General features: G+C 68.2%; 217 protein-coding genes, 3 tRNA genes and 1 other RNA gene (2 of these 221 cut by a window edge). 72 read left to right on the top strand and 149 right to left on the bottom strand.

All coding sequences use genetic code 11. The features are described from left to right. Window positions 1–192: the end of a polyphosphate--glucose phosphotransferase gene (gene ppgK, locus CTB96_RS12600; RefSeq protein WP_110127230.1), read on the top strand. Its footprint begins 576 nt before the window's first position; only the last 192 of its 768 coding nucleotides appear in the window; its start codon lies off the left edge, out of view; its stop codon occupies window positions 190–192. A gap of 28 nt (window positions 193–220) precedes the next feature. Here the strand turns inward: ppgK and CTB96_RS12595 are convergent, their stop codons facing one another. From CTB96_RS12595 to CTB96_RS12565, 7 genes are all read right to left on the bottom strand, one after another. Then, a complete protein-coding gene (locus CTB96_RS12595; protein ID WP_110127229.1) occupies window positions 221–604 on the bottom strand; it encodes a TIGR02611 family protein in 384 nt (127 codons plus the stop codon). Window positions 605–678: 74 nt separating this feature from the next. Beyond that, window positions 679–1,052, bottom strand: an RNA gene (rnpB, locus tag CTB96_RS12590) — RNase P RNA component class A. Between the two features lie 56 nt (window positions 1,053–1,108). Further along, on the bottom strand, window positions 1,109–1,846 hold the full coding sequence (locus CTB96_RS12585; protein WP_110127228.1) for a zinc ribbon domain-containing protein: 738 nt from the start codon (window positions 1,844–1,846) through the stop codon (window positions 1,109–1,111). Window positions 1,847–1,898: 52 nt separating this feature from the next. Continuing rightward, window positions 1,899–2,720 carry a Nif3-like dinuclear metal center hexameric protein gene (locus CTB96_RS12580; RefSeq protein ID WP_110127227.1) on the bottom strand — a complete coding sequence of 274 codons (822 nt, stop codon included), beginning with the start codon at window positions 2,718–2,720 and terminating at the stop codon, window positions 1,899–1,901. 48 nt (window positions 2,721–2,768) lie between these two features. Next, window positions 2,769–3,269, bottom strand: coding sequence for a DUF427 domain-containing protein (locus CTB96_RS12575; RefSeq protein WP_110127226.1), 501 nt, complete (start codon window positions 3,267–3,269; stop codon window positions 2,769–2,771). Between the two features lie 15 nt (window positions 3,270–3,284). Then, window positions 3,285–3,914 (bottom strand): response regulator, encoded by a 630-nt coding sequence (locus tag CTB96_RS12570; RefSeq protein ID WP_110127225.1) that lies wholly within the window; start codon window positions 3,912–3,914, stop codon window positions 3,285–3,287. After that, window positions 3,914–5,632: a sensor histidine kinase gene (locus CTB96_RS12565; RefSeq protein ID WP_110127224.1), complete on the bottom strand. Its 1,719-nt coding sequence runs from the start codon at window positions 5,630–5,632 to the stop codon at window positions 3,914–3,916. The genes CTB96_RS12570 and CTB96_RS12565 overlap by 1 nt, the downstream gene beginning before the upstream one ends. A 139-nt stretch (window positions 5,633–5,771) precedes the next feature. On the opposite strand from CTB96_RS12565, the gene CTB96_RS12560 reads away from it, so the two are divergent. Together CTB96_RS12560 and CTB96_RS12555 are read left to right on the top strand one after the other, a co-directional pair. Further along, complete coding sequence (locus tag CTB96_RS12560) at window positions 5,772–6,653, top strand: universal stress protein (RefSeq protein ID WP_110127223.1); 882 nt, start codon at window positions 5,772–5,774, stop codon at window positions 6,651–6,653. Beyond that, window positions 6,650–7,570 (top strand): universal stress protein, encoded by a 921-nt coding sequence (locus CTB96_RS12555; RefSeq protein ID WP_110127222.1) that lies wholly within the window; start codon window positions 6,650–6,652, stop codon window positions 7,568–7,570. The genes CTB96_RS12560 and CTB96_RS12555 overlap by 4 nt, the downstream gene beginning before the upstream one ends. A gap of 42 nt (window positions 7,571–7,612) precedes the next feature. On the opposite strand, the gene CTB96_RS12550 is transcribed toward CTB96_RS12555, so the two are convergent. The 5 genes from CTB96_RS12550 to CTB96_RS12530 form a co-directional block, all read right to left on the bottom strand. Beyond that, window positions 7,613–7,951, bottom strand: coding sequence for a hypothetical protein (locus tag CTB96_RS12550; RefSeq protein ID WP_110127221.1), 339 nt, complete (start codon window positions 7,949–7,951; stop codon window positions 7,613–7,615). Window positions 7,952–8,031: 80 nt separating this feature from the next. Continuing rightward, on the bottom strand, window positions 8,032–8,742 hold the full coding sequence (locus CTB96_RS12545; protein WP_110127220.1) for a GAF and ANTAR domain-containing protein: 711 nt from the start codon (window positions 8,740–8,742) through the stop codon (window positions 8,032–8,034). Between the two features lie 7 nt (window positions 8,743–8,749). Next, window positions 8,750–9,469 carry a GAF and ANTAR domain-containing protein gene (locus tag CTB96_RS12540; protein WP_110127219.1) on the bottom strand — a complete coding sequence of 240 codons (720 nt, stop codon included), beginning with the start codon at window positions 9,467–9,469 and terminating at the stop codon, window positions 8,750–8,752. A gap of 210 nt (window positions 9,470–9,679) precedes the next feature. Beyond that, window positions 9,680–9,752 (bottom strand) — tRNA-Val (locus tag CTB96_RS12535). Window positions 9,753–9,809: 57 nt separating this feature from the next. Then, entirely contained in the window at window positions 9,810–10,289 is a 480-nt protein-coding gene (locus CTB96_RS12530; RefSeq protein ID WP_110127218.1) for a peroxiredoxin, read from the bottom strand. Window positions 10,290–10,565: 276 nt separating this feature from the next. Here CTB96_RS12530 and aceE point away from each other — a divergent pair, with 276 nt between their 5' ends. From aceE to CTB96_RS12500, 6 genes are all read left to right on the top strand, one after another. Then, window positions 10,566–13,292, top strand: a complete 2,727-nt coding sequence (aceE, locus tag CTB96_RS12525; protein WP_110127217.1) for a pyruvate dehydrogenase (acetyl-transferring), homodimeric type — start codon at window positions 10,566–10,568, stop codon at window positions 13,290–13,292. Window positions 13,293–13,417: 125 nt separating this feature from the next. Then, window positions 13,418–14,506 carry a PucR family transcriptional regulator gene (locus CTB96_RS12520; RefSeq protein ID WP_248283364.1) on the top strand — a complete coding sequence of 363 codons (1,089 nt, stop codon included), beginning with the start codon at window positions 13,418–13,420 and terminating at the stop codon, window positions 14,504–14,506. Between the two features lie 94 nt (window positions 14,507–14,600). Further along, window positions 14,601–15,521 carry an ACP S-malonyltransferase gene (locus CTB96_RS12515; RefSeq protein ID WP_110127215.1) on the top strand — a complete coding sequence of 307 codons (921 nt, stop codon included), beginning with the start codon at window positions 14,601–14,603 and terminating at the stop codon, window positions 15,519–15,521. 29 nt (window positions 15,522–15,550) lie between these two features. Further along, complete coding sequence (locus tag CTB96_RS12510) at window positions 15,551–16,552, top strand: beta-ketoacyl-ACP synthase III (RefSeq protein ID WP_110127214.1); 1,002 nt, start codon at window positions 15,551–15,553, stop codon at window positions 16,550–16,552. Window positions 16,553–16,614: 62 nt separating this feature from the next. Continuing rightward, window positions 16,615–16,863, top strand: coding sequence for an acyl carrier protein (locus CTB96_RS12505; protein ID WP_110127213.1), 249 nt, complete (start codon window positions 16,615–16,617; stop codon window positions 16,861–16,863). 112 nt (window positions 16,864–16,975) lie between these two features. Continuing rightward, window positions 16,976–18,211, top strand: a complete 1,236-nt coding sequence (locus CTB96_RS12500) for a beta-ketoacyl-[acyl-carrier-protein] synthase family protein (RefSeq protein WP_110127212.1) — start codon at window positions 16,976–16,978, stop codon at window positions 18,209–18,211. 64 nt (window positions 18,212–18,275) lie between these two features. Here the strand turns inward: CTB96_RS12500 and CTB96_RS12495 are convergent, their stop codons facing one another. Then, window positions 18,276–18,797: a DUF3145 domain-containing protein gene (locus tag CTB96_RS12495; protein WP_110127211.1), complete on the bottom strand. Its 522-nt coding sequence runs from the start codon at window positions 18,795–18,797 to the stop codon at window positions 18,276–18,278. A gap of 281 nt (window positions 18,798–19,078) precedes the next feature. On the opposite strand from CTB96_RS12495, the gene CTB96_RS12490 reads away from it, so the two are divergent. Further along, window positions 19,079–19,663 (top strand): PadR family transcriptional regulator, encoded by a 585-nt coding sequence (locus CTB96_RS12490; protein ID WP_110127210.1) that lies wholly within the window; start codon window positions 19,079–19,081, stop codon window positions 19,661–19,663. A gap of 29 nt (window positions 19,664–19,692) precedes the next feature. Here CTB96_RS12490 and CTB96_RS12485 read toward each other — a convergent pair whose 3' ends face one another. From CTB96_RS12485 to CTB96_RS12465, 5 genes are all read right to left on the bottom strand, one after another. Next, entirely contained in the window at window positions 19,693–21,411 is a 1,719-nt protein-coding gene (locus CTB96_RS12485) for a bifunctional 3'-5' exonuclease/DNA polymerase (protein ID WP_110127209.1), read from the bottom strand. Between the two features lie 51 nt (window positions 21,412–21,462). Beyond that, a complete protein-coding gene (locus tag CTB96_RS12480) occupies window positions 21,463–22,164 on the bottom strand; it encodes a hypothetical protein (protein ID WP_110127208.1) in 702 nt (233 codons plus the stop codon). 209 nt (window positions 22,165–22,373) lie between these two features. Continuing rightward, window positions 22,374–22,447, bottom strand: a tRNA-Ile gene (locus tag CTB96_RS12475). A 45-nt stretch (window positions 22,448–22,492) separates the two neighbouring features. Beyond that, window positions 22,493–23,701, bottom strand: coding sequence for a glycosyltransferase (locus CTB96_RS12470; protein ID WP_248283362.1), 1,209 nt, complete (start codon window positions 23,699–23,701; stop codon window positions 22,493–22,495). 206 nt (window positions 23,702–23,907) lie between these two features. After that, window positions 23,908–24,822, bottom strand: coding sequence for a DMT family transporter (locus tag CTB96_RS12465; protein WP_110127207.1), 915 nt, complete (start codon window positions 24,820–24,822; stop codon window positions 23,908–23,910). 40 nt (window positions 24,823–24,862) lie between these two features. Between CTB96_RS12465 and def (CTB96_RS12460) the strand changes: the two genes are divergently transcribed. After that, on the top strand, window positions 24,863–25,429 hold the full coding sequence (gene def / locus CTB96_RS12460; protein ID WP_110127206.1) for a peptide deformylase: 567 nt from the start codon (window positions 24,863–24,865) through the stop codon (window positions 25,427–25,429). Between the two features lie 23 nt (window positions 25,430–25,452). On the opposite strand, the gene CTB96_RS12455 is transcribed toward def (CTB96_RS12460), so the two are convergent. From CTB96_RS12455 to CTB96_RS12405, 12 genes are all read right to left on the bottom strand, one after another. After that, window positions 25,453–26,328 carry a sensor histidine kinase gene (locus CTB96_RS12455; RefSeq protein WP_146215817.1) on the bottom strand — a complete coding sequence of 292 codons (876 nt, stop codon included), beginning with the start codon at window positions 26,326–26,328 and terminating at the stop codon, window positions 25,453–25,455. 99 nt (window positions 26,329–26,427) lie between these two features. After that, window positions 26,428–26,500 (bottom strand) — tRNA-Asn (locus CTB96_RS12450). Window positions 26,501–26,585: 85 nt separating this feature from the next. Further along, window positions 26,586–27,593, bottom strand: coding sequence for a D-isomer specific 2-hydroxyacid dehydrogenase family protein (locus CTB96_RS12445; protein WP_110128471.1), 1,008 nt, complete (start codon window positions 27,591–27,593; stop codon window positions 26,586–26,588). A 10-nt stretch (window positions 27,594–27,603) separates the two neighbouring features. Next, complete coding sequence (locus CTB96_RS12440) at window positions 27,604–28,518, bottom strand: ATP-binding cassette domain-containing protein (protein WP_110127204.1); 915 nt, start codon at window positions 28,516–28,518, stop codon at window positions 27,604–27,606. Between the two features lie 4 nt (window positions 28,519–28,522). Beyond that, window positions 28,523–30,241 carry an ABC transporter ATP-binding protein gene (locus CTB96_RS12435; protein ID WP_110127203.1) on the bottom strand — a complete coding sequence of 573 codons (1,719 nt, stop codon included), beginning with the start codon at window positions 30,239–30,241 and terminating at the stop codon, window positions 28,523–28,525. After that, window positions 30,238–31,335: an ABC transporter permease gene (locus tag CTB96_RS12430; protein ID WP_110127202.1), complete on the bottom strand. Its 1,098-nt coding sequence runs from the start codon at window positions 31,333–31,335 to the stop codon at window positions 30,238–30,240. The genes CTB96_RS12435 and CTB96_RS12430 overlap by 4 nt, the downstream gene beginning before the upstream one ends. A 2-nt stretch (window positions 31,336–31,337) precedes the next feature. After that, on the bottom strand, window positions 31,338–32,429 hold the full coding sequence (locus CTB96_RS12425; RefSeq protein WP_110127201.1) for an ABC transporter permease: 1,092 nt from the start codon (window positions 32,427–32,429) through the stop codon (window positions 31,338–31,340). Window positions 32,430–32,525: 96 nt separating this feature from the next. Next, the gene (locus tag CTB96_RS12420; RefSeq protein WP_110127200.1) at window positions 32,526–34,154 is read right to left on the bottom strand and encodes an ABC transporter substrate-binding protein; all 1,629 of its coding nucleotides are present in this window, start codon (window positions 34,152–34,154) and stop codon (window positions 32,526–32,528) included. Window positions 34,155–34,346: 192 nt separating this feature from the next. Continuing rightward, entirely contained in the window at window positions 34,347–36,206 is a 1,860-nt protein-coding gene (gene dnaG / locus CTB96_RS12415; protein ID WP_110127199.1) for a DNA primase, read from the bottom strand. An 88-nt stretch (window positions 36,207–36,294) separates the two neighbouring features. After that, complete coding sequence (locus CTB96_RS12410; RefSeq protein ID WP_248283361.1) at window positions 36,295–37,599, bottom strand: deoxyguanosinetriphosphate triphosphohydrolase; 1,305 nt, start codon at window positions 37,597–37,599, stop codon at window positions 36,295–36,297. Then, window positions 37,592–38,761: a tRNA dihydrouridine synthase DusB gene (gene dusB, locus CTB96_RS20815; RefSeq protein ID WP_146215816.1), complete on the bottom strand. Its 1,170-nt coding sequence runs from the start codon at window positions 38,759–38,761 to the stop codon at window positions 37,592–37,594. The genes CTB96_RS12410 and dusB overlap by 8 nt, the downstream gene beginning before the upstream one ends. A gap of 230 nt (window positions 38,762–38,991) precedes the next feature. Continuing rightward, a complete protein-coding gene (locus tag CTB96_RS12405) occupies window positions 38,992–39,672 on the bottom strand; it encodes a DsbA family oxidoreductase (protein ID WP_219993262.1) in 681 nt (226 codons plus the stop codon). 90 nt (window positions 39,673–39,762) lie between these two features. Between CTB96_RS12405 and CTB96_RS12400 the strand changes: the two genes are divergently transcribed. Beyond that, window positions 39,763–40,023 (top strand): hypothetical protein, encoded by a 261-nt coding sequence (locus tag CTB96_RS12400; RefSeq protein ID WP_181397363.1) that lies wholly within the window; start codon window positions 39,763–39,765, stop codon window positions 40,021–40,023. Window positions 40,024–40,037: 14 nt separating this feature from the next. Here CTB96_RS12400 and CTB96_RS12395 read toward each other — a convergent pair whose 3' ends face one another. Together CTB96_RS12395 and recO are read right to left on the bottom strand one after the other, a co-directional pair. Further along, window positions 40,038–40,865, bottom strand: a complete 828-nt coding sequence (locus tag CTB96_RS12395; protein ID WP_110127195.1) for an isoprenyl transferase — start codon at window positions 40,863–40,865, stop codon at window positions 40,038–40,040. After that, complete coding sequence (recO, locus tag CTB96_RS12390; protein ID WP_110128470.1) at window positions 40,862–41,584, bottom strand: DNA repair protein RecO; 723 nt, start codon at window positions 41,582–41,584, stop codon at window positions 40,862–40,864. The genes CTB96_RS12395 and recO overlap by 4 nt, the downstream gene beginning before the upstream one ends. A 76-nt stretch (window positions 41,585–41,660) precedes the next feature. Between recO and CTB96_RS12385 the strand changes: the two genes are divergently transcribed. Both CTB96_RS12385 and CTB96_RS20540 read left to right on the top strand, forming a co-directional pair. Further along, window positions 41,661–42,401 carry a trimeric intracellular cation channel family protein gene (locus tag CTB96_RS12385; protein ID WP_427846487.1) on the top strand — a complete coding sequence of 247 codons (741 nt, stop codon included), beginning with the start codon at window positions 41,661–41,663 and terminating at the stop codon, window positions 42,399–42,401. Window positions 42,402–42,513: 112 nt separating this feature from the next. Further along, window positions 42,514–43,221: a hypothetical protein gene (locus CTB96_RS20540; protein ID WP_181397251.1), complete on the top strand. Its 708-nt coding sequence runs from the start codon at window positions 42,514–42,516 to the stop codon at window positions 43,219–43,221. A gap of 165 nt (window positions 43,222–43,386) precedes the next feature. Here CTB96_RS20540 and leuA read toward each other — a convergent pair whose 3' ends face one another. From leuA to CTB96_RS12350, 6 genes are all read right to left on the bottom strand, one after another. Further along, on the bottom strand, window positions 43,387–45,153 hold the full coding sequence (gene leuA / locus CTB96_RS12375) for a 2-isopropylmalate synthase (RefSeq protein ID WP_110127192.1): 1,767 nt from the start codon (window positions 45,151–45,153) through the stop codon (window positions 43,387–43,389). A gap of 217 nt (window positions 45,154–45,370) precedes the next feature. After that, complete coding sequence (locus CTB96_RS12370) at window positions 45,371–46,786, bottom strand: ABC transporter permease (RefSeq protein WP_248283360.1); 1,416 nt, start codon at window positions 46,784–46,786, stop codon at window positions 45,371–45,373. Continuing rightward, window positions 46,783–47,544: an ABC transporter ATP-binding protein gene (locus tag CTB96_RS12365; protein ID WP_110127191.1), complete on the bottom strand. Its 762-nt coding sequence runs from the start codon at window positions 47,542–47,544 to the stop codon at window positions 46,783–46,785. Before CTB96_RS12365 ends, CTB96_RS12370 begins: the two co-directional genes overlap by 4 nt. A 102-nt stretch (window positions 47,545–47,646) precedes the next feature. Further along, the gene (locus tag CTB96_RS12360) at window positions 47,647–48,336 is read right to left on the bottom strand and encodes a response regulator (protein ID WP_110127190.1); all 690 of its coding nucleotides are present in this window, start codon (window positions 48,334–48,336) and stop codon (window positions 47,647–47,649) included. Beyond that, the gene (locus CTB96_RS12355; protein ID WP_248283359.1) at window positions 48,333–50,261 is read right to left on the bottom strand and encodes a sensor histidine kinase; all 1,929 of its coding nucleotides are present in this window, start codon (window positions 50,259–50,261) and stop codon (window positions 48,333–48,335) included. The genes CTB96_RS12360 and CTB96_RS12355 overlap by 4 nt, the downstream gene beginning before the upstream one ends. A 124-nt stretch (window positions 50,262–50,385) precedes the next feature. Further along, window positions 50,386–51,255, bottom strand: a complete 870-nt coding sequence (locus CTB96_RS12350) for a ketopantoate reductase family protein (protein WP_110127189.1) — start codon at window positions 51,253–51,255, stop codon at window positions 50,386–50,388. Between the two features lie 88 nt (window positions 51,256–51,343). Here CTB96_RS12350 and CTB96_RS12345 point away from each other — a divergent pair, with 88 nt between their 5' ends. Further along, window positions 51,344–51,778: a PPOX class F420-dependent oxidoreductase gene (locus CTB96_RS12345; RefSeq protein WP_110127188.1), complete on the top strand. Its 435-nt coding sequence runs from the start codon at window positions 51,344–51,346 to the stop codon at window positions 51,776–51,778. Here CTB96_RS12345 and era read toward each other — a convergent pair. The 8 genes from era to hrcA all read right to left on the bottom strand — a co-directional run bounded on the left by era (window position 51,775) and on the right by hrcA (window position 58,849). Next, the gene (gene era / locus CTB96_RS12340) at window positions 51,775–52,677 is read right to left on the bottom strand and encodes a GTPase Era (protein ID WP_110127187.1); all 903 of its coding nucleotides are present in this window, start codon (window positions 52,675–52,677) and stop codon (window positions 51,775–51,777) included. The genes CTB96_RS12345 and era overlap by 4 nt on opposite strands. Then, window positions 52,661–53,989 carry a hemolysin family protein gene (locus CTB96_RS12335; RefSeq protein WP_110127186.1) on the bottom strand — a complete coding sequence of 443 codons (1,329 nt, stop codon included), beginning with the start codon at window positions 53,987–53,989 and terminating at the stop codon, window positions 52,661–52,663. The genes era and CTB96_RS12335 overlap by 17 nt, the downstream gene beginning before the upstream one ends. Beyond that, complete coding sequence (ybeY, locus tag CTB96_RS12330) at window positions 53,986–54,453, bottom strand: rRNA maturation RNase YbeY (RefSeq protein ID WP_110127185.1); 468 nt, start codon at window positions 54,451–54,453, stop codon at window positions 53,986–53,988. The genes CTB96_RS12335 and ybeY overlap by 4 nt, the downstream gene beginning before the upstream one ends. Next, on the bottom strand, window positions 54,450–55,463 hold the full coding sequence (locus CTB96_RS12325; protein WP_248283480.1) for a PhoH family protein: 1,014 nt from the start codon (window positions 55,461–55,463) through the stop codon (window positions 54,450–54,452). The genes ybeY and CTB96_RS12325 overlap by 4 nt, the downstream gene beginning before the upstream one ends. Before the next feature lie 64 nt (window positions 55,464–55,527). Beyond that, on the bottom strand, window positions 55,528–55,890 hold the full coding sequence (locus CTB96_RS12320) for an HIT domain-containing protein (protein ID WP_110127183.1): 363 nt from the start codon (window positions 55,888–55,890) through the stop codon (window positions 55,528–55,530). An 18-nt stretch (window positions 55,891–55,908) separates the two neighbouring features. After that, complete coding sequence (locus CTB96_RS12315) at window positions 55,909–56,655, bottom strand: 16S rRNA (uracil(1498)-N(3))-methyltransferase (RefSeq protein WP_110127182.1); 747 nt, start codon at window positions 56,653–56,655, stop codon at window positions 55,909–55,911. Between the two features lie 8 nt (window positions 56,656–56,663). Then, window positions 56,664–57,770 carry a molecular chaperone DnaJ gene (dnaJ, locus tag CTB96_RS12310; RefSeq protein WP_110127181.1) on the bottom strand — a complete coding sequence of 369 codons (1,107 nt, stop codon included), beginning with the start codon at window positions 57,768–57,770 and terminating at the stop codon, window positions 56,664–56,666. Between the two features lie 59 nt (window positions 57,771–57,829). Beyond that, window positions 57,830–58,849 carry a heat-inducible transcriptional repressor HrcA gene (gene hrcA / locus CTB96_RS12305; protein WP_110127180.1) on the bottom strand — a complete coding sequence of 340 codons (1,020 nt, stop codon included), beginning with the start codon at window positions 58,847–58,849 and terminating at the stop codon, window positions 57,830–57,832. A 166-nt stretch (window positions 58,850–59,015) separates the two neighbouring features. On the opposite strand from hrcA, the gene CTB96_RS12300 reads away from it, so the two are divergent. The 3 genes from CTB96_RS12300 to CTB96_RS12290 all read left to right on the top strand — a co-directional run bounded on the left by CTB96_RS12300 (window position 59,016) and on the right by CTB96_RS12290 (window position 62,229). After that, window positions 59,016–59,417, top strand: coding sequence for a DUF4870 domain-containing protein (locus CTB96_RS12300; RefSeq protein WP_110127179.1), 402 nt, complete (start codon window positions 59,016–59,018; stop codon window positions 59,415–59,417). Window positions 59,418–59,511: 94 nt separating this feature from the next. Next, complete coding sequence (locus tag CTB96_RS12295; protein WP_110127178.1) at window positions 59,512–59,886, top strand: DUF4870 domain-containing protein; 375 nt, start codon at window positions 59,512–59,514, stop codon at window positions 59,884–59,886. A gap of 453 nt (window positions 59,887–60,339) precedes the next feature. Next, entirely contained in the window at window positions 60,340–62,229 is a 1,890-nt protein-coding gene (locus CTB96_RS12290; RefSeq protein ID WP_110127177.1) for an HNH endonuclease signature motif containing protein, read from the top strand. Between the two features lie 257 nt (window positions 62,230–62,486). On the opposite strand, the gene hemW is transcribed toward CTB96_RS12290, so the two are convergent. From hemW to lepA, 3 genes are read right to left on the bottom strand one after another with little or no spacing between them, the layout of a single operon-like run. Continuing rightward, the gene (hemW, locus tag CTB96_RS12285; RefSeq protein WP_110127176.1) at window positions 62,487–63,713 is read right to left on the bottom strand and encodes a radical SAM family heme chaperone HemW; all 1,227 of its coding nucleotides are present in this window, start codon (window positions 63,711–63,713) and stop codon (window positions 62,487–62,489) included. Further along, entirely contained in the window at window positions 63,713–64,360 is a 648-nt protein-coding gene (locus tag CTB96_RS12280) for a DUF1990 domain-containing protein (protein WP_110127175.1), read from the bottom strand. The genes hemW and CTB96_RS12280 overlap by 1 nt, the downstream gene beginning before the upstream one ends. Before the next feature lie 4 nt (window positions 64,361–64,364). Then, complete coding sequence (gene lepA, locus CTB96_RS12275; RefSeq protein ID WP_110127174.1) at window positions 64,365–66,218, bottom strand: translation elongation factor 4; 1,854 nt, start codon at window positions 66,216–66,218, stop codon at window positions 64,365–64,367. 114 nt (window positions 66,219–66,332) lie between these two features. Between lepA and CTB96_RS12270 the strand changes: the two genes are divergently transcribed. The 5 genes from CTB96_RS12270 to CTB96_RS12250 all read left to right on the top strand — a co-directional run bounded on the left by CTB96_RS12270 (window position 66,333) and on the right by CTB96_RS12250 (window position 70,225). Next, window positions 66,333–67,613, top strand: coding sequence for a sensor histidine kinase (locus tag CTB96_RS12270; protein WP_248283358.1), 1,281 nt, complete (start codon window positions 66,333–66,335; stop codon window positions 67,611–67,613). After that, window positions 67,610–68,236: a response regulator gene (locus tag CTB96_RS12265; RefSeq protein WP_110127173.1), complete on the top strand. Its 627-nt coding sequence runs from the start codon at window positions 67,610–67,612 to the stop codon at window positions 68,234–68,236. Before CTB96_RS12270 ends, CTB96_RS12265 begins: the two co-directional genes overlap by 4 nt. After that, on the top strand, window positions 68,233–68,988 hold the full coding sequence (locus CTB96_RS12260; protein ID WP_248283357.1) for an alpha/beta fold hydrolase: 756 nt from the start codon (window positions 68,233–68,235) through the stop codon (window positions 68,986–68,988). The genes CTB96_RS12265 and CTB96_RS12260 overlap by 4 nt, the downstream gene beginning before the upstream one ends. Window positions 68,989–69,106: 118 nt before the next feature. Next, window positions 69,107–69,367 (top strand): 30S ribosomal protein S20, encoded by a 261-nt coding sequence (gene rpsT, locus CTB96_RS12255; protein WP_088456096.1) that lies wholly within the window; start codon window positions 69,107–69,109, stop codon window positions 69,365–69,367. A gap of 138 nt (window positions 69,368–69,505) precedes the next feature. Continuing rightward, window positions 69,506–70,225, top strand: a complete 720-nt coding sequence (locus CTB96_RS12250; RefSeq protein WP_110127172.1) for a hypothetical protein — start codon at window positions 69,506–69,508, stop codon at window positions 70,223–70,225. Window positions 70,226–70,241: 16 nt separating this feature from the next. Here the strand turns inward: CTB96_RS12250 and holA are convergent, their stop codons facing one another. Continuing rightward, complete coding sequence (gene holA / locus CTB96_RS12245; RefSeq protein ID WP_110127171.1) at window positions 70,242–71,300, bottom strand: DNA polymerase III subunit delta; 1,059 nt, start codon at window positions 71,298–71,300, stop codon at window positions 70,242–70,244. Window positions 71,301–71,326: 26 nt separating this feature from the next. Beyond that, window positions 71,327–72,985, bottom strand: a complete 1,659-nt coding sequence (locus tag CTB96_RS12240; protein ID WP_146215814.1) for a ComEC/Rec2 family competence protein — start codon at window positions 72,983–72,985, stop codon at window positions 71,327–71,329. 17 nt (window positions 72,986–73,002) lie between these two features. Here CTB96_RS12240 and CTB96_RS12235 point away from each other — a divergent pair, with 17 nt between their 5' ends. After that, a complete protein-coding gene (locus CTB96_RS12235) occupies window positions 73,003–74,556 on the top strand; it encodes a recombinase family protein (protein WP_181397250.1) in 1,554 nt (517 codons plus the stop codon). Between the two features lie 26 nt (window positions 74,557–74,582). On the opposite strand, the gene CTB96_RS20355 is transcribed toward CTB96_RS12235, so the two are convergent. Continuing rightward, window positions 74,583–75,329, bottom strand: a complete 747-nt coding sequence (locus tag CTB96_RS20355; protein WP_146215813.1) for a hypothetical protein — start codon at window positions 75,327–75,329, stop codon at window positions 74,583–74,585. Window positions 75,330–75,638: 309 nt separating this feature from the next. Here CTB96_RS20355 and CTB96_RS12230 point away from each other — a divergent pair, with 309 nt between their 5' ends. Then, complete coding sequence (locus tag CTB96_RS12230) at window positions 75,639–77,054, top strand: Fic family protein (RefSeq protein ID WP_110127168.1); 1,416 nt, start codon at window positions 75,639–75,641, stop codon at window positions 77,052–77,054. 44 nt (window positions 77,055–77,098) lie between these two features. Here CTB96_RS12230 and CTB96_RS12225 read toward each other — a convergent pair whose 3' ends face one another. Then, window positions 77,099–77,719 carry a recombinase family protein gene (locus tag CTB96_RS12225; RefSeq protein ID WP_110127167.1) on the bottom strand — a complete coding sequence of 207 codons (621 nt, stop codon included), beginning with the start codon at window positions 77,717–77,719 and terminating at the stop codon, window positions 77,099–77,101. Between the two features lie 212 nt (window positions 77,720–77,931). Between CTB96_RS12225 and CTB96_RS12220 the strand changes: the two genes are divergently transcribed. Continuing rightward, window positions 77,932–78,519: a hypothetical protein gene (locus CTB96_RS12220; RefSeq protein WP_110127166.1), complete on the top strand. Its 588-nt coding sequence runs from the start codon at window positions 77,932–77,934 to the stop codon at window positions 78,517–78,519. A gap of 113 nt (window positions 78,520–78,632) precedes the next feature. On the opposite strand, the gene CTB96_RS20350 is transcribed toward CTB96_RS12220, so the two are convergent. The 5 genes from CTB96_RS20350 to CTB96_RS20345 form a co-directional block, all read right to left on the bottom strand. Further along, window positions 78,633–79,067 carry a hypothetical protein gene (locus CTB96_RS20350; RefSeq protein ID WP_146215812.1) on the bottom strand — a complete coding sequence of 145 codons (435 nt, stop codon included), beginning with the start codon at window positions 79,065–79,067 and terminating at the stop codon, window positions 78,633–78,635. Continuing rightward, complete coding sequence (locus CTB96_RS12210; protein ID WP_110127164.1) at window positions 79,064–79,441, bottom strand: hypothetical protein; 378 nt, start codon at window positions 79,439–79,441, stop codon at window positions 79,064–79,066. The genes CTB96_RS20350 and CTB96_RS12210 overlap by 4 nt, the downstream gene beginning before the upstream one ends. Next, window positions 79,438–79,857, bottom strand: a complete 420-nt coding sequence (locus CTB96_RS12205) for a hypothetical protein (RefSeq protein ID WP_110127163.1) — start codon at window positions 79,855–79,857, stop codon at window positions 79,438–79,440. Before CTB96_RS12205 ends, CTB96_RS12210 begins: the two co-directional genes overlap by 4 nt. Further along, window positions 79,854–80,420: a hypothetical protein gene (locus CTB96_RS12200; RefSeq protein WP_110127162.1), complete on the bottom strand. Its 567-nt coding sequence runs from the start codon at window positions 80,418–80,420 to the stop codon at window positions 79,854–79,856. Before CTB96_RS12200 ends, CTB96_RS12205 begins: the two co-directional genes overlap by 4 nt. Before the next feature lie 212 nt (window positions 80,421–80,632). Further along, entirely contained in the window at window positions 80,633–81,496 is an 864-nt protein-coding gene (locus tag CTB96_RS20345) for a hypothetical protein (RefSeq protein ID WP_146215811.1), read from the bottom strand. A gap of 183 nt (window positions 81,497–81,679) precedes the next feature. Between CTB96_RS20345 and CTB96_RS12190 the strand changes: the two genes are divergently transcribed. Then, a complete protein-coding gene (locus tag CTB96_RS12190; RefSeq protein WP_110127160.1) occupies window positions 81,680–82,318 on the top strand; it encodes a hypothetical protein in 639 nt (212 codons plus the stop codon). Window positions 82,319–82,347: 29 nt separating this feature from the next. On the opposite strand, the gene CTB96_RS12185 is transcribed toward CTB96_RS12190, so the two are convergent. The 4 genes from CTB96_RS12185 to CTB96_RS12170 all read right to left on the bottom strand — a co-directional run bounded on the left by CTB96_RS12185 (window position 82,348) and on the right by CTB96_RS12170 (window position 88,381). Continuing rightward, complete coding sequence (locus CTB96_RS12185) at window positions 82,348–83,301, bottom strand: hypothetical protein (RefSeq protein ID WP_110127159.1); 954 nt, start codon at window positions 83,299–83,301, stop codon at window positions 82,348–82,350. Next, the gene (locus CTB96_RS12180; RefSeq protein ID WP_181397249.1) at window positions 83,298–84,029 is read right to left on the bottom strand and encodes a ComEA family DNA-binding protein; all 732 of its coding nucleotides are present in this window, start codon (window positions 84,027–84,029) and stop codon (window positions 83,298–83,300) included. Before CTB96_RS12180 ends, CTB96_RS12185 begins: the two co-directional genes overlap by 4 nt. Window positions 84,030–84,139: 110 nt before the next feature. After that, the gene (gene leuS / locus CTB96_RS12175) at window positions 84,140–86,746 is read right to left on the bottom strand and encodes a leucine--tRNA ligase (protein WP_110128464.1); all 2,607 of its coding nucleotides are present in this window, start codon (window positions 86,744–86,746) and stop codon (window positions 84,140–84,142) included. 114 nt (window positions 86,747–86,860) lie between these two features. Further along, window positions 86,861–88,381 carry an anthranilate synthase component I family protein gene (locus tag CTB96_RS12170; protein ID WP_110127158.1) on the bottom strand — a complete coding sequence of 507 codons (1,521 nt, stop codon included), beginning with the start codon at window positions 88,379–88,381 and terminating at the stop codon, window positions 86,861–86,863. Window positions 88,382–88,449: 68 nt separating this feature from the next. Here CTB96_RS12170 and CTB96_RS12165 point away from each other — a divergent pair, with 68 nt between their 5' ends. Continuing rightward, on the top strand, window positions 88,450–89,103 hold the full coding sequence (locus CTB96_RS12165; RefSeq protein ID WP_110127157.1) for a DedA family protein: 654 nt from the start codon (window positions 88,450–88,452) through the stop codon (window positions 89,101–89,103). Window positions 89,104–89,131: 28 nt separating this feature from the next. Here the strand turns inward: CTB96_RS12165 and cydC are convergent, their stop codons facing one another. From cydC to CTB96_RS12145, 4 genes are read right to left on the bottom strand one after another with little or no spacing between them, the layout of a single operon-like run. Beyond that, window positions 89,132–90,880: a thiol reductant ABC exporter subunit CydC gene (cydC, locus tag CTB96_RS12160; RefSeq protein WP_110127156.1), complete on the bottom strand. Its 1,749-nt coding sequence runs from the start codon at window positions 90,878–90,880 to the stop codon at window positions 89,132–89,134. Then, the gene (gene cydD, locus CTB96_RS12155; protein WP_110127155.1) at window positions 90,873–92,513 is read right to left on the bottom strand and encodes a thiol reductant ABC exporter subunit CydD; all 1,641 of its coding nucleotides are present in this window, start codon (window positions 92,511–92,513) and stop codon (window positions 90,873–90,875) included. Before cydD ends, cydC begins: the two co-directional genes overlap by 8 nt. Before the next feature lie 5 nt (window positions 92,514–92,518). After that, on the bottom strand, window positions 92,519–93,523 hold the full coding sequence (cydB, locus tag CTB96_RS12150) for a cytochrome d ubiquinol oxidase subunit II (RefSeq protein ID WP_110127154.1): 1,005 nt from the start codon (window positions 93,521–93,523) through the stop codon (window positions 92,519–92,521). Between the two features lie 9 nt (window positions 93,524–93,532). Next, entirely contained in the window at window positions 93,533–94,942 is a 1,410-nt protein-coding gene (locus CTB96_RS12145) for a cytochrome ubiquinol oxidase subunit I (protein WP_110127153.1), read from the bottom strand. A 93-nt stretch (window positions 94,943–95,035) separates the two neighbouring features. Here CTB96_RS12145 and CTB96_RS12140 point away from each other — a divergent pair, with 93 nt between their 5' ends. Both CTB96_RS12140 and CTB96_RS12135 read left to right on the top strand, forming a co-directional pair. Then, window positions 95,036–95,416 (top strand): BlaI/MecI/CopY family transcriptional regulator, encoded by a 381-nt coding sequence (locus tag CTB96_RS12140; RefSeq protein ID WP_110127152.1) that lies wholly within the window; start codon window positions 95,036–95,038, stop codon window positions 95,414–95,416. A gap of 64 nt (window positions 95,417–95,480) precedes the next feature. Next, a complete protein-coding gene (locus CTB96_RS12135; RefSeq protein ID WP_248283356.1) occupies window positions 95,481–96,434 on the top strand; it encodes a M56 family metallopeptidase in 954 nt (317 codons plus the stop codon). An 81-nt stretch (window positions 96,435–96,515) separates the two neighbouring features. Here the strand turns inward: CTB96_RS12135 and CTB96_RS12130 are convergent, their stop codons facing one another. The 5 genes from CTB96_RS12130 to CTB96_RS12110 form a co-directional block, all read right to left on the bottom strand. Continuing rightward, window positions 96,516–97,442 (bottom strand): ABC transporter substrate-binding protein, encoded by a 927-nt coding sequence (locus CTB96_RS12130; RefSeq protein WP_110127150.1) that lies wholly within the window; start codon window positions 97,440–97,442, stop codon window positions 96,516–96,518. A 41-nt stretch (window positions 97,443–97,483) separates the two neighbouring features. Further along, window positions 97,484–98,242 carry an ABC transporter permease gene (locus CTB96_RS12125; protein WP_110127149.1) on the bottom strand — a complete coding sequence of 253 codons (759 nt, stop codon included), beginning with the start codon at window positions 98,240–98,242 and terminating at the stop codon, window positions 97,484–97,486. After that, window positions 98,239–98,916: an ABC transporter permease gene (locus CTB96_RS12120; RefSeq protein ID WP_110127148.1), complete on the bottom strand. Its 678-nt coding sequence runs from the start codon at window positions 98,914–98,916 to the stop codon at window positions 98,239–98,241. Before CTB96_RS12120 ends, CTB96_RS12125 begins: the two co-directional genes overlap by 4 nt. Beyond that, the gene (locus CTB96_RS12115; RefSeq protein WP_110127147.1) at window positions 98,913–99,767 is read right to left on the bottom strand and encodes an ABC transporter ATP-binding protein; all 855 of its coding nucleotides are present in this window, start codon (window positions 99,765–99,767) and stop codon (window positions 98,913–98,915) included. Before CTB96_RS12115 ends, CTB96_RS12120 begins: the two co-directional genes overlap by 4 nt. A gap of 194 nt (window positions 99,768–99,961) precedes the next feature. Beyond that, on the bottom strand, window positions 99,962–100,618 hold the full coding sequence (locus tag CTB96_RS12110; protein WP_248283355.1) for a TetR/AcrR family transcriptional regulator: 657 nt from the start codon (window positions 100,616–100,618) through the stop codon (window positions 99,962–99,964). A gap of 234 nt (window positions 100,619–100,852) precedes the next feature. Between CTB96_RS12110 and CTB96_RS12105 the strand changes: the two genes are divergently transcribed. Continuing rightward, window positions 100,853–101,905, top strand: a complete 1,053-nt coding sequence (locus CTB96_RS12105) for an App1 family protein phosphatidate phosphatase (RefSeq protein ID WP_248283478.1) — start codon at window positions 100,853–100,855, stop codon at window positions 101,903–101,905. 4 nt (window positions 101,906–101,909) lie between these two features. Here CTB96_RS12105 and CTB96_RS12100 read toward each other — a convergent pair whose 3' ends face one another. The 3 genes from CTB96_RS12100 to hisD are packed head-to-tail and all read right to left on the bottom strand — an operon-like array spanning window position 101,910 to window position 104,794. Then, window positions 101,910–102,974 carry a quinone-dependent dihydroorotate dehydrogenase gene (locus CTB96_RS12100; RefSeq protein WP_110128462.1) on the bottom strand — a complete coding sequence of 355 codons (1,065 nt, stop codon included), beginning with the start codon at window positions 102,972–102,974 and terminating at the stop codon, window positions 101,910–101,912. A 2-nt stretch (window positions 102,975–102,976) separates the two neighbouring features. Next, window positions 102,977–103,462, bottom strand: coding sequence for a transcriptional regulator NrdR (gene nrdR, locus CTB96_RS12095; protein WP_110127145.1), 486 nt, complete (start codon window positions 103,460–103,462; stop codon window positions 102,977–102,979). A gap of 12 nt (window positions 103,463–103,474) precedes the next feature. After that, window positions 103,475–104,794, bottom strand: a complete 1,320-nt coding sequence (gene hisD / locus CTB96_RS12090; RefSeq protein ID WP_110127144.1) for a histidinol dehydrogenase — start codon at window positions 104,792–104,794, stop codon at window positions 103,475–103,477. Between the two features lie 70 nt (window positions 104,795–104,864). Between hisD and CTB96_RS12085 the strand changes: the two genes are divergently transcribed. Together CTB96_RS12085 and CTB96_RS12080 are read left to right on the top strand one after the other, a co-directional pair. Beyond that, window positions 104,865–105,416 carry a flavin reductase family protein gene (locus tag CTB96_RS12085; protein WP_110127143.1) on the top strand — a complete coding sequence of 184 codons (552 nt, stop codon included), beginning with the start codon at window positions 104,865–104,867 and terminating at the stop codon, window positions 105,414–105,416. A gap of 47 nt (window positions 105,417–105,463) precedes the next feature. After that, window positions 105,464–106,444: a DUF2975 domain-containing protein gene (locus CTB96_RS12080; protein WP_110127142.1), complete on the top strand. Its 981-nt coding sequence runs from the start codon at window positions 105,464–105,466 to the stop codon at window positions 106,442–106,444. A 28-nt stretch (window positions 106,445–106,472) separates the two neighbouring features. Here CTB96_RS12080 and CTB96_RS12075 read toward each other — a convergent pair whose 3' ends face one another. Further along, the gene (locus CTB96_RS12075) at window positions 106,473–107,249 is read right to left on the bottom strand and encodes a lysophospholipid acyltransferase family protein (protein ID WP_110127141.1); all 777 of its coding nucleotides are present in this window, start codon (window positions 107,247–107,249) and stop codon (window positions 106,473–106,475) included. 109 nt (window positions 107,250–107,358) lie between these two features. On the opposite strand from CTB96_RS12075, the gene CTB96_RS12070 reads away from it, so the two are divergent. Continuing rightward, window positions 107,359–107,853 (top strand): hypothetical protein, encoded by a 495-nt coding sequence (locus CTB96_RS12070; RefSeq protein WP_110127140.1) that lies wholly within the window; start codon window positions 107,359–107,361, stop codon window positions 107,851–107,853. 70 nt (window positions 107,854–107,923) lie between these two features. Here the strand turns inward: CTB96_RS12070 and dnaE are convergent, their stop codons facing one another. From dnaE to CTB96_RS11965, 21 genes are all read right to left on the bottom strand, one after another. Continuing rightward, window positions 107,924–111,391 (bottom strand): DNA polymerase III subunit alpha, encoded by a 3,468-nt coding sequence (gene dnaE / locus CTB96_RS12065; RefSeq protein ID WP_110128461.1) that lies wholly within the window; start codon window positions 111,389–111,391, stop codon window positions 107,924–107,926. 171 nt (window positions 111,392–111,562) lie between these two features. Then, on the bottom strand, window positions 111,563–112,483 hold the full coding sequence (locus CTB96_RS12060) for an RluA family pseudouridine synthase (RefSeq protein ID WP_110127139.1): 921 nt from the start codon (window positions 112,481–112,483) through the stop codon (window positions 111,563–111,565). A gap of 37 nt (window positions 112,484–112,520) precedes the next feature. Further along, window positions 112,521–113,102 carry a signal peptidase II gene (gene lspA, locus CTB96_RS12055; RefSeq protein ID WP_181397248.1) on the bottom strand — a complete coding sequence of 194 codons (582 nt, stop codon included), beginning with the start codon at window positions 113,100–113,102 and terminating at the stop codon, window positions 112,521–112,523. Next, complete coding sequence (locus CTB96_RS12050; RefSeq protein WP_110127138.1) at window positions 113,092–113,745, bottom strand: DivIVA domain-containing protein; 654 nt, start codon at window positions 113,743–113,745, stop codon at window positions 113,092–113,094. Before CTB96_RS12050 ends, lspA begins: the two co-directional genes overlap by 11 nt. A gap of 135 nt (window positions 113,746–113,880) precedes the next feature. Then, window positions 113,881–114,177 carry a YggT family protein gene (locus CTB96_RS12045; protein WP_110127137.1) on the bottom strand — a complete coding sequence of 99 codons (297 nt, stop codon included), beginning with the start codon at window positions 114,175–114,177 and terminating at the stop codon, window positions 113,881–113,883. A 6-nt stretch (window positions 114,178–114,183) separates the two neighbouring features. Beyond that, window positions 114,184–114,690 (bottom strand): cell division protein SepF, encoded by a 507-nt coding sequence (locus CTB96_RS12040; protein ID WP_110127136.1) that lies wholly within the window; start codon window positions 114,688–114,690, stop codon window positions 114,184–114,186. 19 nt (window positions 114,691–114,709) lie between these two features. Further along, a complete protein-coding gene (locus tag CTB96_RS12035) occupies window positions 114,710–115,435 on the bottom strand; it encodes a YggS family pyridoxal phosphate-dependent enzyme (RefSeq protein WP_110127135.1) in 726 nt (241 codons plus the stop codon). Continuing rightward, complete coding sequence (gene ftsZ / locus CTB96_RS12030; RefSeq protein WP_110127134.1) at window positions 115,435–116,598, bottom strand: cell division protein FtsZ; 1,164 nt, start codon at window positions 116,596–116,598, stop codon at window positions 115,435–115,437. Before ftsZ ends, CTB96_RS12035 begins: the two co-directional genes overlap by 1 nt. 140 nt (window positions 116,599–116,738) lie before the next feature. Next, on the bottom strand, window positions 116,739–117,842 hold the full coding sequence (locus tag CTB96_RS12025; protein ID WP_110127133.1) for a cell division protein FtsQ/DivIB: 1,104 nt from the start codon (window positions 117,840–117,842) through the stop codon (window positions 116,739–116,741). Between the two features lie 22 nt (window positions 117,843–117,864). After that, the gene (gene murC, locus CTB96_RS12020) at window positions 117,865–119,277 is read right to left on the bottom strand and encodes a UDP-N-acetylmuramate--L-alanine ligase (protein ID WP_110127132.1); all 1,413 of its coding nucleotides are present in this window, start codon (window positions 119,275–119,277) and stop codon (window positions 117,865–117,867) included. Window positions 119,278–119,341: 64 nt separating this feature from the next. Beyond that, window positions 119,342–120,448 (bottom strand): UDP-N-acetylglucosamine--N-acetylmuramyl-(pentapeptide) pyrophosphoryl-undecaprenol N-acetylglucosamine transferase, encoded by a 1,107-nt coding sequence (locus tag CTB96_RS12015; protein WP_110127131.1) that lies wholly within the window; start codon window positions 120,446–120,448, stop codon window positions 119,342–119,344. Further along, complete coding sequence (gene ftsW, locus CTB96_RS12010; protein WP_110127130.1) at window positions 120,445–121,752, bottom strand: putative lipid II flippase FtsW; 1,308 nt, start codon at window positions 121,750–121,752, stop codon at window positions 120,445–120,447. Before ftsW ends, CTB96_RS12015 begins: the two co-directional genes overlap by 4 nt. Further along, a complete protein-coding gene (gene murD, locus CTB96_RS12005) occupies window positions 121,715–123,286 on the bottom strand; it encodes a UDP-N-acetylmuramoyl-L-alanine--D-glutamate ligase (RefSeq protein ID WP_110127129.1) in 1,572 nt (523 codons plus the stop codon). The genes ftsW and murD overlap by 38 nt, the downstream gene beginning before the upstream one ends. Continuing rightward, window positions 123,286–124,380 (bottom strand): phospho-N-acetylmuramoyl-pentapeptide-transferase, encoded by a 1,095-nt coding sequence (gene mraY / locus CTB96_RS12000; RefSeq protein ID WP_110127128.1) that lies wholly within the window; start codon window positions 124,378–124,380, stop codon window positions 123,286–123,288. Before mraY ends, murD begins: the two co-directional genes overlap by 1 nt. Further along, on the bottom strand, window positions 124,374–125,795 hold the full coding sequence (locus CTB96_RS11995; RefSeq protein ID WP_110128459.1) for a UDP-N-acetylmuramoyl-tripeptide--D-alanyl-D-alanine ligase: 1,422 nt from the start codon (window positions 125,793–125,795) through the stop codon (window positions 124,374–124,376). The genes mraY and CTB96_RS11995 overlap by 7 nt, the downstream gene beginning before the upstream one ends. Then, a complete protein-coding gene (locus tag CTB96_RS11990) occupies window positions 125,795–127,363 on the bottom strand; it encodes a Mur ligase family protein (RefSeq protein ID WP_110127127.1) in 1,569 nt (522 codons plus the stop codon). Before CTB96_RS11990 ends, CTB96_RS11995 begins: the two co-directional genes overlap by 1 nt. 13 nt (window positions 127,364–127,376) lie before the next feature. Beyond that, a complete protein-coding gene (locus CTB96_RS11985) occupies window positions 127,377–129,155 on the bottom strand; it encodes a peptidoglycan D,D-transpeptidase FtsI family protein (RefSeq protein WP_248283354.1) in 1,779 nt (592 codons plus the stop codon). 33 nt (window positions 129,156–129,188) lie between these two features. Then, window positions 129,189–129,785 (bottom strand): cell division protein FtsL, encoded by a 597-nt coding sequence (ftsL, locus tag CTB96_RS11980; protein WP_110127125.1) that lies wholly within the window; start codon window positions 129,783–129,785, stop codon window positions 129,189–129,191. Beyond that, on the bottom strand, window positions 129,782–130,771 hold the full coding sequence (rsmH, locus tag CTB96_RS11975; protein ID WP_110128458.1) for a 16S rRNA (cytosine(1402)-N(4))-methyltransferase RsmH: 990 nt from the start codon (window positions 130,769–130,771) through the stop codon (window positions 129,782–129,784). The genes ftsL and rsmH overlap by 4 nt, the downstream gene beginning before the upstream one ends. Window positions 130,772–130,906: 135 nt before the next feature. Next, entirely contained in the window at window positions 130,907–131,338 is a 432-nt protein-coding gene (mraZ, locus tag CTB96_RS11970; protein WP_110127124.1) for a division/cell wall cluster transcriptional repressor MraZ, read from the bottom strand. A 355-nt stretch (window positions 131,339–131,693) separates the two neighbouring features. Next, window positions 131,694–132,074, bottom strand: a complete 381-nt coding sequence (locus CTB96_RS11965; RefSeq protein ID WP_110127123.1) for a DUF3040 domain-containing protein — start codon at window positions 132,072–132,074, stop codon at window positions 131,694–131,696. 73 nt (window positions 132,075–132,147) lie between these two features. Here CTB96_RS11965 and CTB96_RS11960 point away from each other — a divergent pair, with 73 nt between their 5' ends. Further along, window positions 132,148–133,281 carry a polyprenyl synthetase family protein gene (locus CTB96_RS11960; RefSeq protein ID WP_110127122.1) on the top strand — a complete coding sequence of 378 codons (1,134 nt, stop codon included), beginning with the start codon at window positions 132,148–132,150 and terminating at the stop codon, window positions 133,279–133,281. Between the two features lie 80 nt (window positions 133,282–133,361). On the opposite strand, the gene CTB96_RS11955 is transcribed toward CTB96_RS11960, so the two are convergent. Further along, window positions 133,362–133,745 carry an Rv2175c family DNA-binding protein gene (locus CTB96_RS11955; RefSeq protein WP_181397247.1) on the bottom strand — a complete coding sequence of 128 codons (384 nt, stop codon included), beginning with the start codon at window positions 133,743–133,745 and terminating at the stop codon, window positions 133,362–133,364. Between the two features lie 180 nt (window positions 133,746–133,925). On the opposite strand from CTB96_RS11955, the gene CTB96_RS11950 reads away from it, so the two are divergent. Continuing rightward, entirely contained in the window at window positions 133,926–135,260 is a 1,335-nt protein-coding gene (locus CTB96_RS11950) for a LysM peptidoglycan-binding domain-containing protein (protein WP_110127121.1), read from the top strand. A 161-nt stretch (window positions 135,261–135,421) separates the two neighbouring features. Further along, window positions 135,422–137,353, top strand: a complete 1,932-nt coding sequence (gene pknB, locus CTB96_RS11945; RefSeq protein WP_110127120.1) for a Stk1 family PASTA domain-containing Ser/Thr kinase — start codon at window positions 135,422–135,424, stop codon at window positions 137,351–137,353. A gap of 185 nt (window positions 137,354–137,538) precedes the next feature. Here the strand turns inward: pknB and CTB96_RS11940 are convergent, their stop codons facing one another. The 3 genes from CTB96_RS11940 to CTB96_RS11930 all read right to left on the bottom strand — a co-directional run bounded on the left by CTB96_RS11940 (window position 137,539) and on the right by CTB96_RS11930 (window position 140,710). Then, complete coding sequence (locus tag CTB96_RS11940; RefSeq protein ID WP_110127119.1) at window positions 137,539–138,882, bottom strand: class II 3-deoxy-7-phosphoheptulonate synthase; 1,344 nt, start codon at window positions 138,880–138,882, stop codon at window positions 137,539–137,541. A 138-nt stretch (window positions 138,883–139,020) separates the two neighbouring features. Beyond that, complete coding sequence (locus tag CTB96_RS11935; RefSeq protein WP_110127118.1) at window positions 139,021–139,710, bottom strand: lysophospholipid acyltransferase family protein; 690 nt, start codon at window positions 139,708–139,710, stop codon at window positions 139,021–139,023. Window positions 139,711–139,762: 52 nt separating this feature from the next. Continuing rightward, the gene (locus tag CTB96_RS11930; protein WP_110127117.1) at window positions 139,763–140,710 is read right to left on the bottom strand and encodes an ROK family glucokinase; all 948 of its coding nucleotides are present in this window, start codon (window positions 140,708–140,710) and stop codon (window positions 139,763–139,765) included. Window positions 140,711–140,910: 200 nt separating this feature from the next. On the opposite strand from CTB96_RS11930, the gene CTB96_RS11925 reads away from it, so the two are divergent. Continuing rightward, on the top strand, window positions 140,911–142,758 hold the full coding sequence (locus CTB96_RS11925) for an AMP-dependent synthetase/ligase (RefSeq protein ID WP_110127116.1): 1,848 nt from the start codon (window positions 140,911–140,913) through the stop codon (window positions 142,756–142,758). Between the two features lie 23 nt (window positions 142,759–142,781). Here CTB96_RS11925 and def (CTB96_RS11920) read toward each other — a convergent pair whose 3' ends face one another. The 3 genes from def (CTB96_RS11920) to CTB96_RS11910 are packed head-to-tail and all read right to left on the bottom strand — an operon-like array spanning window position 142,782 to window position 148,203. Continuing rightward, complete coding sequence (gene def / locus CTB96_RS11920; RefSeq protein WP_110127115.1) at window positions 142,782–143,273, bottom strand: peptide deformylase; 492 nt, start codon at window positions 143,271–143,273, stop codon at window positions 142,782–142,784. A gap of 60 nt (window positions 143,274–143,333) precedes the next feature. After that, on the bottom strand, window positions 143,334–144,743 hold the full coding sequence (locus CTB96_RS11915) for a MinD/ParA family ATP-binding protein (protein WP_248283353.1): 1,410 nt from the start codon (window positions 144,741–144,743) through the stop codon (window positions 143,334–143,336). Between the two features lie 55 nt (window positions 144,744–144,798). After that, on the bottom strand, window positions 144,799–148,203 hold the full coding sequence (locus CTB96_RS11910; RefSeq protein WP_110127114.1) for a pyruvate carboxylase: 3,405 nt from the start codon (window positions 148,201–148,203) through the stop codon (window positions 144,799–144,801). 77 nt (window positions 148,204–148,280) lie between these two features. Between CTB96_RS11910 and CTB96_RS11905 the strand changes: the two genes are divergently transcribed. Next, window positions 148,281–149,093 (top strand): ParA family protein, encoded by an 813-nt coding sequence (locus CTB96_RS11905; RefSeq protein WP_110127113.1) that lies wholly within the window; start codon window positions 148,281–148,283, stop codon window positions 149,091–149,093. A gap of 93 nt (window positions 149,094–149,186) precedes the next feature. Here CTB96_RS11905 and CTB96_RS11900 read toward each other — a convergent pair whose 3' ends face one another. The 5 genes from CTB96_RS11900 to ku form a co-directional block, all read right to left on the bottom strand. Continuing rightward, on the bottom strand, window positions 149,187–149,738 hold the full coding sequence (locus tag CTB96_RS11900) for a MerR family transcriptional regulator (RefSeq protein WP_110127112.1): 552 nt from the start codon (window positions 149,736–149,738) through the stop codon (window positions 149,187–149,189). A gap of 178 nt (window positions 149,739–149,916) precedes the next feature. Then, window positions 149,917–150,615 (bottom strand): transcriptional regulator FtsR, encoded by a 699-nt coding sequence (ftsR, locus tag CTB96_RS11895; RefSeq protein ID WP_110127111.1) that lies wholly within the window; start codon window positions 150,613–150,615, stop codon window positions 149,917–149,919. After that, on the bottom strand, window positions 150,615–151,028 hold the full coding sequence (locus CTB96_RS11890) for an FHA domain-containing protein (RefSeq protein ID WP_110128455.1): 414 nt from the start codon (window positions 151,026–151,028) through the stop codon (window positions 150,615–150,617). Before CTB96_RS11890 ends, ftsR begins: the two co-directional genes overlap by 1 nt. A gap of 121 nt (window positions 151,029–151,149) precedes the next feature. After that, the gene (locus tag CTB96_RS11885; RefSeq protein ID WP_248283352.1) at window positions 151,150–151,734 is read right to left on the bottom strand and encodes a CDP-alcohol phosphatidyltransferase family protein; all 585 of its coding nucleotides are present in this window, start codon (window positions 151,732–151,734) and stop codon (window positions 151,150–151,152) included. 31 nt (window positions 151,735–151,765) lie between these two features. After that, window positions 151,766–152,770 (bottom strand): non-homologous end joining protein Ku, encoded by a 1,005-nt coding sequence (gene ku / locus CTB96_RS11880; protein WP_110127109.1) that lies wholly within the window; start codon window positions 152,768–152,770, stop codon window positions 151,766–151,768. A gap of 128 nt (window positions 152,771–152,898) precedes the next feature. Between ku and CTB96_RS11875 the strand changes: the two genes are divergently transcribed. Next, window positions 152,899–155,478 (top strand): ATP-dependent DNA ligase, encoded by a 2,580-nt coding sequence (locus tag CTB96_RS11875; RefSeq protein WP_110128454.1) that lies wholly within the window; start codon window positions 152,899–152,901, stop codon window positions 155,476–155,478. A 22-nt stretch (window positions 155,479–155,500) separates the two neighbouring features. Beyond that, entirely contained in the window at window positions 155,501–156,364 is an 864-nt protein-coding gene (locus CTB96_RS11870) for a DUF1295 domain-containing protein (protein WP_110127108.1), read from the top strand. Here CTB96_RS11870 and CTB96_RS11865 read toward each other — a convergent pair. Beyond that, window positions 156,361–157,317 (bottom strand): alcohol dehydrogenase catalytic domain-containing protein, encoded by a 957-nt coding sequence (locus CTB96_RS11865; RefSeq protein ID WP_110127107.1) that lies wholly within the window; start codon window positions 157,315–157,317, stop codon window positions 156,361–156,363. The two genes, CTB96_RS11870 and CTB96_RS11865, sit on opposite strands and share 4 nt — an antisense overlap. Before the next feature lie 95 nt (window positions 157,318–157,412). On the opposite strand from CTB96_RS11865, the gene CTB96_RS11860 reads away from it, so the two are divergent. After that, a complete protein-coding gene (locus tag CTB96_RS11860) occupies window positions 157,413–157,979 on the top strand; it encodes a TetR/AcrR family transcriptional regulator (protein WP_110127106.1) in 567 nt (188 codons plus the stop codon). A gap of 24 nt (window positions 157,980–158,003) precedes the next feature. Here the strand turns inward: CTB96_RS11860 and CTB96_RS11855 are convergent, their stop codons facing one another. Then, window positions 158,004–158,453, bottom strand: coding sequence for an NUDIX domain-containing protein (locus CTB96_RS11855; RefSeq protein WP_110127105.1), 450 nt, complete (start codon window positions 158,451–158,453; stop codon window positions 158,004–158,006). 110 nt (window positions 158,454–158,563) lie between these two features. Here CTB96_RS11855 and deoC point away from each other — a divergent pair, with 110 nt between their 5' ends. After that, complete coding sequence (deoC, locus tag CTB96_RS11850; protein ID WP_110127104.1) at window positions 158,564–159,286, top strand: deoxyribose-phosphate aldolase; 723 nt, start codon at window positions 158,564–158,566, stop codon at window positions 159,284–159,286. A gap of 186 nt (window positions 159,287–159,472) precedes the next feature. Here deoC and CTB96_RS11845 read toward each other — a convergent pair whose 3' ends face one another. Together CTB96_RS11845 and CTB96_RS11840 are read right to left on the bottom strand one after the other, a co-directional pair. Then, window positions 159,473–160,000, bottom strand: a complete 528-nt coding sequence (locus CTB96_RS11845; protein WP_110127103.1) for an adenine phosphoribosyltransferase — start codon at window positions 159,998–160,000, stop codon at window positions 159,473–159,475. A 53-nt stretch (window positions 160,001–160,053) separates the two neighbouring features. After that, complete coding sequence (locus tag CTB96_RS11840; protein ID WP_181397246.1) at window positions 160,054–160,650, bottom strand: MarR family winged helix-turn-helix transcriptional regulator; 597 nt, start codon at window positions 160,648–160,650, stop codon at window positions 160,054–160,056. A gap of 142 nt (window positions 160,651–160,792) precedes the next feature. Here CTB96_RS11840 and idi point away from each other — a divergent pair, with 142 nt between their 5' ends. From idi to CTB96_RS11805, 8 genes are read left to right on the top strand one after another with little or no spacing between them, the layout of a single operon-like run. Continuing rightward, a complete protein-coding gene (gene idi, locus CTB96_RS11835) occupies window positions 160,793–161,314 on the top strand; it encodes an isopentenyl-diphosphate Delta-isomerase (protein ID WP_110127101.1) in 522 nt (173 codons plus the stop codon). Next, window positions 161,307–162,353, top strand: coding sequence for a polyprenyl synthetase family protein (locus CTB96_RS11830; RefSeq protein WP_110127100.1), 1,047 nt, complete (start codon window positions 161,307–161,309; stop codon window positions 162,351–162,353). Before idi ends, CTB96_RS11830 begins: the two co-directional genes overlap by 8 nt. Then, window positions 162,350–163,276 (top strand): phytoene/squalene synthase family protein, encoded by a 927-nt coding sequence (locus CTB96_RS20535; protein WP_181397245.1) that lies wholly within the window; start codon window positions 162,350–162,352, stop codon window positions 163,274–163,276. Before CTB96_RS11830 ends, CTB96_RS20535 begins: the two co-directional genes overlap by 4 nt. Continuing rightward, window positions 163,273–164,889: a phytoene desaturase family protein gene (crtI, locus tag CTB96_RS20530; protein WP_181397244.1), complete on the top strand. Its 1,617-nt coding sequence runs from the start codon at window positions 163,273–163,275 to the stop codon at window positions 164,887–164,889. The genes CTB96_RS20535 and crtI overlap by 4 nt, the downstream gene beginning before the upstream one ends. Before the next feature lie 11 nt (window positions 164,890–164,900). Then, window positions 164,901–165,224 carry a lycopene cyclase domain-containing protein gene (locus CTB96_RS11820; protein ID WP_110128453.1) on the top strand — a complete coding sequence of 108 codons (324 nt, stop codon included), beginning with the start codon at window positions 164,901–164,903 and terminating at the stop codon, window positions 165,222–165,224. Next, on the top strand, window positions 165,221–165,598 hold the full coding sequence (locus CTB96_RS11815) for a lycopene cyclase domain-containing protein (protein WP_110127099.1): 378 nt from the start codon (window positions 165,221–165,223) through the stop codon (window positions 165,596–165,598). Before CTB96_RS11820 ends, CTB96_RS11815 begins: the two co-directional genes overlap by 4 nt. After that, the gene (locus CTB96_RS11810) at window positions 165,595–166,512 is read left to right on the top strand and encodes a prenyltransferase (protein WP_110127098.1); all 918 of its coding nucleotides are present in this window, start codon (window positions 165,595–165,597) and stop codon (window positions 166,510–166,512) included. The genes CTB96_RS11815 and CTB96_RS11810 overlap by 4 nt, the downstream gene beginning before the upstream one ends. Before the next feature lie 32 nt (window positions 166,513–166,544). After that, a complete protein-coding gene (locus CTB96_RS11805) occupies window positions 166,545–166,913 on the top strand; it encodes an RNA-binding S4 domain-containing protein (RefSeq protein WP_110127097.1) in 369 nt (122 codons plus the stop codon). Window positions 166,914–166,944: 31 nt separating this feature from the next. Here the strand turns inward: CTB96_RS11805 and CTB96_RS11800 are convergent, their stop codons facing one another. Next, complete coding sequence (locus tag CTB96_RS11800; protein ID WP_110127096.1) at window positions 166,945–168,402, bottom strand: lipase maturation factor family protein; 1,458 nt, start codon at window positions 168,400–168,402, stop codon at window positions 166,945–166,947. Window positions 168,403–168,581: 179 nt separating this feature from the next. Between CTB96_RS11800 and CTB96_RS11795 the strand changes: the two genes are divergently transcribed. The 5 genes from CTB96_RS11795 (at window position 168,582) to CTB96_RS11775 (ending at window position 173,991) form a co-directional block, all read left to right on the top strand. Continuing rightward, the gene (locus tag CTB96_RS11795; RefSeq protein ID WP_110127095.1) at window positions 168,582–169,619 is read left to right on the top strand and encodes a LacI family DNA-binding transcriptional regulator; all 1,038 of its coding nucleotides are present in this window, start codon (window positions 168,582–168,584) and stop codon (window positions 169,617–169,619) included. Between the two features lie 46 nt (window positions 169,620–169,665). Next, entirely contained in the window at window positions 169,666–171,000 is a 1,335-nt protein-coding gene (locus tag CTB96_RS11790) for an extracellular solute-binding protein (RefSeq protein ID WP_110127094.1), read from the top strand. A gap of 5 nt (window positions 171,001–171,005) precedes the next feature. Next, the gene (locus CTB96_RS11785; protein ID WP_110127093.1) at window positions 171,006–171,974 is read left to right on the top strand and encodes a carbohydrate ABC transporter permease; all 969 of its coding nucleotides are present in this window, start codon (window positions 171,006–171,008) and stop codon (window positions 171,972–171,974) included. A 104-nt stretch (window positions 171,975–172,078) separates the two neighbouring features. Next, window positions 172,079–172,912, top strand: a complete 834-nt coding sequence (locus CTB96_RS11780; RefSeq protein WP_110128452.1) for a carbohydrate ABC transporter permease — start codon at window positions 172,079–172,081, stop codon at window positions 172,910–172,912. A gap of 2 nt (window positions 172,913–172,914) precedes the next feature. Beyond that, a complete protein-coding gene (locus tag CTB96_RS11775; protein WP_110127092.1) occupies window positions 172,915–173,991 on the top strand; it encodes a glycoside hydrolase family 130 protein in 1,077 nt (358 codons plus the stop codon). A 43-nt stretch (window positions 173,992–174,034) separates the two neighbouring features. On the opposite strand, the gene csrA is transcribed toward CTB96_RS11775, so the two are convergent. The 14 genes from csrA to CTB96_RS11705 all read right to left on the bottom strand — a co-directional run bounded on the left by csrA (window position 174,035) and on the right by CTB96_RS11705 (window position 185,583). Then, window positions 174,035–174,337 (bottom strand): carbon storage regulator CsrA, encoded by a 303-nt coding sequence (gene csrA, locus CTB96_RS11770; protein ID WP_110127091.1) that lies wholly within the window; start codon window positions 174,335–174,337, stop codon window positions 174,035–174,037. 4 nt (window positions 174,338–174,341) lie between these two features. Further along, the gene (locus tag CTB96_RS11765; RefSeq protein WP_146215809.1) at window positions 174,342–175,466 is read right to left on the bottom strand and encodes a hypothetical protein; all 1,125 of its coding nucleotides are present in this window, start codon (window positions 175,464–175,466) and stop codon (window positions 174,342–174,344) included. Beyond that, window positions 175,441–177,492, bottom strand: a complete 2,052-nt coding sequence (locus tag CTB96_RS11760; RefSeq protein WP_110127089.1) for a flagellar biosynthesis protein FlhA — start codon at window positions 177,490–177,492, stop codon at window positions 175,441–175,443. The genes CTB96_RS11765 and CTB96_RS11760 overlap by 26 nt, the downstream gene beginning before the upstream one ends. Then, a complete protein-coding gene (locus tag CTB96_RS11755) occupies window positions 177,493–178,656 on the bottom strand; it encodes an EscU/YscU/HrcU family type III secretion system export apparatus switch protein (protein ID WP_110127088.1) in 1,164 nt (387 codons plus the stop codon). It lies immediately after the preceding gene. After that, window positions 178,657–179,415: a flagellar biosynthetic protein FliR gene (locus CTB96_RS11750; protein WP_110127087.1), complete on the bottom strand. Its 759-nt coding sequence runs from the start codon at window positions 179,413–179,415 to the stop codon at window positions 178,657–178,659. It lies immediately after the preceding gene. After that, window positions 179,416–179,691: a flagellar biosynthesis protein FliQ gene (gene fliQ / locus CTB96_RS11745; RefSeq protein ID WP_110127086.1), complete on the bottom strand. Its 276-nt coding sequence runs from the start codon at window positions 179,689–179,691 to the stop codon at window positions 179,416–179,418. Beyond that, window positions 179,691–180,488: a flagellar type III secretion system pore protein FliP gene (fliP, locus tag CTB96_RS11740; protein WP_110128451.1), complete on the bottom strand. Its 798-nt coding sequence runs from the start codon at window positions 180,486–180,488 to the stop codon at window positions 179,691–179,693. Before fliP ends, fliQ begins: the two co-directional genes overlap by 1 nt. A 113-nt stretch (window positions 180,489–180,601) precedes the next feature. After that, a complete protein-coding gene (gene fliO / locus CTB96_RS11735) occupies window positions 180,602–181,138 on the bottom strand; it encodes a flagellar biosynthetic protein FliO (protein ID WP_110127085.1) in 537 nt (178 codons plus the stop codon). Further along, window positions 181,139–181,885, bottom strand: a complete 747-nt coding sequence (gene fliN / locus CTB96_RS11730; RefSeq protein ID WP_110127084.1) for a flagellar motor switch protein FliN — start codon at window positions 181,883–181,885, stop codon at window positions 181,139–181,141. Continuing rightward, the gene (locus tag CTB96_RS11725; protein ID WP_248283351.1) at window positions 181,882–182,790 is read right to left on the bottom strand and encodes a flagellar motor switch protein FliM; all 909 of its coding nucleotides are present in this window, start codon (window positions 182,788–182,790) and stop codon (window positions 181,882–181,884) included. Before CTB96_RS11725 ends, fliN begins: the two co-directional genes overlap by 4 nt. An 88-nt stretch (window positions 182,791–182,878) precedes the next feature. Then, complete coding sequence (locus tag CTB96_RS11720) at window positions 182,879–183,757, bottom strand: OmpA/MotB family protein (protein ID WP_110127082.1); 879 nt, start codon at window positions 183,755–183,757, stop codon at window positions 182,879–182,881. Beyond that, window positions 183,754–184,569: a motility protein A gene (locus tag CTB96_RS11715; protein WP_110127081.1), complete on the bottom strand. Its 816-nt coding sequence runs from the start codon at window positions 184,567–184,569 to the stop codon at window positions 183,754–183,756. Before CTB96_RS11715 ends, CTB96_RS11720 begins: the two co-directional genes overlap by 4 nt. After that, window positions 184,570–184,833: a flagellar FlbD family protein gene (locus tag CTB96_RS11710; protein WP_110127080.1), complete on the bottom strand. Its 264-nt coding sequence runs from the start codon at window positions 184,831–184,833 to the stop codon at window positions 184,570–184,572. 75 nt (window positions 184,834–184,908) lie between these two features. Further along, complete coding sequence (locus CTB96_RS11705; protein ID WP_146215808.1) at window positions 184,909–185,583, bottom strand: hypothetical protein; 675 nt, start codon at window positions 185,581–185,583, stop codon at window positions 184,909–184,911. Between the two features lie 201 nt (window positions 185,584–185,784). Here CTB96_RS11705 and CTB96_RS11700 point away from each other — a divergent pair, with 201 nt between their 5' ends. Beyond that, window positions 185,785–187,494, top strand: coding sequence for an HNH endonuclease signature motif containing protein (locus CTB96_RS11700; RefSeq protein WP_110127078.1), 1,710 nt, complete (start codon window positions 185,785–185,787; stop codon window positions 187,492–187,494). A 93-nt stretch (window positions 187,495–187,587) separates the two neighbouring features. Here CTB96_RS11700 and CTB96_RS11695 read toward each other — a convergent pair whose 3' ends face one another. From CTB96_RS11695 to CTB96_RS11615, 17 genes are all read right to left on the bottom strand, one after another. Beyond that, window positions 187,588–188,766: a flagellar hook protein FlgE gene (locus tag CTB96_RS11695; RefSeq protein WP_110127077.1), complete on the bottom strand. Its 1,179-nt coding sequence runs from the start codon at window positions 188,764–188,766 to the stop codon at window positions 187,588–187,590. Window positions 188,767–188,884: 118 nt separating this feature from the next. Beyond that, on the bottom strand, window positions 188,885–189,334 hold the full coding sequence (locus CTB96_RS11690) for a flagellar hook assembly protein FlgD (RefSeq protein WP_110127076.1): 450 nt from the start codon (window positions 189,332–189,334) through the stop codon (window positions 188,885–188,887). Window positions 189,335–189,409: 75 nt separating this feature from the next. After that, complete coding sequence (locus tag CTB96_RS20340) at window positions 189,410–190,429, bottom strand: flagellar hook-length control protein FliK (RefSeq protein ID WP_146215807.1); 1,020 nt, start codon at window positions 190,427–190,429, stop codon at window positions 189,410–189,412. A 1,178-nt stretch (window positions 190,430–191,607) separates the two neighbouring features. Beyond that, a complete protein-coding gene (locus tag CTB96_RS11680) occupies window positions 191,608–192,432 on the bottom strand; it encodes a C40 family peptidase (protein ID WP_248283476.1) in 825 nt (274 codons plus the stop codon). A gap of 2 nt (window positions 192,433–192,434) precedes the next feature. Further along, complete coding sequence (locus CTB96_RS11675) at window positions 192,435–192,902, bottom strand: flagellar export protein FliJ (RefSeq protein WP_110127074.1); 468 nt, start codon at window positions 192,900–192,902, stop codon at window positions 192,435–192,437. After that, window positions 192,899–194,236: a FliI/YscN family ATPase gene (locus CTB96_RS11670; protein WP_110127073.1), complete on the bottom strand. Its 1,338-nt coding sequence runs from the start codon at window positions 194,234–194,236 to the stop codon at window positions 192,899–192,901. Before CTB96_RS11670 ends, CTB96_RS11675 begins: the two co-directional genes overlap by 4 nt. Then, entirely contained in the window at window positions 194,233–194,973 is a 741-nt protein-coding gene (locus CTB96_RS11665) for a FliH/SctL family protein (protein ID WP_146215806.1), read from the bottom strand. Before CTB96_RS11665 ends, CTB96_RS11670 begins: the two co-directional genes overlap by 4 nt. After that, a complete protein-coding gene (gene fliG / locus CTB96_RS11660; RefSeq protein WP_110127071.1) occupies window positions 194,966–195,985 on the bottom strand; it encodes a flagellar motor switch protein FliG in 1,020 nt (339 codons plus the stop codon). The genes CTB96_RS11665 and fliG overlap by 8 nt, the downstream gene beginning before the upstream one ends. Then, the gene (fliF, locus tag CTB96_RS11655; RefSeq protein WP_110127070.1) at window positions 195,982–197,577 is read right to left on the bottom strand and encodes a flagellar basal-body MS-ring/collar protein FliF; all 1,596 of its coding nucleotides are present in this window, start codon (window positions 197,575–197,577) and stop codon (window positions 195,982–195,984) included. The genes fliG and fliF overlap by 4 nt, the downstream gene beginning before the upstream one ends. Next, on the bottom strand, window positions 197,577–197,888 hold the full coding sequence (gene fliE, locus CTB96_RS11650; RefSeq protein ID WP_110127069.1) for a flagellar hook-basal body complex protein FliE: 312 nt from the start codon (window positions 197,886–197,888) through the stop codon (window positions 197,577–197,579). The genes fliF and fliE overlap by 1 nt, the downstream gene beginning before the upstream one ends. Beyond that, window positions 197,888–198,280, bottom strand: a complete 393-nt coding sequence (locus CTB96_RS11645) for a flagellar basal body rod protein FlgC (protein ID WP_110127068.1) — start codon at window positions 198,278–198,280, stop codon at window positions 197,888–197,890. The genes fliE and CTB96_RS11645 overlap by 1 nt, the downstream gene beginning before the upstream one ends. Beyond that, on the bottom strand, window positions 198,280–198,621 hold the full coding sequence (gene flgB, locus CTB96_RS11640; RefSeq protein WP_110127067.1) for a flagellar basal body rod protein FlgB: 342 nt from the start codon (window positions 198,619–198,621) through the stop codon (window positions 198,280–198,282). Before flgB ends, CTB96_RS11645 begins: the two co-directional genes overlap by 1 nt. Before the next feature lie 184 nt (window positions 198,622–198,805). Further along, on the bottom strand, window positions 198,806–199,093 hold the full coding sequence (locus CTB96_RS20525; RefSeq protein WP_181397243.1) for a hypothetical protein: 288 nt from the start codon (window positions 199,091–199,093) through the stop codon (window positions 198,806–198,808). Window positions 199,094–199,184: 91 nt separating this feature from the next. After that, a complete protein-coding gene (locus tag CTB96_RS11630; RefSeq protein ID WP_248283475.1) occupies window positions 199,185–199,667 on the bottom strand; it encodes a flagellar export chaperone FliS in 483 nt (160 codons plus the stop codon). Next, entirely contained in the window at window positions 199,667–200,998 is a 1,332-nt protein-coding gene (fliD, locus tag CTB96_RS11625; protein ID WP_110127065.1) for a flagellar filament capping protein FliD, read from the bottom strand. The genes CTB96_RS11630 and fliD overlap by 1 nt, the downstream gene beginning before the upstream one ends. A gap of 148 nt (window positions 200,999–201,146) precedes the next feature. After that, the gene (locus tag CTB96_RS11620) at window positions 201,147–202,019 is read right to left on the bottom strand and encodes a flagellin N-terminal helical domain-containing protein (RefSeq protein ID WP_181397242.1); all 873 of its coding nucleotides are present in this window, start codon (window positions 202,017–202,019) and stop codon (window positions 201,147–201,149) included. A gap of 84 nt (window positions 202,020–202,103) precedes the next feature. Continuing rightward, the gene (locus tag CTB96_RS11615) at window positions 202,104–203,012 is read right to left on the bottom strand and encodes a sigma-70 family RNA polymerase sigma factor (RefSeq protein ID WP_110127063.1); all 909 of its coding nucleotides are present in this window, start codon (window positions 203,010–203,012) and stop codon (window positions 202,104–202,106) included. Window positions 203,013–203,456: 444 nt separating this feature from the next. Between CTB96_RS11615 and CTB96_RS11610 the strand changes: the two genes are divergently transcribed. From CTB96_RS11610 to CTB96_RS11585, 6 genes are all read left to right on the top strand, one after another. Further along, the gene (locus CTB96_RS11610; protein WP_110127062.1) at window positions 203,457–203,942 is read left to right on the top strand and encodes a flagellar protein FlgN; all 486 of its coding nucleotides are present in this window, start codon (window positions 203,457–203,459) and stop codon (window positions 203,940–203,942) included. A 10-nt stretch (window positions 203,943–203,952) separates the two neighbouring features. Beyond that, window positions 203,953–205,422: a flagellar hook-associated protein FlgK gene (flgK, locus tag CTB96_RS11605; RefSeq protein WP_110127061.1), complete on the top strand. Its 1,470-nt coding sequence runs from the start codon at window positions 203,953–203,955 to the stop codon at window positions 205,420–205,422. A 3-nt stretch (window positions 205,423–205,425) separates the two neighbouring features. Continuing rightward, a complete protein-coding gene (locus tag CTB96_RS11600) occupies window positions 205,426–206,331 on the top strand; it encodes a flagellin N-terminal helical domain-containing protein (RefSeq protein ID WP_110127060.1) in 906 nt (301 codons plus the stop codon). Continuing rightward, a complete protein-coding gene (locus tag CTB96_RS11595) occupies window positions 206,328–206,729 on the top strand; it encodes a flagellar assembly protein FliW (protein WP_110127059.1) in 402 nt (133 codons plus the stop codon). Before CTB96_RS11600 ends, CTB96_RS11595 begins: the two co-directional genes overlap by 4 nt. A 268-nt stretch (window positions 206,730–206,997) precedes the next feature. Continuing rightward, window positions 206,998–209,166 (top strand): acyltransferase family protein, encoded by a 2,169-nt coding sequence (locus CTB96_RS11590; protein ID WP_248283350.1) that lies wholly within the window; start codon window positions 206,998–207,000, stop codon window positions 209,164–209,166. 193 nt (window positions 209,167–209,359) lie between these two features. Next, the gene (locus tag CTB96_RS11585; RefSeq protein ID WP_110127057.1) at window positions 209,360–210,343 is read left to right on the top strand and encodes an acetylxylan esterase; all 984 of its coding nucleotides are present in this window, start codon (window positions 209,360–209,362) and stop codon (window positions 210,341–210,343) included. 78 nt (window positions 210,344–210,421) lie between these two features. On the opposite strand, the gene CTB96_RS11580 is transcribed toward CTB96_RS11585, so the two are convergent. Beyond that, complete coding sequence (locus CTB96_RS11580; RefSeq protein ID WP_110127056.1) at window positions 210,422–211,429, bottom strand: LacI family DNA-binding transcriptional regulator; 1,008 nt, start codon at window positions 211,427–211,429, stop codon at window positions 210,422–210,424. A gap of 328 nt (window positions 211,430–211,757) precedes the next feature. On the opposite strand from CTB96_RS11580, the gene CTB96_RS11575 reads away from it, so the two are divergent. Together CTB96_RS11575 and CTB96_RS11570 are read left to right on the top strand one after the other, a co-directional pair. Next, complete coding sequence (locus CTB96_RS11575; protein WP_248283349.1) at window positions 211,758–214,265, top strand: glycoside hydrolase family 2 protein; 2,508 nt, start codon at window positions 211,758–211,760, stop codon at window positions 214,263–214,265. A gap of 108 nt (window positions 214,266–214,373) precedes the next feature. After that, on the top strand, window positions 214,374–215,303 hold the full coding sequence (locus tag CTB96_RS11570; RefSeq protein WP_110127054.1) for a BadF/BadG/BcrA/BcrD ATPase family protein: 930 nt from the start codon (window positions 214,374–214,376) through the stop codon (window positions 215,301–215,303). Window positions 215,304–215,324: 21 nt separating this feature from the next. Here the strand turns inward: CTB96_RS11570 and sufU are convergent, their stop codons facing one another. Further along, window positions 215,325–215,813 (bottom strand): Fe-S cluster assembly sulfur transfer protein SufU, encoded by a 489-nt coding sequence (gene sufU, locus CTB96_RS11565; protein ID WP_110127053.1) that lies wholly within the window; start codon window positions 215,811–215,813, stop codon window positions 215,325–215,327. Further along, window positions 215,810–217,159 (bottom strand): aminotransferase class V-fold PLP-dependent enzyme, encoded by a 1,350-nt coding sequence (locus CTB96_RS11560; protein ID WP_110127052.1) that lies wholly within the window; start codon window positions 217,157–217,159, stop codon window positions 215,810–215,812. Before CTB96_RS11560 ends, sufU begins: the two co-directional genes overlap by 4 nt. A 107-nt stretch (window positions 217,160–217,266) precedes the next feature. Here CTB96_RS11560 and CTB96_RS11555 point away from each other — a divergent pair, with 107 nt between their 5' ends. Both CTB96_RS11555 and CTB96_RS11550 read left to right on the top strand, forming a co-directional pair. After that, window positions 217,267–218,577 (top strand): ThiF family adenylyltransferase, encoded by a 1,311-nt coding sequence (locus tag CTB96_RS11555; RefSeq protein WP_110127051.1) that lies wholly within the window; start codon window positions 217,267–217,269, stop codon window positions 218,575–218,577. A 92-nt stretch (window positions 218,578–218,669) separates the two neighbouring features. Beyond that, window positions 218,670–220,457, top strand: coding sequence for an alkyl/aryl-sulfatase (locus CTB96_RS11550; protein ID WP_110128449.1), 1,788 nt, complete (start codon window positions 218,670–218,672; stop codon window positions 220,455–220,457). Between the two features lie 50 nt (window positions 220,458–220,507). Here the strand turns inward: CTB96_RS11550 and CTB96_RS11545 are convergent, their stop codons facing one another. Together CTB96_RS11545 and CTB96_RS11540 are read right to left on the bottom strand one after the other, a co-directional pair. Beyond that, window positions 220,508–220,747: a MoaD/ThiS family protein gene (locus CTB96_RS11545; protein WP_110127050.1), complete on the bottom strand. Its 240-nt coding sequence runs from the start codon at window positions 220,745–220,747 to the stop codon at window positions 220,508–220,510. A gap of 65 nt (window positions 220,748–220,812) precedes the next feature. Beyond that, a complete protein-coding gene (locus CTB96_RS11540) occupies window positions 220,813–221,397 on the bottom strand; it encodes a dihydrofolate reductase family protein (protein WP_110127049.1) in 585 nt (194 codons plus the stop codon). A gap of 121 nt (window positions 221,398–221,518) precedes the next feature. Here CTB96_RS11540 and CTB96_RS11535 point away from each other — a divergent pair, with 121 nt between their 5' ends. The 5 genes from CTB96_RS11535 to CTB96_RS11515 form a co-directional block, all read left to right on the top strand. Then, window positions 221,519–222,847 carry a molybdopterin molybdotransferase MoeA gene (locus tag CTB96_RS11535; protein WP_110128448.1) on the top strand — a complete coding sequence of 443 codons (1,329 nt, stop codon included), beginning with the start codon at window positions 221,519–221,521 and terminating at the stop codon, window positions 222,845–222,847. After that, window positions 222,840–223,343 carry a cyclic pyranopterin monophosphate synthase MoaC gene (moaC, locus tag CTB96_RS11530; RefSeq protein ID WP_110127048.1) on the top strand — a complete coding sequence of 168 codons (504 nt, stop codon included), beginning with the start codon at window positions 222,840–222,842 and terminating at the stop codon, window positions 223,341–223,343. The genes CTB96_RS11535 and moaC overlap by 8 nt, the downstream gene beginning before the upstream one ends. Further along, window positions 223,340–223,942: a MogA/MoaB family molybdenum cofactor biosynthesis protein gene (locus tag CTB96_RS11525; RefSeq protein ID WP_110127047.1), complete on the top strand. Its 603-nt coding sequence runs from the start codon at window positions 223,340–223,342 to the stop codon at window positions 223,940–223,942. The genes moaC and CTB96_RS11525 overlap by 4 nt, the downstream gene beginning before the upstream one ends. Continuing rightward, window positions 223,932–224,411 (top strand): molybdenum cofactor biosynthesis protein MoaE, encoded by a 480-nt coding sequence (locus tag CTB96_RS11520; protein WP_181397241.1) that lies wholly within the window; start codon window positions 223,932–223,934, stop codon window positions 224,409–224,411. The genes CTB96_RS11525 and CTB96_RS11520 overlap by 11 nt, the downstream gene beginning before the upstream one ends. A gap of 323 nt (window positions 224,412–224,734) precedes the next feature. Further along, window positions 224,735–225,484, top strand: partial view of an FAD binding domain-containing protein gene (locus CTB96_RS11515; protein WP_110127046.1) — the 5' portion only. The gene runs 99 nt beyond the window's last position; the window shows 750 of its 849 coding nt (coding positions 1–750); it begins with the start codon at window positions 224,735–224,737; its stop codon lies beyond the right edge, outside the window.

Here is a 225,484-nt window from a genome sequence, read left to right as displayed (position 1 = left end):
TACTACAGCCGGCTGGAGATGCTCTTCACTCCCGACCTGTTCATCGTCGGCGGCGGCGTCTCGAAGCACCACGAGGATTTCCTGCCGTTGCTGAACCTGAACACCCGGATCATCCCGGCCGTGCACCGCAACAACGCCGGCATCCTCGGAGCCGCCGCGCTGGCCGTCACGCACGCCCCGGTCGCCATCTAGACCAGCCGTACGGCTGCCCTGGCGGAGGTCAGGCGGCCGTGCGCGTTGGGTTCGTCTGAGCGGCCCGGCGCTCACGTCGGGCACGCCACCACAGCCGCACGCGGTGCGCCAGACGACGCACGGCCTGGGTGAGCCGGTGCGCGGCGGGGAACTCTGTACCCAGAACCGCGACGCCGACGAACACGATGAGCCAGCCCGGTCCGGGCAGCGGCACGAGGACCAGTCCGATCGCGATGATCGTGAGGCCGACAACGGCAACGAGCACCCGGTAGGGCGCCCGCAACCGCGGATGCCGGTGAATCCACGCCCGGGACCGGCCGAGGAATCCCTGCAGCCGCAACCACGGCCCACCGGCGGTTCGCCGGGCGGACTGACGGACGACGACGTCGTTCTGGGACACGGATGTGCTCATGGCCCCAGCGTAGATTCCCCGGCTGGGAATGCGCCAGAGCCGCCGCCAGCCCGGACTGAATTCACAGTTTGAGTGGAATGGGCCGGCTGGTACGCCGGGTTCTGTCCTGGCTTGCGCCATGGACGGCCATCTATCTCGGGACTACGTTGCCGCAGCCCTCTAGCGGTCTACCCGGAAACTCGGCGAGCCGCCTTAGCGTTTCCTGTTCGACCTTGCTCCGGACGAGGTTTACCTAGCCGGCCAGGTCACCCTGGCCGCTGGTGGTCTCTTACACCACCGTTTCACCCTTACCGCCGGCGTGAAGCCGGAGGCGGTTTACTTTCTGTGGCACTGTCTCGCGGGTTACCCCGGGTGGGTGTTACCCACCGCCCTGCCCTGTGGAGCCCGGACGTTCCTCGGCATCCCAGGCCCGAAGGACCAGGGATGACGCGACCGTCTTGCCGACCCATTCCATCGTCGAGCCTACCGGCCCGCGCCGCACCGAAGGTACCAGAGCGGCGTCGGCTAGATCCCGGATTCCTCCGTGCGCACCAGGATGGCGCCGCAATCGGGGCAGAACACGATCTCGTCGGCCGGCTTGGCCCGAACCTCTTCGAGGTCGTTGCCGGTGAGGGTCATCGTGCATCCGCTGCAGGTGCGGGCGCGCAGCAGCGCAGCCGCGTTGCCACGGCCGGCGACGCGTCGCTTCTCGTACAGCGCGGCCAGGTCGTCGCCGATCGCCGAGACGATGGCCGTACGGTCCCGGGCGAGCTCGCCGAGCTGACGGTTGAGGTCGACCAGCAGCGCATCGCGGTCGGCTTCGATCTCAGCGACCCGGCCGACGACGACGGCCCGCTCCGCCTCGGTCTCGGCGACGGCGCTCTCCTTCTCCTCGAGGCGCTCCATCACGGCGAGCTCGATTTCCTCGAGCGCCGACAGGCGGGACGCGAGGGCGGTGAGTTCGGTTTCGAGGGCGTGCACGTCTTTGATCGACGAGGTGTGCTGGGCACGGTCGGTATCGCGGCTGATGCGCTTCTCGACCACGTCCACGTCGGATTCGATCCGGCGCAACTCGATCTTCGCGTCCTCCACCTCGCCGGTACGGCCGGTCAGCACGGTCTTGGACAGATCCAGGGTCTTGGCCAACTCGGCCAGTTCAGCGTGCTGGGGCAGCGCCTTGGCCTGGTGCTCGAGCTGCTGCAGCCGGATGTCGAGGGCCTGGAGCCGCAGGAGCTCTTTCTGCTCTGTGGGAGATGCCTTCACAATGTCCTGACCTTCATGATTATGGAGTTTGAAATAAGTACGGGGCGAGCGCTCACTGCGTGACGACGAAGTCCCACGGATCGGTGCGGAGGTCGCTGACCTCGATGCGAATGCCGGGAAGCGCGCGTCGCAACTGTGCGGCGGCGACATCCAGCCAGAGCCATTCGCTGGCCCAGTGTGACACGTCGATGAGTGCCGGGCCAACCCCGGCCGCGAGGGTCTGTTCACGCGACTCCGAGACCGGGTGATGCCGGAGGTCTGAGGTGATGTAGACATCCGCCGCCTGCACAGCCGGCTCCCGCAACAGCGAGTCGCCGGCTCCGCCGCACAGGGCGACGGTCTCGACCACGTCGGAGTACCCGCCGGATGCCCGGATGCCCGTGGCCGTCGGCGGGACGAACTCGGCCAGGCGACGGGCGAGCGCGCCCAGCGTGGTGGGTTCGCTCAGACGTCCGACCCGGCCGAGGCCGATTCCCGGCGCGGTCCCGGCGGTGATCGGCCGCACGTCGACCAAGCCGAGACGCTGGGCGAACACGTCAGACACCCCGTCGACCACGACGTCGGCGTTGGTGTGCGCGGCGAGCAGGCCGCAGTTCGCCCGGATCAACCGGGCCAGGAGCGCACCTTTGTAGCGATCTTCGGCCACGCTGGTCACCCCGCGCAGGAGCAGCGGATGGTGCGCCAGGATCAGATCGGCGCCGGTGTCGACAGCCTCGGCCACGGTCTCGGCGACGACATCGACCACCAGGAGGATCGAGTCCACCCGGCTGGACGGGTCACCGCTGACCAGGCCGGGCGCGTCCCAGTCCTCGGCCCCGGAAAGCGGCCACAGGTCATGGGAAACCCGGGCTACATCAGCTAGCGAGAATGACACGCCATCAGCCTACTAGCCGTGGCCCGGCCGGTTCGTCGGTGCAGGACGTCACCAGCCGAGGGTTCCCGGCGAGCCCTTGAACGGTCCGACGATGCGGTCGGTGATCCAGCCGCCGTAGAAATCCCCCGGCTGGGCACGCACGACCTCACCGTCCACGGTGCACTCATCCAACCGTCCGGGGTAGACGGCGACCCGCCCGGCCAGGAGTTCGAACCCCGGCTGGGGGTTGGGGTAGTACCAGGCCACGGCCTCAGCGGCACGAGCACCCGACCAGACGCTGAGGTAGGACGCGAGCCCCTTGTACTCGCAGACACTGTGCCCATTCACCGGCTGCAGCACTCCGGGCGCGAATGCGTCCCGCGGCAGGTAATAGGTGGGCGGATGGCTCGTCTCCAGCACTCGGACCGCGTCCCTGGTGTCGGCTATCACCACGCCGTTGAAGCGCAGCACGAGGTGCTCCCCCGTCGTCTCCACCCGCGGTGGCCGCGGGTAGTCCCAGACCGATTCCTGCCCCGGTCCGGGTTCGATCCGCCTACGCAGGTCAGTCATGCTCGCGCGCCCGGATTACCGCGGTCGCAGTCCGGCGCCGTACACGGCCGCCTGAGTTCGCCTGGCCATGCCGAGTTTGGCGAGCAGGCCCGAGACGTAGTTCTTCACGGTCTTCTCCGCCAGGTCGAGCTGGTCACCGATCTGGCGGTTGGTCAGGCCCTCTGCAATGAGTTCGAGCACCTGGCGTTCCCGGGTGGTGAGGTTGGAGGCAGGTGAGTCTGAGGCGGTTCCGGTCAGTTCGGTGACCACCTTGCGGGTGACGGCCTTCTGTACCAGTGACTCTCCCCTGGCGACCCGGCGGATCGACTCGACCAGGTGCTGGCCGCGGATGTCCTTGAGGACGTAGCCGGCTGCGCCGGCGAGCACGGCGGAGTAGCTGGCCTCGTCGTCGTCGTACGCGGTCAGCATCAGGCACTGCACCACGGGGTTGGCCGAGCGGATGGTGCGGCACACGTCGATGCCGCTGCCGTCGGGCAAGCGCACGTCGAGCACGGCGACATCGGGCACTGTCGCGGCGACGCGGGCGACGGCCTGTCGCGCTGTGGACGCTTCGCCGACGACCTCCAGGTCGGGCTCGGCGTTGATCATGTCCGCGATCCCGCGGCGCACGACCTCATGGTCATCCACCAGGAAGACTCGGATCATTACAGTTCCTTTCGTACGGGTTCAGGATCGATCTGGGCGGTCCAGCGTAATCGGCTGCCGCCCCGTGCGCGGTTTTCCAGCACGACGTCGCCGCCCCACTGTTCGGCTCGCGCCTCGAGGTTGGCCAGGCCACTACGACGGTCGGACTCGACCACGCCAGTGCCATTGTCGACGACCTCGATCACAACAAGGTCGTCACCCACGCTCAGGTTGACGACGGTTTCGGTGGCTTCGGCATGCCGCACCACGTTCATCAGGCCTTCCCTGATCACCGCGGCGATGTCGTCGGACATCTCCGGCGGGGTGAGCAGGTCGATCGGGCCGGTGAAGACGAGGCGCGGCGTCTGCGGGAACAGGGCCGCCAACTCGCTGAGCAGGTCGATCACACGGTGGCGGATGGAGCCTCGGTCGCGGCTGGTTTGTGCGGTCAGGGCGAAGATCGCGGTGCGGATCTCCACGATGGCCACGTCGAGGGCGACGACTTCCTCGATGATGCGCTCCCGCACCTCGGGGTCGTCGACCTGTCCGCTGATGGCCTGCAGCCCGATGCCGGCGGCGAACACTCGCTGGATGACGTTGTCGTGCAGGTCCCTGGCAATCCGGCTGCGGTCTTCCAACAGCGCCAGCTTCTGACCGGCGCTGCGGCCCCGGGCCAGCTCAAGGGCAACGCTGGCCTGTCCGGCGAAGTCGGCGGCCATTTCCAGGTCGCTCGTCGTGAACCGCGGCCGGCCGGTGGATCTGGACACCGTCATCACACCGTGGGTGCGGCCGGAGGCCAGCAACGGGATCACCATGGTCGGTCCGAGCACCAACTGCGCGTCGGGCTGGTCCAGGCTGGCTCCTCCGTCGGCGGTGAGAATGGGCTGACCGCTGTCGAAGGCCCGACCCACCGTCGTTCCGGCGGCCGGAATGACCAGGCCCTTGACCTGGTTGGCCTGCTTGCCCTTCGCGGTGTCCACGATCAGGGTGCCGACCCCGGCGGCCAGGACCACGCAAACCAGGTCGGCGTCGGCGAGCGACGCGAACCTGTCGGCGAGGAGTTCCAGGGAGGCATCCGCCCGGTCGGACAGGAGGGCGGCGCTGATCTCGGCAGAGGCGGCCGACCAGCGCTGACGCCGGCGGGTCTCGTCGAACAGTCTGGCGTTGTCGATCGCGATCCCCGCCGTGGCGGCCAGGGCGGTCAGGAGCTCCTCGTCCTCTTCACTGAAGGCGCCGGAGATCTGGTTGGACAGGTACAGGTTGCCGTACACTTCGCCGCGCACGCGCACCGGGACCCCGAGGAAGCTGTCCATCGGCGGGTGGTGAGCGGGAAAACCGGAGGACCGGGGATCCTGGCCGAGGTGGGTGAGGCGGATGGCGTGCGGATCGTCGATCAGCGCGCCGAGCAGACCGTGGCCGGCCGGCAGATGGCCAATGGCGGTTGCCAGCTCGTCGGGGATGCCGACGTGGATGAACTGCTCGAGATTCCCGTTGGGCGCGATGACCCCGAGTGCTCCATATCGGGCTCCGACGAGGTCGACGGCGACGTCGACGATGCGACGCAGCACGGCGGCGAGGTCGAGTTCTTCCACCACGGCCTGGCTGGCCTGGAGCAGGCTGCGGAGGCGTCCCTGGGTCGCGAGCACCTTCTGCGCGTTGAGGACGAGTTCGGACAGGGCCTGGTCGAGCGCTGAGCGCGGCCCGTCGGGAAAGGAGAGCCTGGTCTCAGGAACGGTCACAGATTCGTCCCCTTTCGGTTGGAGCTAGCCCAAAGTGTACCTGACTGGGACCTTCGGCCCTTTCGCAGTTTAGGCGTCCTCGCCATTCTGGAGACGTGGCATCTCCCGAGGAACACCGGGAAGAACTGGAGATCAACTCATGGTTGAAAGAGTGATCGTAGCCGTCGACGGGGGGCCCGCCAGTCAGGCGGCATTGAACTGGGCGTTGACCAGGGCCAAGACTGTGCCTCTCCGCCTGGAATTGACCACGATCGTCGAACTCGGTTGGTCGCCGGTGTCAGGTCAGGACGACGACTTCCAGCCGGTCTACGAGCGCACCCTGGCCGCGGCCAGCCGCTATGTGGAACAGGAGTTCCCCGAACTCAAGACCATCAGCGTCGTCCGGCGCGGCGTGCCGGTGGACGAGCTGGTGCGGGCATCGGCCGATGCCGACCTCGTCGTGATCGGCACGAACAAGACCGGTGTCCTCGTCGGCGCCGTCCACGGCACCCTGCCGCTCCGTCTGGCTGCTCATGCCCGCTCGGCCGTCGCCGTGATTCCGGCCGGCTGGGTCGACGGCGGTGACCGCGTCATCGTGGGCGTCGAAGACGACGGCACCATGGATGCACCCCTGCGGTTCGCCGCTGCCGAAGCCGAAGTGCGCGGCGTGCCCCTCCAGCTCGTGCACGCCTGGTCGATCCCGGCGACCCTCGGCGTGGACTTCGGCGCGTCACTGCCGTTCGATGCCCTCGTCGAGGCGCACACCGACATCGTCACCCGTGCGCTGGACCAGGTTCGTTCCAGCCACCCGCTGCTCGAGGTATCCAGTGTGCTGATGCAGGGCGCTGCCGCGCCGGCGTTGGTGGAGGCCGCCAGAACGGCCGGACTCGTCGTTGTCGGCACTCACGGTCGCGGCGCCGTCGCCGGTCTCATCCTCGGCTCGGTCAGCCACGACCTGTTACTGAACATGCCCTGCCCGGTCATTGTCGTACCGCGCGGCCCCCGGACCGCCGAATCGACCGAAGGACGTGCATCTCAGTGAGCGCCACCTATTACATCGGCGTCGACGGCTCAGGACCCAGCCGCGCCGCCCTCCGCTGGGGCGTGCGTCGCGCGGCCGAGCGCAACGCCGCCGTCGTGCTCGTGAACACCGTCGACGACGAATGGGGCCTGGTCGGACGGGATGCCGCCGCCGACGCGGAGCGCCAGGCACGGGAACTCCTCGCCGAGGAATCCGAACGTGTCGCGGCCCTGCACACCGGAATCAGCCTCACCACCCGTATCGTGCACGGCGGAACGGCCTGGGCCCTGGCGAAGCTGCCCAGCCCGGAGGACCTGCTCATCGTCGGCACGCACAAGACCGGCTTTCTGCGCGGGCGGGTGTTGGGCTCCCGCAGCGTGCAGATCGCTTCAGCCGCCCGATGCTCAGTGGCCATCGTTCCAGACACCACCCTGGAATCCCGCCACGACGTGGTCGTCGGCATCGATGGTACCGACGGTTCCCTACCCGCCGTGCGGATGGGCGCTCAGGAGGCCGATCGCCTCGACCAGGACCTGCTTCTCGTCTACGCTCCCCCGTCGCCGCTCCGCGCTGACGCTTCCCGGTCCGAACTGTCCCGGGCCGAGCCGACCGATGAGCGCGGCCCGCAAACCGCCCGGCTCATGCTCGACGCCGCAGCGGTTGCCGCATCGACATCGTCGCGCATCACGGTGCGCCGCCGGGTCGCCCACCGCGACCCCGCCGAAGCACTGCTCGACGCCAGCTTCGACGCCGCCCTGCTGATTCTCGGAGTCTCGGCGCGGCACGGCGAGAGCACACTGATCGGCTCGGTCACCCACGACGTGCTGATGAACATCAATGTGCCGGTGCTCATCGCCCGCGGCACGAGCGCGACCGCCCAGCCGGCGACACGCGCGGTCCGCGCGTCCACGTCGCTGGCGTCGGCCGGCACCGCCTGAGGCTGCGTCCGGAAACGAACGCATCCGCCAGCCGGTTGCCGGTCAGTAGTCGAACTCGTCGAACTGCGGCGCCCCGTGCGGGGCTCCCGCCCACGCCAACGATGCCGGAGCCGAACCGGTTCTGGCCTTGTCGTGGATGGCGTCGGTTGTCGCGGCCTCGACCAGTTCGGCCAGGCCGGCTGCGCTCGTCACGCTGACCAACTGGCTGGACGCGCCGATCAGGAACTGAGCCCGGCCGGGACTGCCGTCGTCGGTGATGACGGGAATGTCGACGACGTCTGTCGACCGACGATTACTGAGGGCCTCGGCGTAGAGCATGATCGCGTCGGCTAAGTCGCTGCCGGTGACGATCGATCCCCCCGGATGGTAAATGCGTTTCATGATGCACCCCTGATGCTCACGGAAAGTAGGCACGTGCAGCCAGGGTCTAGGGCTCTACCGTCATCATAGATCGGCGGGCGTCAAACCGCGAGGTCCCCCGCGACGATCCGGGCCGCGACATCGGCCAGCGGCAGTCCGTTCGACCTTGCGTACTGCCGGATCAGGGTGAAGGCTTCGTCCATGCTCGCCTTACGGGTGTAGGCGACCACGCCCTTGGCCTGTTCGATCACCACCCGGCTGCTCAGCGCGAACTGCAGTTGCTGGCGGGCGACGTCGCTCTCCCTGAGCGCGCGCTCCTGCAGGATGCCGATCGTGGCGACGTCGGCGAGAGCCTGCACCGTTGGCGCGTCGGCCTCCGGCAGTCCGCCGGTGCGATCCCAGAACAGGTTGAGGGACCCGATGGTGGTCGCGCGCAGGCGCATCGGCACCGAGAACATCGATGCGAAACCCTGCTCGAGCGCACCGGCCCGAAACCGGGGCCACTTGGGTCCAGACGCGTCGATATCGGGCACGGCCACGGCGTGCCCGGTGACGACGCTTTCCACGCAGGGGCCGCTGCCACTGCGCAGCTGCAGGATCTCGACCAGCCGGCTGCGTTCGTTCGTCGAAGCGACAACCTCGAACTCTTCGTCGTCGGTGAGGATGATTCCGGCCGCCGAGGCGTCGAAAAGTGGCACACACTGCGACACCAGGGTGTGCAGAAGATCAACGAGGTCGTAGCCGACCACGAGAGTGTCGGCGAGCGTCACGAAGGCCTCAACGAGTTGGCCCTCACGTGTCTTTGTCGCCATTACTCCATCATAATGACTCGGGCGGGTCAGACCATTCGTCGGCGAAGTCTATTCTGCGAGCGACGATATCCGCCGCGACCTCACGCACGCTGCGCCCTCTGGCGAATGCGTAGCCGTTGATGACAAGCAACGCGTCCGCGGCGCTGACACCCAGTTGGGCGAGCACCATTCCGGTGGCCTGGTGCACCTCGCGGCGGGAAAAGCCGTCGTTGTTCGCGTCGTCTGTGTCGACGGGCGGCGGCTGGTCGGCGAGTGTTCTGCGAAGCACCTGGCGGGCACAGATGCTCGACAGCGCCGTCGCGTCCCCGATCTGGGCCGCCGTGAGAGCGCCGGCCTCCCGGCTGTAGAGATCGACCGCTCCGATGTTGAGCGATCCGAGCGCCAGCGGGAAGGCGAAGAGCGACCCGACGTCGGTGTCACCCAGAGCTTCGGTGAAGAGCGGCCAGCGCGGATGTTCTGCGCGGAGGTCGGCGGCGAGCACCGGCTGCCGGCTCGTGAGCGCATCCCAGCACGGGCCCTCACCCAGGTCGAACTGGAGCTCGTCGAGACGCGCCGCGGTGGCGTCGCTGGCGCTCACGGTCTCAGACCCGAAGGGCGGCCCGAGGGTGGAGATCGCGGCCCCGGTGACCGGGAGCACGGCGAGGAAGGGACGGCACAGGCTCGTCCGGCGTTCCAACGCCAGAGAGAGCTCCTCGACTGCGGCCCCGAAGGCCAGGCGCTCAGACATGCTCAGGCGCGTCGTGCGCGCTCATGTCCTGCTGTGCTGCCATGGTGACCTCGCAACTACCCGGCCCGTCGGGCCTTCGTCTGGGATTTCAGCCGTGAACCGACTGCTCACAGCTTACCTTCGCGGGTGCAGCGTCAGGCCGGCCAACGAGAGGCTATCGAGCCTGAACGACGATGGGCGGTGCAGTCCCCGAGGAGAATGTTCAGAGTGTGGGCCCTACCGGGCTCGAACCGATGACATCCACGGTGTAAACGTGGCGCTCTACCAACTGAGCTAAAGGCCCCGACCGGGTGACCGGAACAGGATGGCTAAAAGCTTACCGATAATTCCGACGTCGCGGTCACACCGGCGACGAGGCCGGCTGCAATTCGTCGAGCGCAGCCCGGTAGGCCTCCAGCGAGCGGGCCTCACCCGGTGCGGTGATGAAGCTGGCCCTGATGATGCCGTTCGGGTCGATCAGGAAGGTGGCCCGATTCGCGAAGCCCTTTTCTTCGAGGAAGACGCCGTACTCCTTGGCGACGGCGCCGTGCGGCCAGAAATCGCTCAGCAGGGTAAAGCCGTAGCCTTCCTGGTCTCCCCAGGCGCGCAGCGTGTGACGGGAGTCCACCGAGATCCCGATCAGTTCGACACTGCTGTCAGCGAACATAGACAGGTTGTCCCGCAGCGCACAGAGCTCGCCGCTGCAGATGCCGGAGAAGGCCAACGGGAAGAACACCAACGCGACCGACTTCTCACCCCGGTAGCGGCTGAGCTGGATGCGCTCACCGAATTGGCTGACGAGCTCGAAATCTGGTGCCTGGGTGTCGTTCTCCAGTGCCATGGTGCGTGTCCTCTCGGGCCATCGGGGAACGATGGCGCAATACGGGGGGACAGCCTAGCCGCCCGGCGTCGCTCCACCAACCTGGCTGCCGCGACGGCCGACCGGCATCGATCCGGGCCGGCGCAGGGACACACCCGTGCCCGTGCGCGCTTCCCAGCAAGAATCACTAGGCTGACGGGGTGCCTTTCGGTCGCGACCCGACCAGAGCTGAATCCGGCACGCCTAACCAGGCATGATCTTCCCCCGCACGATCTGCCCTACAGAAAGAGGTCGAGTGTGACTGTCAACGACCAGGACCCCTACTCCACGGATAACTCGGACGCCGATCCGGACGAAACCAACGAATGGTCGCAATCCCTCGATGCCCTCGTGGCGGCCAACGGCCCCGGCCGGGCCCGCGAGATCATGCTGAGCCTGCTCAAGCGCTCCAAGGAACTGCACCTCAACGTTCCGATGGTGCCGACCACGGACTACATCAACACCATCGCCTCGGCCAACGAGCCTGACTTCCCCGGCGATGAAGACATCGAACGCCGCTACCGCGCCTGGATCCGCTGGAATGCCGCCGTGCTCGTGCACCGCGCCCAGCGTCCCGGAATCGCCGTCGGCGGCCACATCTCCACCTACGCATCCTCCGCCGCGCTCTACGAGACCGGCTTCAACCACTTCTTCCGCGGCCAGGACCACCCGGGTGGCGGCGACCAGATCTTCATCCAGGGCCATGCCTCCCCCGGTACCTACGCCCGCGCCTTCCTCGAGGGCCGCCTGAGCGCCAACCAGCTCGACGGTTTCCGCCAGGAGAAGTCGCACGCCCCCGACGGCATCTCGTCCTACCCGCACCCGCGCCTGATGCCGGAATTCTGGCAGTTCCCGACGGTCTCGATGGGCTTGGGCCCGATCAACGCGATCTACCAGGCCCAGCTCAACCGCTACCTGACCAACCGCGGGATCAAGGACGCCAGCGACCAGCAGGTCTGGGCGTTCCTCGGCGACGGCGAGATGGACGAGGTCGAAAGCCGCGGCCAGCTGCAGGTCGCCGCGAACGAGGGACTCGACAACCTCAACTTCATCGTCAACTGCAACCTCCAGCGCCTCGACGGCCCGGTGCGCGGTAACGGCAAGATCATCCAGGAACTGGAGAGCTTCTTCCGCGGAGCCGGCTGGAACGTCATCAAGGTGGTCTGGGGCCGCGAGTGGGATGACCTGCTCTCCCGCGACACCGACGGCGCGCTGCTCAACCTGATGAACGTCACCACCGACGGCGACTACCAGACCTACAAGGCCGAGAGCGGCGCCTACGTGCGCGAGAACTTCTTCGGTCGCGACCCCCGCGCGCTCAAGCTCGTCGAGGGCTACACCGACGACCAGGTCTGGAACCTCAAGCGGGGCGGCCACGACTACCGCAAGGTCTACGCGGCCTTCAAGGCGGCATCCGAGCACAAGGGCCAGCCGACGGTCATCCTGGCGAAGACCGTCAAGGGCTACGGCCTCGGCCCGAGCTTCGAGGGCCGCAACGCGACCCACCAGATGAAGAAGATGACGCTGGACAACCTCAAGACGTTCCGCGACAGCATGCACGTGCCGATCACGGATGCGCAGCTCGAGGCCAACCCGTACCAGCCGCCGTACTACACCCCCGGCGACAACGACGAGGCGATCCAGTACATGCACGAGCGCCGCCGCGCGCTCGGCGGGTACCTGCCGGAACGCCGGAGCAAGTACACCCAGATCAACCTGCCCGACGACGCCACCTATGCCGTCACCAAGAAGGGTTCAGGCACCCAGGAGATCGCCACCACCATGGCGTTCGTCCGGTTGCTCAAGGAACTGCTGCGCTCGAAGGACTTCGGCCACCGCATCGTGCCGATCATCCCCGACGAAGCCCGCACCTTCGGCATCGACGCGTTCTTCCCGAACGCGAAGATCTACAACCCCAACGGCCAGCACTACACCTCGGTGGACCACGCCCAGCTGCTCGCCTACAAGGAGAGCCCGCAGGGCCAGATCATCCACGTCGGCATCAACGAGGCCGGCGCCCTCGCCGCATTCACGAACGTCGGAACGTCGTACGCCACCCAGGGCGAACCCCTGATCCCGGTGTACGTGTTCTACTCGATGTTCGGCTTCCAGCGCACCGGCGACGCCATGTGGGCAGCCGGCGACCAGATGACCCGCGGCTTCATGATCGGCGCCACCGCCGGCCGCACCACCCTCACGGGTGAGGGCCTGCAGCACGCTGACGGCCACTCGCCGCTGCTGGCATCCACCAACCCGGCCGTCGTGTCCTACGACCCGGCCTTCGGCTACGAGATCGGCCACATCGTGCGCTCCGGCCTCGAGCGGATGTACGGCGGAGAGCACACCGACCCGAACGTCATGTACTACATCACCGTGTACAACGAGCCGCAGGTCCAGCCCGTCGAACCGGCCGATGTCGACGTCGACGGCATCATCCGCGGCATCCACCGGGTGTCAGAGTCCACCGTGGCCGGCCCGAAGGCGCAGTTGCTGGCCTCCGGTGTCGCCGTGCCGTGGGCACTCGAGGCGCAGGCATTGCTCGCCGACGACTGGGGGGTGTCCGCCGATGTCTGGTCGGTGACCTCATGGTCTGAGCTGCGCCGGGACGGTCTCGCGGCAGAGGAACACAACTTCCTCTACCCGAACGAGGAGCCGCGCACGGCCTACGTGACCGACAAGCTCGCGGGCACCGCCGGTCCGTTCGTGGCGGTCTCCGACTTCATGCACGCCGTGCCCGACCAGATCCGCCAGTTCATCCCCGGCGACTTCGCGACGCTGGGAGCGGACGACTTCGGTTTCTCCGACACCCGCCCCGCTGCCCGCCGGTTCTTCAAGATCGACGGCCCGTCGATGGTGGTGCGCACGCTGCAGCAGCTCGCCAACAGCGGAGAGCTGGACCACAGCGTCATCCAGCAGGCCATCGACAAGTACAGCCTGCACGACGTGTCTGCCGGCACCACCGGCTCGGCCGGTGGCGAGAGCTAACCGACAACGTGGCACCGGCGCCGAAGACAAAGGAACAAACCCTCACCTGGTTACGCACGATTTCCGGTGAGTTGTCCACGGCGACGCTGAAACGACTCGAGGACACGCTGCCCTGGTATGGCGATATGCCACCAGGGCGGCGGTCCGCCGTCGGCCTGGTCGCCCAGGCCGGCATCACCTCGTTCATCTCCTGGTACGACGATCCCCGGTCGACCCCGTGGATCGCCGCTGACGTCTTCGGTGCAGCGCCCAGGGAGCTGCTGCGCTCGGTGAGCCTGCAGCAGACGCTGCAACTCATCCGGGTGACCGTCGAAGTGGTCGAGGAACGGGTCAAGGACGGTTCGGAGACCCTCCGCGAGGCCATCCTGCTGTACTCCCGCGAGATCGCCTTCGGCGCGGCGGATGTCTACGCCAGGGCCGCGGAAGCCCGGGGCCTCTGGGATGCGCGGCTCGAAGCCCTCGTCGTCGACTCCATTCTCAGCGGGGAATACGACGACGAACTGCCCAGCCGCATCGCGGCGCTCGGCTGGCACGGGCACGGCGAGGTCTGCGTGCTCGTCGGAACGACGCCGAAAATGCTCGACGTCGACCAACTGCGCCGGTCCGCGCGGCACATGACGGCCGACGTGCTCATCGGCGTGCAGGGCAACCGGCTGGTGCTGGTCATCGGCCGCGCCCACCCCACCAACCCAGACTCTGACGAGGCCGCCGGCACCACCCCGGCGCTCACCTTCATGGAGATCGCACTGCAGCTGGAGCCGAGCTTCGGCCCCGGGCACCTGGTGCTCGGCCACGAGGTGCCCAACCTCGTCGAAGCGTCCAAGAGCGCCAAGGCGGCACTGGCCGGATTCGCGGTCGCCCGCTCCTGGCGGAACGCCCCGCGGCCGGTGCAGGCCGATGATCTCCTCCCCGAGCGTGCGCTGGCCGGCGATCCGCTCGCCCGCGCGACCCTGATCCATCGCATCTACCGCCCCCTGCAGGCACATTCCACCGAGCTCCTCAGCACGCTGTGGTGCTACCTGGACAACGGCAGGTCACTCGAAGCCACCGCCCGTGAGCTCTTCGTGCACCCCAACACCGTGCGGTACCGCCTCAAGCGCGTCTCGGAGGTCATCGGGTACGACGCGACCGGCGCCCGGGAGGCCCTGATCCTGCAGGCCGCACTGATCATCGGCTCGATCAGCGACCACGACGGATCGACCCGACGGCGCTGACCGAACCGGCCTTTGCGTATTCTGCCAAACGTTTCGCGGATACTCGGTAGATTAGCCACACCCCCCGCCCGTACCGACTTGGGAGACTAAGGAAATGATTGTTGTCGTCTGCCCCGGTCAGGGCTCACAAACGCCCGGATTCCTCGAACCGTGGTTGCAGAACCCGGCGTACGCCGAACAGCTCGAGCAGATGAGCGAGCAGTCCGCCACCGACCTGATCTCGGCCGGGACGGTCGCCGACGCCGACACCATCCGCGACACCGCGATCGCCCAGCCGCTCATCGTGGCCGCCGGCCTGATCGCCCTCTCCGCCCTGTTCGCCGACGGCCGACGCGACCGGATCGCAGGCATCGCCGGACACTCGGTCGGTGAGATCACCGCCGCAGCCGGAGCCGGCGTGCTCACACGCAACGATGCCCTCACCCTGGTCGGTGAACGCGGCCGCGCGATGAAGGCGGCTGCCGAGCTCTCCCCCACCGGCATGAGCGCCGTGCTCGGCGGCGATGAAGCCGAACTGCTCGCGCGCCTGGAGGAACTCGGCCTCGAACCGGCCAACTTCAACGGCGGCGGTCAGATCGTCGTCGCCGGCGCACTGGACGCCCTCGCGAGCCTGGCCGCGAACCCGCCCGCCAAGGCACGGGTCATCCCGCTGCAGGTCGCCGGCGCCTTCCACACCCGCCACATGCTTCCCGCCGTGCAGCACCTCACCGAGGTCGCCGGCCGCCTCACCCCCACGGATGCCAGCCTCCCGCTCTGGACCAACCGAGACGGCAGCCGGGTCCAGGCCGGGGCGAGATTCGTCGACCTGCTCGTCGGCCAGGTCTCGTCGCCGGTACGGTGGGACCTGTGCATGCAGGCGTTCACGGAAGCCGGAGTCACCGGAATCATCGAAGTCGCCCCGGCCGGCGCCCTCGTCGGACTGGCCAAGCGCGCACTCCGGGGCATTCCGACGGTGGCCATCAAGACCCCGGACGACCTGCCCGCTGCATATGAACTGATCGACCAACAGGCCTGAATCAGCCCGAGTCAAGCCGGAAGAGACGAATGACCCAGCCACAACTCCTGCAGTCGCAGGGCGCCCAGTACACCCGCATCCTCGCGGTCGGCGCCGCACGCGGCGACCTCGTCGTGCCCAACGATGACCTTGTCGGGCCGATCGACTCATCAGACGAGTGGATCCAGCAGCGCACCGGGATCATCACCCGCACCCGCGCCAGCCAGGATGTGCTCGCCGTCGACCTGGCCACCACCGCTGCGCTCGAAGCCATCGGCAAGAGCGGCATCAACGCCGACCAGATCGATGCCATCATCATTGCCACCATCAGCAACGGTCGCCAGACGCCGTCCATGGCCGCCGTCGTCGCCGACCGGATCGGCGCAGTTCCCGCCGCCGCGTTCGACCTCAACGCCGCCTGCGCCGGGTACGCCTACGGCGTCGCCCAGGCAGATGCCCTCATCCGCTCCGGCGCAGCGCACTATGCGCTCGTGATCGGCGCCGAGAAGCTCTCCGACATGGTCGACGGCACCGACAGGAGCATCTCGTTCCTGCTCGGCGACGGCGCCGGCGCCGTCGTCATCGGCCCGAGCGACTACCCGGGCATCTCCGCCTCGGTCTGGGGTTCTGACGGGCGCGCGGATGCCGTCGGCATGAACGGCACCCTGCAGGAGTACCGCCGCGGCGAGAAGGAATGGCCGACCCTGCGCCAGGAAGGCCAGACGGTCTTCCGTTGGGCCGTCTGGGACATGGCCAAGATCGCCAAGCAGACCCTGGCCGCCGCGGGAATCACCGCGGACCAGCTGGCCGCGTTCATCCCGCACCAGGCCAACATGCGCATCATCGATGAATTCGCCAAGCAGCTCAAGCTGCCCGAGTCCGTCGTCATCGCGCGCGACATCGCCACGACCGGGAACACCTCGGCCGCGTCGATCCCCCTAGCCACCCACCGCTTGCTCGAAGAACACCCTGAGCTCAGCGGCGGTCTTGCCCTCCAGATCGGCTTTGGCGCCGGTCTGGTTTACGGCGCGCAGGTAGTTGTGCTGCCGTAGCCTCGCTCCACCCCTCTAAACTGAATCTCGGTCAAACGAGACACCCCCAAGGAGAAAACAACATGGCATTGTCCACCGAAGAAGTTCTTGCCGGCCTGGCCGAGCTCATCAACGACGAGACGGGCATCGCAACCGACCAGGTTGAGCTGGACAAGTCGTTCACCGACGACCTGGACATCGATTCCATCTCGATGATGACCATCGTGGTCAACGCCGAGGAAAAGTTCGACGTCAAGATCCCCGACGAAGAGGTCAAGAACCTCAAGACCGTCGGCGACGCCGTCGAGTTCATCGTCAAGGCCCAGGACTAGGTCCACGCCCGAACGGGTCGACTGGCTTTCGCCGGCCGACCCGTTCTTCCGGGACGCTCGATCCGCAGTTTCCTCCCTCGCTTCGCGCACGTTCTCACGGAGAGTCGTTGTTATGACCAAAAAAATCGTTGTCACCGGGCTTGGTGCCACCTCCCCGCTCGGCGGCACGGCCGCCGAGAGCTGGAGCGCCCTCCTCGCCGGCGAGTCCGGAGCCACCACACTCGACTACGAATGGGTCGAGCGCACCCAGCTCCCCATCACCTTCGCAGCGCAGGCCAGGGTCCGTCCTATCGAGGTCCTCGCCCGCCACGAAACCAAGCGCCTCGACCCCTCCAGCCAGTTCGCCCTCATCGCCGGGCGCGAAGCCTGGGCTGATGCCGGCGAGCCCCAGGTCGAACCCGAACGCCTCGCGGTGGACTGGGCAACCGGCATCGGCGGCGTCTGGACGCTCCTCGACGCGTGGGACACCCTGCGCGAGCGTGGCCCGCGCCGCGTCCTGCCCATGACGGTTCCCATGCTCATGCCCAACGGCCCCGGAGCGGCCATCGGCATGGACCTGCACGCCCGGGCCGGTATCACCACCGTCGTCTCCGCCTGCGCGTCCAGCACGGAGTCCCTCGTCAACGCCTACAACCGGCTCCAGGCCGGGCTCGCTGACGTCGTCATCGCCGGTGGCTCTGAGGCCGCGATCCACCCGCTGCCGATCGCATCCTTCGCAGCCATGCAGGCACTGTCCAAGCGCAACGACGACCCGGCCACCGCGTCGCGTCCCTACGACATCTCCCGCGACGGTTTCGTGCTCGGTGAGGGCGCTGCCGCACTGGTCCTCGAAACCGAGGAGCACGCCCTGGCCCGTGGCGCACACATCTACGCCGAACTGCTCGGCGGTTCGGTGACCAGCGACGCGTACCACATCACGGCTCCAGACCCCGAAGGTTCTGCCGCCGCCCGCGCGATGATCGAGACCATCCGCAACGCCGGCGCCGACCTGGCCGACGTCATGCACATCAACGCGCATGCCACCAGCACCCCGGTGGGCGACATCGCTGAGTACAACGCCCTCCGGCGCGTCTTCGGCGACTTGCTCGAGGGCATTCCGGTGTCGGCCACGAAGGCATCCACCGGGCACCTGCTCGGCGGTGCCGGTGCGATTGAAGCGCTGTTCACGGTGAAGGCACTCTCCGAGCGGATCCTGCCGCCGACGATCAACCTCACCGAGCAGGACCCGGCGATTCCGCTTGACGTCGTCGCCGCGCCGCGCCCCCTCGGTGCCGGCAACGTCCTGGCGATCAGCAACTCGTTCGGCTTCGGCGGCCACAACGCCGTCGTCGCGTTCCGTTCCGTCTGATCCCACCCCGCCCGGGCCGAGCACTGCTCGGTGCCGGGCGGTGCTGTGTCCGCGGGGAGGATTCTCAGCCGACGCGGTGCAGCCAGACCACGCTGTTGAGATCGCTGGCGTGGCGAAAAACCTCGAGTTCGTCGTCCCAGGGCTGGCCGAGGGCGCGGTGCAGCTCACGGTGCAGGTGTGCGGTGTCGGCTCCCGCTGCGACCATCGCGGCGCGCAGGCGGTCCTCCGGCAGCACCACGTTGCCGGCACTGTCCGTCTGGGCGAAGTGGATGCCGAGAGCCGGCGTGTGCAGCCAACGGCCGCCGTCCCGGCCGGGACCCGGATCCTCGGTGACCTCGAAGCGCAGGTGGTCCCACCCCAACAGAGCGGACGCCATGGTCGCCCCGGTTCCGGCCGGACCCTCCCAGAAGAACTCCGCCCGCTGCGAGCCGGACAGCACCGGCTGCTCGGCCCAGTCGAAGCTCACGGCCTCGCCGAGGGCGCGACCGGCGGCCCACTCGACGTGCGGGCAAAGTGCACGCGGCGACGAGTGCACATACAAAACGCCCCGTGCGGCCGCTGGCAGACGAGTGTGGGGTGCAGTCATCGTGTTCTCCGTTCCTGGTTGATATTCGAGGTGCGTCTTCCCCAACGGTCTCGAACTGGACCAACCCTGAACCTGCGAACACGAGCCGCAGACGGTATTAGGTCAAATTATGCACCACCCACCCGGGAATCTCCAACGATTCCACGGCTTGCCCGGCGCGCCCCGAGCGCCCTGACCGGATTTCGGCCCCGACTTATGTATATTCGGTATATCTTTACTGGTCGACCGGAACCGCCGGACTGCGCTCCCCAGCGGCTGCCGGCTTGTCACTCGGAGGTTCCATGTCGGTGCGCAGCGCCCTCCTCGCGATCCTGACGATCGGACCGGCATACGGTTTCCAACTGCACGGCGAACTGCAAGCCCGCACGGCCGGAAGACGGTCGGTCAACGTCGGCCAGATCTACAGCACCCTCGACCGTCTGGTCGACCAGGGTGCCGTGGCCTCCGCCGGCAGCACCTCGGACGGACTGCCGCTGTACGGACTCACTCCGGCAGGACGAGCAGAAGCCGAGGACTGGTTGCGCTCCACCGACAGCGGCGCCGGAGCCGAGTGGAACGACATGCTGGACCGGGTGCTGATCGCCTCGTCGCTCGCGCATGTCGACCTCGCCGCTGTCCTCGACGGGTACCGCACGAGCTGGCAGCTGCGCGCAGCGCGTCCGCACGACACCGCTCCCGCAGGCCAACCGGCCTTGAGCGCCGCAGCCGACCAGGCGCTGGCGCAGGCGGCGCTGGGTTGGCTGGACACGGCGGCAACCCTGCTTCGAGGCGACGCCGGCAGGGCCTTCCACCGCGAGCTGAGTCTGGTGCGGCCCCGACGTGGGCGCAGACCCGTTTCCGACCAGGGACTCGCCGCCGCCCGCTGACGGCAATCCGCGACTACGGCGCGCCGCGACTACTTCGCGTCGGCGTAGCTGTCGACGACGACACAGGTCAGCGGAAAGTCCACCGGGAAGTTCCCGAACAACAACCGGCCGGCTGTGGTCGCCGCGTCGGTCACGATCCGCGCCACGTCCTCGGCCACAGCCGCCGGCGTGTGCACGATGACCTCGTCGTGCAGAAAGAAGACCAGGTGCGGGACCACCCGGAACGGCCCGTCGGCCGCGCGTCCGGCCTGTCCATCGGCTGTGACGGCGAGGTCCCAGAGTCCCTTACGGATCTCGGCCATCCAGCAGAGCGCCCATTCCGCGGCGCTGCCCTGCACGATGAAGTTACGGGTGAACCGGCCCCAGTCCCTGGACTGGCTGCGCGCGCGGCGTTCGTCGCCCGCGGTCGCCCCGGCCTCCGAGGCACGCGCCTGGTCATCCTGCCAGCCGGCGCCCGGCCGCGGGGACGATCGCCCGAGCCTGGTACTGACAACGTCGCCGCGCTCACCGGTGCGCGCCGCGGTTTCGGTGAGGGCGAGCGCGCGCGGGTACGCCCGGGCCAGGCGGGGCAGCAGCCTGCCACTCTCCCCCGAGGTCGCGCCGTACATTGCGCCCAGCATGGCCACCTTGGCGTGGGCCCTGGTCTCCACAACCCCACTGGCCACGATTCCGGCATAGAGGTCGGTGCCGCGCCCCGCTGCGGCCATTGCCGTGTCCTGGGACAGGGCCGCCAGGATGCGGGGTTCCAATTGGGCGGCGTCGGCCACCACGAATTTCCAGCCCGGATCCGCCACGACGGCACCGCGGATCTGGCGTGGCAGTTGCAGCGCTCCGCCGCCCCGTGTCGCCCAGCGACCCGTCACCACGCCGCCGGGCAGGTACTCCGGATGGAACCTGTCGTCGATGATCCAGCTTTCCATCCAGAACCAGCCGTTGGCGCTGAGCAGCCTGGCCAGCTTCTTGTACCGCAGCAGAGGCTCGATCACGGGGTGGTTGAGCTTCTCCAGTTCCCAGGCCCTGGTCGACAGCACGCGCAGATCAGCCTTGTGCAGCGCACGGAGGAGCTCTGGGGGCGAATCCGGGTTGAGCGAAGGGTCGTCCAGTTCGACACGGATGCGAACCGCCAGTTCCTCGAGGCGCAGCGGCCTGAGGCCGGCGGGGGCCCGCGGACCGAGTTCTGCCGTCAGCAGGCTGTCGTGGATGGCGCTCCGCCACGGCAAGCCGGCGAATTGCATCTCGGCGGCGATCAGCCCGCCGACCGACTCTGCGGCCAGGAGCAGCCGCATCCGACCGGGCTCCCGGCAGGCCTGCAGGGCATCGAGCTGCGCCCGGAACTCGTCGAGTTCATCGTCGTGTCCCGGGTCCTCATCGCCCGCCGCACCGAGGTCCAGATCGAAGAGCGTCGCTCCGGCCATCGGTGCGGCGGCGACGGCCACGGGGCGGTCCCAGCGACCGGCCGGTCCGTTGGCCAGAATGCTCGCCGCCGTGGCTTCCGACGACCGCAGGATTGCGTGGCAGAGCCGCAGATCGTGGGCACGCCGCACCCTGATCCCAGCCTGCAGGAGCAGCGGGTAGACCCTGGAGGTCTCGGCCCAGACCCAGCGGACGGCCTCCCGCTCGCGTTCCAGAGCGAAGCGGGGGAAGTCCTCCGCCGACAGCACCCGATCGACTCCGGCCGGGGCGCCGAGGGCGTCGAGTTCCCTGACCCTGACGCTCTCAGAGCGCGTCGGGGTCACCAGAATGTACACAGTCCATTGTGCCTCGCGTGGCGCCGGTGCCGGGACCGGTTACCGGGCGGATCAGGTGCGCGGGAAGATCGCCACGGGAACCGGAACGTGCACGACCTGGGTGCCGTAGGTGCCCGTGCCGGCGGTCGTTTCGCTGGAGATCGTCATTGCGAAGTCCAGTGTCACCCCGTAGGTGTCATCGCTGACCTCGCCGATCTCGTTCGACTCGAGCTGAAAACCACCCTTCGGGGAGGTGATCAGCAGGCCTTTGTCTGAACGCAGGGCCTCAGGGTCGAGCGTGACGAGCAGCGGGTCGGCGTTGAGGACGAACGGGGACACCGTCGAGCCGCTCGTCGTCGACGTTGTCGCCATCACGCTGATGTTGGACATGTACACGTGGCGCTTGGATTCAAACGGGGCGTCAGCGTCGACGGACCGGTCGTACACGCTGATGACGAACGAAAACAGCTTGTCGCTGTCGGTGTACCACTCGTGGGTCTTCTGCTCCGTCCACATGTCCAGCTCGAGTTCCAGCTCTGGGCCGATCATGAGGGTCGGGTGAACGGAACCCATGTCGGTGAACACCGAGTCGAAGACCAGCTCGGGAGTCGGGGTGGGAGTGGGTGTGATCACGGCCACGTTCTGCTGGATGGGCTGGGTGCCCATCAGCGGCGCCAGCGCGCTGCAGCCGGTCAGGCCGAGGGCGAGAAGGCTCAGGCCGCCGGCGAGGACGGAGCGGGACAGACGGGGACTGGGGGTAAACCATCCGGGCATGGCGGTACTTTCGACAAGAGGGGGTGGGAAGGCGCTCGCGTCATCGGGTTGACGAGAATCTTCATATATTGGCACAAATTCCCGCCGCTTCCGGCCATCCGGGGGGATCCTGGCCGGTGCGGCGCAAAATCAGGCCCGAGTGGGCCGGGCCGAGGGGTGCGAGTGGCCGGCCGGGCCGGCTCAGGCGCCTGGCCGGCGGCTGTAATGAGTAGGGTGGACGGGACTTGAACCCGTGACCGTGCGGTTATGAGCCGCGTGCTCTAACCAGCTGAGCTACCACCCCGTGCGTGAACCATAGTATCGGCCCAGGCAGGTTCGTCGGTCTCGGTCAGTCGCGCGACTGGGCCGCAGTATCCGTCACCAGCGGGTCGGTGACCGGCTCACCGCGGTAGAGCATCTCGAAGGTGTTGAGAGTGCGCTTGATGTCGTGCGCCTCGATGAGCTTGAGCGACTCACGCTTGAGGGCATCCAGCTCCTCAGGGGAACTCGTCAAGACCACGGTCAGCTTGTCGGCGAGGTCCTGGGCGTTCCCGGGCTCGAACAGGTAGCCGTTCTGACCGTCGTGCACGAGGTGCGGCAGCGCCATCGCGTTTGCGGCCACCACCGGCAGACCCGATGCCATCGCCTCCATCGTGACGATGCTCTGCAGTTCAGCAATCGACGGCATCGCCAACACCGTCGCGCGGGAGTACGCGCTGCGCAATTCCTCGTCGGTGACATAACCGGTGAACGTGAACCGGTCGGCCAGGCCGAGCGACTCGACCAGCAGCTCCAGGTTGCGGCGCTGGTCGCCGCCTCCGACGATCTCCACTTGCACGTTCAGACTGGGGTCGAGCAGGGCGATCGCCTGCACGAGCACGTCGATCTGCTTTTCGCCGGTCACCCGGCCGACGAACAAAACCCGGTTCTCGGTGCGGGGCTCGAAGTTGGGTGAATAGTTGTCGGCGTCGATGCCGCAGGAGATGGATCGCACGCCGCTGAGGCCCGTGTACTTCTCCAGGAATTCCGCCGCCCGCCGGGTCGGCGTGGTCACGGCCTCCGCGCGTTTGAGGGTGTGCTCTGCGGCCTTCCACAGGGCCTTGACCACGTGGTCCTGGAAGCCCTTGGGAACCAGGGAGAACTGCAGCAGGTTCTCCGGCATGAAGTGGTTGGTGCCGATGATGCGGATGCCCCGCTTTTGGGCTTCGATCGCCACACCGCGGCCGATCACGATATGAGACTGGAAGTGCACGACATCAGGCTGGAAACTGTCCAGGATCATCCGGCTCTGCCGGCGCACGATCCAGGGCAGGGCGAAGCGCAGCCAGTCGTGCGGGCGCCAGCGCCAGCTGTGCAGCCGGTGCACCGTCATGGACTGGCCCTCGTGCACCTCGGTCCAGGTTCCGTGCTTGCGCGTTGCGGCCGGCGCCATGATCTGAACCACGTGGCCACGGGCGACCAGGCCGGCGGCCAGGCGTTCCGCGAACCGGGCCGCACCGTTCACATCGGGCGCGAAGGTGTCTGCGGCGATGAGAACGCGGATGGGCCTCGTTGCCACCGGGGTGACCCGGTGGTCCGTTTGGCCCGGTAAATCAGATGAAGCGCACAAGTGGCGTAGTCCCTACGTAGGTGGGCCGGGGATGGTCATCCGGCACGAAGTCTGGGTCTCGACGAAACACGCCGTCGAGGTGTGTTAGCACCCTATTCTAAACCGACTGTCCTACGGCAGCCCCCCAGACGCGGCGCGTCGAAGAAAATCACCGGTCAGCTCTGTGATTGCGGGTGATACTTGGCGAGCCGGAAGACTCCCCAGATGGCGACGGCACCGGCGACGGCGAACAGGACGGCTGCCCAGACCGGGGCCTGGGACGCCTCCCCGAGCACGACGATGCCGATGCCGACGGCGATCATCGGATCGATCACCGTCAGGCCGGCGATAACGAGGTCGGGCGGCCCGGATGAATAGGCGTTCTGCACGAAGTAGGCCCCGCCGGCCGCGGCCAGGAGCAGGCCGGCAACGCAGACCAGGGTGAGCCACTCGAAGTTGCCGTTCTGGATCCGATTGATGATCACCTTGGCGAGCGTGGCGACGAAGCCGTAGAGCACGCCGGCGCCGATGATGTAGAAGATCGCCTTGAACTTGGTGCGCAGCATCACGAAGGCCACAGCGAAGGCGCAGAGCACCACCCCGAGCACGATCAGGATGGTGATGAGGTTCTGGTCGGTGACGGGCTTGTCGACCGCTGTGAAGGCAGCGACGGTCACGAACAGGCCGACGCCGCCGACGCACATCGCGATCGCGATGATGGATGCCCGGTTGAGCTTGACCCGGCTGACCCTGGCGTTGAGCACTGCGGTGATCACCAGCGCGACGGCGCCCAGCGGTTGCACCACGATCAGGGGTGCGAAGGCGAGGCTGGTGAGCTGGAAGGCGATGGCCAGGCCCAGCATCAGGGTGCCGAAGACCCAGGACGGCCGGGACAACAGCAGCACGAGCTGGCGGGTGTTCATTCCGCCGGTGATCTCGACCGTGTGCGCTTCGACCTTGGTGACGCCGCGATGCTGGAACTGCGCGCCGAGGGAGAGGAAGACCGCACCGATCAACGCGAGCGGAATACCAATCGCCTGGCGTGGATCGATCGCGATCTCCCCTGCCAGGTCTGTCAAGTCGGGGTTCACTCAACGAGACTATCGAGATCCATGCCGATATCCTTGCTGAATGGCCGTGCGACCGATAGTAATTTCAGGCGATCCCGTCCTGCACACCCCCGCTCAACCCGTCGTCGAGTTCGACGACGATTTGCGCGCGCTGGTGCAGGACATGTACGAGACGATGGATGCCGCGCCCGGCGTCGGTCTCGCCGGCCCCCAGGTGGGTGTGGGCTTGCGATTGTTCACCTTCAGCTACCTGGACGACGACGAGGTCCTGACCAGAGGTGTCGCCATCAACCCCGAGCTCTGGATCACCCCGGTTCCGGCCGGAGAGGCCGACGAGGACGAGGACGTCGAGGGGTGCCTGTCCTTTCCCGGCGAACGCTTCCCGTTGCTGCGATCCGGGTCGGCGATCCTGCGTGCATTCGACCTCGACCAGAAGCCGTTCGAGATCCGGGCGGATGGCTGGTTGGCGCGAATCTTCCAGCACGAGTTCGACCACCTCGACGGTACCCTCTACGTGGACCGGCTCGAGCACTTCTACGCCAAGATCGCCACGAAGGTCGCCCGCAAGCGCGGCTGGGGCGGCCCCGGCCTGAGCTGGCTGCCCGGCGTCGACGACCTGGAAGGCTGACCCCGCGGCCCGACCCGGTCGGGTCAGCGGGACAGATCGACGCCGTGCACGCCGTTGTGGAAGCGCAACGAGGGGAACACCGCTGAGACCGAGAACCCCACCCCAGGCACTGTTCCTGCGTTGAAGATCCCGCCGAAGAGTTGAGCCCGTTCCCGCATCTGGGTGATGCCGGCGCCGGAGATGCTCTCGCTGAGCGCCCGGAGGTCGTCGTCGATCGTGTACGCGGTCCTGGCGGCGAAGTCGGATGCCGTCGCACTTTCGCGCCGGGCCGCAGCCCGGATACCGTCGTCGTCGATGAGCAGCTGCAGGCCGTCTTGCGTCCAGGTGAACGACACCCGGGCCTCCGTGCCGACACCGCCGTGCTTGAGGGCGTTGGCAAGTGCACTCTGCAGGATGCGATAGATGGCGAGTTCGGCGCCGGGCTTGAGCGGGAACCTGTCGCCGGATTCGGTGAAGCCGACGGCCAGGCCCGCGTCGCGCATGACCCCGAACAGGTTGCGTGCCGACTGCAGGCCGGGTTGCATGGCCTGGATCGACTCGCCCTCCCTGGCGATCGTCAGCACTCGGCGCAGGTCGGCCAGCGTGACCCTGCCGTCCTCGACGAGGGCCGTGGCTGCGCGCACGGCGGTGCTGGGGTCGCTCTCGGCGGCGTATCGGGCACCCTCTGCGCGGGTGATCAACCGGGCCAGGGAGAGTACGGCGACGTCCTGAAGCTCACGGATGATCGCCAGCCGGCCCTGCTGTTCCGCGAGGGAGAGCTCCAGGTCGATGCGAACGCGTTCGGCGGCGGAGCGGTCGAACCGGCTACGCCGATTGCGACGCAGGCCCATCAGCCACAGCACGGCGAGGATCACGCACACGGCCGCCAGCACGACGCACAGAATCTGCCAGGGGAACACCCACGCCACCTTTCGCTACATTCGGGTTCAGACTAGCCGCAGGGGCCGTCCAGGGCACAAAAAAGGCCACCGGGGGTGGAGCCCCTAGTGGCCTTTTCGCTCCCCGACTTGGACTCGAACCAAGAACCTGCGCATTAACAGTGCGCTGCTCTGCCAATTGAGCTATCGAGGAATGCGTGCTCGGCGAGAGTTTCCTTCGCTTGAACAGCGTAGCTACTTTACCAAAACTTCGCCGTGCACCAAATCGACGGTGGGTCCTAGTAGCCGACAGCGGGGTCGACGACCCCGACGAAGCGCCCATTTCCAAGGAACGCGGCCACATTCAGGCGAATTCTCTCGGCCAGCAGTGGTGCCGTCATCTCGGGCGTGTCGGCCATATGCGGGGTGATCAGGCAGCGCGGTTCGCTCCACAACGGATGCCCGTCCGGCAGTGGCTCAGGCTCGGTGACGTCGAGGGCGGCGCCGGCGATGCCGCCGGACGCCAGCGTCGCCACGAGGGCATCGGTGTCGATGAGGGGTCCCCTGGCGATGTTGATCAGGTGCGCGTCCGGTTTCATGGCGTCGAGTTCGCGGGCCCCCACCAGGTGGTGGGAATCACTCGTCAGGGCGGCCGCCAGCACGACGACGTCGGCCTGGGGCAGTTCCGACATCAGGACGTCGATGCTCACGGTACGCTCGGCGCCCGGCACAGCGGTGGAACTGCGGCGCACGATCACGATGCGGGTGCCGAACGGTTCGAGCAATCTGATCAGCTCCCGGGCGATACCACCGGCACCGACGATCAGTACCGTTCGGCCATAGAGGGACGTCCCGGCAGGCTCCGCATTCCACGACCGCGCCCGCGCCCGCTGCGGCAGCAGCCTCAGTGACGCCAGGATCAGCGCCAGGGCGTGTTCAGCCACCGGCTGGGCATACGCTCCTTTGGCACTGGTGACGAGCAGGTCGTCGCGCTGGTGACGGGCGAGCACAGCGCTGAAGGCATCCACTCCGGCCCAGGGCAACTGCACCCAGCCGATCTGCGGGTTCTGCGCCAGCACCTCGCCGAGTTCGGCCGCACGGGCGTACGAGAGCCAGATCAGGCCGCGCGTCCCGGCCGAGAGCACGTCGACGGTTCCGCCGGCCTGTTCGACGGCGGCCGCGAACTGCGGCAGAGGCTCCGGCAGGATGGCGATGGGCCCCGGCGTCGGGTGCGTAGCGGAGATGCCGAGTTGCGCATCATCGGAGAGAACAGCCCGGTGCTGCCCCTGTGGCTGGTGCTGGTTCATGACATCGGCCTCACTGTTCGTGCCGGACGGTGCTCGCGGCAGCCGGAGCAGCCGAGGCATCCGGGACAGCGTCGACGGCCCCGGCGGCGGGCTCCGGCTCACCGGTTCCGAGCGCCAGCGCGGCGGCGAGTTCGATGACGTACGGGTGCCACGGATTGTCGAAGACCTCGTCGATGGGCCCGAGGCCCACCAGCACACCCTGGTGCATGACGCCGATCCGGTTCGCCACCCGCCGCAGCACTCCGAGGTCGTTGCTGATCAGAACCGCCGAGAACGCTCGTTCGTGCTGCAGCTCGCCGATCAGGTCGATGACGTCATCGCGAACGAGCGCGTCGACCCCGGCCGTCGGCTCGTCGGCGATCAGCAGCGCCGGTTCGAAGACCAGTGCCCTGGCCAACGCGACCCGCTGGCGCTGTCCGCTGCTGAGCTCATAGGGATACTTGCCGAGCACTGACAGCGGCAGCCGCACAGCGTCGACCATGGTCGCCACCATCGTCGCCAGCGCCGCACGGTTGTAGCGGTGATCACGCTCCAGCACGGGCTCTGCCACGATGTCGGCCACGGTCAGGCTGGCCGGCAGGGTTGTGGCCGCGTCCTGCGCGAGCATTCCCACTCCGAAGGTGACCCTGGCGAGTTGTCTGCGGCCGATGCGCCGCAGCGGGTAGCCGAGAACGGTCGCCTCTCCCCCGGTGATCTGCGGCTGCACGTCGCCCCGGCCCGCACCGTGCGTGGCGCCGGACAGGACTCGGGCCAGAGTGCTCTTGCCTGAACCGCTTTCGCCCAGGAGGCCGAGCACTTCTCCGCGCCCCAGGGTCAGCGAGAATCCCCGCACAGCCACGAATGCGCTGCTGGCCCCGTGGGGCGGATATTCGACGGTGAGGTCGCTGGCAACGATCGGATACGGATCTGCTTCGACGCGTCTCATACCTCTATCCTGCCGCACGCAGCTTCGCGAGGTCCTCCCGACGCAATGCCTGGGCCGCGGGATCCGGCACGGGAAGGGACGCGAGCAGGCGCTGGGTGTACGGGTCCTGCGGCGCGCCGAGCACCTGGGCTCCGGTGCCCTCCTCGACCAGGCTGCCGTGGTAGAGCACGGCGATCCGGTCGGCGAGGATGTCGACGACGGCGAGGTCGTGGCTGATGAACAACGCCGCGAAACCGAGCTCACGCTGCAGGTCGGCGAACAGCTCGAGGACCCTGGCCTGCACCGAGACGTCCAGGGCGCTGGTCGGCTCGTCGGCGATCAGCAGCTTGGGCTCGAGCGCGAGCGCCCTGGCCAGGCTGGCACGTTGGCGCTGCCCACCGCTGAGCTCATGCGGGAAACGGTCGCCGAACGCCCGCGGCAGCTGCACGGCCTCGAGCAGTTCGTCGACCCGCGCCCTCGCCGCCCGCGGGCTGGATGCCCGACCGTGCACGATGAGGGGTTCGGCGACACAGTCGGCGATGGTCAGCAGCGGATTGAAGCTGGAGGCCGGGTCCTGGAAGACGAAGCCGATATCGCTGCGCAGATGCTTGAACTTGCGCTCGCGGAATCCGTTCATCTCGTGCCCGAGAACACGCAGCGACCCGTCGGTGACCCGGGTGAGTCCGGCGATGGCCCGGCCGATGGTGGTCTTTCCCGATCCGCTCTCCCCCACCAGTCCGAGGACCTCGCCGGGACGGATGGAGAAGCTCACACCGTCGACGGCGATGAAGCCTGGGCGGCCGAGCCGCCCTGGGTACTGGATGCGCAGCTTGTCGGCGACGACGACGGGCGCCTGCGCGCTCCACTCCGGGGTGCGGGCCTCCGCCCGGGCGGCGGCCCGGACGACACCCTGACCCACGTAGGGCACTGCTGCGAGGAGCCGCTGGGTGTAGGGGTTCTGGGGTGAGTTGAACAGGGTGCTGGCGTCGGCTTCTTCGACCACCTTGCCCTGATACATCACGGCTACCCGGTCGGCCAGGTCGGCCACGACACCCATGTTGTGGGTGATCAGCACGATCGCCGTGCCGAACTCGTCGCGGCAGCGGCGCAGCAGGTCGAGGATCTCGGCCTGCACGGTGACGTCGAGCGCCGTGGTGGGCTCGTCGGCGACGATCAGGCCCGGCTCGAGCACCAGGGCCATGGCGATGACCACGCGCTGCTTCTGACCGCCGGAGAACTGGTGCGGGTAGTAATTGATGCGCACCTCAGGGTCGGGGATGCCGACCCGGCCGAGGATCTCGATGGCCTTGGCCCTGGCGTCGGCCCGGTTGACCGTGCCGTGTGCCCGGATGCCCTCCATGATCTGCCAGCCGACGGTGTACACCGGGTTGAGGGCGGTGCCCGGCTCCTGGAACACCATCGAGACATCGGTGCCGCGCACCTGGCGCAGGCGCTGCTTGCTCAGGGCGATGACGTTGTTGGAGCTCTGGCCGTCGCGACTGCTGAGGATCACGGCGCCCTGGGCCATGGCCGTTTCGGGCAGGAGGCCGAGGATGGTCTTGGCGGTGACGGTCTTGCCGCTGCCGCTCTCGCCGACGATCGCCAGCACCTCGCCACGGCGCACGCTCAGGCTGACGCCGTCGACGGCGCGCACGGCGCCGGCATCCGTGGAGAAGGACACACCGAGGTCGTCGATCCGCAGCACGGTCTGCTGCTCTGCCGGGGAGTCGTGGGTCTCGGTCATCGGGGCGCCTCACTGTCGTCGAGGGGAAGGGTGGGCAGGTTCTCGAGTCCGGCCAGGCCGCCGGGTCCGGCGTCCAGGGTGCCGCCGGGAACCACGGAGGTCTCGGCGACAAGTCCGGAGGAGGCGCCGACGGCGCGACGGCCGCGCAGGCGCGGGTCCGCCAGGTCGTTGAGGCTCTCCCCCACCAGGGTGATACCCATCACCACCAGCACGATCGCGAGCCCGGGGAACAGCGATGTCCACCAGATACCGCTGGTGACGTCGGAGAGGGACTTGTTGAGGTCGTAGCCCCATTCGGCTGCCGCGGTCGGCTCGATGCCGAAGCCGAGGAACCCGAGTCCGGCGAGGGTGAGGATGGCCTCAGAGGAGTTGAGCGTGAAGATCAACGGCAGGGTGCGGGTGGCATTGCGCAGCACATGCCTGGACATGATGCGGAAGTTGCTCGCGCCCAGGACCCGGGCGGATTCGACATAGGCCTCGGCCTTGATCCGCACGGTCTCGGCCCGGATCACCCGGAAATACTGCGGGATGAACACCACGGTGATCGAGATGGCCGCGGCCAGCACACCGCCGACGAGGTTCGACTTTCCGCCGGAGATGACGATCGACATGACGATGGCCAGCAGCAGCGACGGGAACGCGTAGACGGCGTCGCAGACGACGACGAGCACCCGGTCGAGCCAGCCGCCGAAATAGCCGGAGACGAGTCCGAGGAACACCCCGGCGAAGATCGACAACAGCACGGCGACGACAATTACGAAGAGCGCCGTCTGGGAGCCCCAGATGACCCGGGAGAGCACGTCGTATCCGCCGACGGTGGTGCCGAGCAGATGGGAGCCGCCCGGCGCCTGCTGGGCGCCGAAGACCCCGTCGTCGCCCCGCAGCTGGCTGTAACCGTACGGCGCGATGACCGGGGCGAAGATCGCCGTGAGGATGAAGAGCGCCGTGATGACCAGGCCGGCAACGAGCATGCCGCGCTGCAGGCCGACGCTCTGGCGCAGCTGGTGCACGATCGGCAGCCGGGAGAGCAGGCTGGGCTTCCGGGCACCTCCAGCGGTGCCGACATCGGGTTCGAGCGAATCGATGCGAGTCATGATCAGTACCGCACTCTCGGGTCGATCAGCGCGGCGATGACGTCCACGATGAAGTTGGACAGGGCCACGATCACGGCGAGGAGGGCGACGATGCCCTGCACGGCGACGAAGTCGCGGGCCTTGAGGAATTCAGAGAGCATGAAGCCCAGCCCCTTCCACTCGAAGGTGGTTTCGGTCAGGACGGCTCCACCCAGGAGCAGGGCGATCTGCAATCCGATGACCGTGATGATCGGGATCAGCGCCGGTCGGTAGGCGTGCTTGCGCACCAGCCTGAATTCGCTGACGCCGCGGGAGCGGGCGGCGTCGACATAGTCGGTGCCCAGAGTTCCGATCACGTTGGTGCGCACCAGGCGGAGGAACACTCCGGCAGTCAGGAGGCCCAGCGCCAGGGCGGGCAACACGGCGTGAGAGAGCACATCGACCAGCACAGCGGAGTTTCCGGTCTGGAGGGCGTCGATGGTGTAGAAACCGGTCTTGTTGGGCAGCACCTGCATTTGCAGTTCCGACCCGGTCGAGGCGCGACCGGCGACCGGTAGGACCTTGAGCCAGACCGCGAAGACGAGCTTGAAGAGCAGACCGGCGAAGAACACCGGGGTGGCGTAGCAGAGGATCGCGAAGATGCGCAGGAACGCATCCGGCGACTTGTCCCGCCAGTAGGCGGCGACCATGCCCAGCGGGATGCCCACGATGAACGCGACCAGGAGGGAGTAGAAGGCCAGCTCGGCCGTAGCCGCGCCGTAGGTGAGGAGGACCTCGGAGACCGGCCGGTTGGTGCTGAGGGTGGTGCCGAAGTTGCCGGTGAAGATCTGTCCGAGGTACTCGACGTACTGGATCAGGATCGGCCGGTCGTAGCCGGCGGCGTGGATGCGCTCCGCCAGCTGATCGGGACCGAGCCGACCGCCCAGGGCGGCCGTGATCGGGTCGCCGGTTGTGCGCATCAACCAGAACACCATGGAGACGAGGATGAAGATGGTGGGAAAGATGAGCAGGAAGCGCACCAGCAGGTATCTGCCGATCCCGCCTCCCCCCGAAGGTTTCTTCTTGGTGGCCGATATGGCCCCCGGGGTTGTCGGTGTCGAAATTACAGTCGTCATTCCTACCTCACTCGTGCACACAAAGACGGGGGTACTCAGCCGGAACAGCGCTGAATACCCCCGTCGTCTAGCCTCGGATCAACCTAATGCCGTGCCCTAGCCCTTGGCGAGGGCTGCGTAACGGAACTTGAACGACGCATCCAGCGTGTCTTCGGCTCCGGTCACGGTCGTACCGGTCACGGCAACCTGGGCGCCCTGCAGCAGCGGCACGGTCGACAGCTGGGCAGCGACCTTGTCCTGGATCTCTTCGATCAGGGCGGTGCGGGCGTCGGTATCGACGGTCACGGCCTGTTCGAGGATCAGGTCGTTGACTTCCTGGTCGGCGTAGTGGTTCTTCAGGAAGTTCTCCGTGAGGAAGAACGGCGTCAGGTAGTTGTCGGCGTCGGAGTAGTCCGGGAACCAGCCGAGCTGGTAGGCCGGGTAGACGTCGCTGGAACGGTCCTTGGAGTACTGCACCCACTCCGTGGTCTGCAGGTTCACGGTGAACAGGCCAGACGACTCCAGCTGGTCCTTGATCAAGGCGTACTCGTCGCCTGAGGAGGGACCGTAGTGGTCGTTGCTGTACTGCAGGTTGAGAACCACCTTGTCGGTGACGCCGGCTGCGGTGAGGGTCGCCTTGGCCTTGTCGGCATCCGGTGCGCCGTTGCCGTCGCCGTAGAGGCCCAAGAGGGCTTCGTTGGCGCCGGTCAGACCGGCCGGGACGTAGGAGTACAGCGGGGTGTATGTGCCCTTGTACACCTGGTCGGCGATCTCGTCACGGTCGACGAGGTCGGCGACGGCCTGGCGAACGGCGAGTGCCTTGGTGGCGTCGGCCTCCGCGGTGGTCGCACCGAACGGCTGGGTGTCGAAGTTGAAGGTGATGTAGCGGATTTCGCCGCCGGGTCCGTCGATGACCTTGACACCGTCGTTGCCGCGCAGGTCGTCGATGTCGGTGGCGGACAGGCTGCGGAAGGCGACGTCGATCTCGCCCTCCTGCACGTCGAGCTTGAGGTTGGACGAGTCGGCGTAGTACTTGACGTTCACGACGTCGGTCTTGGCCGGTCCGAGCAGGCCCGCGTAGTCCGGGTTGGCCTTGTAGCCGATCAGGGTGTTGAAGTTGTAGCTCGTGATGACGTACTGGCCCGCGAAGGCCTCGGCCTTGACGATGTCGTCGTCGCTAGTGAGCGCATCGGCCGAGAAGGACTCCTCGTCGACGATCGGACCGGCCGGGCTCGACAGGATCTGCGGGAAGATCTGGTCGTCGGGAGCCAGCAGGTTGAACACGACTGTGGTGTCGTCGGGGGTTTCGACGCTGTCGAGGTTGTAGAGCAGCGAGGACGGGCCGTTGTCGGCCGCGATGGACTTCTGGCGGTCGAAGCTGAACTTGACGTCAGACGAGGTGAGGTCGTTGCCGTTGGCCCAGACCAGGTCGGGCTTGAGGGTGACGGTGTACTGGGTCGGCGAGGTGAACTCGGCGGACACCGCGATGTCGGGCTCCACGTCGGGGCTGCCGTACGGGGTGTTCATCAGGAACGGGAAAACCTGGTTCTGCACGGCGAAGGAACCGTTGTCGTACGAACCGGCGGGGTCGAGCGTGGTGACCTTGTCGGTCGTGCCGATGGTGATCGGTGCGGAGCCCGTCTCTGCAGCCGGGCTGCCAGAGCAGCCGGCCAGTACGAGTGCCGCCGCGGCGAATCCGGCGGTGACGCCGATGGCGCGGCCGCGCCTGGTGGATTCAAAAGCCATAGTCGAATGCCTCTTCCTCAAGGTGTGGGTACTAGGTGATTCCGCAGATCCGCAGTCAGGCGCAGAAATGCGTTGCTGTAAACCAAGAATTAGCACACAATGCCCATTTGGCGGCTATTAAACGGAGCATCTTAATAGTCCCGCAATATAACGACGGGCGGTCAGCGGTGCCGGAAGCGCGCACCACCGGCGTCATTCGGCCCGGAGATTACGCCGTTCGGCTTCGACCCGCACGAGCTCGCGCTGGATGGCGACGTACACCTCGCGGTTGGTCGCGTCTGCCCGTTGCAGCCGGCCTAGCAGCTCGGCCTTCTGGCGCAGCAGGTCCTTTTCGACGAGCACGATGGTGATGTCCCGCACGTACCTGGTCACCTCGCGTTCGGTGCGTTCGGGCAGGGGGGCCATGGCGAGTTCGGTGACCAGGTTGGCCAACGGCGCCGGAGTCTCCCCCACAACCCGGACGAGCCAGTCCGGCGCTGCGGCGTGCGGCAGGGCGGCGGCGAGAGCGTCCCGCACCACGGCCAGGGTGGTGTTGGTCATGCCGGTCGACACCGCCCGCTGCACCAGGTCGACGCCCACGAGGGTGGGGTGTTGCAGCATGGCCATCAGCGCGTCGCGTTCGATCCGGGTGACCGGGTCTGCGGGCAGGTCGGCGAGCGAGAAGAGCCGTTCGGCCGGGGCTGCTTCGACTTCTCCCGGCCGGCGAGTGTCGGCGGTCGGCGCCGTGCGCGCCCTGGCCTGCGCCTGACTGACCGCGCGGGACACCTCGCCCAGCTCCATGCCGAGCATGCGGGAGAGTTCGTGGGTGTAGCCGGGCTTGAGCGACGGGTCGCGGATGTCGCTGACCACGGGAGCGGCCGCGCGCAGGGCGGAGACCCGGCCCTCGACGGTGTCGAGGTTGTACTGCGCCAAGAGCTGCCGGATCATGAATTCGAACATGGGCTTCTTCGAGTCGACCAGGCGGCGCACGGCATCGTCGCCGCGGTGCAGCCGCAGGTCGCACGGGTCGAGTCCCTCCGGGGCGACGGCGACGAAGGTCTGCGCGCTGAAGCGTGCCTCCTCGGCGAAGGCGCGCACGGCCGCCTTCTGGCCGGCGGCGTCCGGGTCGAAGGTGAAGACCACCTCACCCACGCCGCTGTCGTCGCCGAGCACCCGGCGAAGCACCTTGATGTGATCGACGCCGAAGGACGTGCCGCAGGTGGCGACCGCTGTGGTGACCCCGGCGAGGTGGCAGGCCATCACGTCGGTGTAGCCCTCGACGACCACGACCTGGTGGTTGCGGGAGATGTCGCGTTTGGCCAGGTCGAGCCCGTAGAGCACCTGGGCCTTGTGGTACACCGGCGTCTCCGGGGTGTTGAGGTACTTCGGGCCCTTGTCGTCGTCGAGCAGCTTTCGAGCGCCGAAGCCGATGGTCTGCCCGGTGATGTCGCGGATGGGCCAGACCAGCCGGCCACGGAAACGGTCGTAGATGCCGCGGTCGCCCGCGGAAACCAGGCCGGAGAGAGTGAGTTCCTCTGTGCTGAAGCCGCGGCCGCGCAGATGCTTGGTCAGCTCGTCCCAGCTCTTGGGGGCGAAGCCGACTCCGAACCTCTCGGCTGCTTGGGCGTCGAAGCCACGCTCGCCCAGGAAGTTCCGGCCGACCTGCGCGCCGGGGCTGCCGAGCTGTTCGACGAAGAACTCGGCGGCGGCCTGGTTGGCCGCGTACAGCCTGGCCCGGTTGGTGTGATCGGGCGCGGCCCCGTCGTTGCCCTCGTAGTGCAGTTCGATGCCGGCCCGGCCGGCCAGCCGCTCGACGGCTTCGCTGAAACTGACGTGGTCCATCTTCTGCAGGAACGAGTACACGTCGCCGCTCTCGCCGCAGCCGAAGCAGTGGTAGAAACCGACCTGCGGACGCACGTGGAAGCTCGGGCTGCGCTCGTCGTGGAACGGGCACAGTCCCTTCATCGAACCGACGCCGGCGGACTTCAGGCTGACGTAGTCGCTGACGATGTCGGCGATGTTGGTGCGGGCCTTGACCTCTTCGATGTCGCCCTGCCGAATCAGTCCTGCCATGCGTCAACCCTAGTTACGTCGTATTCGTCTGTGTCGTATTCATCTGTGTGGTGTTGCCGTGTTGCCCGTGCTGTCGGTCCGCGCACGGTCAGTCCGCTGCCGGCCGTGCCGCGGCGGGCGTGAACGACCCCCGGCCGGGTTCCCGGGTCAGGTGGAGCCGGCGCTGCAGCGCGATGGCGCTCTGGTCGGTGAGACTGGCGACCTGATCGACGACGACACGTTTGCGTGCGGCGTCGTCCGTGGCCATCGCCCAGTCCTCGCGGAAGCCGGGGTCGAGGTGCTCCTCGCCGGTCTCGAGCAGGGTGTCGGCCAGGTAGGTCAGGGTTGCGCGCTGTTCGACGTAGATCGGCTGGCGCACGTGGGTGGACATGACGACAGCGGCGACGATGCCCTTGAGCACCCCGATCTCGGCCTGCACCTCGCGGGGGACAATCACATTCGCGCTGAAGCGGATGAGGTGCCTGCCGGGGTATGCGGCCTTGGTCGCGGCGACCGCGGCGCCGCTGAACCGCCCGATCAGCTGGCTGGTCAGGTTCTTCAGCCGGCCCTGGTCGTGCCGGCCTGCCGTCCAGCTGTGCAGCCAGACGTCGAGGGCGTCCAGGCGGTCGAAGGCGGCGAGGAGCTCGTCGTGGCTGAATTGACCACCGGTCCACTCGTACATCGAGGCGACCAGGGCGGGGTGGTCGCTGCGGCTGGAGAGCAGCTCCACGTCGAGGTAGCCGCCGACGACGGCATCCTCGAAGTCATGCACGGAGTAGGCGATGTCGTCGGAGAGGTCCATCACCTGGGCCTCGACACAGAGTTGACGGTCCGGCGCCCCCTCGCGCAGCCACTCGAAGGCTCTGCGGTCGTCGGCGTAGTAGCCGAACTTGGCCCGGCCGCTCGGATCGGCTACCGAGGCGTCGGCCGCCCAGGGGTACTTGCAACTGGCGTCGAGGCTGGACCTGGTGAGGTTCAGCCCGAAGCTCTCGCCGTTGTCGCCGAACACCTTGGGTTCGAGCCGGCTGAGCAGGCGGAGCGTCTGGGCGTTGCCCTCGAACCCGCCGACGTCCTCCGCCCAGGTGTTCAGGGCCTTCTCACCGTTGTGGCCGAACGGAGGATGCCCGATGTCGTGCGCGAGGCAGGCGGTGTCGACGATGTCGGGATCGAGCGCCAGGCGGAGGGCCAGTTCCCGGCCGATCTGCGCGACCTCGAGGGAGTGGGTGAGCCGGTTGCGGGCGAAGTCGAGCCCGGCGGCAGGGCTCAGCACCTGGGTCTTCGCGGCGAGCCGGCGCAGCGCGCTGGAATGCAGCAGCCGCGCCCGGTCCCTGGCGAAGTCACTGCGGCTGGAGTCGTGCTCCTCGGGGCGGAATCTGGCTTCGTCGTGGGTGCTGTATCCGGTTTGATTAACCACCGCTGGTGTCCCCTTCGCCCTCGGTGAGGTTGCTGCGCTCCGACCCGGCGATCTCCCGGGAGTCGAGCCAGCGTTCGGGCAACGAGGTCTTCTTGGGGCTGCCGGCGCGGCCGCGCTGGCCCTCTGCACCGATGCCCGGGTAGGGCTGGTCGGGGTCGAGGGTGGCCAGCAGCTCGTCGAGCTGCTCCAGCGAGACCACGGAGGCGAGGCTGGCGCGGAGGTCGCCGCCGACCGGGTAGCCCTTGAAGTACCAGGCCACGTGCTTGCGCACGTCGCGGCAGGCGCGTTCCTCGCTGTCGAAGAACTCGGTGAGCAGTTCGGCGTGCCGGCGGAAGGCATTCGCCACCTGGCCCAGGTTCGGTTCGATCTGTGCCGTGGTCGGCCCCGTGCTGAACGCGGCGGCGAGGTCGCCGAACAGCCAGGGCCGACCGAGGCAGCCGCGCCCGACGACCACGCCGTCGCAGCCGGTCTCCGCGACCATGCGCAGGGCGTCGGCGGCAGACCAGATGTCGCCGTTGCCGAGCACGGGCACGCTGGTGATGGTGTTCTTGAGCGTCTCGATGGCCGACCAGTCGGCGTGGCCGGAGTAGTAGTCGGCGGCGGTGCGGGCGTGCAGCGCGATCGCGGCGACGCCGGCGCCTTCGGCCACGCGGCCGGCCTCGAGGTAGGTGAGGTGGTCGGAGTCGATGCCCTTGCGCATCTTGATCGTCAACGGGATGGGCCCTGCGGCGGTCACTGCGGCCTCGACGATCTCCCGGAACAGGGTGATCTTCCACGGCAGCGCCGCTCCCCCGCCCTTGCGGGTGACCTTGGGCACCGGGCAGCCGAAGTTCAGGTCGATGTGGTCTGCCCGGTCCTCGGCGACGAGCATGGTGACGGCCTCTGAGACGGTCTTCGGGTCGACGCCGTAGAGCTGGATTGAGCGGGTCTTCTCGCTCTCGTGGTGACGGATCAGCCGCATCGACTCCGGGGTGCGCTCGACGAGCGCCCGGGAGGTGATCATCTCGCTGACGTACAGGCCGGCGCCGTATTCGCGGCAGAGCCGGCGGAATGCGGTGTTCGTGATGCCGGCCATGGGGGCGAGCACCACGGGCACGTCGAGTTCGATGTCGCCGATCGTGAGCGGGGACACCGGGTTGAGCGTGGGAGTGGAAGTGTTCATCTCATCCAATTCTCCCAGACCTCGCCGTGCCCGGTCGCCACACCGGGCCCTGGCCGCGAAATCCGGGCGTGAGGGGCCTGTGGAGGACCGGCGGGGCCGAGATTGCCGGGTCGGCTAGATGCCGCAGGACCCGCCGCCGCAGCATCCGCCGGCCTCCGGCTGCTCGAGCAGCTGGATGATCGGGCGCAGAGCCTCGGTCGTTTCGGCAACTGTGTTGGTGGTGTTCTCGCTCATGCGGAGGTCTCCTCGACGACGGTGGGTGTGGTGCCGGTCTTTTCGCTCTGCACCTGGCGCAGGGCTTGCGCAAAGATATCAGGGTCCTGGGCGCCGGAGATGCCGTACTTGCCGTCGATCACGAAGAACGGCACCCCCTGGATGCCGTACTCGTTCGCCTGGGCGACGTCGGCCTTCACCGCGGCAAGGTATTCGTTCTCGGTCAGGGACCGCACGACGTCGGCGCGGTCGAGGCCGATGCCGGCGGCGAGGTCGGCGAGATCGTCGATCCGGCCGACGTGCCCGCCATCGACGAAGTAGGCCTTGAGCAGGCTCTCCTTCATCTCCAGCTGTTGGCCGTGCGCCTTGGCGTAGTGCAGCAGCTCGTGCGCCTTGACGGTGTTCGTCTGGTGCACGGCGTCATAGTCGTAGTGCAGGCCAACGCTCTCGGCGATGCCGGTGACCCGCTCGAGCATTTCCAGCACCTGCGGCACCGGGATGCCCTTGCGTTCGCTGAGATAGTCGACGGGGCTGCCGGCGAAGTCGACGGGTGTGTCCGGGGCGAGTTCGAAGGAGTGGTACTCCACGTCGACGTCGGCGCCAAAGGCGGCAACGCCGGCCTCGAACTTGCGCTTGCCGATGTAGCACCAGGGGCACTGCACGTCTGACCAGATGTCTACTTTGATGGTTTCGCTCACAGGAGGGCTAACCCGAGCGACCCCTCCAGTTATTCCCGGTTCATTCGGAGCCTGCCGGCGCGGACCGAGGGAGCGGGCTATGGTGCCGCTGTGACGTCCTTGATTCTGCAGCGCATGGCACTGGACCGGCAACGCCATGCTGCGGTGTTCTGGCTCGTGATCGCGGGTGTCTGGCTGGTCATCGCCGTCTTCGGCGGGTTCTCGTCGGTGTGGTGGCTGCGATGGTTTTACGTGGCGCTGGCCATTGCCACCGGGGTGGACGGCGTCAGACGACTGCTGCTGGCGCTCCGTGCCCGCCGCGCCTTCGAAGCCGAACACGGCAGGGACGCTGGAGTGCAGAAGCCCGTCTAGCCGGCGCGGCTCCGTCAGGCCGTGGGGGTGTCGACGGCGCCGCCGTAGCGGCGGTTGCGTGCGGCGTAGAGCTCGATGGCGTGCCAGAGGTCGACCCGGGAGAAGTCCGGCCAGAGGGTGTCGAGGAATACCATCTCGGCGTATGCGCTCTGCCAGAGCAGGAAGTTGCTGGTGCGCTGCTCGCCTGAACTCCGCACGAAGAGGTCCACGTCGGGCAGGGCGGCCGTGTACAGGTGCCGCTGGATGGACTTCTCGGTGATGCCGGAGGGCTTGAGCCGTCCGGCGGCCACGTCTTCGGCCAGCGCACGCACGGCATCCGCGATCTCGGTGCGGCCGCCGTAGTTGACGCACATGGTGAGGGTGAGCACGTCGTTGCCCGCCGTGAGCTTCTCGGCGAACTGCAGTTCGTTGATCACGGAGGCCCACAGCCGGGGTTTCCGGCCGGCCCAGCGCACCCGGACGCCCCAGTCGTTGAGCTGGTCGCGGCGGCGGTGCAGCACATCCCGGTTGAAGCCCATCAGGAAGCGCACCTCGTCTGGGGAGCGCTTCCAGTTCTCGGTGGAGAACGCGTATACGCTCAGGTGTTTGACGCCGATCTGGATGGCCCCGGCGACCACGTCGAGCAGGGCCGCCTCTCCGGCTTTGTGGCCCTCGACCCGGGAGAGGCCGCGGGCGTTGGCCCACCGGCCGTTGCCGTCCATGACCACGGCGACGTGCTCCGGCACCACCCGGGCGGGCAGCTCCGGCGGGTACAGCCCGGTCCAGTCCACCGGTTTGAAGGGAACGGCGTCTTTGTGCGTGATCGGTGCGGGGCTGGACGAGCGGAAGGGGTTCGGCGTCATGGGCGCACGTGCTCCAGAGATCGAAGGCCACGGCCGAGGTGCCACTGCGTGTACGCGGCGACGACCCCGGTGGCCTGGGCGTGGGTGGTGGGGTCCGCGGCGGCGGAATAGGCCCAGTCGCCGGTGAGCAGGGCGCCGAGCAGGGCGATGGTGTCGGGGTCCAGGCGGGGGGAACCGGGTGCCGCGCAGTTGTCACAGACGATGCCGCCGACCTGCGCCACAAAAGCGGAGTGCGGTCCGGGCGCGCCGCACCGGGCGCAGTCCTGGAAACTCGGCGCCCAGCCGGCCATCGACAGGGACCGCAGCAGGTAGGAGTTCAGGGTCTCGCCCGAGCCGTGCTCGTGCCGGGACAGGGAGCGCAGCGCGCCGACCAGAAGCAGGTACTGCTGCAGGGAGCCCTCGGATTCGGTGAGCTTGTCCGCCGTCTCGACCATCGCGCTCGCGGCGGTGTAGCTGCCGTAGTCGGCCGTGATCACGGCCCCGTAGGATCCGATCGATTCGGCCTGGTTGACGATGTCGAGGCTGCGGCCGATGTAGAGCTGCACGTCGACCACCATGAACGGTTCGAGCCTCGCGCCGAACTTGGACGCCGTGCGGCGCACGCCCTTGGCCACCGCGCGCACCTTGCCGTGCTGCCGGGTGAGCAGGGTGATGATGCGGTCGGCTTCGCCCAGCTTGTGGGTTCGCAGCACAACGGCTTCATCACGGTAAACGGGCACGGTCAATTCTCCCACCTGCGCGGGCGGATGTGGACGGCCGCGCCGGGCGGGCGCGGCCGCGTGGTAGATGTTGAGGGTGCACACCCCTCTTTTCGCCATTCCGCTCTGGATCGACCTCGTCGCCGTCGCCATCGGCGCCATTCAGGGCGCCATGTTCGCCGGCCGGTTCACCGACCGCCGGATGGACCTGCTCGGTATCTCGATCATCGGCATAACGGTGGGCCTGGGCGGCGGTCTGCTGCGCGATATCCTGCTCGGCGGGGTGCCTGCGGCGCTCTTGAGCAACTGGTACCTGCCCGTTGCCGCGGTGTTCGCCCTACTCGGCATGGCCCTGCAGAGCCTGTTCAACCGGCTCGGCCCACTGATCATCACCCTGGACGCCGTGACCATCGGCCTGTTCGGCGTGATCGGCACGACCAAGGCGCTCGCCGCGGGGCTGCCGGAGATTCCTGCCCTGTTCGTCGGAGTGGTGTCGGCGGTGGGCGGCTCGGTGCTGAGGGACATGATGCTGAACGTGCCGATCGCCGTCATGCACGTCGGGTCGCTCTACGCCGTGGCCGCACTGGTGGGCTGCGGGCTGCTCGTGGTGCTGGTGATCTTCGAGGTGCAGATCACCGTCGCGGCGTTGATCTGCGTCGTCGCGACGACCGTCATCCGGGTGCTCGCCGCCCGTTTCGGCTGGAGCCTGCCGCAGCAACGCGCGCTGGGCAGTTGGCCGCACTGGCGCCGGCGTGGCCCGATCCCGCCGCTGCGCGCGTGGAAGCGCCGCCGCCGCGTGACCGTGGCCGCCGACCCCGCCGCTGACGGCGGAGCCTGAGCGCGATCCCACCCTTTCCTGAGGTTTTTTCACTCTGCGGGTTTTTGCTCTCGCCTTTCCCCTCATCTGGGGTCAGTATTGAGGTACAAACCACGTCGCAGGGAGGTACTCCATGAAACGATTCGAGGGCACTGCGCCCGACCTGTTGCCCGTCCTTTCCCGGGGCAAACACAAGTCCCCCCGCAGCGGAGCGTGCTTCATGGAGTTCGCGTCGCATCTGTCCGGCGAAACGTGGAGTGACCACCCGGCTTGCACCCACCCGGTCCTGGCGTCCCTCGCCCGGATGGTGAACGACTGCACCTCGGACGAGGCCAGGTCACGTTTGATGATGTTGATCCCGTCGGTCATCGGACTGCGCGGCGACGACCCCCGGGTGCGCCTGGTCGTGGCCCTGCGGGCCGCGACGGCAGGACTGCCGGTCGTCAGCGCCGACCACCAGCGCGCCCTGGCCGTCGGTATCCTCAACTGTCAACGCCACCTGGGCCGCGTCTCGACCGAGGGAGCGATTGACGTGTCCGACCAGGTGCGGGACGCCTTCGACCGCGCGCCGCAGACCGAACGCTGGGCCCGGGAATTCATGGGCTCGGTGGGATCCTGGTCCCGCACCCGGTTCACTGACCGCACGGCGGAGTCGATCATCCGAATCACGGTGCAGGGCATCGCCGAAGCGTGCATCCCCGACACCGACGAGAGGCTCTACCGCCTGCTCTCCGACGCGATCGACGATTGCACGCAGGTGCTCGGCAAGCCGGTCGGCGAGCCCGTGGTGGTGCCACAGCCGCTCAGCCCCAGTGAAGCCCGGCGGGCCCTGCGGGTCTGAGTTGCACACGCTCTGACCGCGCACCGACCACACGCGCACGCAGGATGTCCCCGGTACCGACAATCAGTCGGCACCGGGGACATCGTGCTGCCCGGGCGTCCCTCACAGCTAGAGAGTTGCGCATTTAGGAAACCGCGCAGGCAGGAAGCCGCGCAGTCAGGAAACTCAGACGGCGGCCAGTTCCCGGTCACCGGCTTCGGCGCGGATGCCCCGGTTGACAGCCGAGACCACAGCCTTCAGCGACGCAGTGGAGATATCGGGATCGATGCCAACGCCCCAGAACCGCTTGCCGTTCACGTCGAGTTCGACGTACGAGGCCGCCGTGGCGTCTCCGCCGGCCGACATGGCGTGTTCGACGTAGTCGTAGAGCGTGATCGAGATCCCGCGTTCGGCCATGATGCCCAGGAAGGCCGCGATGGGACCGTTGCCCGATGAAGTGGCACCGGCGACGGTGTCAGAGTCGCGCAGATCGACGGAGAGGTTGACCACCCCGCCGAGGTCGCTGGACGTCCGGGTGGAGAAGAGCTCGAACCGTCCCCACTTCGCATCCGGGTTGTCATGCGTGGCCGGCAGGTATTCGTCGGTGAAGACGTCCCAGATCTGCTCGCTGGTGACCTCGCCGCCGTCGGCATCGGTCTTGGCCTGCACGACCCCGGAGAATTCGATCTGCAGCTTGCGCGGCAGGTCGAGGTGGTGGTCGGTCTTCAGCAGGTAGGCGACGCCGCCCTTGCCGGACTGGGAGTTGACCCGGATGACGGCCTCGTAGCTGCGGCCGAGGTCCTTCGGGTCGATGGGCAGGTACGGTACGGCCCAGAGCAGGTCGTCGACGCTTCTGCCCTTCTCGGCGGCTTCGACAGCCATGGCCTCGAAGCCCTTCTTGATGGCGTCCTGGTGCGATCCGCTGAACGCGGTGAAGACCAGGTCGCCGGCCCAGGGGCTGCGCTCGGGCACCGGCAGCTGGTTGCAGTACTCCGCGGTGCGCTTGACCTCGTCGATGTTGCCGAAGTCGATCTGGGGGTCGATGCCCTGGGTGAACAGGTTGATGCCCAGTGCGACGAGGTCGACGTTGCCGGTGCGCTCACCGTTGCCGAACAGGCAGCCCTCGATACGGTCGGCGCCGGCCAGGTAGCCCAGCTCAGCGGCCGCGATCGCGGTGCCCCGGTCATTGTGCGGGTGCAGGGAGAGAATCACGTTCTCGCGGTGAGCCAGGTGCCGGCTCATCCACTCGATCGAGTCGGCGTACGCGTTCGGGGTGGCCATCTCGACCGTGGCGGGCAGGTTGATGATGACCTTGCGCTCCGGGGTGGGTTCGAAGATCTCGATCACTTGGTTGGAGATGTCGACAGCGAATTCGAGTTCGGTGCCGGTGAAGCTCTCCGGGGAGTACTCGTAGTAGACGGTGGTGCCGGGCACGGTGGCCTCGAGGGCGCGGCAGGTGCGGGCGCCGAACAGGGCCAGGTCGATGATGCCCTGCTTGCCTTCGCGGAAGACGACATCGCGCTGCAGCACGCTCGTGGAGTTGTAGAGGTGCACGATGGCCTGCTTGGCACCCTGGATGGACTCGTAGGTGCGGCGGATCAGGTGTTCGCGAGCCTGGGTGAGCACCTGGATGGTGACGTCGTCAGGGATCGCGCCGTCCTCGATGAGGCTGCGGACGAAGTCGAAATCGGTCTGGCTGGCCGACGGGAAGCCGACCTCGATCTCCTTGTAGCCCATCCGCACGAGCAGGTCGAACATGATCCGCTTGCGCTCGGGGCTCATCGGGTCGATGAGTGCCTGGTTGCCGTCCCGCAGGTCGACGGCGCACCAACGGGGTGCGACGGTGATGCGGTTCGCCGGCCAGGTGCGGTCCGGCAGGTCGACGCTGAACTGGTCCTGGTACGGACGGTACTTGTGCACGGGCATCGTGGATGCGGCCTGATTGTTCTTCATGGTCTGTTGTCTCCTCGCGAGTGGTGGTCAGCCGACGACGAACTCCGCGACGAGTGAGGCCTCAGATTAGGACTCGTCGCGGCAGCTAAGGAGGAGCAGACCGAACAGCACAACAAAGAGGGTAACACCGATTCCGCCTGGAGTCCCGTGCGAGTTCGCGCGGAACCCGGCCCGGATGCCGAGCGAGCGTGAGCGGCATCCGGGCGGGGCGACATCGTTAGGCGGCGGCCAGGGCGGTCACTGGAGACACCGACACCGCCCGGCGGGCGGGCACGAGGGTGGCACCGACGGCCAGGACGAGGGTGCCGGCCAGGCAGAGCACAACCAGGAGCCAGGGCACCGCTGGGGCGACGAGTCCGCCGCCGGCAACCGAGCCGAACAGGGATTGCGCCGCCGCCCAGCCGTACAAGATTCCGAGGGCCAACCCCAGGCCCACCGCGGCGACGCTCATCTGCAGGCTCTCGGCCATGATCATGGCCCGCACCTGCCGACCGGTGAAGCCGAGCGCACGGAGCAGCCCGATCTCGCGGGAGCGCTGCAGCACGCTCAGCGCCAGGTTGTTGACCATGCCGACCGCGGCGATCAGGGCGCTGAATCCCACCAGCACCGAGATCACCGCCAGGCTGATGCCAACCATCTCGCTGATCGCCGCGCGCACCGACGGGTCTTCCATGGCGAGTTCCATCATCTTCTCGAAGGTGGCCCCGGCGACTGCGAACATGGTGATCAGCGTCACACCGATAACCAGGCCGATCGTGGCCCTGGAGCTTCGCTCCGGATGTTGCTGGGAATTGGCGGCCGCGAGCATGACCGGCGTGTTCGTGCCCAGGCCCCTGCCCACCAGGCGCAAGATAGGCGGCATGATCAGGTGCGAACCGAGCACGAGCCCGCTGAAGGACAGCAGCCCGCCGACCAGACCGAGCAGCACCCCGTATTCGCTGACCTGGCCGACGATCACACCACCGGCCAGGAACAGGACTCCGGCGATGATCAGGACCACGGCGATCACGTTACGGGCCGGCCGCCGGATAGCTTCCTCGAGCGAGAGCTCCTGGGCGGCGCCGACGGCCTGCATCGGGCTCACCGTGAGCACCCGGCGCGATCCCGTCCAGGCGGCGCCCCAGGTGGAGATCACCACGATCGCCACGGGCAGCACCAGGAGTGGTTCGAGCAGGCTGTAGCGAAGGTCGGGGATCACCCCGGTGGCGACGGCGATCTGCAGTCCCCCGGCCATCAGCAACGTGCCGGCCACGGCTCCGAGGACGGCCCCGACGGCCCCGACGGCCAGACCTTCCTTGGCCACCGCTCGGCGCTGGTCCCTGGCGCTCGATCCGATCAGGCGCATCAGGGCGATGGTGCGGGTGCGGCCCGCGATGATCGTGGCGACGGTGTTGGTGGTCACGATCGAACTGACGTAGACGGCGATGGTGATGAACAGGACCGCGACCATCGTCAACGCCGACTTGACCGCACCGATGCCGGCCACGTCGTCGCCGCTGATCACCGTGGCGAGCACGCTGGTGACCTGCAGCAGTACCACACCGAACGCGGAGGCCAGCGCCGCCACGAGCAGGCTCGCACCGCGGCCTGCATGTCCGGCCGGAACCATCTGGGTTTTCGGTTGGCCGCTCATGCGCGCTGCTCCATGCCGAGCATGATGCGGGAGATCTCTTCGGCTGACGACCGTTCCCGATCTTCGACGAGGCGGCCGTCGGCGAGGAAGAGGATGCGATCGGCGTAGCTGGCCGCGATGGGATCGTGGGTGACCATGGCGATGCTCTGCCCGTAGCCGGTGCTGGCCGCCTTGAGGAGTGCCAGCACCTCCCGACCGCTGCGGGAGTCGAGGTTGCCGGTGGGTTCGTCGGCGAAGACCAGTTCGGGCCGCGTGGCGAGGGCCCGGGCGATGGCCACCCGCTGTTGCTGGCCGCCGGAGAGCTCGTGCGGCCGGTGGGTGAGGCGATCGACCAGGCCGAGGGAATCGATCAGCTGCTCGATCCAGCCGGTCTCGGTGCTGCTCGGCCGGCGGCCATCCAGCGCGAACGGCAGCAGGATGTTGCCGCGGATGTCGAGGGTGGGTACCAGGTTGAAGGCCTGGAAGATGAAGCCGACCCGGCGCCGACGGAGCACCGTGAGGTCGGCGTCGCCCAGGCCGCTGATCTCGGTGTCGCCGAGCCAGGCCTGGCCCGAGCTGGCGGTGTCGAGCCCGGCCATGATGTGCATCAGGGTGGACTTGCCCGATCCGCTCGGCCCCATGATCGCGGTGAACTGGCCGCGGCGGATGCCGATCGACACGTCGTCGAGGGCTGTCACCGCGGTCGTGGCGGATCCGTAGGTCTTTGTGAGGGCGGTGACCCTGGCTGCGAGGCCGGGTGTGGCGGGTGTGGTTTCCATGCTTCTACGCTAGGAATTCGCCGCCTGCCGCCGCGTCCGGCTGGGGATGTAGCCGCGCGTTCCAGAGGATGATCCGGATGCCGCGCCGTGTCATCCGGACGGCTACTGGGTGAGCCGGTGTTGGAAGGCGAAGACCACGAGTTGCACCCGGTCGCGCAGCGACAGCTTCGAGAGGATGCGGCTGATGTGGGTCTTGACCGTGGCCTCGCTGAGGAACTCACCGGCGGCGATCTCGGCGTTGCTGAGCCCCAGAGCGGCCAGGGCGAAGATGTCTCGCTCCCGGCTGGTCAGGGTGCGGAATGCCTCAGGTTCTTCCTGCGCGGGTTCCGGCGCGTCGAAGTGGGCGAAGAGTTCGCGGGTGGCGGAGGCGGCGATGACGGCGCTGCCGGCGTGCACGGTGCGGATGGCGGCGAGCAGGAACTCGGGGTCGGCATCCTTCAGCAGGAACCCGCTGGCTCCTCCCCGGATGGCACGGCTGGCACTCTCGTCGAGTTCGAAGGTGGTGAGCACCACGATGCGGGGTGGCGTGCCGCCGGCCTCTTCGGCGGCGGCGAGAATGGCGACCGTCGCGTCGATGCCGTCCATCACGGGCATGCGGATGTCCATCAGGATCACGTCGGGGTGCACGGCCGCGGCCATGCTGACGCCGGCCGCGCCGTTGCCGGCCTCGCCGACGAACTCGAGGTCGGGCTGGGAGGAGACCAGCATGCGGATCCCGGCCCGGAACAGGGCCTGGTCGTCGACCAGGGCGACCCGGATGCGCGGGGCATCCGCCTGGTGCACGTCGCTCATGCGCCGGCCCCGGTGCCGGGCACGACCACGGTGGGCTGAGGCACGGGTGGGTAGAGCACGGTGCCGGCGGCGGGCCGCACGAGAGCGTTGGTGGTGATCGCCGGCAGGCGCGCCGCCACGATGAACCGGCCCCCGATCGACTCCGCGGCGAGCGATCCGCCGGCCAGCAGGGCCCGTTCCCGCATTCCGGGCAGGCCGTGGCCGAGTTCGCCGGAGGCGTCGGCGACCGGGTTGGTGCGTACAGCGTTGTCTATCGTCACGGCGACCCATCCGTCGGTCCAGGCGAGGCTCAAATATACCGCCCGACCGGCGTCGCCATGCCGGAGGGCGTTGGTGAGGGCCTCCTGCACGATGCGGTAGACCGCGAGCTGGGCGCCGGAGCCGAGGGTGGTGGGCGTACCGCTTGTGGTCCACTCGATGTCGAGCCCGGTGCTCTGCATCTGAGCCACGAGGCGGTCGAGGTCGGCGAGCACCGGTTGCGGGCCGTCGGCAACGTCCTGGCGCAGGCGGGCCAGAAGGATGCGCACGTCGCCGAGCGCATCCCGGGCCGTGGTGGAGATCGTCGTCAGGGCCTCGTCGACGGCCTCTGGATTCTGGGCCCTGGCGTATCGGGCACCGTCGGCTTGGGCGATGACGACGGCCAGGGAGTGCGCCACGACGTCGTGCATGTCGCGGGCGATGCGGTTGCGTTCCTGTTCGACCACGACGTTGCGCTGGGCCAGTCTTTGTTCCTCGACGGCCCTGTACTGCGTGAGCCGGCCATCCCTCGCGGTCTTCCAGGTGCGCATCAACAGGCCGAGGGTCCAGGACAGGCCGAGGACGGCGAGACTGGAGACGAAGGTGGCCACGAACGACCAGACCAGGCCGGCGACGGCGCCCTGCGCGACCGCGTCGCCGAGGGAGGCGGCCCCGCGTTGCGCGATGGCGAGGTACCCGGCAGAGAGCAGGGCGCCGACACCGACAGAGACCAGTCCGGCCCAGCGCACGATCCGGTCGGCGTAGGCCGCGGTGACGTACAGCACGGCGAGGACCGCGAGGTCGCTGCCGAGCACCGACAGACCCGCCAGCATCTGGGACAGGGCGGTGATCCAGGCGATCGTGAGGGCCAGGCCGGGCGAGAGCCTGCGCACCGCCAGCGCCGCGGTGAACCCGAGCAACACCAGGAGGGTCGCGATGCTGCTGCGCGCATCGAGCAGCAGTCCGACGAGGAAGAACGCGCCGGCGATGCCGGCGTCGATGCTGATGATGCGCCGCGACACCGGCCGGAATCCCGGACGGCCACTGAACGACACGGGCCCGGTCGAGGTTGTGCCCGGCGCACTCATCAACCAGGCCTCTGCGACCAGGGGCGTGGAGAGCGCCCGACCGGCATCGGGGTTCCCCCCGGCGGCGCGGCGGTCCGCGCGACCGCGCAACACCATGGCGCCCACCCAGCCGGCGACCAGCACGCCGGTGGCCAGGAGCGCCGCGGCGAGCCTGGCTCCCAGGTCGATGAAGAAGCGGAGTACGGCGTCAATACCGGGTGCGGAGGTCCCGAGGACGGGGAGTACCAGCAGGAACGTCAACAGCAGTCCGACGATCAGGCCGACGGCCAGCGCGAGGTACCGCGCGACGGGCCGACCGTACAGGCTTGCGCCCCAGGTGACCAGGCATCCGCTGGTGAACAACAGCGTCATCGTGGCCGGCTGGCCGAAGAGCAGGTCGGCGCTCGCGACGCTGGCGACGGCGCCGACAGCCAGGGCGGACAGCGGGGACAGCCGGCACAGCGCAACGGCGATGGCGAACAACCAGACCACCAGGAGCGAGCCGTACGACGCCGTCGTCATGGCGATGCTCCCCCAGACCACGGCGACCAGGAGGCCGAGCGCGGGTTCGAAGGCCCAGCGGTAGCGCGCTGTGCGCGTGAAGAAGTCCTGAACCGCCATCCGTCCAGCGTACGGCTCCGTTTGCGCCGGGACGGGGATCCGAAAAGCGGATCATCCCTGGGGCACCCGAAATCATCCGAGCGATGTACCCGGCCGGCCGGGAGGGCTGCCGGCCGGTGACCGTCTACCGCTCAGCGAGCTGCGTGACCAGGCGCTGCACGGTCTCGGTGCTCACGCCGAGTGAGCCTCCCCGGCGTACGAGAGCGCCGCCGATGGCGTCGAGCTCGCTGGGCACTCCGGCATCCAGGTCGTTCTGCAACGAGGAACGCATGCCGGGCGGGAGCTTGGCCAGGGCGCGCGCCAGTTGCTCCGCATCCGTGGGAACGCCGTCGCCGCTCGCGATGGCGGCGACGTCGGCCAGCAGAGCCGCCGTGAGAGCCGGCTCGTGCTCGAGAGCCGGCCCGAGCGGCAGCCGCCAGAACGAGGTGAGCAGCGCCATCGGGGCCAGGAAACGCAGTTTGGCCCAGAGCACCTCCTGCTCGGTGCCGCCCACCGTGACGTCGAGACCCGCGGCGGTCCAGGCCCTGACGATGCCGGACTCCGCCGCCGTGCCAGGCACGGTGAGGCGGAAGAACGGGCTCTTGTGTTCGATCACGGTGGGGCTGAGCCGAGTCGATTCGACGGCGACAGAGGCGCCGGCCACCAGGGCCGTGGGCGCGTTCGCGCGGATCGGCGCCATGTGCTCGATGCCGTTGAGCAGGGTGACCACCTCGGTGGGCCCGGCCGCGCCGAGAGCAGCGAGCACGCCGTGCAGAGCGGTGGCCTTGGTAGCCACGATCACCCGGGCTCCGGCCGGAACGCTGGTGACCACCGGCAGTCGGCAGACGGTGTCACCGAAGTGGTGGCTGCGAATCGTGAGGCCCTGGGTGCGGATCAGCTCGGCCGTATCCGGCCGGGCGACGGCGACCACGTCGATGCCGGCTCGGTGCAACTGCGCGGCGAGCACCGCGCCCACCGCTCCGACGCCCAGAACGGCGATGACCGGGTCAGACATTCGGTACCTGAGACATGGAGTTCCTCCTTCGGGCGAGAGCTCGCCGGGTTCTATTGTCGCGTGCTCGCTCGCCGCCTAAGGTGTTGCAATGCCCACATCCCCCGCCTCCGCCGCCGCGCCCGACGCCACGGCCGCGCTCCTCAGCCTCGCCGACGAGAGATTCGTCTCGCTCACCACCTACCGCAAGAGCGGCGAGCCGGTGTCGACGCCGGTCTGGATCGCCCGGGACGGGAACGATCTGATCGTCACGACGCCGAAAGAGTCCGGCAAGGTGAAGCGGTTGCGGAACAACGCCCGAGTGGCCCTGCAGCCCTGTTCCAGGATGGGTGCGGTCTCCCCCGGCACCGTCGCCGTCGCAGGCAGTGCGGTGATCGCCGACGACGACCAGAGTCGCGACCGGCTCACCGAGGTGTTCGGAGCCAAGTACAAGCTGGAGTACCGGGTGTTCCTGTTCATCGAACGCCTCGGCAAGGCAGGCGCGAAGCAGCGGGTGCTGCTGAGGATCAGCGCCCCGCCGGCCTAGAAGCCCAGGCGGCCCAGCTGCTTCGGGTCGCGCTGCCATTCCTTGGCGACCTTGACCCGGAGCGACAGGAAGACCCGCTTGCCGACGAGCGGCTCGATCTGCTTGCGCGCCCGCATGCCGACGTCCTTGAGCCGGCTGCCGGACTTGCCGATGATGATGCCCTTCTGGCTGTCACGTTCGACGAACAGGTTGGCGTAGATCTCCACCAGCTCCTGGTCGTCGCGCTCGATGATGTCGTCGATGGTGACGGCGATCGAGTGCGGCAGTTCGTCGGTGACGCCCTCGAGAGCGGCCTCGCGGATGTACTCGGAAATGCGCGATTCCAGGCTCTCGTCGGTGACGGCATCCGCGGGGTAGAGCGGGGCGTCGCTGAGCGGCAGCAGGCGCAGCAGCTCGTTGCTGAGGATGTCGAGCTGGATGTGGCTGGTCGCCGAGATCGGCACGATCGCCTCCCAGTCGCGCAGCTGCGACACTGCGAGGAGCTGGTTGGCGACGCTGGTCTTGGAGGACAGGTCGATCTTGGTGACGATGGCCACCTTCTTGGCGCGGGGGAAGTTGTCGAGCTGTTCGTTGATGAACTTGTCGCCGGGGCCGATCGGCTCGTTGGCCGGGATGCACAGGCCCACCACGTCGACACCGCTGAGGGTGGACTGCACCAGGCTGTTCAGGCGCTCGCCGAGCAGCGTGCGGGGCCGGTGGATGCCGGGGGTGTCCACCAGGATCAGCTGGCCGTTCTTCTGGTGCACGATGCCTCGGATCGCGCGGCGGGTGGTCTGCGGCTTCGACGACGTGATCGCGACCTTCTCTCCCACCAGGGCATTCGTCAGCGTCGACTTGCCCACGTTAGGGCGCCCGACGAAGGAGACGAACCCCGCTCGGAAATCAGGTTCTGTTGTCATGTCCGTGTGCTCCTTCGGCGTCCGGCATCCCGAGGAATGCGGACTGTGCGTCTTTCAACGCCTTGTCTGGTTCAACCAGCACTGTGCTGATTCGTTTGCGGCGGCCCTCTGTGCGTTCGGCGGTGAGGATGAGGCCGCTGGTGCGGGCTTCCGACCCGGCGACGGGCAGTCGGCCCAGCGCCTTGGCGAGGAGTCCGCCGACCGAGTCGACCTCGTCGTCGTCGAGGTCGAGGTCGAAGAGTTCGCCGAGTTCGTCGACCGGGAGACGGGCGCTCACCCGGAACCGGCCGTTGCCCAGGTCTTCGATTTCGACGACGTCGCGGTCGTACTCGTCGGAGATGTCGCCGACGAGTTCCTCGATCAGGTCCTCGAGCGTGACCAGTCCGGCGATACCACCGTACTCGTCGACGACCATGGCGAGGTGGTTGGATTCGAGCTGCATGTGACGCAGCAGCGCATCCGCCTTCTTGGATTCGGGCACGAACTGGGCGGCCTTGGCGAGGTCACGCACCGTGAGCGTCTCGAGGTTCTTCGGCCGTTCGTAGACCAGCCGGGCGACGTCGCGCAGGTAGAGCACGCCGATGACGTCGTCGACCTCGCCGTCGACCACCGGCACCCGGGAGAAGCCCTTGCTGAGGAACAGGCCCATGGCGGCGCCGACGCTCGAGTCGGCGTCGACGGTGACCATGTCGGTGCGCGGGATCATCACCTCACGCACGACGGTTTCGCTGAACTCGAAGATCGAGTGGATGAGTTCCCGGTCGTCTTCCTCGATCACATCGAGTTCGGTGGCCTCGTCGACCATGCTCAGCAGCTGGTCCTCCGAGGTGAAGGTGGCCAGGCGGCTGCGGCCGGGGGTGACCCGGTTGCCGAGGGCCACGAGCGCGTTCGCGACCGGGCCGAGCAGTACCCGCAGGAAGTGCACCAGGACGGCCGTGAGCAACAGCAGGTTCTTCGGGTGCGCCCGGCCGACGCTGCGCGGGCTCGCCCCGACCAGCACGAACGACACTGCGGTCATCAGCAGGGCGGACAGCAGCAGCGCCAACCAGATCTGGTCGATCGTGGTGGCGAAGACCAGGGTGACCAGAACGGCTGCAGTCGTCTCCGCGATGATGCGCACGAAGTTGATCGCGTTCAGGTGCGCGCCGGTGTCGGCCGCGATGGCGCGCAAGGACCGCTTGGACCGTGCGGTGACTGCGAGCTCGGAGATGTCAGCCCGGGATTGCGATGTGATCGCGGCGTCGACGGCGGCCATCAGCCCGCCGAATGCGACGAGCAGGATGGCGGCCGTGAGGAACCACCCGACGATCATCGGGGGCGGCGTCGTTCCTGCATGGCGAAGCCGATCAGGATGTCGCGCTGGATGCCGAACATCTCCTTCTCTTCTTCGGGCTCCGCGTGGTCGAAGCCCAGTAGGTGCAGGATTCCGTGCGCGGTGAGCAGGAACAGTTCGTCGAGGGTGCTGTGGCCGGCGGTCTCCGCCTGGCCCTGCGCCACCTGGGGGCAGAGCACGATGTCGCCGAGCAGGCCCGGTGGGGTCTGGGCGTCCTCGGTGCCGGGGCGCAGTTCATCCATCGGGAAGCTGAGCACATCGGTGGGGCCCGGCTCGTCCATCCACTGCACGTGCAGCTGTTCCATGGCGCCCTCGTCGACGAGCACGATCGCGAGTTCGGCGTCGGCGTGCACGTGCATGGTGTCCAAGGCGAAGGCCGCCAGCCGTTGGATGGCGGCCTCGTCGACCGGGATGGCCGACTCGTTGTTGATTTCGATGCTCAACTGGATCTCCGTTTCGGGGTGCGATCGCGCGGATTCCCCTGGTGCGGAGCGCGGGCGGCGAAGTCGCGGGCCTGTTCGCTTTCGTAGCGTTGGGCCTGCTTCTGCGCGTCGTATTCGGTGTACGCATCGACGATGCGACCGACAAGGCTGTGGCGCACGACGTCTGCGCTGGTCAATCGTACGAAGGCGATGTCGTCGATGCCGTCGAGCACGCGGGTCACCAGACGCAATCCGCTCGCTCCGGCCGGCAGGTCTACCTGGGTGATGTCGCCGGTGACGACCATCTGTGAGCCGAAGCCGAGCCGGGTGAGGAACATCTTCATCTGCTCCGGCGTGGTGTTCTGCGCCTCGTCGAGCACGATGAACGCCGAGTTGAGGGTGCGGCCGCGCATGTAGGCCAACGGCGCCACCTCGATCGTGCCGGCGGCGAGGAGCTTGGGAACCAGCTCGGGGTCCATCATCTCGAACAGGGCGTCGTAGAGCGGGCGCAGGTACGGGTCGATCTTGTCAGTGAGGCTGCCGGGCAGGAAGCCGAGGCGTTCGCCGGCTTCGACGGCCGGCCGGGTGAGGATGATGCGGTCGACCTCCTTGCGCTGCAGGGCCTGCACGGCCTTGGCCATGGCGAGGTAGGTCTTGCCGGTTCCGGCCGGGCCGATGCCGAAGACGATCGCGTTCTCATCGATCGCGTTGACGTAGTCGCTCTGTCCGAGCGTCTTGGGCCGCACGGTGAGACCACGGGAGGTGAGGATCGCCTGGCCGAGCACCGTCGATGGGCTCGACGAGCTGTCGGCGTCGAGCATCCGCGCCGAGGTGCTCACTTCGGCCTCGCCGAGGTTCGCGCCGGTGCGGAGCAGCAGCTGCAGTTCTTCGACCAGCCGCACCACGGCATCGACGCCGGCGGCCGGGCCGGTCAGGGTGACCTCGTTGCCGCGCACGTGCACCGTGACGGCCGGGTATTCCTTCTCGATCGTGCTGAGGAAGCGATCCTGCGGTCCGAGCAGCCGAACCATCGCGACACCGTCGACGAGGAGTTTGCGTACGGCGGGCAGCGACGCGGCCCCGGTGGTCTCAGGGTCAGTGGGCTGCAAGCGTACCCTCCTCGAGAACGCCGCCGAGCACGTGGGCGTGCACATGGAAAACGGTCTGGCCGGCGGACGCGCCGGTGTTGAAGATCAGGCGGTATTCGCCGTCGCAGTGCTCAAGGGCCACCCGTTCGGCGACCGCCACGAGTTCGGCCAGGAGCGCCGGATCCGCCGCAGCGAGTTGGCCGACGTTCTGGTACTGCTCGGTCTTGGTGGTCACGACCACGTGCACCGGCGCCTGGGGCGCGATGTCGTTGAAGGCGATGATGTGGTCGGTTTCCGCCACGATAGTCGCCGGAATCTCGCGCGCGGCGATGCGGCTGAAGATGGAGGGTTCTGCACCGGGGGAAGCCATATCTCTATCTTAAGCGAACTACCAGCGATCGAGGGCTGCGTTGAGGATGGCCACCGCCGCGGGACCGGCAGTGGAGGTGCGCAGCACGGTGTCACCCAGCTTCACCCGGGTGGCGCCGGCCTGCTCGAGGATGTCGAGTTCCGATGGCGCGATCCCGCCCTCCGGCCCGACGACGAGCACGATGTCCCTGTCGTCGTTCGGCGCGCCGATAGCGGTGAGCCGGGCGGATGCGGTGGGCTCGAGCAGCAGCATCCGGCTGGTGGCCGCGAGCTGGGCGAGTTGCTTGGTGCTGGTCAGCGGCAGTACCTCCGGCAGCCAGGGCCGGATGGACTGCTTGCTGGCTTCCCGCACGATCGCGGCCCAGCGCGCCTGGCCCTTGGCGATCTTGACGCCGTCCCAGCGGGCCACCGACCTGGCGGCGGCCCACGGAATGACGGCGTCGATACCGAGTTCGGTGCCGGCCTGCACCGCGAGTTCGTCGCGGTCCCCCTTGGCCAGCGCCTGCACCAGCACGATCCGGGGCGTGGACGCCGGGGTGCGGGTGACCGAGTCGACGCGCACGACCAGCTCGGCCGGTGCGGCCGAGACCACGGTGACGCCGAGCACCAGGCCTGCACCGTTGCCGAGCAGCAGGGTCTCGCCCGGGCGCACGCGGCTGACGGTGACGGCGTGCTTGGCTTCGGCGCCGGTCACCGACACCGTCGCCCCCACGACCACCGGCGTGCTGCCGGTGTCGAGGGTCTCCGAGAGGAAGAAATGCGCCACTGGGTCTCTTAGCCGAGGAACCGGTCGCGGAGCTTCGCGAACAGGCCCTGCTGGAACTGGCTGAGCGCGGGAGCGGGAACCTTGTGCCTGGCGGCGAAGGCTTCGATCAATTCGCGTTCCTTGTGATCGAGCTTGGTGGGGGTGAGCACCTGTACACCGACCCGGAGGTCGCCTCTGCCGTTGCCGCGGAGGCGCGTGACACCGCGGTCCTTGACGGTGAGGATCTCGCCGGCCTGCACGCCGGGGCGCAGTTCCAGCTCGATGTCACCGTCGAGCGCCTTGATGGTGGCGGCGGAGCCGAGGATGGCATCCGTCATGGGCACTTCGAGCGTGCAGAGCAGGTCATCACCGTCGCGGCTGAAGACGTCGTGATGGCGCACCTTCATCTCGAGGTACAGGTCGCCATTCGGGCCGCCGGCGGGGCCGGCCTCTCCCGAGCCGGGCATCTGCAGGCGCAGGCCCGTGTCGACGCCGGCGGGGATGTCGACGGGCACGCTGCGGCGGGCGCGAACCCGGCCCTGGCCCTGGCAGGTGACGCAGGGCGTGGCGATGATGGTGCCGTAGCCGCGGCAGGAGCCGCAGGGGCTCGAGGTCATGACGTTGCCGAGCAGGGAGCGCACGGCGCGCTGGATGCTGCCGGTGCCGTGGCAGATGTCGCAGGTGACCGGGGAGGTGCCGGGTTGGCAGCAGGAGCCGTTGCAGGTGGCGCAGACCACGGCGGTGTCCACCTCGATGTCGCGGTGCGTGCCGAAGATGACCTCGTCGAGGTCGAGTTCGACCCGGATGAGCGCATCCTGGCCACGTTCGCGGCGGGACCGCGGACCACGACTGCCGCCGCCTCCCCCGCCGAAGAAGGTCTCGAAGATGTCGCCGAAGTTGCCGGCGTCGAAGCCGCCACCCTGACTGGAGCCCGAGCCGCCGCGGTCGTAGTTCTGGCGCTGCTTCGGGTCGCTGAGCACGTCGTAGGCGTGCGTGATGGTCTTGAACCGCTCGGAGGCTTCCGCACCCGGGTTCACATCGGGGTGCAGCTGGCGGGCGAGCTTGCGGTACGCCTTCTTGATCTCATCGGTGGTGGCATCGCGGGCGACGCCGAGTGCTTCGTAATGGTCAGCCAAAGCTGGCTCTCCTCGGGTTCTTGGGTGTGGAAGTCGTGTCGGAAAGGTGAAGGGGCCGACTAGTTCTCGCCGAGCAGGCGCGAAAGGTAGCGGGCGACGGCACGCACGGCCGCCATGTTGTTGGAGTAGTCCATCCGGGTCGGGCCGAGCACGCCCAGGCGGGCCGCGTCACCGTGCGAGGTGTACCCGCTGGTGAGCACCGACGTTTCGCCGAGCCCGAACGGGGCGTTCTCCCGGCCGATGCTCACCGAGACGCCGTGCTGGTCTGTGGCCATCTCACCGAACAGGCGCAACAGCACCACCTGCTCTTCGATGGCCTCGAGCACCGGGTAGATGCTGCCGGTGAAGTCGTCTTCGGTACGCACCAGGTTCGCGGCACCGGCCATCACGAGGCGGTCCTGCCGGTTGGCGCCGACCTGGTCGCGCAGGGTCGAGGTGATCAGGTCGATCAGGTCCTGCAACTCGGGCGGGCCGAGTCCGGTCGGGCCGGTGAGGGCGGTGGCGGCCTCGCTCATGCTGAGGCCTCCGACCACTGAATTGAGCCGGGAGCGGAGGGCAGCGAGGGCGTCGACGTCGAGCGCACGTGGCAGCTCGATCACCCTCTGTTCGACCCGGCCCGAGTCCGTGATCAGGACCGACAACACCCGGGTGTCACTGAGCGGCACGAGCTCGATGTGGCGCACCGTGGCGCGGGACAGCGAGGGGTACTGCACCAGGGCGACCTGGTGGGTGAGCTGGGACAGGAGACGCACGCTGCGGGCGAGCACCTCGTCCAGGTCGGCGGACTGGCCGAGGAAGACCTCGATGGCCTGACGCTGCGCACCCGTGAGGGGTCGCAGGTCGGCAAGGTGGTCGACGAAGAGCCGGTAGCCCTTATCGGTGGGAATGCGCCCCGACGACGTGTGCGGGGCGATGATGAGCTCTTCCTCCTCGAGGAGGGCCATATCGTTCCGGATGGTCGCCGCCGACACCCCGAAGGCGTGCCTGTCGACAATGGATTTGGAGCCGACGGGCTCGCGGGATGCCACATAGTCCTGCACGATGACCCGGAGCACCTCGAGACTGCGATCAGACACCATGATCGATCGCCTCCCTCTTGCCCGGTGGTGCCCCAAATTGCTGGCACTCTCATTGTTTGACTGCTAATCATATCGCGGGTGACGGCGATACCCATTGCTGCCGGACGATTTCGCGCAGTAGCGTGGGGGCAAGACTGACTCCGAGCGTTCACCGAAGGGCATTGTCATGAGTTATCCCACCGGCCAGGAACCGTCGAACGGGCCCACCGCCGGCCCACCGCTGACGGGAGAACAGGACCGCCAGTGGGCGTCACTGGCCCATCTGGGCGGCATCCTCTCCTTCCCTCCGTCCCTGATCATCTGGCTGATCTTCAAGGACCGTGGGGCGTTCACCAACGAGCAGGGCAAGGAAGCGCTGAACTTCCAGATCACTCTGCTGATCGGCTACGTCGCGATCAACGTGCTGTCCACGGTTTTGAGCCTGGTCACCTTCGGGCTGCTGTCCGGCCTGTTCTCACTGGGCTGGGTGCTCTGGCTGATCGGCTCGATCTTCTCGGTTCTCGGCTTCCTCAGCGCCCGGGAGGGCCGGCCGTACCGGTACCCCTTCGCTCTCCGCCTGATCAGCTAGTTTGTCCCTGCCGGAAGGGGCGCGCCAGCGCTACGCTGGGAACAGCGACACCCGACACCACCCGGCCCCGCCGGGAGTCCACGAAGGAGATTCCATGTCAGAGGCAACGCCTCCCCCCGCCACCCCATATCAGCAACCGAGCCAGCTCAGCCCTGCTGACGAGAAGCTGTGGGCCACACTGATCCACATCGGCGGCATCCTCTTCAGCTTCCTGCCTGCGTTGATCGGCTACATCGTGCTCAAGGACCGCGGTCCGTTCATCCGCGCTCACAGCGCCACCGCGCTGAACTTCCAGATCACGCTGGCCATCGCCGGGTTCGTCGGTGGAATCCTCACCATCATCGGAATCGGCTTCCTGATCCTGGCTGCCGTCTGGATCCTGAACATCATCTTCAGCATCATGGCCGCCATCGCTGCCAACAAGGGCGAGTGGTACAGCTACCCGCTGACGATCAAGTTCCTCAACTAGGCGTTTTCCCTGCGCCTGGGGCGCGCGGAGCCACTGGCTCTGCGCGCCCCTTTTTTTGCCCGCACGCGGCGAGCCCCCTGAGGGTGTCCCCGGTTCGCTCCCGTGGCGCTGGTCGAGCTCGTCGAGACCCCGCGCACCAGCCTGCGAGGCGCTCCCACCTCGTTGGTCGAGCTCGTCGAGACCCCGCGCAGCCGGCATCTAGTCCTCCCGCGGCTCTGAACGGGAACGACGCCCCATGCTGGCCGACAACGCGCTTCCGCTTCGCTCGTTTCCGGTTTTCGCGTAGTCATTCGGCGGCAAAACTCTGCGAAGTCCCGAATCGACGCGACGGTCAGCGGATGCCCGGGCTGAGCTCTTGTGAGCGAGCCAGCAGGGGAAGAAACTTCTGAATTTGCCCTGTGGATAAGGTGACATATTCTCACACAAAGAGACGATTCGTGGGAGAATGGGGGTATGGACGAAGAACTCCAGAAAGGCTCCACCCCACCGATGGGAGACACTCCCACCGGGCCGAACTCGCGTGGCCCGAGCGCTAGCGGTCGGAGCTCCGACGGCCGAATCTCCGATGACCAGAGCGCGCTGGACTGGAACACCGGCCTCGCCGGCCCGGCACCCGAGATAACGGCGCCGCTCACCTCGACCGTTGCCGCCACCTCTGGCACCACCGCCGGCAGCACCGACGCATCACCCAGCACAGCGGATGCGGCGCCCGACGGGAGCTGGCCCGGGGTCGGCGATGCCGGTGCCCGGCGCGGCAAGCCGCAGCCGGTATGGCAGGAGCCCACCGAGTTGCCCGCCGTGCAACGCGTGCTCGCCGGGCCGTTCGGGGAAAAAGTGAAGGTCTTGGCGGATGCGGCCCGCACGATTCAGGCGGTGATGGCGTCCATCGACGTGGACACGGTCAACGATGCCGAACTGGTCGCGTTGACGCAGGTGGTGGAGAACGTGGGCCGGCCGGTGGACGCCGCCCGGGTGACCACTGCGACCGTGGTGGCGTACCGGGCTCGCCGGTTGCTGGGCCGGGAGTCGCTGGCGTGGCGGTTGGGTGCCACCCGGGACCTGGACTTACTGACCCGGTTGACGCGTTGCTCGGATGCGGAGATGAAACGCCGCATCACCCTGGGCGAGAAGGTGTGCCCGCGGATGAGCACGATGGGCGCGCAGGAACCGGTGTTCCCGATCGTGGCCGCCGCCCTCACTGCCGGGGAACTCGGGGTCGAATCTGCCGCAGTCATCGTCAAAGCCCTGGCGGATTACACCGTGCACGGCCGACGGTACGCCGATCAAGCGCAGGTGCACATCGCGGAAGCGACCCTGGTCGAAAACGCCACCGGATCCCGCTACGGACGCCCCATCACCGACGCCGACGGCGGAGCAGACGTGACCGCAACCGGGCCTGGGAGCGGGGCTGGGGCCGGCCCGGTGTGCCGGTTGGGCGACTCCGACCTGTTCGTCCTCGGCGCCGACCACATCCAGGCGATGACGCCGGCCTGGCAGGCGTTCCTGAACCCCGACGGGGTCGCGCCGAACGCGCCGCTGCTCGAAGCGAAGTCGTCGTTCTCCTTCGGCAAACTCCGCGACGGCCTCTACCCGCTCCGCGGCGGCGTCACCCCGGACCTCAAAGGGGTGATGCAGAACCTGTTCAACACTTACCAGTCAGCCCGCACCGCCGTGAAGTTCCCCTCCGCGGAGGACCAGCAGCGCATCGAAGCCGGCGAACTGATCCCCGGGGAAATCCTGGACGAACGCACCGGCGGGGAGAAACGAGCCGACATTCTGCGGGGCATTCTCACCCAGGTCGCCCAAGATCCCCGCACCCCGACCATGGGCGGCATGCCCCCGACCGTGATGGTGCACGTCAACGCGACCGACCTGCTCAAGAACTCCGGCGTGGGCTGGATCGACGGGGTGGACGGGCCGATCTCGATGAAGGGCATCAATCAGATGATCGACAACGGCGGCATGCAACCCATCTTCTTCGGCGGCAACGGCGCCGTCCTCGGCCTCGGTAGCAAAGCCCGCTGCTTCTCCCCGCTGCAACGCAAAGCGATCACCGCCCGGGACGGCGGCTGCATCATCCCGGGCTGCACCTGCCCACCGCAATGGTGCGAAGTGCACCACGTCGAACCCTGGCAGTACGGCGGTAGAACGCACGTGGACAACGGGGTGTTGCTGTGTTGGTACCACCACCACACCATCACCAGCAGCACCGGCTGGAAAATCCGGATGGTCCAGGGCATGCCACAGGTGAAAGCACCCTACTGGGTCGACCCCACCGGGAAGTGGCGCACCCCCGAGAAGCACCGGGCGCACGACCCACGCACCCGAAGACCACCCGAATAGCCGCTGCCGCAGGTCGAGCTTGTCTAGACCCGGCGACCAGTCTCGATACCTGGGTTCGCTCGCGAGGTTTGCGTCGACAGACGCAGCACGACGTCGACCAGATCGCCAGACGCGGGAACTACTGACGGATTACTCACGAGGTCTCGACAAGCTCGACCGACGGAGGGGACGAACCGCAAACTGACCCACCAGGTCTCGACAAGCTCGACCGGCGACGGGGTACGTGCTGCCGACATCGACAGGTTGGGGCGCGCGCCCTAGTCGGTGAGGAGGCGGCGGACGACGGCATCCGCGAGGAGCCGGCCCGTGAGGGTCAGTTCGATGTTGCCGCCGATGGCGGCCCTCGCGTCGATGAGCTTGTCGGCGATCAGACCGGCGACCTCCCGGCGGCCCAGCTTCGACAGGGTTGCCACCGGGATGCCTTCGCGGATGCGGGTCAGCAGCAGCACCCGCTCGGTCTCCCGGGTAGCCGCGTCCAGGGTCTCGCGACCTGCCGCCGGGGAATGCCCGGCCAGGATCCGGTCGGCGTACGCCGCCGGGTGCTTGACGTTCCACCAGCGCACCCCGCCGACGTGGCTGTGCGCGCCGGGGCCGACGCCCCACCAGTCGGTGCTGCGCCAGTACGACAGGTTGTGCCGGGAGCGGTGCGCCTCGTCCGTGGACCAGTTGCTCACCTCGTACCAGCTGTAACCGGCCTCTTCCAGGCGTTTGTCGGCGAGTTCGTAGAAGTCGGCCTGCAGGTCTTCGTCGGGCTGCACGAGCTCGCCGCGGCGGATCTGCCTGGCCAGCTTGGTACCGTCCTCCACGATGAGGGAGTAGGCGCTGATGTGGTCGGGCTTCTGGCTGATCGCCTGCGAAAGACTGGCCTGCCAGTCCTCGATGGTCTCCCCCGGTGTGCCATAGATCAGGTCCAGACTCACGTCCAGCCCCGCCTCACGCGCCCACTGCACCACCAGCGGAACCCGCTCGGGATCGTGGGTGCGCTCGAGAGTGGCCAGCACGCGGGGAACCGCGGACTGCATGCCGAAGGACACCCGGGTGAACCCGGCCTCAGCCAGCTGGCGCAGGTAGGCCGCATCCACGGAGTCGGGGTTGGCCTCCGTGGTGATCTCGGCACCGGGCACGATGCCGAAGGTGTCTCGCACGGAGTGGAGCATCCGCACCAGGTGGTCAGCCGGCAGCAGCGTGGGGGTACCACCGCCGAAGAAGACCGTGGCGGCCGGCCGGACGGGCACTCCGGATTCGGCGAGGATGCGCGCGGCGGCCTCGACCTCGAGAATCGCCTGGCTGGCATAGTCGCTCTGCTTCACGCCACGCAACTCCGTGGCGGTGTAGGTGTTGAAGTCGCAGTATCCGCAGCGCACCTTGCAGAACGGCACGTGCAGGTAGACGCCGAAGTCACGTTCCGTGGCGCCGATTGCGGCGGAGGCCGGGATCAGTCCGTCCAGCGGGGCGGGATCGCCGACCGGATGCGGTCCGGCCATCAGCCCATTCCGACGGGGTGCAGGGCGAGCAGGTAACGGCGGGTGTAGCGCTCCTGCTGAAAACGCAGGAACGGCCAAGCCAGCCGGTAGTACCAGGTGCTGGGGCGGGAGAACGACCGGATGGTGAGCCAGACCGAGTCGTCGGGGCGACGGTCGACGATGAAGCACTCCTCGCCGTTCTGCGGGTGGCCGCGCATGGTGCCGTAGGCGAAACCGATCTTGTCTGCCTCGTCGATCACGTAGACGACCCGCACCGGGGCTTCAACGGTGAACGGGCCGTTCGGGATCTTGAGTACGGCGGTCATGCCGTTGCTGATGAACGGGGTGCCGTCGTCGGCGAAGGTGGCCTCGTTCACCGGGTGCTCCTGGTTGGCCGCCGGGGTGCCCTCCTCGGTGAAGACGATGCCGGTGTACTGCACGCCGGTGCCGGCATCGAGATCGGTGACGTCGATGCCGCTACCGCGCTGGATACCCCAGGTCATCAGCGCCGTCGTCGCCACCCGGAACCGCTCCTCGCCGCTGCCGAGGCGAACGGTGCGCTCGAGCGGACGGTGGCCCTTGGGCGGGTACCGCATCAGGTCAGGCGCGAGGGTGCCGCCGATGGCGGCGTAGGTGACGGCTGCGTCGGTGAAGGTCGAACGGCGCATCCGGCTACTTCTTTTCCTTCTTGGGCGGCTCGTCGCCCGAGAGCGCGGCGATGAACGCTTCCTGCGGAACCTCGACCCGGCCGACCATCTTCATGCGCTTCTTGCCTTCCTTCTGCTTTTCGAGCAGCTTGCGCTTACGGGAGATGTCACCGCCGTAGCACTTGGCGAGCACGTCCTTGCGGATGGCGCTGATCGATTCGCGGGCGATGATGCGGGCGCCGATGGCGGCCTGGATGGGCACGTCGAACTGCTGGCGCGGGATGAGCTTGCGGAGCCTGCCGGTCATCAGCACGCCGTATTCGTAAGCCTTGTCGCGGTGCACGATGGCACTGAACGCGTCGACCTGCTCGCCCTGCAGCAGAATGTCGACCTTGACCAGGTCGGCCTCCTGCGAGCCGATCGGCTCGTAGTCCAGCGACGCGTAACCGGCGGTCTTGCTCTTGAGCTGGTCGAAGAAGTCGAACACGATCTCGCCCAGCGGCATGGTGTAGCGGATCTCGACCCGGTCCTCACCGAGGTACTCCATGCCGAGCAGGGTGCCGCGACGCCCCTGGCAGAGTTCCATGATCACGCCGACGTAGTCCTTGGGGGCGAGGATCGCGGCCTTGACGATGGGCTCCTCCACGACGGCGATCTTGCCGTTCGGGAACTCGCTCGGGTTGGTGACCGTGACGGTCTTCTTGTCGTCGGTGGTGACCTCGTAGATCACGCTCGGAGCGGTGGTGATCAGGTCGAGGTTGAACTCCCGGTCGATGCGCTCGGTGATGATCTCCAGGTGCAGGAGACCCAGGAAGCCGCAGCGGAAGCCGAAGCCGAGGGCGACGGAGGTTTCGGGTTCGTAGACCAGCGACGCATCCGAGAGCTTGAGCTTGTCGAGGGCTTCGCGGAGGGCCGGGTAGTCGCTGCCGTCGATCGGGTAGAGACCGGAGAAGACCATGGGCTTGGGCTCGGTGTAGCCGGGCAGCGCAACGGTGGCCGGCTTCGCGGCCGTGGTGACGGTATCGCCGACCTTGGACTGGCGCACGTCTTTCACGCCGGTGATCAGGTAGCCCACCTCGCCGACGCCCAGGCCCTTGCTGGGCGTGGGCTCCGGGCTGGTGACGCCGATCTCGAGGATGTCGTGCGTGGCCCGCGTCGACATCATCTGGATCTTCTCGCGGGGGCTCAGCTGCCCGTCGATCATGCGCACGTAGGTGACGACGCCGCGGTAGCTGTCGTAGACCGAGTCGAAGATCATGGCGCGGGCCGGAGCGTTGGGGTCGCCGACCGGCGCGGGAATGAGGCTGGTAGCGCGGTCGAGCAGCTCGGAGACGCCGACGCCGGTCTTGCCGGAAACCCGCAGCACGTCGTCGGGGCTGCCGCCGATCAGGCTGGCCAGCTCCTTGGCGTACTTGTCGGGGTCCGCGGCCGGCAGGTCGATCTTGTTGAGCACCGGGATGATGGTGAGGTCGTTCTCCAGCGCCAGGTACAGGTTCGCCAGCGTCTGGGCTTCAATGCCCTGGGCGGCGTCGACGAGCAGGATGGCGCCCTCGCACGCGGCCAGGCTACGGGAGACCTCGTAGGTGAAGTCGACGTGGCCCGGGGTGTCGATCATGTTCAGCGCGTAGGTCTGGCCGTCCATCTCCCAGGGCATGCGCACGGCCTGGCTCTTGATGGTGATACCGCGTTCGCGTTCGATGTCCATGCGGTCCAGGTACTGGGCGCGCATGGAACGGTCGTCGACGACGCCGGTGATCTGCAGCATCCGGTCGGCCAGCGTGGACTTGCCGTGGTCGATGTGCGCGATGATGCAGAAGTTACGGATGAACGCGGGGGCGGTGGCGGCCGGTTCCAGCGCCTGGAGTGCTCTCGGTGACATGATGGGCCCAATTCTCCCATGCCCTCGAGCGCCGGTGTGACCCGCACGGCCGGTCGAACGGTCAACCATTCGACGGATGCCCCCTGCAGCGGGCCGAATTAGGCTGGGCGCATCATGTCCACCGTCGCCGTTCGCCCCGCCCCCGTCCCCCGGGATCCCATGCCGCCGGCCAGCATCGGCGAGGGTCTCCCGCACTCCGCCCTGACGCCGGTGTTCTCCGGTTTGCGCATCGGCCTGCACGTGCTGATCGCCGCACTCACGGCCCTCGTGGTGGTGCGGGCGCTGTTGGACCCGGCGGCCGACACCCCGGTGGTGGTGGGCCTGGCCCTGCTGTTCCTACTCAGCTACGCCGGCGGGTCCAGGCTGGCCAGGCTGCGGCCCTGGCGGTGGGTCGTGCCGGCCTGGATGACGGTGCTGGTGCTGGAGTGGCTGGTACTCACCCTGCTGGCACCGGATGCCGCGTTCATCGTCTTCCCGCTGTTCTTCCTGCAGTTGCACGTGCTGCCCCTCCGGGCTGGGATCCCGCTGGTTCTGGTGAGCGTGCTGCTCACGATCTGGGCGATGAGTTTCCATGTGGGTCTCAGCCTGGGCGCCACACTGGGCCCGATCGTGGGCGCCGGTGTTGCCGTGGCGGTGGGCCTGGGCTACCGGGCCCTGCTGCGGGAAGCCGCCGAGCGGCAGAACCTGATCGACGACCTGCTCGCCACCCGCGCACAGCTGGCCGCCACCGCCCGGGATGCCGGCACCCTCGCCGAACGGGAGCGGCTCGCCCGCGAGATCCACGACACCGTCGCGCAGGGACTCTCCAGTATTCAGCTGCTGTTGCACGCCGCCGAGAACCGGGTCACCGACCCGGATGCCCTGGACCACCTGCGTCTGGCCCGGGACACGGCGGCGGCCAATCTGCAGGAGACGCGCCGCTTCATCCGGGAACTCACGCCGCCCGCCCTGGACACCCAGACCCTGCCCGGCGCGCTCAGCCGGCTCGCCGCCGGGATGGAACGCACCCTGGCCGGCAGCGGGCAGCCGGGTGTGGCGCACTCCACGCGGGTGAGCGTGCACGTGACCGGTGACCCGGTTCCGCTGCCGATGGCCCTGGAGACGACTCTGCTGCGCATCGCGCAGGGCTCGCTCGCGAACGTGGTCCAGCACGCCGGGGCCGGACGCGCTGAGGTGACACTGAGCTATATGACCGATGAGGTGGCCTTGGACATCGTCGACGACGGCAGCGGCTTCGTCGTGACGGATGCCGCGAGCCAGAGCCCTGACTCCTTCGGCCTGGTCGCCATCCGGCAACGGGTGGAACAACTCGGCGGCAGCTTCGTGCTGGAGTCTGCTCCCGGCCAGGGCACCGCCTTGGCCGTGACGTTCCCGACCGGCGGGACGGCATCGTGATCCGGTTGCTGCTGGCCGACGACCACCCGGTGGTACGCGCCGGGCTGCGCGCATTGCTGGGCGCAGAGCCCGACCTCCGGGTCGTGCTCGAGGCCGGTACCGCGGAGGACGCCGTGTCACTGGCGGCCGCCGGCGAGGTGGACGTGGTCCTGATGGACCTCCAGTTCGGCGGCGCCATGCAGGGCGCCGAAGCCACCCGGCGCGTGCGCGCGGTGGCCGGGGCCCCGCGGGTGCTGATCCTGACCAACTACGACACCGACGCCGACATCCTCGGTGCCATCGAAGCCGGCGCCAGCGGCTACCTGCTCAAAGACGCCCCGCCCGCCGAATTGATCGCGGCCGTGCGCGCGGCGGCGGCAGGCCAGAGCGCCCTGGCGCCGGCGATCGTGACCCGGTTGGCCGACAGGTCCCGGGTGCCGGAGGGCCGGTTGTCTCCGCGCGAGGTGGAGGTACTCGGACTCGTGGCGGCCGGCCGGTCCAACCGGCAGATCGGCCAGGACCTCTTCCTCAGCGAGGCGACGGTGAAATCGCACCTCGTGCACATCTTCGGCAAGCTCGGGGTGAGCTCACGCACCTCGGCGGTCGCCAGCGCCAGGGCCTCCGGCACGATCCGGGGATCATGATGCCCGTCCCGGTACTGCTGGTGCACGGCATCCGCACCTCGGCCAGCATGTGGCGGCATCAGCAGGAGATGCTCACCGCCGCGGGCCACCCGGTGCTGGCCGTCGACCTGCCCGGGCACGGTTCCCGCCTGCACGAGGCATTCACCGTGGAGGGCGCCCTGGCCGCGATCGACGCGGGGGTCGACAGCCTGGGCGGCCCGGTGCTGCTGGTCGGCCTCTCCCTCGGCGGCTACTACGCCATCGCTTACGCCGCCAGGCGGCCCGACCGCGTGCTCGGTCTCGTCGCCGCCAGTTCGTCATTCGTGCCGTCCGGCCCCGGCCTGACCGGCTACCGAGCCCTGGCCGGGCTCATCCACCGGCTGCCCGACCGCGGCCTGGGCCTGCACACCTTCCTGGTGCGGCGCACCCTGCCGCCGGCCGGGGTGACGGATGTGCTGGCCGGCGGGGTGGCCCTGGACGTGATGGCAGCGGGTCTGGCCGAGACCGGCCGGTTGACGCCGCTGGCAGACCTGCGGGCGTATCCCGGCCGGGTCTGGCTGGTCAACGGCGCCTTCGACCACTTCAGACTGCACCAGAACCGGTTCCTGAAGGCGGCCAGGCACGGCACGCTGGTCATAGTCCCCCGTGCCAGCCATCTGGTCAGCCTGCACCGGCCGGACAGGTTCGATAGGGTTCTCAGGCGGATCATCACCCTGGTTGAAGGCGATCCGGCCTTCCCGGCCGTGAAGTCGGTCAACGGAGAGCCCCGATAGCTGGTATCGTTGCCTGTTGGCTTGCGTGTTGGGTCCCACCCCACACGATTTTCGCCGCACGGTGCCCTCTATCACCGAGCGGCCCATCCGAACAAGAACCTAACGAAAGCGTAAAAACGTGGCAAACATCAAGTCGCAGATCAAGCGGATCCTCACGAACAAGAAGTCGCAGGAGCGCAACAAGGCGGTCAAGAGCGAGTTCAAGACCGCTATCCGGGCCACCCGCCTGGCCGTCACCGCTGGTGACAAGGACAAGGCTGTCGCCAGCCTCGCCGTTGCTTCCAAGAAGCTCGACAAGGCCGTCAGCAAGGGCGTCATCCACCAGAACCAGGCCGCGAACAAGAAGTCCGCGATCGCCAAGGCTGTCAACGCCCTGTAATCCAGCTGCAGCACAGCTGCACAGCACCACAGACTCACCCCCGCCCTTGCAGGCGGGGGTTTTCTGCGTCTGGGGCGCCGCCGTCGGCCGGCCGGGCAAGACCTTTCCGACCTGCCGGGCCGAGGCTATGGTGGCGGCGTGACGAGCGAACAGGCATCCCCCGACTCCCCGACGGCCGAGCGGGCTCCGGACTGGCGTCGCCAGGCCGGTTTCCTGGGCGCCGTGCTGGCGATCGCGGCCGCGGTCATCGCCGCGGGGCTGCGCTTCGCCCCGCAGGCGTCGGCATACTCCGGGCTGAGCCCGTGGGTGTTCGCCGGCCTGCTCGGTTTTGTGCTGGTCCTCGCCGGTGCGTGCGTATTGCTCGCGGTCACCCTGTCCGGCCCGGCCGGTCCGGTCCGTGAGAGCGGAACCGCAACTGCCGGCGACCAACCGCAGCCGCCCCCGCCGCCGTGGAATCCGGACAATCCGGGCGTCCTGGACGCCGGACCGGCTCCGGCCGAAGCGCCGCAGCGGCAGCGCAACGGAGCTGCGGGGCGCGGGCTGACAATCGTCGGCGGAGTGCTCGGCCTCGTCGGGCTGGCCCTCGCCGCTCTCGCCGTGCTGCTCGCCGTCGTGCTGCCCACCCCGACCGAATCGATCATGGTGCAGTTCACCGACCTCTATGGCCGGGTGCAGCTGGAGTATTGTCCCTCGCTGCCCGGGTCGTTCGCCGCGACGGCCGCCCACGACGACCTGGTCGGATCGGCGACCATCCTGCCGGTCAAGGTCACCGCCGACGTCTGCGGCAATCCCGACTACACCGACGGCGTCTGGATCTATCTGAACCGGAACGCGGTCACGGTTTCCGACCTGCCCTGACGCGCAATTGCCGGTTCTACTCGCCCCGCCGGGCGATCACGGTCACCAGTCGTTCGAGCGCGAACACGGGATCGCGCCCGGCACCCTTCACCGCCGCATCCGTCTCGGCGAGCATCACGATGCACCGGGCCAGGCCGTCGTCGGTCCAGCCGCGCAGGTCGCGCTGCGCCCGCTCGACCTGCCAGGGCGCCAGGCTGAAGGTGGACGCCAGTTGGGCCGACCCGCCACGCGCACCGAAGAGTTTCGCCATGGTGCGGATCTTGCTGGCGAAGGCGGCCACGATCGGCACCGGGTCCGCGCCGGACGCCAGGGCGTGGCGCAGGGTGACCAGCGCCTCACCGAGCCGGCCCGCGATGGCGGAGTCGGCCACCTTGAACGCGTTCGTCTCCACCCGGCCGCCGTAGTACCTGTCGACCGTGGTCTCGGTGACCTCCGCGCCGGTATCGGCGATGAGCTGCTGGCACGCGGCGGAGAGCTCGGCCAGGTCGTCCGAGAACGCGGCCACCAGAGAGCGGAGCGCGCTCGGCGTGACCCGCTTGCCGGCCGAGCGGAACTCCGCCGTGGCGAAGTCATGCTTGTCGGAGTCTTTCTTCAGTTCGGCGCAGACCACCTCGACGGCTCCGCCGACCCCGCTGCGGATGGTGTCCAGCAGCTTCTTGCCGCGCACTCCCCCGCCGTGGCGGAGCACGACGTAGGTGTCGTCAGCGGGGTTCTGCAGGTAGTCGATCGCTTCGGTGAGGAAGGTGTCGCTGCACTTCTCCACCGAGCTGACCCGGATCAGCCGGGGCTCACCGAACAGCGACGGGCTGGCCAGGGTGAGCAGCTCACCGGGGGCATAGCTGTCGGCCTGGATGTCGCTGACCTCGAGGCTGGGGTCTTCCAGCTTGAGAAAGTCGCGCAGCGAGCGGATGGCCCGGTCGGCGAGGAAAGTTTCGGTTCCGGAGACGAGGACCACCGGCGCCGGCCGCACCTGATGCCAGGCCAGCTGGGGGATCTTCGCAGCCGCGGCCTTCGTGGTTCCCGCCTTCGCCGCCGGCTTGCCGGTTCGGCCTGATGCGGTTGTTCGTGCGGCCACGCGGCTCCCTTCGCTACCCGTCCAGCCTAACCGGCGCCCCCGACCTTCTCGGTCCAGACCACGAGGTCCTGGCCCGTCGCCCGGCCCTGGTTCGGCGGGGCTCCGCCGACAGGGGCGACCACCGCGAGGCCGTCCTGGTCGGTCCTGACCGCCCGGGTACCGGCGGAGCCGAGGAGCTGCAACAGGGTCGAGGTGGGATGCCCGTAACCGTTGTCAGCACCCACCGAGATCAGGCCGACGCTGGCATCGAGTTCGGCGTAGAGGGCGGCGCTCTGGTCGCGTGAGCCGTGGTGGGCGACCTTGACCACGTCGACGCGGCCGATGGGGCCAGCCTCCAGGAGCGCGGTCTGCGACTCCTCGCCGAGGTCGCCGAGGAACACCGAACGGATGCCGTCGCCGGCGAACAATACGGTGACGCTGCCCGGATTCCCGGTCTGCATCGAGCTGCCGCCCCTGACCGGCCAGAGCACCTGCCAGGCCAGGGTGCCGAGGGTGCCGCTGTCGCCCCTGGCCGCCTCCCGCACGACCGCGCCGCCGGCGGCCAGTTCGGTGTGCAGCGCGGCATCCTGGCTGTTCTCCGGCACCCCGACCAGGGCCACGCCGACGCGCCCCACGACGGCGTCCAGGCCTCCGATGTGGTCGAGGTCGTAGTGGCTGAGCACGAGCAGGTCGATGTGGTCGATGGCCAGGGTGTCGAGGCACTCGGCGAGGAGAGCCGCATCGGGTCCGACGTCCACCAGCGCCACCCGGCCGCCGCCGCGCACGAGCACGGCGTCACCCTGGCCGATGTCGCAGGCCGCGATCTGCCACGTCGACGGGAACACCGCTGCTCGGCCGAGCCCGGTGCCCACGACGATGCCCAGCACCGACCCGACGGTGACGCAGAGCAGCGCCGTGCTCGCCACCCGCAGCACCAGCGTTGATCGTCCCGGTCGCCGGGCCAAGAGCACGGCGAGCACCGCCACCGTGCAGGCCAGGGTGAGGACCACTCCGCCGGGACCGCCCAGCCAGGGCAGGCTGCTGCCCGGCAGGCTCGCGGTCACCGTGGCGACCGCGGCGATCCAGGTCGCCGGGAGCCAGGCGAGCCAGACCAGCGGAATGGCCAGGCCCGGCAACACGGGCAGCAACAGGCAGGCGACCAGGCCCACGATGGTGGCCACCGGCGCCGCCGGGGCGGCCAGCAGGTTCGCCGGCACCCCGAACGCCGGCAGCGTGGGGCTGAGCAGCACCAGCACGGGCTGACAGGCCAGCTGCGCGGCGAACGGGATCGCAAGCACCGGGGCGAGCGGAGCGGGCAACCAGCGCCGCAGCCGACGGCTCAGCGGCCCGGCGAGCAGCAGCAGGCCGAGGGTGGCGAGCACCGATAACGCGAAACCGTAGTTGCGCGCCAGCCAGGGGTCGCCGATGAGCAGGCAGAGTCCGGCGAGAGACAGCGCGGCGAGCCCGCGACCAGGTCTACCGAGGACGCCAGAGAGCAGCACGATGGTCGCCATCCCCGCCGCCCGCACCACGCTGGGCTCCGGCGTGACGAGCACCACGAATCCGGCCAGCACCACGAAACCCGCCGCCAGTCGCCACACCCTCCCCAGCCCGAGCGCCGCGGTGGCGGCCAGCACGAGCGCGAGCACCACGGCGCAGTTCGCTCCCGACACAGCCGTGAGATGGCTGAGCGACCTGAGATGCACCAATGTACAGTGTTTGTATGGTCTCAGCTATTTACACAAGACAGTCCCTCGACAAGACGGGCGATGCGGTCGCGGTTGACCGACAACTAGCCGAGACACGTGCACTGGCAGAGGTTAATGGTCTGAGCGTGACTGACGACTTTGTGTTCACCGACAACGACATGTCCGCCACCTCCGGGAAACCGCGCCCCGCCTTCAACAGACTTCTAAAACTTGTTGAGGACGGAACTGTAGAAACAATCGTCGTTTGGCACGCCGACAGGCTTTACAGAAAACTGAGTGATCTGGTTGAGATCACCAAGGTCGCGCAAGTTAGTGGGCTAAAAATTCTCACCGTCCAGGCCGGTGAACTCGATCTCAGCACGCCTACCGGTCGGCTGGTTGCCGGACTTTTGGGCTCAGTTGCCACCTACGAAGGAGAGCACCGAACGGAGCGGCAGAAGTCCGCCTTCAAAGCAGCTGCAACCAACGGCATTTGGCATTTCTCGCATCGGCCATTCGGATACCGCCGGGATCCCGGGACAAAGATCCCCGTCGTCGTGCCCTCCGAAGCAGAAGAACTCAGGTCCCTATTTGAGCGCTACAGCACCGGTGAGTCCCGCCATGCCCTAGTCCTGGACCTGAATAAGAGAGGCATCCGTCCGGGTGGCGGAAGGCCGTGGCACGTCACCGTGGAGGACATCCAAAATGATGCGGAGTTGGACGAGGATCAACGGGCTAAGGCATTGCTTGCAATGACCACAAAGACATGGACAATCACACAACTTCGCTCAGTTCTGGCCAATGAACGCTACACAGCGGTTTCAAGATACAAGGGCGAAATTGTCGGGACCGGCAATTGGGACGCCATCTTGACCCCAGAGCAGTGGGAGAAGTACACGGGCGCTGCGTCGCTCCGCAAAACGGTCAAGAGTTCGTTTTCACGAACCGCAACTAGTCTCTTGTCCGGCATCCTTCGCTGTTCCGTCTGCAACGGAAAGATGTACCAGCGCCAACGAAACGACCCTGCCAAGACCAAGGAATACTCCTGCTGGGAGAACCATTGCGTGTCTATCAAGGCGAGTGTGGTGGACGTACTAGCGGCCAGAGCGGTGGTTTCTTCGCTCTTCCTTGCACCGACGAGCCTCGTCTCGGGGACGGGGCACGACACAACGTCGCTCACAGAAGCCCTCAGCCACATCGACACCCAACGCAAGGAGCAGCACGGACTCACCAGGGACAATCTCGCCACCGCGTCTGACATACGTCCCACCCTTGTCCGCCTCCAAGCTGAGGAGGTAGAACTCCTAGCCCGGCTTGAGAAGATCAAGCTGGAATCAGTGGGCGCTGAGGTACTCATGGGCATGAAGTCCGACTTGTTGTCACCTGGCTTGGTGCCGTGGGACGACGGAGCCGCAGTCAAGAGCCAGCTCAAGCAGCGATTTGAGAAGCTGTCACTCCCCCGGCAACGAACACTGACGCGGTTACTGATCGACGTGACCGTTGGCAAGGGGCGGGACCTCAGTCGGGTGATCATCTGGCACAAGGTCGTCACGACCCTCAACGGTCCACAGGATGAACACGACGCGTAGCGGGGGCGGAAGACGCCAGGTGCGCCCTATTGCCGATCCACGCGTGTGGCGGATCCTCTGGAAACACCCGCAATGGCTTGTCTCAGTTGGTCCAACTCGTCGTCACCAAGTTTGCTCGACTTCGAATCTGCCCTATGCAGAACAATTCGTTCGCGAAGTCGGGCAGCAGACTCCTTTCCGCTTTGAAACTTGCGGCTGTTCACCCGCCGTGCGGTTCGAATGTCGTCAAAGTTAAGCTGGGCAGCGACCTCGGTAATGAGACCTGCCCTGAGGTCCGCATCCACCGATAGCTCTTGCTCGTCCGTACCCGCACTAAAGTCTTGCCAGGCCTGAAAGAGATGTTCTTCCGCAACGTTGAGATCCTTTTCGATGGAATTCACCTCACGACGACGAGCGAAACTGAGTTTTCTTCGCAACCACCGTGACACTAGATAGTCAGTGTCAGCAATTCCCCGATTGAACAACGCAACCGCAGGTGCCAGGACTGTGAGCATGAACGCAAAGAGGAGGGCGAGCACGTAGATCGTTAGGTCCTCGTTCGCCGATGGTGGACGGCTCATCCGGGAAAGGGCCACGCTCTCTACTATGACGAGCAGGAAGGCCGCACTGAACCATGCAAGTGCCTGAATGGTCCGTGTCCAACGCTTCTCCAGCGTCCATGACGCTGCACCAAAGCGGGCTTCCAAGATGAGACCGATTGCGATGGTTGGAACTATCCCAGCAACGGGGATCCAAAAGTTCGTCACGTCGGTCAATTCCACTGCAAGGGTCATGGCCTGAAGGCTACCGCCATCCCAAGAGCGCCCTCGCCCGGTCAACGCTTAGATCTCGTCTGCCGCTCAGAGCCTCCTAAGCCCGCACTGAGGGCACTGCCACCACGTGGCGACTCCTCGACTGACGGGCACCAGCGCCAGGAGACACCTAGGGCAGTTCGGGGTGCCGACGTCCTCTAAGTCGTCCATAACCGCACCTTAGGCCCGCTTCCCTGAACTGGGGTGGATTCTGAGGCGCGAGAAGCACGTTGCAGGTGATCATGCAGTGCTGCTCGGTGCCAAGATTGAGACAACTTGGAAGAGGTTGCCGTGGAAGAGAACGAACTTGATCCAGAACCAGTCGTAATTCCCTACGCCCCGTTCCCGGTATTCCTTAGGTGGGTCCCTGACAATTTCGAGCATCTGACGTTCGACAGGTATGCCGAACAGCTTGCCTCAGCGAAGACCGAATCCGGGCCGGACGTTCTCCGTTCCGCCGTGAGCATCGCTACAAAGTGGGCAGCGGTCAACACCGGGGCGATAGAGAACTTGTACGACGTTGACCGCGGATTCACTTACTCAGTCGCAGTAAGCGGAGCCGCTTGGTCCAATATCCACAAGCTGAAAGGTGACTCGGCTGCGCACGCCATGGCCGATGCCATCAACGCTTATGACTACGTGTTGGACGCAACGACTAAGGATCGCCCTGTCACGGAGCATTGGATAAAAGAGCTTCACGCGATCGTGTGTGCATCGCAGGAGTCCTTCACTGTGCTCACAGCCGTTGGGACTCAAGAACGTTCGTTACCTCTGGGCACCTACAAGACCGACCCAAACAGCCCATTGAACTTGGCAACTAACGAAGTCCATAGTTATGCGCCCCCAATGGACACAGGGCCAGAAATGGCCCGGCTCATAGAGCAACTGCGGAGTGACGAATTCATCGCTGCTCACCCCATCCTGCAAGCTGCCTACGCTCACTATGCATTCGTCTGCATCCATCCCTTCGCCGATGGAAACGGTCGAGTTTCCAGAGCACTTGCGTCTACCTATTTGTATAGAAATCCTGGAGTGCCGCTCGTTATCTTCGCGGACCAGAAAGGCGAATATCTGGATGCCTTAGAAGCGGCGGACGCGGGTAACTCCTCCGCGTTCGTCCACTTCGTTTCTGAACGTGCAATCGACACGGTCGGCATGGTCAAGGCTCAAATGACCAAGATCGAAGCCCCCGAAATAAACGATCAGATGTCGGCCATGGCCCCTGTGCTTACAGGCATGGGGGGGCTCCAGCATCTAGAGATAGATGCAATTGCGGAACGACTTGTCGGAGTGTTCCACGATGCTGTCAACGCCCAGATCGCGCGGTATCCGTTGACAGCGCCCTTCCACTCTCAGGCCCATCGAGTGGGTGGAGGTGGAGGAAAAACACCAGCCGGCTATCGAAATGTCCCCACTAACAAGACCTCGGTTTCGTTGATGGTGTCGAGTTCGGCCCCGGCAACTGCCATGGAAAATCGTCACTACGGCTGCGTCATAGCTCGGCCCGGTACGGAGGGCGCAGACTTCCTGATACGCGGACTTGGTAGAACCCTCGTTGAGGTGGCCATCAGAGAGATGCACCCTACTGTCGGCGCGGCGCTGGTCTACCGATGCGAAATGGCTGCTCTGGGCGAGTTGCGGGAGTCCGTAGAGATGGTGGGCCAGAAGGCGACCAAAGCGCTACGAGACCAGGGCTACCTGGCGTAGCCGCAGGGCTGTTGTCTTCCTGTCCGTGCATAGCCACCTCGTCACTAGCGGGACTTTGCTATCGCGAGATACCGGTAGACAGTTGGCACTGAGACCTTCAATGATTTCGCGATGTCGGCCACCTTCTCGCCCTTGTCGTACTCGCTTTGTGCGATGCGGGCCTGATTGCTGTCCATTGCCCGTGCACGGCCTCCAGTGCGCCCCTGGGCTTTCGCTGCGGCCAATCCAGCGCGTGTGCGCTCCTTGATGAAGGCGAGTTCCATCTGAGCGAAAATGGCGAGCATCGAGATCATGGCCTCACCGGCAGCGGTGCTGCTGTCAATGCCCTCCGTCAAGATCTTGACGTGGATCCCTTTGTTAACCAGAGCTTGCATGGTGGAAATGGTGTGACCGCTTGAGCGCCCAAGACGGTCCATCTTCCACACAGCGATCTTGTCGCCAGGGAGGATCTTGCCTGACTCCACATCTGCAAGCATCTGATCGAAGGCTGGTCTCGATGTCTTGGATCCGGAAACGCCGTGATCCACGTAACGGTCTGCGGGATGGATCCCGGCCTTGTCCATGGCTTCGATCTGCGAGGCCTCGTCCTGATCGCGTGTCGAGACTCTGATGTAACCGTACGTGCGTGAAGGGTGGGCGGGGAGAGGGAGCACCGTGTCTGTCATGGATCCAAATTATCAGTACTCGTCTATCCATTGCAAGGAATTCGCTGAGGTAACGTAGTCGAGTTCTAAGAATGGTTCTGCTGACTTTCAGCCCCGCCCAGCGGTGGGTTAGGAGTTCTCATCAATCGATCGTTTTTGATAGCTCCCGGACAACCACTGGACCCTTAGGGTGAGGGGTGTGGTGCCACCCAGACTTCACCGATAAGGAACTCATGACTGACCTTGCTCGCGCAGTTCTGAAGTACGTGTCTGCTGCAATCGCGTTGGGTGCCGTGTTGTGGATCTTCATCACGCTGCCCACCTCCGTGAGAGCGCCACTCGCGGGTGGGATGGCCCTCTTGTTGGTCCCTGTGGTCACCTACTTCACAACCCGAGCACTGGAGCTAGGGCGCTCGCGGGAGAATGCAATCCGCCTTAAGAAGAATCAGATCTATGACGATCTCATGGCGGGGATGCTCGACATGCTGGGCATGGGGCCGAGCGGAAAGAAGTTCAATGCCGAGCAAATTCGCGTTCTTTACGCAGATGCAACCCCACGGCTAATGACCTACGGGTCGCGGTCAGTGATCATGGCGTGGAACGCGTTCCGTCAGGAGACAGCTAGGGACGGAAACACACACAAGTCGATCCTGTTTGCGTTCGAGGACCTGCTTGTTGCTCTCCGAAGCGATCTCGGTCACACGGGACCAGCAAACAAACGTGGTGAGATCCTTGGGATGTTCATAACGGACCTGTCATCGATCCTCCCAGTCGCAAAGTCTGCCGAGACCCGCTGGTGGCAGATTCCTCGATCACGTTGACGACGAGGCGTTGCGTGCCGACTGCGGCACTCCAGCTGCACGCTCCAACTCCCTGAAAAATTCCAAGGCAATGACCTTCGCTTGAGCCGTGGTCGGGATCTGCGGATTCTCGCTCATTGCGCCACCCCAAAGTAGGCCAGTTTCAAAGTGGGCAGCACCCAGTCCGGAATCTCGACCTCCGCAACCTTGTCGTTGAAAACGATGAAGGCGTGGACTCGACCCCATGGCGTGAGGACGTACGTGAAGCGAACCCCATGCTCGTTCTTAGTGCTCCTCTTGAAGTTCGAAAGAAACGGGACGCCGATTTCGAGGTGGCCCACCGGCACGATGAGAGAGCCCGTTGTCGTCGGATGGATGATCCGAACTGGTGGAACATCTCGCATCTTGATCCACCCCAGCGTGGGTGACTGAGGAGCCGCTGGAGCCTCCTGTGCAGGGTGGGACAGGCTCAGCGTGCCCGTGGGGGTCGTGGTGGGGCTCGTCGCTCCAGTGGCCTTAGGCAGCGGCGCTACGTGCTTGCGGGGGCGGGGTGGCTTGTAGGGCTTCATGATCTGTCCTCACGCTCCTGTTCTTCCTGGAGCACCTGGAGAAACGTGTCAAAAGACATGATCACGTAAGCCTTAGAAGCTTCATGTCCCCGCCGGTACCAGACCAGCGCACTCTTTTTGTTGCCGTCTAGCTCGGCAACACGAGCAGCACGGTCAGAACCGCCACTGAGGTCGATCTTGACCTCCTTCCGCGTGAGAATGCTCCAATTCTTGATTCCGAGGATGTCTCCGTTGGGGCGGTCCTGTGCCACGGCTTCCGACAGCTTCGTGTAGACGGGCTTGGCCTGAGCGGAGATCCCCGACACGCGCATCAAGAGCACGAGCAGAGCGCGGAAGGCAATCGAACCGTTGTAGTTGTTCGCATAGCCGGTCATCGGGTCTCTCCAATGGTCTGAGAGGTGACCTTTCTGCCGAATACGCGGATGACCTCCAAGTGGGCTGCTGCCCGCTGGTCGTGGGGCAGGGTGTCTGCCTGTGCTCTTGCCTTGTCGCGGGCGATGCTCTCTTCTACTGAACCGCTCGTGTAAGCAGGCATCCCTTCAGGGGCTGGACCGCGACGGAACATCTCCCTGCCATAGCGCTTGATCTGAGCATCTGCGTCAAGGTCTAGCCAGCACTCCCCAAATCGGTTCTTATTCGCATCAAGCAAAGCCTGGCTGATGGTCACTGTTTGGCCCCGGTGTGTACTGATGGCGTGGGGAACGCTCCTTTGGCCCTCTACGATCAGGGTCAATCCGGACTCAACGAAGTGGATCTGGTCCGCAGGTTTTAGCGCTGCTTTGGTGGTCATAGTGTTTCTCCTAGTGCATTGGTTGTTTCTCGAATTAGCCGGTCGGCTAGTTCTTCAAGAACGTCGGCATCCTGGCCTTCCCCGGACGCTCTGAGGCGGTGGGCGATCGCCTTCCCAACCGTGGGGTTGTCTCTGGTGGCCTGTCCCACTGAGCGTGCAAGAGTCTCACCAGCGCGAAGGAGGGACAGGACGCTGAGGTCGTCTACCTGAAGTCGCTCTAGTAGCACCATCAGCGCCCTTGTCTCGGCCTCTCCAGCCCGAATGGCTAGGAGCGTGGCTCCGCGTTCCAGCGCTCTCTTGCGTGCCGTGTTCGCGTCCTCAGCGATGTCTGCCAACCGCTGGAGGATGTCTGTGGTCCGGGCGATGCTGGATGACTGCATTGCAGCCTTGATCTCCCCACTTAGGTGATTCCTCACGTGACGTCCCAGGCTGTCCTCAGAAACTTGAAAACGCTTCGATAGGCTGCGATAGGACCTAGAGGCAAGGATCAACGACTCAATGACCATGCGCTCCTCGTGGGAGCAAATACTGCAAGTCCGTCCGGGTCTGATGTCTGCGGTCATGGCTCCCTCCTTACTGGGTCGAGGATTACTATCGGCGGCGTGGTCGCTGACTTTGGCAATTCGGGAAAGTAATTCTTGAATCGGTGAATTTCTTTTCACCCGGAGGTGGGAGAGAGGCTTCCGTAGCGCCAAATGAGCGGTTTCTTGAAACAAGTCCGGGCTTAGTGAACCTGAGAAGGTTGGCCTCAAGCGGGTCCCACTCCTCACCCAGATCAGTAGACCGGTGAGCCTTCGTTGGTGGTGCTCTTGGCCCCTCCGTACCCACGAATCAACGCCCTGCCCTTGGCTGCTTCCGCGTAGGCAAGGAACTCCTTAAGGGCGTCCTCGTCACCCTCGTAGGCCAGCCTGAGTAGGCCCCCTGGAGTAGTGCTCCCCTTCTCGTCGTTTACCTTCAGGAGGGTCTGCTTGGTCACGTAGTGAGCGGTCTTATTGCGCTCACCCCGTGGGATCATCCTGACCGTCTGACGGAGCGGAGAGGCGTCGGAACCGGTGTGGGCAGCCGCCTTGATCCAGCGCGCTACAAAGTCGGCCCGAAGGCGGCTCACGGCCTCTGCGGGCACCTTCTCGTGGAAGGTGAGGAGGAAGTGAACGTGGGGGTGCCAGCCCCTATCGCTGTAGGTGTGCTCCACCGTGACCGAGTAGCCGGAGATGCCGCGTCGTTTCTTGAAGCCGTCAAACCCGCCTGAGTCTGAGAAGCGATAGATGGTGGCAAGCAGAGCATCCCACTCCGGTCCAATCTCACCTGATGTGTGGGCTTGGGTGAATGTCACCATGGCCACGTCACCGGCAGCACGGAGCGAGTTCCTAAGAACTTTCTTACGCTCCGCAAGTCGGTTGACCGAACAGTTCACACAGCGATACGCGTTGTCGCAAACCCTTAGCTTCGACCGACCAACCACCCGGCTGCTGCCGCAACGGGTCACGGTGTCATGAGCAAGAAGGTTCTTTAGATACAGGTCTAGGGAGTACTGAGATGATGCTTCCCTCCCACTGTTCTTGATAAGGACTGGCTCCGGCAGGAACTGATCGAAGGAAACCCTGCGGGATGGTACAAAGCTTGATACAATAGATGTCATGGTCCCGACGCGGGGGAGGTAGAGGAACCCCGCAAGAAGGAACCATCGGTTTATCGCCTGTTGGGTGAAAAGGTCCCCGTCGTTTGAAGCGGGGACCTTTTCATCTATCCGCTAGTTCCTGCTTGTAAGTACGGCGCTGAGACCGTGGATCCAAAAGGAACAGTCGTTGGCTAGATTGCTCGTATGATCGACGACTCTCGCCCATGGCGCGAAGAACTCTCCCGCACGGCACGGCGTCTTCGCGCACGCAAGGACCAGACGCGTTGGACCGAGCGCTCTCACTACCTCGTGGAGAGAGACATCATGGTGGGTGCCTACGCCGTTCGGAAGCTGATCGACTCGGAGAAGACATCTTCACTCTTGTCAAAGAGACAAGTTCAGGTCGTTTCGTATCCCTTGGTGGGTCGTCGCCTCTACGCGATGACGAATGATCAAGTCGACAGGGCCTTTGACTTTGCGAGCCCGACCAACCGCACGCTGACGGTGGACGTTCTGTGCAACCAATTCGTTCATAGCCTCGTGTTCATGCTGGTGAAGGACGAGGAGACTAATGGCCTCGTTGGCATACTCGTCACGTCGGACAGGGCAAGCAAGACTTGGCTGCACAACGTGCCCTTAGATGCCGTTGCTGACCTTTTTGACTATGTAGCTCGGGAAGACGTGGTCAGGTCCAGGGGCTCCATGATCGATGGGGTCATCGTGACCATCCGCACTTCCCAACACGATGCCGTGGAGGCCCAGGAGGCAGAGTACTTGGACGAATCAAGAAGTGAGGTTCGTCCCTTCTACCCAGTACTGAATCTGCGTGATCTATCCCACTAAAGGCAAAGAAACGAAGAGGATCCACACCGTCAATAGGTGTTGGTCAGAGAGCTCGCTTTCATGGCGGCATCGAGATCGCCGCCCACGGCGGTCGTGTCTCCGATCGCGAGGCCCGGCAGGAGGCCGGCGCCGTTCCCCGGGAGCTGCCCGGAGGCCGCGGCGAAGTCGTGCCGGAGCCGGTTGGCCCAGTCCAGCCACCAGGGCGCCGTCCGGACCGGCTCCGGGCTGCCGCGCCCGAAGAGCAGGGCACTGGCCGCATCACCGGGGTCGGTGGCGGCCAGGGTGCCGGTGAGGCGGATCTCGTCACCGATGTCGAGGTCGGCCGGCTCGGCTAGCTCGGCTGGCTCGGTGCCGGCGGCATCATCCTCCGTACCCGTTGCGTCGACGAAGACCACGACCGGCACGGAGAGCCCGGTGATCGCGGTCGGCCCGGACTCCGTGCCGGCCGGTGCGTCACCATCCCGGGCGTCGAACCCGGTGAGGGTGGCCCGAAACCTCAACTGGGCTCCCCCGCCGAGAGCCGTGGTGCTGCTCGGCACCGGTGCGGACGAAACCGTGAGCTGCGCCTGCACCCGGCCCTGGTCGGCCGCGAGGGCGCGGATCGCGTCGGGCAACCGGTCCGGCGCCTGCACGGCCACGGCCAACCCGGCGAGGGCTGCCGCCGCGCAGCACACCGCGATGGTGCTTGCGAGCCCGGCCGGTGGGAACCGGTTCGCGCGGCGGAGGCGCGGGAGACCGGATGGCGCTCGGCGCCGGCCGGACCCGGCGGCCGGGCCGGCGGAGGCCACGGCAGCGGCGGCCAGAACTGTCACGGCGACGGCAGCGAGCCCGGCTGCGGCGACGGCCGCGTATTCGGGCATCGCCACCAACACGCCGGCAGCGGCCCAGCAGGCCGCAGCCGGCCAGACCAGGCGCAGGTCGATGGCGGAGCCACCCAGCCGGGAGCCGCCCAGCTGGATGCCGCTCACCCTGGTTCCGCTCATACCGTGACCAGGTCCTTGAGCGCGGCGAAGGTCTTGTCGCCGATTCCGGTGACATTGCGGAGGTCGTCGATGCTCGCGAAACGGCCCTGGGCGGCCCGGTAGTCGAGGATGCGTTGGGCCATCGCCGGCCCGATCCGCGGCAAGGTGTCGAGGTCGGCCACGGTCGCGGTGTTGAGGTTGACCTTCGCTGCGACCACGCTCCCGGTGCCGGCCGCTCCACCGGTGCCGGTGTCCGTCTGGCCGGCGACGGGTGCGCCCGGCGGAACTTCACCCTGCGCGGGCACGTAGAGCTGTTCGCCGTCGGCCACGAGCCTGGCCAGATTGAGGCCGGCTTCGTCTGCGGTCGGCAGCAACCCGCCGGCGGCGGCCACGACGTCAACCACCCTGGCGCCCTGGTGCAGTTCGAACAGACCGGGGTGGGCCACGGCGCCGAGCACGTGCACGAAGACACCGGGAACCTCCGCACCGGGCATCGCTGCGCCGGAGGACGGTGTGGCCGGCTGCCCGGTGGAGCCGGCCGAGGGAGCGATGAGTGCGTCGGGCTCGGCGGAGCTTTGGTTCGCCGGCACCTCGATGCTGTGGCCCACCTGGCCGATCGCCGTCACGGCGACGGTCACGCCCAACGCCACCAGCAGCAGGACTATCGCCGCCCCGATGCCGATGCGCATCCGGCTGCGGGTGGGCGCGCGAGCGGATGGCGCCAGGCTGCTGAACGGGTCGATGGCCATGCCGGCAGGCTAAAACCGGCCGCCCCGCTCACCGGCTCCCGGTGGGGAACCTGTGGCGGGGCGGCGTGCGGCCGGGCCTGTGGAGGCGGGCCTGCGTGCGGGTGGGGCCGCTAGGGCTTCGTGACGATGCTCACCAGGCGCGGTGCCCGCACGATCACCTTCACGATGCTGCGGTCGCCGATCGACCGCACCACGGCGGCCGAGGAGCGGGCGAGGGCCTCGAGGTCGTCGGTCGAGATCTTCGGCGGCACCTCCAGGCGGTCGCGCACCTTGCCGTCGACCTGCACGACGGCGGTCACCGATTCAGCGACCAGCAGGCTGCGATCGGCCTTGCGCCACTGCGCCAGCGCGACGCAGGGCTCGTAGCCGAGGCGTTCCCACATGTCTTCAGCGGTGTACGGGGCGAACAGGTTCAGGGCCATGGCCGTGACCTCTGCGGCCTCACGCACGGCGGCGTCACCGGCGCCCGCGCCGGTGTCGATCACCTTGCGGGTGGCGTTGACGAGTTCCATCATGCGCGCCACGACGACATTGAACTTGAACGATTCGATCAGCGACGGCGCGTCGGCCAGGAACCGGTGGGTGACCCGGCGGAGGGCGGCGTCGCCGGTCTTCCACTCCACATCCGGAGCGCTGGTGACGTCACGGGCGACACGCCAGGCGCGGGCCAGGAACTTTGCCGAGCCGACCGGGGACACGTCTGACCAGTCGATGTCGTCCTCCGGCGGGCCGGCGAACGCCATCGTTAGGCGCACGGCGTCGACGCCGAACTTGTCGACCTCCTCGGTGAAGTACACCAGGTTGCCCTTGCTCTTGCTCATCTTGGCGCCGTCGAGGATGACCATGCCCTGGTTGAGCAGCGCCGTGAACGGCTCGGTGAAGGTGACGTAGCCGAGGTCGAAGAGCACCTTGGTGATGAACCGGGCGTAGAGCAGGTGCAGGATGGCGTGTTCCACGCCGCCCACATACTGGTCGACGGGCGCCCACTTGTCGGCTTCCTTCGGGTCGAACGCCTTGGTGTCGTCGGTCGGGTTCAAGAACCGCAGGAAGTACCAGGAGCTGTCCACGAAGGTGTCCATGGTGTCGGCGTCGCGCTTGGCCGGGGTGCCGTCGATCGGGTTGGCCACATTCACCCAGTCGGCCGCACCGCCGAGCGGCGACGTTCCCTTGGGCTTGAGGTCGAGGCCGTCGGTGGGCGGCAGCAGCACGGGCAGCTGGTCCTCCGGCACCGGGATCTCGGTGCCGTCGGCGCCGTGGATGATCGGGATCGGGGTGCCCCAGTATCGCTGGCGGGAGATCAGCCAGTCGCGCAGCCGGTAGTTCTTGGTGGCACGCCCGGTGCCGTCGGCCACGAGCTGGTCGATCATCCGCTTGATGGCGTTGCTCTTGGTGAGCCCGTTCAGCGCGCCGGAGTTGACCAGGCGGCCTTCGCCGGTGAGCGCTGTGCCGGTCTTGGCCGGGTCGAGCGCGTCGGAGTCCAGGGCGGGCAGCTCTTCGGAGCCGTCCAGCATGCCCGGTGTGATGACCGGGATGATGCCGGTGACCGGCGCGGTGGTGTCCACGACGACCCGCACCGGCAGGTCGAAACGCAGCGCGAAGTCGAGGTCGCGCTGGTCGTGGGCGGGCACGGCCATGACGGCGCCGTGGCCGTAGTCGGCCAGCACATAGTCCGCGGCCCAGATCGGCAGGCGTTCGCCGTTGGCGGGGTTGATCGCGTAGCGCTCGAGGAAGACTCCGGTCTTCTCCCGGTCGGTGGCCTGGCGTTCGATCTCGGTGCTGTTCTGCACCTGCACCAGGTACGCGGCGAAGCGCTCGCGCACCTCGGGGGACGCGTCGGCGACGAGTTCGGCCGCCAGGTCGGCGTCGGGGGCGACGACCATGAAGGTGGCGCCGAAGAGGGTGTCCGGCCGGGTGGTGAAGACGCTGACCGGGGCCTCACGATCCTCGATGACGAAGTCGACGTCGGCGCCGATGGAGCGGCCGATCCAGTTGCGCTGCATGTTCAGCACCTTGGCCGGCCAGGTGCCCTCGAGCTGGTTGAGGTCGTCCAGCAGGCGGTCAGCGTAGTCGGTGATCTTGAAGTACCACTGGGTGAGCTTCTTCTTCACCACGACGGCGCCACTGCGGTCGCTGGTGCCGTCGGGCAGCACCTGCTCGTTCGCGAGCACGGTCTGGTCTACCGGGTCCCAGTTGACCCAGCTGTCCTTACGGTAGGCCAGGCCCTTCTTGTACAGCTGCAGGAACAGCCACTGGTTCCACTTGTAGTACTCGGGGTCGCTGGTGTGCAGTTCGCGGGACCAGTCGAATGACGCCGCGTAGAGCTTCATGCTCTTCTTCTGCTGGGCGATGTTGTCGTAGGTCCAGCCGCGCGGGTCGATGCCGCGCTTGATGGCGGCGTTCTCGGCGGGCAGCCCGAAGGAGTCCCAGCCGATCGGGTGCAGCACGTTGAAGCCCTGCTGGCGCCAGTACCGGGCGACGACGTCGCCGAGCGCGTAGACCTCGGCGTGGCCCATGTGCAGGTCTCCGGACGGGTACGGGAACATGTCGAGCACGTACTTGCGCGGGCGCTTGTCGTCGGGGTCACTCGTGCGGAACGGCTCGAGCTCTTCCCAGATCGGCGCCCACTTGGCCTGGATGGCGGCGAAGTCGTAGCCGTCTTCGTCGTCGGGGCCGTGCGACGGCGCGCTGTCGGCGACCTGGTCGGCGCCGCTGGACATGGTGTCGTGCTCGTGTGCCACGTGACTCTCATTCATTGTGGTGAGGCGGAGGCAGCGCAACGGAGAAACCCCGGTGGCGACGCCCAAGCTCCTAGGTTACTAAACCCGGGCCGTCTACCGGGCCGGTACGGCCGATGAGGCCAGCACGGCATCGATCAGGGCCCTGGCCTTGATCCGGGTTTCCTCGATTTCCTCGGCGGCGACCGACAGCGCGGTGATGCCGCCGCCGGTGCCGATCGACGCGCCGTTGGGGCCGAGCACGATGCTGCGGATGACCATGGCCAGGTCGACGGCGCCGTCCAGACCGAGGTACCCGAACGCGCCGGCGTAGACGCCGCGGTTGCCGGCTTCGAGGGTGCGGAGGATCGTCATCGCGCTCACCTTGGGCGCTCCGGTCATCGATCCGGCCGGGAAGCAGGCCTCGATGGCGTCGACGGCGCCGAGGCCGGGAGCCAGGTCGGCCTCGACGGTGCTGACCAGCTGATGCACGTGCGGGTAGCTCTCGACCTGCAGCAGCGCGGTCACGGCCACGGAGCCGAGCGCGGCGACCCGGCCGAGGTCGTTGCGCATCAGGTCGACGATCATCAGGTTCTCGGCGCGTTCCTTGTCGCTGGCGAGCAACTCTGCGCTGAGCATCCGGTCGCCGGCCGGGTCGGTGGAGCGCGGCCTGGTGCCCTTGATCGGCCGGGTGCGCAGGCGCCCGGCGGTGCTGACCGAGAGGAACTCCTCCGGTGACGCGCTCAACAGGGCGTGCTCACCGAACCGGAGCAGTCCGCCGTGGTGGCTGGGGCTGCCCGCCCGCAGCCGGCGGTAGACCTCGGTCGGCAGGAAGCGGCCCGCGATGGTGACCTCGTTGGTGAGGCAGAGCTGATAGGCGTCACCGGCCGCGATGCGCTCCTGGCAGGCGGCGATCAGGCGGGCGTATCCATCGGTGTCGTGCCGCCAGTGCACGGCGGACGGGGAGACCGTGGCTGCCGAATGGGTCGCCGCCGACGTGGGCGCGACCGGAGCGAGCGGGGCGGCGGCCAGGAGCCGGCTGGTGCGGAGCGCCCACGTGTCGAGGTCGGCGTCCGGGTCACCCGGCAATCCCCCGCCGGGTGCGTCGACCATGAGTAGGGTCACGGTGCGGGCGGCGTGGTCGAAGGCGATGGCGCGGTCCACGAGCAGGAACGCGGCGTCGGGGGCGGCGCCAGGCGCGGCATCGGGGGCGGCACCGGTAGCCGTCGGCTCCCCCGTTGCCGGGGTGGCGGCGTTGTAGCCCAGCCAGCCCACCCAGCCCAGCCTGAAGCCGGCATCGGAATCGGGATCGATGCTGCCGGCCGGGGTCTCCGGTAGCTCCGCCCGGAGGAGGTCGAATACTGTGCCGGGAGTCGTGACCGGAACGTCGCCGTCGGCTAGCGGACGCGACCGGGTCACGGTGCCCGTCCGGGCCGAAGCGCTGACGAACTCGGAACCGCTGTGCGCGGCGGCGAGGTAACTCACCCCCGTGGTCGCGCCCTCACCCGCGTCCAGCCAGACCGCATAGCCCGCCGTGGCATAGAGCAGGTCGAAGGCGACGGCAGGCTCGATCCAGCCGGGTACGGGCAGGGAACGCACCGGGAGACCCTGGGTCGGTGAACGGGGAGGGAACGGCACGCGTCCAGCCTAGGGCGGCGGCCGGGATGGTTCCGCGGGATTCGCTTCAGCGGCCTAGGCTGGGCGGGATGAACGACGTACTCAACGCCATCCTGGGCGCCGTCGCGTCCGTCGACCCGGTACTGCGCACCCTGCTGGCCGGGTTCGGCATGCTCCTGGAGACGTCGATCCTGATCGGCCTCGTTGTTCCGGGCGACACCATCGTGATCGTGGCCAGCACCGCCGTGTCCGGGCCGGTCGAATACCTCGGCCTGGTGCTCGCCGTGATCCTCGGCGCACTTGCCGGCGAGAGCATCGGGTTCTACCTCGGCCGTCGGTTCGGGCCCTGGATCCGGCGCAGCTGGCTGGGCCGGCGGATCGGTGAGAAGAACTGGGTGGGCGCGGAGCGTTACCTCGCCCGCCGTGGCGGCATCGCGGTGTTCCTCTCCCGTTTCCTGCCGGTGCTGCACTCGGTGATCCCGCTGACGGTGGGCATGAGCCGGATGCGGTACCGCACCTTTCTGGCCTGGACGGTGCCGGCCTGTGTGGTCTGGACCCTGGCCTACGTCAGCGTGGGCGCCGCGGCGGCCGGGGGCTACCGCACCCTGTCCGACCAGTTGCACTTCGCGGGCTATCTGTTCGTGGGGGTGATCGCGGCGTTCGCGCTCGCCGTCGTGCTGGTCAAGCGTTGGCTGAAGCGCCGGGAGGCCCGGTTTCTGGAGCACGAGGCACCGCCGGAGTAGCCCGGCCGACCGACCGGGTGTCCTGGCGTCAGGCAGTCGGGGCGGTGAGGGTGAGAGTGTGCGTGAGCAGCTCGGCCGGCACCGGGGTGTGCGAGATGAGCAGCACGGCACGACCGGCGTCGCCGGCGGCAGAGAGGATGTCCCGCACGAGGGTATCGCCGAGACCGGCATCCACGTTGGCGGTCGGTTCGTCGACGATGAGCACCGGGAAGTCGGCGAGCAGCGCCCTGGCCAGGGCGATGCGTTGCGCCTGGCCGCCGGAGACCAGCGCGCCGCGCTCCCCCACCCGTTCGTCGAGGCCGCCGCGGCTCTGCACCCAGTGGGCCAGGCCGACCCGGTCGAGCACGTCGAGCAGGTCGGCGTCGGTGGCGGTCTCCCTGGCGAAGAGCAGGTTCTGGCGAATGGTGTCGTCGAACAGCCAGGGCCGTTGCTCGCACAGTCCGACGACGCGGCGCACCTGGGCCGGGGCCAGGTCACGCGCTTCGACGCCGTCGATGCGGTACGAGCCGGTGTAGTCGAGGAAGCGCACCAGGGTCTGCGCCAGGGTGGTCTTACCGGCCCCGCTGGCGCCGGCCAGGTGCACCCGGTCCCCGGCGGCCAGGCGGAGGCTCACCCCGGCAACGGCAGGATGCGTCGCGCCGGGCCAGCTGGCACCGAGACCGTCGAGTTCGATCACGATGGTGCCGGAGGACAGGGCGGGTGCCGCCACGACCGCGGTGTCGTGCCGGCAGTCGGCGTCGAGGGCGGGCTCTGCCGGAATCTCGGCGGGCACGCCCTCTGGCACGGCCGTCGCGACCCGTTCGGCGCTCGAGCGCACCTGGCGCCAGGCCGACAGGGCCGGCGGGATCATCGCGAAAACCTCGAAAACCGCCATGGGCACCAGCACGACCACGGCGAGGGCCGGTCCGCTGAATCCATCGGTGCCCAGTGCCGGAATCGCGGCGATCAGCGCGAGCACCGTCGCGGAGCCGGCGCAGAGCGAGATCACGGCGGCCTGCACTCCGGCCCCGGTGGAACGCCTCAGGCTCGCCCGGCGGAGGCGGTCTTCCACCAGCCGGAGCCTGCGTAACCGGTCGTCGAGCGCGCCGAACGCTGTGAGCACGTCGAGGTTCTCCACCACTTCGAGCACGTCGTCGGCGAGGGCGCCGCGGAGGGGGGCCAGGGCGCGTTCCGAACGCGCCGACAGCGCGGTGGCGACCAGGGTGCCGACGACACCGGCGACGACGAGGCTGAGCAGCAGTGTCAGGCCGGCAGCGGGAAGCACCAACCAGACGCCCACGACGCTGAGCGCGGCGACCAGGCCGGAGGTGGCCAGCGGCTGCACCACCCGCAGCGGCAGGTCCTGCAGGTCGTCGACGTCTCGCACCAGCCGGGTGAGGAGGTCACCGCGCCGGGTCTCCGACAAGCCGGCGGGGGCGAGCGGCAGCAGCCGGGCGAAGATGCCCAGCCGCAGGGCGCCGAGTTGACGGAAAGCCGCGTCGTGGCTGAGCAGCCGTTCGAGGTATCTGAAGGCGGAGCGGGACAGGGCGAAGGCGCGCACGCCCACAACGGCGACGCCGAGGAACATGATCGGCGGCATCTCGGCGGCCCGGGTGATGAGCCAGGCCGAGCAGGCCAGCAGCGCGACGGCGCTGGCCACGCTGGCGACGCCGGCGGCGAGGCCGGGCAGGCTTCGCCGAGCGGGCGGCTGGGCCAGCCGGAGTACGGCCCGGCCGGCCGGCGAGGGCAGCCAGGCGGCGCGGCTGGTCGCGTGCCGTACCGTGGTGGGTTCAGACATGCGCGACCTCCTTCAGCTGCACGACCCGGTCGGCTGCGGTGAGGAAAGCCGGGCGGTGGCTGACCACGATCACGATGCGGCCCTGGGCGGCCAGTGTCGCGAGCCCCCGGATGAGGGCGTCCTCGGCGTCGGTGTCGAGGGCGGAGCTGGGTTCGTCCAGCACCAGCACCGGGGTGTCCAGGGCCAGGCAGCGGTAGATGGCCCTGGCCGCGGCGACCCGCTGCGCCTGCCCTCCGGAGAGGCCGGCGCCGTTCACGCCGAGGTGCAGCGTGGGATCGAGGTCGCCGGCGCCCGCCCAGGTGAGGGCGGTGGCCACGAGGTCGTCGTCGACGGTGGCGGATCCCAGGGTCACGTTCGTGGTGACACTGCCGGAGAACAGGCCGGGGCATTGCCCGGCCCACGCCAGCCAGGTGCGCGAATCTCCCGGCGCAATGAGGCCGCCGTCCAGCCAGAGGGCGCCGTCGAAGGGCACGAAGCCCTGCAGGGCACCGATCAGGGTCGACTTGCCCACACCGCTCGGTCCGCTGATCACGCTCAGCTGCCCGGCAGAGAACTCCTGGCTGAAGCCGTCGATCGGCGTCGCCTCGCCGCGGTGCACCGTGACACCGTCGAAGCGGAGCACGCCGGCACGGGTGGGCAGGGTGGGCAGCCCGGCGGGAGCTGTCGCGACGGGCCGGACATCGTCATCCTCGAGGATCGCGAAGACCTCCTCCGCGGCGGCGAGACCGTCGGCCGCGGCGTGGAACTGCGCGCCCACCTGGCGCAGCGGCAAAAAGGCCTCCGGCGCCAGGAGCAGCACGAACAGGCCGACACCGAGCAGCAGCGAGCCGTCGACGAGGCGGATGCCGATGGACACGGCGATCAGGGCGACGGAGAGGCTGCCGGCCAGTTCGAGCACGAATCCGCTGAGGAAGGACACCCGCAGCACCTTCATGGTGCGGCCGCGGTACTGGTCGGTGAGGTCGGTCAGCCGGGCGGCCTGGCGGCGGTCCCTGCCGAAGATCTTGAGGGTGGCCAGACCGCCGACCACATCGAGGAATCCGGTGGACAACCGTTGCAGGGCATCCCACTGCTGGCGCTGCACGACCTGGGTGGCCTGGCCGATCAGGATCATGAAGACCGGGATGATCGGCAGCACGATGATCACGGTGATGCCGCTGGCCGGATCTTGCCAGAGCATGAGCAGCACCAGGATCGGGGTCGCGATTGCGGTGAGCAGCAATTGGGGCAGGTAGCGCGCGAAGTAGTTGTCGAGGGCGTCGAGGCCGCTGGTGATGACGGTGGCCACCCGGGCGTCCTGCTGGCCGGCCAGCCAGTCCGGTCCGCGCTCGGCCAGGCGGTCGAGCACGGCGCTGCGCAGCTGGCTCTTCACCGCGGCAGCGCCGCGGTTGGCGGCGACCTCGAGCAACCATACGATCACCGCGCGAACGACGACCACCCCGGCCAGGGCCGCGATCGTTCCGCGGAGCCGAGCGAAGGACTCGCCGTTCACCGCGAGGGTGATGCTCTGGCTCAGCAGCCAGGCGAAAGCGATGATGGCGAGGGTCTGGGCCAAGCCCAGTACCGCGCCGACAAGGAGGAACCAGCGCGCGGCGGAGGCGTGCTTGAGGAGCCGTGGATCGAGGGGACGCATCCCGTTCAGTGTACGGCGGCTTCGATGTGCGCCCGGCCGATCCGTTTGCGGAATACCCAGTAGGTCCAGCCCTGGTAGAGCAGGATCACCGGTGCCGCGATCAGCGCGGTCCAGCTCATCACCTGCAGGGTGTACGGGGTGGAGGAGGCGTTCTGGATGGTGAGGCTGTTGGCCACATCGTTGCTGGCCGGCATCACGTCGGGGAACAGCGAGGCGAACAGCGTCAGCACGGCGAAGCCGATGGTGACGGCCATCAGGCCGAACGCGGTGCGTTCGTTGCCGCGCAGGTTCGCCAGGTAGGCGGCAATGAGGGCAACGGCCGCGACGGCGGCGAGGATGCCGGAGGCGAGAGTGCCGTACGCCAACGTGGTCCAGACCAGGAAGCTGGCCGCGACGACGATGGTGACGATGCCCGACCGGATGGCCAGCGCCCGCGCACGCACCCGGATCTCGCCCTCGGTCTTGGTGGAGACGAAGATCACGCCGTGGGTGAAGAACAACAGCAGGGTGGTGAGACCGGCCAGCAACGCATACGGGTTGAGCAGGTCGAAGAACGTGCCGATGTAGTTGAAGTTCGAATCCAGCGGAACACCGCGAACGACGTTGCCGAAGGCGACACCCCAGAGCAGGGCGGGCACGGCGGAGCCGACGACGATCATGGCGTCGAAGGACTTCTTCCACTTCAGTTCCGGTCGCTGGTGCCGGTATTCGAACGACACCCCGCGGGCGATGAGCGCCAGCAGGATGAGCAGCAGCGCCAGGTAGAAGCCGCTGAACATGGTCGCGTACCACTCGGGGAAGGCCGCGAACAGGCTGGCGCCGGCCACGATCACCCAGGTCTCGTTGAGGTCCCAGACCGGGCCGATGGTGTTGATGAGCACACGGCGGTCGGTGTCGTCCTTGCCGAGGAAGGGCAGGGACATGCCCACGCCGAAGTCGAAGCCGTCGAGTACGAAGTACCCGATGAACATCGCTGCGATGATCCAGAACCACAGAACATTGAGATCCATCGTGCGCTCCTAGTAGACCGTGGTCGTTTGCTTGATTTCGCCTGACACGGGGTCAGGCACCGGGGCGTCGTCCGGACCCTTCTGCACGGCCTTGAGGATGAGGCGGAATTCCACCACAGCGAGGGCTCCGTACAGCAGGGTGAAGGCGATCAGGGAGATCAGGATCTCCAGCCCGCTCACATTCGGCGAGACGCCATCCGCTGTCTTCAGCAGGCCGAAGACCAGCCAGGGTTGCCGGCCCATCTCGGTGAACACCCAGCCGACGCTCATCGCCAGCAGCGACAGCGGGAACGACCAGATCGCGATCTTCCAGATCCAGGTCTTGGGGCTCTTGCCCTTGCGGGTCACCCACAGGCCGCCGACGGCGACGAGGATGTGGGCGATGCCGAGCCCGATCATCCAGCGGAACGACCAGTAGGTGACCCAGATGATCGGGGCGTAGTCGCCGGGGCCGTAGAGCTGGGTGTACTGCTCCTGCAGGTTGTTGATGCCCTCGACGGTGCCGTCGAAGGTGTGCGTCGACAGGAACGACAGCAGGTACGGGATGCGGATGGAGAACAGCTCGCTGACGCCGTCCGGGGTGCCGAGGGTGAAGATCGAGAATGACGCGTTCGCGCCGGTGGCGGTGTGGTACATCGCCTCGGCTGCCGCCATCTTCATCGGCTGGGCCTCAACCATGGCCAGGCTGAGCTGGTCGCCCATCAGGGTGGTGAGGGCGCCGGCGATGACCATCATCCAGAGGCCGAACTTGAGGGCCGGGCGCATGGTCTCGAGGTGCTGGTTGCGCGAGAGGTGCCACGCCGCGACCGAGATGATCAGGCCGGCGGAGACCATGAAGCAGGCGAAGATTGTGTGCGGGAAGGCAGCCAGGGCGATCGGGTTGGTCAGCAGCTCGCCGATGCTCGTGAGCTCGGCGCGGCCCTTGACCTCATTGATCTGGTACGCGACGGGGTTCTGCATGAACGCGTTGGCCGTGATGATGAAGTAGGCCGACGCGATGCTGCCCACCGTGGTGAGCCAGATCGTGGCCAGGTGCAGGCCCTTGGGGAGCTTGTCCCAGCCGAAGATCCACAAGCCGATGAAGGTCGCCTCGAGGAAGAACGCGGTGATTCCCTCGAAGGCCAAGGGAGCGCCGAAGACGTCGCCGACGAAGCGCGAGTAGTCCGACCAGTTCATGCCGAACTGGAATTCCTGCACGATGCCGGTCACCACGCCCATGGCGAAGTTGATCAGGAAGATCTTGCCGAAGAAGTGGGTGAGCTGGAGGTACTTGGCTTTGTTCGTGCGATACCAGGCGGTCTGGAAGATCGCCACTGTCGTGACCAGCCCGATCGTGAGCGGCACGAAGAGGAAGTGGTAGACCGTCGTCAAACCGAACTGCCAGCGTGACAGGAGTAACGGATCAAGCCACTCGTTCATGTGCCCTCCAGGAGCTGAGTTTTTCTACGTGTCGTAGAAGACTACTATTCTACGTTCGGTAGAAAAACACTTTTCGCGAGATAAACTTGGCCCATGGGAAGTTTGGGTGTGCTCGAGAGACTGTTGATGGACATTCTCTGGTCGAGCGAGCGACCGCTCACCGCCAACGAATTGCGGGATGCGCTGCTCGACCCGGCGGCGACCGGTGCGAAGCCGCTGGCCACGACCACCGTGCTCACGGTGTTGTCGAGGCTGGAACAGAAGGGTTTCGTGAGTCGGGACCGGGAGATCCGTCCGCACGGCTACAGCGCTGTGAGCTCCAGGGCCCAGCACACCGCGGAGCTCATGCACGAGGTGCTGGGCACCACGAGCGACCGCACCGCGACGCTGGCCCGGTTCATCGGGAACGTCAGCCCGCAGGAGGCCCAGACCCTGCGCGCCCTGCTCGAGGGTGTCGATTCGGCGGCCGAATGACGCTCCCCCGCACGGCGCGGACCCAGCCGCTCTGCCCGCAGCCCGGCCCGGGCCGGTAGCACGCGTGCTCGCAACAGCGCTTGCCCTGATGGTGCTGGCGGTCCTCCTGGCCTGGCCGGTGCCCATCCTGCTGGCCGGGGCCGGCTGGCCGTCGACCGCGCCCGGCCTAGCCCTCGCGTTGTGGCAGTCGATCGCCCTGGCGGGCGGGGTCTCGATGATCGGCTCGCTGCTGGTCTTCGGGCTGATCCCGTTCGGGACAACGCCGGTTGCCGCCCTCGCCGGCCTGGCCGGGCACGTGATCGCCGGCACGCTGCCCGTCGGCGCCACCCTGCCCGGCGTGATGGCGCTCTGCCTGGCCCTGATCCTCGGCGCCCACCTGCTGCTCAACCTCGGCATGACCTTCCTGCGGGCGGAACGCCAGCGCCGGCGCCACCACACCCTGATCGGCCTGCTCAGCGATCCGCTGCCGTTCGACAGTGAGGGCACCAGGGTCATCGATCACGCCGCCCCGATCGCCTACTGCCTGCCGGGCGGCACTCGCTCGGCGACGGTGTTGTCACGCGGACTGTTGCGGCTGCTGGATGCCGACCAGCTGCGCGGCGTCGTCGCCCACGAACGCGCGCACCTGCGCCAGCAGCATCACCTGGTGCTGCTGGCGTTCAAGAGCTGGCACAGCGCCCTGCCCTGGTTTCCCATCGCCAACCGGGCCGAGAATGCGGTGGCGCTGCTGGTGGAGATGATGGCAGACGACCAGGCCAGGCTGGAGGTCGATGACCGCACCCTGGCGCGCGCGATCGCCCTGGTCGGCACAGCACATCTGGCGGAAGTCTCCGGTACCCAGTCGCCGCGCGCCGTGGCCGGTGCGCTCGACGAAACCTCGTCGGCCGACCTGGTCGGGCCTCGGGTGAGCCGCCTGATGGGCGACACGCCAGCCCTCGGGACGGTCGGTCGCGGCGCGGTTCTCGCCGCCACGGCCGGGCTGTTGGTGTTGCCTCCGGTGCTGCTGCTCACCAGCTGAATTTCGCGCCGGAACACACACGAACGGCCCCGTCGGAGGACGGGGCCGTTCGGCGTTTCTGTGCTGCGGTGCGGGTGCTGCCTAGATCAGGCCCTGCTCGGTGAGCCAGTCCGTCGCGATGGTGTCAGCGGCGGCCTGGTCGTTCACGCTCTGCGCGTTGAGAGCGACGAGGGTGTCGGCATCCAGCGCGGCGCTGACGGCGTTGAGGATGTCGGCTGCGTCAGCGTCGACCTTCTCCGACACGACGGGAACGACGTTGTCGGGGAAGAACAGTCCGTCGGGGTCGTCGAGGGCGACCAGGTCGTTCGACGCGATGTTCGGGTCGGCGGTGTAGATGTTGGCGAGCTGGATCTTGTTGTCGACCAGGGCCTTGACGGTCAGCGGTCCGCCGCTGTCCTCGACCGGGGTGAAGCCGGCGATCTCGATGCCGTACTTCTCCTTCAGCGCGGTCGGGCCGTAGGGGCGGGTCTCCAGCTCTGAGTTTCCGCCGACGGTGATCGGCTCGGTCACCGCGGTGAGCGAGGCGATGTCGGTGAGGCCATAGGTGTCGGCGAAGGCCTGGGTGACGGTCCAGGAGTTCTGGTCGCTGGCGTCGGCCCGGTCGAGCACACTGACTCCGTCGGGAAGTGCCGCCTCGAGTGCCGTGTAGACCTCGTCTGCGGTGCCGCCGGGCGCGTCGGCCTCGAGTGCCTGCAGGAGGCTGCCGGTGTACTCGGGGAACACGTCGATGGAGCCGGACTCGATCTCGGGCAGGTACGCTTCCCGCTGGCCGATGCGGAACTGGCGGTCGACGGTGAAGCCGCCGTCTTCCAGCGCCTGCGCGTAGATCTCGGCGATGATCTCGTTCGAGTAGTAGTCCTGCGATCCGACGACCAGGGTCTCGGATCCTTCTGAACTGCTATTTCCCTCGTCCAGCGGATCGCCGGACGCACACCCTGCAAGGGCTACGACAGCCCCAACCGCGACCGCGCTGACAAGCGCGAGCCGGCCTCGTGTGATTGTGAACATGCTGTTGTCCTTCCTCAGGTACCGATTTGTCGGTAGACGTGTCACCGAGCCGCTGTTGGGCGCCCGGTGCGAAGCGAATGCGAATCAGGTTCTGTGCTGGTGCTGCCCGCGGTGCTGCCGGACTGACGTGTCTTGAGGCGTCCGGAGACACCCCTCGGTACGACAAACCGTTGGATCAGCGCAAAGATTCCCTCCAGCACCAATGCCAGCAGAATCACGAGTATCGACCCGCCCAGCATCTCCGCATAGTCCCGGGTCTTCAACCCCGCGAAGAGGTACCGGCCCAGCCCCAGGTCGGCGACGTAGGCCGCGAGGGTCGCGGTGGCGATGACCTGCAGGGTGGCGGAGCGCAGGCCCCCGATCAGCAGCGGCAGGCCGAGCGGGATCTCCACCTTGCGCACGATCTGCAGCTCGCTCATGCCCACTGCACGGGCAGCGTCGATGGTGCGCCGGTCGATGGCCTCGAAGCCGGTGTACGCCCCTGCCAGGATGGGCGGGATCGCCAGCACGGTGAGGGCGACATACGGCGCCACAACGCCGATGCCCACCCAGAGGGCGACCAGGGTGAGCAGGCCGAGGGTGGGGATGGCGCGCAATCCACCGGAGGTGGTGACAGCCAGTCCCCTGCCCCGGCCGGTGTGGCCGATCAGGAACCCGAGCGGGATCGCGATCGCGGAGGCGATCAGCAGGGTGACCAGGGTGAAGACCAGGTGCTGGCTGAGCCGCAGCGGAATGGCGTTGATCCCGACCCAGTTGGCGGGGTCGAGGATCCAGTTGACGGCGTCGGAGAAGAGGTTCATGCCGCACTCACCTCGATCGGCGCGGTGCGCCTGGCGGGGCCGGCCTTGCGGGTCCACGGCATCAGCAGCCGGCCGGCGAGCACCAGGGCGCCGTCGAACAGCAGGGCGAGGCCCACGGTGGCGACGAGGCCGGCGATGATCTCGGCCTGGATGCCGCGCTGGAATCCGTCGGTGAAGAGGCTGCCGAGGCTCTGCACGCCGATCACAGCGCCGACGGTGACCAGGCTGACGGTGCTGACCGCGACCACCCGCATCCCGGCCAGGAGAACGGGCCCGGACAGGGGCAGTTCGACCTGCCAGAACCGGGACCAGGCCGAGTACCCCACCGCGGATGCCGACTGGCGCACATCCGCGTCGACCGAATCGAGGCCGTCGGAGACCACCCGCACCATCAGGGCCACGCCGTACAGGGTGAGGGCGATGATGACGTTCAACGGGGAGCGGAGACCGGTGCCGATCACGGCGGGCAGTACGAAGAACAGCGGCAGGGAGGGCACGGCGTAGAGCAGGCCGGCTCCGGTGAGGATGATGCCGCGGCTGACCCGGTACCGACGGGCGAGCCAGCCCAACGGCAGGGCGATCACGAAGCAGAGCACGATCGGCGGCAGGCTGAGCACCACGTGGTCGAGGATGCGCGCCCAGATGAGGCCGAGGTTGGACAGCACCCAGGTCATCGCGAGCCTTCGGCGCCGAGGACCGCATCCGGTGCCGGGCGGCTGGTCAGCACGCCGGCGAGCCGGCCGTCGCTGTCGACGACGGCGTCCCTGTCGCCGTGCCGTTCCAGGTGCAGGGCGCGGCGGCCGCGATCGGCGCCCACGAAGCTGGACACGAACTCGTCGGCGGGATTGGCCAGGATGTCGGCGGGCGAGCCGACCTGGGCGACATGCCCGCCCTCGCGCAGGATCACGATCTGGTCACCGAGCAGGAAGGCCTCCTCGATGTCGTGGGTGACGAAGACGACTGTCTTGTCCAGTTCCTTCTGCAGTCTGAGCAGTTCCTCCTGCAGCTCGGCACGCACGATCGGGTCGACGGCGCCGAAGGGTTCGTCCATCAGCAGGATGTTCGGGTCGACAGCCAGTCCCCTGGCCACGCCGACGCGTTGCTGTTGGCCGCCGGACAGCTGGCTGGGGTACCGGTCGGCCAGCGACCGGTCCAGGCCGACGGTGTCGAGCAGGGTCAGTGCATCCGCCCGGGCCTGGCGCTTGGGGGTGCCGCGCAGGAGCGGCACCGTTGCGACGTTGTCGATCACGGTGCGGTGCGGCAGCAACCCCGAGTTCTGCATCACGTAGCCGATGCCGCGCCGCAGCTTGACCGGTGCCAGCGAATTGATGTTCTCGCCGTCGATCTCGATCGAACCGCTGGTCGGGTCGACCATGCGGTTGATCATGCGCAGCAGGGTGGTCTTGCCCGATCCGGACGAGCCCACCAGCACGGTGGTCTGATGCGAGGGCAGGACCAGGCTGAAGTCGTCGACGGCCAGGGTGCCATCGGGGAATCGCTTGCTGACGGAACGGAACTCGATCATGGCTGGGCTCAATCCTCGAAGCGGCTTGACGCCCGTCGCTCACGGAAGACGAAGCGACGGAATCGGGCAAGTACGAAAGACTAGCCAACCATTGTTCGGTGCCCACGCCAAAGCGGATTGCGCCGTGGCGTCATAAAAGCCGAGTTTTCCGACCAGAGCCGAAGGTCCCGGTATTCGGCGAAGAGGCTAAGCGGCTAAGCGTCAGTGCCGTAGAAGCCTGCGAGATAGTCGTGCATGATGCGGCGGCACTCGGCGATGAAGCGTTCATCGCCCTGGGCGTTCCAGGTGAACGCCCGGCTGAGGAGGGAATCGGCCATCTCGACGGCGACTTCGAGCCGGAAGATCAGGTCGTCCCCGGCAGCGAGGCCGAACTCTTCGGTGAGCACCCCGGCGATCTGGTGGGCGAAGAATCCCGTGGCCAGCTCGTCGGGCACGCTGGACTGGGCGCGCTCCCGGTCGGCGAAGTGCAGGATGCGGAAGCCGGGCTCGGCGCGGTACAGCTCGACGAACGCCGTGACGCCGCAGTCCACGGCTTCCCACCAGGTCTTCGGCTGGGTCTCCTTGAGGGACTCGGCCACCCGCTGGCGGAAACGCAGCACGGCCCGTTCGCGCAGCCCCTCGAGGACGGCAACCCGGTCGGGGTAGTAACGGTAGACGGTACCGATCGAGGCACCGGCACGTTCGGCGACCATGGCCGTGGTGATGCGGTCGAAGCCGACCTCGTCGACGACCTCGGCTGCGGCGTCGAGCAGCGCGGTCAATCGGGCGGCACTCCGCTGTTGGATGGGCTCGGTTCGCACCTGCCGACCCTGTACGACAGAATCCTCACCGAAGAGATCGATCAGCGCCACAAGTCCTCCTTGAATATACGTCACAATCCTAGGGGGCCGGGCCGACCTGGGCGCACGAAACATACCCCCCGAACTGGAGCGGAGACTTGAACGGGGCAGGTCGAAAGACCCTGTCGGCGTGCGCGGATCGGGCGCCGTCCCGGCACCGGTCGCCGAGCGCAGGGTGGCGCATGAGAGACTTGACTCGTGTCAAAGTCCCCCGCCACGGCCTCAGCTTCGCTGGACCCTGCTCGCATGATGCACCGTGCCGCGCGGATCGAGGACTGGCTGCACGAAAAACGGGAGAAGTTCGCCCGTCGCCGTGGGCACAACCCGATCGTGATCCCGTACACCGGGTACGGCAGCACCGAGCGCGTGCGCATTCTCTGCCGGGTTCTGCTGGCCAAGCCGGTGAAGCCGGGCAAGCTGTCCCGCAAACGCCGGCGCAACGACGGCCGCGACGCCAGCATCAGAGGCTGGCGGAGTTTCACCAGTGTGCCGGTCAACGACGTGACCGTGACCATCGACATCGGCGGAACGGCTCACCGGGTGCAGGCCGACCGCGGCGGTGTTGTCGACACCGTCGTCACCGTGACCCTGGCACCGGGTTGGCACACCGCCCACCTGCACACCGAGGCCTCAGACCCTGTCGAGGCTCCGGTCTTCGTGGTCGCCCCCGACGTGCAGAGCGGCATCATCTCCGACGTGGACGACACCGTGATGGTCACCACGCTCCCCCGCCCGTTGCTGGCCGCATGGAACACCTTCGTGCTCGACGAACATGCCCGCGTGCCGACGCCGGGCATGGCGGTGCTGCTGGACCGCCTGGCCGATGCGACGCCGGGCGCGCCCGTCATCTATCTCTCTACCGGAGCCTGGAACGTGGCACCGACGCTGAGCCGGTTCCTGTCCCGCAATCTCTATCCGGCCGGGGCTTTGCTGCTCACCGACTGGGGACCCACTCACGACAGGCTCTTCCGCAGCGGCCGGGAGCACAAGCACGACAACCTGCGCCGGCTCGCCCAGGAATTCCCCGAGATGAAGTGGATCCTGGTCGGGGACGACGGCCAGCATGACGAGGCCATCTACAGCGAGTTCCAGAAGGAGTTCCCGGCTTCCGTCGCAGCCGTGGCCATCCGCCGGTTGTCGCCGAGCCAGGCCGTTCTGGCCGGGCGACGGGCCAAGGACGCCGCCGAAGACAAGCCGGATCCGCTCTGGGTGTATGGGCCGGATGGCGCGAGCCTGGCCGCGCAGCTGGCCGACCTCGGCTTGCTGACCGACCCGGGACTGCCCGGCCCCGTCGACTGACTCGCTAGCGGCGGATCGGGTTCCGGCTGTCCGTCGGGCGGCCGGCGAGCAGGGTGTCGAGGCCGCGATTGATCTGCCTCGCCCACAGCGGACCGCGATAGAGGAACCCGGTGTAGCCCTGCACCAGGGTGGCTCCGGCGGCAAGCCGTTCGGCGACCTGGGCGGCGGTTTCGACTCCGCCGACCGAGATCACACACAGGTCGGCCGGCACAGCGGCCCGGATCAGGCGCAGTACGGCCAGCGAGCGGTCGTACAGCGGCGCTCCGGAGAGTCCGCCGGCACCGGCGGCGGCCACGATGGTCGGGTCGGTGCTGAGGTCGGCGCGGCTGAGGGTGGTGTTGGTGGCGATGATGCCGTCCAGGCCCAGTTGAACCGTGAGGCCGGCGATCTTGCTGACCTCCTCGTCGGTGAGGTCTGGCGCGATCTTCACCAGCAGCGGGGTGCCACCGGCCGCCTCGCGGACCGCGGTGAGCAGCGGGGCGAGCTGGTCGAGCTCCTGCAGGCCGCGCAGGCCCGGAGTGTTGGGGGACGACACGTTGACCACGAGGTAGTCGGCGATGGGCGCCAGCGCCCGCGTGCTCACCAGGTAGTCGGCGGTGGCGTCCTCGACGGCCGTGACCCGGCTCTTGCCGATGTTGATCCCCAGGACCGGGCGGTGCCGGCTGGCCCGCACCCGGGTGAGCCGGTCGACGGCAGCAGCGGCGCCGTTGTTGTTGAAGCCCATCCGGTTGATCACGGCCCGGTCGCGCACCAGGCGGAACAGGCGTGGTGTGGGATTGCCCGGCTGCGCGATCGCGGTCAGCGTGCCCACTTCGACGTGCCCGAATCCGAGCCGGCCGAGGCCGAGGACGGCGTGGCCGTCTTTGTCGAACCCGGCCGCGACGCCGAACGGCGAGTCGAAGTGCAGGCCGAGGGTGTCCACCCCGATGTCGGTGCGCGGCCGGGTGAACCGGTGCGCGATCCCGCCGAGCCCCAGCCGGGGCAGGGCGCGGATGACCTCGAAAGCCAGGTGGTGGGCCCGCTCCGGATCGATGCGGGTGAGCACGTGCGTGAAGAGGAAGGGGTACACGATCACAGTTCCGGGTCGGTCTCCGGCGCCGCGGCGGCTGCCGCGTGCTCGGTGCGCAATTGGCCGATGGCGCTCTCGAAGTCTTCGAGGGAGTCGAACGCCTGGTAGACGCTGGCAAAACGCAGGTACGCCACCTCGTCGAGGTCCCGCAGCGGGGCGAGGATGGCCAGGCCGATGTCGTTGGCCTCGATCTGCGACGCTCCGGTCTGCCGGATCGTCTCCTCGACCTTCTGGGCGAGCATGGCCAGGTCTGAGTCGGTCACGGGACGACCCTGGCAGGCCTTGCGTACGCCCGAGACGATCTTCTCCCGGCTGAACGGCTCGACGACACCGCTGCGCTTGATGATGTTCAAGCTCGCGGTCTCGGTGGTGCTGAACCGGCGGCCGCATTCCGGGCACTGCCGGCGACGGCGGATCGACAGCCCGTCGTCGCTGGTGCGCGAGTCGATGACACGGGAATCGGGGTGGCGACAGAACGGGCAATACATGGTGGGGAAAGCCTACCGTTCCGCAGGATTGGCGAAGCGCGCCGTGACCGCGTCGCCGTGTGCCGGCAGGGCCTCGGCGGCGGACAGGGCCAGGATGTGGTCGGCGACGCCGGCCAGTCCGTCGCGGCTGTAACGCACCACCTGCTGCGGCCGGAGGAAGGTGTACGCGCCCAGGGCCGCGGAGAAGCGCGCCTGTCCCCCGGTGGGCAGCACGTGGTTGGAGCCGGCGGCGTAGTCACCGAGGCTGACCGGGGCGTACGGGCCGACGAAGATAGCGCCGGCGTTGTCGATCTGCCGCAGCACGGCATCCGGGTCGTCGGTCTGGATCTCGAGGTGCTCTGGACCGAAGGCATTGCTGAACAGCGCCGCCTGCTCGAGGTCGTCGACGAGCACGATGGCGGACTGGGTGCCGCCGAGCGAGGCCGTCACGCGTTCGGCGTGGGTCGTCGTCGTGGCCAGCTCGTTCAGGCGGGCCTCGACGTCTGCGGCGAGGTCGGCGGAGTCCGTGACCAGCACGGCGGCGGCGAGCTCGTCGTGCTCGGCCTGGCTGACCAGGTCCGCCGCCACGAAGGCCGGGTTCGCGGTCTTGTCGGCGATCACCAGGATGTCGGTGGGACCGGCTTCGGAGTCGATGCCCGTGACCCCGCGCACGAGGCGCTTGGCGGCGGCCACGTAGACGTTGCCGGGTCCGGTGACCAGCTGCACGGGGTCGAGGCCGAGGCCCGGCACACCGTACGCGAACGCGCCGACCGCGCCGGCGCCGCCCATGGCGTAGATCTCATCGATTCCGAGGAGACCGGCCACGGCCAGGATGGTGGGGTGCACCCGGCCATCGAAGGCGCTCTGCGGCGGGGAGGCGAGCGCGATCGAGCTGACGCCGGCGACCTGGGCGGGAACGACGTTCATCACGACGCTGGACGGGTAGACGGCCTTGCCTCCCGGAACGTAGAGGCCCACGCGCTGCACGGGGCGCCAGCGCTGCACGATCTCGGCGCCGTCGGCGATGACGGTGGTCACCTCTGGCGGCACCTGCGCGGTGCTGGCCAGGCGCACCCGGCGGATGGTTTCCTCGATCGCCGTGCGCACGGCAGGGTCGAGGGCGGCGAGGGCCTCCTCGACGTGGGCGGCGGGCACGCGCACATGCTCCGGACGCACCCGGTCGAGCCGTTCGGCCTGGTCGCGCAGCGCGTCCTCTCCCCTGGCGCGCACGTCGTCGATCAGTCCGGCGGCAGCGTCGCTGGCGACGGTGACGCTGGTGAGCGCACGGGGCACCGAGGCCAAAAGTTCGGCCGGAGCAGGCCGCGTTCCTCGAAGGTCAATCGTCTGGATCATGTCGCTTCAGCTTATCCAAGAACCGCCGCCGCCCGGGAATAGGCTGGTAGCCGAGACGATTGGCACCACTATGACCGAAGGAAAGACAGCGCCGGCGGACCTTCCCCGCGCACCAGCGCTGGACACCGACCCGAACGCCCCCGATGACCTGGCCGCGTTCAAGAACGCGTTCCGCCGGCATGCCGCCGGTGTGGCCGTCGTGACGGCGCTGGATGCGCACGGCGTTCCGGTGGGGTTCACCGCGACCTCGCTCGCGTCGATGTCGGCGGTGCCGCCCCTGGCCACGTTCAACATGGCCAGGTCGGCCAGCTCCTGGCCGGCCATCAACGAAACCGAGCGGGTGGTCATCCACCTGCTCGGCCTGCGCAACCGGGCGCTGGCCGAGCGTCTCGCCGGGCCCAACACCGAGCGCTTCGTCGGCGACCATTGGCGGGTGGGACCGTACGGCCTGCCCGTGCTCAACAACGTCACCTCGTGGATGGTCGGCCGGATCGTGGAACGCGTCTCGGTGCACAACGCCGCCGTCGTGGTGGTGCAGATCGAGGGCGGCGGACTCGGCGACGACGACGAGGCGCTGATCTACCACGAGCGCCGCTACCGGGCGCTCGGCGAGACGCTCTAACCGGCGCGGAACTATTCCCTGCCCCACTGGTCCGGCCGCCGATTCGGATGGCCGTCGCTGAGCCAGAGCTGCCCTACGTATTGACAATCGATAAAGATATATCGATAATCGATACTATGAGTACATTGGCGCAGACTCACCGCGTGACCGTCATCGTGACTCGGACCACCCTCGGTGTGCTCGCCGCTGCGGTTGCCGTTGGCGAAGTCATTGTCGTCATCTGGTCCACAGCACTCGCGGTGCTGTACCCGGAGTTCGGAGACTTGCAGGTTCCCTTCGTCGTTGCGGCGATCGCTTGTGGTGCGTGTGTAGAGGTCGCTCTCATCATCACGGCCGTTCTGGTCGGGTATACCCGCGATCATCGCCTCTTCGAGCCGGCCGCGATCAGGCTCGTGACCGCCCTGATCTCGACCATCGCTGCTGCAACCGTCATCGTCACGGCCGTCCTCACGGCGATTCCGGGTCCCCCGGTGCTCGCCCTCCTCCTTTTCGGAGGCGCTGCGGCCGGGGCAGCCTGTGTACTCGGTCTGGTGGTGCTTCGATCTCGGCTCCGCGGAGCCGCATCCGGTCGGGTGGAACCCGATGAGGCGTCAGAGGTGGGAATCACCGCGGGAAACGTCGCGATGCTCACGAACGGGCGCACTCATGCCGCGAGGCCCTGCTGGGGAATCTCGTGGAGTGGCGACACCTGGCTGGGAGTCGCCTTCGCGCTGTGGATTCTCTCGTTGATGTCCGGGTTCATTGCTCTGATCTCCGGGTTCAACTTTGACCCGGATGACTATTCGAGTGAGTACTATGCCGCGAAGATTCCCCAGGTGGTCACGGTGATGGTCGTTTCGGTGCTGATTCCGGCAGCGTCAGCGGTGGCTTCCATATTGTCGATTCTGGCCACACCACGCCGTCCTGGGCGCACGACTTACGGGGCGATCGTGTTGCTTCTGGCGGTGTCGGGTGTCAACGTCTGCTGGGTGATCGGAATCGAGGCGATCCAGCAGACAATTCAGTTCGCCGAACACTCTCCGATGTAAGACCGTCCGTGCGCTGTATGCCGACCGGTTATCCCGCAGCCGCGCGGGCCGCGGCCTTGCGTCGTTGCCGTTCGGCCTCGGTGGCTGCTGCTGCCGCCGGAGTCGGAGCAGTGCCGCCCAAGTGCGCCGGCTGCCACCAGCGCCCCGCGCCCGGCTCCGGATATCGGGCCTGCGCACGGTCGACGAGTTCCTGCAGGGTGGCGTGCAACCGCTCGGTGACCTGCTGCGGATCGTCGTCGGCACCGACCTGGATGGGTGCGCCGATGACGAACAAGATCGGGGTGCGGAAGGCCTCCCGGAAGGAGGGTTTGTGGTTCTTGGTGAGCAAGCGATGACCTCCCCAGACGGCGATGGGCACGATCGGCACCCGGGCTTCCTTGGCCATCCGCACGGCACCGGTTTTCAGATCACGCACCGTGAACGAGGCGTTCACGCCGCCCTCGGGAAAGACGCCGACGAGCTCCCCGGTGCCCAGCGCCCGCACGGCCTCGCCGTACGCCTGCGCGCCGGCGCTCATGTCGACGCTGATGTGCCGCATACCCCGCAGCAGCCACCCGACGACAGGCTTGTCGAACGCGCCCTTCTTGGCCATGAACCGGATGTGCCGGCGGTTCTTCTGCCAGGTCATCCACTCCACCAGGGCGAAATCGGCGTAGCCGAAGTGGGTGATCGCCAGCACGGCACCGCCGGCATCCGGCAGGTTGGCCAGGCCCGTCACCGTCGGTCGCAACCTGAAGGACCCGAACACCGCGCGACCGGCCGTGATCGCCGTGCTGTAGATCGGTTCCCTGGTGCGCGTTCTCATGACCCCAGCGTAGGACCAGCGGCTGTCAAAGCGCTGGTGCAATCGGGGGTACTTCGTCCTATTCCGCGCGGGGGCGGCGTGCCTGTCTGCTCCGGGCTATCGTGTGCGCATGACGGAGTCGGTCACGGCGGGGTGGTCTGAATTCGCGGCGGCCGCAGCGGGCGCGGCCGCCGCCTTGGCGGGCCTGGTGATGGTGGCGATCTCGGTCAACATCCGCGAGATCCTCACGCTGCCGGGGCTGCCGGCGCGGGCAGCCGCCGCTGTCGGGTCCCTGGTCCTGGTGGTGGTCACTGGCCTGCTGCTGCTCATCCCGACCCAGACGAACGGGGCGCTCGGAATCGAGCTGCTCGCCGCCACCCTGGGCGCGGTGTGGCTGCACCTGGTGTCGCTGAACCAGATCAGCCGGCAGGCCGACCGGCCGAGGTCGGCCAGGGCGCTCTCGTTCCCCCTCGCCGCGCTGCAGCTCATCCCCATCATCGTCGGAGCGCTACTGGTGCTGGCCGGTACGGATGGCGCCCTCTACTGGGTGGCAGTCGGGCTGGTGTTGACCGTGATCGGCTCGATGCTCGACGCCTGGGTGCTGATGGTCGAGATCCTGCGCTGATCCCACCCGCGAGCCGTGAGGAAAGCCCCAGAAACTTGGGGTTTTCGGGGCTTTGGTCACAGCTCGCGGACTAGGTGAGGCAGTAGGGGCCGAGCAGGCTCTTCAGCTCGCCGAACAGGTCGGCCGTCACCGTTACCCGGGCGGGCAGTTCGAACACCCGGGCGACGTCGCCCTTGATCAGCTTCAGCCGCACCTCTGAGGTGCCGCCGTGGCGTTTGAGCACCTCGCCGAGTTGGGTCACCGTGTCGGTGGTGGCCCTGGACTCGAACAGGGTGATCGACAGCGTGCCGTGGTCGGAGGCCTGTCCCAGCTCCGGGGCGAAGATGCTGTAGGCGTGCAGATTCATGCCGTCGTCGCGCAGGCTCACCCGGCCGCGCACCACGACGACGGAGTCGCTCACGAGGTCGAGGGAGAACTCCTGGTAGGCCTTGCCCATGAACATCACGTCGATCTCGCCGCCGAAGTCCTCGACCGAGATGATGCCGTACTGGTTGCCGGACTTCTTGGCGATGCGGTGCTGCACGTTGGTGATCAAGCCCGCGACCGTCACGGTGTCGGCATCCTGGGTGTGATCCGAGCTGATCAGGTCGGTGATGGTGGTGCTGGCGTGCTTGGCCAGCGGGATCTCCAGGCCGGCCAGTGGATGGTCGGAGACATAGAGGCCGAGCATGTCGCGCTCGAGCGCCAGCTTCTCCTTCTTGCTCCACTCCGGCCGGTCGGGAACCTGCTCGGTCTCCTGCGGGTCGTCGAAGAGGCTGTCGAAGTCGAAGCCGACCATGCCGTGCGATTCGTCGCGTTTGATCTTGACGGCCGAGTCGACCGCGCCCTCGTGGATCTCGAACATCGCCCGGCGGGTGGCGCCGAGGGAGTCGAAGGCGCCGGACTTGATCAGCGATTCAACGGTGCGCTTGTTGGTCACCTGCAGCGGCACCTTGCGCAGGAAGTCGTGGAAGGACTCGAACTCACCCTTTTCGGTGCGCGCGGCCCGGATGGCCTCGACCACGTTGAAGCCGACGTTCCGCACGGCTCCGAGGCCGAAGCGGATGTCGGTGCCGACGGCGGCGAAGAAGCCAATGGATTCGTTGACGTCCGGCGGCAGCACCTGGATGCCCATCCGCCGGCACTCGTTGAGGTAGAGCGCGAGCTTGTCGCGGGCGTCGCCGACGCTGGTGAGCAGGGCGGCCATGTACTCGGCCGGGTAGTGCGCCTTGAGGTAGGCGGTCCAGTAGGAGAGCACGCCGTAGGCGGCGGAGTGCGCCTTGTTGAAGGCGTAGTCGGAGAACGGTAGAAGGATGTTCCACACGGTGGTAACGGCTTCCATCGAGTAGCCGTTGGCCATCATTCCGCCGGAGAAGCCCTCGAACTGCTTGTCCAGCTCCGACTTCTTCTTCTTACCCATCGCGCGTCGCAGCAGGTCGGCCTGGCCGAGCGAGAAGCCGGCCAGCTTCTGCGCGATCGACATCACCTGCTCCTGGTAAACGATGAGTCCGTAGGTTCCGCCGATGATGTCCTTGAGGGGCTCCTCGAGCTCCTTGTGGATCGGGATGATCTCCTGCTGGCCGGTCTTGCGCAGCGCGTAGTTGGTGTGCGAGTTCGCACCCATGGGGCCCGGCCGGTAGAGCGCGATGACGGCCGAGATGTCTTCGAAGTTGTCGGGCTTCATGCTGCGCAGGAGCGCTCGCATCGGTCCGCCGTCCAGCTGGAACACCCCGAGGGTGTCACCGCGGGCGAGCAGTTCGTAGGCCAGCGGGTCATCCAGGCCGAGGTCTTCGAGCACCGGGCGGTGGCCACGGTTGGCCTCGATGTTGTCGAGGGTGTCGTCGATGATGGTGAGGTTGCGCAGCCCCAGGAAGTCCATCTTGATCAGCCCGAGGCTCTCGCAGGCCGGGTAGTCGAACTGGGTGACGATCTGGCCGTCGGCCTCACGGCGCATGATCGGGATGATGTCGATCAGGGGGTCTGAGGACATGATCACGCCGGCGGCGTGCACGCCCCACTGGCGCTTGAGGTTCTCGATGCCGAGCGCCGTGTCGAAGACGGTACGGGCCTCCGCATCGGTCTCGATCACAGCCCGGAAGTCGCCGGCCTCGCGGTAGCGGGGGTGGTCCTTGTCGAACATGCCGGTCAGCGGCATGTCCTTGCCCATGATCGGCTGGGGCATGGCCTTGGTGAGCTTGTCGCCCATGCCGAACGGGAAGCCGAGCACCCGGCTGGAGTCCTTGAGCGCCTGCTTGGCCTTGATGGTGCCGTAGGTGACGATCTGGGCGACGCGCTCGGCGCCGTACTTCTCGGTGACGTAGTGGATGACCTCGCCGCGGCGCCGGTCGTCGAAGTCGACGTCGAAGTCGGGCATGGAGACGCGGTCGGGGTTGAGGAAGCGCTCGAAGATCAGGCCGTGCACGAGCGGGTCGAGGTCGGTGATGCCCATGGCGTATGCCACCATGGAGCCGGCTCCAGAGCCACGGCCGGGGCCGACCCGGATGCCGTTGTCCTTGGACCAGTTGATGAAGTCGGCGACGACGAGGAAGTAGCCGGGGAAGCCCATCTGGGTGATGACGCCGACCTCGTAGTCGGCCTGCTTGCGAACGGCTGCGGAGATGCCGTTCGGGTAGCGGCGGATGAGGCCGAGCTCGGTCTCCTTGATGAACCAGCTCTCCTCGTTCTCCCCCTCCGGCGTGGGGAAGCGGGGCATGTAGTTGGCCGAGGTGTTGAACTTGACCTCGCACCGCTCGGCGATGAGCAGGGTGTTGTCGCAGGCCTCCGGGTTGTCCCGGAACAGGTGGCGCATCTCGGCGGCGGTCTTGAGGTAGAACTCGTTGGAGTCGAACTTGAACCGGTTGGGGTCGTCGAGGGTGGAGGCCGACTGTACGCAGAGCAGGGCGGCGTGCGCGGTGGCGTCGTGGGCGTGGGTGTAGTGCAGGTCGTTGGTGGCTACCAGCGGCAGGTCGAGTTCCTTGGCGAGCTTGAGCAGGTCGGTCATGGTGCGGCGCTCGATGTCGATGCCGTGGTCCATGATCTCGCAGAAGAAGTTGTCCTTGCCGAAGATGTCCCGCAGCTCCCCCGCGGCCTGCCTGGCCTCGTCGTACTGGCCGAGCCGCAGCCGGGTCTGCACCTCGCCACCGACGCATCCGGTGGTGCCGATCAGGCCCTTGGAGTAGGTGCTGAGCAATTCCCGGTCCATGCGGGGCTTGAAGTAGTAGCCCTCGAGTGAGGCGAGCGACGACAACCGGAAGAGGTTGTGCATGCCCTCGGTGTTCTCCGAGAGCAGCGTCATGTGCGTGTAGGCGCCGCTGCCGCCGACGTCGTCGCGGTTCTGGGCGTTGGTGCCCCACTTGACCCGAGTCTTGTCCCTGCGGTCGGTGCCGGGCGTGATGTACGCCTCGGTGCCGATGATGGGCTTGATGCCGGCGTCGGTGGCGGTCTTCCAGAAGTCGAACGCTCCGAAGACGTTGCCGTGGTCGGTCACCGCGATCGCGGGCATCTTCTGCTCGGCGGCGGCCGCGATCAGCGGCTTCACCCGCGCGGCACCGTCGAGCATGGAGTACTCGCTGTGCACGTGGAGGTGGACGAACGAATCATTCTGGGTCGACACGACTGCTCCAGCTGCTCTGGGTGTTTTCACTGCACGGGTGGATCTGATGATGAAAAGTGGAAATGCCGGGCTTCCAGCCTAAGCGCCCGGCGGCGCCATTGCTCTGATGAAAGCTGGTTAGTCGCCGCGCAGGATGCGCAGGGCGTTGGCCAGGTCGTCGGGGTACTCGGCGTCGAAGGTGACCCACTCCCGGCTCGACGGGTGCTCGAAGGAGAGCTGCTTGGCCACCAGCCACTGCCGGGTGAGGCCGAGCCTGGCGGAGATCTTGGCGTCGGCGCCGTACATCGCGTCGCCAACGCAGGGGTGCCGCTGGGCGGCCATGTGCACCCGGATCTGGTGGGTGCGCCCGGTCTCGAGGTGAACCTCGAGCAGCGATGCCGAGGGAAAAGCCTCGAGGGTCTCGTAGTGGGTGACGGAGTCCTTGCCGCCGGCGATCACGGCGAACTTCCAGTCCGAGCGGGGGTGGCGGCCGATCGGCGCGTCGATGGTGCCGCTGGACGGGTCGGGGTGGCCCTGCACGACGGCGTGATAGATCTTGTCGACCTCGCGGTCGTGGAATGCCTTCTTGAGGTGGGTGTACGCGGCCTCGGACTTCGCCACGACCATGAGGCCGCTGGTGCCGACGTCGAGCCTGTGCACGATACCGGCGCGTTCGGATGCGCCCGAGGTGGCGATCCGGTAGCCGGCGGCCGCCAGGGCGCCGAGCACCGTCGGACCCGTCCAGCCCACGCTGGGGTGGGCGGCGACGCCGGACGGCTTATTGATCACGACGATGTCGTCGTCGTCGTACACCACGGTGAGGTCGGGCACCTCGATCGGCACGATGACCAGGTCGAGTTTGGGCTGCCAGCTCACGTCGAGCCAGCCGCCGGCGCGCAGCTTGTCTGACTTGCCGACCACCACCCCATCGAGGGTGACCCCATCGGCTTCGGCGATCTCGGCCGCGAAGCTGCGGGAGAAGCCGAACAGCTTGGCGATGCCCGCGTCCACGCGCACACCGTCCAGGCCGTCGGGAAGGGGAAGGGCTCGGTTTTCCATGGTGCCGTTCAGTTGGGGGGCGGGTCAGTCGGGGGGGTCAGTGCGGGGTGGGGAGCGCTGCGGGCACGTCGGCAGGCGCGGCGGCCGGCACGGACGGCGCGGCGGCAGGCGTGCGGGTGCCGTCCAGGCCGATGCCGCGCAGGGTGAGCAGCATGAACAAGACCATGCTCACCACGATGCAGCAGTCGGCGACATTGTAGATCGCGGGCATCATCCACGGGGTGTAGATGAAGTCGATCACGTGGCCCATGCCGAAGGTGGGTTCGCGGAACAGGCGGTCGGTCAGATTGCCGAGCACACCACCGAGCAGGAGTCCGAAGACCAGTGCCCACCGTGTCGAGCGGATGCGCCGCGCGAACAACACGATGAACACGACGACACCGGCCGCAATGAGTGAGAACACCCAAGTGAGGCCGGTGGCGAAGGAGAATGCGGCGCCCGGGTTCCTGACGAAGTGCCACTGCAGCACATCACCAAGAACCCGGACGTTCTCACCCTCTGTCATCACGCGGACGACGAGGGCCTTACTGATCTGGTCGAGCGCATACCCGCCCACGGCCACGAGGGCCAGGACGAGGAGGGCGCGGAAACTGACCTTCGTCGAGCTGTTACGCGCCAAAGCCCTGGAAGCTCGCCTTCGGCGAGTTGCCCGAGTCCTTGCCTGCTCCGGCGCCGACAGGCGTGGAGTCCAGGTCGCGCAGCTGACCCTCGATGTAGCTCTTCAGCTTCTCGCGGTATTCGCGCTCGAAGTTGCGCAGGCCCTCGATCTTGTTCTCGAGAACCGAACGCTCCTGGTCGAGCACGTTGATCTGCGCACGCTGCTTGGCTTCGGACTCCGCGATGACGCGGGCTGCCGTGGCGTGGCCCTCGGCGATCAGGGCGTCGCGCTTCTCGGCGCCTTCCTTGACGTGCTCCTCGTGCAGGCGGCGGGCCAGCTGCAGAAGGTTGGTCGTGCCGGCGGTCTCGTCGACCTCGGTGACCGGGGCGACGGCGACGGGCGCGGGAACAACAGCGGCGACGGGCTCTGCCACGGGCTCCGGGGTGTTGACCGGCTCGGCGACCTGGGCCGGGGCGGCCGCGACCGGAGCTGCAGTTTCGCCACCAGACAGGCGGGACTTGAGGTCCTCGTTCTCCTGGGTAAGGCGTCGCAGTTCGACAACGACCTCGTCGAGGAAGTCGTCAACCTCGTCCTGGTCATATCCCTCACGGAACTTGGTTGACTGGAACCGCTTGTTGACTACATCTTCCGGAGTTAGCGCCATGGCTTTCCACCTCAAAACTTATTTGCGAACAGTTGTGCGAACACGTGCTGACGACCAACTGGCGCGCGGTTGAACCCGGACTGGTTGGCCGTTATCGATCCAGAATACATGCCGTGACCCCGGCGGAGCTGCGCGTCAGAACAGAATCGCCGTAATCCACATGCCGATGATGCAGCAGAGCATGGTCAGGCTCCAGCCGAAATCGAAGGCGATGGGACCGACCCGCAGGGGCGGGAAGATCCGGCGAAAGAAATTGATCGGCGGGTCGGTGACGGTGTAAACGAGCTCGATGAGCACGAGAACGAACCCTCTGGGCCGCCACGACCGGTTGACGCCGCGCACGAGGTCGACGATGAACCGGCCCCACATCACGAAGAAGTACAGCAGCAGGGCGTAGTAGAGCACCGCGCCGATCAGGGAAACTACGAACACGTTGCGCTATGACTGCGCGAAGAAGGAGGAATCGGCGTCCCCCTCCTCTGCAGCGTTGTCGCCGGAGATGACGACGTGTGACGGCGACAGCAGGAAGACCTTGGCGGTGACGCGCTCGATCTTGCCGTAGAGGCCCTGCGAGAGGCCGCTGGCGAAGTCGATCAGACGGCGGGCGTCGGCGTCGCTCATCTGGGAGAGATTGATGATCACAGGGATGCCCTCACGGAAGGACTCTGCAATGACCTGCGCGTCGCGGTACTGGCGCGGGTGGACTGTGAGGATCTCGTTCATTTCAGACACGACAACATTCTTGGGGGTCGAGGTCTTGTGCAGCGGCGTCACCGGGGCACGGCCGGACGAGTGCGAGGCATTCGCCGGGGACGCGTGCGAGGACGCAGCGTGCGAGGACTGGGTGGGGAGAGTGGAGACGGGAGCCGCGGCGGGCGCCTCATATTCCAGCTCTTCGTCTGCCAGACCCAGGTAGACCATGGTTTTCTTGAGCGGGTTGGACATCTCGACCTCCGTGTTGGTATTACGACGTTTTCAGATTAACCGGTGCCGGACGATTACCGGTGATTGCGGTGCCAATTCGCAGGTGTGTCGCGCCTTCCGCGATGGCGGCCGCGTAGTCCTGGGACATTCCCATCGACAGGCATTTGGCGGCGGGAGCAATCCCGCGCATCTGGGCACCGAGCTCGGCGACGAGGGCGAAGGATCGTTTCGGGTCGGCCCCGAGCGGGGCAACCGCCATCAGTCCGAGCAGGGTGAGCCCGTCAGTGGCGAGCACGCGTTCCACCAGCGGAGCGAGGTCGGGAATCGACACGCCACCCCTGGCCGGATCCTCGGTGAGGTTCACCTGCACGAAGCACTCAACGGTGCGCAGTGCGTCGGAACCGGCCGGGGCTGTGGAATCGAGCGGAGTGCCCAGAGCGGTGACCAGGGAGTCCCTGTCCACCGAGTGGATCACCGACGCATAGGCACGCACCTGGCGCGCCTTCTTGCCCTGCACCTGGCCGACGAAGTGCCAACGGATGTCGGCACCGGCCAGGTCGGCGGCCTTGGCCTGCGCTTCCTGGTGACGACTCTCCCCGAAGTCCCGGATGCCGAGCTCGACCAGGTCCCGCACCAGCGACACCGGTTGGAACTTGGTCACCACGATGGTGGTCACCTCGTCCGCCGGGCGGCCGGCGAGTCGCACAGCGTCGGCGATGCCGCCCTGCACGTTCGCCAGCCGTTCGGCGAGCTTCGGATCGACCATTACTTCAGGAAGTCGGGAATGTCCAGGTCGTCTGAATCGTCCTCGAAGGCCGGGTCGGAGACCGGGGTGCTCGCAGCGGAGTCCGCGGACCAGACCGAGCCGGCGGGCTCGTCGACCGGGGCGCTGTCGGCGCTGATGGCGGCGCCGGACACACCGGCGGCGACACCGGCAGCCACGAGGTCGGAGCGACGCACCTCGGCGACCTTGGCACCGGGCTCTCCGCCGTCGAACCCGGCGGCGATGACGGTGACGCGCACCTCGTCGCCGAGGGTGTCATCGATGACGGCACCGAAGATGATGTTGGCCTCGGGGTGCACGGCTTCCTGCACCAGACGGGCAGCGTCGTTGATCTCGAAGATACCGAGGTTGGAGCCACCCTGGATGGAGAGCAGTACGCCGTGGGCGCCGTCGATCGAGGCCTCGAGCAGTGGCGATGCGACGGCGAGTTCCGCCGCCTTGATCGCGCGGTCGGCACCGCGGGAGGAACCGATGCCCATCAGGGCGGAACCGGCGCCCTGCATGACCGACTTGACGTCGGCGAAGTCGAGGTTGATCAGGCCGGGGGTGGTGATCAGGTCGGTGATGCCCTGCACACCGGCCAGGAGGACCTGGTCCGCGGTGGCGAAGGCCTCGAGCATGCTGATGCCGCGGTCGCTGATTTCCAGCAGGCGGTCGTTCGGCACGACGATGAGGGTGTCGACCTCGTTCTTGAGCGAGGCGACGCCGGTCTCGGCCTGCGCCTGACGGCGCTTGCCCTCGAAGCCGAACGGCTTGGTGACGACACCGATGGTGAGCGCGCCGATGGACTTGGCGATGCGGGCGACGACGGGTGCGCCACCGGTACCGGTGCCACCACCCTCGCCGGCGGTGACGAAGACCATGTCGGCTCCGGCCAGCGCCTCTTCGATTTCCTCGGCGTGATCCTCGGCGGCACGACGGCCGACCTCCGGGTCCGCTCCGGCGCCGAGACCCCGGGTGAGGTCGCGGCCGACGTCGAGCTTGACGTCGGCATCGCTCATCAGGAGTGCCTGGGCATCCGTATTGATGGCGATGAATTCGACCCCGCGGAGGCCGAGCTCGATCATGCGGTTGACGGCGTTGACGCCGCCTCCGCCAATTCCAACAACCTTGATGACTGCTAGGTAGTTCTGATTAGTTGACACGTCCGGCCTCCGGTGGAACCCTAAACCTCTAGTCGAAGCTTAAAGTTATGCTGAGTATGCAATTCCTAAATTCGAAGTTAGGTGCCACCGGGTACGCCATGGGGAGGCGCGCCCGCGTGTCGGAAATACTCGGCTGGATATCAGCGGACGACGGCGCTGTCCGGTGAGGACACGTCGTATTCGGTGACGCTGCCCACCGGGTGGCTGACGATCAGCGCGGCGAGGACGACGGCCTTGTACTCCGAGCGTTCGGCGTTGCCCCAGACCACCCGTGCTCCCCCGGCCAGGGTGAGGGTGACGTCGTCCTTGGTGGCGGCCGTGACGCTGTCCAGCTGCGCGCGGATGCCGTCGGGCAGGGCGCCGACGACGGCGACGGCGGCCTGGAAGCCGGCCCCGCTGGCTCCCCCGGGTGCCGTGATGATGGGGTAGCCGGCCGGGCGTTCGGCCCCGCTGGTGATGACGACGCCGGCGGCGTCGACGAGGTCGAATCCGGCCGCGGAGGTGATGGCGCCGATGGGCTCGCGTTCGACGATCCGCACGACGAGGGTGTCTGGCGGCCGGCTCTCGGTCACGAAGCTGCGGATGAGGCTGAACTCGCTCAGCTCCCGCTTCACCTCGCTGAGGTCGACCAGGGGCAGCGGGGTGCCGAGCTGGCCGTCGAGGGCGGCGACCACATCGGCGGCCGGAATTCGGCTGGTGCCGGTCACCTCGATGGTGCGCAGGGCCATCAGCGGGGAGAAGACGCCGACGAGCACGAAGGCCACGAGGGCGGCAACGGTGGCGGCGGCGGCGATCCAGAGGTTGCGGCGGCGGCGGGAGCGGGAGGTGAACCGGCGCACCTCACTGCGTTCGTACTGCTTGCGGGCGCGCCGGGCGGCCCGGAGGCGGGCCCGGGCGGTGCGGGCCGTCAGCGGAGGCTCGGCGGCGCCGGAAGCGTCGGCTGCGGTACCGCCCGGGCTGCCGGTCGAGTCGCCGCGGCTCGCGGTGCGCGTGAAGCGCGGTTTCTTCCCCGCGGCCGGCTGTGGAGTCGTGCGCGGGGTGGCCTGGGCGTCTGCGGCCGCAGTGGCGGCCGGCAGGGTGATCGGCTCGGTCGCCGCGTCAGAGCCTGCTCCAGCGCGTGGCGGGGCGGTTGACCGCGTCGGTGCAGACGCCGCCGGAGGCTGCGCCGGCTCCGGCGCGCGTTTCGGCGGGGTAGGCCGGGTCGCCGGCCGGGCGGCTGGGTCGAACCCGGGGGGACGCTTCATGCGCGCTGGCCTAGTCCAGGCCTCATCCGCGCGCTCCGGCGACGGGCTGGCTGCCGAGGGAGTCGAGGAGCTGCGGCACGATGCGGTAGACGTCGCCGCAGCCGAGGGTCACAACGAAGTCGCCCTCCCTGGCGATGGTGCCGAGGTAGTCTGCGGCATCCTGCCATTCGGGGATGTAGGCCACGTGGGCGGGGTCGCTGAAGCGTTCGGAGACCAGCGCGCCGGTCACGCCCGGCTCGGGGTCTTCTCGGGCGCCGTAGACCGCGAGCACGATGGTCTCGTCGGCATATTTCTCCAGCGTGTCGGCGAATTCCTGGGCGAACAGCCGGGTGCGGCTGTACAGGTGCGGCTGGTGCACGGCGATGATCCGACCGCTGCCCACGACGGTGCGGGCGGCGGCCAGGGCCGCGGCGACCTCGGTGGGGTGGTGTGCGTAGTCGTCGTAGACGCTCACGCCGCGCACGGTGCCGTGCAGTTCGAAGCGGCGCTGAGTGCCGCCGAACTGCGCGATCGCCGCCAGGGAGTCCGCCGGGTCGAATCCGAGGCCCACGAGCACGGCGAACGCACCGGCCGCGTTGATGGCGTTGTGCATGCCAGGGATGCGCAGGGTGGCGGAGTAGTCCGCCCCCTGCCAGCGCACGCTGAAGCTGACCGGGCCGTCGGTGACGACGGAGTGCACCCGTACGGTGGCGTCGTCGGCCTCGCCGAAGGTGATGACCTGCTTGTCGACCAGTCGGCCGGTCACGCGCACGGCGCCGGGGTCGTCGGAGGAGACGACGACGAGTTCGCCGGCGTTCTGGGCGAACTCGACGAATGCCGCCTCGAAGGCCTCGAGCGAGCCGTAGTGGTCGAGGTGGTCGGGGTCGACGTTGGTGATCAGCGCGATGCTGGTGTCGTAGAGCAGGAATGAGCCGTCGGATTCGTCGGCTTCGACCACGAACAGGTCGTCCGCACCGCTGCCCGCGCTCACGCCGAGGGATTCGATCACGCCGCCGTTGACGAAGTTCGGGTCCTGGGCGAGGCCGAGCAGGCCCGTGACGACCATGCCGGTGGAGGTGGTCTTGCCGTGGGCGCCGGCGACCGAGACCAGGCGGTGCGAGCGGATCAGCCAGGCCAGCGCCTGCGAACGGTGCAGCACCGGGAGGCCGCGTTCGGTGGCGAGCACGTATTCGGGGTTGTCCTGCCACAGCGCACCGGTGACGACCAGGCTGTCGGCGTCGCCCACGTTGGCGGCGTCGTGCCCGATAGCGATGCGTGCGCCGAGGTCGCGGAGCGCATGGATGTTGTCGGAGTCGCGCACGTCGGACCCGGTGACGGTGTGCCCGGCCGCCAGGAACAGGCGGGCGATGCCGCTCATCCCCGAGCCGCCGATGCCCACGAAGTGCACCGTGCCGAGGTCTTCGGGAACGATGAGGGTCAGGTCTGGCTTGATCACGTGACGGTCTTTCTGTGCGGGCGGAGCGTGGATGTTCAGATGGTGACGCGAGTCTGGTTCAACGTTACGCGGCGGGACTGCCTTCGGCGAACGCGGCGCGGGCGCCGCCGGCCTGGTCGATCAGCGCGATCGTGCGCCGGGTGCCATCGAGCACGCCCACCGACCCGGCCGCTGCACCCATGTCGTGGATGCGGCGCGGTTCCGCGAGCACCGGCAGCAGCGTGGACGTGACCCAACCGGGCAGGAAAGCGGCGTCGTCGACCAGGATGCCGCCGCCGGCCGCCACGACGTCGGCCGCGTTGAACCGCTGCTCGCCATTTCCGACGGGGTACGGGACCAGCACGGCAGGGATGCCCAGTGCACTCAACTCGCTGACGGTGGCCGCGCCGGCGCGGGAGACCGCGAAGTCGGCCGCAGACAGGGCCAGGTCCATCCGGTCGCAGTACTCCACCATGGTGTACCCGGGCACACCGGGATCGACGACCTCCGACCGGCTGCCGGTGATGTGCAGCACTTGCCAGCCGGCGCCGATGAGTGCGCCGGCGGAATCGACGACGGTGCGGTTGATGCGCCGGGCACCGAGCGAACCGCCGGTGACGAGCAGGGTCGGCCGTTCGGGATCGAGGCCGAAGAACTCGAGCGCCTCGGCGCGGGTTCCCACCCGGTCGAGGGTCTCGATCTCCCGCCGCAACGGCATCCCCACCACGGTGGCGTGCCTGAGCCTGGTGCCGGCGAAGGCCACACCGACGGACCGGGTCAGCGTGGAGCCGAGCCGGTTGGCCAGGCCGGGCTTGGCGTTGGCCTCGTGGATGGCGATCGGCACTCCGGCGCGCCGGGCGGCGAGGTAGGCCGGGGTGGAGACATACCCGCCGAAGCCGACGACGACGTCGACCCTGCGTTCGCGGAGGACCGTGACGACATCGGTGATGGCGCGGTTGAAGCGGGGCAGGAAGGTGATGGCCGCTTTCCCGGGCCGACGCGGGAACGGCAGTCGGGGCACGATAATCAGTTCGTAGCCGCGGGCCGGCACCAGCCGTGCCTCGAGCCCCTCGGCCGTGCCCAGCACGAGCACCGTCGCCTCCGGGTCCCGCAGGCGCAGCGCGTCGGCCACGGCGAGCAGCGGATTGACGTGACCGGCGGTTCCGCCGCCGGCCAGCAGGTAGGTCGTCATCGGGTGGTTCCTCGTTTCGGGGCCGACCCTGCACCGACGGGTGCGGCCGGTGCCGAGGCGCGTGAGCGGGCCTTGGCGTTCTCCTGCAGGTCATGGTCGCTGCGTGCGAACGACAGCACGACGCCGATCGCCGCCAGGGTGGTGAGCAGGGCGGTGCCGCCGGCGGAGATCAACGGGAGCGGCACGCCGAGCACCGGGAGTACGCCGAGGACGACCCCGATGTTCACGAGCGCCTGGCCGATGATCCAGACCATGACGGCAGAGGTGGTCACCTTGATCTGCATGTTCGAGGTGCCGCGCAGGATGCGGATGAACGCGAAGGCCAGCAGGATGAACATCAGCAGCACCACGATGGCACCGATCAGACCCAGCTCCTCACCGATGATGGCGAAGATGTAGTCGTTGTCGGCTGCGGGCAACCAGGACCACTTGGCCTTGGAATTGCCCAGGCCCACGCCGAACACTCCCCCGTTGGCCAGGGCCCAGGTGCCGTGCAGAGGCTGCCAGCAGGCCGCGGAGATGGTGCCGGTGAGCTCGTCGCAGCCGTCGACGGCAAAACTCATGATGCGTGTCATCCGGTTTTCGCTGGTGATCGCGAGCAGGCCACCGCCGGCCACGCCGATGACCAGCGGAATCGCGAGCAGCCGCAGCCGCACGCCGGCGAAGAACAACGCCCCGAAGAGGATGCCGGCCATGATGATCACGGTTCCGAGGTCACCACCGATCATGACGAGCAGCACCGACCCGCCGCCGACACCGAACACGGGGATGTACACGTGCCGCCAGTCGTCGAGCTTGTCTTTCTTCTGCGCGAGGATCACGCCGAGCCAGACCACCAGGGCGACCTTGATCGCCTCTGACGGCTGGAACTGCACTCCGGCGAAGTCCAGCCAGTTGGTGTTGCCGGCCACGGTGACGCCGAGCGGGGTGAAGACCACGAGGCACTGGAAGAAGCAGGCGATCAGCAGGGCCGGCCAGGCGATGCGCTTCCAGAACGTCACGGGCAGGCGGCTGATCACGAGCATCAGCGGCACGCCGATCACCGCGAAGATGCCCTGGCGGAAGAGACCGCCGAAGAAGCCGGCGTCTTCGAGGTACGAGTCCACCGACGAGGAGGACAGCACCATGACCAGGCCGAAGACCACCAGGAAAAGGGTGGTGCCCAAGAGCAGCAGGTAGTTCGTCGACTCGGCGCGGAAGACCTTGCCGAGGTTGATTCGCGTCAGGGGGCTGCGCGAACCGGTGGTCGTTGCCGGCCCAGCCGGTTCAGACACCGGCACCCGGGGACGAGGACGAGTCTTCATGCGACCCACCTCCCAAATAGTCGTGAACGGCCTGGGCGAACTGTGCGCCACGTTCCGCATAGCTCGCGAACTGGTCCATGGATGCCGCGGCCGGCGCCAGGAGGACGACGTCCCCGGCCTCGGCCAGCGACGCGGCCAGGCCGACTGCGTTCGGCATGACCTCACCAGTGTCATCCGAGTCGATCTCGAACACGCGCAGGGTGGGGGCGTGTCGCCGGAATGCCGCCAGGACTTCGGCGCGTTCGACGCCGATCACCACGGCACCGCGCAGCCTGTCGGCGTGCTTGGCGACGAGCTCACCGATGTCGACGCCCTTGAGCAGCCCGCCGACCAACCAGACGACGGAGTCGTAGGCGGCGAGGGAGGCATCCGCGGCGTGCGGGTTGGTCGCCTTGGAATCGTCGATCCAGCTGATGCCCTCACTCACGGCCACGACCTCGATGCGGTGGGCGTCGAGCCTGAAGTCGGCGAGGGCGTCGCGAATCGCCTCCGGCGGAACGTCGAAGGAGCGTGCCAGCGCTGCGGCGGCGAGGATATTGGCGACCACGTGCGGGGCGGAGAGCCCGACGGCGGCGAGATCCGCGACGGTGCTGAGCTCGATGGCGGTGTCGAACCGTTCCTCGAGGAAGGCGCGGTCGCAGAGGATGCCCTCCACGATTCCGAGGTCGCTGGGTCCTGGTACGCCCAGGCCGAAGCCGATGGCTCGAGCTCCCTCGCTCACCTCGGCGTCCTCGACCATGCGCATGGTGGCGACGTCTGCCTTGTTGTAGACACAGGCGACGCGGGTGTTGGCGTAGACCTTGGCCTTGGCGTCGCGGTAGGCCGCCGCGGAGCCATGCCAGTCCAGGTGGTCGTCGGCCACGTTCAGGCAGGTGGTCGACCACGGCACGAGAGCTCCGGGACCGGACAGGGGCAGGTGGTGCAACTGGTAGCTGGAGAGTTCGACGACCAACACATCCCAGCCCTGCGGGTCGCGGATGGCGTCGAGGACGGGCACACCGATGTTGCCGCACGGCGCGACCCGGTGGCCGGCGGCCGCGAGCATGGTCGCCGTGAGCTGCACGGTGGTGGTCTTGCCGTTGGTGCCGGTGACCAGGATCCACGGCGCGGCCGGGCCCACCTTGTCGCGCAGCCGCCAGGCCAGTTCGATGTCGCCCCAGACCGGGATCCGGTGCTCGGCCGCCCAGAGCAGGAGGGCGTGGTCGGGGTGGAAACCGGGCGACACGATGAGCACCTCGGCGTCGTGGGCGACGAGCTCGTCCGGCGCGGAATCGAGGTCCGCGGTGACCAATGGGATGCCGAGCACCTCGAGCAGGCGGGCACGGTCGTCCGGGGCGCGCCCGGCGACGACCAGCACGTCTGCGCCGAGCTCGGCCAGGGTGTCCGCGGCGGCGAAGCCGGTCACCCCGAGGCCCAGCACGGCCACCCTGAGGCCGGTCCAGTCGGAGTGCCAGCTGGTCAGCCGGTCGAGCCGGCTGGTGTCGGGGCCGGTGGTGCCGTCGGCATGGCCGTCCCCGTAGGAGTGGGCGCCCATCAGACGGCCAGCCATTCGAGGTAGAAGGTGCCGACGCCGGCGGCCACCAGGAGCCCGCCGATGATCCAGAAGCGCACCACGACGGTGACCTCTGCCCAGCCCTTGAGTTCGAAGTGGTGGTGGATGGGGCTCATCAGGAAGATCCGTTTGCCGCGGGTGACCTTGAAGTAGCCGCGCTGCACGATCACGGACCCGGCTTCGATCACGAAGAGGCCGCCGATGAGCACGAGGAGGAGTTCGGTGCGGCTGAGGATGGCCAGGGCGGCCAGCGCGCCGCCGAGGCCGAGCGAACCGGTGTCGCCGAGGAAGATCTTCGCGGGCGAGGTGTTCCACCAGAGGAAGCCGATCAGGCCGCCGACGATCGCCGCGGCCACGATGGCCAGGTCGAAGGAATCCGGGCCGGCGTAACACTTGTACATGTCGGCCATGTCCGAGCCGCCCGGGTTGCAGGACTGGTTCGACTGCCAGAACCCGATGATGATGTACGACCCGATCGCGAAGACCAGCGATCCGGTGGCGAGCCCGTCGAGACCGTCGGTGACGTTGACACCGTTCGAGGTCGCCGCCACGATCAGGCAGATCCAGACGAGGAACGCGGCGATGCCGATGAAGGTGCCGAGCTTCATGAAGTCCAGCGGCAGGTCCCGGATGAACGAGATGTGGGTGGATGCCGGTGTCTCACCGTTCTTGTCGGGGAACTGCAGCGCCATCCAGCCGAACGCTCCCGCGACGACGACCTGGCCGGCGATCTTCTGCCAGCCGCCCAGGCCGAGGCTGCGCTGGTTGCGGGTCTTGAGGAAGTCGTCGAGGAAGCCGACCAGCCCGAGGCCGACCATCATGAACAACACGAGCAGCGGGGACGCCGTCAGCGGCCGCTGTTCAATCCACATGGCGAGGAAATAGCTGACCAGGACGCCGACGATGATGATGATGCCGCCCATGGTGGCGGTACCGCGCTTGGCGTGGTGGCTCTTCGGCCCGTCATCGCGGATGAACTGGCCCCAGCCGAGCTTGTGGAAGAGCCGGATGAACAGCGGGGTCAGGAGCAGCGTGAAGACGAGGGACATCGCTCCGGCCAGCAGGAGGGCTACCACGAGTACAACTTTCCCAGTCGGTCGCCGAGGAAACGGAGTCCGGCTGAATTCGATGATTTGACGAGCACGGTGTCGCCTGGCTTGACCGTGTCGCTCAGCAAGGCGAAGGCGTCGTCGGCGGTCTCGACATACGCCGATTCGCCGTCCCAGGAGCCTTCGTTGATGGTGCTGATGTGCATTCGCCTGGCGGCAGGGCCGACCACGACGAGTTGGGAGATGTTGAGCCGAACGGCCAGGAGGCCGATGCGATCGTGTTCGTCGCCGGAGAGTTCGCCGAGCTCGCTCATCTCGCCGAGCACGGCGATGCTGCGGCCGGTGGGCTTGCGGATCTGGGCGAGGGTCTTCAGGGCAGCTGACATCGAGTCCGGGCTGGCGTTGTAGGCGTCGTTGATCACGGTGATGTCGTCCCGGCCGCCCAGGACCTCCATGCGCCAGCGCTCGGCGACGGTGACCGATTCGAGGGCGGCGACGATGTCGTCGATGGCCACGCCGAGTTGGCTGGCAGCCGCCGACGCTGCCAGGGCGTTCATGACGTGGTGTTCGCCGAGCACCCGGAACGACACCGGCCGGCTCTGGCCGCCCGGGAGGTGCAGCGTGAAGGTGGTTCCGGTGCGGCTGCCGGAGATATCAGACGCGCGCACATCTGCGCGGTCGCCCTCCCCGAACCAGACCACCCGCGCCGGGGTGATGGCCGCCATGCCGGCGACCCTGTCGTCGTCGGCGTTCAGCACGGCGATGTCGGTCGGGAGCAGGTCGGTGACCATCTCGCTCTTGGCGCGCACTGTCGCTTCGATACCGCCGAAGCCGCCGGCGTGGGCGAGCCCGACGGTCAGCACGATGCCGATGTCGGGTCTGGCCATCCGCACCAGGCGCGCGATCTCGCCGATGTCGCTCGCGCCCATCTCGGCGACCAGGAATTCGGTCTCCTCGGTGACTTCGAGCATGGTCAGCGGGGCGCCGACCTCGTTGTTGAACGAGGCCCGGGCCGCGACGGTGGGGCCGACCCGTTCCAGGATCGCGCGCAGCAGGTTCTTGGTGGTGGTCTTGCCGTTGGATCCGGTGACGCCGACGATCTTCAGCCGGCCGAGAGCGCGCACCCGGGCGATGACGAAGGTGGCCAGGTCGCCGAGCGCGGTGACGGCGTCTGGCACCAGAACCTGCGCCACCGGCAGGTCGAGCAGTCGCTCGACGATGATCACGGCGGCACCGCCGGCTACGGCGGCGGGGGCGAAGAGGTGACCGTCGGTCTCCTCCCCCGGCTTGGCGACGAACACGTCGCCGGCGCCGACCTCGCGCGAGTCGGTGTGCACGGCACCGGAGACGAGTGACTCCGCCGTGAGCGCGGCGGGGCCTTCGGCGAGGTGGAGTTCGCCGTTCGCGGCTGCGGCGATGTCAGTGAGGCTCAGGGCGATCATCACAGCCACCCGGCTTCCTGCAGTGCGACGCGGGCGTCATCCCTGGCTGAATACGGGATCTTCACGCCCTTGACCTCCTGGTAATTTTCGTGGCCCGGTCCCGCGTAGAGCACAACGTCGCCCTCGCCGGCCAGGGAAAGCGCGCGCCGGAACGCGGTCGCGGGGTCCGGCACCTCGTACAGTTCGCCGTCGGGCGCGGCGGCCCGGGCGGCGGTGAGAAGGGTGCTCCGGATGCTGGCCGCATCCTCCCACCGCGGGTGGAAATCTGTGATCACGACGGCGTCGGCGCCGCGGGCCGCGATGGCGCCCATGTCGCCGCGCTTGGTCTTGTCCCGGTCACCGTCGGCGCCGAACACCATCACGACACGGCCGGTGGTGGAGGCGCGGATGGCGGCGAGCGTGTTGAGGAACGCGTCGGGGCTGTGCCCGTAGTCGATGTAGACCAGGGGTCCACGGTCGCCGGAGATCAACTCCGCCCGGCCGGGGATGTAGACGTCGATGCCGCCGTCGCGGGTGAGGGCCTGCTCGATCGCGGAGAGGTCGAAGCCGCTCTCGACCAGCAGCACGATGGCCAGCGCGGCGTTGGCGGCCATGTACCAGCCGAGCAACGGTACCCGGGTCTGCAGGCGCCGGCCCTCTGGGCCGACGAGTTCGAACTCGGTGTGGCGCGCGCCGGTCTCCAGCACGCTCATGTGCCAGTCGGCGTCGACGAGCGGCTGGGCCGGGTCGTGGCCGAGCGGGGTGTTGGCCAGGGTGGTGACCGGGATGCGGCATTCCGCCGCGATCCGGCGGCCCCAGTCGGAGTCGACCGTGATCACGCCGCGGCGGGAACGGTCGGGCTGGAACAGCTCGAGCTTGGCCTGGAAGTACTCCTCCATCGACTCGTAGTCGTCGAGGTGGTCGTGCGAGAGGTTGGTGAATCCGGCGACGTCGAAGACCAGGCCGTCGACCCGGTGCCGGCTGATCGCCTGGGCGGAGATCTCGACGCCGACGGCGCGCACCTCGGCTTCGCGCATGCGGGCGAGGAGGGCGTGTAGTTCGCTGGCCTCCGGGGTGGTCAGATTGCTCGTCACGGCGATCTCGCCGATCCGGCGTTCGGCGGTGGAGGTGAGGCCGGCGACGACTCCGAGCTGGCTGAGGATGGCGAACAGCAGGTAGACGACGCTGGTCTTGCCGTTGGTGCCGGTGACGCCGAACAGGGTCGCCGGGTTCTCGTCGGTGCGGTACAGCCAGGCGGCGACGGCGCCGAGCGCCACCCGCACGTCCGGCGTGACCAGCACGGGCAAGCCGCTGTCGGCGGCCAGCAGCGCGCCGGCTTCGTCGGTCAGGATCGCAACGGCACCGGCTTCCCTCGCCGCGACGGCAAAAGCGGCGCCGTGGCTGACCCGCCCGGGTACGCCGACGTAGAGGTCGCCGGGCTGCACTGTGCGCGAGCTCAGGCTCACACCGGTCAGTTCACGGGTTCCGGTGTCACCACGGAGGTCAAGTTCAAATTCATCGACTAGTCCCGACAACGACCGCGGGACCGGGTGCTGAGGACGGAGAGCCGAGGGTGCCAAATCGGTCACGAGGCTCACTTTCTTACCAGGTACCGGAGAGATCAGGCGCGGCGGCGCCCGAGGGAACTGCCCGGTACTTTTTCAGCACCTGACTCATGACCTCTTGGAAGATCGGAGCGGACGCTGCTGACGAATTCATGTTAACAGGGTCGGCCAGACTCACCGAAACGACGTACTGCGGATCGTCGGCCGGGGCGAAGCCCGACACCGACACCAGGTACCCCTTGGTGTAGCCGCCGTTGCCGTCTGGCATCTGGGCTGTACCGGTCTTGGCGGCGACGCGGTAACCGGGAATATCCCAGACATTGGCGAGCCAGCCCTTCTGGTAGACCATCTCGAGCATGTCGGCCGTGTCGCGCGCTGCGGAGGCCGACACCACCTGGGTGCCGTCGGCGGCCGGAACCTCGGTGAGGGTGCCGTCAGCGGCGCGGCAGCCCGACACCAGCTGCACGGGCATGCGCACACCACCGTTGGCGATGGTCTGGTAGACGCTGGACATCTGCAGCGCCGTCGTGGTCAGGCCCTGGCCGAACATGGTGGCGTATTCGGTCTGGTTGTCCCACTCGTCGGCGGGGTGCAGGATGCCGGTGTCCTCGCCAGGGAACGCGGTCTCGGTTTCGGTGCCGATGCCGAACTTGGTCATGTAGTCGTAGCGCTGCTGATCGCTGAGCAGTTCGCCGAACTTCGACATGCCGGTGTTGGATGACTCGATCAGCACACCGGTGAGGGTGAGCCGCAGGTCACCGTGACCGGAGCTGTCGTTGATGTTGGCGCCGTTCTCCGGCAGGTAGCGGAACGGGGCCACGATCTGGGAGTTCGGGGTGGCCAGGCCGGCGTCGAGAACGGAGGCGGCGGTGAGGGCCTTGAAGGTCGAGCCCGGTTCGTAGGAGGCGCTGAATGCGCGTGATCCACGGTCGTCGGGGTCGGTGGTGGCGCTCACGTTGTTGGGGTCGACGCTGGGGTAGTCGGCCACGGCGACGAGCTTGCCGGTCTTGACCTCCTGCACGATGACGTTGCCCCAGGCCGCGCCGGTGGCCTGCGCCTGCTCGGCGAGAACCTGCTGCACGAACCACTGCAGGTCGGAATCGATGGTGGTGACGACGTCACTGCCGTCGACGGCGGCCTTGGTGGTCACCGTGCTCTCCGGCAGCCGCACCCCGTCCGCGCCGCGTTCATAGGTCTCGATACCGTTGTTGCTGGCCAGGCAGGAATCCTCGCCGAGCTCCAGGCCGGCCTGGGCCTCGCCCTCGCCGGAGACGAAACCGACGATGTTGCCGGCGACGGCCCCGTTGGGATAGACCCGGCTGGGGTTCTGGTAGAGGTACAACCAGGGGATGTCGAGGGCTTCGAGGGCGCGGAAGGCGTCGACGTCGACCTGCCGGGTGATGTACGCGAAGTCGGAGTCAGGGTTGTCGGCCAGGGAATCGGTCACGATGGTCTGCACGGCGTCGCCGGTCTGGCCGGTGATGGCGCCGATCTCGGCGGCCGCGTCGGCCACGGAGATCGAGACATCCTTCGAATCCACCGTTCGGGTGAAGGTGCTGGTGTTCTTGGGCGACACGACGACGTCGTATCGCATCACGGTGCCCGCCAGCACGACCCCGTTGGCGTCGACGATTTCGCCGCGGGAACCGTACACGGTCTTCTCCACCGAGCGGTTGCCGAGCGAGTCGGCGCTCAGGCTGTCGGCGCGCACCACCTGGATATCGACGAGGCGCACCACGAAAAGCCCGATGATCGCGAAAAGCACGACAACGGTCGCTGCGATCCGGCGCTTGCTGGACATATTTGTTCTCGCCACGTGAGACCTCCTGTTATCGGACAGTACCGATAATTAGCGCGTTGTCGGCGACGGCAGGCCGTCTGTCACGGCAACCGCAGCCGGCGCGGAGGTTCCGGTGGGAACCGTTGATGCGACGCTGGCGCCCTGTCCCCCGGCGGGAACCTGGGTGACGAGCGGCACGCCGGCGAGCAGGGAGTTCGGTACCAGGCTGGCTGCGCCGGCCTGGCTGCCGCTGGCGGAGCTGGGAGCGCCGAGGACCGCGCCGTCGGAGAGCCGGAGGTAGGCGGAGTTCGAGTTGGTGATCATGCCCAGCGCTTCGGCGTTGGCGGCCAGGCTCTGCGGAGAGGAGACCCTGATCAGGTCCTCGCTGACGCTGTCCGCGGTGCGGCCGAGTTCGACCTGGCTGGCGCGCAGTGCCGAGATCTCGTAGGCACCCTGGGAGATGCCGACGCTGAGCAGCAGCTGCGCCACGATGATCGCACCGACGCAGGCGACGGCGGACAGCGCGTAGACCACCCGGGGGCGCTTGTGCGCGCTCGGGCTGACGATCTCGATGTGGCGACGTTCGTCGGCGCCGGGCAGGCGCGGGTTGAGTTCGTTCGGACCGAGCGGTGCCGATTCGAATACGCGGGCCAGGTTGTCGCTCATTCGGCTCTCCTCAGTCGTTGCGCGGCACGCAGGCGAACCGACGTTGCACGGGGGTTGATCGCCCGCTCATCTTCGGATGCCAGCTCGGCACCACGGATGAGCAGGGTGAACAGTGGTTTGTGTTCCGGAAGTTCCACCGGGAGACCGGCGGGAGCACTCGAGGTCGACGCGGCGGCGAACATCCGCTTCACGATGCGATCTTCGAGCGACTGGTAGGCCATCGAGACGATGCGACCGTCGACGGCGACAGCCTCCATCGCGGCGGGGATGGCACGTTCGAGAACGGCCAGTTCCTGGTTGACCTCGATACGGAGTGCCTGGAAGACCCGCTTGGCGGGGTGCCCCATCCGCTGCACGGCGACGGGGGTGACCTTGGTGATGACCTCGACCAGGTGGGCAGAGCGCACGAACGGGGTGGTGGAGCGGGCTTCGACGATCGCCTTGGCGTACCGGCCGGCGAGCTTCTCTTCGCCGTACTCCTGGAAAATGCGGCGGAGGTCGGCTTCGCTGTACTCGGCGAGGATGCGTTCGGCCGTGAGCGGCGAGGTGCTGTCCATGCGCATGTCCAGCGGTGCGTCCTTGGAGTAGGAGAAGCCGCGCTCCACCTGGTCGAGCTGCATGCTCGACACTCCGAGGTCGAAGAGGACTCCCTGAACCTCGTCGATGCCGAGGCCGGCGAGGGCGTCGAGGATGCCGTCGTAGACGGTGTGCACCAGGTGGATACGGCCCTGGAACGGCTTGAGCCGCTCTTCGGCGACGGCCAGCGCGTCGAGGTCACGGTCCAGGCCCACCAGGGTGAGGCCGGGAAAGCGGGTCAGCATGGCTTCGGCGTGGCCGCCCATGCCGAGGGTGGCGTCGACGAGGACCGCACCGGGCTTCTCGATGGCCGGGCCGAGCAGTTCGATGCTGCGCTCGAGTAGCACCGGCACGTGGATCTCGTTCAGCTGCGGCCGGTCGGCCGGGCTGGCGGGGGTGTTGTTGGTCATCTCGTCGTTCGGGTTGTTGTTCGTGTCGTTGTTCATAGCTACCGGGGCGGATCCTGCTGCCTGATCCCCATCCGTTCTGCCTGGCACCGGGGAAGTGTGTCAGGAGGCAAACGGCTGGGAGTCGGGCACCAGGAGCTAGAAGAGTCCCGGAATCACCTCCTCCGTGATGTTGGCGAACGAGGATTCCTGCTCGGCGAGGTACGCCTCCCAGACCTCGGTGTCCCAGATCTCGACGCGCGTGCCGACACCGATGACGGTGAGGTCGCGGCCGAGGCCGGCGTAGGCCCGCAGGTTGGCGGGGATGGTGACCCGGTTCTGCTTGTCGGGGGTTTCGGCGCTGGCACCGGACAGGAAGACGCGGAAGAAGTCGCGCCCCTCCTTGCTGGTGATCGGCGCCTGGCGGATCTTCTCGTGGACCTCGTCGAAATCACGGTTGGTGAAGACGTAGAGGCACCGCTCCTGACCGCGGGTCATGACGATCCCGGTAGAGAGCTCCTCGCGGAACTTGGCCGGCAGGATGACGCGTCCTTTTTCGTCGAGCTTGGGGGCATAGGTCCCGAGGAACATTCATCACCCCTCTCTTCCGGCCAAGGTCAGGTGTTGCTCCACTTTACTCCACTATCAACCACCGCGTCTGGAAAATGCGGGATATTGCTGCGAAGTTGCCTAATTATTCCCTGGAAACACGCGGAACGACGCGGTGGAGGAGAATCCCATGTTTTGGCGCAGTCTGGCGAGATTTCGGGCATAAAAAAAGGACCGGCCTGCTGGCCGGCCCGCGTGCGCGTTCGGGTGGGGGAAAAGGGAGGCGGGTGGGGCCGCGTGCGGCCCAGCATCAACACCGAGCATCAAGACCGAGCGTTAACAAGAAAACGCCCGCCATCCCGATGAGGGGGGCGGGCGCTTCTGCGGAGAACTCCGGTTACTGCTGGCCGTCCTGGCGGCGGTCCCAACGGTCATTGAGCTTGTCCATGAAGCCCTGCTGGCTGCGTGCCTGCGTCGGCCGACTGGACGAGCCGGCCGAGGGCCGCGTCGCCCTCGCCGTGCGACCGGGTGTGATCGCGAGCAGCACGCCACCGAACATGATGATGAATCCGACGATGCCCAGCCAGAGCTGCTGCATCGCAACCCCGGCCACAAGAGTCGCGATTCCCACGACACCGGCGAGCACCCCGAGAACTATGGAGCGGTAGTTGGGGCGAAGACGGGTGCCCCCGACACTCGCCACGAATTCGGCATCGTTGTGATAGAGACTGCGCTCCATCTCTTCGAGGAGTCGCTGCTCTTGTTCTGAAAGCGGCATCTCATTCCTCCAATTGGGGATCGAGCGGATTAGACCCTAATTCTAGTCCCGCCGAGATGGCTAGGCTAGGCAGGTGGCTGAAAGCACTCGACTGGTCGATCTGGTTCATTCTCGTATCGACGAATTCATCAATACGCGTGAATCAATTGTGACGACCATCAGCCCGGACGTGACCGTGCTGGTTGAGTTCTCACGGCAGTTTCTCAGCGGCGGAAAGCGCTTCAGAGCGCAGTTCGCCCACCTCGGCTGGCAGAGCGTACCGGTGCCGGCTGTTGGGCTGCAGACGCCCGCCGGGGCGGGGCTCTCCCCCACGCTTCCCGACGGCCTGGCCGGCCTGGTTTCGGCCGCCGCCGCGCTGGAGATCTTCCATGCCGCAGCGCTCGTGCACGACGACATCATCGACAACTCCGACACCCGCAGGGGGGCACCGTCGGCCCATCGTCGTTTCGAGGCCCTGCACGGCGCCGAGGGCTGGGCGGGAAGCCCGGCCGACTTCGGCCGCGCCTCGGCGATCCTGCTCGGCGACCTGCTGCTGGGCTGGAGCGACGAGCTGCTCGACGAGGGCCTCGACGATGCTCCGGACCGCACCAGTGCCCGCCGCGCCAGGGCCCAGTTCAACCTGATGCGCACTGAAGTCACGGCCGGCCAGTATCTCGACATCCTGGAGGAACGCGCCTGGCTCACCCAGCCCGAAGCCGAGCTGCTGGACCGCGCCATCCGGGTCATCGTCTTCAAGTCGGCCAAGTACAGCGTGCAGGCGCCACTCGTGATCGGTGCGGCTCTGGCCGGAGCCGATGACGACCACCTGGATGTGCTGCGCGCGTTCGGCCTGCCGCTCGGCATCGCATACCAGCTGCGCGACGACCTGCTCGGGGTGTTCGGTGACGCGGTTGTCACCGGTAAGCCCAGCGGTGACGACCTGCGCGAGGGAAAGCGCACTGTGCTGATCGCGCTGGCCAGGGAGCGCCTGGACGCCGCGGCGCTCGGCACCGTCGATCGCCTGCTCGGACGGGACGACCTCACCCCGGAGCAGATCGTGACCCTTCAGCAGATCATCGTCGACAGCGGCGCGGTTGACCGTGTGGAGACGCTCATCCAGCAGAACGTGGCCCAGGCCCTGGCGGCCTTGGCCGGCTCCTCCGTGGCACCCGGCGTGGTCACGGCGCTGACCGATTTCGCCGGAACGGTGACCCGCCGAGCGTTCTAGGCAGCCGGGCCCGCCAGAACCGGCTGGCCAGTCCGGCCAGTCAGCTCAGTCACCTCGTCAGCTCAGGCGAGTTCGTCAGATCAGGCGAGCGCCTGCGCCACACGGCGCACTTCGGCCTTTCGACCGGCCAGGAGCGCGTCGATGGGCGGCACGCCGAGGCTGTCGTCGACCTCGAGCAGCCACTCCATGGCCTGCTCGTCGGTGAACCCGTCGTCGGAGAGCACGATCAGGGTGCCGCGCAGCTCACCCAGCGGCGCACCGTCACGGATGAAGGAGGCGGGCACGCTGATCTTGCCCTCACGGCGCACGGCGAGGAGGTGCTTGTCCTCGATGAGCTGGCGCACCCGGCTGGTGCTGAGGCCCAGAATCTCGACGAGGTCGGGGATGGCGAGCCACGCGGGGCCGGCATCAGCCGAGTCGGAGGAAGGAACTGAATGCGGTTGAACGGAATGCGAATCGGTCACCCGTCAAGCTTCCCACGATTCGGGATCGCCGACAAACCCCCTGTCGGGCCCGATTGACGGGCCTGAGCGGCCATTTTCAGTATTTCGGCAACCATCCGGCAGGCCACCCGCGTGGTTAATTGACTCGGCTTGCCTTCTGTGTCAGCGTTGAGGACGAGTCAACTATCGATTGGGTGTGAAATGTCGGCCAGAGCCAGCAAGTTCGAAGCGGGAAAGGTCCACCAGGACTCCCCCGTCGAGACGACCAGCTCAACCCCTGCCCGGCACCGGCCGAGCCCGACCGGGGTGCGCCGCTCGCTGGGCACCATCGCGAGCATCCCGCTCGTCGTGGTCAGCACCATCGCCATCGTGCTCAACCTGGCCTCGCCTGCGCAGGCCGCCACCGCCGTGAAAAAGCCGCTGAAGAGCCGCACCACCCTGCCGCAGACGGCGATCAAGCCGGTGCAGGCCGTGCAACCGGCCAGTGTCGCCGCGGCCCCCAGCCAGTACACGGTCGTCGACGGCGACACCATCAGCGCCATCGCCGGCCGGTTCGGCCTGTCGACGGCATCCGTACTCGCCCTGAACGGCCTCGGCTGGTCCGCCGTGATCTTCCCCGGCCAGGTGCTCACCCTCTCCACCACCGCACTGAACGTTGCAGCTGCACCCACCCCGGTGTCGACCGAGATCACCCGGTACACCATCCAGTCCGGCGACACGCTCAGCGGCGTCGCCGCCGCCCACGGCGTGCCCACCGACGCCGTGTTCAGCGCGAACGGCCTGGGACCGGGCAGCATCATCTTCCCCGGCCAGGTCATCGTGCTCCCTGCCGCCGGTTCGTCCGCCGCCCCGGCGGCCAGCTCGGCCGTCGCCGTTTCGGCCGTCACCCCGATCACCCCTGGCAGCCACACCGTGGTCGCCGGGGACACCGTCGACAAGATCGCCAGCTCAGCCGGCGTCACCGTGCAGGCCGTCCTCGAGGCCAACGGGCTGGGCTACTCCAGCATCATCTACCCCGGCCAGTCGCTGACCATCCCCGGCGGGGCGCCGGTGCTCGACGCCGCCCCGGCCGTTGTCATCACTCCGACACCGACCCCGATCCAGGCTCCGGCACGCGACACCGTCTACGAACTCACCGCAGAGATGGCCGAGAACGCCCGGCTGATCATCGCCGTCGGCCGCCAGGCCGGCGCCACCGATGCCGCACTGGTCGTCGCACTCGCCGCCGCAGCGCAAGAGTCTGGCCTGCGCAATCTCGACTACGGCGACCGCGACTCGCTCGGCCTGTTCCAGCAGCGTCCGAGCTCCGGCTGGGGCACGGAGGCCGAGGTAATGGACGCCGAGCGCGCCAGCCGCGCGTTCTTCGGCGGGCCGGTCAACCCCAACCCCGGCGTCACCCGTGGCTTGCTCGACATTCCGGGCTGGGAAGCCATGTCGGTGACCCAGGCCGCCCAGGCCGTGCAGATCTCCGGCTACCCGGACCTGTACGCCAACTGGGAGGCATCCGCTCGGAGCTGGCTGGCCCAGCTCGGCTGAGCCGGCACGGACCCGGTCGGTTGCCGAGCGGAGCACTCTGCACGCCCGCTGACCGTAAGACCGGCCTGAATCGGGCAGATCGACCAACGGTGACCGAATCGTGTCCGCCGCGCAGGCGTTTAGATCCCGAGGATCCCCCGACTATTCCGTAGACTCGACGGGTGACCGAAAGCCCCACAGACCCCATGATCGGCCGTCTCATCGACGGCAGATATCAGGTGCGCTCCCGGATCGCCCGCGGCGGCATGGCCACCGTGTATCTCGCCACCGACCTGCGCCTCGAGCGCCGGGTGGCGATCAAGATCATGCACGGCCACCTCGCCGACGACAACGCCTTCCGCAGCCGCTTCATCCAGGAGGCCCGCTCGGCGGCCCGCCTGGCGCATCCCAACGTGGTGAACGTCTTCGACCAGGGCCAGGATGCCGACATCGCCTACCTGGTGATGGAGCACCTGCCCGGCATCACGCTGCGCGACCTGCTCAAGGACTACGGGCGGCTGACGCCAGAGCAGACCATGGACATTCTCGAGGCCGTGCTGTCGGGTCTCGCCGCCGCGCACAAGGCCGGCATCGTGCACCGCGACGTCAAGCCGGAGAACGTGCTGCTGGCCGACGACGGCCGGATCAAGATCGGCGACTTCGGGCTGGCCCGCGCCGTGAACAACAACACCGCGACCGGGCAGGCGCTGCTGGGTACGGTCGCGTACCTCTCCCCCGAACTCGTCACCCGCGGCATCGCCGATGCCCGCAGTGACATCTATGCCCTCGGCATCATGACCTATGAGATGCTGACCGGCGAGCAGCCCTACGTGGGCGAGGCGCCCATGCAGGTGGCCTACCAGCACGCCAACGACACCGTGCCGATGCCCAGCCTGGTGGCGCCGGGCGTGCCCCTCGAGCTCGACGAACTGGTGCTCTGGGCCACCGCCCGCGACCCGGAGGAACGCCCGCGCGACGCCCGGGTGATGCTCGACCAACTGCTCGAGGTGGAGAAGCTCGTGCGGCCCAGCGACACCGCCATGCAGGCCACGATGGTGCTGCCCCGTGGAGCCGCCGCGGCATCCGCCGACGCTGAGACCCAAATCCTGGGGCGGGCGCCCCTGGCGACCGCCACCCTCGCCCCGCCGGTGGCTGAGGACGAGGAGCCCGACAACGTCACCAAGCTCGCCGAGACCGCTCGCAAGCGGCGCGGGCGCGGCTACTGGTGGTTCGCCCTGGTGATCTTCCTGGCCGCTGCCGCCGGCGGTGCCGGCTGGTACTTCGGTGTCGGACCCGGATCGGAGATCCAGGTGCCGTCGCTCACATCGGCCTCGCCGGAGGATGCCTCCGCCCAGCTCGAAGCGCTCGGGCTGGTCACCGCGCCGGGAACGGCATACAGCACCGAGATCGAGGCCGGCCTCGTTGTCGGCACGGATCCGGGTGACGGCGCCAGGGTGCCCAAGGGCAGCACTGTGACGATCAACGTGTCCCAGGGGCCACAGCCCATCACCCTGCCCGCGCTGGCCGGGCTCACGCCGGATGCCGCGGCGTCGGCGATCACCGACGCCCTGGCGGTTCCCGGCACCGTTGACGAGGTCTTCTCCAACTCCGTCGAGGAAGGTCTCGTGATCTCCGCCAGCCGGGACAGCGACGGCGGCGACGTCTCGCAGGGCGGCGACGCGTTCGAGGGCTCCACCATCAATTACGCGGTCTCGCTCGGCGATGTCACCGATGTGACCGGGCTGTCGCTCGACGACGCGGTCGACACCCTCGCCGACCAGGGCCTGGAGGGCCAGGCGGGTGAGGAGACCTACAGCGAGACTGTTCCGGAGGGCGACGTCATCTCGGCCGCTCCCGCCGGCAGCGGCCCCATCCGCGAGGGCTCCGTCATCACGCTGACGGTCTCCCGCGGGCCTGAGCCTGTCGAGGTGCCCGATGTCATCGGCCAGGCCTGGTCCGAGGCCAAGGGCGTGCTCGAGGCTGCCGGCTTCCGCCTGGACTACAACGTCACGGCTGACCTGCTGCCCGGGCTGTTCACCGTCACCAAGGTGAGCCCGGACGTCGGCACCTCAGCGCCGCGCGGGTCCACCGTCAAGGTCAACTTCTCCGCCTAGAGCGCTCCGGCCGATCACCGCGACACTCGGGCCCCTCACAAGGTCTCGACAAGCTCGACCAACGCGGGGCGCGCGAACCGAACGCACGTCCCGAACGCGAACTGCCCCGGTCCGGACGAGTTGCCCCGGTGTAGCGGGGCAGCTCGTCCGGACCGGGGCAGCTGGGTGATGCAGGCGGTGCGAGGCTAGCGTGCGGCTAGTTCCTCCGCCACCAGGAACGCGAGTTCCAGCGACTGCATGTGGTTCAGGCGCGGGTCGCACAGCGACTCGTACCGGGTCGCCAGGGCGGCCTCATCGATGTGCTCCGAACCGCCGAGGCACTCGGTGACGTCGTCGCCGGTGAGCTCGACGTGGATGCCGCCCGGGTGCGTGCCGACGGACCGGTGCGCCTCGAAGAAGCCCTTGACCTCGTCGACGACGTCGTCGAACCGACGGGTCTTGTAACCGGTGGGCGTGGTGACGCCGTTGCCGTGCATCGGGTCGGTGACCCAGAGCGGCATGGCGTCGCTGGCCTTGATCGCCTCGAGCAGCGGCGGCAGGGCGTCGCGGATCTTGCCCGCACCCATCCGCGTGATGAAGGTGAGCCGGCCGGGTTCGCGGTTCGGGTCGAGCTTGTCGATCAGGCGCAGCATGTCGTCGATCGACGTGCTCGGGCCGAGCTTGACGCCGATGGGGTTCCGCACGCGCGACAGGAAGTCCACATGGGCGCCGTCGATCTCCCTGGTGCGTTCGCCGATCCAGACGAAGTGCGCCGAGGTGTTGTACGGCGTGCCGGTGCGGGAGTCGATGCGCGTCATGGGGCGCTCGTAGTCCATCAGGAGGCCCTCGTGGCTGGTGTAGAACTCGGTGCGGCGCATGGCCTCGAAGTCGGCGCCGCAGGCGATCATGAACTTGATCGCGCGGTCGATGTCCTTGGCCAGGCCCTCGTAGCGCTGGTTGGCGGGGTTCTTGGCGAAGCCCTGGTTCCAGCTGTGCACCTGGCGCAGGTCGGCGAAGCCGCCCTGGGTGAAGGCGCGAATGAGATTGAGGGTGGATGCGCTCGTGTGGTACGCCTTGACCAGCCGGTCGGGGTCCGCTTCGCGGGACTCCGGGGTGAAGTCGTAGCCGTTCACGATGTCGCCGCGGTAGGCGGGCAGGGTGACGTCGCCGCGGGTCTCGAAGTCGCTGGAGCGGGGCTTCGCGAACTGCCCGGCCATGCGGCCCATCTTGACCACGGGCATGGAGGCGCCGTAGGTGAGCACGACGGCCATCTGCAGCACTGTCTTCACCCGGTTGCGGATCTGCTCCGCGGTGGCGCCGCTGAAGGTCTCGGCGCAGTCACCGCCCTGCAGCAGGAACGCCTCACCGCGGGCGGCCTGGGCCAGCCGGTCGCGCAGGATGTCGACCTCGCCGGCGAAGACCAGCGGCGGCTGGGTGGCCAACTCGGCTGAGGCCGCCGCGACGGCGTCGGCATCCGGCCAGGCGGGCTGCTGCTTGATGGGAAGCGTGCGCCAATAGTCCAGGCCGGCAATCACAGATTTGTCTGCCATTACTACCGGTTCGGTGGGGTCTACCACGGGACTGAGCCTGTTTTTCTCTTCTGCGGCCTGCGTGAGCAGGCCGGGGGATGCTGCATGGAAACGGACTGGATCAAGGGACCCAGCACGGATTATGGGGATCATTCGAGCCTAGCGTGAAAGGCTGGCGCGCTTCTCCTTGACGCTGGTGGCATACACGTCCACGTATTCCTGGTCGCTCAGGTGGCGCAGTTCGTACATCAGCTCATCCGTCACGGAGCGCAACACGAAGCGGTCGCCCTCCATTCCCTGGAACCGGCTGAAGTCCAGCGGCTTGCCGATCACGATGCCGATCCGGCGCACCTTGGGGATGCGGGTGCCGGTGGGCATGGCCTTCTCGGTGTCGATCATGGCGACGGGGACGACGGGCACGCCGGCCTCGAGCACCATCCGGGCCACGCCGGTGCGACCGCGGTACATGCGGGCGTCCGGGCTGCGGGTGCCCTCCGGGTAGATGCCGAGGGCTCCCCCGCCGTTCAGCACCGCCAGGCCGGTGTTGAGGGAGTCTTCTGAGGCCTTGCCGCCGGAGCGGTCGATGGGCAGCTGGCCGGTGGCCTTGAAGAACTGGCGGGTCGCCCAGCCTTTGAGCCCGGTGCCGGTGAAGTACTCGCTCTTGGCGAGGAACACGACCCGGCGGGAGACCACGAGGGGCAGGAACACCGAGTCGATGAACGACAAATGGTTGCTCGCGAGCACCACTCCGCCCTGCTTGGGGATGTTCTCGAGGCCGATCACCCACGGCCGGAAGAGGCTGAGCAGGATGGGGCCGGCGACGACGTTCTTCATGAACCAGTAGAACATCGGTGTCCTTACTCGAGCGGGTGCCGGCCGGCGATTGCCACCAACCGACACTCTACTCACCGGTGACGTGTCGGCGGGCGAGGTCGGCGGCGCCGACGACGCCGGCGTCGTTGACCAGTTCCGCGGTGGCGAACTCGGCTTCGGGGTGGTAGCCGCGGGCGGGCAGGTTGGCCAGGTATGCGGCCCGGATGGGCTCGAGCAGCAGTTCACCGGCCGAGGCAACGCCGCCGCCGAAGACGAACACCTGTGGGTCGAGCACCGCGGCGAGGCTGGCGCAGGCCTGGCCGAGCGAGGTGCCGAGCTGGCGCAGTGCGGCGAGGGCGCCGGGGTCCCCGGCCTGGATGAACTCGCCGACATCGGCGCCGGTGAGTTCGCCCTTCGTGCTGCGCGCCTCGGCGAGGCCGAGTCCGATGCCGCCGGCATCCGCGAACTCGTTGGCGATGCGCAGCAGTGCGCGGCCAGACCCGTACTGCTCGATGCAGCCGTGCGCACCGCAACCGCAGGGCAGGCCGTCCGGCACGACGCGCAGGTGGCCGAGTTCGGCGCCGACGCCGAAACCGCCGCGGAAGAGTCGGTCCCGGGACACGATGGCCCCGCCGACGCCGGTGCCGATGGTGAGGGTGACCATGTCGCTGTACAGCCGGCCGGCGCCGAAGCAGAACTCGGCCCAGCCGGCGGCGTTGGCGTCGTTCTCCACGATGATGGGCAGCGGCAGCCGGGCCTCGAGCTTCTCGCGCAACGGCTCGTTGCGCCAGTTGATGTTGGGGGCGTAGTAGACGGTCGACTGTGCGGCGTCGATGAACCCGGCAGCGGCGACACCGGCGGCGATTACGTCTTCGCCGACGGACAGGCTCTCGATCATCGCAACGACGGCGTCTTCGATCCCGCGGGGGTCGGTGGCGGTGGTCGGTCGACGGTCCGACTTGAGAATGGTCCCGAATTCGTCGACGAGGGCACCGGCGATTTTGGTCCCGCCGATGTCAATCCCAATGGCGTGCACGACTGACACCTTTCGTTGGTGGAGCTTCAGTGGGGTTCTCGGACCGTCGATGCGGCCCTGGGCGCGAGAGCGACCTGAACGACCGAGGAGGCACCCCCTAGAGTGTAGTAAAAGAGTATGCCGCCGGGAGAATCGCATACTCACGCTGTAGCACCGGCTAGAGTGGTCGCACTTACCCGTCCGGTGCCAAAGGAGTTACCGTGAAACAGTTCGATGAGCCCGCCGTCGTTACCGCCGACCCGAACGCGAACGTCACCGACCTGTTGGTCGACCGTCTCGCCCTGACCCCCGATCTGGTGTTGTTCTCCCGCCCGGACGGCCGCAACGGCTGGTTGCCGGTGACCACCAGGGAGTTCCACGCCGACGTCCTGGCCCTGGCCAAGGGATTCGTCGCCGCCGGTATCCAACCGGGCGACAAGATCGGGTTGATCTGCAAGACCCGCTACGAGTGGACCTTGATCGACTTCGCCGTCTGGTTCGCCGGTGCCGTGCTCGTTCCGGTGTACGAAACCAGCTCTCCCAGCCAGATCCAGTGGATTCTCAGTGACTCCGGAGCAACGTCGCTCCTGGTCGAGACCGCTGAGCACTTCGCCCGCTTCGACGAGGTGCACCCTGACCTGCCCAGCGTCGAGACGGTCTGGCAGATCGACCTCGGCGACCTCGACAAGCTCGCCGCCCGCGGTGTCGATGTGGCGGATGCCGAGATCGAGCGCCGACGCCGTCTGGCCGTGGCCTCCGACATGGCGACGCTGATCTACACCTCGGGGTCGACCGGCCGGCCGAAGGGTTGTGTGCTCAGCCACGCCAACTTCGTCGAGACCAGCCGCAACGCCGGGATCGCGCTCAAGCCCGTCTTGACCGACGAGAAGGGCGCATCCACCCTGCTGTTCATCACCACCGCGCACGTCTTCGCCCGGTTCATCGCCGTGCTCTGCGTGCACGGCGGGGTGCGGGTCGGCCACCAGCCGGACACCAAGCAGCTGCTGCCGTCGCTGGGCAGCTTCAAGCCCACCTTCCTGCTGGCCGTGCCCCGGGTTTTCGAGAAGGTCTACAACTCCGCCGAGCAGAAGGCGGAGACCGGTGGCAAGGGCAAGATCTTCCAGGCCGCCTCCGAGGTCGCCGTCGCGCACTCCAAGCTGGTCGAAGCCGGTGAGAAGATCCCGCTGGGCATGAAGGTCAAGTTCGCCCTGTTCGACCGGCTGGTCTACAGCAAGCTGCGCACGGCGATGGGCGGCAACGTGAAGTTCGCCGTGTCCGGCTCCGCTCCGCTCGGCGCGCATCTCGGCCACTTCTTCCACAGCCTGGGCATCGTGATCCTCGAGGGTTACGGCCTCACCGAGACCACCGCGCCGGCGACAGTGAACCTGGCCACCAAGTCGAAGATCGGCAGTGTCGGTCCGGCACTGCCGGGCGTCTCTGTGCGGGTCATGGATGACGGCGAAGTCGAGGTGAAGGGTGTGAACGTCTTCACCGAGTACTGGAAGAACCCCGAGGCCACAGCGGCCGCGTTCGACGACGGCTGGTTGAAGACCGGGGATATCGGCGACCTCGACGCCGAGGGCTTCCTGACCATCACCGGCCGCAAGAAGGAGATCATCGTCACCGCTGCCGGCAAGAACGTCGCCCCGGCCGGCCTCGAGGATCCCATCCGCTCGAACCCGCTGATCGGCCAGGTCGTCGTTGTGGGCGACCAGAAGCCGTTCATCGCGGCCCTGGTCACCCTCGACCCGGAGATGTTGCCGGTCTGGTTGCACAACAACCATGAGGATGCCGACCTGTCGCTGACCGATGCGTCGGTGAACCCGAAGGTGCTGGCCGAGGTGCAACGCGCGATCGACCACGCCAACGAATCGGTGTCGCGGGCGGAGTCGATCCGCAAGTTCGTCATCCTGCCGATCGAATTCACCGAGGCCGGCGGGCACCTCACCCCGAAGATGAGCATCAAGCGCGACGTGATCATGCGTGACTTCGCCGCCGAGGTGCAGAACCTCTACGGCGCCAACCCGATGACAGCCGCTGTGCCGGTGCGGGAGTCAGTGCAGGACTGAGACTCCCCCGCCGGGCGGCGAGCCTAGAACCAGTCCGACTCGCGGACTTCCTTCATCGCCGCCCGGCGGTTCTCCTTGTCGAGCCGGTCGAGGTAGAGCAGCCCGTCCAGGTGGTCGGTTTCGTGTTGCAGCGCCTGCGCCATCAGACCGGAACCCGCGACCTCGATCGGCTCCCCGTCGAGGTCGGTGCCGGTGACGCGGGCGAACGGATACCGCTTGGTCGGGTACCAGAGACCTGGCACGGACAGGCAGCCCTCGTCGACGAGTTCGGGTTCACCGGAGAGCTCGACGATGACGGGGTTGAGGATGTAGCCGATATCGCCGTCGATGTTGTAGCTGAACGCACGCAGGTTCACGCCGATCTGGGACGCCGCGACGCCGGCCCTGCCCGGCAGTTTCACGCTGTCGACCAGATCGTCCACGAGTCCACGCACCCTGGCGTCGATCTCGCCGATGGGTTCTGACCGGGTCTTCAGGACGGGATCGCCCAGGAGGCGAATGGGGCGTTCGGGCACGATGAAGCTTTCTTCCTAGGGGCGGGACAGGACGGGGCGGGACAGGACGGTGCTGGCCGGTCAGACGCGTCGTTCGGCCGGCAGGCCTTCGACGACCAGGGCGGCGAGGGTACGCGCGGCCAGGCGGGTGATCGGCTTGAGGTTCTTATACGACACCACACTGCCGGCGGCCAGCTGCGGGTCGTACGGGATGCGCACGATCTCGCGCACCCGGGAGCGGAAATGCGACTCGATCTCTTCGAGCTTGACCAGGTTGGTGCCCTGGGTCGCGGTGTTCAGCGCCACGATGGCGTTCCGCACCAGGTCGCCGTAACCGTTGGCTTCGAGCCAGGTGAGGGTCTCCGACGCCAGCCGGGCCTCGTCCACACTGCCGCCGGAGACGATGACGATCGAATCGGCGCGCTGCAGGGTGGCCCGCATGACCGAGTGCACGATGCCGGTGCCGCAGTCGGTGAGCACGATCGAGTAGAACCGGGCGGCGAGGTCGGCGACGACGTTGTAGTCGTTCTCGTCGAACGCCTCGCTCAAGAGTGGGTCGGTGTCACTGGCCAGGATGTCCAGCCGGGTTTCGTCCCGGGAGACCAATGCGGAGAAATCGGTGAAGCCGCCGATAGACGCGGCCTTGGTGACGACATCCCGCACGGTGGACCGGGTCTGCTTGGCGACCCGCTCGCTCAGGGTGCCGCGGTCGGGGTTGGCGTCGACGGCGATGATCCGGTCTTCCCTGGCATCGGCCAGCGCCATGCCGAGCAGCGCTGTGACGGTGGTCTTACCCACTCCGCCCTTGCGGGTGAGGATCGGCACGAATCGGGCGCCGCCCTCGAACTGCTTGCGGATGCGTTCGTCCATGGCCTGGTGGGCCTTCACGGCGGCGGAGTCGCCGAGGTTGATCAGGTGGAAGGAGGCGTTGTAGACGAACCGGTTCCAACCGCCCTGGGGCGCCCGGCGGGTGCGCCGGTTCACCTCGAGCAACCGGTCCGAGGTGAGCATCGATGCCGACTCCGGCGCGACGGCGTCGGAGCGGGACCGGTCCCTGCGGCTGGCGGTGGGCGCGCCGGTCGGGCCGGTACTCAGCGACAGCGCGGCAGCGGCGGCCCCTACCGGGACGGCCGTCTCGCTCGCGCGCTGGGGGGTGAGGATCTCGATGGTGTGGGTACCGGGATGGGCGGCGTTCGCCGCCGTCGGGGTGGACCGAACCGGAACCGACCGGGCCGGGTTCGGGCGTGTCACGCCGGAGCCGGGGTCTGAGCTGCGGGCAACAGCGGACCGCGGACCGCCGCTGAGCGGTACGGAGAGGCTGTCCGGCAGCGCGGCTGCGAGGTTGTCGTAGGTGTGCGGCGGCAGTTCGCTGTGATACTCGTCGCCCGCGCGCACGCCGGAGTCGGCGCCGCCCGCCCCGGCCGTAGCCGGGGCGAGTTCGCCGTCACCCTCGTCGTGCGGGTAGGCATCGTCGGTCCGTTTGTCTGTCACAACAGACTCCTCGTCACTCAGCGGGCCGCCAACCGGCCCCAAATCAGGCCTCAGCCTAGCGCGGACGCACCACCACGAGGAGGTCACCCGCATCGACCTGCTGCGTCTTCGGGATCGCCACCCGCTCCACGACCCCCGCGATCGGCGAAGTGATCGCCGCTTCCATCTTCATGGCTTCGATCGAGGCGACGCTCTGACCGGCCACGATGTGGTCGCCCTCCGCCACCTGCAGGGTGACCACACCGGAGAACGGTGCGGCGACCTGGCCGGGCTGGTTGGCGTCGGCCTTCTCGGCGACCTTGGCCTCCACCGCGATGCCGCGGTCACGCACGAAGACCGGCCGCAACTGACCGTTGAGGATGGTCATGACAGTGCGCATGCCCTTGTCGTCGGCCTCACCGATGGCTTCGAGGCCGACGTAGAGCACCACGCCCTTGTCGATCTCGATGACGTGCTCCGTGCCCTGGCGCAGGCCGTAGAGGTAGTCGACGGTGTTGACCACAGACAGGTCACCGAACAGTTCGCGGATCTGCTGGTAGTGCCGGGTGGGCGCGGGGAAGAGCAGCTGGTTAAGCATCTCCCGGCGGGTGAGGCTGTCGCCGTCCAGCGCGGTGCGCTCCTCTGCGGTGAGGTCGGTGGTGCTGACCCGCACGTTCCGGCCCTCGAGCACCTTCGAGCGGAAGGGCTCTGGCCAGCCGCCGGGCAGATCGCCGAGCTCGCCGGCCATGAAACCGACAACCGACTCCGGCACGTCGTACTTGGCCGGGTTGGCTTCGAAGTCGGCCGGATCGGCGTTCACCGCGGCCAGGTAGAGCGCCAGGTCACCGACGACCTTCGACGACGGGGTCACCTTGGGCACGCGGCCCAGGATGGTGTTGGCAGCCGCGTACATGTCTTCGATCAGCTCGAAGTCGTCGGCCAGGCCCAGCGCCACCGCCTGCGTGCGCAGGTTGGAGAGCTGTCCCCCGGGGATCTCGTGGTTATAGACCCGGCCGGTCGGCGCGCGGAGGCCCGATTCGAAGGGGTGGTACACCCGGCGCACGTCTTCCCAGTAGGGTTCGAGGTCGCAGACGTTCTTCAGCGAGATGCCGGTGTCGCGGTCGGTGTGCGCGAGCGCGGCGACCAACGAGGATGCCGACGGCTGGCTGGTGGTGCCGCCCATCGGGGCGCTGGCCACGTCGACGGCGTCGGCGCCGGCGCGGGAGGCCGCGAGCAGGGTCGCCAGCTGGCCGCCGGGGGTGTCGTGCGTGTGCACGTGCACCGGCAGGTCGAAGCGTTCGCGGAACGCCGCGACGAGCTTCTCGGCGGCGGCGGGCCGGAGGAGACCGGCCATGTCTTTGATCGCGAGGATGTGCGCGCCGGACTCCACGATCTGGTCGGCGAGCCGCAGGTAGTAGTCCAGCGTGTACAGGTTCTCGGCGGGGTCGAGCAGGTCGCCGGTGTAGCAGACGGCCACCTCGGCCACGCTCGTGCCGGTGTTGAGCACGGCGTCGATGGCGGGGCGCATCTGGTTGACGTCGTTGAGGGCGTCGAAGATGCGGAAGATGTCAACACCGCTGTCGCTGGCCTCGCGCACGAACGCATCCGTCACCTCGGTGGGGTACGGGGTGTAGCCCACGGTGTTGCGACCGCGCAGCAGCATCTGGATGTTGATGTTGGGCAGCGCCTCACGCAGGGCGCCGAGACGCTCCCACGGGTCCTCGCCGAGGAAGCGCAGGGCGACGTCGTAGGTGGCGCCACCCCAGGCTTCGACCGAGAGCAGCTCGGGGGTGAGCCTGGCGACGTACGGGGCTACGGCGACCAGGTCCTTGGTGCGCACCCGGGTGGCCAACAGTGACTGGTGGGCGTCGCGGAAGGTGGTGTCGGTGACGGCCAGGGCGGTCTGGTTGCGCAGGGCGCTCGCGAAGCCCACCGGGCCGAGCAGTTGCAGCTTCTGCCGGGAGCCCTCAGGCGCCGGCACCGAGAGGTCGAGCTTGGGCAGCTTCTCCGCCGGGTTCAACAGGGTCAAGGGCACACCGTTGGGCTGGTTGACGGTGACGTCGGCCAGCCAGTTGAGGATCTTGGTGCCACGGTCCTTCGAGGCGCGGCCACGCAGCAGTTGCGGGCGTTCGTCGATGAAGGAGGTGCTCAGGTCGCCGGCAGCGAAGTCGGGGTCTTCGAGCACGGCCTGCAGGAACGCAATGTTGGTGGAGACGCCGCGGATACGGAACTCGGCCAGGGCGCGCTTGGAGCGGGTGACGGCCGAGGTGTAGTCGCGGCCTCGGCAGGTGAGCTTGGCGAGCATCGAGTCGAAGTGCGGGCTGATCTGCGCACCCGGGTTGATGGTGCCGCCGTCGAGGCGGATGCCGGCGCCGCCCGGTGAGCGGTAGGTGGTGATCCGGCCGGTGTCGGGGCGGAAACCCGCGGTCGGGTCCTCGGTGGTGATCCGGCACTGCAGGGCGAAGCCGCGCAGCTTGATCGAGTCCTGGGACAGGCCGAGGTCGGCAAGGGTCTCCCCCGCAGCGATGCGGATCTGGGACTGCACGAGGTCGACGTCTGTGACCTCTTCGGTGACGGTGTGCTCCACCTGGATGCGCGGGTTCATCTCGATGAACACGTGCTGGCCGGCGCGCTCGCCCACGGTGTCGAGCAGGAACTCGACGGTGCCGGCGTTGACGTAGCCGATCGACCGGGCGAAGGCCACGGCGTCCTTGTGCAGGCGCTGGCGGATCTCTTCGGGCAGGTTCGGGGCCGGTGCGATCTCGATGACCTTCTGGTGGCGGCGCTGCACGGAGCAGTCCCGCTCGAACAGGTGCACGGTCTCGCCCGTGGCATCCGCCAGGATCTGCACCTCGATGTGACGCGGGCGGAGCACGGCCTGCTCGAGGAACATGGTCGGGTCACCGAAGGCACTGTTGGCCTCGCGCATGGCCTCTTCGAGGGAGCCGCGCAGGTCGGCCATGGTGGCGACCCGGCGCATGCCGCGCCCGCCGCCGCCGGCGACGGCCTTCGCGAAGATCGGGAAGCCGATCTCCTCGGCCGCGGCAATGAGCTCTTCAACGTCACGCGAGGGCGCGCTGGACTTGAGCACGGGAACACCGGCCGCGATGGCGTGCTCCTTGGCGGTGACCTTGTTGCCGGCCATCTCGAGCACGTGCGAGCCGGGGCCGATGAAGGTGATGCCGGCGGCCTTGGCCGCTTCGGCGAGCTCCGGGTTCTCGGAGAGGAAGCCGTAGCCGGGGTAGATGGCGTCTGCGCCACTCTCCTGGGCGACCCGGATGATCTCGGAGACATCGAGGTAGGCGCGCACCGGGTGACCCGGTTCGCCGATCTCGTATGCTTCGTCGGCCTTCAGCCGATGCAGTGAATTGCGGTCCTCGAATGGGAAAACCGCGACTGTTTTCGCTCCCAGTTCATAGGCGGCGCGAAAAGCGCGGATTGCTATCTCTCCACGGTTGGCGACGAGGATTTTGGTGAACATAGAGACCTTTCGATCCGGGAGCGGCACACAGCTGACGGTTAGGTTCTCTAAGACTAGTGAAGGTAACGTATCTACTTGTGCACGTACTTAGCGTTAGCTCCCTCAAGGGAGGGGTAGGCAAGACCACGGTAACCCTTGGTCTGGCTTCTGCTGCCTTCGCCCGCGGTGTTCGGACCCTCGTGGTCGACCTCGATCCGCAATCAGATGTCTCAACCGGGCTCGACATCCAGCTCGCCGGCCACCTCAACGTCGCCGATGTGCTGGCTTCGCCGAAGGAGAAAGTCGTGCGCGCCGCGATTGCGCCCAGCGGCTGGACCCGCGGCCGGCCCGGCACCATCGACGTCATGATCGGCAGCCCGTCTGCCATCAATTTCGACGGCCCGCACCCCAGCATCCGCGACATCTGGAAGCTCGAGGAGGCCCTCTCCACCGTGGAGAAGGACTACGACCTCGTGCTGATCGACTGTGCGCCGTCGCTGAACGCCCTCACCCGCACCGCCTGGGCCGCCAGCGACCGGGTCGCCGTGGTCACCGAACCCGGCCTGTTCTCCGTGGCCGCCGCCGACCGTGCGCTGCGCGCGATCGAGGAGATCCGCCGTGGGCTGAGCCCCCGCCTGCAGCCGTTGGGCATCATCGTGAACCGCGCCCGCACGGCGTCGCTGGAGCACCAGTTCCGGATCAAGGAACTCCGGGACATGTTCGGACCGCTCGTGCTCAGCCCGCAGCTGCCGGAGCGCACCAGCCTGCAGCAGGCCCAGGGCGCCGCGAAGCCGCTGCACACCTGGCCCGGCGACAGCGCCCAGGAGATGGCGCACTACTTCGACCAGCTGCTCGACCGGGTTCTTCGCACCGCCCGCATCGGCGAATACGCCGAAACGAGCACCCGCTAGGCACGCGAGCTGTGAGAAAAGCCCCGAAACGCTCGCGTTTTCGGGGCTTTTCTCACAGCTCGCGAGATTTCGGTGATCGAGCTTGTCGAGATCCTAAGAGACCTTGCGGGAGACCCGGCGGGCGGCGAGCTCGTCTGAGGGGTCGTTGGTCTGGGTGTCGAGTTCCACCAGGGTGGTCTCCACCTCGCGCAGGACCTTGCCGACGGCGATGCCGAAGACGCCCTGGCCGCGGCTGACCAGGTCGATGACCTCGTCGTTGGAGGTGCAGAGGTAGACGCTGGCGCCGTCACTCATCAGGGTGGTCTGGGCGAGGTCGTTCACGCCGGATTCGCGCAGCTGGTTCACCGCGGTGCGGATCTGCTGCAGGGAGATGCCGGTGTCGAGCAGGCGTTTGACGAGCTTGAGCACCAGGATGTCGCGGAAGCCGTACAGGCGCTGCGATCCGGACCCTGCCGCACCGCGCACGGTGGGTTCCACGAGTTCGGTGCGGGCCCAGTAGTCGAGCTGGCGGTAGCTGATACCCGCGGCTCTGGCTGCGACGGCACCGCGGTAGCCGGAGTTCTCGTCGAGTTTGGGCATGCCGTCGGTGAACAGCAGGCCCTCACCATACCGAGAAGAGTCGTCTCGGGGATTGAGCTCACTCATACGATGCCTCTCGGGGTGGATGCGACGCCGGCGGCTCGCACTTCAACGTTAGCGAGGCGAACGGCCCCAGCCCATCACATCCGTCGTTTGGACCCCGGCGTGTCGAGAGAACGATGGGACTTCGCCACGCAGAACAAGTCGAACACGATGAACACGCGTTGAACTCTCAGTCTACGACCTATTTGGTGAGGCGGCCCAGGGCAGAACGGATCAGGCTGCCGCGGATGACTTCGAGCTGGCCGGCAATCTCCACGGCCATCTCAGCGGCTTTGGCCCGGCTCGACGAGTCCTTGCGGCGGGACAGCGGCACGAGGGCGCTCTCGATCAGGCCGAGTTCGCGTTCGGCGGCTCCGCGGAAGCCGCGCAGGTGCCGAGGTTCGATGCCGCTCTTCTGCAGGTCGACCAGAGCGCGGAGCACCCTGAGGGCGTCGTCGCCGTAGTGCTCGGCCGGCAGGATGATGGATGATGACACGGCCTCATTCAGGAGCGCCGCGGATGCGCCGGACTCCCGCAGCAGGTCATCACGGCTGAACGTGCGATGGTTCACCAGCATGCTCGGTCCGGGGGCGCCGCCGCCGGGCAGCACCGGGGACAGGCCGGAGTCGAGGTCGTCGAGGTAGGCCCTGATCACCTTCAGCGGCAGGTAGTGGTCGCGCTGCATCGACAGGATCAGGCGCAGCCGGTCGAGGTCGCCGCCGTTGAACTTGCGGTAGCCGGACTCCGTGCGCGCCGGGGAGACCAAGCCCTGTTCCTCCAGAAACCGCAGCTTGGAGGGGGTGAGGTCGGGAAACTCCGGCGTCAGCCGGGCCAGGACCTGGCCGATACTCAGAAGTGACGTCGCGCCCGGCAGTCTGGCCTGGGCGGAGGACGCCGGCACTAGTCGCTCGCCAGTTTTACGAGGTCGAGCCGCGAGGCGTAGAACGTCAGGCGGAACTTGCCGACCTGAACTTCGGAACCGTCGGTGAGGACAGCCAGGTCGATGCGTTCACCGTCGAAATACGTGCCGTTGAGCGACCCGAGGTCTTTGACCTGGAAGGTACGGCCGTTGCGGAGGAACTCGGCGTGCCGCCGGGAGACCGTGACGTCATCGAGGAAGATGTCCGCCTCGGGGTGCCGGCCCACTGTCGTGAGGTCGGCGTCCAGCAGGAAGCGCGCACCGGAATTGGGGCCGCGGCGCACCACCAGAAGGGCAGAGCCTGACGGCAGGGCCGCAATGGCGTCCTGCTCCTCAACCGTGACGTTCGAGTCGAGTGCAGCCAACGATGCCGCGAATTCCTGGCTGAACGTCATCGTGGTATCGACGCTCCCCGTGGCATTCTCGGGCGCTACCCTGCGCTCGGGTTCTTTCTTCTCGTCGGAATCGACCACCGTGCACCTCCTACGGGTAAATCGTATCGGATGGAGAGGGCCTTCAGACGCGCTCGAGCCGAATCACGCGAACCGTTTCAATCGCATAGATGACGCCGGCCCACCAGTACAGGTAGGCGCCCCACAATCCGAACGCCCATCCGACCGGCTGCGACCACCAGGACAACTCGGGGAAGGCCTGCCCGAGCATGATCATCGGCAGGGCGTAGAACAGGCAGAAGGTGGCCACCTTGCCCAGCTGATGCACGGGCAGCGGACCGAAACCGTAGTTGGCCAGCACAACTCCCAGTCCGAGCAGGAAGACATCGCGGCCGACGACGATCACCACGAGCCACCACGGCACCAGCTCGCGCCAGGCCAGACCGATCAGCGCTGCGAAGATGTAGAGCCGGTCCGCCGCCGGGTCGAGCAGCTGGCCGAGCCGGGTGATCTGGTTGAACCGTCGAGCGATCCAGCCGTCGAGGAAGTCGGTCAGGCTGGACACCGCGAGCACCAGGAGCGCCCACGCGTCGGCGCCGGTGACGAGCAGCGACAGGAAGACCGGAACGAGGGCCAGGCGGAGGAAACTGAGCAGATTCGGCACCGTCAGCACCCTGGAGCTGAGTGGGGGTGAAGCGGGCCCGGTCACGGGTCGAGTCTAGCCAGAGCTGCTCCCCGGCTCAGGCGCCGCGGCGCACGGCTTCTTCCGGCTCGGCATCGGCGTCCTTCTTCTTCCTCTTCTTCGCCGGCGCCGCGGACCTCGTCGTCGAGTCACCATCCGCTGCGCCGGCGGTGGATGTGGCGGACTTGGCCGTCTTGGCGGTCTTCGTGGTCTTGGTCGTCTTGGTCGTCTTGGCAGCCGCGGCTGTTTTCTTCTCCCCTGACTCGCCGCCGGAGCCCGACCGGCTGCGGTCGACACTGCGGCGCAGGGCCTCCATCAGGTCGAGCACCTCTCCCCCGCCCTCCTCCTCGTCGGTGGCGCCGAAGGTGGCATCGGTGTCGATCGCGTCGCCCTTGTCCAGCTTCTCCTCGATCAGCCGGCGCAGCTGCGCCTGGTATTCATCGGTGTAGTCGCCCGGGGTGAAGTCCGCGGCGAAGGAGTCGACGAGCGCCGACGACAGGTCGAGTTCCCGGTCGGAGATCTTCACGTTGGTCTCCAGGGCCGGGAAGTCGGCCACCCGCACCTCGTCGTCCCAGAGCAGGGTCTGCAGCATCAGCACGTCGCCCTTCACCCGGAGCGCGGCGAGCCGGGTCTTCTGGCGCAGCGCGAAGTGCACGATCGCGGTGCGGTCGGTCTGCTCGAGGGTGCGACGGAGCAGCACGTACGCCTTGGGTGAGGAGCCGTCGGGTTCGAGGTAGTAGCTGCGATCGAACATGATCGGGTCGAGCTGGTCGCTCGGCACGAATTCGACCACGTCGATCTCCCGGCTGCGCTCCTCCGGCAGGGACTTGAGGTCGGCATCCGTGATCACCACGGTCTTGTCGCCGTCGGTGAAGGCCTTGTCGATGTGCGCGTAGTCCACGATCTGGCCGCAGACCTCGCACCGGCGCTGGTACCGGATGCGTCCGCCATCCGCGTCGTGCACCTGGTGCAGTTCGACGTCGTGGTCTTCGGTGGCGCTGTAGACCTTGACCGGCACGTTGACCAGCCCAAAGGTGATGGCACCTTTCCAGATGGATCTCATCGGTTTCGCCTCCTACTGTCCTGCATCTGCACTCCAGTACACACCAGAGGGGTGTGGTGACACTAGCGCCATCGAGCCCGAACATGCTGGTGCTGGACCATCCGGCCCCGGCGGAGCAAGCTGGGGGCATGGCAGCCGGCAGAGGGGCAGACGGGCACGCCGCGCGAAACGGGCGCGCGCCGGAGGCATCCGCCGCGCGCCGCGAGGTCGTCACCGTGGGCGGCCGCCGGGTGACCCTGACCCATCTGGAGAAGGTGATGTACCCGGAGACCGGCACCACCAAGGCCGACATCCTGGGTTACTACGCGGCAGTGGCGGATGCGCTCATCCGGCACGCCCAGGATCGGCCGGCCACCCGCAAGCGCTGGGTGCACGGGGTCGGCACCGCCGACGAGCCCGGGCAGGTGTTCTTCCAGAAGAATCTGGGCGACGGCACCCCGGCCTGGGTGGAGCGCCGGGAGGTGGCGCACAAGGCGCACAGCACGGTCTACCCGCTGGTGAACGACCTGGCCACCCTCACCTGGCTGGCCCAGATCGGCACCCTCGAGGTGCACGTGCCGCAGTGGCGGTTCGACGCCGCCGGTGCACCAGCCTCCCCCGACCGGCTCGTGCTCGACCTCGACCCGGGCGAGGGTGTGGGCCTGGCCGAATGCGCGGAGGTGGCCAGATGGGCCAGGGCGCTGCTGCTGGACATGGGGCTGGACACTATGCCGGTCACCAGCGGCAGCAAGGGCATCCACCTGTACGCGGCGTTGGACGGCAGCCACAGCTCCGAGCAGGTGAGCCAAGTGGCGCACGAGCTGGCCAGGGCGCTGGAAGCCGACCACCCCGGCGAAGTGCTCAGCGCGATGACCCGGTCGCTGCGACCGGGCAAGGTGTTCGTGGACTGGAGCCAGAACAGCGCCAACAAGACCACGATTGCGCCGTACAGCCTGCGCGGCCTGATGCGGCCGTTCGTGGCGGCACCGCGAACCTGGCGCGAACTCGAGGCGCCGGGGTTGGAGCAGCTCGACTATCGGCAGGTGTTGAAACGTCTGGAGCGCGGGCGCGACCCGCTGGCGGTGGTGGCCGATGCCATCGACGAGAAGGCGCCCCGGGCCCGGTCGGCCGGCGCTGGTTCCTCTACCGGACAGACAGAGGACCGGCTCCACACGTACCGCAGCAAGCGCGACGCCGGCCGCACGCCGGAGCCGGTGCCGGACGCCGCGCCGACGGGTGGGCCGGGAGTCGGCGGTGCCGCGTTCGTGATCCAGGAGCACCACGCCCGCGCCCTGCACTTCGACCTCAGGCTCGAGCATGACGGTGTGCTGGCCTCGTGGGCGCTGCCGAAGGGTGTGCCGACCGATCCCACCCATAACCACCTCGCCGTGCACACCGAAGACCACCCGCTCGAGTACCTCGAGTTCTCCGGCGACATTCCGGCCGGGGAATACGGGGCAGGCAGCATGACGATCTGGGACTCCGGCACCTACTCGGTCGAGAAATGGCGGGACGACGAGGTGATCGTGACCCTGCACGGCCGGCCGGACGGTGGTCTGGCCGGGGCCGAACGCGAATACGCGCTGATCCGCACCGGCGGCGCGGACTCCCGTAACTGGTTGATCCATCTGATGAAGCCCAAGCCCGGCTCTGCGGCCGGCGCGGTGAGCGCTCCGGCCGAGGTGGCCGCCCCCGCCACGGTGGCCGCCCGCACCGCGTACTCCCCCATGCTCGCCCGGTCGGGCAGCCCGGCGGATCTCTCGCCGGACTCCGGCTGGGCGTACGAGATGAAGTGGGACGGCATCCGTATGCTCGCCTACCTCGACGGCGGGCCGGATGGCGCGGTGCGGTTCCTGACCCGCAACGGCAACGATGTGACCGCCTCGTTCCCCGAACTGGTCGACGACCTGCGGAACGCCCTCGGCCAGCACAGCGCCGTGCTCGACGGTGAGGTGGTGGCGCTGGACCGCCGCAATCGCCCCGACTTCTCCCGGCTGCAGACCCGGCTCGGACTCACCGACGAACGCGATGTGCGGCGGGCCCGGCAGGGTGCTCCCGTGCATTATTTCGTCTTCGACCTGCTCGAGCACGACGGTGTGGCGGCGGTTGACCAGCCCTATTCGGTGCGTCGCCGGGCGCTGGAGGAGCACGTCACGGCCACGGGTACCGTGCAGGTGCCGCCGGCGTTCGACGGCGCCGCGGCCGACGCGCTCGCCACCAGTGCCAGGCTCGGCCTCGAGGGGGTGATCGCCAAGCAGAACGGAAGCAGCTACCAGAGCGGGCGCCGCACCGACCGGTGGGTGAAGATCAAGCACGTGAAGGCGCAGGAGGTGGTGATCGGCGGCTGGCGGCCCGGCAACGGCCACCGCGGCAGCACGCTGGGTTCACTGCTGGTGGGGATCCCCGCCGAACGGGCGGCCGGCGAGACCGGGCCGGCGCCGCTGCGCTACGCCGGCCGGATCGGCACCGGTTTTCGCGACCGCGACCTCACGGCCCTGCGCCGCCGGCTCGACGAGCTGGCCCGCACCGACAGCCCCTTCGACGATGTGCCGGCGGCCGATGCCGCTGACGCGGTGTGGGTGGAGCCCGTGCTGGTGGGTGAGGCCGAGTTCAGCGAGTGGACGCCGTCTGGTCGGCTGCGGCACCCGAGCTGGCGGGGTCTCCGGCCGGACAAGGCGCCGGCCGACGTGGTGCGTGAGGAACAGAGCCGCCACGGCGCCGACGGTTGAATCGGGAGAGGAAGGACGACTGATGGCTGACACCGGTGCATCCGCTGCGCTGTTGATCTGCTCGGCCGTGTTCGCGGCCGCCAGCCTCGGCACCAGGCTGCTGGCGGTGCTGACCCGGGAGTACTCCTGGGTCGACCGGGCCTGGTCGTTGCTGCCGCCGGTGTACCTCTGGGTGTTCGCTGCGGTCGGCGGCCTGGCCGACGCCCGGCTGGTGGTGCTGGCCGTGCTGGGCACGCTCTGGGGCGTGCGGCTCACCCTGAACTTCGCTCGCAAGGGCGGCTACCGGCCCGGCGGAGAGGACTACCGGTGGGCGGCGATTCGCCGGCGGCTGAGCCGGCGTCAGTTCGCCGCCTTCAACCTGTTCTTCATCTCGATTTACCAGAACCTGTTGTTGCTGCTGATCACCCTGCCGGCCTGGGTCGCCCTGCAGAACCCCGGCACACCGTTCGGCGCCGGCGACCTCGTTCTGACGGTGCTGTTCCTGGCCTGCCTGGCCGGGGAGACCATCGCCGACCAGCAGCAGTGGAAGTTCCAGCGCGACCGCCTGCAGCGGCGCGCCCGCGGCGACGCCGACCCCGGCTTCCTGCGCGGCGGGTTGTTCCGGTATTCCCGGCACCCGAACTACTTCTTCGAGATCGCACAGTGGTGGCTCGTGGCCGGGTTCGGCGCCATCGCCGCCGGCAGCATCCTGCAGGCGGGCACGCTGGGTGCGGTGCTGCTGACGCTGCTGTTCGCCGGGTCGATCGCCTTCACCGAGAATATCTCGATGGAACGGCATCCGGGCTATGCGGCCTACCGCCGCGAGGTGTGGCCGCTCGTGCCGTTGGCACCCAAACGCCGGGTCCCGGTGGCCGAGAACGCGCCGCCGTCCGGCGAGCGGCTCTAGCCAAGCGGTGAGGCCCGGGGCTGGTCGTTGACCAGCGCGACCTTGCCCCAGCGCGGCCGTACCTCCGCGGCGGCGTGCGCGGCGGCGGCCTCTCCGAACGGAAAGCTACCGCGCAGCAGCACACGCACGCCGGTGCGTTCAGCGAGAGCCGCCAGGGAACGCAGACCGTGGTTGCCGGTGGATTCGCCCGCGAGCACACCGCGGGTCAGGCGAACGCCGTGTTCCGCTGCCGTCGGGTCGGCGATCGTGACTACGGTGTGCGCGCTGCCGGTGGCCTCGACCAGGGCGCCCAGAACGCCGGCTCCGCTCGCGTCCAGGGCGGCATCGGCGCGGTGGATACCGAGAGGACCGAAGGTATCGCTCCAGTCGTCGCCCGCGCGCACCGGCGTGATACCCGGCAGCGACGCCACGATGTGCAGCGACTCCTGCCGTGCGGTCCCGAACACCCGGGCACCCCGTGCGGCGGCGAGCTGCGCCGCCATCGAGCCGACCCCGCCGGCTGCGCCTTCGACGATCACGACTGCGCCGGGAACGATGTCGAGCAGGTCCAGTGCACGAGTCGCGGTCTCGACGGCAGAACCGGCGGCTCCCGCCTCCGCCCAGGACCACGCGGCGGGCTTCGCTCCCCACAGGGCGAGAACAGCGTACTCAGCCGCAGCACCACCGAACTCGGTCAGCAGGACAGTGCCGAAGACCTCGTCGCCCAGCGTCACATCGCTCAGGCCGGCACCGATCCCCACGACCACGCCGGCCGCGTCGATGCCGGTGATGTGCGGCAGGTGCAGCGACGCGGCCACCGGTGTTCCGCCGGCGCGCAGGGCGACGTCGACCGGTGAGACACCGGCCGCGCGCACGTGTACCAGCACGCAGCCCGCCGGCACAGCGGGCATCTCCCGTTCGGCGAGGGAAAGAACAGAAGCAGGGCCGTGCCGGTCGAACTGGACTGCGAACATGATGATGCCTTTCGTGAGAGCTGATCGGGCTACAGTAGGCACGTTCCGGAACACCCGATCCGGATCGACGAGAAGTGAGACGGACCGTGGCTGAGATGACTCGCGCACCCCGCCTCGACCGGGAACACAATCGCCTCCGCCTCACCACGGCCGCCGCACGCGCCCTCCGCCAGGACGGTCTGGGGGTCTCCATGCGGGCGATTGCTCGCGAGGCCGGGCTGGGCATCGCCACCGCCTACCGGCATTTCCCGACGAAAAACGATCTCATCGAAGCCGTCCTGGCGGAGCAGGTCGCCGCCTGCACCCGGGCCATGCAGCTGGCGGTGGCTGAACCCGATCCGTGGACCGGTTTGACGAAAGTGCTGGCCTGGTTCGCGGAGGTGCAGATCGAGCATCCCGGGCTTCTCCGCGTGCTGCTCGACAGTCCGGCCGGGGACGTACCCTTCGCCCAGGCCCGCCAGGCGCACGGCGAGGCTCTGCACCGACTCGTCGCCACGGCGCGTGCGGCCGGCCGGCTGAGACCGGATGTGACGACGGACGACGTGCGTGTCGGCATGATGGCGATGACAGCGTTCAGTGGCAGACCCGACGCCCAAGCGGAAGCCGCGGTTCGCGCGCTCCACCGGATCCTCGTCCGCGGGATCGCTGCCGATCCGTCCTGAGGCCGAAGCGCGGTCAGAGCCCGGTCAGACCAGGCGGTCGCGCAGGGCCGGCCAGCTGGCGGCGAAGCCCGGGTGCAACGGCAACAGTTCGACCTCCTGCGGCGGAACCCAGCGCAGGGCGATGCTCTCGGTGTCGCTGATCACCGGCTCGAAGAACTCCAGCGCCTCGACCACAACGGTGGTGTACGACCAGAACCCGAGGTCGATCGCCGAGGTGAAGCTCACCCGAAGGAGGTGCGCCGGCACACCGGCCTCCTCACCGGCCTCGCGCAGGGCGGCCTCCAGGGCGCTCTCGTTCTCGTGCCGCGCGCCGCCCGGAACTCCCCAGGTATCACCGTGGTGGCTCCACACGGCGCGGTGCTGCAGGAGGACACCGCGCTCGCGATGATGCACGAGCAGGCCGGCGGCCCCGTACAGGCCCCAGAACCTGGCACCATCCGGGCCGTAGACCCACGCATCACCACTGCCGCTCATTGCTTAAGCATGCCGTATGCGGGGGCGGACCTCGCCCGGCAGCCCGGAGCGCACGGCGGTAAGATCGAGCCCGGCGGATACCCCACCGCCCCACCCAAAGGACAGCGAGCATGACCTCTTCCACCTCCGCCTCATCCGGCGCCGCCCTCGACGCCGCCGCCCTGGCCCGGTACATCGACCACACCCTGCTCAAGCCCGAAGCCACCCAGGCCGATGTCGCCGCCCTCATCGCCGAGGCCGTTGAACTCGGTGTGTACTCGGTCTGCGTATCACCGTCGATGCTGCCCCTGACCATCCCCGTCGACGCCGACCTCAAGGTCGCCGTGGTCTGCGGTTTCCCGAGCGGCAAGCACGCCAGCGCGATCAAGGCAGCTGAGGCCGCCCTGTCGGTGGCGCAGGGCACCGACGAGGTCGACATGGTGATCGACGTCGGAGCGGCCAAGGCCGGCCGGTTCGACCTGGTCGAGGCAGACATCAGCGCCGTGCGCGCCGAGATCCCCGCACCGCTGTTGCTCAAGGTGATCATCGAGTCGGCCGCGCTCACCGACGATGAGATCGTGGGCGTGTGCCGTGCCGCGGTGAACGCCGGCGCCGACTTCGTCAAGACCTCCACCGGATTCCACCCCACCGGCGGCGCCACGGTGCACGCCGTGCGCCTGATGCGCGAAACCGTGGGCGACGCCCTCGGCGTCAAGGCCTCGGGCGGCGTGCGCAGCCACGCCGACGCCCTCGCCATGATCGAGGCCGGCGCCAGCCGCCTCGGCGTCTCCGGTACGAAAGCCGTGCTCTCCGGCGCCGTGGTCGAGGCGCCGGCGAACCCCGCCGCCTACTGAGCCGACCCGGCGGCGCTCCCCCGCCGCCGGCATCCGCCCGCCTGCCGCCTCACTCGAGGAGGCAGGCGGGCTTTCTGTTGCCAGAGCGGACACATGCTCCCGGCGCACCGGCCGCAATCGTCCGCACCGGCAACAGAAGACGGAGGCGGAAAACGGGAGGCGGGACGCGGGACGCGGTCAGGCCGGTCAGACCGCGACGATGGTGTGCACCGGCACAGCGCCGACCCGACTGCGGCCGTCGAGGTCGGCCAGTTCGAGCACCACGCCCACGCCGACGGTGACGTAGCCGGCGCGCTCCACGAGGCGGGCCGTTGCCGCGACGGTGCCACCGGTGGCCAGCACATCGTCGACGATCAGCACCCGGGAGCCGGCGGGCAGCTGGCCCACCTCGAGTTCGAGCCGGGCCGAGCCGTATTCGAGGTCGTATTCCTCGGTGAGCACCGTGCCGGGCAGCTTGCCGCCCTTGCGCACGGCCAGGACTGCACACTGGGCGGCGTAGCCGATGCCGGCCGCCAGGAGGAAGCCGCGCGCCTCGATGCCCGCGACGGCGTCGAACTGCCCGCGGTGCTTCTCGGCCAGCTCGTCGATGATGGCCCGGAATGCCACCGCGTCGGCGAAGACGGGGTTGAGGTCACGGAACAGGATTCCGGGAAGCGGGAAGTCGGGGTACGAGGCGAGCAGGGTGTTCACGTGCTGGGCAGCTGTTTGGGTCACCGACCAACTTTACTGCCGCGGGGTATCCCGCCTGCACGGGCAATGGTCCTACGTTAGTGCTGCGCGGGGCTGCCGGCATCCGGCTGGTCGACGGGGGTGTCGTCGGCAGGTTCCCCCGACTCGTCAGCCTCGTCCGGTTCGGCCATGGCTCCGCTGAGCTCATCGAGGAACCGCACGACGGCCAGCTGTTCGGCGGCGGTGAGTTTCTCTGCGGCGTCGAGCATCCGCCGGTGCGCCGAACCCAGCACCTGGCGCACCTCCTCGTAGGCACTGACCGTGGCATGCAGCACCTGCGCCCGACGATCGCTCGGATGCGGCTCCCGGCGCAACCGGCCGGCGCCCTCGAGCCGGCTCAGCAGCTTGGCGGTCGCGGCGGACGTGATGCCCAGGTGCACGCTGAGGTCCTTGGGACCGATCGTTTCGTGCCGCTCCCCCGCAGCGATCAGGTGCCGCAGGGCCACCAGGTCGCTGTCGTTCATGTCCATGTCGGTGCGGGCCTTGTTGCGCATGGCCAGATCGGCGACCCGGAACCGGCGCACCGCCCGCAGCACCTCGATGGCGCTGCCGGTACCCGCTTCCTCGACCGGGTACCAGAAGCTGCCGGGTCGTGTGCGGCGGGGTTCCGTGGCTGCGGGGTCGTCTCGGGGCATGATGTACATGCTAGCCTCGAATATCGCTAACTCGGTTAGGTACTTTTTCCGGTATCTTGGCTGCACGAGAAGGAGTCCCGTGATGCACGCAGGTGAACGCACCATCGAACTTGTTGACACCGACCTCGTCGAGCATGAGTTGATGGACGATCTCGTCGTACTGCTCGACGATGACGGCAACGAAATCGGCACCGCACCCAAGAACAGTGTGCACGGCGCCGATACCTCCCTTCATCTGGCCTTCTCCTGCTACGTCTTCAATGAGCGCGGCGAAGTCCTGATCACCCGCCGCGCCCTGACCAAGAAGACCTGGCCCGGCGTGTGGACGAACTCGTTCTGCGGCCACCCGGCTCCGGCCGAGACGCTGACCGACGCCGTGCACCGCCGCGCGGAATTCGAACTCGGTCTCGACCTGTCGAGCATCGACCTCGCCCTGCCCCTGTTTCGCTACCGGGCCACCGACAGCAGCGGCATCGTGGAGAACGAGGTCTGCCCGGTCTACCTGGCCCGGGCCGTCGGCGACCCGCTGCCCAACCCCGACGAGGTGATGGAATACACCTGGACCGACCCCGAGGCCCTGCGCCAGTCGGTTCTGACCAGCCCCTTCGCGTTCAGCCCGTGGATGGTGCTGCAGATGCGGCAGCTGGAGACCTTCCGTGCATGAGATCAAGACGCTGGGCGTCGAGACCGAGCTGCACCGCTTCTTCGCTGCCGCGCGGCTACGCGCCAGCGACTACGGTGACCACTACGTCGCCCTCTGGGATGCGCTCGACCAAGCCAGCCGCGGCGGTAAACGCGTGCGCCCGGCCCTGGTACTGGCGGCCTACGACGGCTTCGGCGGCACCGACCACGCCCTGTCCACCCCGGTGGCGGTGAGCTTCGAGCTGCTGCACACTGCCTTCCTGATCCACGACGATGTGATCGACGGCGACCTGTCCCGCCGCGGCATGGCCAACATCTCCGGCCGGTTCACCGCCAGGGCTCTCGAGTACGGCGCGCGCACCCTACAGGCCGAGGCCTGGGCATCCACTGCGGCAATCCTGGCCGGCGACCTGGCGTTGAGCGAGGCGCACCGAGCCCTGGCCCTGCTGCCGGTGGACACCGAGATGCGCGGCCGGCTGCTCGGGCTGCTCGACCGGGCCGTGTTCGTGTCGGCAGCCGGGGAACTGGCCGATGTGACCAACACCGTCAGCCGGGTACCGCTCACCATCGACCAGGTCATCACCACCCTGGAGCACAAGACGGCCATCTACTCGTTCGAGGCCCCCCTGCAGGCCGGTGCCGTGCTGGCGGGAGCCCCGGAGGAGGCGATCGACGCCCTCGGCCTGTTCGGTCGCCTGATCGGCATCGCCTTCCAGCTCACCGACGACCTGCTCGGTGTGTTCGGCGACCCGGAGACCACCGGAAAGAGCGTGCTCGCGGATCTCCGCGAAGGCAAGCAGACCGCCCTGATCGCGCACGCCAGCGCCACCGACCGGTGGCCGCTGATCGCGCCGTTCCTCGGCAAGCACGACCTCACCGAGGCCGAAGCCGACCAGGTGCGCAACCACCTGCGCGACTGCGGCGCCCCCGAGACCGCGGATGCCCTCGCCCGGGAATACGCCAGCCGCGCCGTCGACGCCCTCGAAACCCCGGTGATGCCGGATGTGCTGCGGGTCACCCTGACCCAGCTGGCCCTGAGCGCCGTGACGCGCCGCAAATGAGCCAGGACACCAGAAGAGCCAGGTCAGCCGGAGCACCAGCCCCGGCAATCAGCGCCACCACGCTGTCCACTTACAACGCGGCCGCCCTGGCCAGTGCCACCACCGTGATCGGCCACTACTCCACCTCGTTCGGCCTGGCCGCCCGCCTGCTCGCGCCCGGGGTGCGCGAGGAAGTGCGCACGATCTACGCGCTCGTGCGTATCGCCGATGAAATCGTCGACGGCGCCGCTGCCGAGGCCGGCATCGACCTGGCCGGTCAGCGTGAACTGCTCGACGACCTCGAACACGAGACCGAGCGGGCCATGGACCGGGGTTTCAGCACCAATCTGGTGGTGCACGCCTTCGCGATCACCGCCCGCCGGGTGGGAATCGAACCAGCCCTGACCCGCCCGTTCTTCGCCTCCATGCGCCGCGACCTCGACCCGACGCCGTTCACCCCGGTGAGCGTCGCCGAGTACATCTACGGGTCGGCCGAGGTGGTGGGCCTGATGTGCCTACGGAGCTTCCTGCACGGCACGTCCAGGGACCCGCAAGAACTCGCGGTGCTCGAAGAGGGCGCCCGCAGTCTCGGCGCGGCCTTCCAGAAGGTGAACTTCCTGCGCGACCTGGCCGCAGACCGGGACGCGCTCGGCCGCAACTACTTTCCCGGCGTCGACCTCCGCCGACTCACCGAACCGGACAAGAACCTGCTCCTGGACGACATGGATGCCGACCTCCTGGTCGCCGAACGGGTGCTGCCGATGCTGCCGCCCGGCAGCCGGCGTGCCGTCACGGCTGCGCACCGGCTGTTCGCCCGCCTGTCGGCGAAGCTGCGGGAGACTCCCGCGACAGAATTGATGAGCACCCGGATCCGGGTGCCGGATCCGGAGAAACTCATGATCGCACTGTCCTCGTCGCTCGGCCCGAACGCGTGGCGCAAGTGAGCCCCTCCGCACGCCCGCGCACCATCGTCATCGGCGGCGGCATCGCCGGACTGGCCAGCGCGGCCCTGCTGGCCAGGGACGGGCACGAGGTCACACTGCTGGAGGCGCACGACACCCTCGGCGGCCGGGCCGGTTTCTGGGAGGCCGACGGGTTCCGGTTCGAAACCGGACCGTCCTGGTACCTCATGCCGGAGGTGTTCGAGCACTTCTACCGCCTGCTCGGCACCAGCGCGGCCGAGCAACTCGATCTCACCCTGCTCGATCCCGGCTACCGGGTGTTCTTCGAATCCGATCCGGACCCGGTGGACGTGCGCGCCGAACGGGCCGCCAACATCAGCCTGTTCGAGAGCCTCGAACCCGGTGCGGGCGCGCAGCTCGACAGGTACCTGACCAGCGCCAAGGAAACCTACGACATGGCCGTCGACAGGTTCCTCTACACCAGCTTCGAATCGTTCCGCCCGCTGCTGGTACGCGACGTGCTCACCCGGATGGGACGGCTCGCCCGCCTGCTGCTGCAGCCGCTCGACAGATTCGCGGCCGGCTATTTCCGCGACCCGCGCATCCGTCAGATCCTGGGTTACCCGGCCGTCTTCCTGGGCTCCTCGCCCGACCGGGCGCCGTCGATGTACCACCTGATGAGTCACCTCGACATGAACGACGGCGTGCTCTACCCGCAGGGCGGCTTCACCCGGCTGATCGAGAGCATCGTCGACCTCGCCCGGGCGGAGGGGGTCACGATCGAGACCGGCGCCCGCGTGCAGGCCATCCGTTCGGGTCGTGCACCCGCCCGGCGCGGCGGCAAGGCGGCCGTCGAGGGCGTCACCTACACGAACGCGGCCGGCGCCGTGGTGCAGCTCGATGCGGACAACGTGGTGTCTGCCGCCGACCTGCACCACACCGAGACCCAGCTGGTGGAACCGGGCAAGCAGACCTACCCGGAGCAGTGGTGGCAGAAACGCACCTCCGGCCCCGGCGCAGTGCTCGTGCTGCTCGGCGTGAGCGGAGAACTGCCGGCCCTGGCCCACCACACCCTGTTCTTCACCGCCGACTGGGCCGACAACTTCGACCGGATCTTCGGCAAGACCACCTCGGTGCCGAACCCGGCGTCGTTCTATGCCTGCCTGCCCAGCGCCACCGATCCCGGCGTGGCCCCGGCCGGCAGCAGCAATATGTTCCTGCTGATCCCGGTTCCGGCCGACACCGGCATCGGCCACGGCGGCATCAATGGTGCCGGCTCGGCCACGGTCGAGGGCATCGCCGATGCCGCAATCGGCCAGCTCGCCGAGTGGGCCGGGATCCCCGACCTGGCCGAGCGCATCCTGGTGCGTCGCACGATCGGGCCGGCCGACTTCGCCGACGACCTGAATTCCTGGAAGGGCGGGGCGCTCGGCCCCGCGCACACGCTCAGGCAGAGCGCGTTCTTCCGCGGCGCCAATGTGTCGAGTCACATCGAGGGCCTCTTCTACGCCGGCGGCAGCACCATCCCCGGAATCGGCCTGCCGATGTGCCTGATCAGCGCTGAGATCCTGCTGAAGCGGATGCGTTCTGACGTGAGCACAGGACCCCTGCCGGAGCCGATGCCGGCCCGGCCCCGGTCTCCGCAGCCGCGGTGAGCGTGGTGGTCCTGAGTTTCGCCTACCTGCTCGCCCTGCTGATCTCCCTGACCGGAATGGTGGTGCTCGACCGCAGGTTCGGCCTGTTCTTCTGGCGTGCGCCGCGCGCCGCGGCCGTGGTGCTGGCGGTCGGGGTGGTTTTCTTCCTGGCGTGGGACCTGATCGGCATCACCACCGGCATCTTCTATCGGGGCGTGACCTCGTTCATGACCGGGCTGCTCCTGGCCCCGGAGTTGCCGGTCGAGGAAGTCTTCTTTCTCACCTTCCTCTGCTACCTCTTCATGAACGCCCTGCAGGGCGCCCGGATGCTGCTGGAGCGGAGACGAACACCGTGACCTACACCTGGCTCAACCTGGTCTTCCTCGGCCTCGCCGTCGCGGTGGCCGTGGTTGCCTGGCTGCGGCGGCCGGCCTACCGGCGACTGTTCCCGGCATCCGGACTCGCCCTCGCCGCTGTGCTCGTGCTCACGGCCGTGTTCGATAACATCATGATCGGAGTGGGCTTGGTCGATTACGACCCGGCCTTGATCTCCGGACTGTTCGTGGGGATCGCTCCCGTGGAAGACTTCGCCTATCCCGTGGCGGCGGCCCTGTTGTTGCCGGCGTTGTGGGTCTTGCTCGGTGCCGACCAGCGGGCGCGCCCGTCCCTCCCGGCAGCCGGGCGGGAACCCGCCACGTCACCCGCACCCGAGGAAGGCAACGACGCATGACCGAGCCGGTCCACCCCCAGAGCGACGCGGTCACCACCGGGCTCGGCCACACCGTGCGCCAGGTGCTGCTCTCCTCCCGTCCGCTCAGCTGGATCAACACAGCATTCCCGTTCGCGGCCGCGTACATCGTGACCACCGGGCGGGTGGATGCGCTGCTCCTGGTGGGCACGCTGTTCTTCCTGATCCCGTACAACCTGCTGATGTACGGCATCAACGATGTCTTCGACTACGAATCCGACCTGCGCAACCCGCGGAAGGGCGGGGTGGAGGGCGCGATGCTCGACCCCGGCCTGCACCGGATCGTGCTGGTCTCCGGCGTCGTCACCGCACTGCCGGTGCTGCTGGGGATGCTCGTGCTCGCCGGCGCGAACCCCGGCTCGTGGCTGGTGCTCGCGATCAGCCTCTTCGCCGTCGTCGCCTACTCGGCACCGAAGCTGCGGTTCAAGGAACGCCCGGTGCTGGACTCGGTGACCTCGAGCATCCACTTCGTGAGCCCGGCCGTCTACGGGCTCGCCGTGGCCGGCGCCGCCGTCACCCCCGACCTCGTGGCCCTGCTCGCGGCGTTCTTCTTCTGGGGCGTCGCCAGCCACGCCTTCGGCGCCGTGCAGGATGTCGAACCCGACCGGCAGGGCGGCATCTCCTCGATCGCCACCGCGTTCGGCGCCGCGAAGACCGTGCGCCTGGCTCTCGCCTTCTGGGCGCTGGCGGGCCTGCTGATGCTCACCACCGACTGGCCCGGACCGCTCGCGGCGCTGCTGGTGGTGCCGTACATCCTCGCCGCCCTGCCCTACCGGTCGATCAGCGACGAAGACACCGAACGAGCCAACAACGGGTGGAAGAGGTTTCTGCGCCTGAACTTCTTCACCGGATTCCTCGTGACCATGCTGCTCATCCTCTGGGTTGCGCTGCGCTGAGACTCTCACCGCCGCCCGCGTAGAGTCGAGGCATGGAACTCGCAAGCGCACGCGTGGACAGCTGGGCCTGGGCGGTGCGGATGTACAAGACCCGCTCGCAGGCCACCACAGCCTGCCGCGCCGGCCACGTACGGGTGAACGGCGAACGGGCCAAGTCCGCGCAGGCCGTGAAGCCGGGCGACGAGGTGCGGATCCGCGCGAACGGCTTCGACCGGGTGCTGATCGTGTCGAGGATCATCGTGAAGCGGGTGGGGCCGAGCGTGGCCGCCGAGTGCTTCGTCGACCAGACCCCGCCGCCCCCGCCACGGGAAGAGGTGGCCCTGGTGCCGATGCGCGACCGCGGCGCCGGGCGGCCGACCAAGCGCGAACGGCGCGAGATCGAGGACCTGCGCGGCTACTGAGCCCTGCACACAAGTCGCAGCAGCTGCCGGGTCAGCCATCACCCTGCGGGGGAAGGCTCACCGGGGGAACGAGCACGCCGACCTCGGTGCGGACCCACCAGTCGCGGCTCGACCGGCGCTCGGCGCGCGTGCTGAACCGGTAGAGGAACACCCGGGCGCGCACGGAGGTCGGCGGATGCTCGGGGAACGGATTTCCGGCCAGCAATCTCAGCGTGGCCCGGTCGCCCTGCAGCAGCCGCACCAGGAAGACCTCGAACCAGTGGGTGTCGCGGGAGCCGAGGGCGAGGAACCACATCAGCCAGTCCAGCCGCAGGTGGTAGGGCGCGAACTGGCCGGGCAGCCGCGCCGGGTCCCCCGGTTTGCCACGAAACCGGTACTCCCGCCAGTCCGTCGACCCACGCGGGCTGGGCGAGTCGGTGCCCTCGACGACCACCTCATAACGCTCCTTGGTTACGGTACCGAAGGCACCGTACGCGTTCACCAGGTGATACGGATTGAAGCTCGCATTCATCAGCTGGCGGCGGCTCAGCAGGTTGCGGGCCGGCCAGTAGCTCAGCACCAGGAGGCCGAGTGTGACGGCGAGCACCAGGATCACGAACCAGGGCGGCGTCTCCCCCGGGCCCGCGGCAGCCGGCTCCGCTAAACCGGGCAGAACCAGGCCGGCAACCCAGTGCAGGCTGGCGTCATCGATCGCGGCGAAGGCCAGCACGATCGTGATCCAGTTCAGCCAGGCGAAGTTGCCCGTGATCACCAGCCAGAGTTGGCTGAGCACGATGACACCCGCGGCGGCCGACGCCACCGGCTGCGGAGCGAACAGCAGGAACGGCATCCCCAGTTGCACGACGTGGTTGCCGAGCACCTCGCCGCGGTGAACCCACCGGGGCAGGTGGTGCGCGAACCAACTGACCGGATTGGGCATCGGTTGGGTCTCGTGGTGGTAATACAACGCGGTGAGGTCGCGCCACTCCCGGCCGCCACGGATCTTGATCATGCCCGCGCCGAACTCCAGCCGGAACACCAACCAGCGTAGGAACAGCAGCACGGGCACCGGGGTGGGCACGTCATCCGAGCCGAGGAAGGCGACGATGAAGCCGGCCTCGACCAGCAGGCTCTCCCAGCCGAACGAGTAGAAGGTCTGGCCGACGTTCACGATCGACAGGTACCCGGCGAACAGGAGCAGGAAGGCCAGCATCGGCAGCCAGGCCGGGCCGGCCTGGGGCAGGCCGAGCACGATCGCGGCGGAGATCAGGATGCCCGCCCAGGCGACCAGGCGCAGCATCCGGTCGGAATAGCGCCAGTGGAACAGGCTGGGCGCCCGGCGGAACGGGACCACAGCGGTGAACCGGCGCACCGGCAGCAGCCCGGTGTCGCCCAGCAACGCGGGGAACTGCGCGAGCGCGGACGCGAACGCGACCAGGAAAATCGCGGCGACTCCCCGCTGCAGCACCGCTCGCGCGATGTCGTAGTCGCCCGTGCCGAACCACTCCATGGTGCAGCCCACCCTAGGCGCCCCCCGGCGGCCGTCAAGGCGACAACGGATGTGTGCCCGCGACCCCGGGGCAGGTCTGCGGCGGGTCTTGACGGCGGCGACTAAACCGGTATAGGTTGGCTAAACCGGTTCAGCCTGAGTGTCGGGCAGCACCGGACGCCATCAACGAGGAGGCCACAGTGGAATCCACCAGGGACGCACCCAGGGTGACGATTGCCGACGTGGCCCGGGAGGCCGGCGTCAGCAAGGGCCTGGTCTCGTTCGCCCTCAACGACCGTCCAGGGGTATCCGCCGAAACCCGGGCGCGGATACTGCAGGTGGCCGGCACTCTCGGCTGGACGCCGTCGCTTCGGGCCAGATCGCTCTCGTCCAAGCGCTCCTTCGCGCTCGGCCTGGTCATCGCCCGCGACCCGGAGGTTCTCGGCTCGGACCCGTTCTTCACGTCGTTCATCGCCGGCGTCGAAACCATCCTCGCCCCGGAGGGCCTCGCCCTGGTGCTCAGCGTCGTGCCCGACGAGCCCACCGAACTGCAGACCTACCGCACCTTGGTCACGGACGGCCGGGTCGACGGTGTCTTCCTCAGCGACCTCCGCCGCGACGACGCCCGCATCCCGTGCCTGGCCGAACTCGGCCTGCCTGCCGTGACGCTCGGCCGCCCCGACCAGCCCAGCCCGTTCCCGTCGGTGTCGATCGACGACACCGATGGCGTGGCCGAATCCGTGCGCCACCTCGTGGAACTGGGCCACCGGCGGATTGCTCACGTGGCCGGCAGCCCGGCCATGCTGCACGGCGGCCGGCGCCGGGACGCGTTCAGCGCAGCGATGAGTGCCGCGGGCCTCGGGAACGGGCAGATCGTCGAGACTGACTTCTCGATCGCCGCCGGCGCCGATGCCACCCGTGTCCTGCTCAGCCAGCCTGAGCGGCCTACCGCCATCGTCTTCGCCAGCGACCCGATGGCCATCGCCGGCATCGGCGTCGCCCAGGAATTGGGCGTCTCGGTGCCTGACCAGCTTTCGATCACCGGGTTCGATGACATCGAATTCGCCCGGTATGTCTACCCGGCGCTCACCACGGTGGGCGCCACCCCGATGGTCTGGGGCCGCACGGCCGCGACCACCCTCCTCGGACTCATCCGCACCGGAAGCGCAGCAGATGTCGAGCTGCCCGCGGCGCGCCTGATCATCCGAGGCTCGGCGTCCTCACCGACGTCGCACTGAAACATGCCGCAGCAGAGCCGCTGCGGATTCATGAATGGAGAGAGACATGCACAGCAGCACTCGCATCCCAGGCAGTTCTCGGCACACCGGTTCCCGACGGACCAGACGCCTTCTCGCCGCCGCCGCTACATCCGCCGCCATGGTCGTCGCCCTCGGCGCCTGCTCGAGCGGCGGCAACTCCGGTGGAGCCGAATCCCGCGGCGACATCAACATCTGGTACTCCAACAACGAGAACGAGGTCGCCTGGGGCAAGCAGATGGTCGAGGCCTGGAACGCCGACCACCCCGACGAGCAGATCAAGGCCCAGGAGATCCCTGCCGGCAAGAGCAGCGAAGAGGTCATCGGCGCCGCCATCACCGCAGGCAACGCCCCCTGCCTGGTCTTCAACACCGCCCCCGTTGCGGTGCCGCAGTTCCAGAAGCAGGGCGGCTTGGTCGACCTGAGCAGCTTCGAAGACGGCGACGCCTACATCGAGGAACGCACCGGAGACCTGGCCGACCAGTACCAGAGCGACGACGGCAAGTTCTACCAGATGCCCTGGAAGTCCAACCCGGTGATGCTGTTCTACAACAAGGACATCTTCGCCGCGGCCGGGCTCGACCCGGAGAACCCCGAGCTGGCCACCTACGACGAGTTCACCGCCACTGCCCGCACCCTGGTCTCCAGTGGCGCGGCGGAGTACGCCATCTACCCGTCTCCCACCAGCCAGTTCTTCCAGAGCTGGTTCGACTTCTACCCGACCTACGCTGCTGAAACGGGTGGCAGCCTCTTCATCGAAGACGGCGAAGCCACCTTCAACTCGCCCGAGGGCGTCGCTGTCGGCGAGTTCTGGAAGACCCTGTACGCGGAGGGCCTGGCCGGCAAGGAGCAGTACCAGGGTGACTCGTTCGCCGATGGCAAGGCCGCCATGTCGAGCGCAGGGCCGTGGGCCGTTTCGGTCTACAAGGATGCGGTGAACTGGGGTGCGGTGACCTTCCCCACCACCGACGGCACAGCCGCGGACGAGGCGTACACCTTCAGCGACGCGAAGAACGTGGGCCTGTTCTCGGCTTGCGAGAACCAGGCCACCGCCTGGGATGTGCTCAAGTTCGCCACCAGCAAGGAACAGGACGGCCAGCTGCTCGAGCTGACCGGCCAGATGCCGCTGCGCGAAGACCTCACCGAGGCTTACCCCGACTACTTCGCGGCCAACCCGGCCTACGAGCAGTTCGGTGACCAGGCCTCCCGCACGGTCGAGGTTCCCCAGGTGAACAACTCCGTCGCCGCCTGGCAGGCCTTCCGGGACTCCTGGACGAAGAACGTCATCACCGGTGAGGGCGAAGTCGCCGACGCGTTCGATGCCGCGGCCGACAAGGTCAACGAGCTGATTGCGCAGCCGTAAGTCCCATGGCCACGACAGTCTCGCCCGAGAGCGTGACCCCGAGCCCCGCCGCCAGACCCGCCGGGTCTGGCGGCCGGGCCCCCAGGGGCCGTCGCCGCCAGTGGCTGGGCCGGAACCCGCTCGGCCTCGTGCTGAGCGCGCCCTACCTGGTCTTCGTGATCCTGGTCTTCGCCTACCCGCTGGTCTTCGCCTTCTACATGTCGTTCCACGACTACTTCTTCGCCGCCCCCGGCGCCGTGGTCGACCGGCCCTTCGTGGGGCTGGCGAACTTCCAGGAGGTGCTCTCCGACCCCGCGGTCATCCGGTCGTTCGGCAACGTCGGCATCTTCCTGCTGATCAACGTGCCCCTCACCGTGGTGCTCTCGCTCGTGCTCGCCACGGCGCTGAACAAGGTCGTGCATGCCCGCACCTTCTTGCGGGTGGCCTTCTACGTGCCGTACGTCACGGCCAGCGTCGCCGTCGTGGGCGTGTGGATCTTCCTGTTCAGCGGCAACGGCCTGGTCAACCAGATCCTGGGGCCGCTGGCGCCCGACCCGGCCTGGCTGATCAACGAGCAGTGGGCGATGCCCACCATCGCCATCTTCGTCACCTGGAAGGGCCTGGGATTCTTCATCCTGCTCTACCTGGCCGCGCTGCAGAACGTCTCTGAAGAGCTGTACGAGGCCGCGGCGACGGATGGGGCGGGGAAGATCCGCATGTTCTTCTCGATCACCGTGCCCGGTGTGCGGTCGGCGACAGTGCTGGTGCTGCTGCTGGCCACCGTGACCGGGGCGAACCTGTTCACCGAGCCGTACCTGCTCACCGGCGGCGGTGGCCCGAACGGCGCCTCTTCCTCGCCCGTGCTGCTGATGTACCAGCGCGGCATCGAACAGGGCGCACCCGACATCGCGGCCGCGATCGGGGTCATCCTCGTGATCGGCGTGCTGATCCTCGCATTCATCCAACGCAAGCTGGCCGGAGGGGACGAATCATGAGCCACGCAGACAATCCGGCGTCCGCCGCGGTCGCCGCGGAGGTCACCAGCACCGACCCCGCGGCGACCACGACGATGCGGCCCCGGGTGCACAAGGTCGACGGCATGAGCCGGGGACAGAACATCCTGCGTTACGTCGTGCTGTTCATCGGCGCGCTGTTGTTCCTGTTCCCGTTCTATTACATGGTGATCGGCTCCCTGCAGACGGAGCCGGACTCGACCGTGGCCGGGGCCTTCCCCAACCCGGGCAACCTCACCCTGGAGAACTACGCGGCCATCAACGGCCGGATCAACCTGCTGCAGGGCCTGGCCAACTCCGGCATCTTCGCCGGTGGCGTGATCCTCTGCACCGTGGTGTTCGGTGTGCTGGTGGGCTACGCCCTGGCCCAACTGGAGTGGCGCGGGCGCGGGGTCACCTTCGCGCTGGTGCTGCTCGTGCAGGTGGTGCCCTTCCAGCTGCTGATGATCCCGCTCTACGTGATGATCGCCAGGGACTACGGGCTCGCCGACAACTACCTGGGCATGATCCTTCCGTTCGCGATCAACTCGACGGCCGTGCTCATCTTCCGGCAGTACTTCCTGCAGGTTCCCAAGGCCCTGTTCGACGCCGCTCGCATCGACGGCGCCGGCGAGCTGAAGATCCTCTGGAGCATCGCGATACCGCTCGTGCGGCCCGCGCTTCTCACGGTGGTGCTGCTCACCTTCATCGGCCCGTGGAACGAGTTCCTCTGGCCGTTCCTGATCACCAAGGAGGCCTCGCTGCAACCGCTCGCGGTCTCGCTGGCGAACTACCTCAGCAACGTCGCGGCCACCGCGGCGAACCCGTTCGGCGCCATCCTGGCCGGCGCCTGCGTACTGGCCGCCCCAGCGGTCGTGCTCTTCATCCTGTTCCAACGGCACTTCGTCTCGAGCGATATCGGCTCCGGCGTGAAAGGTTAGTCATGAGCTCCACCACCACAGCATTCCCGTACACCCTCACCAGGATGGGCGTCATCATGACGCCGGAGGCCGGCAACGACCTCGAAGTCGAGGGTGTGCTCAATCCGGCGACCGGGCACACGCCCGACGGCACCCTGTACCTGCTCCCCCGGCTCGTTGCCGCCGGCAACGTCTCCCGGGTGGGGCTGGCCCGGGTCATCATCGAGGACGGCGTGCCCACCGGCGTGGAACGGGAGGGCGTCGTGCTCGCTCCCGACCGGGGTTGGGAGCGCGGGGCGAACAACGCCGGCGTGGAGGACCCCCGGGTGACCTTCATTCCGCGACTCGGCCTGCACGTGATGACCTATGTCGCCTACGGGCCGCTCGGCCCGCGCACCGCGATCGCGGTCTCGGACGACCTGCGCGAGTGGCGGCGGCTGGGACCGGCCCTGTTCGCCTACGACGAGGCGCTCGACATGGACCTCAACCTGTTCCACAACAAGGACACCGTGTTCTTTCCCGAGCCGGTCACCGGGCCGGACGGTGTGGAGAGCTTCGCGGTGCTGCACCGGCCGATGTGGGACCTGGACGAGACCAAGCCGGGTGAGGGCATCCGGGTGCCGGCCGGGGTCACCGACCAGCGGCAGAGCATCTGGATCAGCTACGTACCGGTGGCCGACGCGCTGGCGGATGTCTCGGCGCTCACCTACTGGCGCGGGCACCGGTTCCTGGCCGGCCCGGAGTTTCCCTTCGAGGAGCTCAAGATCGGCGGTGGACCCGCCCCGTTGCGGGTGCCGGAGGGCTGGCTGCTGCTGCACCACGGCGTGACGGGTGTGCTCGCCCGCGCGTTCGACCAACAGCAGAAGGTGAACTACGCCGCCGGCGCCATGATCTTGGACGCCGACGATCCCACGATCGTGCTGGACCGCACGACCGAACCGTTGCTCAAGGCCGAGACCGCCGACGAGACCAGCGGCATCGTGCCCAACGTGGTGTTCCCGACCGCGATCGAGGAGATCGACGGTCAGCTCTACGTGTTCTACGGCATGGCCGACTCCAAGATCGGCGTGGCGCGGCTCGACCGGCGCCCGGAAGCCTAGCCGCCCCGGCGCCCCCGCGGCCGCCCAACTGTCGCGGGGCCGGCTACACCGAGGCGGCGGGAGCGGCCGGCGCTGCGGGGGCGGCGGGCAACGTCGGCGGCGCGGGCAGCAGGCCGAGGCTCGACTTGAGCTGGGCTGCCACTGCGGCGTCGGAGCGGTCGGCGGCGACGTTCGCCTCCAAGTTGGCGTCGCTGACGGCCTTGAGGATCTCGGCACGTTGGATGGAGATGCCCCGCGGGGCGTCCACGCCCAGGCGGATGCTGTCGCCGCGAACGTCGAGCACCGTGATGACGATATCGTCACCGATGAGGATCTTTTCCCCCTGTTTGCGCGTGAGAACCAGCATCCGCTCAGCCTATCGCGATCGGGTTCTGCGGCCCGGCGGATGCGGCCACCAGCCAGCCGATCGGCAGGCCCAGGTCGAGCACGGTGCCGGGTGTTGCGGTGGACTCGACGCCGACCACGGCAATCGCGTCGAGAGGGGTCAGCGCCGCCGCTCCGCTGACCCAGCGGGCGGTGTCGGCGGGCTTCCGCCCGGCATGAACGACCGCCCAGACCTGGTCGGCGCCCAACTGGGCCACCATGGCGGACCGCTCACTGGTGCCGGAGCCTGCGGGCAGGCCGCAGGTCACGAGGATGCTCCGGGACTGTTCCACCCCGCCGGCGCGAGCGGCGAGGGCCGCCCGACGGTCACCGACGGCGTCGATGGCGTAGCTGATCGGGGCGCCGGGCTGTGCGGCGAGGGACCGCGCGGCGGCGTGCACGTCGTCCGGCAGGCCGAGCAGGAGCACGAGGTCGCCCGCGCCGGAGAGCAGCTGCGGAGCCCCGTCGGTTACTGCGAGCGGCGCATCCGGTGAAGCGGGCGTTTCGGCCGCGGCGGCCACCGCCGGCGGGGCCGCGGTGACGGTCGCCGGGGCCGACCTGACCGGCGCGGTGGCGAAGGTCAGCTCGTCCATCAGCCGGGCGAAGTCAGGGGTGGCCGTCGACACGGCGTCGGTGGTGCGGGCGGCGGCAACGGCAGTGCCGTCACGGCCGTCGAAGGCCACGTTCGGGGCGGCCCGCTCGGAGCCGTGCGGCACGGTGCCGCGCCCATGCGTGCTGGGTAAGCCGGTACCGGGGTCCGTGGTGGGAGCGGACACTCCCCGAGGTTCGCCGCCCGGCACAGCATCCATTCCGCCGTGCAGCAGCGCCTCGGCTTCGTCGGCCTCGTCGAGCAACGCGGCGATGCCGAGTCTGGTGCTGAGTTCATCGCGCCGATGCGCGGCACGGCGCCGCTCCCCCGGCGCCTGCCGCAGTTCGGTCACCGGCACCTCGACGGTCACTTCCACGTGTCGCTTGGCGAAGAACCCGCGGATGCCGCCCACGGTGACCTGCTCGGCGGCCACGATCCTGGCAGCGTCACCGTGCTCGGCCAGCACCCTGGCCTGCAACTCCGGCAGCGTTGCGCCCTCAAGCCGCAATCGTCTCGTTTCCACGGACCACCCCCACGGTTTCGATCGCGACCCGCGCCGAGGTCACCTCTTCGTACGACAGCACCGGCAGGCCGCCGGACTGGGATGACACCAGACGGCGGATGGCGGGCCGCAAGGCCGGCGCGCAGACCAGCACGGCGGTGAGGCCGCTGGCCTCGACCGTGGCGAGAGCGGCGCGCAGCGAGCCGAGGATCACGTCGATGCGCGCCGGGTCGAGCAGGATCTGGCTGCCCTGATCGGTGGGCCGCATGCCCTCGAGCATCGACTGCTCGAGGCCGGGTTCGATCATGATCACCCGGAGCACGGCGCCGTCGACGTACAGCGCCGTGAGCGCAGGGCCGAGCGCCTGCCGGGCCGCTTCTACCAGGCCCTCCGGGTCGACGGAGGCCTTGGCCCGCACCGAAAGGGCCTCATAGATGCGCGGCAGGTCGTTGATCGGGATCTGCTCCGCGAGCAGGCCCTGCAGGACCCGCTGCACCTCGGCCAGCGAGAGCAGGCCGGGGATGAGGTCGTCGACGGCCGACGGGCTCACCTGGCGCACGCCATCCGTGAGCACCCGCACGTCTTCACGGCTGAGCAGCCGGGCGGCGTTGCCCGTGATGACGGACGAGAGGTGGGTGACCAGCACCGAGACCCGGTCGATCACGGTGGCGCCGGCCATCTCGGCGCGGGGCCGCATCTCGCCCGGCACCCACTTGCCGGCCAGGCCGAATACGGGTTCGACGGTGGCCGTGCCCGGCAGCGAGTCGAGGTAGTCGCCGAGGGCCAGCACCTTGCCGGCCGGTGCGACGCCCCGGCCGGCCTCGACGCCGGCGATGCGGATGGAGTAGGTGGACGGCGGCAGGTCGACGTTGTCCCGGGTTCGCACCGGCGGCACCACCACGCCCAGGTCGAGGGCGATCTTGCGGCGCAGCGCCCGCACCCGCGCGAGCAGGTCGTCGGAGGCGCCGGAGACGAGGTCGACGAGGTCGGGGGCGAGCTGGATCTCGAGGGCGTGCACCCGCATCTGCTCGATCAGCTCCTCGGCGGTGTCGGAGCGGGGCGCGCGCCCCTCGACGGCCGCGGCCCGCACGACACTGGCCGCGGCCCGGGTCTCCCGGCCCTTGATGCGCTGCGCCACGATGATCAGGGTTGCGCCGATCAGCACGAACTGGATGATGGGCATGCCCGGGATCAGCGACATCAGGATCGCGGCGGCACCGGCGATCATCAGGGCGTTTCGGGACTGGGTGAGCTGGGCGGCGGCCGTGGCGCCGATGTCGGACTCGGCGTTGGACCGGGTGACGATCATGCCGGTGGAGACGGCCATCAGCAGCGCGGGGATCTGGGTGACCAGGCCGTCGCCGATGGTGAGCAGGGCGTAGGTGTTGAGCGCATCCCCGATCTCCAGGCCGCGCTGCAGCATGCCGATGGCGATGCCGCCGATCAGGTTGATGATGATGATGATGATTCCGGCGATGGCGTCACCCTTGACGAACTTCGAGGCGCCGTCCATGGCGCCGTAGAAGTCGGCCTCGGCCGATACCTCTGCCCGGCGGTCCTTGGCCTGCACGTCGGTGATCAGGCCGGCGTTGAGGTCGGCGTCGATGGCCATCTGCTTGCCGGGCATGGCGTCAAGGGTGAACCTGGCGCCCACCTCGGCGACCCGCTCGGCGCCCTTGGTGACCACGACGAACTGGATGACGACCAGGATCAGGAAGATCACGGCACCGATGATGATCGAGCCGCCGACCGCGACGTGCCCGAACGACGCGATCACCTGGCCGGCGTAACCCTCGCCGAGCACCAGCCGGGTGGAGGCGACGTTGAGGCCGAGCCGGAACAGGGTGGCCACGAGCAGCAGCGATGGGAAGACCGAGAAGTCGAGCGGCTTCTTGACGAACATCGTCGTGAGCAGGGTCACCAGGGCCAGCAGGATGTTGACGATGATGAGCACGTCGAGCAAGGCGGCGGGCACCGGCACCACCAGGAGCATGATGATGCCCACCACCCCGATCGGCACGGCGAGTTTCGCGAGCATGCTGTTCATCTAGGTGGCCTCCGAGGTGCGGATTCGTGGTGTCGATGCGGCCATCGGGCCGTGGGCGTGCCGGCGAGCCGACTGAGGGGGTGCCATCGGCGGCGTCGACATGGTGTGCACGCCCGCCCTGGCGCCGCGGGTCTTGAGCGCGAGCACGAACGCCAGCACTCGGGCGACGGCGTTGTAGAGCTCGAGCGGGATCTCCTGGCCCAGCTCGCACGCGCTGTGCAGGGCTCGGGTGAGCGGGATGTCCTTGACGATCGGCACGCTGTCGGTCTCGGCCTGTTCGCGGATGCGGGCGGCGATCACTCCGGCGCCCTTCGCGACCACCCGGGGGGCCGATTTGCCCGGTTCGTAGCGCAGCGCCACGGCGAACGAGGTGGGGTTCACCAGCACCACGTCGGCGGTGGCGACCGCGGCGATCATGCGGTTGCGGCTCATCGCCAACTGCCGGGCGCGGCGCTGCGACCTGATCATCGGGTCGCCCTCCGAGCTCTTGTGCTCGTCGGTGACCTCTTTCTTGGTCATCCGGGTGCGCTTGCGGTTGCGCCGCATCACCACGAATACGTCGGCGGCCGCGAGCACCAGGCCGGCGATGACCGCAGACTGCACCAGCGCCGCGGTGCCGTCGTGGGCGGCGCCCATCAGCACCGCCACCGGCAGCCCGCCCGCGGTCATCAACACGGGGGTCATGCCCTGGATCACCGCGGTGAGCACCACCCCGACCACGATGGTCTTCAGCAGTGCCTTCACGCCCTGCCAGAGCGCCTGGGTGCCGAAGGTGCGGGCGAGCCCGGAGATCGGGTTGAACTGGTCGTACTTGCCGGCGAGCTTCTTGACGTGGATGCCGCCCTGCGCGATCGATCCGGCCAGAACCGCGATGCAGACCACGGCGAGCATCGGGGTGAGGATGCCGCCCATGGCCCCGAGGCCTTCGGTGAGCATGTCCAGCGCCCGTTGTGGGTCGGGGTTCTCCGTGATCGCGGTGATGTCGAACAGTTGGGTGCGACCGGCGGAGGCGCCGGCCTCGATGGTCATCGGCATCATCACCGCGGCCGCGCCGATGCCGACCCAGGCAGTGAGGTCCTGCGACCGGGCGAGCTGGCCCTTGGACCGCACCTCGCGCATCCGCTTGTCTGTGGCTTGTTCTGTACGTTCTCCGGAGTCCGACATCTAGCGCACCCCCCACATGCTCGACACGGCATCGTCGGTGAGCGAGGCCACGATGCCGGGCAGCGCCAGGAACCCGGCCGCTCCCAGGGTGAGGGTGATCAGGATCTTGAGCGGAAAGCCGAGCGCGAACGCGTTCAGCGCCGGGGCCACCCGGGTGAGCAGGCCGAGGCCGGCGTCGGCGAGGAAGAGCACCACGATCAGCGGGCCGGCGATCTGCACGGCGGCCAGCAGCATCTGGCCGACGGCGGCGGTGACCGCCACCATCGGCACGGCGAGGTCGATGCCGCCGCCGACAGGCAGGGCCGCGAACGAGCGGGTGAGGCCGCCGAGGATGAGTTGGTAGCCGCCGGAGGCGAACAGGAGCGCCAGCGCGGTCATCTGGTAGAGCCGGGTGAACTGGGCACCGTTCACCATCGACTGCGGGTCGAAGCCCTGGGCGAGTTGGAAACCGCCGAACAGGTCGATCAGGTTGCCGGCGGACTGGATGGCGGAGAAGACGACGAGAACCAGGAAGCCGAGCACGCCGCCGACGACGATCTCGAGGACGAGGGCGAGGATGAAGCCGCCGGTATCCGGCGAGGCGTAACCGGGCACCACCCGTGGCGCCACCGCCAGGGCGAGGCCGATCGCGAGCATGCCCTTGACCCGCAGCGGGAACGCGTTGAACGAGAACGGCGGGGCCACGACGAGGAACGCGATCATGCGCACCCCGGCCAGGGCGACGGCCTCCAGCCAGGTGAAATCGAGGGTGAGGTTCACCTAGCCGCCGCCGATCAGGCCGGGGATCTTGTCGAACAGGTTGGTGGTGAACGAGACGATCTCGGAGATCATCCAGTGCCCGCAGATGAGCATGGCGATGCAGACCGCGATGGCCTTGGGCACGAACGAGAGCGTGACCTCCTGGATCTGCGTGATCGACTGCACGAGCGAGATCGCGAAACCGACCACCAGGGCGGTGATCAGGATGGGTGCGGAGAGCTTGGCGGCCACCACGATGGCCTGCAGCCCGATATCCAGTACGGCATTGGAGTCCATCAGCCACCCCGGTAACTGTTGACCAGGGTGGTGATGATCAGGCCCCAGCCGTCGACGAGGATGAACAGGAGGATCTTGAACGGCAGCGAGATCATCACCGGCGGCAGCATCATCATGCCCATCGACATCAGCGCCGCCGACACCACCAGGTCGATGACCAGGAAGGGGATGAAGATCACAAAGCCGATGATGAACGCTGCGCGCAGCTCCGAGATCATGAACGCCGGAATGAGAGTGACGAGCGACACCGCGGCGGTGTTGGCCGGGTTGGGCTGGTCGGAAGCGCGCACCATCAGGGCCAGGTCTTCCTCCCGGGTGTGCGCGAGCATGAAGGTTCGCAGCGGCCCCGATCCGGCCGTGACGGCGTCGTCGAAGGTCATCGATCCGTTGAGGTAGGGCTTAAGGGCGTCGTTGTTGATGTCGGTGAGGATGGGCGCCATGATGAACAGCGACAGGAACAGGGCGAGGCCCGCGAGCACCTGGTTCGGCGGGATCGACGGCAACGCCAGGGCGTTCCGGGTCATGGCGAGCACCACGAAGATCTTGGTGAACGACGTCATCATCAGCAGCAGCGCCGGCGCCACCGACAGCAGGGTGATGCCGATCAGGGTCACGATGGCCGAGGACGGAGCGCCATCCGGGCCGTTGATCTCCACGGTCAGCCCGGTGCCCGGGGTGGGGACGGGGGTGGGCGTGGCCGGGTCGGTGGGCGCGACGGGTTCCAGCGGGGCCGCGTGGCTCGCCGAGGCGACGAGGAGCACGAGCGCGGCCACGATGATGAGCACGAGGGCCGCCATCAGGGCGACGCGGGCCAGCCGGCGCCGTCGTTCGCTGATCGCGGCGATGCTGCGGGGCCGGCGCGGGCCGACCCGCCCGGACCCGACGCGTGCGAGGACGTGGAGTGCGGCGTTCACCGGCCGTGCCGGAGCAGGGCTGCGGTTTGCTGCCAGGTCGCCGGCGACAGGATCGAGCCGCCGAGCTTGCCGGTGTGGCCGCGGTCCCGGCGGGGCCGGAAGGTGAGCGGCGGGTCGGCTGCGTCGCCGGTGGCGCCGGAAATCGCGGCGGCGCCGAGATCGTCGGCCGGGGAGACGGCTACCGGCGGCACCAGACGGGGCCCGGTGGCGGCGTGCAGGGAGCGCGCGAAGGCCGCGGCCGAGCCGGTGCTCCCCGCGCCCGCATCGGCATCCTGGGTCGCCGTTGCCTCGGTGGATCCACCGTGCAGCACGCTGACCGAGTGTTCGGTGACGCCGAGCACGAACCGGCGACCCTCGACCTCCACCACCACGACGGATGCCTTCTGGCCGAGACCCTGCCGGCCCACGATGGTCACGACATTCGCCGCGCGCGACCCGGCGCCCCGGCTGAGGCGTCGTTGCAGCACCCAGAGCAGCCCGAGCACAACGGCCAGGGACAGCACCACTCGCAGGGCGACGACGACGGTATCCACCTAGGTCAGGCTCTCGGCCACGTCGAGGATTTGGGTGATGCGCACGGCGTAGTCCTGGTCGACGACCACGATCTCACCGTGCGCGATCAGGCGGCCGTTGAGCAGGATGTCGGCGGGTGAGCCCACCGACCGGTCGAGTTCGACGACCGCGCCGGATTCGAGGCCGAGCACGTCGCGAACCGTCATGCGGGTGCGGCCGATCTCCACGGTGAGGGCCATCTCGACACTGTTGATGCGGCCGAGGTTGCCCACCACGGCGTGGTCGCTCTGCTTGCCCGGGTTGCTGTTACGGCGCAGCCGGATGGCGAACCAGCCCAGGGTGTCGCCGTGCGAGACGAGGTCGAAGACCCGGGTCTCCGGGTCGAGGAACACCGCGGTCGCGTCGTCGATCCTGGCGTCACCCAGCACGCCGAGGCCCAGCACGCCGGCGGCGCACTCCAGGGCAGGCCGCACGATGTCGTCCCGCGAGACGAGGCCGGAGTCGGAGCCTGCCGCGGCATCGAGAGAGCCCGGATCGACCAGCACAACCGCCAGGTCGGCGGAGATGGCGCCGACGAACGACGCGACGACGGCATCCGCCACCACCCCATCGAACCGGCCGATCACGGCGGCGCCGGATCCGGGTGCCGCGGTGAGCAGGGTCGGTGTGGGCAGCACGGTGAGCAGGGCGTCGACGGCGGCGCGGGTGACCTCGTCGGTGGAACCGGCGGCGGCAGTCAGCGAAGACGCGGGGCTTCGAAGGGTCATGGTGTCGTGTCCTCGGTGTCGATGATGATGCAGGCCAGGCGGGACCCGGTGGAGCCGACAGCGGCGCGGGCGAGGGTTCGGCCGTCTACCACTACGTCGAGCGGGCGGTGGGTGGGGTGCGGGATCGGGAGTACGTCGCCGACCGCGAGGGCGAGGACGGCGTTCGGCAGCACCTGCGCGTTCGAGAGACGCAGCGACACGTCCACGGGCACCCAGCCCAGCTGGGCGCGCAGCAGTTCGACGGCCGGGGTGGGTGGCACAACGGGTCCGGGCTCGCCGAGCTGGGGCAGCAGCGCCTCGGCCGGCAGGGCCAGGGTGGCCGCCGTTGTGGTCTCGCCGACCTTGATCACGAAGCTCGCCACGATCATAAGGTCGGAGGTAGCCGCAGCCTGGGCGAACTGGGAGTTGTACTGGATGGCGCCGAGCGCGATCGGCAGAATGAGCAGCGAACCCAGCGAGTAGCGCAGGTCTTCCAGCGCGTCCTCCATCAGACGGCGCACGAGCGCCTGTTCGATCTGGGTGAATGGCCGCTCTGAGGGGGCGGGGATCCCGGTTCCGCCCAGCATGTGGGTGACCCAGGAGAGGGCAGCGGCGGAGGGGAACTGGATGACAGCCTGGGCATCCATGCCCTGCACGCTGCAGAGCACCATCGTGGTGGTGGCCGGCAGGGAGGCGGCGTATTCGTCGTAGCCACGCATGAGCACCTGCTCGCAGGTGACCTGCGAGATCACCCGCACCTGGGCGGTCAGCTGGGTGCCCCACTGCCGGGCGAAGGTCTCGAAGGCCAGTTCGAGCACCCTGGCGTGGTCGCGGGCCAGCGTGGTGGGACGGCTGAAGTCATAGACCTCGACCGTGCGCGCCGGCTTTCCGGGCACGCCGGTGCTGATTTGTTCCTGGACCGTCACGTCTGGCACTATCGGCCGGACCTGAGCATCCGTTAGCGGCTGCGCCGACAATCCGGCAGCAGAATAATGACGACGACACCGCCCGGTCTCAGTGGCCGGTGTTGGCCGCCGAATCATCGTGGGCGGGGGCCGGATCGGCCGGCACGGGATCATCGGGCACAGCCGTGCCATCGAGCACCGACGGGATCAAAGCGCGCACACTGTCGGGCTGATTCGACAGCAGCACAACGTCGACCCTGCGGTTGCGGGCCATCGCCGCGAGGTCCTCGCCCATGTCGACCGGGCGCGCCGACCCGTAGCCGATCGCGCCGATGCGATCGGCAGCCACCCCGCTCTTCTCCACCAGGTGCCGCAGCACCTGCGTCGCCCGAGCGCTGGAAAGCTCCCAGTCGGTGGGATAGTTCGTGGTCACACCGTGCCGGTCGGCGTGACCTTCGACCGAGACTTCGCGCAGGCTTCCGGCCAGAGCCGGACCGATGGCGTCGAGAACCCCGACGGCCTGGCCGCTGAGCGTTGCGACATTGGGTTCGAAAAAGGTCTCCGACCCCACCAGCCCCACCGACAAGCCCCGTTCGTCGATGGTGTACTCCACCAGCGTGTCGAGTCCGACCGCGGCGAGGGCCGCCTGCATCGCGGCCTGCACAGCGGTGAGGTCATCCACCTCGGCAATGGCGAGTTCCAGATCGGTGGTGCCCGCGTCGTCGACGGCTGGGGTGTCGACCAGGTCCGCCGGAACCACGATGCCCTCGGCGGTGTCGACCTTGCCCACGTCGACCGCACCGAATCCGGTGGCGAGTGAGTTCTTGAGTTGCACGAACTTGGCCTGGTCGACCGTCGACATGGCGAACAGCACGATGAACATGCACATCAACACCGTGACCATGTCCATATAGGAGGCCATCCAGCGTTCGTCGACGTGCTCCTCGTGCTCCTCTTCGAGCCCCCGGCGTCGGCCCCTGGCGCTCACGCCGCCTTCTTGAGCGGTTTGGTCGACGCGGCGGACTTGCCGGATTTGCCGCTCTTGCCCTTGACGGATGCGGTGGGCACCATCGCCTGCAACCGTTCGCCGAGCAGACGGGGCTGACTGCCGGCCTGCACGGCCAGGGCACCCTCCATCAGCAGGGTCATCCGTTCTGCCTCGATGTCGGAGAGCCGCTTGAGCCGGTTGCCGATCGGCAGCCACAAAAAGTTCGCCGAAAGCAGGCCCCAGAGGGTGGCGACGAAGGCGGCGGCGATCATCGGTCCGAGGGTGGAGGGCGTGTCGAGGTTTTCCAGCACGTGGGTGAGCGAGATCACGGTGCCGATGATGCCGACGGTAGGCGCGTAGCCGCCCAGGCTGGTGAAGAACTTGGCCGCATTGCGACTGGCCTTGGTGCGGGTGGCGATCTCGTCTTCGAGCAGGATGCGCAGCTCGTCACCGTCGGTGCCGTCTGCGATGTTCTGCAGGGCACCGCGCAGGAACGGGTCGGCGATCTTGTCGGCCTCCTGCTCGAGGGCGAGCAGCCCTGAGCTGCGCGCCTTCTCCGCGAGACCGACGACCTGGTCGATGAGTTTCTGCGGCGAGGTGGTCTTGCCCCTGAACGCGCCGGGCAGCGCCTTGATCGCGTTCACGGTGTCGCGCAGGGTTCCGCCGGCGATACCGACGGCGATGGTGGCGCCGAAGACCAGCACCATGGGCGCCGGCAGCAGAATCGCGGTGACGTGCGAACCCTCGATGGTGATCATGGCGAAGAGGGCCCCGAATGCCAGCAGGATGCCGATCAGGGTGGCGGGATCCATTTACATTCTCCGGGGGCGCAGTGGGACAACGGCGTCCGGACGGGTGGGGTCAGTGGCCGTGCTGTTGCCGGAGTTGTAGGCCAGGTTGATCACGTGGGCGCGGTAGACGGCGATCTTCTCGATCACTTCTGCCAGGCTCTCGGTCACGATGAACTTGGCGCCGTCCACCATCACGAGCGTGGTGTCGGGGTTCACATGGATGCGTTCGATGAGGTCAGGATTAATCGCGAACTGACTATCGTTCAGCCTGGTTACTACGATCATGGACCCGTCCCTGGTTCCCGGACGGCTCCAGCAGCCGTCAGCAACCACTGTCGGCTGGAGCCCGCGTTCCGTTAGCTAGAGACCGATGACGTACTCGTTCTCGCCACCCTCGACGACGGTGACGACGAAGGGCCGAGCCACTGACGGAATACCGACGGCGGACAGCGCCGCCTGCCGCGCGACCTCGTCGTCACCGGTGATGGTGACCACGATCACGTCCGGCGCTTTGGTGATATCCGAGTTCACCGAAAACGAGGCGGCCGGGCTCAGCTCCTCCGCGTCCAGGGCCTGGGACACCTGCCTGCTGACGTTATTCGACGCCGCCTGATAGTCGGCCTCGGTGAATCCCAGGCCCTCGAGGGTGGAATAGGGCAGTCCTGTGGCATCGAGGGTCGCGAGAGCGCCGGCTGGCGCGTCGCCGGAGAAGGCGATGGTGAACGTGCGGTTCGGGCCGAAGTAGGCCAACGAGTAGTCATCGGGGAATTCGGTCGTGACGAGAGCCGCGGCCTCGGCCAACGGGTTCTGGTAGGTCGCCCACTCGATCTCCTCGGCAGAGTAGTTCAGCTGCTCGAGGGTGACTCCGGGGTAGACCTCGCGCGCCATGATTGACGCTCGGTCCGTCGGGAGCCCGGCGCCGGGGTGCTCGGTGGCCCGCCAGACGCTCGCGGCCGATTCGGGGGCGCTCGGCTGTGGGAACGGCGCAACCGACCCGCCTAAACAGAGCGCCGCCACGACCACGGCAGCGCTCACAGCTATGACCATTCGTGACGCTCGCGCCATATCTCCCCCGAGTTTGCTTGATTCACTGCAGACACTGGAGAAGCTATCGCTGATCCAGCGGCACAGCAAGAAAAAAAGGCCGGTCAATGGGTTAATTTCCAGCTTGGAATCAGTTATCCACAACCTGACCTTTCCTCACACAAAGCTTCGCAATCGGGCTATATTCAAAGCATGATCACCCAGCCGAGCATCGAAGACACGTTCGTCGGGCAAACAGACCCCGTTGCGAATGTGTCCGATGTCGCGGCCGGTAGCGAGTTGGTGGCTGCCGCGGGCCAGGTGGCCCGGCTCGGCCGGTGCAGCACGGATTACGACCGCCTGTCAGACGCGGACGCCTTGGCCGGGCAGAGGACGCTCGCCCGGTTGCAGCACGAGCTCGACACCCGCAAGGCATGGATGGCGAAGACCCTCGCGCAGCGTTCCCGCTGGGAGCTGGGCCAGGAAGGCCTAGCCAAGAAGCACGGCTACCTCTCCCCCGAAGACCTGATCCAGAACCTCACCGGTGCCACCAAGGCCGACACCCGCAAACTCGTCGACGTAGGCCGAATGCTCGCCGAAACCGAAGCGGCCGACGCCCAACAGGCCGCAGCCGACGCCGAAGCAGAGGCCGAGGCAGCCCGCAGGTTGCTCGACCAGGCTGACCCGGGAAGCGACGGACGGCACGGCCCCGACCTGGACGGTTCCGACCCGGACGGCTTCGACCCGAGCGGGACTGACCCGAGCGGCACTGGCACCGACAGGTTCAGCACTCTGACGCTTCCACCGGTGCCGGCGCCCTGGCACGCACCGATCGCCCGCGCCCTGAGCGACGGCACCCTCTCCATCGACGCGGCCCATGCCCTGAGGAAGGGGCTGGGCGACATCGACACCGTCGTCACCGGCCCGGTCCTCACCGAGGCCCTGGACCGGTTGCTCGCCGACGCCCCGACGATGAACGCGGACCAACTCCTCAAGGCCGCCCGGCAGACCCGCGACAGCCTCGACGAAGCCGGCATCCGGGTGCGCGAACAGAAAGCCTGGGACGACCGCTACCTGCGCATCTGGACCCTCGACACCGGCCAGGTGCGAGTGGACGGCCTCTTTCCGCCCGAGCAGGGCGAGTTCATCAAGGCCACCTTCGACAGCCTCACCAGCCCCCGCCGCGGCGGCGTGCGCTTCGTCGACACCGACCGCGCCGCCTGGGCACGCCGCGTGCAGAACGACCCCCGCACCACCGGCCAGATCACCTGCGACGGCTTCATCGACCTCCTCCGCGCCGGCACCACCATCAACCCGAACGAGATGCTCGGCGGCCGCCGCCCCGCCGTGCAGATCCTCACCACCGTCACCCCCGCGACCCCCGACCGGCCCGTCACCGCCGCTGACATCCTGATCAACCCACCCGGGCTGGCCGGCCAGGTCGGCCACGGCTCCATCGAAGGCAACACCGCCCCGGTCTCCGCCGAAACCATCGAACGCCTGATCTGCGACTCCGGAACCGTCGACATCCGCTTCGACGACCACAACCGGCCCCTCGACGTCGGACACGAACAACGCCTCTTCACCCGCGCCCAACGCCGAGCCCTCGCCGCCCGCGACGGCGGCTGCACCTGGCCCGGCTGCGACCGGCCACCCTCCTTCACCGAAGCGCACCACATCGACCACTGGCAACGAGACCACGGCCGAACCGACATCAACCACGGCATCCTGCTCTGCCGCACCCACCACCTACTGCTGCACAACCAACGCTGGCAGATCTTCGAAAACCACGGCCGCTACTGGCTGCGCCCACCCGCCACGATCGACCCCGGCCAAACCCTCATCGAGATGACCGGCCGGGCGCAGGGTCTGCTGCCCAAGCCCGCAGCAGCATGGCATGCCTCGGCACCACCCCGCACCTGATCGAGCGCCGTCTCCGCACCGCGAGGTCTCGAACGCGCGAAAGCGGGCATCGGGTCGGATACCGGCACGATGCCCGCTTCGGCAGATCTGGGACTAGCGCTTCAGGTTGGTGAGCTCCTGCAGCACCTCGTCTGAGGTGGTGATGATGCGGGCGTTTGCCTGGAAGCCGCGCTGGGCGACGATGAGGTTGGTGAACTCTTGCGAGAGGTCGACGTTCGACATTTCCAGGGCGCCGCCGGTCAGCGACCCCAAGCCGGTGGAACCGGGTGCGCCGATCTCGGCGGTGCCGGAGTTGAAGGTGGCCTGGTAGCCGTTCGAACCGGTCTTCTCGAGGCCGCCCGGGTTGGTGAACGTGGCCAGGGCGATGCGCCCGAGGGCCTTCTGTTCACCGTTGCTGAACAGTCCGATGAGGGTGCCGTCCTTCGCGAACGAGTACGACTCGAGCGAGCCCGGCGCGCTGCCGTCCTGTGACGCCACCTTGACCGTGCTGATTCCTGCCAGACCGGTCAGAGTGCTGAGATCGATCGTGATACCGGAGCCGATGTTGAGGGCGCCGCCGGAGGTCACGTCATTACCCGTGAAGCCCAACGTGGTCGAGCCCGTAGTGGTTCCGTCCTTGCTGCTGACGACCCAGTTGCTTCCGGTTGCCGCCTTCGTGAAGGTGAGTGAAACCGTACGGGCGGCACCCGATGCGTCGTAGACCTTGACGTCGCGGAGCAGTTGGGTGCCCCCCACAGCGTCGGAGGGAAGAGTTCCGCTCATTGCGATCTCGCTCGTGGGTTTGCCGGGGATCGCCGTGTTCTGCGGCAGCGCGATGTTGCCGAGGGCACCACCCTCGTTGATCACTCCGTCTACCGCCGCCCAGCCCTGCACGATTGCACCGGACGGGGTGACCAGGCGTCCGGCGGAGTCGAAGTCGAAGGATCCGGCTCGGCTGTAGACGGTCTGGCCGCCTTCCTGGGTGACGAAGAAGCCGTCGCCGGAGATGAGCATGTCGCCCGCCTTACCGGTCGACTGCGAGGAGCCCTGGGCGAAGTTGGTGGAGATGCCCGCGACCTGCACGCCGAGGCCCACCTGGGCCGGGTTGGTGCCGCCGGTCTCGGCGCTAGCACCGCTGGCGCCCTGGGTGAGCTGCGAGAGGGTGTCCTGGAACTGGGTGGCGGACGCCTTGAACGCCGTGGTGTTGACGTTGGCGATGTTGTTGCCGGTGACGTCGAGCATGGTCTGGTGGGCGCGAAGGCCGGAGATGCCGGAGTAGAGGGAGCGAAGCATGGGGGCTTCCTTTCGAAGAAGTCGGATGTGGTGAGTGCAGGAGTTCGGGTGGGTGCGACCGAATGGGAACGGGTGGCTGGCGACGAGCGGGGTCGCGGGTGAATCACGCGATGCGCGCTCACCCCGTCGGGGCGGTCACCCCCGAGATCGCATCGAGCGCCACGCTGGCCTTCCCCACGGTGACCTGGGGCACGGACCCCGCATAGGAGACCGCAGACACGATGCCGGACACACTCGCGCCGGTCGCATCCGTGTAGGTGACGTTCTGACCCACCAGCGCAGCCGCTGCGGTACGCATCTGCAGGGAAAAGTTCTCGTCGGAGGTGGTGGACAGCGCGGTGAGCTTTTCCATCATGGCCAGCTGCGTGGTCTGGGCGATCATCTGGTTGGTGTCCATGGGCGAGCTCGGGTCCTGGTTGCGCAGCTGGGTGACCAGCAGCGACATGAACGTTTCGGAGTCCAGGGTCTGCTTGGGTGTGCGCACCGGGGTCGTGGAGTACATGCTGGCCACGGTGGCGGCGTCAGTGGTGCTGGCGGTGGAGACCGTGCCAACGGCGTCGATGGTCATGAGTTCTCTTTTCTGGTGGGCTGCGGTTCAGGCGAGAAGAATGCGGCGACCGGCGGATGGTCGGGGTGACGAGGATCAGGCCAGTACATCGACCCGCCCTCTCGGTGAACCCGCCCCGGCAGAATCGTTCGTGTCGTGGCTGGCCGGGTCCGCGGAGTCCGGACCGATCGGGGATGCCCGCAGCCACGGATCCGGGGACGGATCCCGCGACGCGCCTTCGCGCGCGTCGCCACCGAACGATGAGTCGGCTTGCGCGGAGAAGTCCGGGGCGGGCCGGTCGTACCGGCCGTTCGATCCAGCGTCACCGGGCTGGCTGCGCGTGGAGAGGTCGAGGCTGGCCGGCAGCCCGCCGCCGGCCAGGTCACGCCGCAGATCGGGCAGGATCTGGCGCAGGGCATCGCGGGCCAGTTCGGTGGGCGCAAACAATTCGAGCCGTACCCCGCTGGCGCTGATCTGCGCCCGCACCAGCACCGGGCCGAGGTTGTCGGGGGTCACGCTGATCGAGAGAGTGTGCTCACCCGGCCCGGCGGCCGCCAGGGAAAACAACGGTCGCGCGACCTGGCTGGCCAGTGGCGCGGATGGCGTGGAGGGTGTCGCCGCGGTGGATACGGATGCTACGGATGCGCCGGTGAGCGTGCCCGGAGAGGGAACGGGTGCGATCGGTCCCGGCAGAGTACCCGGGGCCGTCTCCCCCGGTGCCGTCGAGCCCGCTGCGGCGCTGGCGGGTGCCGTGCTGCCAGCGCCATCGGGCTCCACCGCTGCTGAGGTCCCCGCCAGCTCTAGCGTCGCCGGGCTCACTGCAGTTGGCGTGGCAGGCGTTGATCCGTCGCCGCCTGTTGCGACGGCCGTGGTGGCTGGCGGGGTTCCGGCTTCGCCGGCCGGCGATGCGGCCGAGGCCGCCGCGGGAACGGAGCCTGGCGCTGCGATCGAGAGTTCGGTCGCCGCCGACGCCGGAGCGCCGGAGACCACGGGTGCCGAGGCTGCCGCGGACTCCGACAGCGATGCCTGTGCCGCGATGAGTGCGGCACCGGACACCGAACCGGCTGTGATCGCGGCGGTCCCCCACTGGCCGGGCTGCGCGGCCGCGGTTGCCACGGCGGGACTGTCGGTGGGGGCTGCGGCCGAGGTGGCGGACCCGGCGACCGACCCGGCGGTGGACGGTATCGTTCCGAGATGGCCGTCGCCCGCCGGCACAGCGCCGGTCGCGGCACCTGTAGCCGGGACGATACCGCCCGAGCCGGACGGACGCGTGCCGGTGCCACCCGAGGCAGCGCTGCCCGGGACAGTGCCACTCGGGACAGCGCTGACCGGGACAGTACTGCCCGGAACAATGCTTCCCGGAACAATGCTTCCCGGAACAGTGCTGACGGGCACAGAGCTGCCCGGGACAGTGCCGCTCGGGACAAAACCGACCGGAACAGTGCCGCCCATGCCGGTGCCGCCCCAGGCAGCGCTGCCGGGGGGTGTGCCGCCAGAGGTTGTGCTCGGGCTCGTGCCCGTGAGACCGGCGCCTCCCCAGACCGAGCCCAGGTCGGCGATGCCGCGGCTGGCGCCGCTCACATCGGTACCGCTGGCACCCCCGCTTTCGCTCCCTGTGCCGGCGTCTGCCGCGTCACCGTGCAGTGCGCCGGCGCTTGCACCTGGCGCCGAGTCCGGGTCGGAAGACGATATCGTGCCGGTCGTCGACTGGCCTTCCATGATGGCGCCGACGGATGCGATGGTCGACCCGAAGTTCCTGGCGGAGGGCACGAGGTCGGAGACCGAGGATAGACCGGACCGAGTGTTCGAACGGGTGTCAGTACCCGGAGTGACCTGCCCGGGCTGGCCACCCAGCCCAGCCGCGTGATTCTCGGCAGCATCGGTGGCTACTCGGTCAGCAGTCGTTCGGTCCGCAGTCGCTCGGTCGGCAGTCGCTTGGTCGGTAGCTGCACGCTCCGCGGCGGAACGGTCGCTGGCTGTTCGGACGCTGGCCCCACGGTCGCCGGCTGCGGCGGCGCGGGCGCGGGCCGTGCCGGTTGTGCCGCTGGTCGCGCTGCTCGACCGGGACCGGTCCCGGTCCACGGCGGCATTGTTGCGGTCATACGCTCGCTGGCCGGCGCGATCGCCGGGTTCGGCGCCCGGCGCGGTCTGCCGGCTGGTCGGTGCGGTGACGGCGCTCTGCAGCGCCCCCGCGAAGGCGGAGGCACCCGCACCGGCAGACTGTGAGCGTTGGCCGGACGCGGCCGAGGCCGTCAGGCCGGCGTTCGGGCGGGACGGAAGGGCAGCAGCAGTGGTCATGAGTAGAGTCCAGACGCAGTCAGGGCAGATGTGGACAACGCCGAAGAGGAGAGCGCCGAAGAGGAGAGCGCCGAAGAGGAGAGCGCCGAAGTGGAGAGCGCCGATGTAGACAAGGCCGAAGACGACAGCGCCGAGTTTGAGGAGCTGGTGTTGAAGAGCGACGCGAACGCTGCGGAAAGCAGATCGGTCGATCCTGTCGACGCCGTCGCCGCCGCGGTGGAAGCCGTGCTCGCGGTCGCCGTGTCTGGGATCACCCGGCGGATCGTGTCGATCTCGGAGTCATCCATGTAGGCATCCACCTTGCAGACCGTGCGGCCCTCGTACGGCGCGTGGATCACCTGGTTGTTCCCGGCATAGATAAGGATGTGTTCGCCGCCGCCGGTCACGATGAGGTCGCCGGGTTTGGCGTCCGCAAGCGACGCCACCTCGGTGCCGATGGTCATCTGTCCGGACACCAGCCGCGGAACGTCTATGCCCATATCGGCATAGACGGTTTGAACGAGTCCGGAGCAGTCCATGCCTGAGCTGTCCTCCCCGCCGAAGACATAGGGCACGCCCAGGTACTTCTCGGCGGCCGTGACGATGTCGCTGCCAGTGGCCCCACCGGTGCCGACAGCGGCACCGACGGCAGCGTCGGCCGCGGTCGTCGCAGCCGTTCCGGTGGCGGCGGCCAAGGCATCCGCAAACGTCGTCGCGGTGGTGGTGTCGGTCGCCGCCGTCGCCGCGGTGGTGCTCGTGACGCCGGTGCCGCCGGCGACGAGGTCGTTCAGCTGCACCAGCCTGGCCTGGATCTCGCCCACTCGGCCGAGCGCGTGCACCATCGTCACAGTTCTTCTCCCGTCGTCTGTGCCTGCGCTGCCTCACCGGCGGCGCCCGCGCGGCGATGCCAGCCGGTGGAGGCGATCTCGTCGATGACCGCCTGCTCGGCGTGCAGGTCCGCCTCCGCCTCGGCCAGGCCGTGGCGTCCCTCGAGCTTTTCCAAGCTCGCGGATGCCGACTTACGGGCCTCGAACTCGCGTTGCGCGTCGCCGACGGCCTGGGAGGCCACCGCGTCGAGGGCCGCGAGCTCGGCCAGCATGCTGCGGGAGGACGCCCGGGCGGCAGCGATCGCGTACAGGGTGTCAGCCCCCGTCGGGGTGATCGGCAGGTGTTCGAGTGCGGCCCTGGTCTCATCGATGCGGGTCGCAGTGGCCCGCAGCCGGGCGTTGGCCACGGCCAGGTCGCCGGCGGCCTGGTCCTGCTGCAGGTGTCGCAGCCGCAGCAAGCCGGCGAGGGTAAAGGGGCGGCTCATGACGCACCGCCCAGCAGCCCGGCCAGGGCGGTGAGCCTCTGCCAGGCCTGCGCGGCCGGGGTATGGTCGTCCATGCTCTGCCGCAGGAACGCGGCGATGTCGGCCTCATAGTCGACCGCGGCGTCGACCAGCGGGTTGGTGCCGCGGCGGTACGCGCCCACGTCGATGAGGTCTTGCGCGGCCCGGCGCGCGGCGAGCACGGCGCGTAGCCGGCCGGCCACTGCGGCCTGCTCGGGCGAGGTGACCCGCGACGCCACTCGAGAGATGGAGGCCAGGGCATCGACGGCGGGAAAGTGGCCGAGCACGGCCAGCTTGCGGTCGAGCACCACGTGGCCGTCGAGGATCGAGCGGGCCGCATCGGCAATCGGTTCGTTGTGGTCGTCACCATCGACGAGCACCGTGTAGATGCCGGTGATCGAGCCGACCTGGTCGGTTCCGGCGCGTTCGAGCAGCCGGGCGAGCACCGAGAACGTCGAGGGCGGGTAGCCGCGGGTGGCGGGCGGTTCGCCCGCCGACAGGCCGATTTCCCGCTGCGCCATGGCGACGCGGGTGAGCGAGTCCATCATGAGCATCACGTCGGCGCCGCGGTCGCGGAACGATTCGGCGATGCGGGTGGCGACGAATGCGGCGCGCAGCCGCATCATGGCCGGTTCGTCGGAGGTGGAGACCACCACGATCGACTTGGCGAGGCCCTCCTCGCCGAGGTCGTCTTCGAGGAACTCACGCACCTCGCGGCCGCGCTCCCCCACCAGCGCGATCACCGACACCTCGGCATCCGTGCCCCGCGCCACCATCGACAGCAACGACGACTTGCCCACGCCTGAACCGGCGAACAGGCCCATCCGCTGGCCCTTGCCCACGGTGGTGAGCGTGTCGAGCACGCGCACGCCCAGCTGCAACGGCGACTGGATGCGTGACCTGGCCATGGCCGACGGGCTGTCGTGGTCGAGCGGCACGCGCTGGTCGACCATCAGGGGGCCCTTGCCGTCGATGGGCCGGCCGAGGCCGTCGATCACCCGACCGAGGAGGCCCCGACCGGTGGGCACGAGGTAGCCGGTTCGGCTGCCACGAACGGGGTCGCCCACCCGGATTCCGGTGAGCCGGGCCAGGGGCATGCAGCGCATGCCCTGCCCCGTCGTGGCCACGACCTCCGCGTCCACCACTGGGCGGTCCGCGTCGCCGCCGATCGTCACCAGGTCGCCGATGGCGCCGTTGAGGCCGCGCACATCGACGCTCAGGCCCACAATCGATGACACGATGCCCACCCGCTCCGGGCGGGCCGCCGCGAGGGCGCGCGCCAGGCGGTCGGTGGTATCCGGTCGGGTCAGTGTCATGAGGCCCGCGCCCCGAGTGCGGCCTTGGCGCGGTCGAGGGCGCTGCCGATCCGGGCATCGAGGAACCCGTGCGGAAACTCGCTCACCGCGTCGCCGCGGGCCAGTCCGGCGTCGGCGACGAAGTCGACGCCCGCCCTGGCGCGATCCGCCGGATCGATCAGGGCCAGGTCGAGCGGGTTCAGCCGCACGGTGTGGGTGCCGGGGCTGTACGAATCGGGGCCCTGGGTAACGGGGCTTGAACCCGCAACTCCGTCCCCGGCGCCGGCCCGCCCGAGCGCGAACCTGGCGGCGGCGGCTTCGTCGGCCAGCGCATGGCCGACGACGGCCTCGGCCAGGTCCATCGCGGCGGTCAGCACGGAGTCTTCGGCGTCGCACACGACGGGCACGATCCGGGCGTCGAGGGCGCGCACGGCGGCGTGCAGCACGGCCAGGGAACTGTCGAGCTGCTGCCGGGCAGAGAGCATAAGGGCTGCGTGTTCGGCGTTCTGTCTCGCGTTCTGCGCCTCGACGGCAGCTGCGGCGGCGCGCAGTCCCTCGGTGTAGCCGGCAGCGTGCCCGCGGGCCTGCCATTGGCGTTCGATCCTGGCGCTGTCGTCTTCCCGGCTGCGGCGCGTGCCGGTCTCGCCCAGCAGCGGGAACACGTGGGCGGAGAAATCGTTCTCGGGCGGCGCAGACGAGGCCGGGCCTGCCGACGTCGGGCTCGACCATGCCGGGTCAGAGAACGCCGGGCTAGACAATGAAGTCGTCTTCGTCGGCACGTTGCACCGTGATGGCGCCCTGGGCGGCAAGGTCACGAATGGACCGCACGATAGTGGCGCGGGCCTCCTCTACCTGTGATACCCGCACCGGGCCGAGCCCGGTGACCTCGTCGTTGAGGATGTCGCGGTTCCGCTCCGACAGGTTGCGCTGGATGATGTCGACGACCAGTTCGGTGGACCCCTTCATGGCCACGGCCAGCACGGCCGCGTCGATGCCGCGCAGCACCAGCTGCACATCGCGGTTCTCGAGCTTGACGATGTCGGCGAAGGTCAGCATCCGCGATCGCACTTCTTCGGCCAACGCCGGGTCGCGTTCGTCGAGGGCTTCCAGCAGGGCGCGCTCGGTGTTGACGTCGGCGCGGTTGATGATCTCCACCAGCGGCTGCACGCCGCCGACGACGGCGGCGGAATCCCGCGACGCGGCGACGGCGCCGATGCGCTTCTTCAGGATGTCGGTGACCACCCGCACGGCCTCCGGCGTGGCCGTTCCCGTGGAGGCGATGCACTGGGCGACGTCGGTGCGGATCGGGCCTTCCAGCCCAGACAGGATCACGGAGGCCTGTTCGGGGCGCAGGTGCGCCAGTACCAGGGCGATCGTCTGCGGCAGTTCACCGTCGAGCAGGGCGAGCACCTGGGTGGCGTCGACGGTGTCGAGGAACTCGAACGCCTTGCCCGCCATCGAGGTGGCAACCCGGCTCATCACTCCGGCGGCACGTTCGGCGCCGAATGACTTCTCGAGCAGGCCGATGGCCACGGCGTGGCCGCCGCGCGGGTTGCGACCGCCGACCGTGGTGAGGTCGTGGAACTCGGCCACGGCGCTGTCCATCACGGCGGCGTCCACCCGGCGCAGTTGCACGATCTCGGCGATGATGTCGGCGGCCTCGGCTTCGGAGAACTGCTTCATCACCTCGGAGGCGCGCTGCTGGTCCATGGTCATCAGCACGACGGCCACTTTCTGGGTGCCGGTCAATGCTGTCTTCGAGTCGATCATGCCGGCTGCCGATCGTCCATCAGGCCGCGCAACAGCTCAGCCGCGCCCTGCGGGTCGCGCAACGCCAGGGCGTCGATGTCGGCCACCCGCTGGTCGCCGCCCGGTGCCGCATAGGCCACGGTGGGGGTGGGATCGATCACGAGCGGCAGCATCTGCTGCGGCAGGGCGAACGGAACCGTCGGGGCGTCCAGGGACGACTGCGCCTGCACGAGCTCGTTCAGCTCGATCGACTGCCGGCTCTGCCGGCGGGACCGGCGCGCGTAGAGGATCAGGCCGAGCACGAAGGCGATCACGGTGCCGCCCACGATCAGGCCCACCCGCAGGATGCCGGCGTTCCGCTCGGCCGCCTCGGCCGCCGCGGCCTCGGCCAGTGCGGCCTTGGCGGACTCGGCACCGGAGTCGTTGAAGTTAACCACTTCCACCGTCACCGCGTCGCCCCTGGCCACGTCGATGCCCGCGGCGGACGACACCAGCGAGGTGACGTCGGCCACGTTGAGGTCCTCGGCCACGGCGGAGTTGACCGCCACCGAGACGGTCTGGCGGGTGATCGCGCCGGCCGGGATGGTGCGGGTCTCAGTCACCTTGTTCACCGCGTTGTTGCGGGTGGTGTCCTCAGAGGTGAAGGTGCCGTCGGTAGAGGTGTCGCTCGGCACGGCGATGTTGTCCGGGCCGAGCACGCCGGCCGCGGTTCCGCCGGAGCCGGAGTACGACTCCGTCTTCACGGCCTCGTTCAGTGCCGGGGTGTCGGTGGGCGAGGTGAAGGTTTCCTCCACCCGCTGGGCGGCCTCCGTGCTCATGTCGGCGGCCACGACCACGGTGGCGTTGCCGGCGCCGACGACGGTGTCGAGCATGGCCTGCACCGAGCCGCGCACCCGTTCCTCGTAGTCGCTGGCCTGCTGGTCGCCCGTTCCGGTCGCGCCGACTCCCACGGCGGAGAGCACGACTCCGGACGCGTCGATGACCGCGACATCCGTCGGTTGCATGCCGTCGATGGAGGCGCTGGTGAGGTGAACGATCGCCTGCACCTGGTCGGCGTTGAGGGTGACGCCGTTCTGGGTGCCGACGAACACGGATGCAGTCGGGTCGTTCTTCTCCTCGGTGAAGACGGTGTCTTCGGGGATCGCCAGGCGCACCGAGGCGGTCTGAACGCCTTTCATCGCCTCGATCGTGCTGGCCAGTTCGCCTTCCAACGCGCGCTTGTAGGTGACGGACTGCTGGAACTCCGACGCGGTGACGCCCATGGTGTCGAGCAGCGAGTAACCGCCCGTGCTCGAGGAGGGAAGCCCGGCCGCGGCGGATTTGAGCCGTTCTTCGTAGACGTCGGCCTCGGGCACCAGGATCGTGGCGCCGCCGTCGCTGAGCTGGTAGCTGACGCCGTCGGTGCGCAGCTGCTCGACGATGGTGTTGGCGTCGGACCCGCTGAGGCCGGAGTACAACGGCGTGTAGGCCGGCTGGGTGGCCCACATCGTGAGCGCGGCGATGCCGAGCGCGAGGACCGCGACGCCAATGATCGCCACGGTGCGCTGGGCCACGGTGAATTCACGGATGGCGCCGCCCAGGCGCCGGAAGACCGAGGTGAGCTGGGCGGGCATCAGGCCTGCATTCTCATCATGTCGTTGAACGCCTCGACACCCTTGTTGCGCACGGCGGCGACGAGTTCGAGGGTCACCTGGGCGCGGGACGCGGCGAGGGTGGCGGTGTGGATGTCGTCGAGGTCTCCGGTGACGGCCTGGATGGCGTAGGTGTCCGACGTGGACTGCAGCTGCTGCAGGTTGTCCACGGCACCGCTGAGCGCGGTGGCGAAGCCGGTGTCGGTGGAGTCGACCGCTGTCGTCGCCGTGCTGGCGGGCAGATAGGACGTGGCGGTGACGGCCGGGGTGGCGCCGATCGCGGGAATGGTCATCAGGAGCGTCCGATCTGCAGAGCGGCTTCGTAGGAGGTCTTGGCCCGGTCGATGACGGCGGCGTTCGCCTGGTAGCCGCGCTGGGCCATGATCAGCTCGCCCATCTGCTCGGCCAGGTCGATGTCGGGGCGACGCACGTAGCCGTCGGCATCCGCGATGGGGTTGTCGGGGTCGTAGGTGAGGATGCCCTCTGCGTCGCCGAGGGCGGTGCCGGACACGTAGGCGCCGGTGGTGCCTTCGCCCTCCTGGGCCACGATGTAGCGGGCCTGGAAGGCGTCGCCGGAGGTGGCCGTGACGGTGTTCGCGTTGGCGATGTTGTCGGCGACCGCGTCGAGCCACTTGCGGTGCAGGGTGAGCCCGGTGCCGGCGATGCCGAGTGCGTCGAGGCTCATCAGCTGGTCCGCAGCGCGGCGCGCATCCGGGTGTCGGCTCCGGCGGCGGCCTGGGCCGCGAACTGGTAGCGCAGCACGGTATCGACGTTGGAGACGGTCTCGGTGTCGAGGTTGACGTTGTTGCCGTCCAGTCGAGTCGGCTCGAGCGAGCGGGCCGTGGAGGCGGCCGCATGGCCGTCGCCATCCTGCACCGATTTGGCCAGGGCATCCTCGAACGAGACCCGCTGAGCCTGGTAGCCGGGGGTGTTCACGTTCGCGATGTTGTTGGCGATGGTGCGCTGGCGCAGGGCCAGTCCGTCCAGGGCGCTGGACAGCGCCGCGGAGGTCACGGATTCGATCACGGGTGCCCGTTTCGTCGACAAATAACCAAACGGCCGATCCGTGGCCTCGAGTGAGCAATCCGTGCTCATCCTTAGCTATCGGCAGGCCCGGGCGCCGCGTTAGGACTTTCGCTGTCGATCTGCCGGTGATTTCGGCCGCACCTGCCGTGAGCCCAGGCGGGCTGGTCACGGCGGCCGAAACGGCTCAGCCGGCGATGTCCAGGTAGACGGGCTGGTCCGACAGGTGGGTCGAGAGGATGGTGCGAACCGCGGCGAGGTGGGCGCCGGCCGACCGTCGGGCATCCTCGATCTCGCGGATCAGTTCGAGCTGCCCGGCGAGCAGTTGGCGCGCCCTCTCCTCGAGCTCGCGCGGCAGCTGGCCGAGGTGCTCCGGCGCGCGCCACTGCACGCCGGTCACGAGTTGCCCGCCCTGGGCGGAGAGCACAGCGTCCCTGGCCCCACTGCCCAGGCTCGCCTCGAGTTCGTCAAGCACCCGGAGCCACTCGGAGTCGCTGGTACGCGGCCTGCCCTGCAGGTCGAGGGCCGGCGACGCGATGTGGGGGCGCGCACTGCTGGAGTGGACTCTAGGCGACTCCACGGTAACCCTCACTGCTCGGTGCGGACTGGGGTGCGGTCAGTGCGCCGGCGGCCTCATGCCAGGCCTGACGCAACGGTTCGAGCAGGATGATGCTTTCCCGCGTGCGAGCAGGGTCGCGGTGGATGTTGGCACCGATCAACGCGTTGGAGACGTACGTGTACACGGCCAGCAGGCCGTCGGCGCCGTCCCACGCGGTGACGTCGAGCGAGGTGGTGAGCTCGTCGACGATGGCCTGCGCGTGCAGCAGGTTCTCGGATGCGGTCGGCCAGTTCTCCCCCACCTGGGCCGCTTCGGCGCGCGCGAGGTCGAGCATCAACCGGTCGTAGAGCATGGTGAGCAGCCGCACCGGCGTGGCCGAGAGCACGGCATCGCGGTTCAGCTGGGCGCGTTTGGCCTGGGCTGCGGCCAGCTGCGGTCCGGCAGGATTCACCTGCGGCATGCTCAGCTGGGGGAACAGTTCTGTGGTCATCACGAGCTTGAACTCCCTGTGTAGACGTCGGGCAGTGAGGCGACTTGCGAGGTGAGCCATTCGGCCTGGGACTTGAGTGTTCCCAGCTGAGACTCCATGGCGGTGTAGACACGTTCGAGCGAGGTGCGCTTGGCGGTGAGGCGCAGGTCCCAGTCGCTGATCTCCAGGCCCATGGTGCGCACCTGGGATTCCTGGCTGGTGATGGTGTTGGTGAGCGTGCCGTCGTACTTGTCGGATGCCGTGGCGGCCGCGGTGGCGACCCGGCCCGAGATCTCCTGCACGGTCTTCATCACGCCGGCCGGGTCCTTCGCCAGGGCGGCGGCGAACTTGGTGGCGTCGAACTCCAGGGTGCCGGTCTTGGTGATGCTGATGCCGATCTCCGACGGCGAGTGCCCGTCGACGGGCATGGATGCCGCGCTGAGCAGATTCTGGTTGACCGCGCGCACAGTGCTGTCGCCGGCGAAGAGCCCGGCCGTGGTCACGGTCTTGCCGGCCGAGTCGGTGCTGGTGGACACCGCGGACTTGGTGGAGATCAGGGCGAAGATGTCGTTCAGTCCGGTGACCAAGCCGGAGGCGATGGCTGTGATGGCGGTGTCGTCCCGGGTCACCGTGAGGGTGACCGGGCTGGTCGAGACGGCGGTGACCGTCACGTCGAGACCGGGCAGGAGGTCGGCAAAGGTATTGGTGGCCGAGGTGATGGTCTGGGCGGCGCTCGTTCCGGCCCAGAGCGTGACCTGCGCATCCTGCGCCGGCTTCACCGCGACTGTGGAGACCGTGCTGCCAGTGAGGCTGAATCCGGCCGCTGCGCCGGAGGCGTTGCTGCTGAACTGCAGCCGGAAGCCGTCGGCCCCCACGGCTACCTTGGTGGCGGTGATGCCGAGGCCGGCCGTGTTGACCGCAGAGACGACATCGTCGAGCGAGCCGGAGGCCGGTGTGATCACGGTGGCGGTGCCGGCAGCGTTGGTAAGGGTGAGGGTGGCGTCTGGCCAGGTGGTGAGCGGGCCGGTGACGGTGACCTGGTTCTGGGCGAGTCGACCGACGGTGACGTCGATCACGCCAGCGGCGATGCCGGTGCTCGTGGTCGCGGTGACCTGGCTGGAGCTGCTGGTGGCGGTGTAGAGGTCGTAACTGGCCGGTTTGGCCGCGTTGGTGGCCGTGTCGGCGAGGGCGGCGACCTTGGTGTTGAGGCCCTGCACGGCGGTGGTGTAGTTCTGGGCGGCGGTGACCTTGCCCTTGAGCAGAGTCTGTGGAATCGCCTCGACCGCGATCAGGTTGTTGATCAGGGTGGTGGTGTCCTGGCCACTGATCAGGCCATCGATGGAGAGTCCCATGGGCGCCGTCCGTTCCGTCGGTGTGCGGGAGTGCGAGTGGCCGGCGGCCCGCGGAAACTGAGGTCCAGGTCAGTTCGTGCGTGCCGCCGGCCGATTCTCGGTCAGTCGGAAGCCGGGCTCCTCAGCCCGGCTACCGGTCGTCCGTGATCTAGCGCAGAAGCGTCAGAACGCCCTGGTTGGACTGGTTCGCCTGCGCGAGCATGGCGGTACCGGCCTGCGACAGGATGCTGGAGCGGGTGTACTTGACCATTTCCTCGGCCATGTCGGTGTCGCGGATACGCGAACCGGCAGCGGTGAGGTTCTCCTTCGAGACGGCCAGGTTACGGATGACGCTCTCGAACCGGTTCTGGCTGGCACCGAGCTCGGCGCGGGAGGTGGAAACGCCAGTGATCAGCGTGTCAAGGTCGCCAATTGTTGTGAGCGCGGCAGCCGCATCCACGAAGCCGGCACCAGGGTCAGCAGTAGTGGCACCGGTAGCAAGAGCGGTGATATCCAATCCGATCTGAGTGATGTTGCTGAGGTTCACCGTGATCTGATCGGAATCTTCGCTACCGGCGCCAACCTGGAAAGACATAACGCCGTCGGCACCAGCTCCGGCCGACCCGTCAAGCAGCTTGGTTCCGTTGAAGTTGGTCGATTCCCCGATGCGTGTGAGTTCCGCACCAAGTGCGGCGACCTCGGTGGAGATCGCCTTCCGGGAGTCGGCGTTGTTCGAGTCGTTACCGGCCTGCACGGCAAGGTCACGAACGCGCTGCAGAATGGTCTGCACCTCGTTCAAAGAACCTTCAGCGGTCTGGACGACCGAGATTGCGTCCTGGGCGTTGCGGCTGGCGACCGTGAGGCCACCGACCTGTGACTTCAGTCCCTCGGAGATGGCCAGGCCGGCCGCGTCATCGCCTGCGCGGTTGATGCGGAGGCCGCTGGACAGGCGCTCGAGCGACTTGGCCATGTCGGTCTGGGTCGAAGCCAGGTTGCGGTAGGTGTTGTTTGCCGCGAGGTTGGTGTTGATCTGCATACCCATGATGTGTTCCTCCGTGATTGGGTCGTGTTCGCCTGCCCATCCATGGGCCGACACTGAGACCTATCGGCGGCGGAGCGGCTGGCGTTAGCCGTTGCTGGAGAAAAGTTCCCGGGGTTCGATCGCGATGCCCAGCGGGAGGTTCACGCCCGGAAGTCCGTCGGCAGGCACGCTCGTCGAAAGGCTGGGCTGCGCTGGCACCACGCTGTCGTGCGCGAGGTGCGCCATGCCCAGCATCGCCTGGTCGGCGAGGCGGGAGAGATAGGCGCTGCGGCGGGCAGGGGCAATGGTGGACTCGGGCACGTGCTCCACCTCGGGGTCATCGGCGTAGTGCGTGCCCAAGCCGTCGCGCAGCAGGCGGATGGCCTCGGAGCGCTGCTGGGAGACGGCGGAGTGGGTGATGCCCAGGTCGGCGGCGATCTCCTTCACCGAGCGGTCCTCAAAGTAGACCTGCTCCACGATCAGTCGCATGCGTTCGGGCAGTGCAAGCACGGCGGCTCGGAGATAAGCGAGCCGCTCGGTAGAGAGCAGGGACTCCTCCGGCAGCACGGTGTCGGCCACCAGAAACTCGGCGGTGTTGTCGTCCAGGGTGGTGAGGGTGCGGTCGGCATCGGCCAGGCCGGCCAGAGCCGTCTCGCGATCCACGCCGAGAGCGGAGGCGACCTCGTCGACCGTGGCGCTGCGGCCGAGGGCGGCGGCGAGGGTCTCCTGCACCTGACGGGTCTCCTTGATGCGGCGCCGGGCCATCCGGGTGGCCCAGTCGTTGGAGCGCATCTCGTCGGCGAAGGCGCCGATGATGCGGCGCCGGGCGAAAGCGCCGAACGGCACGCCGAGGTCGGGGTCGAACGCATCCGCCGAGGTGATCAGGGCCAGCGAACCGGCTGAGGCCAGGTCGTCGCGGGAGAGATGGCGGGCCTTGGCCCACACCTCTGAAACCAGGTAACCGACGAGGGGCAGGTTCTCGACAACGAGCCGATTGCGCTCAGTACGGTTCAACGAGTGCCCTCCTGGCTGGTGCCGGCTGCGCCGGACGGTTGACGAGCAGACGAGAAATCTGCCGTTCACTGCCGGGTAAGCAACTCGTGAGGGTGACGTCGTTCGCGACGCGGAAATAGCGCCGGAACAGGGATTCGGGTCCTGATCAGCACTGCTTTCGCGTAGTTCTTACGGTAACCGTCAAGGGCCCCGGACTCGGGCAATTAGCTGCCCCCAGTACGGGGCAAACGGTGTCCTCTCTTTAGAGGACACGTGTTCCCCTGAACCGGGCGGGCCCGCGAGATCACCGCGTGCGCGCGGGCGCGCTCCCGCGTGAGGTCCTGCAGTGGAGCATTCCCGCCGCGCTGCTAACCACCGGGGAATAACTGCCGATAGTGCCCCCGAACGAGCATGGAATCGTACGATGGACCGAGGGGCCTGCAGGGGCGGAAAGGCAGTGAAGACATGGGCGCTAACGAGTTGTCTGCACTGCTGTGGCGAGAGCGCGAACTGCTCGAGCTCCTGGTCTTCAAACTCGACGAGGAACAGCTGCTCCTCAGCGCCGGTCGCACTCGCTGGGTGCAGCACGCTACCCGCGAGGTCGAGCAGGTTCTGGAACTCGTTCGCGAAGCCGGACTCGGCCGTTCCGTGGAGGTAGCCGCCGTTGCCGCTGAGTGGGGAACATCCCAGGACGCCACTCTCAGCGAACTCGTCGAGCAGGCGCCGGCCGGACCGTGGGCAGACATCCTCACCGCCCACCTCACCGCTATGACCGAACTCATCGCCCAGATCCGCAGCCTGCGTGACGTGAACGAACAGTTCCTGCGCGCCGCCGCCCGCTACACCCAGGAATCCCTGGCCGGCGTCGACAACCAGGCCACGACCTACGACTCCCGCGGTGCCTCCGGCGCCGCGGCCACCGGTGCCCGACTCTTCGACCAGAGCCTGTGAGACTTTTCCTATGAGCACATTCGGCGGCCTGAACACCGCGTACTCCGGCCTGATGGCCGCCAGAGCGGGCATGGATGTGGTGGGGCAGAACATCGCCAACGTCAACACCGACGGCTACACCCGCCAGCGCGTCACCACGTCGGCGGCGAACGCCGCGGCCCGCGCCGGCCTGGTCGCCTGGGGTGCGACCCCCGGCTCCGGGGTGTCGGTCGACGGTATTGCGCGCCTGGGCAGTGCGACCCTCGACGCCAAGGTGCGCGCTACCGCCTCGATGGCCGGTTACACCGCGGTGCGGGCCAACGCGCTCGGCTCGGTGGAGAATTCGCTGAACGAGCCCGGTAAGAACGGCATCTCCACCCAGCTGCAGGAGTTCTGGGCAGCCTGGCAGGAGCTGTCCAACGGCACAGATCCCGCCGCATCCGCCCAGCTGTTGCTCGGTGAGGCCGGGCAGCTCACGAGCCAGATCTCCGCGGGCTACCGCGCGGTCACCGACGAGTGGTCTGCGGTGCGCTCCAATGCGGATGCGCTGGTCACCGAGGTCAACGGCGCCGCCGCCCAGGTGGGTGAGCTCAACGGCATCATCCGCCAGACCCTCGCCGCCGGCGGATCCGCCAACGAGATGATCGACAAGCGCGACGCCCTCATCACCACGATCGCCGCCATCACCGGCGCCGGCGTGCGCGCCCAGGCGGACGGCACGGTTGATGTGCTCGTCGGCGGCAACGCGCTGGTCTCCGGCACCGATGTGCAGAAGCTCGCCGTCTCCGGACCGACGACCATGCCCACCGGCGCCGACGCCGGCTCGGCCGCGAACGCTGTCACGGTGGTCTGGACGCACCGCCCCGAAGCCGTCGCCGTCGATGGCGGCGAACTCGCCGGCGCACTCTCACTGCTCGGCGCGGCGGATACCGCTGGCACAGGCGGCGCTCTCGCCGAGGCCGCGGCCGACTACAACGAGTTCGCCACTTACCTGGTGACGACGGTCAACACCATCCACCAGACCGGTGCCACGAGCGACTACCCAGACAAGGCAGCCGGTCTGAACTTCTTCTCCTGCGACCCGGATCATTCCGCCGCGAGCATCGCTGTCATCCCCAAAGATTCCTCCGGTATCGCCGCGGGCACGCCGGGGGCGGGGGCTGCCAATGGGGCGATCGCCGACAAGATCGCCCAGCTCGGTGCAGGACGCGCCGTCGACGGTGCGGGAACAGCCATCGGCTCCCCCGACGCCATGTGGTCCGCCTTCGTGACCAAGCTCGGTGTGGCCACCGGCGTCGAACTCAACCAGGCCACGGCCGCGAACCTGTCCGCGAGCTCCGCGGTCACCCTGCAGCTGTCGAACTCCTCCGTCGATATCGACGAGGAGAACGTCAACCTGCTCACCTTTCAACACGCCTACCAGGGTGCCGCCCGGGTCATGACAGCCGTGGACGAAATGCTTGACACCCTGATCAACCGCACCGGACTGGTGGGAAGGTAACCGATGATCTCCCGAGTCACCAGCACGACGCAGATGCGCGCGGCCCAAGCCAACCTGCAGGCCAGCGCCCAGCGCCTCGCCCAGCTGCAGGAGCAGTCCTCGTCGCTGAAGACCATGAACCGGGCATCCGACGACCCCGCTCGGGCCGCGAACGCGATGGCCGTGCGCGCCGAGCAGCGGGCCACCGCGCAGTACACGCGTAATGCCGACAACGCCGACGGCTGGTTGACCACCCTCGACAACGCGCTGGGCTCCAGCACCAACATCCTCACCAAGGTGCGCGACCTCACCGTGCAGGGTGCGAACGCCGGCACCATGAGCGTGGCGGCGAAGGAAGCCCTCGCCGTGCAAATCGATGGCCTGCGGCAAGACCTGCTCAAGGAGGCCAACGCCAGCTACCTCGGTCGCACCGTTTTCGCCGGAAACTCCGACGCGGGCAGCGTGTATAACGCCGCCGGAATCTACGTGGCCGGTGTCGCCACCGGCGCGACCGCGGTGTCGGTGGAACGCCGGGTGGGCGCCGGCAGCACGGTGCGCGTGGATGTCGACGGCGGGGCCCTCTTCGGCACCGGTACCGACTCCGTTTTCAGCCTGCTCACCAACATCTCCACGGCACTCCGCGCCGATCCCGCTGTGAGCGTCTCCCCCTATCTGGCTGATCTCGACACCAGCATCACCTCGGTGATCGGCGCCCGCGCCGACGTGGGCGCCCGCCAGGCGCGCGTCGAGTCCGCCACATCCGCTCTCGTGACGCAGAAGGGCACCCTCGAAGCCCAGCGCGTTCAACTCGAGGATGTCGACCTGGCCACCGTGGTGCTCGACCTCAAGCTGCAGGAAGTCGCTTACCAGTCCGCCCTTGCCGTGACCGCCCGCGTGATCCAACCGACCCTGATGGACTTCCTCTCATGAGCGCCACACTGACCTTCGTCTCTCCGCCGCCCGGCCTGGCGCCGATGACCGATTTCAACCTGAATGAGATCGCCGGCGCCGCCGGGCTCTTCGCCCTGCAGTCCGCCGACGACGTGCACACCCGTCTGTTCGTGCTCGACGCGAGCGTGTACCTGCCGCAGTACTCCCCCGTGATCTCCGACGAGCATGCCATCGCGCTGGAACTGGACGGCCCGGAGCAGGCCATGGTGCTGGTGGTGACCAACCCTGGCGAGACCGGGACCACGGTGAACCTGATGGCGCCCATCGTGGTCAATGCCAGCACCGGCCGCTGCGCCCAGATCATCCTCGACGGCCAGGACTGGCCGCTGCGTGCTGAGCTCACCCCGCGCACCGAATCGCTCAGCGCCGCCGGATAGCCCGCTGGGCGGTAGGCTCAGCAACGGTTCAATAGCTGGGGGACGCGTGTCATCACGGAACGGGGATACACCCGACTTCGGCCTGCCCGCAGCTTCCACCGCATCCGGCCAGGAACCGCCCGCGGGCTCACAGCCCGGCGACTCGCCAGGTGAACCGTTTCTGCCCCCGGTTGCACGGCCCGCGGCCACCCGGCCGGGATTGTCGCGACCGGGAGCCTCCCGCCCCGGTGCCGCCAGAATTGTGACGACCCGCACCACGGCGGCCCCCGTGACTCCCGCCGCAACGGCGCCGAAGCCGGCCAAGTCGGGCAAACCAGCGGTTCCGCGAACGGCTCGATCACGCCCGCCGTCGGTCCGCCGACGCGACATCCAGGGGCTGCGCGCCCTCGCCGTGATCGCGGTGATCTGCGACCACGTGATCGGCTGGCCCACCGGCGGCTTCGCCGGCGTCGACATCTTCTTCGTCATCTCCGGCTTCCTGATCACCGGCATCCTGCTGCGGGAGCACGAGGCCACCGGCCGAATCTCGCTACGCACGTTCTACGGCAACCGGATGCGCCGTATCCTGCCCGCCGCCGCTCTCGTGCTCGCCGTCACGGTTGCCGTCGGGTACTTCCTGTTCAACCAGACCCGGGCGTTGACCACGGCCTGGGACGCCCTCTCCTCGCTTCTGTTCGTGGCCAACTGGCGTTTCACCGCCGTCGGTACCGACTATTTCCACGCCACCGCCAGCCCGTCGGTGCTGCAGCACTACTGGTCGCTGTCGGTGGAGGAACAGTTCTACCTGGTCTGGCCGTGGCTGCTGCTCCTGGTGCTGTTCCTGGCGACCCGGCGCTCGCGCACCCCCGGCCGCGGCCGGCGGGCGGTGGTGATCCTGGCGGCGGTGGTCGTGGTGGGCTCGTTCGGCTACGCCGTCTGGGAGACCGCCACCAACCCCACGGTTGCGTATTTCTCCACCTTCTCCCGCATCTGGGAACTCGGCGTCGGCGCCATCCTGGCCGCCGCCCTTCCGCTGCTGGCCCGGATGCCCGCCGGCGCCCGGGTGATCCTCGGCTGGGTCGGACTGGCCGGCATTGTCGGCTCGTTCTTCGTGGTCAGCGGATCGCTGCCGTTCCCCGGCCCGTGGGCCGTGCTCCCGGTCGCGGCAACCGCCCTGGTGATCGCGGCCGGTGCGGGCGGACCCCAGCGCCACCTGGTGGTGCTCACCAACCCGGTCAGCGTCTATCTCGGCAACATCTCCTACTCGCTCTACCTCTGGCACTTCCCGGTGTTCATCTTCCTCACCCTGTTGCTGCCCGACCAGACCGTGCAGACCACCTTGCTCATCGTCGGCACCACCGCGGCCGTGGCGGTGGTCTCGTACCACCTGGTCGAGCAGCCGCTGCACAGCTCCCCCTGGCTGCGCGGTGTCGCGCGCGCCGGGGGCGAGCGCCGGTCGGCGTGGCGAAGCTGGCGGGAGAACTTCGGCACCCAGTTCATCCTCTCGTCGATGGGCGCGTTCGTCATCGTCGTGGTGGTGGCGGTCTCATTCCAGGTGCACGACCGGCCGTTGACGCCGATGGCGGCGCCGGTGGCATCCGCAGCATCAGACGTGAACCCCTCGGTGCAACTGCAGGCCGACCTCGCCGCGGCAGCCGCGGCGACGGCGTGGCCCGACAACCTCTCGCCGTCGCTCGACCGGGCGATGGCCCTGACATCGAACGACAACCCGGCCCGCGCCTGCTTCGACACCGGCAACACCCCCGACTTCGGCCGCTGCACCTGGGGCGACGGCAACGCGCCCAACCACATGTACCTGGTCGGCGACTCCGAGGCGCTCTCGTATGCCCCCGCCTTCAAGGAGATCGCCGAGGCCAGCGACGGCCAGTGGAAGATCACCACCATCGGGCTGTACGGCTGCCGGTTCACGGCGGTGGATGTGGCCAACGACGGCGCCGGCGTGATGGATGCCTGCCCGCAACGCAAGCTCGACATCAAGAACGCCATCGCCGACGACGATCCCCAGCTTGTGGTGGTCGCGAACGCGTTCGCCCTGGGCCAGGACACGAACCGCACTCCGCTCTCGGTCGCCGACATGGTGGCGTCGACGGCCGCGGAGACCGCGGGCTACGACGCCGCCGGCAAGATCGTGTACCTGGCGCCGCCGCCCCTCGGAGCCGAGCTGGGCCAGTGCTATTCCCAGGTGTCCAGCCCGCAGAACTGCAATACCGGCATCGGCCAGGCGTGGCAGGCGTTCGCCACGGCGACGGCCGCCGCCGCCACGGCCTCCGGCGACTTCTACGTCAGCTCGCTGGGCTTCAGCTGCGCCGACAGCATCTGCCCCGCCTTCTCGGGCACCATCCCCACCAAGTACGACACCGTGCACATGACCCCGGCATATGCCGAACACGTGGCCCCGGCCATCCGCTTCGAGCTGGGCGCCCTCGGCCTGATGTAGCCACCGGCCCGGCCGGCCTCGCCTGGCGGATGTCGCGGCACGGGGTCAGCCCGGCGGCACGCGGTCGAACGCGTGCCGCCGCACGTAACGCGTGCCACGACGGTGGCGGCGTGTCCGGGCACGGTTGGCGCGCCGCTAGAGTCGGTGGTGGCTCCAGTGCTGGCGCCGTGACCTCATCCGCGAAAGGCAACCCGTGCCCCGCTTAGACCTGACCCTGGCCGACCTGCAGCAGTATCGTCCGGAGGTCGCCGAGCCGGCCGACTTCGATGAATTCTGGCGCCGCACCCTCGCCGCGGCCCGGCAGCACAGTTCGACGCCCACCCTCACCCGGGTCGAGTCCCCCCTCACCGAGGTGGAGGTCTACGACGTCACCTTCAACGGCTTCGCCGGCGACCCGGTCAAGGCCTGGTTCCTGCTGCCCGTCGACCGCGCTGGCCTACTGCCCGCCCGGCTTCCCACCGTCGTCGAGTACAACGGTTACGGCGGCGGCCGCGGCTTCCCGCACGAGCGCCTGGGCTGGGCGGCCAGCGGTTACGCCTACCTGTTCATGGACACGCGCGGCCAGGGCAGCGGCTGGGGCTCTGGCGGCGATACCGCAGACCCGCACGGCAGCGGTCCGTCCGGGTCGGGGTTCATGACCCGCGGCATCCACTCGCCCGACGACTACTACTACCGCCGGGTGTTCACCGACGCCGTGCGCGCCATCGACGCCGTGCGCACGCTCGACAGGGTCGACCCGGAGCGGATCGCCGTGTGCGGCGGCAGCCAGGGCGGCGGCATCGCACTCGCGGCGGCGGGCCTGAGCATCGGTCTGGTCGGCGCCATGCCCGAGGTGCCGTTCCTCTGCCACTTCGAACGCGCTGTCGGCATGACCGATCGGGACCCGTACAACGAGGTCGTGAGCTACCTCGCCGTGCATCGCGACCTGGTCGAGCAGACCTTCGCCACCCTGTCCTACTTCGACGGCGTCAACTTCGCCAAGCGGGCCACCGCTCCCGCCCTCTTCTCGGTGGGTCTGCTCGACCCGATCTGCCCACCGTCCACGGTCTTCGCCGCCCACAACCACTGGGCAGCGGATGCCGACATCGAGGTCTACCCGTTCAACGAGCACGAGGGCGGCCAGGGCCACCACTTCCTGCGCCAGGCCGCCTGGCTGGCCCGCCGGCTCGCTCCGTAGGCCTCCTACGGTCCCCCTGACCTGTTGGACGGGAGGTGAGTACGGGCCGCGCGGCGGGGTCAGGCGGGTGGCGACCGGTCAGGCGGGCGGCGGGATCTCGCCGGAGCCGCGCTGGATCAGCCGGGTGGGGATCTCCACCTGGGTGGTGAACGAGTCGGGGTCGGCCAAGTGGCCGAGCGCGAGCCGGGCGGCGGTGCGGCCGAGTTCGATCGGGTCGTAGGCCACCACGCTGATGCCCAGAGCATCCGCCAGCTCGAAGTCGTCGAAACCGATGAACGCCACCGGCGGGTCGAGGTCGCGCAGCACCCGCACGGCGCCGGCGCTGCCGCGGTTGTTGCCCGCCACGATGGCGGTCGGCGGGTCGGCCAGGGCGAGCAGGCTCCGCACCGAGTACTCGGCCGACACCGACGGGTCGTCGTCGAGACGTTCCCAGTGCGCGGTCTCGGTCACTCCCACCTCACGCAGGGCGTCCCGGTAGCCGGCCAGGCGTTCCCGCTGGGTGTAGATGCCCGCCGGGTTACTGAGGAAGCCGATCTTGCGGTGCCCGATGGCGGTGAGCGAGCGCACGGCCTCGGCCACGCCCACCCGGTTCTGCAGCACCACGGAATCGGCGATGAGGTTGCGGGCCGGCCGGTCGACGCTCACCACCGGGGTGCCCAATTGACGTTCGCCGTCGAGATAGGACTGGTCGTCGGCGATGGGTATCAGCACCAGCGCCCGCACCCGCTGAGCGAGCAGGGCATCGACCACCCGTTCCTCGCTGTCGGGCGAATCGTCGGTGGAGGCGAGCACCATAGTGAGCCCGTGCAACGCCAGTTCACGCTCGATGCCGGCCGCCACGGTGAAGTAGAACGGGTTGGTGAGGTCACCGATCACGAAGGCGACCGTGTTCGTGACGCCGCCCCTACGGAGGTTCCTGGCCAGGTTGTTCGGGCGAAAACGCAGCCGCTTGGCCGACCCGAGCACCCGCTCCCTGGTCTCCGCCGACACGTTACCGGCATCCGCGAACACCCGCGAAACCGTCTTGGAGCTCACCCCGGCCAGCCGGGCGACATCGGCAAGGGTGGCTCGCGATTGCGTGGTCATGACTTTCTCCTAGCCGGACGATCAAGTGTGAGGTAACAATGTCAACGTAAGACATTTTTGAGACATCTACAACCGGTACACCGGATTGTTCGGCATTCAATAGCTGGTCGTGGGTATATTTAGTGACTGAACAAGGATGGGACAATCTGGGACATCGTTGACATCGTGCGATTGCGAAGCACCGAAAGGCAGGCCTAGCATGAGTGGATCACCGCAACCTGCCTAGCGTTCGTAGGCCCTCATTTCATCAGCAACACCGGAAAGCCGCCGTGCGAGACGTTGCCGTCTCGACGCCGGCCCGATGGTGCACACAACGTCTGGACCCACCGTGACTGAAACTCGCTCCCTGGAAACCGCACTCCTCACCCCATCCGTGCGCGTGCTCGCCGATTGGAGTGTCACCGCGCTGGCCGGCCCCGTGCCGGCCAATGTGCAACGCATCACGGTGCCGGCCACCGTTCCCGGCTCGGTTCACACCGACCTGCTCAGCGCCGAGCTCATCCCCGACCCGTACCTCGACGGTAACGAGAACCTGCTCTCCTGGATCGGCCTGACCGACTGGCGCTACAGCACCACCTTCGTCTGGAATCCGGCCGGCGCCGACCGCGTGGAGCTCAACTTCGGCGGCCTCGACACGGTCGCCGAAATCGACCTGAACGGCGTGCGCATCGGCGCCACCCGCAACATGCACCGCAGCTACACCTTCGACGTGACCGCCCGGCTCAAGGCCGGCCTCAACGAGCTGGTCGTGGTGTTCCGCTCCCCCGTGCGCGAAGCGGATGCCGCGAGCCTGAGCCTCGGCTACCGCCCGCACGTCAACCACCACCCGTTCAACGCCCTCCGCAAGATGGCCTGCAGCTTCGGTTGGGACTGGGGCATCGACACCGCCACCTCCGGCCTGTGGAAGCCGGTCACCCTGGTGAGCTGGTCGACCGCGCGCCTGGGCACGGTGCGCCCGGTAGCCACGGTTTCCGGCACCGACGGCCTGGTCGCGGTGCACGTCGATGTGGCCAGGGCCACGGATGCGCCGCTGGCCGTCACCGCATCCTGCGCCGGCGTCAGCGCCACCGTCGACCTGCCCGCCGGGGCCACGAGCGCCACCGTGCACCTCACCGTGCCCGACGTGGACCTGTGGTGGCCGATCGGCTACGGCGAGCACCCGCTCTACGACCTCGGCGTGAGCCTGCACGACGGCTCAGCCGACGGTAGCGGCGACGAGGTCGACAGCAGCACCACCCGCATCGGCTTCCGCACCGTGGAGCTGGACACCACCCCGGACGCCGCCGGCACCCCGTTCACCATCGTCGTCAACGGCACCCCGGTCTTCGTGCGCGGCGCCAACTGGATCCCCGACGACGCCTTCCTGCACCGTGTCACCAAGGAGCGCTACCTGCAGCGGCTCGAACAGGCCGAGTTCGCCAACATCAACCTGATCCGGGTCTGGGGCGGCGGCATCTTCGAAACCGAGGACTTCTACGACCTCTGCGACGAGCGCGGCCTGCTCACCTGGCAGGACTTCCTACTCGCCTGCGCCGCCTACGCCGAGGAAGACCCGCTGGCCGGCGAGATCGTGGCCGAGGCGCGGGAGAACGTCGCCCGGCTCGCTGCGCATCCGTCGTTGGTGGTGCTCAACGGCAACAACGAGAACATCTGGGGCCACGAGGAGTGGAACTGGAAGCTGCGCCTGGACGGCAAGACCTGGGGCGCCGGCTACTACTACGAGACCTTCCCAGCGATCGTGGCCGAACTCGCCCCGCACATCGGCTACACCCCGGGCAGCCCGTTCTCGCCCGGCGAGAACGGCGCCCTGCAGACCGACCGGTACCCGAACGACTCCGAGCACGGCACCATGCACATCTGGGACCTCTGGAACCAGCGCGACTACCCGGCCTACCGCGAGTACGAGCCGCGTTTCGTCGCCGAGTTCGGTTGGCAGGGGCCGCCGACCTGGTCCACGCTGACCGAGTCGATTCACGATGCCCCGCTGACCCCGGAGTCCCCCGGCATGCTCGTGCACCAGAAGGCTGCAGAGGGCAACGTCAAACTCACCGACGGCCTCATCCCGCACCTGCCGCTGCCCGACGACATCGACGACTGGCACTGGGCGATGTCGCTCAACCAGGCCAACGCCATCAGCACCGCGGTCGAGCACTTCCGCTCGCTCAGCCCGCACTGCATGGGCAGCATCGTCTGGCAGCTGAACGATTGTTGGCCGGTCACCTCCTGGGCCGCCGTGGACGGCTATGGCCGGCCGAAGCCGCTGCTCTACGCCATCAAGCACGCCTACGCCGATCGCCTGGTCACCGTGCAGCCCCGCGGCAACGGCCTGGCCGTCGCCCTGGTGAATGACTCCGCCGAGCCCTGGGCCGGCGAGCTGACCGTGCGGCGCCACGCCGCCACCGGCGAGGCGCTGGCCGAACACGTCGAGCAGGTCAGCCTGCCCGCCCGCGGCACGGTGACGGTGCTGCTGCCGGCCGCCGTGGCCGAGCCGACGGATGCCGCCGGCGAACTCCTGCGCGCCGACCTGGGCGGGGTGCAGGGCCACTGGTTCTTCACCGAGGCGCGCGACAGCGAGCTGACCCCCGGCACCCCGCTGGTTGAGGCCGAGCGCACCGCGTCCGGCTACAGCGTGCGCGTGAGAGTCGACACCCTCACCCGCGACCTGGCCCTGCTGGTGGACAAAGTCGACCCCGACGCGCTCGTCGACGACATGCTCGTCACCCTGCTGCCCGGGGAGAGTACAGTTTTCACCGTCACTTCCGCGCGCGATGTAGATCCGGCCGCGTTCGCAGCGCCGAACGTGCTGCGCAGCACCAATCAACTCGTGCGGGCGTGACCCACTCGCCCCAGAGCCCCTCCGCGGCATCCGTCCAGAACCGAACGGCTACCGCTCCCACCACGGCTCGCGCCCCACACTGGCGCGAGCCCGCAGATTGGACACCCCATGAGCGCTGAGCCCCGCTCGCTCACCATCGACGCCGGCCAGACCGGCATCCGCGCGCTCCTGCACACCGGCGACGGCACGCCCGTCTCGTTCGAGTTCGCCGGCATCCGCACCGACGGCGCTCTCGTGCCGCAGCTCGGCGAGGTGGTGGCACGGGTCGCGGCGTCGGCCGAGGGGCCCATCCGTTCGGTCAGTGCCGGAATATCCGGGTTCTCCCAGGCCGAGACCGACCCGAACGAGCTTCGTGCCCTGGGCGCGACGCACGGCGTGACCGAGGTTTTCCTCGCGCACGACTCGGTGACCAGCTACCTGGGCGCGCTGGGCGACGAACTCGGCGTGGTCGTGGCCGCCGGCACCGGCGTGGTCACCCTCGCGGTGGGTGCGACCGCCGTGGCCCGCATCGACGGCTGGGGCAACCTGATCGGTGACGCCGGCAGTGCCTACTGGATCGGCCGGGCTGCCCTCGATGCGGGAATGCGCGCCTACGACGGCCGCGGACCTGCGACGGCACTCAGCGCGTTCATGCTCGAGGAGTTCGCCGACCTCGAACTGGCCTACCTCGACCTGCAGGCCGACCCGCTGCGGGTGAGCCGCATCGCGGCCTACTCCCGCCGGGTCACTGAGCTGGCCGGCACGGATGCCGTCGCCGCCGCCATCTGCGACGGTGCGGCCGCCGAACTGGTGCTCTCTGCCGCCACCGGGCTGCGCCGGGTGGGCGAGGCCGACCAGGCCTCCCCCGTGGTCTGCGGCATCGGTGGGGTGCTGCGCGCCCCGGAAATCGCCGTGCGGTTCGAAAAGGGCCTGCGGGCCCTGTGGCCGGAGGTGGACATCCGCCCCGCCATCGCCAACGCCCTCGACGGCGCCGGACACCTGCCCCGGGTGGCGGCCACCAGCGCCCTGCGCGACCGGATCGCGGTTTCGCTGGCCTGAGGGGCCGGGGCGCCGGGCGGGTCAGCGCAGCTGCAGCAGGGCCGCTTCGAACGCCACCCAGGGCAGCATCGCGCACTTGACCCGGGCCGGGTACTTCGAGACCCCGGCGAACGCGGCGGCGTCGCCCAGCACCTCTTCGTCGGGTTCGATGGTGCCGCGGGAGCGCAGCATCTCACGGAAGAGGTTGAGCATGGCCTCGGACTCGGCCACGCTGGTGCCGCGCACGGTGTCGTTGAGCACGGATGCGGACGCCATCGAGATCGAGCAGCCGGCGCCGCGCCAGGCGAACTCGTCGATCTCGGCGTCCGTGCCGGCACCGGTCAGGCCGACGCGCACGGTGACCTCGTCGCCGCAGGTGGTGTTCACCTGGTGGGACTGCGCCTGGCGAAGACCCGCTGCGGAGACCGAGCCGGCGTCGAGAGTGGGCAGCTCGGGGACGGCGCCGTGGGCGGACTTGGCGTGGTCGAGGATGATCTGCTGGTAGAGCTGCTGCATGGCGGACGAGGTCATCGTGACACTCCGAAGAACGGGGCGACCTCGGCGAGCACGGCCAGGAACTGGTCGACCTCGTCGTCGGTCGTGTACAGGTAGGTGCTGGCGCGGGTGGACGCGGTGACGCCCAGCCGGCGGTGCAGCGGTTGGGCGCAGTGATGCCCGACGCGCACGGCGATGCCGGCCTCGTCGAGGAACTGGCCCACGTCGTGCGCGTGCACGCCCGCGACATCCACCGCGGCCAGGCCGATGCGTTCGACGCCGACACCGGGGCCGAGCAGGCGCACGCCGGGGATGGAGGTGACGCCCTCGACGAGCCGGCGGCCGAGCTCGGCCTCGCGGGCGCGGATGCGACCCATACCGGTGTGGTCGAGGTAGTCGACCGCGGAGGCCAGGGCGAGCGCCTGGGAGATGCGCTGGGTGCCGGCCTCGAACCGCTGCGGCGGGGCGAGGAACTCGGCGGTCTGCATATCGACGGTGGTGATCATCGAGCCGCCGGTGAGGAACGGCGGCATGTCGGCCAGCAACTCGGCCTTGCCGTAGAGCACGCCGATGCCGGTGGGGCCGAGCATCTTGTGCCCGGAAAAGACGGCGAAGTCCACGTCGAGCGCGGTCAGGTCGATGGCCAGGTGCGGCACCGACTGGCAGGCATCGAGGAAGACCAGGGCGTCGACGGCGTGAGCGAGCTGCACGAGCTCGGCGATCGGGTTGATGGTGCCCACCACGTTGGAGGCGTGGGTGACGGCCAGCAGCCGGGTGCGCGGGTTCACAATCTGCGCCGCCGCGGCCAGGTCGAGGGTGCCGTCGTCGAGCACCGGAATGAACCGCAGGGTCGCCCCGGTGCGGAGCGCCAGCTGCTGCCACGGAATCAGGTTGGAGTGGTGCTCCATCTCGGTGACGACGATCTCGTCGCCCGCACCCAGTCTGAACCGGGCGGATGCCGGGGCGCCGAGCCCGAGGGACGCGTTGCTGAACGAGTACGACACCAGGTTCACACCCTCGGTGGCGTTGGAGGTCCAGACGATCGAATTCTCCGGGGCACCGACGAATGTCGCGACCGTGGCTCGCGCGGCCTCGAACACTTCGGTGGCGGCGAACGCCAGGGTGTGCGCGCCGCGATGCACGGCGGCATTGCGTTGCTCGTAGTACTCCTGCTCGGCTTCCATCACGCTGATCGGGTTCTGCGAGGTGGCGCCGGAGTCGAGGTAGTTGAGTGGATGCCCGTTCACCAGCTGGTGCAGCACCGGGAAGTCGTTGCGGATGCGCAGCACCTCGTCGGCGCTCAACGTTTGATCAGCACGCGGTTTCTGGTCACGCGGTGTCTGATCAGATGCGAGAGCGGAGGGTGGTGCAACGAACGTCATACTTCAGGATACCGCCCCGTTCCGGCGGAACCGAGGTTCGCAACCGATGATGACGACGGCTGCGCTCGGCACAGGCTTAGGCTGGAAGCACCGCAGAAAGGCCCGTCATGCCGCACGTTCCGCTCGTCTCGCCCGGGCCGCCGCTGAGCGCCGGCCACCGCCAACGCTATGCCCGCCAGATCGCCCTCGACCAGATCGGCGACACCGGCCAGCGCCGGCTGGCCGCCGCCCGGGTACTGATGATCGGTGCCGGCGGGCTGGGCTCCCCGGTACTCACCGCCCTGGCCGCGGCGGGGGTCGGCACTATCGGCATCGTCGATTCCGACAGCGTCGAGTTGTCCAACCTGCAGCGCCAGACGATCTACGACATGGACGACCTGGCCCAGCCCAAAGCCGAAGCCGCCGCGGCCGCCCTGCGCGCCCGCAACCCGCTGATCGAGGTCGTTGCCCATCAGACCCGTCTCACCGCCGCCAACGTGCTCACCCTGCTGGCCGACTACGACATCGTGGTCGACGGCACCGACAACTTCGCCACCCGCCACCTCGCCCACGACGCGGCCGCCCTGCTGCACAAGCCCTACGTCTGGGGATCCGTGCTGCGTTTCGACGGCCTGGTCACGGTGTTCTGGGTCGACGGCCCCGCCGGCGGCACCCGGCTCGAGGACCTCTTTCCCACCACCCCCGGCGCCGACGAGGCCGAGACCTGCGCGATCGCCGGCGTGCTCGGTTCGGTCTGCGCCGGCATCGGCGCGGCCATGGCCACCGAGACCCTCAAACTCATCGTGGGCTTCGGCGAGCCCCTGTTCGGCCGGCTGCTCGTGCACGACGGCCTCGACGGCTCCTGGCGGGAGGTGCCGTACGGTGCCGCCCCGACCGGGGGCACCGTGCCGCCGACGGATGACGCCGCCTCCTCCGCCGAGTCAGCCGCGCCCGAGTCAGCCGCGCCCGAGTCAGCCGTGCCCGAGTCTGCCGTGCCCGAGTCTGTGACCGGTCCACCCCGCGACACCAGCCACAACCAGGTGCACCCCCACCCGACGCCGGTCACGGCGACCGCAGCGGCGCCCGCGGAGAACGCCGAGCCGGCCGAGGAGGTCTCCTCGGCCGAGCTGGCCTCCCTGCTGGCCGCGCGGCGGGCGGGCGCCGCCGACTTCGTTCTCGTCGACATCCGGGAACCGTGGGAGCGCGAGATCGTCGCCATCGACGGCTCCGCGCTGGTGCCGATGGCCCAGCTGCTCACCGATCAGGCCCGCGCCGTGATGGCCCCCGACGACCGGGTCATCCTGTACTGCCACCACGGCACCCGCTCCGAGTACGCCCGCGGAGTGCTGCGCGACAACGGCTGGTCGAATGTGACCCACCTGGCCGGCGGCATCGACGACTGGGTACGCCAGGTCGAACCGGCGCTCCCCCGGTACTGACCGGACGGCAGCACCAGCACCACAAACCGCGTGCCGGTTATATGGTGTGCGCAACGGGCCTCCTTCCCGGCCTGCCAGACAGGGTGATCATCATGGTTGAGGACGACTCCGACGAGCAGAACTCCGACCGGGGCTTTCTCGGCACCATTGATCCGATGGTGATCCATGCCGCCGACGGCCGGATCGTCTGGGACATGGATGCCCTCGCGTTCCTGGCCGGTGACGGTTCGGAGAGCGTCGACGATCATCTCTGGCGGCAGAGCTCCCTGACCGCCAGACACGGCCTCTACGAGGTCACGACCGGGATCTACCAGGTGCGCGGCTTCGACCTCTCCAACGTGACCTTCGTGGAGGGCGACCGCGGCGTGATCGTGATCGACCCGTTGATCTCCGCCGAGACCGCGGAAGCCGCGCTGGCCCTCTACCGCCGGCACCGCGGCGACCGTCCGGTCACCGCGATCGTCTACACCCACGCGCACGCCGACCACTTCGGCGGGGTGCTCGGCGTGGTGGAGGCCGACGCCGACATCCCCGTCGTCGCACCCGAGCACTTTCTCGACAACGCGGTGTCGGAGAACGTGTATGCCGGAACCGCGATGTTCCGGCGCGGCTACTATTACGACGGCCATCCGCTGGCCCGCACCGCCGTCGGCCGGGTCGGCATCGGCCTCGGTGCCGGGGCGTCCACCGGCAGCATCGGCCTGATCCCTCCCACCCTGGAGATCACCCGCACCGGCCAGGAGGAAGTGCTCGACGGAGTGCGCATCGTCTTCCAGCTCACTCCGGGCACCGAATGCCCGTCGGAGATGAACCTGTACTTTCCCGCGCATCGCGCGCTCTGCATGGCCGAGAACGCCACCCACACCCTGCACAACCTGCTCACCCTGCGCGGCGCCCAGGTGCGCGATGCGCGGATGTGGTCACGCTACCTGGCCGAGGCGATCGAGCTGTTTGCGCACGATGCCGAGGTGGAATTCGCCTCGCACCACTGGCCCACCTGGGGAACCGAGGACATCGTCACCTTCCTCACCGAGCAGCGCGACCTCTACGCCTACCTGCACGACCAGACCGTGCGGCTGATGAACCAGGGCCTCACCGGCAGCGAGATCGCGGAGGACTTCGAGCTGCCGCCGGAGCTGGCGGCACGCGACCATGCCCGCGGGTACTACGGCTCGGTGAGCCACAACGTCAAGGCGATTTACCAGCGCTACCTGGGCTGGTACGACGGCAACCCGGCGCACCTGTGGCAGCATCCGCCGACCGCCGCCGCCACCCGGTACGTGGAGGTGTTCGGCGGCGTCGGCGCCACCCTCGAACACGCCAGGCGATACCTCGACAACGGCGACCTGCGCTTCGCCGTAGAGCTGGCCAGCCACGCTGTGTTCGCCGCCCCCGGCGACGACGCCGCACGGGAGCTCCTGGCCACCGGGCTGGAACGGCTGGGACACGGGGCCGAGAACGCCACCTGGCGGAACGCCTACCTGACCGGCGCGAACGAGCTGCGCTACGGCGTGAGCCGCACCGACCTGGCTGCCGGCGGGCTGCTCGCCGCCCTCACCGTCACCCAGCTGTTCGACACCCTGGCCATCCGGGTGGTGGGGCCGCGGGCGTGGGCCGAGAGCTTCGTGATCACCTGGATGATCACCGACAGCAGGGAGTTGTACACCATGGAACTCAGCCACGGCGCCCTGGTGCACCAACCGGTGGCGAAACCGAAGCCCGCGGACCTCACGGTGCGGATCAGCCGCGCCAGGCTGGCCGAGGCTCTGGCCCACGGCTCGTTCGCCGGCGCCGACACCACCGGGGACCACGCGGTGCTCGACCGGCTGTTGAGCCTGCTCGACAGCCCGGATCCGGCCTTCGCCGTGGTGACCCCCTAGCCGGGCGCGGACCGGATCAACGGGGCGTACCGGCGTGGCTGATGCGCGGGTCAGCCGCCGGCGAACGGCGGCAGAACGTCGAGGCTGTCACCGTCGGTGAGCACCCGGGCCCGGTCGGTCGTCGCAGTGCCGTTCACGATGAACGAGCACCGCGCGAACATCGCTGGTGACGTGCTGCCGAGGTCGTCGAGGAAAGCGCCGATGGTCGCCCCGGCCGGCAGTACCCTGGTCTCTTCTGCCACACCCGTCGCGGCCTTCGCCGCGGCGAAGTAACGCACCTGCACCTGCATCCTGATTGCACTCCTCGTCTGGCGCGGCCGGTGTCAACCAGCCGCCGCGTCCAGCCTACGACGGCTCACCACTCCGGCGGAGGCCGCACGGCGTAGCGCAGTTCGACGAGGCCGTCGTCGTAGGTCGCCGCCCCGAGCAGGTCGAGCACCACTGGGTCGGTGCCGGGCGGGAAGGCACCGAGGCCGGCCCCGATCACGACCGGCATCACCACCAGGCGCACCTCGTCCACCTCGTGGGCGGCGAAGAACGCCCGGCTCAGGGTGAGACTGCCCCAGAGCACCACGATGCCCGCGGTCTCGTCCTTGATCCGGCGGATGGCTTCGACGGCATCGCCGGATTCCAGCGCGGCCGCCGGCAGGTCGCCCCACGGGGCATGGCTGAGGGTGGTGGAGAAGACGTGCCGGCGCAGGGCGTTCAGCGGAGCGGCGATGATCTCATTCGCGGCTTCGGCGGTGGGCCAGTAGCCGGCGAACATCCGGTAGGTCGTGGCGCCGAGCACCATGGCATCCACTCCGGTCAGCCACTCCGCCTGGCTCTTGTCGAATTCGGTGGTGCCGCCATCGAGCAGTTCGTAGGCGGTGAATTCCCCATCCAGGTTGGCGGCGAAACCGTCGGCGGTGACGAATTGTTGCACCACGAGTCGTCCCATGATCGGCCCTTCCGGTTTCGCGCTGGCGTCAGTCGTTCGAGGCACGATACGCCCGGGCGCCGCGGCCTTCAAGAGCCATGCTCGGGGCGACACGGTCAGGCCCGTGCGGCAAGATGGTGCCATGAGCGCGCGCACAATTCAGCAGTACCGGCAGGATGTGGCGACGCTTCTCGCGCCGCTGTTCCCCGCCCGGGTCACCGAGACCCTCGCCGTCTCCAGCGCCCGGCTCAATGCGGATCCCGACACCTACCGCGGCCGCACCCTGGCGACCGCGGTGGTCTCCCCGGTGGCTCTGCCCCCGTTCGACAACTCCCAAATGGACGGCTACGCGGTGCGCTCCGCCGACCTCGCCACGGCGTCGGCCGGCACCCCGGTGCCCTTGACGGTCGCCGATCGCATCGCCGCCGGCGACCCCGGTGCGCCGCTCGCGCCGGGCAGCGCGGCGCCGATCATGACCGGCGCTCCGATTCCCGCCGGTGCGGATGCCGTCGTGCCGATCGAGCAGGCCGATCCGCCGCGCTTCCTGCCGGTCGACCATGTCGTGGCGGCCGAGCCGGACGGCACGGTGTCGTTCGGCACGGTGTCATTCGGCACGGTGTCGTTCGCGGCGGCCGTCGCTCCCGGCACTTTCGTGCGCCCCACCGGCAGCGACGTGCGTGTCGGCGAGGTGCTCCTTGCTGCCGGAGCCGCTCTCGGACCGGCGCAACTCGGAGTGCTCGCGGGCGCCGGCGTCACCGAGATCGAGGTGTACCGGCGCATCCGGGTGCTGCTCATCGCGACCGGCCACGAGATCCGCGAGCCCGGCAGCGACCTGGCCGCCGGGCAGATCTACGACTCCAACAGCGTCATCCTCAGCCAGGCACTGCGCGAGGCCGGGTGCACGGTGTTCGCCCGGCCGTGCCGTTCCGACGACGCCGCCGACCTGCTCGAGTTGCTGGCCGATGCCGCCGTGGTGGACCTCGTCGTCACCGTCGGCGGCGTCAGCGCCGGCGCTCGGGAGGTGGTGCGGGATGCGCTCGGACCGCTCGGCGTGGTCTTCCTGCACGTGGCCATGCAGCCCGGCGGCCCGCAGGGGCTCGGCGAGATCACCCTGCCCGGTGCCGGCGCCCGCGCGACCGTTCCCGTGCTGACCTTCCCCGGCAACCCGGTCAGTGCGCTCATCTCGTTCGAGGTGTTCCTGCGTCCGGTGCTGCGCCGCCTGGCCGGGCTGCCCCGGCCCGACCGCACCATCGGCCGGGCACCACTGGCGCACGACGTGCACTCGCCGGCCGGCAAGCACCAGCTGCGCCGCGGCATCCTGCTCGCCGACGGCACCCTTGACCTGGTTGGTGGTGCGAGTTCGCACCTCCTGCATTCCTATGCGGCCGCGACGGTGCTGGTGCACCTGCCCGTCGGTGTCGACAGCATGACCGCGGGCGAGACCGCCGAGTATTGGAGTATCGATGACTGACCAGAGCCACCCCGACACCGCGCACGGCGCCGGCCTGAGCCACGTGCGTGCGGACGGCGCCGCCGTGATGGTGGACGTCACCGACAAACCGGTCACCAAGCGGCGGGCCACGGCCACGGCCACGCTTCTCACCCGGCCAGACGTGATCGACCTGATCGTGGCCGGCCGGCTGCCCAAGGGCGAGGCCCTCGCGGTGGCCAGGGTGGCCGGCATCCTGGGTGCCAAGCAGACCTCGGCGCTGATCCCGCTCTGCCACCCGCTGCCGATCAGCGGTGCCACCGTCGACTTCGAACCGGGCACGGACCGGGTGCTGATCACCGCGACGGTGAAGACCACCGGAGTGACCGGGGTGGAGATGGAGGCGCTCACCGCGGTGTCGGTGGCGGCGCTCACCCTCTACGACATGATCAAGGCGGTGGACAAGCACGCCGTGCTCACCGACATCAGGGTGCTGGCGAAGTCCGGCGGCAAGAGCGGCGACTGGAGCGTGGAATGACCCCCGCCGGCAAGGCCGCAGCGCCGCCCGAGCGACCGGTCGGCCGCGGCCGGGGCCGCACCGCCCAGGTCATCGTCGCGTCGACCCGTGCGGCCCAAGGCGTGTACCGCGACCGCACCGGTCCCGTCATCGACGCCTGGCTCGGTGAGCGGGGCTGGATCGTGCTCGACCGGGCCGTCGTTGCCGACGGCGTTCCCGTGGGTGACGCCCTGGCGGCCGCCATCGAGGCCGGCCTCGACCTGGTGATCACCACCGGCGGAACCGGTGTGAGCCCCACCGACCAGACCCCGGAGCAGACCTTGCCGCAGCTGGATCGGGAACTGCCCGGCATCATGGAGGAACTGCGCCGTCGCGGTACCGCCTCCACCCCGCTCGCGGTGCTCTCCCGCGGGCATGCGGGCATCGCCCGCGGTCGCACGGTCGTGATCAACCTGCCCGGATCCACCGGCGGCGTGCGCGACGGCCTCGGAGTGCTGGCCGAAGTGCTCGACCACCTGCTTGACCAGGTGCACGGCGTCGACCACGCCGCCCCGTCCGCGTCGGCTCGCCAGACGAACACCACCGCTTCGGCGGTCAAGGAGACCCCGCATGACCACTGAGCCCGCATCGACGAGCACCGGTGCGACGCACCCCGGTTCGACACCGGGCGCCGTGCTGTTCGCCCGTGTCGACGAGACCGCCATCACCGTCGACGAGTGCACGGATGCCGTCGGCGACGCGACCGCCGGCGCCGTGGTGTCGTTTGCCGGTGTGGTGCGCAATCACGATGAGGACCGCGGCGTGACCTGGTTGCGCTACAGCGCGCATCCGAGCGCTCAGGCTGTGTTGGCCGAGGTGGCGGCGGACATCGCGCTCGCCCACCCCGGCTGCCGGATCGCGGCCGCCCACCGGGTGGGCGACCTGGGCATCGGCGACATTGCGCTGGCCTGCGCCGTCGCCTCGGCGCACCGCGCTGAAGCGTTCGCCGCCTGTGCGGCCCTCGTCGACGAGATCAAGTCGCGGGTGCCGATCTGGAAGGAACAGGGTTTCATCGACGGCACCACCGAGTGGGTCGCCGCCCTCGGCTGACCGCACCGGCCCAAGGCACGGCCCGAACGGCTCCCCCGCCGGAAACTGTTACCGAAGCGGACTTCTGCGGCCGGTGCGCCGGGCGCAGAAGTCCGCACGGGCAACACTTACACCGCGCGGGTGGCTCGCAGAGGCGCCGGCCGGGCGCCGGCACGCCACCCCAAAACTGGGCATCTGCTGGGGTCTGCTCGCGTGGTTTACATCCGCGACACAATGCTGCGCTTGACTAGGGTGCTGGCACCCGAACGGATGCCCAACGGCGCCGCCCGAAGGCGGCGCCGGCACCCCCGGCTGCCCTGGCAGCCTCGACGAAGGAGGCATCGATGGATCTGACCACCGTTGCGACCATCACGCCGGCCCATACCCGGGCTGACCTCGCCGCGCTCGGCCCAGCGATTGTTCCGCTCGCCGGCGGCTCCGAGCTCTTCGCCGACCCCCGCATCCACCTCACCGGCCTGGTCGACCTGCAGACAATGCTCTGGCCGCCCCTCACCGTCTCCGCCGACGGCCTCGAGATCGCCGCCACCTGCACCCTCGCCGACCTCGCCGCCCTGCCCACCCAGCCCGGCTGGGCCGCCCACCCGGTGTTTCACCAGGCCTGCACCGCCCTGTTCGGCTCGTTCAAGGTCTGGAACGTCGCCACCGTCGGCGGCAACCTGTGCACCTCCCTGCCCGCCGGTCCGATGATCTGCCTCACCGCCGCACTCGACGCCCAGCTGCTCATCTGGCGCGCCGACGGTAGCGACCATTGGATGCCCGCCGTCGACTTCGTGACCGGCAACACCACCAATGTGCTCGCCCCCGGCGACGTGCTCAGGTCGATCCACGTGCCGGCCTCGACGCTGGAGGCCCGCACCGCGTACCGCAAGATCGCACTCTCGCCCCTCGGCCGCTCCGGCGCCGTGCTGATCGGCCGGCTCGACGTCGACGGAGTCTTCGTTCTCACTGTGACCGGTGGCACCGTGCGCCCGGTGCAGCTGCGGTACCCGGCCGTGCCCGACGCCGTCGACCTGGCCGCCGACATCGCCGCCATCGACGCCTGGTTCAGCGATGCGCACGGCGCCGCCGACTGG

The organism is Cryobacterium arcticum, from assembly GCF_003185895.1.
In the GTDB taxonomy this organism is placed as follows: domain Bacteria; phylum Actinomycetota; class Actinomycetes; order Actinomycetales; family Microbacteriaceae; genus Cryobacterium; species Cryobacterium arcticum.
This window is presented reverse-complemented; position numbering and strand designations above follow the sequence as displayed.

What these genes read in the sequence shown, in the direction of transcription:
- CTB96_RS12130 (WP_110127150.1), bottom strand. Translation starts at nt 97,442, where the DNA reads ATGTTCACAATCACACGAGGCCGGCTCGCGCTTGTCAGCGCGGTCGCG.
- CTB96_RS12035 (WP_110127135.1), bottom strand. Translation starts at nt 115,435, where the DNA reads ATGGTCGATCCGAAGCTCGCCGAACGGCTGGCGAACGTGCAGGGCGGC.
- CTB96_RS12420 (WP_110127200.1), bottom strand. Translation starts at nt 34,154, where the DNA reads ATGGCTTTTGAATCCACCAGGCGCGGCCGCGCCATCGGCGTCACCGCC.
- CTB96_RS11840 (WP_181397246.1), bottom strand. Translation starts at nt 160,650, where the DNA reads ATGCCCCGAGACGACCCCGCAGCCACGGAACCCCGCCGCACACGACCC.
- CTB96_RS12520 (WP_248283364.1), top strand. Translation starts at nt 13,418, where the DNA reads ATGCCACCAGGGCGGCGGTCCGCCGTCGGCCTGGTCGCCCAGGCCGGC.
- deoC (WP_110127104.1), top strand. Translation starts at nt 158,564, where the DNA reads ATGACCTCTTCCACCTCCGCCTCATCCGGCGCCGCCCTCGACGCCGCC.
- hemW (WP_110127176.1), bottom strand. Translation starts at nt 63,713, where the DNA reads ATGGCCGGACCGCATCCGGTCGGCGATCCCGCCCCGCTGGACGGACTG.
- CTB96_RS11555 (WP_110127051.1), top strand. Translation starts at nt 217,267, where the DNA reads ATGCCGCACGTTCCGCTCGTCTCGCCCGGGCCGCCGCTGAGCGCCGGC.
- ku (WP_110127109.1), bottom strand. Translation starts at nt 152,770, where the DNA reads ATGAGATCCATCTGGAAAGGTGCCATCACCTTTGGGCTGGTCAACGTG.
- CTB96_RS11540 (WP_110127049.1), bottom strand. Translation starts at nt 221,397, where the DNA reads ATGGGACGACTCGTGGTGCAACAATTCGTCACCGCCGACGGTTTCGCC.
- CTB96_RS12190 (WP_110127160.1), top strand. Translation starts at nt 81,680, where the DNA reads ATGATCGACGACTCTCGCCCATGGCGCGAAGAACTCTCCCGCACGGCA.
- CTB96_RS20350 (WP_146215812.1), bottom strand. Translation starts at nt 79,067, where the DNA reads ATGAAGCCCTACAAGCCACCCCGCCCCCGCAAGCACGTAGCGCCGCTG.
- CTB96_RS12490 (WP_110127210.1), top strand. Translation starts at nt 19,079, where the DNA reads ATGTCGGTGCGCAGCGCCCTCCTCGCGATCCTGACGATCGGACCGGCA.
- csrA (WP_110127091.1), bottom strand. Translation starts at nt 174,337, where the DNA reads ATGCTGGTTCTCACGCGCAAACAGGGGGAAAAGATCCTCATCGGTGAC.
- CTB96_RS11695 (WP_110127077.1), bottom strand. Translation starts at nt 188,766, where the DNA reads ATGCTTCGCTCCCTCTACTCCGGCATCTCCGGCCTTCGCGCCCACCAG.
- CTB96_RS12200 (WP_110127162.1), bottom strand. Translation starts at nt 80,420, where the DNA reads ATGACCGCAGACATCAGACCCGGACGGACTTGCAGTATTTGCTCCCAC.
- CTB96_RS11805 (WP_110127097.1), top strand. Translation starts at nt 166,545, where the DNA reads ATGGAACTCGCAAGCGCACGCGTGGACAGCTGGGCCTGGGCGGTGCGG.
- CTB96_RS11775 (WP_110127092.1), top strand. Translation starts at nt 172,915, where the DNA reads ATGAGCTCCACCACCACAGCATTCCCGTACACCCTCACCAGGATGGGC.
- CTB96_RS12515 (WP_110127215.1), top strand. Translation starts at nt 14,601, where the DNA reads ATGATTGTTGTCGTCTGCCCCGGTCAGGGCTCACAAACGCCCGGATTC.
- fliD (WP_110127065.1), bottom strand. Translation starts at nt 200,998, where the DNA reads ATGGGACTCTCCATCGATGGCCTGATCAGTGGCCAGGACACCACCACC.
- CTB96_RS12105 (WP_248283478.1), top strand. Translation starts at nt 100,853, where the DNA reads ATGATGCACCGTGCCGCGCGGATCGAGGACTGGCTGCACGAAAAACGG.
- CTB96_RS20535 (WP_181397245.1), top strand. Translation starts at nt 162,350, where the DNA reads ATGAGCCAGGACACCAGAAGAGCCAGGTCAGCCGGAGCACCAGCCCCG.
- rsmH (WP_110128458.1), bottom strand. Translation starts at nt 130,771, where the DNA reads ATGACCAACAACACCCCCGCCAGCCCGGCCGACCGGCCGCAGCTGAAC.
- CTB96_RS11865 (WP_110127107.1), bottom strand. Translation starts at nt 157,317, where the DNA reads ATGTTCGCAGTCCAGTTCGACCGGCACGGCCCTGCTTCTGTTCTTTCC.
- CTB96_RS12075 (WP_110127141.1), bottom strand. Translation starts at nt 107,249, where the DNA reads ATGAGAACGCGCACCAGGGAACCGATCTACAGCACGGCGATCACGGCC.
- CTB96_RS11940 (WP_110127119.1), bottom strand. Translation starts at nt 138,882, where the DNA reads ATGGCAGACAAATCTGTGATTGCCGGCCTGGACTATTGGCGCACGCTT.
- CTB96_RS12360 (WP_110127190.1), bottom strand. Translation starts at nt 48,336, where the DNA reads ATGAGCGACGTGCACCAGGCGGATGCCCCGCGCATCCGGGTCGCCCTG.
- CTB96_RS12220 (WP_110127166.1), top strand. Translation starts at nt 77,932, where the DNA reads ATGACTGACCTTGCTCGCGCAGTTCTGAAGTACGTGTCTGCTGCAATC.
- fliQ (WP_110127086.1), bottom strand. Translation starts at nt 179,691, where the DNA reads ATGGACTCCAATGCCGTACTGGATATCGGGCTGCAGGCCATCGTGGTG.
- CTB96_RS12550 (WP_110127221.1), bottom strand. Translation starts at nt 7,951, where the DNA reads ATGAAACGCATTTACCATCCGGGGGGATCGATCGTCACCGGCAGCGAC.
- CTB96_RS12025 (WP_110127133.1), bottom strand. Translation starts at nt 117,842, where the DNA reads ATGAAGCGTCCCCCCGGGTTCGACCCAGCCGCCCGGCCGGCGACCCGG.
- CTB96_RS12115 (WP_110127147.1), bottom strand. Translation starts at nt 99,767, where the DNA reads ATGATCGAGTTCCGTTCCGTCAGCAAGCGATTCCCCGATGGCACCCTG.
- CTB96_RS11570 (WP_110127054.1), top strand. Translation starts at nt 214,374, where the DNA reads ATGAGCGCTGAGCCCCGCTCGCTCACCATCGACGCCGGCCAGACCGGC.
- CTB96_RS11870 (WP_110127108.1), top strand. Translation starts at nt 155,501, where the DNA reads ATGGCTGACACCGGTGCATCCGCTGCGCTGTTGATCTGCTCGGCCGTG.
- leuA (WP_110127192.1), bottom strand. Translation starts at nt 45,153, where the DNA reads ATGAAGAACAATCAGGCCGCATCCACGATGCCCGTGCACAAGTACCGT.
- CTB96_RS12500 (WP_110127212.1), top strand. Translation starts at nt 16,976, where the DNA reads ATGACCAAAAAAATCGTTGTCACCGGGCTTGGTGCCACCTCCCCGCTC.
- CTB96_RS11965 (WP_110127123.1), bottom strand. Translation starts at nt 132,074, where the DNA reads ATGCCGCTTTCAGAACAAGAGCAGCGACTCCTCGAAGAGATGGAGCGC.
- CTB96_RS12530 (WP_110127218.1), bottom strand. Translation starts at nt 10,289, where the DNA reads ATGGCACTGGAGAACGACACCCAGGCACCAGATTTCGAGCTCGTCAGC.
- CTB96_RS11620 (WP_181397242.1), bottom strand. Translation starts at nt 202,019, where the DNA reads ATGGGTATGCAGATCAACACCAACCTCGCGGCAAACAACACCTACCGC.
- CTB96_RS12435 (WP_110127203.1), bottom strand. Translation starts at nt 30,241, where the DNA reads ATGACCGAGACCCACGACTCCCCGGCAGAGCAGCAGACCGTGCTGCGG.
- CTB96_RS12165 (WP_110127157.1), top strand. Translation starts at nt 88,450, where the DNA reads ATGAACGACGTACTCAACGCCATCCTGGGCGCCGTCGCGTCCGTCGAC.
- CTB96_RS11545 (WP_110127050.1), bottom strand. Translation starts at nt 220,747, where the DNA reads ATGCAGGTGCAGGTGCGTTACTTCGCCGCGGCGAAGGCCGCGACGGGT.
- CTB96_RS11790 (WP_110127094.1), top strand. Translation starts at nt 169,666, where the DNA reads ATGCACAGCAGCACTCGCATCCCAGGCAGTTCTCGGCACACCGGTTCC.
- idi (WP_110127101.1), top strand. Translation starts at nt 160,793, where the DNA reads ATGGACGATCTCGTCGTACTGCTCGACGATGACGGCAACGAAATCGGC.
- leuS (WP_110128464.1), bottom strand. Translation starts at nt 86,746, where the DNA reads ATGTCCAGCGGCGCCGACCAGGTCGCCGACAGCGCGCCGTCGCACGGC.
- cydD (WP_110127155.1), bottom strand. Translation starts at nt 92,513, where the DNA reads ATGCGTCCCCTCGATCCACGGCTCCTCAAGCACGCCTCCGCCGCGCGC.
- CTB96_RS12290 (WP_110127177.1), top strand. Translation starts at nt 60,340, where the DNA reads ATGGACGAAGAACTCCAGAAAGGCTCCACCCCACCGATGGGAGACACT.
- CTB96_RS11715 (WP_110127081.1), bottom strand. Translation starts at nt 184,569, where the DNA reads ATGGATCCCGCCACCCTGATCGGCATCCTGCTGGCATTCGGGGCCCTC.
- dnaG (WP_110127199.1), bottom strand. Translation starts at nt 36,206, where the DNA reads ATGGCAGGACTGATTCGGCAGGGCGACATCGAAGAGGTCAAGGCCCGC.
- CTB96_RS12270 (WP_248283358.1), top strand. Translation starts at nt 66,333, where the DNA reads ATGTCCACCGTCGCCGTTCGCCCCGCCCCCGTCCCCCGGGATCCCATG.
- sufU (WP_110127053.1), bottom strand. Translation starts at nt 215,813, where the DNA reads ATGACCTCGTCCGCCATGCAGCAGCTCTACCAGCAGATCATCCTCGAC.
- CTB96_RS11535 (WP_110128448.1), top strand. Translation starts at nt 221,519, where the DNA reads ATGAGCGCGCGCACAATTCAGCAGTACCGGCAGGATGTGGCGACGCTT.
- CTB96_RS12260 (WP_248283357.1), top strand. Translation starts at nt 68,233, where the DNA reads ATGATGCCCGTCCCGGTACTGCTGGTGCACGGCATCCGCACCTCGGCC.
- CTB96_RS11645 (WP_110127068.1), bottom strand. Translation starts at nt 198,280, where the DNA reads ATGAGCCTCGACGCACTCGGCATCGCCGGCACCGGGCTCACCCTGCAC.
- fliE (WP_110127069.1), bottom strand. Translation starts at nt 197,888, where the DNA reads ATGACCATTCCCGCGATCGGCGCCACCCCGGCCGTCACCGCCACGTCC.
- hisD (WP_110127144.1), bottom strand. Translation starts at nt 104,794, where the DNA reads ATGATCCAGACGATTGACCTTCGAGGAACGCGGCCTGCTCCGGCCGAA.
- ftsL (WP_110127125.1), bottom strand. Translation starts at nt 129,785, where the DNA reads ATGAGCGACAACCTGGCCCGCGTATTCGAATCGGCACCGCTCGGTCCG.
- CTB96_RS12210 (WP_110127164.1), bottom strand. Translation starts at nt 79,441, where the DNA reads ATGACCGGCTATGCGAACAACTACAACGGTTCGATTGCCTTCCGCGCT.
- CTB96_RS12345 (WP_110127188.1), top strand. Translation starts at nt 51,344, where the DNA reads ATGCCCACATCCCCCGCCTCCGCCGCCGCGCCCGACGCCACGGCCGCG.
- CTB96_RS12280 (WP_110127175.1), bottom strand. Translation starts at nt 64,360, where the DNA reads ATGCGCCGTTCGACCTTCACCGACGCAGCCGTCACCTACGCCGCCATC.
- CTB96_RS12070 (WP_110127140.1), top strand. Translation starts at nt 107,359, where the DNA reads ATGACGGAGTCGGTCACGGCGGGGTGGTCTGAATTCGCGGCGGCCGCA.
- CTB96_RS11690 (WP_110127076.1), bottom strand. Translation starts at nt 189,334, where the DNA reads ATGACCATCGACGCCGTTGGCACGGTCTCCACCGCCAGCACCACTGAC.
- CTB96_RS12320 (WP_110127183.1), bottom strand. Translation starts at nt 55,890, where the DNA reads ATGGCTTCCCCCGGTGCAGAACCCTCCATCTTCAGCCGCATCGCCGCG.
- CTB96_RS20345 (WP_146215811.1), bottom strand. Translation starts at nt 81,496, where the DNA reads ATGACATCTATTGTATCAAGCTTTGTACCATCCCGCAGGGTTTCCTTC.
- CTB96_RS11710 (WP_110127080.1), bottom strand. Translation starts at nt 184,833, where the DNA reads ATGATCGTAGTAACCAGGCTGAACGATAGTCAGTTCGCGATTAATCCT.
- CTB96_RS12355 (WP_248283359.1), bottom strand. Translation starts at nt 50,261, where the DNA reads ATGGCGGTTCAGGACTTCTTCACGCGCACAGCGCGCTACCGCTGGGCC.
- cydB (WP_110127154.1), bottom strand. Translation starts at nt 93,523, where the DNA reads ATGGATCTCAATGTTCTGTGGTTCTGGATCATCGCAGCGATGTTCATC.
- CTB96_RS12430 (WP_110127202.1), bottom strand. Translation starts at nt 31,335, where the DNA reads ATGACTCGCATCGATTCGCTCGAACCCGATGTCGGCACCGCTGGAGGT.
- CTB96_RS12050 (WP_110127138.1), bottom strand. Translation starts at nt 113,745, where the DNA reads ATGGCGCTAACTCCGGAAGATGTAGTCAACAAGCGGTTCCAGTCAACC.
- def (WP_110127206.1), top strand. Translation starts at nt 24,863, where the DNA reads ATGGCCGTGCGACCGATAGTAATTTCAGGCGATCCCGTCCTGCACACC.
- CTB96_RS12540 (WP_110127219.1), bottom strand. Translation starts at nt 9,469, where the DNA reads ATGTCTGAGCGCCTGGCCTTCGGGGCCGCAGTCGAGGAGCTCTCTCTG.
- moaC (WP_110127048.1), top strand. Translation starts at nt 222,840, where the DNA reads ATGACTGACCAGAGCCACCCCGACACCGCGCACGGCGCCGGCCTGAGC.
- nrdR (WP_110127145.1), bottom strand. Translation starts at nt 103,462, where the DNA reads ATGTATTGCCCGTTCTGTCGCCACCCCGATTCCCGTGTCATCGACTCG.
- CTB96_RS12080 (WP_110127142.1), top strand. Translation starts at nt 105,464, where the DNA reads ATGGCCGTCGCTGAGCCAGAGCTGCCCTACGTATTGACAATCGATAAA.
- CTB96_RS12125 (WP_110127149.1), bottom strand. Translation starts at nt 98,242, where the DNA reads ATGAACCTCTTCTCCGACGCCGTCAACTGGATCCTCGACCCCGCCAAC.
- flgK (WP_110127061.1), top strand. Translation starts at nt 203,953, where the DNA reads ATGAGCACATTCGGCGGCCTGAACACCGCGTACTCCGGCCTGATGGCC.
- CTB96_RS12350 (WP_110127189.1), bottom strand. Translation starts at nt 51,255, where the DNA reads ATGTCTGACCCGGTCATCGCCGTTCTGGGCGTCGGAGCGGTGGGCGCG.
- fliN (WP_110127084.1), bottom strand. Translation starts at nt 181,885, where the DNA reads ATGACCCTTCGAAGCCCCGCGTCTTCGCTGACTGCCGCCGCCGGTTCC.
- CTB96_RS11670 (WP_110127073.1), bottom strand. Translation starts at nt 194,236, where the DNA reads ATGACACTGACCCGACCGGATACCACCGACCGCCTGGCGCGCGCCCTC.
- CTB96_RS12495 (WP_110127211.1), bottom strand. Translation starts at nt 18,797, where the DNA reads ATGACTGCACCCCACACTCGTCTGCCAGCGGCCGCACGGGGCGTTTTG.
- CTB96_RS11995 (WP_110128459.1), bottom strand. Translation starts at nt 125,795, where the DNA reads ATGATCGCCCTGAGCCTCACTGACATCGCCGCAGCCGCGAACGGCGAA.
- CTB96_RS12085 (WP_110127143.1), top strand. Translation starts at nt 104,865, where the DNA reads ATGACCGAAGGAAAGACAGCGCCGGCGGACCTTCCCCGCGCACCAGCG.
- CTB96_RS11580 (WP_110127056.1), bottom strand. Translation starts at nt 211,429, where the DNA reads ATGACCACGCAATCGCGAGCCACCCTTGCCGATGTCGCCCGGCTGGCC.
- CTB96_RS11800 (WP_110127096.1), bottom strand. Translation starts at nt 168,402, where the DNA reads ATGGAGTGGTTCGGCACGGGCGACTACGACATCGCGCGAGCGGTGCTG.
- CTB96_RS11595 (WP_110127059.1), top strand. Translation starts at nt 206,328, where the DNA reads ATGAGCGCCACACTGACCTTCGTCTCTCCGCCGCCCGGCCTGGCGCCG.
- fliG (WP_110127071.1), bottom strand. Translation starts at nt 195,985, where the DNA reads ATGATCGACTCGAAGACAGCATTGACCGGCACCCAGAAAGTGGCCGTC.
- CTB96_RS12060 (WP_110127139.1), bottom strand. Translation starts at nt 112,483, where the DNA reads ATGGAAAACCGAGCCCTTCCCCTTCCCGACGGCCTGGACGGTGTGCGC.
- fliP (WP_110128451.1), bottom strand. Translation starts at nt 180,488, where the DNA reads ATGGCGGCCCTCGTGCTCATCATCGTGGCCGCGCTCGTGCTCCTCGTC.
- CTB96_RS11855 (WP_110127105.1), bottom strand. Translation starts at nt 158,453, where the DNA reads ATGAGCGGCAGTGGTGATGCGTGGGTCTACGGCCCGGATGGTGCCAGG.
- CTB96_RS11785 (WP_110127093.1), top strand. Translation starts at nt 171,006, where the DNA reads ATGGCCACGACAGTCTCGCCCGAGAGCGTGACCCCGAGCCCCGCCGCC.
- CTB96_RS12570 (WP_110127225.1), bottom strand. Translation starts at nt 3,914, where the DNA reads ATGATCCGAGTCTTCCTGGTGGATGACCATGAGGTCGTGCGCCGCGGG.
- CTB96_RS11610 (WP_110127062.1), top strand. Translation starts at nt 203,457, where the DNA reads ATGGGCGCTAACGAGTTGTCTGCACTGCTGTGGCGAGAGCGCGAACTG.
- hrcA (WP_110127180.1), bottom strand. Translation starts at nt 58,849, where the DNA reads ATGGTGTCTGATCGCAGTCTCGAGGTGCTCCGGGTCATCGTGCAGGAC.
- dusB (WP_146215816.1), bottom strand. Translation starts at nt 38,761, where the DNA reads ATGAACACTTCCACTCCCACGCTCAACCCGGTGTCCCCGCTCACGATC.
- CTB96_RS12225 (WP_110127167.1), bottom strand. Translation starts at nt 77,719, where the DNA reads ATGACAGACACGGTGCTCCCTCTCCCCGCCCACCCTTCACGCACGTAC.
- CTB96_RS11950 (WP_110127121.1), top strand. Translation starts at nt 133,926, where the DNA reads ATGTCGGCCAGAGCCAGCAAGTTCGAAGCGGGAAAGGTCCACCAGGAC.
- fliF (WP_110127070.1), bottom strand. Translation starts at nt 197,577, where the DNA reads ATGCCCGCCCAGCTCACCTCGGTCTTCCGGCGCCTGGGCGGCGCCATC.
- CTB96_RS11600 (WP_110127060.1), top strand. Translation starts at nt 205,426, where the DNA reads ATGATCTCCCGAGTCACCAGCACGACGCAGATGCGCGCGGCCCAAGCC.
- CTB96_RS12440 (WP_110127204.1), bottom strand. Translation starts at nt 28,518, where the DNA reads ATGAGACGCGTCGAAGCAGATCCGTATCCGATCGTTGCCAGCGACCTC.
- cydC (WP_110127156.1), bottom strand. Translation starts at nt 90,880, where the DNA reads ATGTCTGAACCCACCACGGTACGGCACGCGACCAGCCGCGCCGCCTGG.
- CTB96_RS12295 (WP_110127178.1), top strand. Translation starts at nt 59,512, where the DNA reads ATGTCAGAGGCAACGCCTCCCCCCGCCACCCCATATCAGCAACCGAGC.
- CTB96_RS12545 (WP_110127220.1), bottom strand. Translation starts at nt 8,742, where the DNA reads ATGGCGACAAAGACACGTGAGGGCCAACTCGTTGAGGCCTTCGTGACG.
- mraZ (WP_110127124.1), bottom strand. Translation starts at nt 131,338, where the DNA reads ATGTTCCTCGGGACCTATGCCCCCAAGCTCGACGAAAAAGGACGCGTC.
- CTB96_RS12370 (WP_248283360.1), bottom strand. Translation starts at nt 46,786, where the DNA reads ATGAGCGGCCAACCGAAAACCCAGATGGTTCCGGCCGGACATGCAGGC.
- CTB96_RS11760 (WP_110127089.1), bottom strand. Translation starts at nt 177,492, where the DNA reads ATGAACAGCATGCTCGCGAAACTCGCCGTGCCGATCGGGGTGGTGGGC.
- CTB96_RS12480 (WP_110127208.1), bottom strand. Translation starts at nt 22,164, where the DNA reads ATGCCCGGATGGTTTACCCCCAGTCCCCGTCTGTCCCGCTCCGTCCTC.
- CTB96_RS12510 (WP_110127214.1), top strand. Translation starts at nt 15,551, where the DNA reads ATGACCCAGCCACAACTCCTGCAGTCGCAGGGCGCCCAGTACACCCGC.
- CTB96_RS11675 (WP_110127074.1), bottom strand. Translation starts at nt 192,902, where the DNA reads ATGAGCCGCCCCTTTACCCTCGCCGGCTTGCTGCGGCTGCGACACCTG.
- dnaE (WP_110128461.1), bottom strand. Translation starts at nt 111,391, where the DNA reads ATGCTCGACGGTGCCGCGCGGGTGAAGCCGCTGATCGCGGCCGCCGCC.
- CTB96_RS11890 (WP_110128455.1), bottom strand. Translation starts at nt 151,028, where the DNA reads ATGACGTTCAGCCAGGAATTCGCGGCATCGTTGGCTGCACTCGACTCG.
- CTB96_RS11875 (WP_110128454.1), top strand. Translation starts at nt 152,899, where the DNA reads ATGGCAGCCGGCAGAGGGGCAGACGGGCACGCCGCGCGAAACGGGCGC.
- CTB96_RS11900 (WP_110127112.1), bottom strand. Translation starts at nt 149,738, where the DNA reads ATGAGTGAGCTCAATCCCCGAGACGACTCTTCTCGGTATGGTGAGGGC.
- CTB96_RS12185 (WP_110127159.1), bottom strand. Translation starts at nt 83,301, where the DNA reads ATGAGCGGAACCAGGGTGAGCGGCATCCAGCTGGGCGGCTCCCGGCTG.
- CTB96_RS11525 (WP_110127047.1), top strand. Translation starts at nt 223,340, where the DNA reads ATGACCCCCGCCGGCAAGGCCGCAGCGCCGCCCGAGCGACCGGTCGGC.
- CTB96_RS11630 (WP_248283475.1), bottom strand. Translation starts at nt 199,667, where the DNA reads ATGACCACAGAACTGTTCCCCCAGCTGAGCATGCCGCAGGTGAATCCT.
- CTB96_RS12235 (WP_181397250.1), top strand. Translation starts at nt 73,003, where the DNA reads ATGGTCTCAGCTATTTACACAAGACAGTCCCTCGACAAGACGGGCGAT.
- CTB96_RS11550 (WP_110128449.1), top strand. Translation starts at nt 218,670, where the DNA reads ATGGTTGAGGACGACTCCGACGAGCAGAACTCCGACCGGGGCTTTCTC.
- CTB96_RS12300 (WP_110127179.1), top strand. Translation starts at nt 59,016, where the DNA reads ATGAGTTATCCCACCGGCCAGGAACCGTCGAACGGGCCCACCGCCGGC.
- CTB96_RS12325 (WP_248283480.1), bottom strand. Translation starts at nt 55,463, where the DNA reads ATGGTTCGGCTGCTCGGACCGCAGGATCGCTTCCTCAGCACGATCGAG.
- CTB96_RS12205 (WP_110127163.1), bottom strand. Translation starts at nt 79,857, where the DNA reads ATGACCACCAAAGCAGCGCTAAAACCTGCGGACCAGATCCACTTCGTT.
- CTB96_RS11780 (WP_110128452.1), top strand. Translation starts at nt 172,079, where the DNA reads ATGAGCCGGGGACAGAACATCCTGCGTTACGTCGTGCTGTTCATCGGC.
- ftsW (WP_110127130.1), bottom strand. Translation starts at nt 121,752, where the DNA reads ATGAAGACTCGTCCTCGTCCCCGGGTGCCGGTGTCTGAACCGGCTGGG.
- CTB96_RS12445 (WP_110128471.1), bottom strand. Translation starts at nt 27,593, where the DNA reads ATGAACCAGCACCAGCCACAGGGGCAGCACCGGGCTGTTCTCTCCGAT.
- CTB96_RS20540 (WP_181397251.1), top strand. Translation starts at nt 42,514, where the DNA reads ATGAAACGATTCGAGGGCACTGCGCCCGACCTGTTGCCCGTCCTTTCC.
- CTB96_RS12180 (WP_181397249.1), bottom strand. Translation starts at nt 84,029, where the DNA reads ATGGCCATCGACCCGTTCAGCAGCCTGGCGCCATCCGCTCGCGCGCCC.
- CTB96_RS11560 (WP_110127052.1), bottom strand. Translation starts at nt 217,159, where the DNA reads ATGACGTTCGTTGCACCACCCTCCGCTCTCGCATCTGATCAGACACCG.
- CTB96_RS12015 (WP_110127131.1), bottom strand. Translation starts at nt 120,448, where the DNA reads ATGACGACCTACCTGCTGGCCGGCGGCGGAACCGCCGGTCACGTCAAT.
- CTB96_RS11860 (WP_110127106.1), top strand. Translation starts at nt 157,413, where the DNA reads ATGACTCGCGCACCCCGCCTCGACCGGGAACACAATCGCCTCCGCCTC.
- CTB96_RS20355 (WP_146215813.1), bottom strand. Translation starts at nt 75,329, where the DNA reads ATGACCCTTGCAGTGGAATTGACCGACGTGACGAACTTTTGGATCCCC.
- CTB96_RS12425 (WP_110127201.1), bottom strand. Translation starts at nt 32,429, where the DNA reads ATGACGACTGTAATTTCGACACCGACAACCCCGGGGGCCATATCGGCC.
- CTB96_RS12335 (WP_110127186.1), bottom strand. Translation starts at nt 53,989, where the DNA reads ATGATCGTCGGGTGGTTCCTCACGGCCGCCATCCTGCTCGTCGCATTC.
- era (WP_110127187.1), bottom strand. Translation starts at nt 52,677, where the DNA reads ATGACAACAGAACCTGATTTCCGAGCGGGGTTCGTCTCCTTCGTCGGG.
- CTB96_RS12140 (WP_110127152.1), top strand. Translation starts at nt 95,036, where the DNA reads ATGGGAAGTTTGGGTGTGCTCGAGAGACTGTTGATGGACATTCTCTGG.
- CTB96_RS12120 (WP_110127148.1), bottom strand. Translation starts at nt 98,916, where the DNA reads ATGACCTGGGTGCTGTCCAACCTCGGCCTCATCTGGGCGCGCATCCTC.
- CTB96_RS11700 (WP_110127078.1), top strand. Translation starts at nt 185,785, where the DNA reads ATGATCACCCAGCCGAGCATCGAAGACACGTTCGTCGGGCAAACAGAC.
- CTB96_RS12575 (WP_110127226.1), bottom strand. Translation starts at nt 3,269, where the DNA reads ATGACTGACCTGCGTAGGCGGATCGAACCCGGACCGGGGCAGGAATCG.
- CTB96_RS12040 (WP_110127136.1), bottom strand. Translation starts at nt 114,690, where the DNA reads ATGTCCAACCCGCTCAAGAAAACCATGGTCTACCTGGGTCTGGCAGAC.
- CTB96_RS11935 (WP_110127118.1), bottom strand. Translation starts at nt 139,710, where the DNA reads ATGTTCTACTGGTTCATGAAGAACGTCGTCGCCGGCCCCATCCTGCTC.
- CTB96_RS12595 (WP_110127229.1), bottom strand. Translation starts at nt 604, where the DNA reads ATGAGCACATCCGTGTCCCAGAACGACGTCGTCGTCCGTCAGTCCGCC.
- CTB96_RS12145 (WP_110127153.1), bottom strand. Translation starts at nt 94,942, where the DNA reads ATGAACGAGTGGCTTGATCCGTTACTCCTGTCACGCTGGCAGTTCGGT.
- murD (WP_110127129.1), bottom strand. Translation starts at nt 123,286, where the DNA reads ATGGGCGCCCACTCCTACGGGGACGGCCATGCCGACGGCACCACCGGC.
- CTB96_RS12505 (WP_110127213.1), top strand. Translation starts at nt 16,615, where the DNA reads ATGGCATTGTCCACCGAAGAAGTTCTTGCCGGCCTGGCCGAGCTCATC.
- CTB96_RS11910 (WP_110127114.1), bottom strand. Translation starts at nt 148,203, where the DNA reads ATGTTCACCAAAATCCTCGTCGCCAACCGTGGAGAGATAGCAATCCGC.
- CTB96_RS11680 (WP_248283476.1), bottom strand. Translation starts at nt 192,432, where the DNA reads ATGGTGCACGCGCTCGGCCGAGTGGGCGAGATCCAGGCCAGGCTGGTG.
- CTB96_RS11755 (WP_110127088.1), bottom strand. Translation starts at nt 178,656, where the DNA reads ATGTCGGACTCCGGAGAACGTACAGAACAAGCCACAGACAAGCGGATG.
- CTB96_RS11810 (WP_110127098.1), top strand. Translation starts at nt 165,595, where the DNA reads ATGACCGAGCCGGTCCACCCCCAGAGCGACGCGGTCACCACCGGGCTC.
- CTB96_RS12560 (WP_110127223.1), top strand. Translation starts at nt 5,772, where the DNA reads ATGGTTGAAAGAGTGATCGTAGCCGTCGACGGGGGGCCCGCCAGTCAG.
- CTB96_RS12395 (WP_110127195.1), bottom strand. Translation starts at nt 40,865, where the DNA reads ATGACGCCGAACCCCTTCCGCTCGTCCAGCCCCGCACCGATCACGCAC.
- lepA (WP_110127174.1), bottom strand. Translation starts at nt 66,218, where the DNA reads ATGTCACCGAGAGCACTCCAGGCGCTGGAACCGGCCGCCACCGCCCCC.
- CTB96_RS12365 (WP_110127191.1), bottom strand. Translation starts at nt 47,544, where the DNA reads ATGGAAACCACACCCGCCACACCCGGCCTCGCAGCCAGGGTCACCGCC.
- CTB96_RS11520 (WP_181397241.1), top strand. Translation starts at nt 223,932, where the DNA reads ATGACCACTGAGCCCGCATCGACGAGCACCGGTGCGACGCACCCCGGT.